This window comes from Nonomuraea sp. AD125B, assembly GCF_041402765.1.
GTDB classification, from domain to species: Bacteria; Actinomycetota; Actinomycetes; order Streptosporangiales; family Streptosporangiaceae; genus Nonomuraea; species Nonomuraea bangladeshensis.
On the sequence record NZ_JBGLOU010000011.1, the window covers coordinates 228,105 to 396,606 of the forward strand.

Sequence of the window (168,502 nt, forward strand, 5' to 3'; positions counted from 1 at the left end):
AAACTTCTGGGGGCGGGCGCAGGGTCCGTAAGGGCTGCCGCCCCGCTTCCGGTGCTCAGGCCTAGCGGCCTTGCGCTCCGGGTCGGGTTGCCACCGGGTGACCCGGGTACTCGCCGCGGATATCAAGCTGCTTCATCTGCGTGAGTGCCGTCGATGTGAGAACGGTGGTATGTGCTATGTACGTCATGAACGCACATCAGCAGGATATGCAGGAGTTGGGGACGCCGAACACCTCGCACCAGCATGCCGGCCGAGAGAGGCGTGATGCTGGGGGGCGTAGCGGGCCCGATCGAACTGTGATCGCCGCCGGACATGCCGTTGGAAGATCGGACAGTTACTCTAACCGTAGAGTGGAAGGGGGACGGCGTGCTGCTCCGATTCCGTGTTGCCAACGTGCGGTCGCTACGTGACGAGCAGGAATTGTCCTTCGTCCCATCCGAAGACGAGCCGAGCGCGACAGCACGGAGGACGGAACTCGGCGGAGGACGTCACACTGACGTCTTCCCGCTGGTCGGTATTTTCGGTGCTAACGCCTCAGGGAAGTCGAACATTCTGGTCGCACTGACCGACATGCGGGCGGCGGTCCTCAATTCCTATGCCCGCTGGGCATCATTCGAAGGAATCCCACGCAAACCCTTCGGGCTTGATCCCAAGAGTGAGAGAGAGCCGAGTTTCTTCGAGGTCGACCTCGTGATGGACGAGGTGCGGTGGACCTACGGATTCGAGCTGAGCACAAGGCGCGTCGAGGCCGAGTGGATCCACAGCTATCCTCGCGGTCACCGCCAGGTATGGCTCGACCGTGATGCGTCACGGGCGGGGGTGTACGAGTGGCCGGGTAATCGGGTCAAGGACCGGACCCAACTGGCCAGGCGCACACGCTCCGATGCGCTTGTGCTGTCCACGGCTGGTACGGACAATCATCCTCAACTCTCGGCACTTTTTCACTGGTTCCGCCGCAATCTGTGGATCATCAACCCGGAGGAGGAGCGAGAGCAGCGGGAGCAGTTCACGGTGCGGGAGCTTTCCGGTAGCCGCGCACAGCGGATCAACGAACTGCTGAGGGTTGCGGACCTGGGCATTACCGGCGCGGAGATCGTCCACGAGGGCAAAGACCGGCCTACAGTGCAGTTGACCCACCGGTCGGCGACGGGGGATGTCGCCTTCGACTGGCGGAGCGAGTCCTTCGGTACCCGATCCTGGTTCGCGCTGCTCGGCCCACTGCTGCTGGCGCTCGACGAGGGAGCTGTGCTGCTTGTCGACGAGTTGGACGCGAGCCTGCATCCGCGGTTCGCAGCTGAGGTCATCAGGCTCTTCCATGATCCGCTCGCCAACCCCGGGGGTGCGCAACTCGTCTTCACCTCGCACGATCCCTCGTTGCTTATCACGCCGAGTGGCGAGCGGTTGCTGGAACCTGGCCAGGTGTGGCTGACGGAGAAGGACAAAGATGGCGCCACGGGCCTGTACCCCCTGACCGCCGCTGAACCAGGCGAGGAGGAGAACCTAATGGAGTCCTACCTTGCCGGGGCCTTCGGCGGAGTTCCCTCCGTCGTGGAGGGACAGTTCGCGCGGCGGTTGTCCGCCGGGCACATGGAGCGGCCCCGATGACGCGCACACGCGGGAAGAATGTGCTGGGGCCGTCCGGGCATCAGCGGGGCAAGCGCAACCGGGTCGTGCACGTCTTCACCGAAGGCAAGCTCACCGAGCCTTCCTACATCGACATCATGAGGAGACTCCTCGACGAACGGGAGCTCCCCGTCGAGGTGCACATCGCGAACGCCGGTGCACCGGGTTCCCAGCGCAAGCCGATCAACCTAGTCGAAGCGGCGGTGCCGCTTATGCGGAAACTGACCCGGGAGGCGGAGCGCAACCGGCTGAGAGAGGAGGTGCGGCCTCAGGTCTGGTGTCTGTTCGACCGGGACGAACACCAGGATCTCGACCGGGCCTTCAAACAGGCCGTCCAAGGGGAGGTCCGCATCGCCTTCTCTCACCCATGCTTCGAAGTGTGGCGGCTCCTGCACCACAAGGACGTGACCGGGACCTTTAACCAGGTGTGCGATCTCGTGACGGATCGGCTCCCTTTCAGGAACGAAGTGGAGAAGATCAAGAAGGTGCATGCGGACCAGATTTTGGGCCGCTATGCCGAAGCGAAGCGGCGCGCCCTCCGGGTGAACGCTCAGCACGGTGACCACATACCTCTGCCGAGTCGCGACCCATACACCGACGTCTTCCATTTCGTGGAGCAGGGCCTCGGGCTCACCTCCTACTGACGGTCGGCCCCTTCCAGGCGATCGTTTCTCCTCCTGCGCCGCGTCACCGTAGGGTTTCCCCGTCACATCAAGGTTGTAGGAGGTCGTACGGTGGCTAAGCTCACGCTCGCCCAGTTGGAGCGGCATCTGTTCGCCGCCGCGGACATCCTCCGCGGCACGATGGACGCCTCTGAGTACAAGGACTACATCTTCGGCCTGCTCTTCCTGAAACGGGCCAACGATGAGTTCGAGGCCGCCCGCGAACGTATCCGGGAGCATGCCGTCAGGGAACTCGGTCTCACCGGTGAGCTCCTCGATGGCTTTCTGGAGCAGTCCGCGCCCTACGGCCAACGCGACGTGCTGTTCGTCCCACAGAACGCCCGCTGGCAGTGGATCTCCGCGGCTACCCACAACATAAACGAGGAACGGCTGCGCCCAGCCCTCCAGGCGATTGAGAGGCAGAACAGCAAGCTCAGGGGCCTCTTCGATCACCTCGACTTCAACCGCATCGGCGGCTCCGGAACGGCCGCGTCCACGGCCAAGCTTGCTGACCAGCGCCTCAAGCTGCTCATCTCGCACTTCGGGCGCGTCCGCCTGCGGACCGACGACTTCGAGTTCCCTGACCTGATCGGCGCCGCGTACGAATATCTGATTAAAGAGTTCGCGGACTCGGCGGGCCGTAAGGGTGGCGAGTTCTACACCCCGCGTGACGTGGTTCGCATGATGGTTGAGCTGGTTCGCCCTCGGCAGGGCATGCGCGTCTACGACCCATGCGTTGGCTCAGGGGGCATGCTGATCCACGCCAAGGAGTACGTGGAGGAGCACGGCGGGGACACCGCAGATATGTTCTTCGCCGGCCAGGACGCCAACAGCGGCTCGTGGATCATGGCGACGATGAACATGGTGCTGCACGGCGTGCGCCGCTTCGATCTGAAGACCGGTGACACCCTCTCCGAACCAGCGCCTGCACACGTGCCCAAGTCCGACGCCGACCGGTACGACGTGGTTCTCAGCAATCCGCCGTTCTCCATGGACTACGTCCTCACAGATCTCGCTTTTGCCGGCCAGCGAGCGGAGTATGGCAGGACGAGTGAGCGTGGCAAGGCCGACCTGATGTTCCTCCAACACATGCTCTGGATGACCAAGCGCGAGGGCTCCGGCGGCATGGTCGTCACCGTCATGCCGCACGGCGTGCTATTCCGTGGGGGCGGGGAGCAGGAGATACGCACGAAACTCCTGGACGAGGACGTGATCGAGGCGGTTATCGGCTTGGCCCCGAACCTGTTTTACGGCACCGGCATCCCAGCCTGCATCCTGGTGCTGCGCCCGCCAGGCAAGAAAGCCCCGGAGCGTGCGGGCAAGGTCCTGTTCATCAACGCCGACCGTGAGTACCACGCGGATCGGGCACAGAACATCCTCCTCCCTGAACACGCAGAGAAGATTGCCTCGACCTACCACGCCTACGCCGAGGTCCCTGGCTTCTCCCGGATCGTCGCGCGCGAGACGCTGGGCGAGAACGGCGACAACCTCAACATTCGCCGTTACGTGGACAACACGCCGCCGCCTGAGCCACAGGATGTGCGGGCTCATCTAGTTGGCGGGGTGCCGCGCGCGGAGATCGAGGGCAGGAAGGAATTGCTCGACGCGTACGGGATCGAGCTGGGAGACCTCTTCGCCGAGCGATACCCGGTGGATCCGGGCTACGTAGATTTCCCGCCGGAGGGAAGGCGCCCGGACGCCGCTCGACTCGTCGATCTGGCACGCCCGCGCGAGGAAAAGCTGAGGGAGGCGTTCTCGAAATGGTGGGAGGCGGAGAGCCGGCGGTTGGAGTCCGTTGCCGCGACCCCGGAGCGTCTCTCCGCCTTGACCTCCGCGCAGCGCAAGGCGGCGCTGATGGCGGTCCGCGGCTCGCTCATCGAGTCGTTCGTGGGACAGCTGGGCCAGGAAGGCCCGCTGGACCGGTACGCGCTCGCGGGTGCGGTGGCTGGCTGGTGGTACGAGGCGAAGTACGACCTGCTCACCCTCTCGGAGAACGGCTTCGCGGGAGTCCTCGATGGCTGGGTGGAGAACGTCGAGACGATGCTCACTCCCGAGCAGGACCCTAGGACGAGGAAACTGCGCAACCGGACGGCCGCCGAGCGGCGCCAGGCGTACGACCACAAGGTGGTCGCCGCCATCGCCCCGGACTTCCTGGAGGAGCTGGCCGAGGCGGAGGCGCTCAAGGCGGAGCTGGACGCACGGTGGAAAGAGCTGAATGCCGAGCCGTCCGAGGATGGCGAGGTGGAGCCCGACGACGAGGTCCTGCCGCGTGAGCAGAAGATCCTTAGCCCGGAGCAGCGGGCGGAGCTCGACCGGGTCAAGAAGGCACGGACGAAGGCCGCCGCTGCAATCAAGCGTCTGGAGGCCGACTTTTGGTTCCCCTGGCCCAGCGATCCGCCCAAGCTCGACGAGGAACCGCCCCGCCTGTTCCGGGCACGGCGGGGGTTGGGCCCGCAGGACGAGCGCAGGGTGGTGATCGATCTGCTCAGGGACGACCTGGCGGCCAAGTTGCATGGGCACGTCGTACAGCGCCGCCGGGAGCTGGTGGAGACGTACCGGAGGTGGGAGGACAAGTACGCGGTGCCGCTCCGGGAAATCGAGGCGGAACGGGAACGGTCGGCGGCGGTGCTGGACGGTTTCCTGAAGGAGCTGGGCTATGCGGAGTAACGCTGAGATCCGATGGGTTCCCGTCCGGGAGCTCGGGGACGTCCGCATGGGGAAGCAGCTTTCTCCTGCCAGTCAGGAATCGGTGAGGCAGTATCCATACCTGCGAGTAGCTAATGTTCTCCGAGGGCGTATCGACTATTCGGATGTGAAGACGATGGGCTTCAGTCGCGGGGAACGCGAAGTATATGGGTTGAAGCCGGGCGATATCTTGCTGAACGAGGGGCAGAGTCTAGATCTCGTCGGCCGAAGTGCAATTTATGACGGCAATAAAGGCGAATACTGCTTCCAGAACACCCTCGTGCGTTTTCGGCCGAATAGTCAGGTACTCCCCGAGTATGCGCAGGTGGTGTTCGAGCGCTGGCTGGACACCGGGGTCTTCGCTGCCATTGCCAAGCAGACGACAAGCATTGCCCATCTTGGTAGCGAGAGATTTGCAGCATTGAAATTCCCGCTCCTGCCACTCGCCGAGCAGCGGTACATCCGGGAGGTAGTCGGTGTGGTGTCCAGTCAGGAGCAGACTATCGCGGCGTCCGTCGCGAAACTGTCTGCAGTGCGAACTGGAGTCACAGACGACCTTTTGAGAGACATGGCTTGGGATTGCGTATTGTCTGAAGTGGCAGACGGGCCGATCCGAAACGGATACTCTCCAGTGGAAAGTGAAGCATGGACCGGATTGCAAATGCTAGGGTTGGGATGTCTCACCCCAGCAGGCTTCAACCCTGCTCAGCTTAAAAACGCGCCGGCGTCCATCACCGCGAGTCATGCGGCCATCTTGCGAGATGGAGATCTGCTCATGAGTCGCGCCAACACGCGAGAACTGGTTGGTTTGGCCGGAGTTTATCGGGACGTGGGAACACCCTGCATCTACCCTGATCTGATGATGAGGATCAGGCCATCAAATCGCTGCTCTGCAGAGTTCCTGGCCGCCGTGCTTATGTCGACTCGCGTTCGTCGGCACGTGCGAGCACTCGCTCAAGGGACTTCTGAGAGCATGGTGAAGATATCGGCGGCGACAGTCCGGGAGATTCCTGTTCCGTTGCCCGCGCCCGAAGAACAGGACCGTCTACTGGGAGTCCTGAACTCCTTCTCGGCACAAATACGTGATAAAAAGGTAGAGCTAGCCAAGCTCGGCAAGCTCAAGCAGGGGATTGTAGACGATCTGCTGAGCGGTCGTAGCGGCGTCTGAGTCGCCCGGATCGGTGGCGCCTCCCCTCAGCCTAAGGTTCGGCCGCATCGGGTGTCCCATTTCACCGGAACCCTCACCATTCTGCCCCTGGGACGCGCAGAATGGATCAGCAAAGCGGCAGGCGAGGGCCGGAGGGTGTGGCGACGTTGGTGGTGCAGGTCGAGCGGGACGAGGTTGAGCGGCCCATCGTCGCCCAGCTCAAGGCAATGGGCTGGATGCACGTCTCGGGCATGGAGGTGGGGACGCTCGACGCCGGCGCTCCGTTCCTCATCGAGAAGCTGAAGGGCGCCCTGCGTCGGATCAACCTCAAGGCCACCGGTCGTGGATCGTGGATGGACGACGCCGACGTGTCCAGGTCCGTTGAGCGACTGTCCTCCGTCTCCCTTGGCCGCGGTGTCGTTCAGGCCAACTTCGACGCCACGGACCTGCTTCTCAGCGGGTTCGTCCTGGTGGGTCCGTCCGCAGCGCACGGTGGTCCCTCCGCGACCGTGCAGTACATCGAGTGGCACGAAGACCGCGTTACGCTGAACGACTTCACCGTGGTCGACCAGCTCCGGGTGCGCAACCGCTCCGGGGAACTGTCGGTCCTTGACATCGTCCTCTTCGTCAACGGCATCCCTCTCGTCGCCGTAGAGTGCAAAAGCCCCGACCTCGCCGATCCCGTCTACCAGGCCGTGCGTGACCTACGGCACTACGCGGGCAATGCGCTCCCCGTTGAGGAGGACGCCGCGAGCGGTCGGGAGCTCGCCGGCGTCCCGGAGCTCTTCCGCACCGTGCAGCTAATGGTCGCGGCCACTGCGGAGACCGCACACCTCGGCACGGTCACCTCCGCGCCCGACCACTTCCACCCGTGGCGGAGCGTGAAGCCGGAACGCCGGGAGACACTCGAAACGGAGACGCCCGACAGGGCTGGCCCGCTGAACGAGAGGCACAAACTGGTCGGGGTCGTGCTGCGCCCCGCCGCGCTGCTCAACATCGTGCGGCACTACGTCATCCCGTTCCCCGTCGAGCACGAATCCGGCGGGACCCGGACCGTCAAGATCGTTGCTCGGCATCAGCAGTACAGGGCCGCGGAAAAGGCCATACGGCGGCTGCGGACCGGACGGGTCCGCAACGGGCCCCGGGACGCCGACGAGCGCGGCGGGATCATCTGGCACACACAGGGCTCCGGCAAGAGCCTCACTATGACCTTCCTGGTGCGTCGCATCCATCTGCACCACGAGCTCAGCGAGTTCATGGTCGTGGTCGTCACCGACCGTACTCAGCTCCAGGACCAGCTCTCCCGGACCCTGAGGCTGAGTGAGTCCGACGTCCAGACCGCGAAGAGCAGGGCCCAACTGGAGGGGCTGCTCCGGGACGGCGGCAGGCGGGTCGTCTTCGCGATGATCCAGAAGTACGGAAGCGGGCTCACCTTTGCCGCGGAGGCGGCCGAGGACGGGGACGACCGCGACCTGACGGAGGAGTACGAGGCCGCGGAGCAGGCCAGGCGGGAGGGGAAGCCCGAGAGAATCCCATCGGAGCCGGACTTCCCGGAGTGCAATACCTCTCCCGCGATTCTGGTCCTGGTCGACGAGGCGCACCGTTCGCACACCAGTGTGCTGCACGCCGCCCTGCGCAAGGCCATCCCCAACGCGGCGAAGATCGGTTTCACCGGCACGCCGATCATGACGGGGCGGATAGAGGACACCCGGCGGATCTTTAGCGGTGGCCCCGGCGGGGACTTCCTCGACGAGTACCGGATGAGCGAGGCCGAGCGCGACGGCGTTGTCGTGCGCATCCGTTACGAGGGCCGTACCGGAGAGGGCAGGGTCTTCGACAAGAATGGCCTCGACCGGAACTTCGACGACCTAGTCCGCAACCGTACGGACGATGAGCGTAGAGCCCTGCTGAAGCGCTGGCCCACTGAACGCGACGTGGCCGAGTCGGAGCCGATGATCCGGGCCAAGGCCGAGGACATGCTGGAGCACTGGGTGAGCTGGGTGCTACCGGAGGGGTTTAAAGCTCAGGTCGCGGCGGTCAGCCGGAAGGCGGCCGTTGCATATCGCGATGCCCTGCGCCAGGCTCGAGATGCTCTCCTGGAGGAGCTCACCGGGTTTGATCCGGGATCGGTGACCGGCCCGGTGGAGGAGATGGACGGCAGGACGCGCTATCTCCACATGGCCTACAAGTACCGCGCGCTGCTTCGCCGTGTCGACTTCGTGCCGGTGATATCCGCAGGCGCGGAGCGCAAGCACCGTCGGTGGCTGCACTGGACCGACGCGGAACGGCAGAAGGCATACATCGACCGTTTCCACCAGCCGTTTCCCCAGTTGCCGCCGGATCCGGAGTGGACGGCCAGTGTTCCTTTCAACCCGCCACGGCGCGAGACGCTTGATGGCGGTGAGGCTAGCAACCCCTGGTCCCATAGTCAGGTGAACGGGCAGCCGGAATGTGCGGCCGGCCCCGACCCTGTCCACCCCGAGAGCCCCATTGCCTTCCTCATCGTGAAGTCGATGCTACTCACCGGCTTTGACGCCCCCCGCGAGCAGGTGCTCTACCTGGATCGACCGATTCGAGACGCGGAGCTGCTCCAGGCCGTTGCGCGGGTCAACAGGCCGATGCCGGGCAAGAAGGTGGGCTATGTCGTGGACTACTACGGCGTCCTGGAGCACCTTGCAGACGCGCTCGGCGCCTACCGGCGGACCGATGTCGACGACACCATGCGGAGCCTGTCCGAGGAGATCGGGAATCTCCGCCCCGCAGCCGAAGCGGTCCGAGGCCTCCTGCGCCTACAGAAAGTCACCGACGAGGACCTCACCGGCTTTGCCGGACTGCGGAGAGCCGCCCTGGCTTTCGAGGACGAGCAGGACCGTTTCGCCTTCGACGAAGTGCTGCACAATTTCCTCAACACGTTGGAACGGGTGCTGCCCCATGAACACGCCCTGGAGTATGTGTCCGACGCTCGGCGCTGGGGAATGCTGCAGAAGCGCATCCGGCGGCTCTACCGGGACGCGGAGGGGGGCACCTTCACTCTGCGCCGCTACGGGCGCAAGGTCCGGTCCATGATCGCTGCTCATCTGGAAGGCCCGCAGCTCGAACAGGTCATCCCCCCGGTCTCGCTCACCTCGGACGCCTTCGACGACATGGTGAGGGACATCCCGGCGCGTGAGGCCGCGGCCGAAATGGGCCACGCGCTCCGTTTCCACCTGGAGGAGCGGGTCAGACGAGAGGACCCGGAGAAGTACATCCGGCTCTCACAGCGACTGGAGGAGATCCTGCAAAGATTCCCCGGGCGCTTCGAAGAGCAGGTCGAGCAGCTGGGCCCGCTCATTGAACAGGCACGCAGGGAGGAGGACGAGGAGAACCCCTCCCTAGCTGGCCTTAGCGTGCCGGAACAGCGGTTGTACCGGCTCATGGAGGAGGAGGTGGAGGGGAACCCGGGGGTCATCCGCGGGAAGACAGACCTACGAGAGTTGCTCGACATGGTGTATGTCACGGCCGTACGCGTCATGGGCAGTGTCGCGTACCAGGGCCAGAGCCAGGACGTCGGCGATCTAGCGAACGCCATTCACGGTCAGCTGCTCCGCGGCGACCTCCGGCCCGCGGGGGCGGACTGGGCCCCCTTGAGAGCTGTCGCGGAGAGTCTGGCAGCGTACGCCAACGACAACCGTCTGCAGTTCCTGCGAATGGCTCGGGAAGAATAGGACGGGTGACTGTACCGGCCGGTGACCGCACCCCACAGACGTTGAGGGACGACAGCCTCCTCGCCGTCGATGGGCTGGTACTTCGACTACACGTCAGTGCCCGACGCAGGCGCTTTGCATTGACGGTGGAGGCGGATGCGGCTCTCACGCTGCACGTCCCGGAGGGACGCTCGGCGTCAGACGCTGAGGATTTCGTGCGCGCACACCGGACCTGGCTGATGAGCAGACGTGCGCTGCGAGAGCGGACTCGACCGTTGAACCCTTCTAAACGCCTCGTAGATGGGGAACTCTTTCGTTACCTTGGGCGAACATATCGACTCACCCTGGTGGGAGACGAGCAGAGGAACGACAGAGTCCGGTTGGCGGCCGGATGCCTGGTTATGAACCGTAAGCTGGCCGAAGACGTGGTACGCGGCCGTATGGCGCTAGTCGATTGGTATAGCCGGACCGGCCATGCCTGGGTGACAGGCCGCCTCCAACCATGGGCGGCCCGGATGTCCGTGCCGGAGCCACTGGTGGATGTACGTGACCTGGGTGGCCGCTGGGGGCTGTATCGCCCGGAGGAAGAGGGACTAGGACCAGGCCGAATGAGCCTGGGTTGGCCCCTCTTCCAGCTCCCGATGCACCTAATCGACTATGTCATCGCTCACGAACTCGCCCACGTTCGGATCCCCGGGCATGATGCTCGCTTCTGGCGACTGGTGAGGCAGGCACTGCCCGAGTACAAGGAGCTTCGGATGGAACTCGATGACCTTGGTCGGCGTATGTGGATGGGGGAGATTATGTAGAGTAAAATAGCGGACTACTCCGCATTGCGGATATGCTCGGCAAGCTCAACCAGTGACCGCCCATTCAGATACCAGTACTTCGTTCCCTGTACCGCGCTCTTCTTACCCAGGGCAGTAAGTCGGACTTTGGCGACGAGCGCAGTCGGAGAGTACGCGATGCCGTCCGCTTCCCAGATCAGCGGCTTCGATCTACTGTTCACCCAAGCGGCCCGCCCACGCCGTTGATCTTCGGCCACCCATGCCTCGATTCCAGCCTGTTCTTCGCCGCTTATCTTGAGCTCAAGCACGCTTCCCTCCATGATGACGCCGGCATCGACGAGTACCCCGACCGCGCGCGCACTACGCGTTTTCACTTGGAGCTCCGGCGTGGCGGTCCGCCCCTTGAGCGACGCGGCCACCGAACTTGCGAGAGACCTGCATTTCTCCGGGTTCTTGAAGGTGTTTCCGGCGTAACCGCCCATTGCCTCGGCATGGTGAGCGAGCCAGGCCAGGACCTCGATGGTCCGTTCCTTGACTCCTGGGAGGACCCTGTCCTCCCAGGAGGATTGCGGTTCGTTTATTCCGGTTTGATCAAAGGTGTGGAAGACGATGTGCGTGATCAGGGCCCTGCCGTGCTCCGCCACTCTGGCGGTGATCCCCTCAAGCCGATCGATCTCCTCGTCCAACGTTGCGCCGACCATCCGGTTGAACAGCACGGCTCGCCAGACTCTGTGAACGCTGATCTTCTTCGGGAATACCTGGTCATAGATGTTCCCGCCCTCTCGCTCCCAGAGCGTGTCGCCGCTGGTCTTCGCCTGAACGGTGAGTTCAGGTCGAGCGTGGGTACAGGCGAGCGCCTCCGCGGCTTCGACGTTGGTACACCCGTGATCTGGGTCGGGTGGCCCGTCTCCTCCTTTGATCACATAGGTGCGGGACAGAGCCCAGGAAAACTCTTCTCGCAGCCGAACCTGCACCTCGTCGAGTGCTGCCAGGTCACGGCGTGCAACCTGGTTCTGGGTATTGGTCGCACGAGTGATCTGGTCGCCAAAGCCCTCTGGACAGTCCTCCAACGAGATCAACCGAATCCAGACCCGTGCTGCTCCAGCCACATCGGGCGCTCGCCGCAGTCCTTCGCTGATCGCCGCGACTGTCTGGGCGCCGTTGACGACACTCGCTCCCTCCAATTTGTACTCACGCGGCCCGTTATCGGAGATCACGTACTGCACAGTCGGCCGGACCTTGTCACACAGAACTGTAATCCCATTGTTGAAGTACCAGAAATCTCGCGGACGGCTCACCAGCGTCTCAACCAGTGACCTGTTGACACCAGTCAGGCCAAGCGACTTGCGAATATTCTGCTCGAATAGGTTGCCTTCGAACTGGTCGTACCAGCGAGCCACCTGGCCTACCGAGACCGTCCCATAGTAAGCGAGATATGGCTCCTGCAGGCGCCCTGAACCGTCTAGGGTCACTGAAAGGTTAATTTTCTCGGGAGCTGACTTGGCTCGAATAGTCTTGTGAATATCCTGCAACCCGAAGCGTTTGATGTCGAGAATCTCGTCCTCAGGCTTCGCCCCAGCATTGACGTACTCTTTCGCGGCCAACAGCGGCCGCTCGACGACAGGGTCCATCTTCGCGTTACCCAGCACCGCGAGTACCAAGGAGATCCTCACTTCAGGGTTTCCTAGCGCTTTATCAACGCGGTCAGCCAGTTTCGCGAAGCGTCCGTTGAAAGCTTCATATTCTACAGTCAGTAGTAGATCGAGGCCGTCCTTCAGCTTGAGCGTCGTCTCCTTATCAATCGCCCCATCCCCGGCCTTGACCCACTTGGCCTGTATCAGCCACACATGGGGTTTATCGTCATCGATTGCGATGGCGTCGATACCGTTGTCATCGCGACCGTCGATCACGAACCCGGCAGCTTCCTCAGGAGAGCACTTGCTCAGATGCTGGGCCACGTAGGCCGCCAACGCACGACTGAGAAACTGCGCATCCCGTTGTTCCTTTGGGGCATTCTCGGCTACATCGCTGAGATCAATCAACCCCTCGAAGGAGCGCCTCAACTCTTCTTCGATATGCCGGACAAGCAGAACGCTCACTGAACCCCCTACATCCGAACCTGCCCCGGTAAGCAGGTTGTTCCCAACCCGTGCTTCGTCGCTACCAGTCGCAAGTGAGCCTTAGGCCTTGGAGAGTGACCAAGCTACACGCATGGAGCACGGCGACCAAGCTGGTGTATTTCACCCAGCGGTGGCAGCGAGACACGCAGGGTGATTTCGGCGGCGACAGGTGCCGACGACAGTCATGACGGAGACGTCGAGCACCATCACGCCATCGGGCGATGGCATTGCTTGCAGCCCTCTGCAAGGTGCCCAGCTGCCCAGGCGTTGGCTCACCCCAAAGCGGACAGTCGCTATTCCCTGTTTAGGTCTCAGTCCGAAACCCATGTCCTGCTAGTCGTCGGAGTGGACACCTGTGAGTTTCCTGTCATACGTATGGTTTTCCTCTGTGATCAGAGCGCATAGCGGGAGTCGTTTCCGCATCGATCCCAATGGGCAGAATGTATTGATCTTCCAAATGGCCTAACCTGCCTTATCCCTACTAGATGTGCAGGTGGATGCCATGAGCGAGCAGGCCGTACAGGCAATCGTCGGCAACGAGCAGGCTGAGGTCTCCTGGGAAGTCGTAAGCCCTCCAACGAAGAAGCCGGCGGGGGCGCGGGCGGTGCCGAAGTGGGAGACGGATGCGCGGGACTGCGTTCGAGCGGCGATACGGCGCCACTCCAAGCCGCTGACCGATCTTATAGCGCGTGATGCCAATTAAGGGGACACGCGACTGCTCATCACCGACTTCCTATGCGCAGGACTCGGCTACGACAAGTATGACGACCTCACTATGGAGTATCAGGTCAGGCGAGATCCGTCGCATCCTGCACAGCGAGGTACTTCAGCCAGAAACCTTGCTGTGAGGCGTGCTCCGACGGTGGGCCACCGAGGCTAGTGATCTTGCTGCCGCCGATGCTAGCAACCGCCCCGGGCAACTCTGGAGCTTCTTGGTGGGAGCGCTGGAGGGGGCTCTGATCGGGTGTCCGTGCTGGCGGTGGATACCGGTGGACAGCCCCGAAGCCGCTGCAACAGGGTGGTGCGTCTGGGCCAGAGCATCCAGACTTCGATAGTTTGCGCCATTACTTAGAACCATGGAGGCACCTGTGAAGGTCTTATTTACGGGGACAATGCTCGTTGTCGCCACAGGCGGAGCTATGGCACCCATCGCTGCATCACCGCACTCCGCCGTTAGCTGTGCCATTGGTGTCTGGGAAGTCACCCGGTATGCGGGAGAGGTCAGTGGAGCACCCCCGACTCCAATCACTGGTCGTAAGCGAACCAAGCTCACGGTTTCCGGGACTGCAATTGTCTGGAACTTCGACAGGTCGACAAGTGAAATGATCGGTGACTGGGACGACGAGGTACCTCCGATCATGACCACCTACCGCAAGAAGCTCAAGATGGAGGTTCGCATCACAGGGACGAAGCGCGGCACTATCAAGGCTGATCCATCGTCCGCCTCTGGCAATGCCGTCTTTACAACTCACGTAACAGGAGCCATCCCGCAGGCACAGCTTGCGAAGGGTGCCAGAGCCGGGATCCGGCGGGATCTGTACGGCGGTTCATACATCTGCAATGCGAAGACCATGAAGATCAGTGGCAGGCACGTCTACAAGGACGGCGAGCACGACTCCTGGACCTGGTGGCTACGGCGCACTCGTTAGGCTGCGCTTGTTCCGTCCCTGTTCCGTAGGAGCGTCCAAACCGGCGAGAAGCGACGAGAGACGTCCAGAAGCTTACTGCCTGCTCAGGCCCATGATCGACGTGCTTTCTCAGCGTGCGGAATCAAGCACCGGAGAACACCCAGATCTACGAGGGCACCAACCAGATCCAGCGCATGGTCATGGCCCGCCAGCTCCTCAAGTAGGCGTTGCCGAAGGGCAAGGTCTTCGCAGGGGGCGCTTCGCGCGAAAGCTCAGGCGTTCTCATCGGGGGGCACAGCCCCCCGAACCCCCAGCCCGAAGGCGCGGTCCTCGCGGGGGCGCTTCGCGCCTGGGCTCGGGCAGTTTCATTGGGGGGCACGGCCCCCCAAACCCCCAGTCAAACCCTGCGGCAGGCTGGCCGGCTGTCGGGCCATCGACGTGTCCATAACGAGCCTGGGAGCGGCCGGCTTACTCAACGAGTAGGCTCCTCGCGCCAGGTACGACCCTGTTGTTCCTTCATCGCGCCTGCCCGAGCAGGATACGCAGCCAGAGCCGTGCGGCCTGGGGGGCACGCATCCGATCGGATTCGTGCTCGGTCACGCCGTCAGAACGGTAGAGCCGCCGTATGAAGTGCAGGCCGCCTGCCTGGCACAGTTCGTACACAATGCGCTGGCACTCGCAGGTGTGATCGCGCACCCGGAACCGATCATTACGAGGATCGGGCTCCTGCCAGGTGAGCCGCTCGTAGCCGGCTTGGGGCGCGGCCGGATGAATCCCGTGGTACGGCTTCCCGAAATCACCCAGGTCCGTCACAGGCTCGCCCTCGCGTTGCGCGAAAGGGTAAAGGCGAGTTCGTGTTGCCATTCCAGCTCCCGGACGAGCGCGGCGGGGTCGTCACCGCTCACTGTCTGGGCCATCCCGGCATCGATCTGTTCATTGCTCAGGGGCATCGCTCGCCGTGTGGCGTACCAGCTTCCGGGGCCGGTGTCGGTCGCGCCGCGCCAGATCACCCAGTTCGGGTACCGGGCTGCCAGTTCCTGAAGTGTCATTGGGCCAGCCGATCAGGTGGGGTCAACGTTCCTCCTAATGTAGCTACATACGTACGTAGGCGCAATCGGAAGTGCGTACAGTACTACGTAGCTTCGATGCCATGGCCATTGACCCCAGCGCCGACCGCCCGGTCTACAAGCAGCTCGCCGACCTGATCCGGGCACGCATCGAAGGGGGAGACCTGCGCCCCGGCCAGAGACTCCCCGCTGAAAGCGACTACGTGGCCGAGTTCGGCATCTCCCGAGACTCGGTCCGTCGGGCCATGGCCGTACTCAGGGGAGAGGGGCTCATCATCACCGAGCTGCGCGGCTCACGCGTCCGAGACGCAGGCGAAGCCGTTACCGTCCAGATATCCCCCGGAACCCAGGTCGCAGCCCGCATGCCTACCGAGCCCGAACGCAAGCAACTCGGCGTAGCCGAAGGCGTGCCCATCCTGGTCATCACTGACCCAGACGGAGAAACCCGCCTACTCCCTGCAGACCGCACCATCGCCAAGGTCGGCGACGAAGCCTAACCCGCCGCTCCATCAACAGACTTCGTCCGGAACCCGAAACGATGTGCAATCACCTCCGAGCCCGCACCGTCCGCGTGCGAAGACATCCTGAAGCGACGGTCGTACCTGATCACATAGCAGGGGCTATCGCCGCATGAAAGGGACGTCATAGGCAGGAGGCTGGCCGTTCATCAGCTCGGTCAGGTCCTCATCGGTCAGGGCAAGCTCGAAGGCGTTGCCTGCTTGCCGTGGTGTCCAGCCGTGCCTGAGCGCGGTCCGTATGATCGCCGCGACCAGCACCGGCCGTAGGGCCATCGTCCGTTCTCCCCACCATGCGTCTGGCCGTGAGCAAGGGAGCGACACCAGAAGGACGCGACCCGACGCGTCGGCCAGTTCCACCGCGAAGGTCATGGGACCCCAGCTGTTGCCCTGGCAATATGTGGGCTTACGACGGACGCGCCAGCGGTATACGGTGCCATCCATAGTGATGAGCCGCGAACCCTTCTTCGGGATCGCCATGAGTAACCACCTGCCCTGTCCCGTGCGGATGTACTGCGGGCGTTCTCCAATCAATCGGCCGAACGCTGGACCCGCCTTGCGCACCACGAGCCCGATTGAGTCGACTTTCTCCACTGTCCGACTGCGGAGCAAGGTCACCCGCGGTGCCGGTCACCGCGCGGCGCTCCTGGCGATGACGTTCAAGCTCATCGAGTCCCGCTTCGAACGAGGCGTACTCGTCAAGTGTGACGAGTACGCCGCAGCATGACCAGCCATGCGGAACGCCCGCTGCTCTTCCTCGATGTCGACGGGCCGCTGCTCCCGTTCGGTGAGGACCCGCATCGTGAGCCGTTGGCCACCACGCCCCGATCGCACGTGGCGCGGCTCACCATCGAGGTGGGGCGTCGACTGGCGGCGCTGCCCTGCGAACTCGTCTGGGCCACCACCTGGGAAGAGGAGGCGAACGTCGAGATAGCACCCCGAATCGGGCTGCCACGTCTGCCAGTCGTGACCTGGCCGGAGTCATCCGACGAGCATGAACGCGAGGACCAGTGGTTCAGGCTCTGCTGGAAGACCCGGACCCTGGTGAGCTGGGCGGCCGGACGCCCGTTCGCCTGGGTGGACGACGAGATCACCGACGCCGATCGCGACTGGGTCTCCACGCACCACAGCGGCCGTGCACTTCTTCACCACGTGGAGGCGTTCCGGGGACTCGCCGACGAAGACTTCGCGGTCCTCGATCAATGGCTTCGAGCTCTGTGATTCCTCTGACGGACAGAAGTGGGGGCTGTGGTTGGCGGGTGACAACCTCGCCGGGGCACTGATGTGGGACGGCGTGCGCTGCGTGATCAGCGTCTTCGTGGTTCACGCTCGGGAGACGGCACCCGCACTGGATTTCCGTACGGACCAGATGGCGCCCCGGCAGGTGAAGGTCTACGAGCTCGAGGACGAGGATGACCTCCTGCCGGGGCGGCGGGTGACTGAGTACGACCTGATCTTCGATGGGGTTCCCGAGCGGCTGCCCGGCTACTTGGAGGTCTGCCTGGGACGGGCCTGCGAGGTGGGTGTGGTGGCTTGGCTGGGGTTCGAGGGGTCGTTCCACTTCAGCGAGCTGTTGACGCCGGACATCGCCAGCTCGATATACGGGGTTTGCGCCTCGGGCTCGCCCGTGGAGCTGGCGTTGGAGGCGGAGGAACGGGCCGGCGAACGATGGCGGGAGGTGCTCCAGCGCCACGCGGACGCGCTCGCCACCTGACGTCACCTGTCGCGGCGGGCCAGTGCAGCGTGCGCGCCCCCACGTGCTTGCGCCGGCATTTACCGCCTCATGGCTTGGTCAGGGTTTGGAGGTCGCCCCGGACCAGCATCTGGTTGGCGAACATTACGTTCGTGGTGTCGTTCAGCGTCAGAACGGCCCGCAGCACGGTGTGATCGTCCGAGCTGACCCGGTCGTGCGCGATCTGCGCGGCATGCTTTCCGTACGTCCCGCCGTCACCCATGGTCCCCGTCGGGACGAGGCGGGTCGTCAGGGCGCGTTCGACGTCGGCGGTGGCGGATGCCGACGGCAGTACGCAGATGACGTTGACGGGCCGGTCTTTCAGGTCGGCCGGGCGGCGCAGCCCCACCCCGTACAGGGTGACGGTTTCACTGGGCGAAGTCATGATCGTGGCGGCGGCGACGTCGCCGAGGCAGGAGGCCATGGCAGCGTACGCCGGCTTGTCGGCCAGCGTGGTGTCCCCGCCCAGGACGGCGGTGAGGGGGTCGGGGGACGAGGCGGTAGCCACTAGGGAGTCGGTGACCACGACCTGGTTGAGCTGGTTGGTCACGCCGGGAACGATCGTGCGGGCCAGGTCGATCTCGTCGCCGGGGGAGAACGAGAGCCCTTCGTGGCCGCCCATCTCACGGGGCTTGGCGCCGTGGGCGGTCAGTTTCTTGCGTACGGCGTCCGCATCGACCTCGCCATCGAACCGGAACGCCTGCTGCGGAGGCACACCGATCGAGATCGCCCGCGTACCGGCCGTGGGGGTCATGCCCGTGGCCTCGGGCAGGGCCGCCGCGGCTGAGGCGAAGCTGCCCAGGCCGGAGACGGATGCGGGTAACCAGCGGCGGGCCTCGGCGGCGCCCGCCTTGACGCCCAGGTCACGCCACCAAGCCGGTTCGCCGTACTCGAAGTACGCGGCGGCGGGTCCCTCTCCGGAGACGGCGGCCATCGCTTCCTTCAGGCCGCCTTCGCCGGAGTTCTGCCCACATCCGGTCAGGGCCAGCAGTGCTGTCAGTGCCACGGTGATTCTTCGCATGGGCGCGAGCGTAGTTGGCTACTCAGTCATTCAGGTGGGCCAGGGCGGTGCTGGTCACGCGTACGGCGTCGTCGATCCAGGCCGGGATGGGCTCGCCGATGATCGGCCGGACGACGCCGTAGGGGGAGTCGCGGCACGCCAGGGCGATCACCTCCAGTCCGTGCGGGGTGATGCGGCCGTAGCGGCGTTCGTGGTAGATCGAGCCCGAAGGGGCTCCGAGCAGCGCGGTGACGTGGCCGATGGTGGCCGCGCGCCAGTGCTCGAAGGCCGCGTCCCGTGCCGCGTCAAGGATCTGGTCGTGGGTGAACGAGGGCCCCATGAGGCTGATTCGCCCGGCCTCATGGGGTCCGTTCTCCGGCGTTCACGGCTTCAGGGTGAGCTTCTTCCTCGACGTGCCCGGAAACACCACGACCAGGTGCTGTTCCTCCCCTCCGGCGTCGGTCCGTACGTAGACGCGGAGCCGGTAGCGGCCCTTGCCCTTGATCGCCAGGTTCGGCATCGGGGCGCCCGCGCCCACCTCGCCCCCGTCCAACTCCGGGACGGTGAGCCGGCCGGTGCGGCTGACGATCGGCACCTCCTCGACCTGCTGCCACCCGGCCGTCCGCCGGGGCGGCGCGGTGCGGAACGCCTTCACGGTGAGGCACAGGTCGGAGACGTCCTCGATGTGCCCGACGAGCGCGGAGTTGCGGCCGACGGTGACGAGGCCGTCGCCGCTGTACAGCTTGTCCGCCTCCTCCTCGGCCGCTTCGTCTCCAGGGTCGTGGACCAGGTAGCCGGGATCGCCGTCCACGAACAGGAAGTATTTGGCCGTGGCCTGGACGACGCCCTTCGCGCGGGGCCACGGGTCGCGGCACTTCGCGTTCTCCTCGGCGATGTAGGCGTCGTTCGCCGCCTGCGTCTCCTCGGCCGAGCGCAGCAGTTCGGGATGGGTCGCGCCGATGATCTCGGGGCAGACGTAGACGAGGTCCCACGGGTCGACCCCCCAGGACGGCCGCGCGCTCCCGGCGCGCGTCAGGATCGCCACCTGCTCGTCGCGGTCCTTCGCCCGGCACAGCGCCCGCCCGTACGCGAGGATCGCCTGGTCCGACATGCTGTCCGGGAACATGGGCGGGCCTCCGCCGTCCATGCCTCGCGCCACGCACAGGAACACGGCGTCGCGTTGCGCGGGCTTCAGGTCGCCGAAGCTGGGCCGGTCATAGCAGTCCGTCGACCAGCCGGTGTAGGTGAGGCGCGCGGCCTGCTCCGGGTGGATCATCGCGATGATCGGCAGGACGGTCACGGTCGCCACCGCGACGCGGATCATCCGCTGCCTGGCGGGCGGAAGATCCGGTACGGGGTTCTCGGTGGGCAACTCGCGGGCGGTCGCCGCCATCCACACGGTGGTGACGAGCCCCATCGCGTCCAGCATGACCGGCAACACCAGACCGCCGCCCGGGAACTGTCCGGCGAGCAGGTTGAGCGGGATCAACAGCGTGTAGACACCCATGGACGCCCACCCCGCGATCAGCGTGCCGCGGCTCCAACGGCCGTCGCGCCACTGCCCGACGACCGTGAGGACGGTCGCCGCCGCACTGCCCAGCATCAGGCCCAGCACGACGACCTCGCCCCAGTGGACCTGAGGGAGGTCGAGGTCGTCGAGCAGTTGGTCGGCCATCCCGGCCAACTCGACCGCGAACAGCGCTGCGGCCGCCGCGCGCAACAGGCGGGACCGCCAACGGATGACGAGCAGGTAGAGGACGTCGATCGCGGTCCACAGCGCGAGCTGGAATGCCGTGTCGACCGCGTCGGGGAGCAGCCCGATCGGGTACCACAGCACGAGGGCGTACGCCACCGCCAGATACAGCAGCCGGCGCAGCGCTCTCGCCCGGCGATCCAGCGGTCCCGGCAGGGGAGCACGCAGGATCAGCCACAGGAACGCGGCCTTCACCAGGGCGGTCACGAGCAGCATCACGGTCGTCGAGGTGTCGAATCCGGCGCGTTCGCCGTACGGCGGCGACCATTGGACGGCCATCCAGAGCCAGTCGTCGCCGAACACCAGGCCCGCGACGGTCGCCGCAAGAACCAGACCTACTGAGCCGATCCTGATAACCCGCCATAAATGATCAGAAGACACGGGACGCGAGCCTAGCGCGGCACTGGCCTACGAGCCGGTACCGAATATGCCCGCATCGCGCCGCAAAAGGCGCGCTCGGGCGATGGGCGGAAAACCGGATGCGCGGTACGAGGCCGCAGAACAGAGCCGGTCAATAAGATCGCTGGATGAGCGACCCCGGCGGCTTCGGCCCCCTGACGATGGACGAGCGCGAGTCGATCGGCCCTTACCGGATCGTGGGACGGATGGGCGCGGGCGGCATGGGGGTCGTCTACGCGGGGGTCGCGGCCGACGGCGCCCGGGTCGCGGTCAAGGTCATCCATCCGGGGCTGGCGGCGGACCCGCAGTTCCTGGCCCGGTTCGTCCGTGAGGTGGAGCTGCTGTCGCGGGTGCGGGGGCGCTGCGTCGTCTCGGTGCTGGACGCCGACACCGGCGCGATGCCGCCCTGGCTGGCCACCGAGTTCGTTCCGGGGCCGACGCTCAGCACGTACGTCCAGCAGAACGCGCCGCTGCCCCCCGACAGGCTGCTCTCGTTCGGCGCCGACATCGCCGAGGCGCTCACCGACATCCACCGGGCCGGCATCGTGCACCGCGACCTCAAGCCCGGGAACGTCATCCTCGCCGACTCCGGCGCGAAGGTCCTGGACTTCGGCATCGCGCGGGCCCTCGACGAGAGCGGGCTCACGGGCACCGGCGCGCTGATCGGCACGCCCGGCTGGATCAGTCCCGAGCAGTACCGGGGCGGCCAGGCGGACGCCGCCGCCGACGTCTTCGCGTGGGGCGCGCTCATGACGTACGCGGCCACCGGGCGCCCGCCCTTCGGCACCGGGGCTCCCGATGTCCTCGCTTATCGGGTCATGGGCGTCGATCCCGATTTATCCGGGGTGCCGAAGGAGGTCCGCGAGCTCGTACGGAGCGCGCTCGCCAAGGACCGCACGGCCCGGCCGCCCGCCGAGGAGGTGCTCGCCCGGCTCACCGCGATCAGGTCGGGCACGGGCCCGACGCCCGTCACCCTGCCCCTGACGCGTACGAAGGTCCTGCCGCCCCCGGCGGTGCCCGCCAGGCGCAGGTTGATTCCGGGATGGGCGGCCGCGGCGGTGGCCGTCGCCGTAGTGGCCGTCGTGGCCGGGGGAGCGGCGCTGGCGTCGAACTCCGGACGAGGACTGCTGGAGGCGCTGCTGAGCCCGAGCGAACGTCCGACCGTGACGACGAAGACGTACGAGGAGACCCCGACCCCGGACACGAGCGACGAGACCAAGGACCAGCCCACGGACGACGCCACCACGGACGACCCCACAGATCAAGCCGAGGACGAGACGGCGCCCCCGGAAGAGACGGCCACCCCGGAGAAGACGCGTCTCCCACGCAAGCAGCCGGCCTCCACAGCCCCCACCCCATGCGCGTCCGAGAGCTCCATCCTCCGTGAGGCCGCCGCGCTGAACGGCGGCAACCTCCCGTCGGACGCCGCCGTCGCGGCCCGGCTGTGCGTGGGGAACTGGGTGGCGGCCAGGATCGAATCCCCGAGCGTCGGCGGCATCGACCTGATCGCCACGCGCGACGCCACCCGCTTCCTGGACGGCGACATCGGCAGCAACCTCTGCTCGCGCGACTACGGCTCGAAGCTGGTGACGGCCGCGCCCGCCCGCATCACGTCGTTCCTCTGCCCCAACGGCGTCGACTGACCAAGGGGGGCGGGGCCGTTAGGGTCGCGGCATGGAGGACACGACCGAGCCCGTCACCGGCTCCCTGCACCACGTCGAGATCTGGGTGCCCGACCTGGACCGCGCGACCCGGAGCTGGGGCTGGCTGCTCACGGAGCTGGGGTACGAGGTGTTCCAGGAGTGGCCGGACGGCCGGAGCTGGCGGCTGGGGACGACGTACGTGGTGCTGGAGCGGTCGCCCGCGCTCACCGCGGGCAGCCACGACCGGCTGCGTCCCGGCCTGAACCACCTCGCCTTCCACGCGGGCGGCCGGGCCGAGGTGGACGCTCTGGCCGGGCGGGCCGCCGCCCACGGCTGGACGTTGCTCTTCCCCGAGCGTCACCCGTACGCCGGCGGCGAGCGCCACTACGCGGCCTATCTGGCGGACGAGGACGGCTACGAGGTGGAGCTGGTCGCGTACGGAAAAGGCTGAAGTGGGCCTCTCTCCCGTATATCCGGTGTGAGATTCTTCGGAACGGCTACCACGGGGGGCGTATTGACCAGGGTCACCTTTCTCGGCACCGGCAATTTCACCGGCATCGGCCGCTATTGGAATGGATTCGTGCTCGACGATCACATTCTGGTCGAGCCGTCGCCCACCGCGCTGCCCCACCTGCATCGCTGCGGCATCGACGTGGCCGGCCTCGACGTGGTGGCGATCTCGCACTTTCACGCCGACCACACCTTCGGCTGGCCTTTCCTGCTGCTCGAACTGCTGCACCGGCACGCCGCCACGCCGCTCCACGTGGTGGGGCCGCCGGGGGTCGAGCGGTTCCTGCGGACGATGATGGACGTCGCCGGCGTTCCCGGCATCCACGAGGAGGCGCACGAGAAGCTCGACCTCCGCTACGTCGAGGTGGACTGCTCGTGGCAGGTGGCGGGACCGGTCAAGTTCCGGGCCGTGGAGGTGGACCACGTGCCGCATCTCGACTGCTACGGCTACGTCTTCGAACGCGACGGCGGGACCGTCGGCTACTCGGGTGACACGCGGCCGTGCGCGGGCCTCGACGCGCTCGCGGCGGCCAGCGACACGCTCATCCTGGAGTGCAACGGCCCGCACCACCCGGCGGCCGGGCACATGGAGGTCGCGCACGTGGAGGCGTTGCGCGAGCGCTTCCCCGCCCTGCCGTTCGTGCTGACCCACCTGGGGGCGGGGGTGGAGGCGGGGCACATCGAGCGCTGCCTGGTGCCGGACGACTTCCAGACGATTGAGATCTGACCGCCTGCGATCGCTGTTAGGGTCGTGCCCATTCTCTTGATCACCTAGAGCATCCCGTCATGCAGGGGGAGGGTCATGCGGACCACGAGCAAGATCGCCGTCGTCACTTCCATGCTCGTCGCCTCGGGCGCCGCTCCGGCGGCGGCGGCGAGCGCGCGGACGGCGCCCGCCTTCGTGGCCTATCACGACGTGAGCGCCGCCGAGAGCGCCAAGCAGGTACGCCGGCTCAAGGACCAGGGCTACCGCCCGCTGACCATGAACGTCTCCGACGGCGAACGGTACGCCGCCGTCTGGGTCAAGGGCGGCTCGTCACAGTGGAGCGTCCGGCAGGGCATGTCGGTCTCCGACTACCGGCAGCGCTTCGACGCCGCGCTGAAGGAGGGCGCCCAGCCGGTGTCGGTGTCGGCGACGGGCCCGGCGGGCTCGGCCGTGTTCGCGGCCGTCTTCGAGAAGAAGGCCGGCAAGGTCTACGCCCGCCACCACCTCACCGGGAGCGAGTTCGCCGCGGCCGACAAGTACGCCACCGGCAAGGGCCTCGCCCTGACCTCCGTGGACGCGTACGGCACCCCGGACGACGTCCGCTACGTGGCGGTCTGGGCCACGAACCCGGGCGGCGCTTCGTCCTTCACCCACGGCCTGAGCCGCGCCCGGCACGAGGCCGAGTTCCACGCGAGGAAGGACAAGGGCTTCCGTCCGGTCAAGGTCGCGGTCGCGCCCGACGGCACGTACGCGGCGGTGTGGCGCAAGGACGGGCTCAAGTCGTGGGCGCACTACATCGACATGAGCGCGTCGGGCTACCAGGCCCGGTTCGACCAGCTCAAGGACCAGGGGTTCCGCCCGGTCCAGGTGAACGCCGAGAACGGCAGGTACGCCGCCGTCTGGGAGTAGCGGTCACCGCACGCGGACGCGGACGTTCCCGGTGCCGCTGCGGGCGACGATGGCGGCCGGCGCCTTCGGGTCGTTCCTGACCTCGGAGTCGACGGAGCCGTCCTTGCTGCGGGCGGTCACCGCGTACGAGCCCTTCGGCACCGTCGCCGTCACCCGGCCGTCAGCGGACTCGAGGTCCAGGTCGGCCGGGGCGGTGACGAAGGTGACGTCGATCGCGCCGTCCACGGTCCGGGCGCGAACGGCCGGAGAGGTCAGGCCGGTGGCGGTGATCGGGCCGTCGCTGCGCAGGCGCAGCCGGCCCGAGGCGGTGTCCACCTGGATGTGCTCGCGCGAGACCGCGTCCACGTCCTGCTTGAGCTCCTTGAGTATGACGCCGTCCGGGGCCTCGACGGTGACGTGGACGGCGGGCGGCACCTTGACGTGGTAGCGGGCGCCGCAGTCGCCGAAGATCATGCTGCAGTCCGCGCCGAGCCGCAGGACGCCGTCGCGCAGGGACCAGGTGGCGTTGCCCTCGCGGGCCGCCTTGCCGCGCACCCAGCGTTCCACCTGGACCGAGCCGGCCGCGCCGGGCAGGACGCGGACGCCGCCCAGCGAGGAGACGATCTTCAGCTCGGTGCCCGTCACGGGGAACGCGCGGGTGGCGCGGACGTCTTCGGCGTCGAGGCCGCCGCATCCGGCCGTGGTGAGGGCCGTCAGGGCCGCGACGGCGGTTGAGGCTGCGATCGCAGCGAGTCGCGTCATGGGATCGATCTTCGCGACAAGGGGCCCCACCCTCATCGGCCATCTGACCGACCACCATCGGTCAGATGGCCACCAACCCGGGTTAAAGGGCCGCCAGGAGCGCCCGGACGTGCCGCAGCGGGTCGGCGAGGTCCAGCGGCCGTACCACGACGGTGTCCGCCCCGGCCGCCGCCAGCCACTTGATCCGCTCGGCGGCCTCCTCGGCCGTCCCGGTCGCCATCACCACGTCCTCGGGCGCCACCCCCAGGAACCCGGCCTGCTCCTCGATCAGCCCGCGATCGACCGTGTAGCCGTCGCCGACCCCGAGGAAGGTGAACATCACCACCTCGTGCCCGTCCCCGGCCCCGATGGTCTTCCGCATGGCGGTGAGCTGCGCGGGCCCGACGCCTTCCGGCAGGATGGTGCCGTCCGCCACCCGCCCGGACAGCGCCAGCGACTTCGGCCCTTTCACCCCGGCCAGCAGCGGCGGGACGGTGGCGGGCGGGTGCACGAGCGAGACCCCGTCGAGCCGGACCTCCCGGCCCTCCAGCGTCACTGTCTCGCCCCGCAGCAGCGCCCGTACGGACGTGATCGTCTCCTCCAGCAGCGCCAGCGGCGACGCGGGGGCCGCCCCGGCCTGCCGCATCCATTCCCGTACGCCGTGCCCGATCCCGGCGGCGAGCCGCCCCGGGTGCAGTCGGGCGAGGTTGCCCAGCTCCATGGCCAGCAGCACCGGGTTGCGCAGGGGAGCGGGGGTGATGCCGATGCCGACGCGCAGGCGGGAGGTGACCGCCAGGGCGGTCGCGGCCGAGGTGAGGCCGCCCGCCCAGCCGAGGTCCTCGACCACCCACAGGTCGTCGGCGGAGCTGTCGTCCAGCTCCCTGGCGAACGGCACGAGCCGCTCGGGCGGCAGGCCCCGGTCGAACATCACGCCAAGTCTCACGGTTTCCTCCAGCAGTTGCGGGAACACCCGGCCGACAACCGAGTATCCAGCACGGGAGGAAGAGGGTCAGGCCGCCGTTCCGAGTGCCGTACGGGCCGCGTTCATCGAGTCCGTGGTCTCGAAGTGCCGGTCGAGGTTCGTGATCGTCAGCAGATGCTTGATCATGCCCGGGGCCAGCACCAGGATGAGCCGCCCGCGCAGGTGCTGGATGTGGTTGAGCGTGGCGACCAGGACACCGAGGCCGACCGAGTCGCAGAACGGCACCTCGCTGAGATCGAGCACGAGGTTAGGGGGGTCGGCCTCGGCTATGGCCTGCTCCAGCTCGGCCTGCAGCCGGGGAGCGGCGGCCACGTCGAGATCGCCGACGACGTGCAGGACGGTGCAGGGGTCCTCTCGCCAGTATCTGACCACCATGACCAGCACCTGCCCGACACGCGAAAAGATATGCCTATTGCTTACATATGTTCTGCATTGCCGTTTTGGTGGTTGGTGTAACAGCGGGTTTCGGAGTGGCGTCGGACGAGGTCTTTTTCGCGATTTTCGGCTGGTCGCTGCCGACGATCACCTCGATGCCCTTCACGTCCGCCTTCTTCAGCTCCGCGCCGGGAACGGCGGCGGCGACCACGCGGGCGGCGGCCTCCTGCCCCTCGGGATAGCGGATCAGGGTCCGCTTGTAGTCCTTCTTGTCGGTGTTGCCGGGCTCGTCGGGCACCTTGAAGCCGTACGCGACCAGCCCCTCCTTCGTCCGCGCCCCGAGCCCGGTGATCAGCGTGCCGTTCTTGACCTTGAGCGTGACGCTGCCCGGCGCGATCGCGGAGGGCTTGGCCGAGGGCGTGGCGGCGGCCGTCGGCGTGGGCTTGGTGACGTCCTGGTCGCTGTCGATCTTGGCGAACAGGTCCTTGGCGGCCGGCTTGTCCCACAGCACCGCCGACTCGCCCGTGGGGGCGCGGTAGTTCACGTCCGCCAGCGGCACGTCCACGAAGCGCACGTTCTGCAGCGAGACGTCGCGCATCTGCACGGCGAGGTCGACCAGGCCGTCGTCCGGGTCCACCTTGACCGTGCCCAGCGTGGAGTTGACGAACGAGGCCAGCTTGGCCGGGTTGCTCAGCGTCTCGGCGCTCAGCGCCCGGTTGAGCAGGGCCGAGATGACCTGCTGCTGGCGGTCGATGCGGTCGAGGTCGGAGCGGGCCGTGGCGCGGGTCCGGGCGTAGAGGAGTGCCTGCACGCCGTCGAGCTGGTGGGTGCCGGCGGCCAGGTTGAGCGCGATCTTCTGGTCGGCGATCGGCACGGGCGTGCAGACGGTGACGCCGCCGAGCGAGTCGACCACGTCGATGAAGCCGAGGATGTTGACCTCGATGTAGCGGTTGATCCGCAGCCCGGTGGTCGCCTCGACGGTCTCCTTGGCCAGCTTCGGCCCGCCGAACTGGTAAGCCGAGTTGATCTTGTGCTCGCCCTTGCCGGGGATCGTCGTCCAGGTGTCGCGCGGCAGGCTCACCACCGTGACCTGGCGGTGGTCCTCCGACAGGTGGATCACCATCATCGTGTCGGTGCGCTGGCCCACCTCGCGGCCCAGCTTGAGGCGGTTCTGCTGCTGCCGGGTGAGGTCGTCGCGCTTGTCCACGCCGACGAGCAGGATGTTCTCGGCGCCGCCGCGCGCCACGGACTCGCCGACGCCCGCGTCCACGGTGCCGATCTGGCGCGGGGTCGCCCACACGACGCCGGTCGTGACCAGCACGCAGGTGGACAGGAACCCGGCGATCAGCACGTTGCGCCGCCGCGCCTTCGCGCTGCGTCTGAACGGCCGGCGCGCACGGTTGGGCGTGAGCCTGACGCCCCCGTAGGCGTCGCCGCCCACGAGCACTCCGGCGTCCTCCTCCTCGCCCGGGTCGCGCATGCCCGTCCCCCCCAAGTCACCCCGGGATCGGGCTTTCGATTGCCCGACTCCCTCGCCGGTACAGTAGCGTGAGCCCCGCCATGAAGCAGTTCCCCGACTCGCCGCACGCGCCCGCGCACACGCGCGCCTGGCCCCCCATCTCCGTCATCATGCCGGTCCTCAACGAGGAGCGGCACCTTCGTGAGGCCGTCGACATGGTCCTCGCGCAGCACTACCCCGGTGACATCGAGGTCGTGCTCGCGGTGGGCCCGTCCCAGGACCGCACCCAGGAGGTCGCCGACGCCATCGCGGCGTCCGACCGCCGGGTCACCGTGGTGCCCAACCCCACCGGCCGCACCCCCAACGCGCTCAACGCCGCGATCGCCGCCTCCCGCAGCGGCATCGTCGCCAGGGTCGACGGGCACGCCATGCTGCCCCCCGACTACCTGCGCATCGCGGTCGAGACCCTGGCCGAGACCGGCGCCGACAACGTCGGCGGCGTCATGGCCGCGGAGGGGATCAGCCCGTTCGAGCAGGCCGTGGCCTGCGCGATGACCTCCAAGATCGGCGTGGGGGCCGCGGCCTTCCACGTCGGAGGCACCGCGGGCCCCGCCGACACCGTCTACCTCGGCGTCTTCCGCCGCTCGGCGCTCGACCGGGTGGGCGGCTACGACGAGCACTTCCAGCGCGCCCAGGACTGGGAGATGAACCACCGCATCCGCCAGAGCGGCGGCCTGGTGTGGTTCCAGCCGCGCATGCGGGTCTCCTACCGGCCGCGGCCCAACGTCAAGGCCCTCGCCAAGCAGTACTTCCACTACGGCCGCTGGCGGCGGGTGGTCGCGCGCACCCACGAGGGCACGATCAACCTGCGCTACCTCGCCCCGCCCGCCGCGGTGCTGGCGATGATCCTCGGGCTGGTCGTCTCGCCGTTCTTCCCGCTGGGGCTGGTCATCCCCGGCGGCTACGCCCTCGCGATCGTCGCCGGCTCGGCCGTGACCGGCAGCCACCTGCCGATGGCCGCCCGGGTGCGGCTCCCGCTGGTGTACGCCGCCATGCACTGCTCCTGGGGCTGGGGCTTCCTCACCAGCCCGCGCAAGCTGGCCAGGCCGCCCCGATCGTCATGACTCCGCGAAGACCCGCTCCACCGCCGCGTTGAAGCGGGTCAGCGCGTCCGGATACTCCGGCCCGAGCAGATAGCTCCTCAGCTTCACCCGCGCCCGGGCCAGGGTGTCCTCCCCGTCCAGGAACTCCGCGAGGCCGGCCAGGTCCTCGCCCAGCAGCACGCCCGCCTCGGTGCTCGGATAGCGCTCGTGGAAGGCGTGCTCGGGCAGCCCCGCGACATTCGTCACCGCGTACGGCTTCTCGCTGGCCAGGAAGTCGGCGACCACGCTGGAGATGTCGCTGATCAGCAGGTCGCACTGGTTGAAGCAGGCGTACAGGTGCGGCTCGGGGCCGGTGACGACGAGGTGCCTGACGTACGTGGCCGGCGCCTCGGCCCGCGAGGGGTGCCGGGCCTTCGACTTGGCCAGCTCCGCCTTCTCGATCATGGCGGCGATCCTCCGGTGCGCCCGCAGGGCCGCCTTGTCGCGGTGCCCGGTCAGCGGGTGCGGCTTGTAGATCACCCGCAGCGGCGGATCGTGCTCCAGCAGCGCCCGCACGATGCGCGGGCCCATCGTCATCAGCGAGGTGTGGAACAGGTCGTCGTTCCAGCCCTCCCAGGTGGGCGCGTACAGCACGGTCCGGTACGGCAGGCCGGGCCCCTCCGTCGAGATGCCCTGCAACTGGGGCCGGCCGACCTCGTGGACGCACTCGTCACGGACGCCGACCTTGGCCTTCCTGTAGCGGTCGCGCCCGGCGGGACCGGCCACCCACACCTCGTCGTAGACCCGGGAGAACGGGTTGAACGAGGCCTCCTTGTCGCTGTCGCCGTGGTTGAGGAACGCGCTGCGCAGGGTCGGGATGCGCAGCATGTGGACGTTGCGGCCGACGTTCGAGACGTACAGGCAGAGCTTGGCGCTGGACAGCGCGCGGAAGCTCATCAGGTCGGCCGACGACGGGATGCACACCATCGGCAGCGACGACGGCTCCAGGTGCCTCGCCATGCCGCGCTCGCGCAGCACCACGATGGCCCGCCGGTCGATGCGTTCCAGCACGGGCAGCCACATGCGGGCCTGGTAGGCGGCGGCCGTCGCGCCGGAGAAGTACAGGATGACCTCGGGGCGGTAGGCGGCCACCTGCGCCCCGACGACCTCCAGCACGCGGACCCGGTCGGTGAGCGGGCGGGTGCGGCGCACGTACGGGAGGAGCGCGAGCACGCCGGCCGCGCCGAGGGCGAGCGCCAGGGCCGCGCCGCAGCAGGCCGCGACCGCGCCCCAGACGGCCCCGAGCACCGGCAGCGCGTCCAGGTAGAGGAAGCGCAGGCCGCGCGGGTCGCCCAGCCAGCCCGGCGGCAGCTTGGGGATGCGCAGCGCCGACACGTCGAGGTTGCGGGTGGTGACCGGCATCCGGGCGAGCGTCTGCCTGAGCCGCAGCGCCAGCCCCGTGTGCAGGGCCCGCATCCCGTGGACGCCGAACATCGAGACCGCCAGCGCCACGAACCACGCCGAATCCGGCCCGGCCGCCCGCGCCACCAGCAGCAGCGCCGCCGTCTCGCGGGCCGCGAAGCGCACCGTGACGCCCAGGTGCGCCTGGCCGAGCAGCTCCAGCGGGCGGCGGGCCAGGCGTGGCGCGGCGTACTCGGCGGCGTAGGACACGAGGGCCGCCGCCCCGAACACCAGCGGAGCCGGCCAGAGCGCCGCCGCCAGCAGGACGGGGTAGGAGGCCAGCAGCGCCGCGATCACGATGAGTCTCCTCATGTGATCGCACGGTAACAAGGTCAGGGTCAAGCGCCGTCCACGTACCCGTCTGTCGCGTGCCCTGATAGCGGCGGATTGGGCCCTTATGCCGCTGCTACGCCTCTGCGGCCAGTTTGAACAGCAGCTCGGCGATCCGCAGGTCGGCGGGATGGGTGACCTTGATGTTGCGCTCGCTGCCCGCCACCAGGTGGATCGGCACCTCCGGCAGGTAGCGCAGCACCACGCCGCAGTCGTCGGTCGCCGGGCGGTCGGCGAACTCCGGATCGGCGAACGCCCGCTCGTACGCCTCCCTGATCACCGACAGCTTGAAGCACTGCGGCGTCTGGCTGCGCCGCAGCACCGCGCGGTCCAGCATCTCGCCGACGACCTCGCCATCCCCCGCCGGCGCGGCCACGAAGACCGTGTCGGAGCTCGGGATCGCCACGTTGACGGCTTTGTGGGTGCGAAGGGCCCGGACGCACTCCGAGATGATCCGGGGCTCCAGGAGCGGCCGTACGGCGTCGTGCAGCAGCACGTCGCACTCCTCGGTGCCGAGCGCCCGCAACGCCCGCCACGTGCTCTCTGGGCGGCTCGCGCCGCCCTCCACGACCTGGGAGACCTTGCGGTAGCCGCCGCGCTCCACGATCTCCGCCACCCGGTCGGTGTAGCCGGGCGTCATCAGCACCACGATCTCGTCGACGTCCGGCGCGGACTCGAAGACCGCCAGCGAGTGCTCGAGAATCGTCCTGCCCGCCACCTCGACGAGCTGCTTGGGCAGGGCCAGGCCCACCCGCTGCCCCACGCCGCCCGCCAGGAGCACGCCAACCGACCGCGAATCCATAACGCGAGCGTAGGGCAGGTCCGGCGGGAACCGGGACGTGCCGGTAACGGTCCTGTTCCGTGATATCGCGTTCACCGGTCGCTACGCTGAGGCTACGCACCCCCCTTAAAGTCCACGCACCTCCGCCCGACCGGTAGGAGACCTGCGCTTTGCCCGACTCGCTGACCGCGCACGACCACCCGAGGCACGACCATCCGGCCACGGCGGCCGTCGTCCTCGCCACCACGCCGGCGAGCAGGCTCTCCTGCTCCGACGGCACGCTGCTCGACCGCCTCGGCATGCAGCTCGACCTCCTGCCCGTCCGCGACGTGCAGGTGCTGTCGCCCGGGGGCGGCCTCGCGGCCGACCTCAGAGGCGTCGCGAAGATCGCCAGGACGGCCGTGAGCGCGGTCGCCCTGGTGCCCGCCGACCTCGTGGCCCACACCGAGGCCCTGGCGCTGCTGCTGGACCAGCCGGCGCCCGGCACCGGCGCGCTGGTCGCGCTCGACGCGGCCGCGGGCCCGCTCCGGCCGCCGGTCCGGGTCGAGGGCGGCACGGTCGTGGCGGCCGGCAGCTCGTTCCACATCGTGCCCGAGGCCAACGCCACCTTCCGCGGCCTGCTCCAGACCGCCGCGCCCGACCTCGGCACGCTCGCCGAGGTCGCCGAGGAGCTGGCCGAGCTGGCCGACACCGGCAAGCTCGGCCCGGTCACCCCCGTCGAGACCGTGGACCTGCTGCTGGTCGGGCTCGTCCGCAGCGGCGTGAAGGTCCGCGCCGCCCCGCTCGGGCCGCTGCACGCCGACCGGGTCACCGGGCAGCACGCGGCCGACGTGGCCGTCGAGCGGCTGGCCGACGTGGACGAGGACCGCGTCCGGCTCGACACCTCGGTCAAGGACGACGACGGCTTCTTCGCCACGTTCCTCGTCTCCACCTGGACCCGCCACCTGATCAAGCCGGCCGCCCGGCTGAAGCTCACCCCCAACACGGTGACCGGCATCTCGATCGGGCTGGCGGTGCTCGCGGCGGTGTGGTTCTCGGCCGGCACGCCGGGCGGGCTCCTGCTGGGGGCGGTGCTGTTCTACCTGTCGTTCGGGCTCGACTGCCTCGACGGGCAGCTCGCCCGCTACACCCGTACGTTCTCGCCGCTCGGGGCGTGGGTGGACGGCATGGCCGACCGGCTGAAGGAATACCTCGTCTACGCCGGGCTGGCCCTCGGCGTCCCCGGCCCCGGCATCTGGCGGCTGGCCGTGGCCGCGATGATCCTCCAGGTCGTCCGGCACGCCCTGACCCACTCCTTCGCCGGCGCGACGGCGGACGCGGCCGGGTCCGGCGCGCCCTGGGCCCGCCCGGCGCGGCCCCTGCGCGAGTCGGCCGACGCCGCCTCGCCCCGTGGGCTGCTCGCGCTCGCCCGGCGGGTCGAGCGGATGCCGGTCGTGCGCTGGCTCAAGCGGATGATCGTGCTGCCGATCGGCGAGCGGACCGCGCTGATCTGCGTCACCGCCGCGGGGTGGGGGGCGCGGACGACGTTCGTGACGCTGCTGGCCTGGGGCGGGGTGGCGATGACGTACCAGCTGCTCGGACGGATGGCGAGGTCGGCGCGATGAGTGACCTGAGAGGGCGCCAGGGAAGCAGGCCCGTGCACATGGCGCCGGTGCCGCGGAGCGCCGTCGTCGCGCAGCGCGACGACGGGCCGCTCTCGCGCGCGATGGGCCTGCTGGTGGCCGGTCAGCTCCCGCCGCTGCCGCCGGTGCTGGCCGGCACGTTCGTCACCGGCGTGCTGCTGCTGCTCGGCGTGGCCGGCACCGACGGGCTCGCGGTCTTCGCGCCCGCCGTCACGCTGCTGCTGGCCGGGCCGGGCAGCACGCACCCGCACGACGGCCGCTTCGACTGGCTGGTGCCGCCGATCCTGCGGCTGATCGAGTACACCTTCGTGGCAGCCGTCGGGTTCGCCCACGGGCTGCACCCGCTGCTGATCATGGTGCTGCTCGGCGCGCTCGCCTTCCATCATTACGATCTGGTCTACCGCCTGCGGCAGCGGGTCCACCCGCCCTCGTGGCTGGCCACGGCCGGGCTCGGCTGGGACGGCCGGATGATGGTCGTCTCCCTGGTCGCGCTCATGGGGCCGCTGACCGCCGGCTACACGCTGCTGGCGCTCTACCTGTGGGGGCTGTTCGGCTGGGAGAGCCTCACCCGCTGGCTCGCCGTGCCCTCCGTACGGGTGGAGGCGACCGATGCGCGAACGCAAGACTGACTCCGGATTACCCGCGGAGGGCCCAAAGGCAACTAACCTTTGGCCCACACGTAGTCATGCTCGACTGAGGAGTGCACGTTGCTGGGAATGGTGCTGGCCGCTGGGGCCGGACGACGCCTGCGGCCTTACACCGACACGCTGCCCAAGGCGCTCGTGCCGGTCGACGGCGAAACCACGATCATGGACATCTCGCTGCGCAACCTCGCCGAGGTGGGCCTGCGGGACATCGTGATCGTCGTCGGCTACGCGGCGCAGGCCGTGCACGAGCGCAAGGCCGCCTTCGAGGAGAAGTACGGCGTCAAGCTCACCCTGGTGCACAACGACAAGGCCGAGGAGTGGAACAACGCCTACTCCCTGTGGTGCGCCCGCGACTACTTCGCGCAGGGCGCGCTGCTGGTCAACGGCGACACCGTGCACCCGGTCTCGGTCGAGAAGACGCTGCTGGCCGCCCCCGAGACCAGCGACATCCTGCTCGCCGTCGACAACGTCAAGAAGCTCGCCGACGAGGAGATGAAGGTGATCCTCGACGAGGGCGGCTCGCTGCGGCGCATCACCAAGCTGATGGACCCGGCCGAGGCGTACGGCGAGTACATCGGCGCCACCCTGATCCGCCCCGCCGCCGCCGAGCGGCTGGCCGACGCCCTCAAGGCCACCTTCGAGCGCGACCCGCAGCTCTACTACGAGGACGGCTACCAGGAGATGGTCGAGCGCGGCGAGACCATCCACGCCGCGCCCATCGGCGAGGTCGACTGGGTCGAGGTGGACAACCACGACGACCTGGCCAAGGCCCGCACCATCGCCGTGCGCTACTGAGGAGGCGGGCATGCCGCTTCTGGCGAGGATGTTGCCGGCGCCGCTGACCATGCAGGTCAGGCGGGGCGCCGTGGCGGAGCTCGGCGCTCTGCTGGCCGACAGCAGGGTGGCGACCTCCGGCCGGGTCGCCGTCGCCGTCGGCCCGGGGCAGGGCGACCACATCGAGAGCCTGATCTCCCCGCAGCTCGACGAGGCCGAGGTGTTCCGGGTGTCCGACGGGACGGTCGACGCGGCCGTCTCGCTCGGGGCCGACCTGCGCAAGAGCGCCTTCGAGGTCGTGGTCGGCGTGGGCGGCGGCAAGACCATCGACGCCACCAAGTACGCCGCCTCGCTGGCCGGCATCCCGATGGTCGCCGTGGCCACCAACCTTTCCCACGACGGCATCTGCTCGCCCACCGCCTCCCTCGTCTACGAGGGCGGCAAGGGCTCGTTCGGCGTGCCGATGCCGCTCGCCATCCTGGTCGACCTCGACTTCGTGCACGCCGCGCCCCCCACGCTGGTCCGGGCAGGGGTGGGCGACGTGGTGAGCAACCTGTCGGCGATCGAGGACTGGCAGCTCGGCAACGTCGAGCGCGGCGAGCCCATCGACGGCCTGGCCTGCTCGATGGCCCGCACCGCCGCCGAGGCGCTGGTGGGCCGTCAGGACGGCATCGAGTCCGACGCGTTCCTGACCGTGCTGGCCGAGTCCCTGATCCTGTCGGGCATGTCCATGGTCATCGCCGGGTCGTCGCGGCCCGCGAGCGGCGGCGATCATGAGATCCTGCATGCCGTGGATCAGCTCTTCCCCGGCACCTCCAACCACGGCGAGCTCGCCGGCATCGGCTCCGCCTTCTGTTTCTTCCTCCGCGAGGACGAGGCGCGGGCCAGGCAGGTCGCCGACTGCCTGCGCCGGCACGAGCTGCCGGTGGTGCCGGGCGACATCGGGCTGAGCGTCGAGCAGTTCGCCGAGGCCGTGGCGCTGGCTCCGTCCACCCGTCCCGGCCGCTACACGATCCTGGAGCACCTCCGCATGCAGGACAACGAGATCCGTGAGCGGGTGGCGGACTATGTCCGGACCTTCGGTAGCTGAGCTGCGGCGGGTCGCCCAGCCCGCCGGTCATCTGGAGCGCAGGAACGGCGAGCACTGGGCCGGCGTGCTCTACATGCGCCGCCTGTCCATCTACGTCACCTGGCTCATGGCGCGCACCCGGGTCACGCCCAACCAGCTCACCTGGGTGATGACGGTGGCCGGGGTGCTGGCCGGGTTCGTGATCGCGCTGCCCGGGCTCTGGGCGGCCGTGGCCGCCGCCCTGCTCATCCAGGTCTACCTGCTGCTCGACTGCTCCGACGGCGAGCTGGCCCGCTGGACCGGCCGCACCTCGCTGACCGGCGTCTACCTCGACCGGGTGGGGGCCTACTTCGCCGAGGCGGCCGTGCTGGCCGGGCTGGGCTGGCGGGCCTCGGCCGTGCTGCCCGACTGGTACACCGTGCTGGGGGTGGCCGCCGCGCTCGGCGCCATCCTCATCAAGGCCGAGACCGACCTGGTCGAGGTGGCGCGGGCCAAGGGCGGCCTGCCCGCGGCGGGGGAGTCGGGCGCGGTGCAGTTCCGCTCCGGGCTGCTCGGGCTGGGGCGGCGCATCCTGTCGGCCACGAAGTTCCACCGCATCGTGCAGCCGATCGAGCTGTCGCTGCTGGCCCTCGCGGCGGCCGTGATCGACGCGGTGCGGGGCGACCTCGCGGCGACCAGGGTGCTGCTGGTGGCCTGCTTCGTCGCGGCCTGCCTACAAGTCGTCCTGCATTTGGTCAGCATCCTGGCGTCGCGGCGGCTGGCGTGATCCGATGTCGGAACCGGAGCGGCCGCTCGTCCGTCGTATTGATCGGACGTCGTCGGTTCGGTGGGGGTTCACCCTCGGTTCCGATACGCTTAGCTCACCCTAGATTCAGGACCATGCGACCAGACTCGGTGATCATGAAAGAATGCTCCGCCCGTGTTCTCAACGCGTCAGGACAGTGATTCGTTGAAGATCTCGTGCGTCATCCTCACCATGGGCAACCGGGTCGCGGAGCTGAACCGGGCGGTCGAGTCCGCGCTCAACCAGATCGACGGCGACGTCGAGGTGGTGATCGTGGGCAATGGCGCCGACGTGCCCGCGGTGTCGGCGACGCCACCCGAAGGGTCGTCCGCGGTCGTCAAATCGATCCGGCTCGACCGTAACACCGGCATCCCCGCCGGCCGCAACCGTGGCGTGGAGGAGTGCTCCGGAGACGTCGTGCTGTTCCTCGACGACGACGGCTGGTACGCCGACCAGAAGGTCGTCGCCCACGTACGCGACCGCTTCGCCACCGAGCCCGACCTCGCGGTGATCTCCTTCCGGGTGATGGACCCCGACGGCGGCATCGGCCAGCGGCGCCACGTCCCGAGGCTGCGGGCCGGCGATCCGCAGCGCTCCTCGCCCGTCACCACGTTCCTCGGCGGCGCCTCGGCCATCAGGCGCTCGGCGTTCCTCCAGGTGGGCGGCCTGCCCGAGCGGTTCTTCTACGCCCACGAGGAGACCGACCTGGCCTGGCGGCTGCTCGGCGAGGGCTACCGCATCGAGTACGACGCCGAGACGGTGATGTACCACCCCCAGGTGCCGCCCACCCGGCACGCCGAGTTCTACCGGCTCAACGCCCGCAACCGGGTCTGGCTGGCGCGGCGCAACCTGCCCTGGCCGCTGGCGGTGCTCTACCTGACCAACTGGGTCGTGCTCACGCTCATCCGCGAGCGCCGCTCGCCGACCGCGATCAAGGCGTGGTTCCGCGGCTTCGGCGAAGGGCTGCGCACGCCCGCCGGCGAGCGGCGGCCGATGGCGTGGCGCACGGCGTGGCGCATGGTCAAGCTGGGCCGCCCGCCGATCGTCTGAGCCACTCTCAGGCGGGTGACGCCTCGCCGAAGGTCATCTGCGCCCGCGCGACCGTCGTGCTGAACAGCGCCCGCTTGGGCAGCCCCAGCTCGCTCAGCTCCTTGGCGATGGGGTGGTTGCCCAGGCGGATCAGCGCCCCGCCCGGCCGCACCCGCGCGCCGCGGGCCCGTACGGACCACGGCACCCGCCGGGTGACCCCGTCGCGGTGGGTGTAGGCGTCCATGGGCGTCACCGCGGTCGCCCCCGGCACCGGGACGCCGGGCTTGATCAGCAGGTCGAGCACGAGCCGGCCGTCCTTGCGCAGCACACACCGCTTGTACGGCGACCCGAGCCGCAGCTCGATGTCCGCCAGCTCCTTCGGGAACCCCCACAGCGTGCGCCCGGCCTCCAGCGTGAACCCCTGGTCCACCGGCAGCCAGTGCACGAACACCCCCGCCCTCAGCACCTCGCCAGGCCCAGGAGAGCCCGCCATGCCCGGCGGCCGGACCAGGAACGCCATGCCGAACTCGTGGTAGGCGTCGAGGTCGCCGTCGCGGTAGTCGACGAACACCAGCACGCAGACGGCCTTGCCGGGCAGCGCCTCGGCCACGTCGAGGCCGGAGTAGGCGATCACCGCCCGCGCGGCGTCGGCACGGACCGGGTAGACGGCACTGCACACCTGCGCGTCCCGCACCCGCACGGGGAACTCGACCGTCCGGCCCTGGATCAGTTGCGATGCCATGGCTTCAGTACATCAACCGCCACGCCGGGCCGCCATGCCCGCCGCGCCCCTGATGCCTACCCCGGACGTGAGGACGCGGGCGGCGCCGAGGCCCGCCCACGACTCGGCGTGACGCACGAAGGCCGCCGCGTGGTCGGGCCAGTGGTGGCGCAGCCGGGCCTCGGCGTGCCCGCGCGCCCCCAGCTCGGCCCGGCGGGCCGGGTCCTCCTTGAGGTCGAGCACGGCGTTCAGCACGGCGTCCACGTCCCGGGGCACGACCAGGCCGCACCCGGCGGACTCCACAGGGGCCGCGCCCTGGGGAGTGGTGACCACCGGGAGGCCGCGGCCCATGTAGTCGAGGATCTTCGTCGGCAGCCACGGCACCGTCTCGTCCGCCAGCGACAGCCCGGCGAGCGCGCCCTCGGCCATGCGCAGGGCGTGGCGGAGCGGCACGTAGCCGTACCAGTCGAGCAGGCCGACCCGCTGGGCGTCGCGCAGCAGCGGGCGCACACCGGGCTCGGCCGGGCCGATGAGGTCGAGCCGGACCCCGTACGGGGCCAGGCGCTCGGCCAGGGCGATCAGCTCCGTCACGCCGCGGTCGGCGGCGAGGCGGCCGAGGTGCACGATCCTGGCGTCGCCGGGCGGCGGCGGCTCGGCGGCGACGAACGTGGCCTCCGGCACCTCCGCCGAGGTGACGATCCGGTGCCGCCGCTCCGCGCGGGCGAGGCGGCGGGGCGTGACCCGCTCGCGTACGTCCCAGACGACCGGTGGGCGCCGGTGCGGCAGCGCCCGCAGCAGCCGGTGCTCGTGGACGACGAGCAGGTCCGCGTCCCTGAGCGCGCGCCTGAGCGCGGCGTGGGCCCTCCGGAGCGAGGCGCGGCGGGGCACGTCCACCGGCGTCAGCCCGGCCGCCGGGGTCACGTTGTGGTAGGTGAACGGCGCGACGTAGGTCACCTCGTGGCCCGCGTCGAGCAGCGCCCGGATCTGCCGGTGCATGATCCGGGCGTCCTCGGGATGATGGACGGTGGTGGCGACACATGCGCGCATGTGTCGATGCTCCGCGCCCACACGGTCACGGGCGTGAACTCGGGTGGAACGCTCGCCTAACTTCCGGCGCTCAGCTTCGCCGACGGCCGCCGGTAGAGCCAGGTCAGGCGTGGCTCCAGCACCCACTTGAAGAGGGTCCTGGTCTCCGGCAGGCACAGGATGATCGCCAGCGCGAAGCAGCTGGACGCGATGGCCAGCACCCCCAGCGGCCCGAACAGCCACGGGAACTCCAGCCAGCCCATCTCCTTGGCGATCAGCACAGGGACGCCGTGCAGCAGGTAGCAGTAGAGCGTGCGGGTGCCGAGGTCGGAGAACCACGTCTCGCCCCGCGGCACCAGCGCCAGCACGGCGAAGCACATCGCCAGCGCGCAGATCAGCAGCGCCGTGCGCAGGCCGATGCCCATGTACCAGGACAGGTTGAGGTCGGCGTAGCTGTTCTTGTAGTAGAACGGGCCGAGCTTGGTGTGGGGGGCCACGAGGATCGCCACGGCGGCCGCGCCGAGGATCGTGAACACCGACACGATCTTGATCCAGCGCCGGTTGAGCATCTCGAAGTGCTCGGGCTGCATGACCAGGCCGATGACGAAGAACGGCATCAGGCCGAAGAAGCGGTCCATGCTGAAGTCACCGGAGATCTGGGAGAACCCGGCGAACAGGTAGATGGCGATCGCCACCGGCACCGGGTACTTCATGCGCTTCCACACCGGTGTGGACAGGCGCCAGAACAGCAGCGCCAGCAGATACCAGTTGAGCCAGGCCGGGTCGATGATGGTCAGGCTCCACTTGCTGCCCAGCGCGGTGCGGAGCGCGGCATAGCCGACCTCGACGATGACGTACGGGACCAGGAACGTGTCGACCAGCTTGTTGGTCTTGGCGTTGGAGTTCCAGAAGTTTCTGGACAGGTAGCCGCTGATCAGCACGAACAGCGGCATGTGGAAGGTGTAGATGAAGATGTAGAGCGCCCGCGAGCTGTCGGCGGCGAGCGTGGGCACCAGGGAGTGGCCCACGACCACGAGCGCGATCAGGACGAACTTGACGTTGTCGAGGAACGGGTCGCGGCGGCGGCGCGGCGGCTCGGCCTCGGGCCGCGCCTCGGCCTCCGCGCCCTCACCGGGCCCGGTCTGGGCGGTGGCGGTGGCGGCCCCGGTGGCGGGCACGGTGGCGGGCCCGTCCGGACGGGCGTTTCCGGCGCCCGGCGGCGGGCCTGGACGCCCGGCAGGAGCGTCCGGTACACCCGGCGCACCCGCGTAGCCGGCCGGCCCGGCAGGGGCGGCGGGCCGCTGGAAGGCGGAGCCAGGCCCCCGAGGAGCGGGATCGCGCGGCGGAGTGCCTTGGGGAGTGGGAGCGCCGGGGGCCCGGTTGGGCGGCCCCGCGTGCGAGCCCGGTCCCTGTGGTCCCGGTCCTTGCGCGGCCGGCCTCTGCGGGGCCGGCCCCTGCGGGCCTGATCCCTGTGCGGCCGGCCTCTGTGGGGCGGGTCCCTGCGGGCCGGATCCCTGTGCGGCCGTTCCCTGCGGACCTGATCCCTGTGTGGCCGGTCCCTGCGGGCGCGGTCCCTGGGGGCCTGCGACGCCGGGGTCGGTGCGGTCGCTCCAGATCGACTCCTCCGGCAGCGGCCACCGCGCGCCCGTCTGGGCGGGGCCGCCTTCCTCGCCCGGAGCCGCCTGGCCCCCGGGAGTCGTGGCCGGTCGGGAGAATCTGGTGTCAGACACGGGGGAAGTCGCTCAGCTTCGCTAGGGGCCGGGGAGCACGGCGCCAACGAGACGTGATGATCCGGTAACGATCCGGTGTCGCGCTGCGTCGCCGACCCGCAACACATTATCCCGCCCGTACGGTTCCTGTCTCCGACAGCCGTCCAGAATGCCGGGTTACACAGCGAATTTGGAGCCTCAGGTGCAGACGTTCTTCTGGTCGGCGGCGGTGATGGTGCTGTTCTTCACACTGTCCGGCAGCTTGGTGACCTTGACCGAGTCGAAGTCCTCGCCCACCACGAGCTGGATGACCGGCGCACCCTTCGGCGCGGCCCCCGCGGCGGCGGTCGTGGACGTGTACGCCGACGGGTTCGTCACCTTGACCCGCCCCGACGCCGCCGTCGGCTTGGGCAGCACCGCGCCCGCCAGCGTGCCGGCGTAGTCGGGGGCCGTCTCGGCCGTCTTGGTGTAGTGGACCTCGGTCTTGGCCAGGCCGACGCCGCCCGGCGCCTCGTAGTTGCCGAGGCCGACGACGGTGAAGCCCTGCTCGGCGAGCTGGTCGGCGACCTCGCGGGCCTTGCCGACGGTCTTGGTGCCGTTGAGCACCTGCACCTTGACCTGCTCCGGCTTGATCGTGGCCTTCGGCTTGCCGGTGCCCGCACTGGCCGACGGGGCCGGGGTGGCGACCTCGGTGTCGGTCTTGATCGAGGTGAACAGCTTGGTGGCGTCGGGTTCCTTCCACACCACGCGGTTCTCGTCCTCCGGGTCGGGGACCCACGGGATGGTGGTGAACTGCACGCCGCCCGCCGTGAGCTGCTTGGCGCTCGTCGCGATCTCGATGAGCTGCTCGGGGTCGTTGGCGAGCTCGGGGTCCATGGTGACCGAGCCGGCCGCGGCGGAGATGAAGTCCCTGAGCTTGCCGACGTCGGTGAGCAGCTCGCTGCTGGTGGCCTTGGCGACGACCTTGCTGAGGAAGATCTGCTGGCGGCGGATGCGCTGGATGTCGCTGCCGTCGCCGTACTTGCGCAGGCGCACGTAGCCGAGCGCCTTCTCGCCGTCGAGCCGGCTCTTGCCGGCGGGCAGGACGAGCTTGCTGGCCTTGTCGTTGACGGCGGTCCTCAGGCAGATCTCGATGCCGCCGAGCGCGTCCACGATGTTCTTGAAGCCGCTGAAGTCGACCTCGACGAAGTGGTTGACGCGGATGCCGGTGAGGGTCTCGATGGTGGAGATGGTGCAGGCGACGCCGCCCGAGTTGTACGCCGAGTTGATCATGTCACGGCGCGGCGCCATCTCCTGCTTGGTGGTCTCGTTCTTGCACTTGGGGATCTGCACCATGGAGTCGCGCGGGAAGCTGATCAGCCGGGCCTTGTCGCGGTTGGGCGAGATGTGCATGAGGATGATCGTGTCGGTGCGCTTGCCGCCCGCGTCGGCCAGCCGGGCGGTCTGCTGACCGTACCTCGCGTTGCCCGCGCCCGCCCGCGTGTCGGAGCCGACGAGCAGCACGTTGAGCGCGCCGGTGTCCGGAGGCCGGGGGTTGATGATGTCGTCCTTGACGCTCTTCTGGGTGATGTTGCCGAAGGCGTCGCGGAACGTCGCGTAGGCGGTCAGCGAGCCCGCCACCATGACCGTGGTGACGCCGATGCTGACCCAGGCCAGCACCCGCATCTTGCCGCCTCCGCCACCGCCACCGCCGCCGCGGCGGCCGCGCGGCGGCTCGTCGCCGGGCGGAGGGGGAGGGGGCGGTGGCACGGGGCTCGCGCCGCCGCCGGCGGCGGCCCTGCGGGCCATCCTGCTGCCTGGCTGGGGGGGCGCCGAGCGGTAGCCCTGCTGCGCGGTGTCGACTACCGGCGCGATCCTGTAGTCACTCATACGCCCCCTGGCCTCGTTCCTCGCGCCCGTGCGCCGGCTTGGTCCTGCCGCGCCATGAGATTAGGTGACGTTCCGAGTGTCCGGTGCGACGACCGCCGGAAACGACCGTGACCCGGGCGTGATGTTTCCGCGGAGAAGCATACTCAGGACCGGACATAAGGGGGAATATTATCGCCGAACTCTTTGCCGCCCTCCGCGTTTGACCGCAGGTCAGGGCGGATGCTGAGGACCGCGGCCAGGCACGCCAGGGGGACGGCCGGCAGTACGTACCGGTAGTCGAACTCCGCCGCCGCGGCCGGTGTGATCAACAGCACGATCGCCGTGGACCACGGCAGCGCCCAGTACGCGCCCCCGGGGAGCCGTCCCCCCGAACGCCTGCGCCTGAGCGCCGCGACCGGGGGCACCAGGAGGGCCGCCAGGAGCACCGGGCCGGGCAGCCGCGCCATGCTCTGGTAGGCCCGCAGCCATCCCGCGTAGGGCTCGACGATCTCCGTGCCGATCGCGCCCTGCTCGTAGCGCTGGGCGAACTCCGCGCCCCGCTGCGCGGGATAGCGGCCGGGCGGTCCCGGCGGCGTGACCGGGAACTCGTAGTAGGCGTAGATCTCCTGGTCGGGGTAGACCGGCCGGTCCCAGCGGAACGTACGGGCCAGCTCGCCCAGGACCGAGGCGGCGTAGTCGAGCGGCTGGGTGAGGATCGCCCGCGCCGCGAAGCGGGCGGCGAGGTCGTCGGTCTCCTTGGTGAAGGTGATGCCCGGCAACTGCACGATCGGGGCGTCCTTGGCCCAGATGTACTCCTGCGAGGGCGGGCGCTGCTCCGGCGGGCGCGGGTCGCACAGAACCTTCAGGTCGGCGGGCGGGTCCATCCTGGCGCAGTCGGCGAACGACATCGTGCGGGCGTACAGGAAGACGCCGTTCGCGCCGACCAGGCCCACCCGCTGGTACGTGACGTAGAACCAGGCCCCGTACGCGACCACCGGCACCAGGGCCGCCGCCAGCAGCGCCCCGGTGGGCCGGAACCGCCGCCGCAGCAGGAACCAGGCCGCGAACACCACGATGAGCGGCTGTCCCACGGTCCTCGTCAGGGTGGCGGCGGCGAGCAGCAGGCCGATGGCGACGGCCGCGCCCGTACGGCGGGTGGCGCCCAGCGCCACGGCGGACACCACCAGGAACATGAACAGCGTGTCCGACACCAGCAGGTGCTCCAGCTCGACCTGGTAGGCGTCGAGCAGCACCGGCACCGTGGCGAGCGTCGCCGCCCAGCGCGGCGCCCGCCGGGCCACCCGGTAGATCAGCACGCCGGCGGCCAGGCCCATCAGGTGCTGGACCGCCGCCACGGCGGCGAAGGAGTGCAGCGGCTCCAGCAGCTTGATGAACATCGAGTAGCCGGCCGGGCGGACCAGGTCGGGACGCGGGTGGAAGACGGTGACGACGTAGGTGTAGGTGTCGGGGAACCACAGGGCCGGGCGATAGCCCAGCATGGCGAGGGCGCGGAGCAGCGTGCCGAGCGTGAGCACCACCAGGAACCACCGGTGCCGCCGGGCCAGGGACCTCAGATCGCGCGGCATGCGCCGCCGCCCCCGTCCCCGCCCCTGTTCCCGCGCCGCCGGCCCGTCCGCGCGAACCTCCTCCGTCACGCGCACGTCCTCCCGATCCAGTTCCGGCACGTGCCGTACGGTACCGGTTCCACGCCGCGCGACCGGATACGCTCGCTGCTCGATGGAACGTCTCCTCCCCGGCCGGGCGCTCGCCGCGCTGTCCGTCGCGCCCGCGCTGGCCGTGGCGGGCTGGCTGCTCGCCGGGCTGCCGCTGCTGCTGCTCGGCCGCTTCGCGCCGCTGCCCGCGCTGCTTCTCGGCCTGCCCGCCGCCGCCCTGCTGACCTGGGCCGGAACGCGGGCGCGCGCCGTGGTGGGGGAGACCGCCTGGTGGCAGGTCGCGGCGGTGACGGTGATCGCCGTGGCGTCGGGCGTGTTCAACGCCCTCCTGCACAGCGAGCAGTTGGCCGTCCGGCGCGACCCGGCGACCTACGCCCAGTACACCGCCTGGATCGCCCGCCACGGCGCGCTGCCGATCGACGTGCGCCCCGAGGCGTTCGGCGGGGCCGATCCCGCGCTGGTCTTCGAGAGCGTCGGGTTCTACCGGGTGGACGGGGGCGTGGCGCCGCAGTTCATACCGGGGGCGCCGATGCTGTTCGCGCCCGGCGACTGGCTGGGCGTGCCGTTCGTGGTGCCCGCCGTGCTGGGGGCGCTCGCCGTGCTCGCCGTGGCCGGGGTGACCGCGCGGCTGGCGGGGGCGCGGTGGGCGCCGGTCGCGGCGGCGGCGTTCGCGGTCAGCCTGCCGGTCCTCTACACCTCGCGGACCACGTTCAGCGAGATCCCGTCGCTGATCCTGCTGTTCGGCGGACTGGCGCTGACCTACGACGCGCTGGAGCGGGCCGGCTGGTGGCGGGGCTTCTTGGCGGGCCTGGTGTTCGGGCTGGCCGTGCTGGTGCGGATCGACGGGCTGCGGGACGTGCTGCCGGTGCTGGCCTTCGCCGGGCTGCTGGTCGCGATGCGTCGTGTCGGCCGGCCCCGGGGGGCGCTCGGGCCGCCGCTGCTGGCCGGGCTGGCGGCAGGGGCGGGGCTCGGGCTGCTGGCGGCGTACCTGCTGGCGCGGTCCTATCTGAACTATTTGTCGGGCTCGGTGCGGCCGCTGCTGCTGATCTGCGCCGCCGTGCTCGTGCTCACCGCGGCCGGCACGGCCGCCGCGCCGCTCCTGGCCCGTCTGCGGGCGCCGCGCTGGGCGCCGGCGGCGGGGGCGGGGCTGGTCGTGCTGCTCATGGCCGCGCTGTACGCCCGCCCGTGGTTCCAGACCGTCACCCGCGACCCGGTGACCGACGACGACCGGCGCACGTTCGACATGATCGAGGCCATCCAGCGGGCCAACGGCCTGCCGGTGGACGGCCGCCGCCTCTACTTCGAGCAGTCGCTGCACTGGGTCGCCTGGTACGTCGGGCTCCCCGCGCTCGTGCTGGCCACGCTCGCGGCGGCGCTGCTCACCCGGCGGCTGCTGCGCGACGGCACGCCGTTCGCCTGGCTGCTGCCGCTCGCGGTGATCGGCTGGACGACGGTCACCACGCTGGTCCGGCCCGAGATCACGCCCGACCATCCGTGGGCCGCCCGCCGCCTGGTTCCGGTCGTGATCCCGGGGCTGGTGGTGCTGGCCGCGTACGGGCTGGACCGGCTGCGGGCGTGGACCGGCGGCCGGCGCTGGGTGAGCGCGCTCGCGGTCGTGGCCGTGCTGGTCCCGCCCGCCGTGACCTCGCTCGGCACCGCGTTCACGCCGGTCGAGCGGGGGGAGGCGGCGGCGGTGGCGGCCATGTGCGCGCGGCTGCCCGAGCGGGCCTCGGTGCTGATCGTCGAGCGGGTCACCGGCGAACGGTTCACCCAGGTCGTACGGGGGATGTGCGACCTGCCGACCGCCCGCGTGCGGCGGCCGGACGGCATGGACGTGGCGCGCGACGACGAGACGCGGCGGCTCGCGGAGCGGGTGCGGGCGGCCGGCCGGGTGCCGGTCGTGCTGGCCGCCGAGGCCGACCAGGTCGCGAGGTACGGCACTCCCGTGCAGGTCTTCGCGCTCACCGCCCGCCAGGACGAACGCTCGCTCGTGAGCCCTCCGGACGGCACGTGGTCGCTGCGGATGAACGTGTGGATGGCCGTCCCCGAAGCAGCCGATGTGCACGCTTCCCCTGGACGGGCACAGTAACCTCGATCCCTGTGAGCACGCTAGAGACCCCCAAGAGTGGACCTGCCGTGGAAGAAGCGCCGTACGTCACCATCGTCCTGCCCTGCTACAACGAGCAGGACCACGTCATCGACGAGGTCGAGCGCATCACCAGGGCCATGGACTCCAGCGGCTACACCTACGAGCTGGTCGCCATCGACGACTGCTCCACCGACGACACGCTGGCCCGCCTGCACGAGGCCGCGCCCGCCTACCCCCACCTGCGGGTGCGCGCCTTCCACCGCAACGGCGGCTCCGGCACCGTGCGCCGCATCGGCAGCCAGGACGCCAGGGGCGAGATCGTCGTCTGGACCGACGCCGACATGACCTACCCCAACGACCGCATCCCCGACCTGGTGCAGATCCTCGACAAGGACCCCACGATCGACCAGGTGGTGGGCGCGCGCACCAGCGAGGAGGGCTCGCACAAGCTGCTGCGGGTGCCGGCCAAGTTCGTGATCCGCAAGGTCGCCGAGATGCTGGCCGGGCAGAAGATCCCCGACCTCAACTCGGGGCTGCGCGCTTTCCGCAAGTCGGTGGCCAAGCCCTATCTGCGGCTGCTGCCCCCCGGGTTCTCCTGCGTCACGACGATCACGCTGTCGTTCCTGTCCAACCAGCACGACATCTACTACCTGCCCATCGAGTACGCCAAGCGGGCCGGCAAGTCGAAGTTCAGCTTCGTCTCCGACGCCTACCGCTACATCCTGCAGGTGCTGCGGATGATCATGTACTTCAACCCGCTCAAGGTGCTCATGCCGCCCGCGCTCTGGCTGGTGGGCATCGGGTTCGTCAAGGGCGTCTGGGACATGATCCAGCACCCCTTCTACTTCCCGGCCAACACCGTCATGATCTTCCTGTCCGGGATGCTCATCGGGTCCGTGGCGCTGCTGGCCGACCTGATCGTGCGCTCGCGGGGAGAGTAGGCGCGTGCGGATCGCGATCGTCGGGCCGACTTACCCGTACAAAGGGGGCGGGGCGCAGCACACCACCGAGCTGGCGCACCGGCTGGCCGCGCTGGGGCACGACGTGGTGATCGAGTCCTGGCGGGCGCAATACCCGTCGTTCCTCTATCCGGGGCAGCAGACCATCTCCGCGCCCGAGGGCACCCCCTATCCGGCGACCGCGCGCCGGCTCGACTGGCGCCGCCCCGACGAGTGGCTGGCCGCCGGGCGGCGGATGCGCGCCGCCGACCTGGTGGTGCTGGCCGTGCTGAGCTCGGTGCAGGTCCCGGCCTACCTGGGCATCCTCGCCGGCCTCGGCCGCCGCGCCCCCGCGCTCGCCCTCTGCCACAACGTGCTGCCGCACGAGCGCAAGCCGTACGACAGGCCGCTCATGAAGGCGCTGCTCAAGCGGGTGGACGCGGTGCTCGCCCACTCCGAGGAGCAGGCCGGGCTGGCCCGCGGGCTGGCCGCCACGCCGGTACGGGTGGCCGGGCTGCCGCCGCACCTGCCCGTGACCGGGGCGTCGGGATCGGCCGAGGTGCGCAGGCGGCTGCTGTTCTTCGGTATGGTGCGCCCGTACAAGGGGCTGGACCTGCTGCTGCGGGCGCTGCCCGAGGGCGTCTCGCTGACCGTCGCCGGGGAGTTCTGGGGCGGGCTGGACGAGACCGAGGCGCTGATCCGCGAGCTCGGCCTCGGCGACCGCGTGGAGCTGCGGCCCGGCTACGTGCCCGCGGACGACGTGCCGAAGCTGTTCGCCGCCGCCGACGCGCTCGTGCTGCCCTACCGCAGCGCCACCGCCAGCCAGAACGTGTGGCTGGCGCACGAGCACGGCGTCCCGGTGATCGCCACGCGGGTGGGCGCGCTCGCCGACCACGTCACCGACGGCGTGGACGGGCTGCTCGTCGAGCCGGGCGACGCCGGCGCGCTGCGCGCGGCCATCGAGCGCTTCTACGCCTCCGGCGAGCCCGAGAGGTTGCGGTCGGGGGTCAAGGCGGTCGATCCCGAGCCGTTCTGGTCGGCGTACACGGCGGCGCTGCTGGGCGCTGGCCGGGCCTGACGGCCCAGCAGGAACGACACCCCGGCCAGCGCGGCGTCGGCCAGCGTGAACGCCAGCCGCGACACGATGGCCACCGCCAGCGCCGGCGCGGTGCCGATGACCGGCCCGAGCACCAGCACCAGCGCGCCCTCCCTGATGCCCACGCCGGCCGGCACCACGACGGTGAGGATGCCGGTCGCCCAGGCGAAGGCGTAGGCCCCGGTGCCCGCCAGGTAGAGGTCGGTCCGGCCGGTGAGCAGCCAGATGTGCACGCCGTAGACGAACCAGCCGAGCACCGTCCAGGCCACCGCGACGACCACGGTGCGGCCGGGCAGCACGCTCTCCAGCGGCTCGCGCCGCGCCAGGCGCAGCGCCAGGTTGAGCCCCCAGCCCAGCACCTTCGGATGCAGGCACACGATGATCACGGGGACCAGCAGCACGAGGTACCACGCCTCGCGCACCGCCTCCAGCGAGCCCAGCGTGGCCGCGGCGATCGAGATCGCCACCCCGATGTTGATCACCAGTCCGAGCGAGATGGTGGCGAACGTCCGGCGCGGCGGGCTCCCGTGGTCGCGGCCGAGGTCCATCATCGCCGCGTACGCCCACACCGCGCCCGGGATGTACTTGCCGAGCTGGCCCACGAACATGATCCGCCCGGCGATCCGCAGCGGCACCCGCGTGCCGAGCCCCGCCATGATCTCCCGCCAGGCGACCAGCATGAGGAACTGGCCGAGCATCACCGCGAGGAACGACCCGAGCACCGCCCACGGCGACAGCGCGGCCAGCGCCGTGGTGGTGTCGTCCCAGTTGCGGGCCAGGCCGTAGCCGAGGAACCCGATGGCGACCAGGGCGAGGACGATGCGCAGCAGCCGGCGGAGCATTCGCTCAGGCTACGCGCGTCACGCCCGTGAGTGCCAGAGACCCGCGTCCGACCTCAAGCCCGTCCGAAGGTGGGTACTGTGGGGCCCCGTGGGGAAGCAACGCGTCGCGCAGCTCGCATACTCGGAGTTCCAGTCAGCCATGCTCGACGAGGGCAAGCGGCGGCGGAAGGCGGCGAAGATCATCGCCGTGCTGGAGCACTTCCGCGGGCCGCTCGGCGGGCTGACCGTGGCCGACATCGGCTGCTCGGCCGGGTTCATCGCCGACGAGCTGGCCCAGGCCGGCGCCAAGCACACGATGGGCGTCGACATCGACGTGCCGGGGCTGCGCAAGGCGGCCGACCGGTTCGGCGGGCGGGTGGCGTTCGTGTGCGGCGACGGCACGGCGCTGCCGTTCCCCGACGGCTCGGTGGACGTGCTGGTGTTCAACCACATTTACGAGCACGTGGTCGACCCCGACGCGGTGGTGGCCGAGATGCACCGGGTGCTGTCCGACGACGGGGTGCTCTACCTGGGGCTGGGCAACCGGCTCGGGGTCATGGAGCCGCACTACAAGCTGCCGTTCCTGTCCTACCTGCCGCCCGCGCTGGCCGACCGCTACGTGCGCGCCTCCGGCCGGGCCGACCACTACTACGAGCGTTTCCGCACCCGGCGCGGGCTGCGCAGGATGCTGCGGGCCTTCCACGTCTGGGACTACACCTTCCCGGTGCTGGCCACGCCCACGAAGTTCGCCGGGGGAGAGCTGTTCCCCGGCGTGCTCGGCAAGGTCGTGCGCACGGTGCTCGCCCGGACGCCGCGCGCGGTGCTGCGGCTGCTGCTGCCGGTGGTGCCGACCTACCTGTGGGTGGCGACCAAGCGGCCGGCGCGGCCGGTGGGGGCGGCGTTGCCGCAGCCGCCCGAGCGGGTCCGGCCGCTGTGAAAGCCGAGGAGAGCCCGGCCGCCGGCGAGGTCGTCGTGCGGAAGCGCCGGCCGCGGGGGGCGCGGGGGCTGATCCGGGTCGCGTTCCTGCTGGTCGCGCTCGGGTTCGGCGGCTGGGCGGTGGCGCGGGAGTGGGACGGCGTGGTGGCCGGGTTCGCCCGGCTGTCGGCGCCCGCGCTGGCCGGGTCGCTGGTGGCCGTGGTGGCCGCGCTGCTCGGGGCCATGCTCACCTGGCGCACGCTGCTGGCCGACCTGGGCTCGCCGCTGCCGCTCCGGCCGGCGGCCAAGGTGTTCTTCGTGGGGCAGCTCGGCAAGTACATCCCGGGCGCGCTCTGGCCGGTTCTCGCGCAGATGGAGATGGGCCGCGACCTCGGCGTGCCCAGGGCGCGCAGCGCGGCGGCGTTCTTCCTGATGATGCCGATCCAGCTCGCCACCGGCCTGCTGGTGACGCTCGGCACGCTGGGCTGGGACCGTTATGGCTGGCTGCTGCTGGCCCTGCCGGCGCTGCTGGTGCTGCTGGAGCCCAAGGTCATCAACGCGGTGATCGCGTTCGGGCTGCGCAGGCTGAAGCGGGAGCCCCTGGAGCGGCCGCTCACCCGCCGGGGCATGCTCGCCGCGCTCGGCTGGGCGCTGGCCGGGTGGATCGCCTACGGCGTGCACCTCTACTTCATCGTGCCGCAGGGCGGGCTGGTGTTCGCGGTGGGGGCGTTCGCGTTGTCGTGGTGCCTCGGCATCCTGACCTTCGTCGTGCCGGCGGGCGCGGGGGTCCGGGAGGTCGCCATGGTGGCCGTGCTGGCGCCGCACGTTTCGGGCGGCGCCGCCATCGCGGTGGCCCTTTCGTCCCGGATTGTCATCATTCTGGGTGACTTGATCTGCGCCGGCCTCGCGGGAATCACGGCAAGGCGCTCCTCGGTGTGATTTGGACCACGATTTAGGGGACGTTGGTCATAAGCTGAACTACAGAGGGGGACGTTCAGTCCCACGTTGATCTTGAGGGGAGAAGATCTGCGTATGCCTCGTGTGCTCGTCGATGCGGCGGCGGTTCCCGCCGACCGCGGCGCGCTTACCCGCTACGTGGACGGGCTCGTCGCTGCCCTGCACCGGGCCGGCGCCGATGTCGCTGTCGCATGCCAGCGTGCCGACGCCGAACGCTACCGGCGCCTCGCGCCCAGCGCGAACGTCATCCCGGGGCCCGTCTCGCTCACCAACCGGGCGGCCAGGCTCGCCTGGGAGCAGAGCAGCCTGCCGCTGCTCGCCCGCCACGCCGGCGCGGACGTGATCCACGCTCCCTACTACTCGATCCCGCTCGGCTCCGGGATCCCGACCGTCGTGACGGTGCACGACGCGACCTGGTTCGCCGAGGCCGACCAGCACGGCCCCCGCGCGTCGTTCTTCCGCTCGGCCACCCGCACCGCCGTGCGCCGGGCCAAGCGGGTGATCGTGCCGTCCAAGGCCACCAGGGACGAGCTCGTCCGCGTGCTGTCCGCCGACCCCACCAGCATCGACGTCGCCTACCACGGCGTCGACCTCGCGCTGTTCCACCCGCCGAGCGAGGACGAGATCCGCCGGGCCGCGCTGCGCCTCGGGCTGCACGGGCAGCCGTACGTCGCCTTCCTCGGCAACCTCGACCCGCGCAAGAACGTGCCCAACCTCATCCGCGGGTTCGCCTCGGCGGTCAAGGCGCTGGACAAGCCGCCCGCGCTCGTGATCGGCGGCGGCGTGCACGAGAACGACGTGGACGCCGCCTGCCGGGAGGTCGAGGCCACCGTCCGCGTCATCAGGCCCGGCTACCTGCACGGCCCCGACCTGCCGGGCTTCCTCGGCGGCGCGCTCGTGGTGGCCTTCCCCTCGCGCGGCGAGGGGTTCGGGCTGCCGGTGCTGGAGGCCATGGCCTGCGGCGCGCCCGTGCTCACCACGCACCGCACCTCGCTGCCGGAGGTGGGCGGCGACGCGGTCGCCTACACCGAGCCCGACTCCGACAGCATCGCAAACGCGCTCGGCGGGCTCCTCGCCTCGGCCGAGCGGAGAAAGCAGCTCCAGGAGGCGGGCCTCGCCCGCGCCCGCGAGTTCACCTGGGACGCCTCGGCCGAGGCGCACCTCAGCGCCTATCAACGCGCGATCGAATAGTTCGGTAACCTCACGGAATGATGGAGAGCTCTTTGCCAGACCTCGAGGCGATCCTCCTGGTTGGGGGGCAGGGCACGCGCCTGCGCCCGCTGACACTGGGCACGCCCAAGCCGCTGCTGCCGACTGCCGGGGTGCCGTTCCTGGCCCACCAGTTGGCCCGTGCGCGATCGTTCGGCGTCCGCCGGATCGTCTTCGCGACCTCCTACAAGGCGTCCATGTTCGAGCCGGCCTTCGGCGACGGCGCGGCGTTCGGGCTCTCCCTCAGCTACATGACGGAAGAGACTCCCCTCGGCACCGGCGGAGCCATCCGCAACGCGGCCGAGGCGCTCACCGCGGGGCCGTCCGACCCGGTGCTCGTGCTCAACGGCGACATCCTCTCCGGCCACGACATCGGCGAACAGGTGCGCCTGCACCGCGCGCGGCAGGCCGCTGTAACGCTCCATCTGACGGAGGTCGACGATCCGTCCCGCTTCGGCTGCGTCCCGACGGACGACGACGGGCGGGTCACGGCCTTCCTGGAGAAGACTCCCGAGCCGGTCACCAACCGCATCAACGCCGGCTGCTACGTCTTCACCCGCTCGGTCATCGACTCGATCCCCAAGGACGAGGTGGTGTCGGTCGAGCGGCAGACGTTCCCCGGCCTGATCGAGGCGGGCGAGCTGGTGCTCGGCTACGCCACCCGCACCTACTGGCTCGACGTCGGCACTCCGGCCGCGTTCGTGCAGGGCTCGCGCGACCTGGTGCTGGGCCGCCTGGACTCCCCGGCCGTGCCGGGGCCGGCGGGCGAGTTCCTCCTGCTGCCCGGGGCCGTCGTCGCGCCGACGGCCAAGGTCGAGGGCGGCACCACGGTCGGCGCGCGGGCGGTCGTCGAGGCCGGGGCCATCGTGACCGGCTCGGTGCTGAGCGACGACTGCGTGATCGAGACGGGCGCGGAGGTCACCGACTCGGTGCTGGGCAAGGGCGCGCGGGTCTGCGCGGGCACGGTGGTGCGCGGCGCGGTGATCGGCGACGGCGCCGTGGTCGGGCCGGGCAACGAGCTCCAGGACGGCGTACGCGTCTGGCCGGGCATCGAGCTGCCCGAACGCGCGCTCCGCTACTCCAGCGACGTCTGAGAGGCCGGGGCCGGGAGACGGCGTGACTTCCTCGACTCCCAGGCCCAGCCTCCCAGCAGGACCAGGACGGTGGTGATCACGACCAACGGGATCACCCAGATCCGGTCGCCGTACCTGATGCCCAGCTTCGCCAGCAGGACGGCCATGCCGTCGAAGGCGTAGAACACGGCGCCGGCGCCGGCGACGAACCCGGCGAGGGCCCCGATGACGGCGACGGTCTCACCGGCGAGCGGCCGGAGGAACCGGGCCGCGCGGGCGCACAGCAGGCCGGCCAGGCCGTGCTCGACGACGAGGAGGACCGCCAGGGCGAGGCCCCATAAGGCGTGGTGGGACACGATGTGGCCGATGTAGTCCCAGGGGCCGCGGAACCCCCGGACGTCGAGGACGTCGAGCGCCTTCGCGAGGCCGAGGACGCCGAGCGCCAGAATGACCGCCGTCATCGCCGCGACGCCCTTGCGCTGCCATGCCCGCTCGGGGGCCCGCTCGGGGGCCTGCTCCGGCGGCGGGAGGATTCTCGTGCGGCCCACGCCCGGCCGCCGCTCGCCGAGCATGGCCAGCGCCTGCTCGACGGTCGGCCGGTTGCCCGGGTCCTTGTCGAGCAGCCGGGTGATGAGCGGCGCGAGCCGGCCCGCCCGTCGCGGCGGCGGCGGCTCCTCCAGCAGGACCGCGGTCAGCGCCGCCGGCTGGGTGTCGCGGCGGAACGGGGAGACGCCCTCGACGCCTGGTAGAGGGTCGCGCCGAGGGAGAACAGATCGCCCGCGGGCCGCCCGTCGGTGCCGCGCAGCCGCTCGGGGGCCATGTACTCGGGCGAGCCGACGAGCATCCCGGTGGCCGTCAGGGTGGTGTCGGTGGTGTGGAGCGCGATCCCGAAGTCGGTGAGCAGGACCCTGCCGTCCGTGGAGAGCATGACGTTGGCGGGCTTGACGTCGCGGTGCACGATGCCGGCCCGGTGCGCCGCGCCGAGCGCCGCCAGCAGTGCGCCGGCGACGTGGGCGGCCCGCTCCACCGGCAGCGGTCCGTGCTCGTCGAGGTGCTCGGCCAGCGAGCAGCCGTCGATCAGCTCCATCACGATCCAGGGCAGGCCGTCGGGGACGACGTCGTAGATGGCCAGGATGTTCTCGTGGGTCCGTAACCGGACGGCGTTGCGGGCCTCGCGGGCGGCGCGTTCCAGCCGCTTGTCCTGCTCCGCCTGGGACATCCCGGGCAGCAGGTGCAGCTCCTTGACCGCCACCTCGACGTCCAGGACCTCGTCGTACGCCCGCCAGACCCGCCCGAACCCGCCGGACCCGAGCAGGGCGACCAGCCGGTAACGTCCGCCGACCCTGTAGCCAGGCTGCGCCGATGTCATCGCCATCCCGCCCATCTCGCCCCGCACGACCGTTGGCCAGACTAGATCACGGGGGCCGGCGCCGTGGCCCGTACCGCGATCCCGGGGGGCCGCTCCACTCCGGCCGGCGCGGCACACTGAAGGGGTGAGGGAGCGCAGGTGGGCGCCGGACGGGCCGCTCGACGTCGGGCTGGCGTTGCAGCCGCACCGGCGCGGCGGCGGCGACCCCGCCTGGCGGCGGACCGCCGACGGGGCCCTGTGGCGCACGTCCAGGGCGCCCTCCGGCCCCTGCACGCTCCGGGTGAGCGTCGCGGGCGGCGAGGTGCTCGGGCAGGCGTGGGGGCCCGGCGCGGAGTGGGCGCTGGAGACCCTGCCGGCGCTGCTCGGGGCCGAGGACGACCGGTCCGGGTTCAGCGTCAGGCACGAGGTGCTGGCCGACGTCGTACGCCGCCACCCCGGCCTGCGCATCGGCCGCACTGGCCGCGTCATGGAGGCCCTGGTGCCGGCCGTGCTGGAGCAGAAGGTGGTGGGCCGGGAAGCCTGGCGGGCCTGGCGCTGGCTGCTCCACCACTACGGCGAGCCCGCCCCCGGCCCGGCCCCCGATGGCATGCGGGTGATCCCCGAGCCGGCCGTGTGGCGGCAGATCCCCTCCTGGCACTGGCACCGGGCGGGCGCGGAGGCGGTGCGGGCCCGTACGATCGCGACCGCCGCGTGGCACGCCACCAAGCTGGAGGCGGCCCGCACCACGCAGGAGCTCGACCGGCTGCTGCGCGCGCTGCCCGGCGTCGGGGTGTGGACCTCCGCCGAGGTGCGCCAGCGCGCGTTCGGCGATCCCGACGCGGTGAGCGTGGGTGACTTCCATCTGGCCAAGCTGGTCGGCTACGCGCTGACGGGGGAGAAGACCGACGATCCCGGCATGTTGCGGCTGCTGGAGCCGTACGAGGGGCATCGGCACCGGGCGACGGTGCTGGTGTGGCTGTCGGGGCTGCGGCCGCCGGCCCGGGGGCCGCGCATGCCGGCGCGCGACTTTCGGGCGTTTTGACCGACCCTGGGTGCGGGTGGTGAACTCAGCGCGCCGTACTGTGCCTGTATGAGTCCCGTGAACGATTCCGCGCTCCGCCGCGCTCTCGCCCGCGCCCGCGACGGCAAGACCCTCGACGTCACCGAGGCGACCGTGCTGCTGCACGCGCGGGACGAGCACCTCGACGCCCTCCTTGAGCACGCCTCCCGCGTCCGCGACGCCGGCCTCGAGGCCGCAGGACGGCCCGGCGTCGTCACCTACAGCAGGAAGGTGTTCATCCCGCTGACCAGGTTGTGCCGGGACCGGTGCGGCTACTGCACGTTCGCCACCGCGCCGCACAAGCTTGACTCGCCCTTCCTGAGCCCGGACGAGGTGCTGGAGATCGCCAGGCAGGGCGCGGCGATGGGGTGCAAGGAGGCGTTGTTCACGCTGGGGGACCGGCCGGAGGACCGCTGGCACCAGGCCCGCGAGTGGCTGGACGCGCACGGCTACGACGACACGCTGTCGTACGTGCGGGCCATGGCGATCAGGGTGCTGGAGGAGACCGGGCTGCTGCCGCACCTCAACCCCGGGGTGATGAGCTGGCGGGACCTGCAGCGGCTCAAGCCCGTCGCGCCGTCCATGGGGATGATGCTGGAGACGACGTCGCGGCGGTTGTTCGAGGAGAAGGGGCAGCCCCACTACGGCTCGCCGGACAAGGACCCGGCGGTGCGGCTGCGGGTGCTGGAGGACGCCGGGCGCAGCAACGTGCCGTTCACCACCGGCATCCTCATCGGGATCGGGGAGACCGTACAGGACCGGGCCGAGTCGATCTTCGCGATCCGGCGGGTGGCCCGCGAGTACGGCGGCGTCCAGGAGGTCATCGTCCAGAACTTCCGCGCCAAGCCGGACACCGCGATGCGCGGCATGCCCGACGCCGACCTCCAGGAGCTGGCCGCCACCATCGCCGTCACGCGCCTGGTGCTCGGCCCGAAGGCCCGCGTCCAGGCCCCGCCGAACCTGGTGGACGCCGAGTACGCGCTCATGCTCCGCGCCGGCATCGACGACTGGGGCGGCGTCTCCCCGCTCACCCCCGACCACGTCAACCCCGAGCGGCCCTGGCCGCAGATCGAGGAGCTGGCGGCTCGCACCGCCGCCGCCGGGTTCGCGCTGCGCGAGCGCCTGACCATCTACCCCGAGTACGTGCTGGCCGGCGAGCCCTGGCTGGACCCGCGCCTGTCCGCCCACGTGGCCGCGCTCGCCGACCCGGCGACCGGCCTGGCCCGCGAGGACGCCGTGCTCGAAGGCCGTCCGTGGCAGGAGCCGGACGGCGGCTTCGTCCCGGCCGGACGGGTGGACCTGCACGTCGAGGTGGACACCGACGGGCGCACGCACGACCGGCGCGCCGACTTCGACCACGTCTACGGCGACTGGGAGGCGCTGAAGGACCGCCTCGGCACGGCGACGCCCACGACGCCGGGCGACGTGCGGCAGGCGCTGCGCAGGGCCGCGGCCGACCCGGCCGGGCTCACCGACGACGAGGCCGTGGCGCTGCTCGGCGCGGACGGGGAGGCGCTGGAGGAGCTGGCCGCCATCGCCGACGACCTGCGGCGGCAGGCGGCCGGCGACGACGTCACCTACGTGGTCAACAGGAACATCAACTTCACCAACGTCTGCTACACCGGCTGCCGGTTCTGCGCGTTCGCGCAGCGGCGTACGGACGCGGACGCGTACACGCTGAGCCTGGACCAGGTGGCCGACCGGGCGCAGGAGGCGTGGGAGGCCGGCGCGACCGAGGTGTGCATGCAGGGCGGCATCCACCCCGACCTGCCGGGGACCGCGTACTTCGACATCGCGAAGGCGGTCAAGGCCCGCACGCCCGACATGCACGTGCACGCCTTCTCCCCGATGGAGGTCATCAACGGGGCGTCCAGGACGAACCTGTCCGTACGGGAGTGGCTGGAGGCCGCCAAGGAGGCCGGGGTGGACTCGCTGCCGGGCACGGCGGCCGAGATCCTGGACGACGACGTGCGCTGGGTGCTCACCAAGGGCAAGCTGCCGGCCAAGGAGTGGATCGACGTCATCACCACGGCACACAAGGTGGGCATCCCGACCACGTCCACGATGATGTACGGCCACGTCGACAACCACCTGCACTGGGTCAGGCACATCAAGCTGATCCGGCGGCTGCAGGAGGAGACCGGCGGGTTCTCGGAGTTCGTGCTGCTGCCGTTCGTGCACACGAGCGCGCCGATCTACCTGGCCGGCATCGCCCGCCCCGGCCCCACGGCGCGCGAGAACCGGGCCGTGCACGCCCTGGCCAGGATCCTGTTGCACGGCGCGATCGGCAACATCCAGTGCTCGTGGGTGAAGCTCCAGGACGACCTGTGCCGGCAGGTGCTCCAGGGCGGCGTCAACGACCTCGGCGGCACGCTCATGGAGGAGACCATCAGCCGCATGGCGGGCTCGGAGAACGGCTCGTACAAGACCATCAGCGAGCTGCGCGCCATGGTGGAGGTCACCGGGAGGCCGGTGCGCCAGCGCACCACCGAGTACGGCGTCCCGTCGGCGGAGCGGCTGGCCGCCTCGGCGGCGAGCGACGGCGTGTGCCAGAGCGTGCGGCGGGTGCTGCCCCTCGCGTAGTTGTAACTTGTTCTAACAACGGGTTGCGCCCCGAGTGCGGGTCCCTGACAGAATCGGCACGTGCGGTTGGGTCGGCATCGCGCCGCGCTCTCCACCGAGCAGCGGCGCAAGAAGGCGTTACGGCGTGGCGTGCTGGCCGGGCTCGCGGCCGTGGCCATCGTCGTCGCCTCGCTGACCGTGGTGTTCGGCGGCGCGGGCGCGCTGTGCTCCACACGGGAGCCCGTGCTGGTCAGCGTCGCGGCGGCGGTGGACGTCGCGCCCGCCGTCATGGAGGCGGCCGGGCGGTTCAACGACACCAAGGCGTCCGTGGGCGGCCGGTGCGTGCTCGTCCAGGTGACCGAGCAGCCGCCGGCCACCGTCCTGCGCACGCTCATCGGCGACCGCGCGGGCGTGCTGCGCGAGCGGCCCGACGGGTGGATCGCCGACTCCTCGGCCTGGATCCGGCTGGCCCGCCAGCAGGGGGCCAGCTCGCTGCCGTCCGGGGAGAGCGTCGTCGCGACCTCGCCGCTGGTGTTCGCCACACGGCAGTCGCTGGCGCGGCGCTTCTCCGTGGGCAACACCGAGATGAACTGGCGGATGGTCTTCCCGTCCACCGCGCGCGGGCGGCTGACGCCCACCGACGAGGAGCCCGACGTCGTACGCGTGCCCGACCCCTCGCTGGCCGGGGCGGGCATCGCGACCGTGGCCGCCGCCCGCGACGTGGTCGGCACCGGGCCCGAGGCCGACAAGGCGCTGACCGCTTTCGTCCGCTGGGCGCAGGCGGGGTCGGCCCCCGACTACCGCAGCATGCTGGCGGCCGTGGACGACCGTACGTTCTGGCAGCGGCCGGTGGTCATCGTGCCCGAGCAGTCCGTGTGGAACCACAACCAGCGGCCCTCCGCCGACCCGGTCGTGGCGCTGCACCCACGCGAGGGGACCATCGACCTCGACTACCCCTACGTCGTCACCGCCACCGACCCGGTGGCGGCCGAGGCGTCCACCGCGTTCGCCGACTGGCTGACGGGGCCGGAGGCGCAGCAGATCGTGCGGCGGGCCGGGTTCCGGTCGGGCGACGGCAAGGAGGGGCCGATCTCGCCGGGGCCGCTGCTCCCCACGGCCGCCCCCAAGGTGCGCACGTCCGTCACGCCGCAGGACATCGACGAGGCGCTGCGCGCCTGGAGCCGGCTCGCCCCGCCCACCAACATCCTGGTGCTGGCCGACACCAGCAAGCACATGGCCGAGCCGCTGAAGGGCAGCACCCGCGTGCAGGTGGCGCTGGAGGCCGCCAGGATCGGGCTCCAGCTCTTCCCGGTGTCCACGCACATGGGGCTGTGGGAGTTCGCCGGCGGGCTGGGGCAGGTCAGGGGCTACCGGGAGCTGGTCGGGCTCGGGCCGATCAACGAGCCCGAACGCGGGCAGGTCGTCCGGCGCAGCCGCCTGGAGGAGGCCACCGCCACCATCACCGCCCATCCCACGCGGCCGAGCTCGCTCTACGACGCCGTGCTCAGCGGCTTCCGCCGGGTGAGCGGCGAGTACCGCGAGGAGATGAACAACACGCTGCTGGTGATCACGGCGGGCAAGGACGACGGCAAGGGCATCAGCCGCGAGCGGCTGGTGGACACGCTGCGCCGAGAGTGGCGGCCCGACCGGCCGGTGCAGATCATCGTCATCGCCTTCGGCTCCGGCGTGGACCGCGCGGCGCTCGGCCAGATCACCGCCGCCACGAACGGCTCCCTGCACGAGGCGCAGCGGCCGGACGAGATCATCGACGTCTTCCTCGCGGCGCTGGCCCGCCGCCTGTGCCACCCCACCTGCAAGCCCGCCGCATGAGAAGGGGGACGCTCCCGGCGGAGCGTCCCCCTTCCCGGTCAGCGGGTCACACGCGCTGCCAGAGCGCCGGGACGTTCGGCGGCTCCCACCCGGCGAGCGAGGTGTGGGCCTGGACGCACCGGTAGGTGACGCCGTTGTAGGTGACCGTGTTGCCGACCGCGTACGCGACGCCCGCGCGCCACGTGCCCGACGGGGCGGTGGTGGTCGGCGTCGCGGTCGGGGTGGGCGTCCTGGTCACGGTGGGGGTGGCGGTCGGGGACGGGTTGCCGCCCCCGCCGACCTGCAGGTCGATGCAGGAGTAGAAGGCGTTGGCGGTGTCGGAGATGTTCCAGATCGCCAGGACCTTCTGGCGGCCGGTGAAGCCGGACAGGTTCACGGTGTGCGAGACCGTCGCGGGCGGCTGCTGGTTGTTGCCGCTGAACTCGGCGACCTTGGTGTTGCCGATGTAGTACTGGTAGTTCGCGGTCGCGTGCCGGGCGGTGAATGTCCAGGTGAAGGTCACCGTGGTGCCCACCGACGCCACCGGCCAGGGCTTGCTGTCGTCGTTGAGCTGGGCGAACTGCCCAAGGTTGGCGTTGCAGGTGCGCAGGCCCTTCGGGCCCTCGACGCTCTGCGGCTCGTAGACGATGTTGCCGCAGTCGGGCACCTTGCCCTGGGCGCAGTTGGCCTGCCGGCTGGGCGGCGAGTTGACGTAGCCGTGAGCCAGGGCGGGGCCGGTGTTGAAGACCGTGGCGGCGATGGCCATCGCCGCCACGGCGACCAACGTGAGCATCCTTCGCATGAAAGCGGCTCCTTTACATGGGGGGATGCTCCAAATGTAAAGGAAACTTTCCTAACGGTAAATGGCCCGGCTGACCGGGCGTGCGGGCTCCGGTCAGTACGGCCAGGTCAGCGCGTCACGATGAAATCGGCCGGATCGCGCGGCGCCCGGTCACGCGGCGGCGCGGCGGCGTGCCCCACCGCCACGCAGCCCATCGGGTCCCACGCGGCGGGCAGGTCGAGCACCTCGCGCACCACCGGCCGGCAGAACATCGTGGACGACACCCACGCCGAGCCCAGCCCCTCGACGGCGAGCTGGATGAGGAAGTTCTCCACCCCCGCGCCGGTCGCCACCACGAACATCTCCCGCTCGGCGGCGTTGCGCCGCTCGTCGCGGTAGGTGTGCGAGCCCTCCATCACCAGGCACGGCACCACCAGGTAGGGCGCGTTGCGCAGCACGTCGCCCCGGCGCACCCGCTTGGCGATCGACTCCTCGCTGAAACCGTCGCCCCGGAGGTCGGCGATCCATGCCTCGCGCATCGCGTCGAGCAGTTTCGTACGCGTCTCGGGCGACTCGACCAGCACGAACCGCCACGGGGTGGTGTGGTGCGGCGCGGGCGCGGCGATGCCGGCCGCCACCGCCCGCCGCACGGCCTGCCGATCGACGGGCTCGGCGGAGAACTCCCTGATCGTACGGCGGGCGAAGACGACGTCCCGCGAGCCGTAGCGGAACAGGTCCTCGTCGGCCGGTCGCACCAGCGGCGCGACCCCCGGGCCTTCGTCGTCGGTCACCAGGTGGGCGAGCCCGCGGACGATCGCCACCGGCACCCCGTCGAGCTTGCCCTTGACCAGCTCGGCCGCGCCGGCGATCTCGTCGGCCAGCGCCGTCACGGTCGCGCTCAGCTCGTTGCCGTAGGCGTCGGACCGGCCGCGGAAGTCGTCGAGCGGGCGCACGCCCGCCACGCCGATCGCCACGTCGGTCAGCCCGTTGCGCCACGGCCGGCCGAACGTGTCGGAGACGATCACCCCGGCCCGCACCCCGGTCCGCTCCGCGAGGCCCGCCCGGATGCGCCGGGCCGAGGCGTCCGGGTCCTCGGGCAGGAGCAGGACGGTGCCCGGCTCGGTGTTGGAGGCGTCGACCCCCGCGGCGGCCATCACGAAGCCGTGCCGGGTCTGGGAGATCACGGTGTCGCCGCGCCGGGCGACCACGCGCTCGGTCTCGTCGGCGATGGCCCGGGAACGGTCGGGGGCGTGGCGGACGCGGCCCTCGGCCTTGCTCACGATCTTCGAGGTGACCACGACGATGTCGCCGTCACGCACCTCGGCGCCGGCCAGCAGGGCGGCCACGTCGTCGCCCTCGCGCACCTCGCCGATGCCCTGGACGGCGATCACCTCGACGGTGGGGGGCTGCTGGGGGGTCAGGGTCATCGGGAGAGCTCCAGGGCCAGGTCGAGTGCGGTGCGGGCGATGCCGGCCGCGGCCTCGGCGTCGTGCATGAGGATGGGACGGGCCACGACCCGTACACCGTCGAGCGCCACCCCGGCGTCCTCCTCGGCCACGAGCCAGCCGTCGATCAGGTCGGAGCCGTAGAGCTCCAGCACGGCCTGAGCGCTCGTCTCCACGCCGATGGCGGTCAGGCAGGCGTCGGCCATGCCGCGCACCGGCGCGCCGCCGATGATCGGCGACACCCCGACGACGGTCTTGGGCAGCAGCGCCTCGCGGATCCCCGGCACCTGGAGGATGGTGCCGATGCTCACGACCGGGTTGGACGGCGGCAGGATCACCACGTCGGCCTGCCGGATCGCGTCGAGCACGCCCGGCGCCGGCTTCGCCTGATCGACCCCCACCAGCGCGAACGACTGGGCGGGCACCGAGGCGCGCAGCCGTACCCACCACTCCTGGAAGTGCACGGCGCGTTTGCCGCGCTCGTCCTCGATCACCACGTGGGTCTCGCAGCGGTCGTCGGTCATCGGCAGCAGGCGCACGCCCGGCTGCCAGCGCGTGCACAGCGCCTCGGTGATCTGCGAGAGCGGGTAGCCGGCCTCCAGCATCTGCGAGCGGACGATGTGAGTGGCGAAGTCGCGGTCGCCGAGGCCGAACCACTGCGGCTCCACGCCGTACGCGGCCAGCTCCTCCTTGACCACGTGGGACTCCTTGGCCCGGCCCCAGCCCTGCTCCTCGTCGATGCCGCCGCCCAGGGTGTACATCACGGTGTCGAGGTCGGGGCAGACCCGCAGCCCGAACAGCGTGATGTCGTCACCGGTGTTGCCGATCACGGTGATCGTGGCGTCCGGCTCGGTCGCGCGCAGACCGCGCAGGAAACGGGCGCCGCCGATGCCGCCGGCGAGTGACACGATGTGCATGTCCCTCAGTCTTCCACTGGCCTTTCACCGGCCTTTCACCGGTCGCCTGAGGGTGTGGATTTTCACCGGCTGCAACCGTGTACTTGCAGGTATAGGCCGAATTGAGATGTAAGGGGTTGCTGGGACGCCCGACGTTTGACGGGGTAATGTGGCAAACTCCCTTCGGGCCAAAGGGTCCGTTGGGGGTTAGCTGTGAGCAAAATTGACGTCACGCGGCTGCGGGAGCCGGCCGCCTGGATCATGCTCGTCGCCGGACTGACGAGCGTGCTGCTGGCGATCGGGCACCTCCTCATCGGCTCGTCGTCCAGCTCGACCTTCACCGGTCGCGCGGCCTCGAACTTCTTCGGACTCACCGACCCGGTCGTGACCGCGTTGCTGCTCGGGGCGGTGCTCCTCGTCACCAAGATCGGCACGCCGTCGGACAAGGCCAAGCCCATCACGTACGGGGCGGCCGTCGGGCTGCTGCTCGCCTCCCTGTTCGGGATGCTGGCGCTGCTGCTCGGGCTGTTCGCCGGTGACGGCGCCCGGCCGACCGTCGAGTTCGTGCTCCTCGGGGTGCCCCGGCTGGCCCTGACGGGGCTGGCGCTCGTGTACCTCATCCCGCAGGCGCTGCCCGCGCGGCCGGTCGCCCCGGTCTACCAGGGCCACTTCGGCCAGCCACAGCCGGGCTTCGGCGGCCCGCAGGACCAGGCTTTCGGTCAGCAGGACCAGGGGTTCGGCCCGCAGGACCAGTCGTTCGGCCGCCCGGATCAGGCGTTCGGCCAGCAGGACCAGCAGTTCGGCCAGCAGGACCAGCAGTTCGGCCAGCAGGACCAGCAGTTCGGCCAGCCCCAGCAGGGCGGCTACGGCCAGCAGCCCCCGGCCCCCCAGCCCCCGGCCCTCCAGCCCTCACCCGGCCAGCACCCCGCCCCCCAGGACCAGCCGGCCCCCGGCTACGGCGGCCCGCAGGACCAACCCGCCCCCGGCTACGGTCCCCAGGATCAGCCCGCGCCCGGTTACGGCCCTCAGCAGGACCAGCCCGCGCCCGGTTACGGCCCGCAGGACCAGCCCGCCCCGGGTTACGAGCCCGTCCCTGGCTACGGGCAGCAGCCTGTTGCGGCGCAGTACGAGCAGCCTGCCGCCGCCGGTTACGGCCAGCAGCCCCCGACGGGGCAGCAGCCCGTCCCCGGCCCGCAGTTCCTCCCCGGCCAGCAGCCGGTCCCCGGGCAACCCGTGCCGGGTCAGCCGGAGCACCTGCCCGCCTACGGCCGCCAGCCGCCGTCCGGGCAGCACCCCGTGCCGGGCCAGCCCCAGCCGCTGTCGCCCCAGCCCCAGCCCCAGCCGTTGTCCGGCCAGCACTCCGTGCCCGGCGGCCAGTACGCCCCGCCCGCCGATCCCCAGCAGCCCGCCTACGCCCCCCAGCCGCCGCAGGCCGCCGACCAGGCGTACCCCCAGGTCCGGGGAGCCCTCCCGGCCGCCGCGGCCGATCAGCAGCTCCATCAGGGCTTCGGCGGCCAGCCCGCGGACTCGCCCTACGCGCCCCCGCAGGGCCTCGGCGCCCAGGACGCCGGCGGATACGGCACCAACCCCGGCTTCGCCCAGGACCCGCAGCCGTTCCCCCAGAGCCAGCCGCAGTTCGGCCAGGACCCGCAGCCCTTCGGCGGCCAGGACCAGCAGCTGTTCGGCCAGCACTCCTATGCGCCCGCGGACACGGCCCCCACCGTCGACCGCCCGGCCGCCCCCGCCCACTCCCTCCCGGACTACGCCACCCCCGCGCCGTCCCCCGACTACAACACCCCGCCCCCCGTCGAGTACCAGCCCGCCCCGTACGTCCCCGCCGACAGCCAGCCCACCCTGTACGGCCACCAGAGCCCCAACCCGTACGCGCCCCCGGACTCCTTCGCCACCCCGGCCGACCAGTCCTACCCCACGGGTGAGACCTCCCCGAACGTCTCGTTCCAGCCGCCGCAGCAGCAGGCGTACTACGGTCAGAGCGCGTTCGACCAGCCGCAGCAGGGCGGCAGCCCCCTCACGGGCTACTCCGGCGCCGAGTTCGCCGCGACCGGCGCTCCCGCCTACCAGGAGCCCGACCCGCCCGTGGACCCGCGCTCCCAGCAGCTCCTCGACGCCTACCAGCAGGCGGAGACGTACCAGTCGCGCGCGTACGAGACCCCCTTCGGCCACCCGCAGCAGCCGCAGCAGCCGGGCGGCTACGAGCCGCGCCCGTACCAGCCGGCCCATCAGGCCCCGGCCGCTCCCGCCGCCCCCGCGTGGAACGAGGGCCAGAGCGAGTCGACGATGCGGCTCGACCAGTCGCAGCTGCGCGGCGACGCCCTCGGTGACCAGGGCCGTCCTGGAGACGACCCGATCAACCCGACTGCCATATACACCCCCAACGAGCCACGCAGGTAACGAACCGGCAATGGACGGCTAGAGAGAAGGTGGGCCACGGGCGGGTGTCTATCCCGCCCTGGTACGGTTCGGACCGCTGACAGGTTGAACGACCCCTGGCGAGCCCATGTTTCAGGCGGGTTCGTCCGGGCGAGAACATCACATGCCAAGCACACCGGGGCGAGATCTGGTCTTTCCCCGGATACCTGCATGCCGCTTGACGCCGGACAGCGCACGCGCGTGTAATTACAGCCATGTTGTTATGCCTTCCCGTGGGTGGGTAATAAGGAAGGCGTTCATGGGGGGCTCCATTGCGGGCGGGCGGCAGGGAGGTGTGCAGTGACCGATCCGGTCATCGCACAGGATCAGCTTGACGCTGAAGAACTTGGCTGGCAGGAGCGCGCGTTGTGCGCGCAGACCGATCCGGAGGCGTTCTTCCCTGAGAAGGGCGGCTCCACCCGAGAGGCCAAGAAGGTCTGCCGATCGTGCGAGGTCCGTGCGGAGTGTTTGGAGTACGCACTCGAGCACGATGAGCGGTTCGGCATCTGGGGTGGACTGTCCGAACGGGAGCGCAGACGGATCAAGCGCCAGGCCGTTTGACATAGAGGAGGAAGGGTCACGTGGGTCCGCCCACGTGACCCTTTTTCGCGTTTTCTGACTGCTTCGGCATGTAAGGTGGGCGCGCCTGATCAACCCCCCAGGAGTCACCTGCACATGTCCCGTCCCTACGTCACCGTGGTCGTCGTCGCGCACGACGGCGGGCGCTGGCTGGGGGAGACGCTGCGGGCGCTGGTGAGCCAGAGCCGCAGGCCCGACCGCGTGATCGGCGTCGACAACGGCAGCAGGGACGGCTCGGCCGACCTGCTGGCCCAGGCGCTCGGCCGTGGCAACGTGATCTCCCTGCCCCGTTCGGCGGCCTTCGCCGAGTCGGTCGCCGAGGCGCTCGGCCGCCTTCCCTCCGCGGGACCCGACGAGTGGATCTGGCTGCTCCACGACGACTGCGCCCCCGACCGGTGGGCGCTGGAGGCCCTGCTCGCCGTGGCCGGGCAGGAGCCGAAGGCCGCCGTGGTCGGCCCCAAGCTGCGTGACTGGCTCGACCGCCGCCGCCTGCTGGAGTTGGGCGTGACGGTGGGCCGTACCGGCCGCAGGGACACCGGGCTGGAGCCGCACGAGTTCGACCAGGGCCAGCACGACGGCGTCCGCGAGGTCATGTCGGTCTCCACGGCCGGGATGCTGGTCCGCCGCGACGTGTGGGAGACGGTGGGCGGGCTCGACCCGTTCCTGCCGTTGTTCCGCGACGACCTCGACCTGTGCTGGCGCATCCGCAACGCCGGGCACAAGGTGCTGGTCACGACGTCGGCCGTGGCCTGGCACGCGGAGGCGGCGGCCCGCCGGCGGCGGCGCGTGACGGTGAGCGGCGACCACCCCCGCCGGCTCGACCGGCGTAACGCGATCTTCGTGGTCATGGCGAACCTGCCGTTCCGCGCGATGCTCTGGGCGCTGCTGCGGAACGTGCTCGGCTCGGCCTTCCGCACGCTGCTGTTCATCGTGGGCAAGCAGCCGGCGAACGCGCTGGACGAGCTGGTCGCGATGGGGTCGGTGCTGGTGCATCCCTTCCGGCTGATGCGGGCGCGCCGGGCCCGCAGCTACGGCCGCAAGAAGGGATATATACGCGTAAAGCGGTTGATGACCCCGCCGGGCGCAGCCTACCGCCGGCTGGTCGACATGGTGCAGAGCTTCCTCGCCGGCGGAGCGCCCGTGGACGCCGCCGGCCGCCACCACCACGCCGCCTCCTCTTCAGGGGAAGACGAGGAGCAGGCGCTCGCGCCGGACGACAGCGGCGCGGTCAAACGGTTCCTGTCCAGGCCCGGCGTCGTCCTCATGCTCGCGCTGGCCGCCGTCTCGCTGGTCGCCGAACGCTCCCTGCTGCTCGGCGACCGGCTCGGCGGGGGAGCGCTGGTGCCGGTCACCGGCGGCGCGGGCGATCTGTGGGCGTTCTACACCGAAGGCTTCCACGACGGCGTCGGGCTCGGCTCCGACGCCTGGGCCCCGCCCTACGTGGCGGTCGTCGCGGCCCTGTCCACGCTGGCGCTCGGCAAGACCTGGCTGGCCGTGTCGGTGCTGCTGCTCGGCTCGGTGCCGCTGGCCGGGGCCGCCGCGTACCTCGCCACCAGGCACGTCGTCCCGGCGGTGCCGGCGCGGGCGTGGGCGGCCGGCACGTACGCGCTGCTGCCCGTCGCGACCGGCGCCATCGCGGCCGGGCGGCTGGGCACGGCCGTGGTGTTCGTGCTGGTGCCGGTCTACGCCTCGCTCGGCACGACCCTGCTGTCCGCCGAGCCGCGCCGCGCCCGCCGCGCCGCCTGGGCGCTCGGGCTGCTGCTGGCGGTCGGTACGGCGTTCGTGCCGCTGACGTATCCGATGGTCGCGCTGCTCGGCGGGGCCGCGCTCGCGGTGCGGCGGCCGCGCGGCGCGGTGACGTCCGTCGCCATCGCGCTGCTCGTGCCGGTGGCGCTGCTGTTCCCCTGGCTGGCCGGGCTCGTGACGGAGCCGGGACGGATCCTGCGTGAGGCCGGGCTGCACGACCCCGCCCTGGTCGATCCCGCGCTCGCGCCCGAGTCGCTGCTCGCGCTCGCCCCCGGAGGGCCGGGACTGCCGCCGTTCTGGGTGACCGCGGGCCTGCTCGTGACGGCGCTGGCCGCGCTGCTCATGCGCCGCCAGCGGACGATCGTCGCCATCGGCTGGGGCGTCGCCCTGTACGGCACGCTGGTCGCGATCCTGGTCAGCCGCGTCGAGATCGAGGGGGCGCGGGCCTGGCCGGGAGTGCCGCTCGCGTTCGCCGGCACCGGGCTCGTCGTGCTCGTCGCCCTGACCGCGCACCGCCTGGCCGAGCTGCGCGCCGGCGGCGGCCTCCAGCGCCTCGGCGCGACCGCGGTCGTGGCGGTGGCCTTCAGCACGCCGCTGCTGGCCGCCGGCTGGTGGGTGGCCACCGGCGTACGCGGCCCGCTCACCGGCGACGCCCCCGACGTGCTGCCGGCGCTCGCCGCCGCGCGCAGCCAGAACGGCGAGCGCACCCTCGTCGTCAAGGGCACGGCCTTCACCGTGCTGCACGGCCGTACGCCGCTGCTCGGCGAGGCCGAGCTACCCGTTCCCGCCGAGGCCGCCGCCCGCGTGGCCACCGCCGCCCAAGGGCTGATCGGCGGGCGCGGCGGCGACGCGGCCACCCTGGCCCAGCAGGGCATCGCCATGGTCGCGGTGGCTCCGCCCGTCCCGCCGGGGCTCGCGAGGACGCTCGACTCGCAGCCCTCGCTGGAACGCCTGAGCCTGTCGGAGTCCGGCGGCCTGTGGCGGCTGGCCGAGCCGGTCACCCGCGTGCCGGTCCAGCCGGACAGCGTCCTGCACCGGCCCTGGTTGTGGGCGCAGGGCGTGATGGTGCTGGTCATGGTGGTCCTCGCCGCGCCCGGCCGGCGCGAGAGCCCGCAGGAGGCGCCCGCCGAGCCCGTCCCGGCCGCGCCCCTCCTGGCGGCGAGGGCGTCGTGAGGACCTTCGTCGAGAACAGGTACGGCCTCCTCGCGGTGGTGACCGTCGTGCTCGCGGCCCTGTACGGACTCGCCTGGATCACCCGCCCCGCCCCGGCGGCCCCGGCCTCCTCCGCCCCGCGCAAGGTGCCGGTCGAGTCGGTCACCGCCGTCTGTCCGGGGACGAAGGGGGAGAAGGTCGGCGTCCATCTGCCCGGTTCGCTGACGTACGAGACCATGAAGAGCGGCGCGCCGTACGTGACCGACGGGCCCGGCGCGCTGGAGGCCGGCTACACCGTGCGGGCGACCGGGGGCGCGGAGCGCGGCCTGTCCGGGGTGCGCTGCACCGAGCCCGCGCAGGTCACCTGGCTCCTCGGCCCCGGCCCCGCCGACGCGGACGTGGTCCTCCGCCTCGCCAACGCCGACAAGGCCCCCGCCCTGGTGGACGTGCAGGTGCACGCCCCCGAGGGCCCGGTCTCCGGCGACAAGGGCGTGGGGCTGGAGATCCCGCCCGGCCGGGAGCGGGCGATCGACCTGCGTACGCTCGCGCCGTCGGCCGAGATCACGGCCGTCGGCGTCACCACGATCCTCGGCCGGGTCGCCGTCTCGGCCCGCGTCGTCCTGGAGAGCGGCGGCGTCGACTGGCTGCCCGCCGCGGCCGCGCCCGCCACCCGCGTGGTCGTGCCCGGAATCCCGGGCGGCGGCGGAGGCCGGCAGCTCCTCGTCGCCGCCCCCGGCGAGACGGACGCGGTGGTGCGGGTGCGCGCGGTCGGCGAGGACGCCGAGTACGCGATGCGCGGTCGCGAGACGCTCGACGTGCCGGCCGGCGGCGTCGTCTCCGCGGACGTCACCACCGGGCTCGGCGCCTCGTCGGCGGCCCTCGTCCTCACCTCGAACGTGCCGATCGTGGCCGGCGTGGTCATGACCGGCACCGGTCAGCACCAGGACGTCGCCTTCACCGCCGGCACGCCGTCACTAGAGCTGGGCAGCGCGGTGGCCCGCAACGGCGCCGGCTCCCGCCTGGTGCTCACGGCGGTCGGCGGCGCGGCGGGCAAGGTGCGGGTCCAGGTGGTGGCGGGCAAGGGCGCGGCCGAGCCGCCGTTCGACGTGGACGTGCCGGCGAACCGCACCCGGAGCGTCCGGCTCAAGGCGCGCGGCGACTTCGCGATCGTGGTGACCCCGGTGTCCGGGGAGGTCTACGGCGGCCGGGTGCTGGAGGAACGACTGAAGGACGGGCTCATGTTCACCGTCCAGCCGCTGGCCCCGGCGCGGGTGTGGACCCTGCTGCCCCCGCTCACGGACACCGCGCGCGTGGTCGCCCCGTGAGGTCAGCGGCGGTCGTCGTAGCCGGGGTCGACGGTCTCGGGGGAGAGGCCGAGCAGCGTGGCGACCTGCTCCACCACGGTGTCGTGGACCAACGCGCCGAGCGTGTCACGGTCACGCGCCCTGGCCTCGAGCGGGCGGCGGTAGACGACCACCGCCGCCGGGTTCTGGCCGCTGGCGGCGTCGGCGCGGCCGAACGGGATCGGGTCGGAGGTCAGGCGCGGACCGTCGTCCAGCTCGCTGAGCGGCGGCACATCCTCGACCGCGAACTCCACCGCCGAGAGCTGCCGCTCCCAGCGGGGCCGCAGCCGGTCGACGGCGTCGAGCACGAGGTCGTCGAAGCGCTCGCTGCGCGACCTGGCCATCGGGACATGCGAGGGGGCGAGCGGGCCGCGAAGCCCGCGACCGTGGCGATCGCGCCGTCTGGGACCGCGCCGTGGTGTCACACGGCAAGTGTACGGGGACGATCCACCCGATCACCGTACGACGGGGCCGCTCGGGTAGCCAAGGGGTGATCCTTTCGTACGCCCCCGCCGGCGGCCGTCCGGCGATCCCGGCAGGTGGTCCGGGGTACTTCATCGGGGCATGTGGGTGGAAAGGCTGAGACAGGTGTCCGAATTGTGGCGACACGCTCGTTAAGAGCGCTCAGATAGTGGCGCCTCGCACTCTTACCAGATACGGTCCCTCCGTGAGCCCCGTCCGCCGCTGTTCCCGCACCGCCTGCAGCCAGCCTGCCGTCTTCACGCTCACGTACGTATACGCCGACTCGACCGCTGTTCTCGGCCCCCTGGCGACGTACGCGGAGCCACACTGCTACGACCTGTGCGCCGAACACGCCGAACGGCTGACCGCTCCCCGTGGCTGGGAGGTGGTGCGGCTGCCCACGGACGGCGCCTCACCCAGCTCTGACGACCTCGAAGCCCTGGCCAACGCCGTCAGGGAGGCCGCCCGCCCGGCCCGTCCCGGCAGCGGCGAGCCGGTCGGCGACGGCGTCGAGGTCGGCCGGCGGGGCCACCTGCGCATCCTCCGCTCGGCGCAGCCCAACCGCGGCGAGAGGTGAGACGCGCTCTTCCCCGCCGGCCGGTAAAGTCGAAGGTCATGTCCGCGGTCGAGTCGTAGGAGTTCCGATTAATCGCACGTTCTCCCTGGTCGCCTTCGACCTGGACGACACACTGGCGGTGTCCAAGTCCCAGATCGACGAGCGGATGGCCGCCCTCCTGGCGCGGCTGCTCGACGCCGTCGAGGTCTGCGTGATCTCCGGCGGGCAGTTCGCCCAGTTCCAGACCCAGGTGCTGCGCCACCTGCCGATCGACGACGCTCAGCGGGCCCGGCTGCACCTCATGCCGACCTGCGGCACGCGCTACTACCGCTGGAAGGACGGCGACTGGTCCCTGGTCTACGCCGAGGACTTCGCCGAGGCCGAGAAGGCGGAGATCATCGAGGTGCTCACCCGGTCCGCCAAGGAGCTCGGCCTCTGGAGCGACGACACCTGGGGCGACATCATCGAGGACCGCGGCAGCCAGATCACCTTCTCGGCCCTCGGGCAGCAGGCCCCGCCGCCCGCGAAATACGCCTGGGACCCCGACGGCGCCAAGCGCCGCCTGCTGTGCGCGCGGGTCTCCGAGCAGCTGCCGGACCTGGAGGTCCGCGGCGGCGGCTCGACGTCGGTCGACATCACCCGGCAGGGCGTCGACAAGGCGTACGGCATCGGCCGCCTGCTCGAAGCCCTCGACCTGTCGATCGACGACGTGTTGTTCGTCGGCGACCGGCTCGACGAGGGCGGCAACGACTACCCGGTCAAACTGATGGGCGTGGAGTGCGTGGCCGTCGAGGGCTGGGAGCAGACCGCCGAGTTCGTGGCAGACTTCCTGGCGCGAGAAGGACGCGATGGCGCGGTGTCCGTCGGTTGATCCGCCGACCGTGGACGCGGGCAGGCTCGGCCCGCCTGCGTGTCGCGCCGTGGTGTTACGGTCAAGCTGGTGACGGATAGCGAGATGGGTGAGCGTGTGAAGATCGACGACTGGCTGCTGGAGATCCTGGCATGTCCGGCGTGCAAGGCGCCCCTGCGCGCCGAGTCCGAGTCCGAGGAGCTGGCCTGCACCGGCTGCGGCCTGGTCTACCCCGTCCGGGATGACATCCCCGTTCTGCTCGTCGACGAGGCCAGGAAGCCGTGACCTGGGAGCCGGACCGGCTCGACGACCAGGCTCATCTGAGCGAGGCCGACCCCTCCGGCATGCTGCCCGCGGTCGCCGCGTCCGCGGCGCAGGTCCGCACCGGCGCCCGCGTGGCCGCCGAGGCCCACCTCGACCGGCTGGTCGCCCACGGGCGGCCGAGGGCGGTCGTGGTGGCGGGCATGGGCGGCTCCGGCATCGCGGGCGACCTGCTCGCGGCCGTGGCCGGCTCGGGTGTGCCGCTGCCGATCGTGACCCTGCGCTCCTACCAGCTCCCCGGCTGGGTGGGCGCGACCGATCTCGTCATCGCCGTGTCCGGCTCGGGCGACACCGAGGAGACCGTGTCGGTGGCCACGCAGGCCGTCCGGCGCGGCTGCACGCTGCTCGGCGTGGGGCCCGCGGGCTCCCCGCTGGAGGCGATCGCCCTGCAGGCGTCGGCGAGCTACGTGGCGGTGCCGGTCACCGGCCAGTCGCGGGCCAACCTCTGGCTGCTGGCGATCCCGACCCTCGTGGCCGCCGCCGCGCTGCGGCTGGTGAGCGTCGAGCCCGACCTGTTCGAGCGGGTGGCGGGGTCGCTGGAGGACATGGCGCACCGGTGCCGGCCGTCCAGCGACACCTTCATCAACCCCGGCAAGTCGCTCGCGATGGACCTCGCCGAGAGCGTCCCGGTGATCTGGGGCACCTCGGCGGTCACGCGGGTGGCGGCCACCCGGCTCACCGGACAGCTGGCCGCCAACGCGAAATATCCGGCGATCTGCGGCGAGCTGCCCGAGGCGGGCCACCACCAGGTGGCCGTGTTCGACGGGCCGATGGCCGAGCGCGACATCTTCGCCGACACCTCCGGGCGCACCCTGCGGCTCGTGGTGCTGCGTGACGTCGAGGAGCATCCCCAGGTGACGCGGCAGCGCGAGGTCGCGCTGCGGCTGGCCCGCGACCGCGACGTGCCCGTGACCGAGCTGGTCGCCGAGGGCGCGCATCCGCTGGAGCGGATGGCCTCGCTGATCGGGCTCGGCGACTACGCCAGCGCCTATCTCGCGCTGGGTTACGGCATCGATCCGACCTCTGTGTCGGCGATCACAGAACTCAGGGCAAGAATCTCCCAATAGGATCCTCTCCAAGCCTCAACCCTATGAGTGGAGAAGACCGGTGAGCGCGAGCGGCGGAACAAAAGCGATCATTGCGGCCCTGACCGCCAATTTGGCCATCGCGGTGGCCAAGTTCGTGGCGGCGGCGTTCACCGGATCATCGTCGATGCTGGCGGAGGGCATCCACTCCGTCGCCGACTCGGGCAACCAGGTGCTGCTGCTGATCGGCGGCAAGCGGGCGGCGCGGGCCAGCACCAAGGAGCATCCCTTCGGCTACGGCCGCGAGCGCTATTTCTACGCCTTCGTGGTCGCGGTGGTGCTGTTCACGATCGGCGCGGCCTTCTCGCTCTACGAGGGCTGGCACAAGATCTCCCACCCGACGGGCGTCGAGTCGCCCATCTGGGCCTTCGGGGTGCTCATCTTCGCGATCATCGCGGAGGGCTTCTCGTTCCGCACCGCGATCAAGGAGTCGAACGCGGTGCGCGGCAAGCAGTCGTGGGTGGCGTTCGTCCGCCGGTCGAAGTCGCCCGAGCTGCCCGTCATCCTGCTGGAGGACCTCGGCGCGCTGCTCGGCCTCATCTTCGCGCTGTTCGGCGTGACGATGGCGGTGATCACCGGCAACGGCATCTGGGACGGCGTCGGCACCATGATGATCGGCCTGCTGCTGGCGATCATCGCGGTCGTGCTGGCCATGGAGACCAAGTCGCTGCTGGTCGGCGAGGGCGCCTCGCCCGAGGTGGAGACCCGCATCCGCGCCGCGCTGGAGAGCGCGCCCGAGGTGGAGCGGATCATCCACATGCGCACGCTGCACCTCGGCCCGGAGGAGCTGCTGGTGGCCGCGAAGATCGCGGTCGAGCACAACGACACGGCGGCCGAGGTGGCGCGCGGCATCGACGAGGCCGAGCGGCGCATCCGCGAGGCGGAGCCGATCGCCCGGGTCATCTACCTGGAGCCCGACCTCGACCGGCTGCGCACCCCGGCGTCCAACTGAGCCCTTCATCCGCCTGACGGGCGGTGGCCGGGGCGCAGCAGGCGCAGGGCCTTCTCCTTCTCGAAGTCGAGGGCCCTGCGCGGCACCGGGATGCGCCCGATCCGCACCCCGAGGTCGCGTACGGCGGCGGCCACCGCGGGCTCGCTCAGCACCCGCAGCGCGAACGCCAGCTCGGCCGGCGAGACGTCGAACCGCTTCTCCAGCTCCACCCCCTGCGCCACCGCGGCCAGCTCCTCGGGCCCGAACCGGCGGTGCGCGCCCTGCTCGCGCACGGGCGGCAGCAGCCCGAGCGCCTCCCGGTAGCGAAGCATTCGAGGGGACATGCCGAGCCGTCTGGCCGCTTCCGTGATGCGCATCCTTACATTCTTACGTCAGTTTCGCCGTCCCGTGGATGCGACCGCTGCCCGGCGCCGCCTAGACTTCTCGCGACAATCATCAGTCAGCGCGAGGGGAAACCCATGGACTTCAAGGTCGCCGACCTTTCACTTGCCGACTTCGGCCGCAAGGAGATCCGGCTCGCCGAGCACGAGATGCCCGGCCTGATGGCGGTCCGCAAGGAATACGCGGCCTCCCAGCCCCTTCGCGGCGCGAAGATCATGGGCTCCCTGCACATGACGATCCAGACCGCCGTCCTCATCGAGACGCTGGTCGCCCTCGGCGCCGAGGTCCGCTGGGTGAGCTGCAACATCTTCTCCACCCAGGACCACGCCGCCGCCGCGGTGGTCGTCGGCCCCGACGGCACCCCCGAGGACCCCAAGGGCGTCCCGGTGTTCGCCTGGAAGGGCGAGACGCTGGAGGAATACTGGTGGTGCACCGAGCAGGCGCTCACCTGGCCCGACGGTGACGCCCCCAACATGATCCTCGACGACGGCGGCGACGCCACGCTCCTCGTCCACAAGGGCGCCGAGTACGAGAAGGCCGGCGCCGTCCCACCCGCCACGGCCGACGACCCGGAGGAGTGGCACGTCATCGTCGACCTGCTCACCCGCACGGTCGGCGCCGACAAGCGGTGGACCCGCATCGCCGAGAGCATCAAGGGCGTGACGGAGGAGACCACCACCGGAGTGCACCGCCTGTACGAGATGCACAAGAACGGCCAGCTCCTCTTCCCGGCCATCAACGTCAACGACTCGGTCACCAAGTCGAAGTTCGACAACAAGTACGGCTGCCGCCACTCCGTCATCGACGGCCTCAACCGCGCCACCGACGTGCTCATTGGCGGCAAGGTCGCGGTGGTCTGCGGCTACGGCGACGTCGGCAAGGGCTGCGCCGACGCGCTGCGCGGCCAGGGCGCCCGCGTCATCGTCACCGAGATCGACCCGATCTGCGCCCTCCAGGCCGCCATGGACGGCTTCCAGGTCACCACCCTGGACGAGGTCGTCGGCATCGCCGACATCTTCGTGACCGCCACCGGCAACTTCAACATCATCACCGCCGAGCACATGGCGAAGATGAAGCACCAGGCGATCGTCTCCAACATCGGCCACTTCGACAACGAGATCGACATGGCCGGCCTCGCCAAGCTGCCCGGCATCGTGAAGAACAACATCAAGCCGCAGGTCGACGAGTGGGTCTTCGAGGACGGCCACTCGATCATCGTGCTCGCCGAGGGCCGGCTGATGAACCTGGGCTGCGCCACCGGCCACCCCAGCTTCGTCATGTCCAACTCGTTCACCAACCAGGTGATCGCGCAGATCGAGCTGTTCACCAAGACCGCCGAATACCCGATCGGGGTCTACACGCTGCCCAAGCACCTCGACGAGAAGGTGGCGCGGCTGCACCTCGACGCGCTCGGCGTCAAGCTCACCGAGCTGACCAAGGAGCAGGCGGCCTACATCGGCGTGCACGTCGAGGGCCCGTACAAGTCCGACCACTACCGCTACTGATCCGCTGCGGCAGGCCATGGACCTGAGGGAAAGCGGCGAGCGGCAGATCTCCTGGGCCGCCCGCTCGATGCCGGTGCTCACCGCCATCGGCGAGCGGTTCGCGCTGGAGCGGCCGCTCGCCGGGCTGAAGATCGCGGCCTGCCTGCACGTCACGGCCGAGACGGCCGTGCTGATGGGGACGCTGCAGGCGGGCGGGGCGGAGATCGCCCTGGCCGCCTCCAACCCGCTGTCCACCCAGGACGACGTGGCCGAGGCGCTGCGCGGCTACGGGATCGGGGTGCACGCCCGCGCGGGCGTCGACCGGGCGGCCTACTACCGGCACATCCACCAGGCTCTCGACGTGGGGCCCGATCTCGTGCTCGACGACGGCTGCGACCTGGTCAACATCCTGCACACCGAGCGCGTCGACCTGCTGGAGCGGGTGGGCGGCGGCTGTGAGGAGACCACGACCGGCATCATCAGGCTGCGCCAGATGGCGGCGGAGGGGGCGCTGCGCTTCCCGGTCGTGGCCGTCAACGACACGCGCACCAAGCGCATGTTCGACAACAGGTACGGCACCGGCCAGTCCACCCTGGACGGCATCATGCGGGCCACGAACACCCTGCTCGCGGGCCGTACGGTGGTCGTGGCCGGCTTCGGCTACTGCGGGCGGGGCGTGGCCGAGCGGGCCAAGGGGTTCGGGGCGCGGGTGATCGTGACCGAGATCGACGCGGTCAAGGCGCTCGACGCGACCCTCCAGGGCTACGAGGTGCGGCCGATGGCGCAGGCCGCGCTGCTCGGCGACCTGTTCGTCACGGTGACCGGCAACCGCGACGTGATCAGGGCCGAGCACCTGTCGGTCATGAAGGACGGGGCGATCCTGGCCAACGCGGGGCACTTCGACGTGGAGATCGACGTCCGGGCGCTGGACGAGCTGGCCGGCGAGGTGCAGCGCGGCGTCCGCCCCAACACCGACCAGTACGTCATGCCCGACGGCCGCCGCCTGCTGCTGCTGGCCGAGGGGCGGCTGGTCAACCTCACGGCGGCCGAGGGGCATCCGGCCGCCGTGATGGACATGTCGTTCTCCGCGCAGGCCCTCGCCGTGGAGTGGCTGGCCGCCGAGCGTGCCGGCCTCGCGCCCGGCGTGTACGACGTCCCGGAGGAGATCGACCACGAGGTGGCCAGGCTCAAGCTGGCCGCGGCCGGGATCGGCATCGACCGGCTGACCGGCGAGCAGGAGGACTATCTGCACTCCTGGCGCGTGGGCTCCTGAAGCTCAAGCAGGTGGCAGCTCGCGCTCGATCTGCTGCATGCGGCGGATCTCGGCGGTCTGCTCGACGCTGACCTCGCTCGCCAGCTCCTCGATGCGCATGTGCGAGCCGCTGCTCAGCACCTGCTCGCACATCTTGATCGCCCCCAGGTGGTGGTTGATCATGAGCTGCAGGAACATCCGGTCGAACGCGGCGCCCTTGGCCGCCTTCAGCGCGTCGAGCTGCTCCGGGGTGGCCATGCCCGGCATGCCGTCGTGCGCGGCGTGGTGATCGGGCTCCTTCTGCCCCTGCTCGCGCAGCCAGCCCGTCATGTACTGGATCTCCGGCCCCTGGGTGGCCTTGATCCGGTCGGCCATGCCCTTCACCTTGGCCGACTCCGCCCGGCTCGGCGCGAGCAGCGCCATGTCGAGCGCCTGACGGTGGTGGATGATCATGTCCTGGACGTAGATGACGTCGGCGGCGTTCGCGGTCGGCGAGGGCACGGCGGTGGCGGCCTCGCCGGGGCCGAGCGTCCTCGCCTGCTCGCCGGGACGCCCGGGGGCGATCACGGGCGCGGTCGAGTCCGCCCGTGGGGCCGGTGGCGGGGAGGACGAGCAGCCGGAGAGCGCGATGCCGGTGAGGGTGACGAGCGTGCCTGCGATGACGTTGAGCGCGGAGCGCACCCAGCCTCCCTGACTGAGGGTGTAGAGAATGCGCACTCTAAGCCAATGACAGGTGGATTGAAAGAGGGCGAATCGGAACAAAATTTGACAGTTTGGACGCTGGCTAGCGGGGCTTCGGCGAGTCAAGATGGCGTAGATTTATGCTCCCTTTATAGGAGGATTGACCGGTGTTAAGCCCCCGCAGGGCCCTCATCCTGTTCGCGGCGGTCGTGGCGCTGGCCGGCACCACCCTGCCCGCCCAGGCCGCGGACATCCCGGCTCCCGGCGAGATCGTCATGAGCCCCAACATCACGCACGTCACCAACGTGCCGAAGCCCGAGGCCCTCGCCGACATCCACACCGACATGGCCTTCCAGGGCGACTACGCCTACGTGGGCAACTACTACGGGTTCTCCATCTACGACATCAAGAATCCGAAGAAGACGCGGCTGGTCAGCTCGCTGGTCTGCCCCGGCGGCCAGATGGACGTGTCGGTCTACGGCAACCTGCTGTTCGGCTCCGTCGACTCCTCCCGCAACAACGACTCGTGCGCCAGCACCTCGCAGCCCGCCAGCGTCAAGGAGTCGTGGGAGGGGATGCGCATCTTCGACATCTCCGACAAGGCGAACCCGCGCTACATCAAGTCCGTCGAGACCAACTGCGGCTCCCACACCCACACGCTGGTGCCCGACCGCAGGGGCGACAACGTCTACGTCTACGTCTCCTCCTACAGCCCGAGCGCGGCGTTCCCCGACTGCCAGCCGCCGCACGACCTGATCTCGATCATCAAGGTCCCGCTGCGGAACCCGACGGCCGCGTCCGTGATCGCCACGCCCAACCTGTTCCCCGACGGCGGCTTCGGCGGCGTGCCGGGCAGCTACCCCAACGGAAAGTCGGCCACGACCGGCTGCCACGACATCACGGCCTACCCGGAGAAGGGCATCGCCGCGGGCGCCTGCATGGGTGACGGCATCCTGCTCGACATCCGCGACCCCGAACAGCCCAAGGTCACCGCCCAGGTCCGCGACGAGACGAACTTCGCCTTCTGGCACTCGGCCACGTTCAACAACTCCGGCACCAAGGTGATCTTCACCGACGAGCTCGGCGGCGGCACCCGGGCCACCTGCAACGAGGCCATCGGCCCGAACCGGGGCGCCAACGCCTACTACGACATCGTCGGCGGGCAACTCGTCTTCAAGGGCTACTTCAAGATCCCGCGCCACCAGGCCGACACCGAGAACTGCGTCGCGCACAACGGCTCGCTGATCCCGGTCAAGGGCCGCGACGTCATGGTGCAGGCGTGGTACCAGGGCGGCATCTCGGTGGTCGACTTCACCGACTCCGCCAACGCCAAGGAGATCGCCTTCTTCGAGCGCGGCCCGGACGACACCGCCCCGGCGCTGAGCGGCGGCTTCTGGTCGGCGTACTACTACAACGGCTACATCTACGGCTCCGACTTCAACCTCGGCCTGGACGTGCTGAAGATCAACGACCCGCGGACGAACCAGGCGAACAGCGTCAAGTCGCGCCTGCTCAACGCGCAGACGCAGGAGAGCTACCCGGACCACGGCCACGGCCACGGGCCCGGCCACGGTCACTGACGTCAAGGAGGCTCCCGAGTTGTCCATCCCGCGCCGCCGCTCCCTAGCGGCGGTCGCGGCGGCTTTCGTCCTGTCGCTGACCGCGACCCCCGCGACCGCCACCGCGACCACTGCCGACATTCCCCCCGCCGACGCCGTCGTCACCAGCGGGAACGTCACCCACGTGCTCAACATCCCGAAGCCCGCCCCGCTCGCCGGCACCATCAACACCGACCTGGCCTTCCAGGACGGCTACGCCTACGTCGGCAACTACGGCGGCTTCTCCATCTACGACATCCGCGACCCGAAGCGGGCCAAGGTGGTCAGCTCCGTCGTCTGCCCGGGCTCGCAGATGGACGTCAGCGTGTACGGCAACCTGCTGTTCAGCGCCGTCGACTCCTCCCGCAGCGACGACTCCTGCAACAGCACGGCCCTGAGCGCCGACCACAAGGAGGCGTGGGAGGGCGTCCGCATCTTCGACATCTCCGACAAGGCCAACCCGCGCTACATCAAGTCGGTCGAGACGAACTGCGGCTCCCACACGCTGACCCTGGTGCCGGGCAAGGGCCGCGACCAGAACAAGAACGTCTACGTGTACGTCTCGTCGTACAGCCCGAGCAGCACCTTCCCGGACTGCCAGCCGCCGCACGACAAGATCTCGATCATCAAGGTGCCGCTGAAGAAGCCCGCCGAGGCGGCCGTCGCGGCCACCCCGGTCGTCTTCCCCGACGGCGGCAACGAGACCCAACCCGGCCTGCTCGTGCCCACGAGCGGCTGCCACGACATCACCGCCTACCCGGAGAAGGACATCGCGGCGGGCGCCTGCATGGGCGACGGCGTGCTGTTCGACATCCGCGACCGGCTCAACCCGCGGGTGACCGCCCGCACCACCGACCCGAACTTCGCGTTCTGGCACTCGGCGACGTTCAGCAACGACGCCAGGAAGGTCGTCTTCACCGACGAGCTCGGCGGCGGCGGCCTGGCCACCTGCAACGAGGCCACCGGCCCCAACCGGGGCGCGGACGCCATCTACGAGATCGTCCACGGCCAGCTCGTCTTCAAGAGCTACTTCAAGATCCCGCGCTACCAGGCCGACAGCGAGAACTGCGTCGCGCACAACGGCTCGCTGATCCCGGTCAAGGGCCGCGACATCATGGTGCAGGCGTGGTACATGGGCGGCCTGTCCGTCTGGGACTTCACCGACGCGGCCAACCCGAGGGAGATCGGCTACTTCGAACGCGGTCCCCGCGCGGACGGCAGCGGCGGCGGGATCTGGTCCGCCTACTACTACAACGGCTACATCTACGGGGCCGACTTCCACGCCGGCCTGGACATCGTCAAGATCGACGATCGGCTGACCGACAGCGCCCGGCACGTCCGGACGGGTCGGCTGAACGTGCAGACCCAGGAGTCGTACCGGCCCGACAGGGGCCACTGACCCGCTGAGCGGCGGCGGTCGTCCCGAGGCCGGGGCGGCCGCCGTCCGTCATTGCGGGGGCGCGAACCCGCCCGGCGTGACACCCGCTCCAGGACCCGGCGGCGCCGGAGGGGGAGCGTAGGAAGGCTGGGGCGGAGGAGCGTAGGAGTTCGCGGGCGGGGGCGCGTACGAGCTCGCGGGCTGGGGCGGCGGCGGGTACGAGGGGCGCGGGGGCTGCGGACCGGCCGCGACGCCGGCACGCAGCGCCAGCCGGGCCTCCTCGCGGCGCCGGCGCTCGGCCAGCACGGCGCTCAGGTACGCGTACGGCGGCACCCCGGCCGGCGCGGCGGGCGAGACGAACGCCGCGGTCTGGGCCGCGATCCGCATCCCCATCTCGTGCCGGACCTGCGGCGACAGGTCGTGCCAGCGCAGCAGGTATTGCCGGGCCGCCTGCGCCACCTCGTCAGGCAGCCGCGACAGCTCCAGCGTGGCCGCCCACGCGGCGAGCGGCGGCGGCATCTGGACGGCCTGCCCGCTCTGCCGCGGCGCCCGGTCGGAGATGACGATCGTGCCGGCGAAGATGTCGCCGAGCCGCTTGCCCCGCTGCGAGACCAGCGAGGAGATCAGCGCGGGCGCCCCGGAGAGCATCCAGAACTCCACCAGGCCCGCGAGCCCGCGGAACAGCGCCTGCCTGAACCGCTCGGGGCTGCCGTCGTCGCTCACCACCCGCAGGCCGAGCGCCAGCTTGCCGAGGCTGCGCCCCCTGCTCACCGACTCGAAGATCACCGGGTAGCCGACCATCACCAGGACCATCAGCGCGACCATGACGGCCGCGAACGCCGCCGGGTCCGACACCGTGGCGAACGCCCCCAGCAGCACGTAGGCCCCCACCAGCACGGTCACCTGCACCGCCAGGTCGATGACGATCGCCAGGGCGCGCGAGGGCATCTGCGCCACGCGTACCTCGACGACGACGGCGTCGCCTGTCACAACCTCCGACATATCTGGAGCCTAACGGCTCGGCGCAGGTGAGTGAGCGGCCAGAATGTTCGGGTGGACATCGACGCGTTCATCGCCGCACACCGCCCTGCCTGGGACCGGCTCGACCATCTGGTGAAGCACCGCTCGTCGCTGACCGGCGCCGAGGTGGACGAGCTGGTCGACCTCTACCAGCGGGTGGCGACGCACCTGTCGATCGTCCGCTCCTCGGCGCACGACCCCATGCTCGTCGGCCGCCTGTCGGCGCTGGTGGCGCGGGCGCGGTCGGCGGTGACGGGGGCGCACGCGCCCGCCTGGCGGGAGTTCGTCCGGTTCTTCACGGTGTCGTTCCCCGTGGTGGCCTACCGGGCGCGGTGGTGGTGGCTGGCCGCCACGCTGGCGAGCACGGCGGTGGCGTGGGTGATCGGCGCGTGGGTGGCGGGCAACCCCGACGTGCAGGCCGCGATCGGCACGCCCGACGAGATCACCCAGCTCGTCGAGCACGACTTCGCCGACTACTACTCGGAGCACCCGGCGGCGTCGTTCGCGGGGCGGGTGTGGACCAACAACGCCTGGTTGTCCGCCCAGGTGGTCATCTACTCGGTGCTGCTGGGGCTGCCGATCCCGTACGTGCTGTTCCAGAACGCGGCCAACGTCGGCGTCTCCGGCGGCCTCATGGCCTCCCGCGACAAGCTGGACATCTTCTTCGGGCTGATCACGCCGCACGGGCTGCTGGAGCTGACCGCCGTCTTCCTGGCGGCGGCCGTCGGCATGCGGCTCGGCTGGACGGTCATCGACCCCGGGCCGCGCCGGCGCACGGAGGCGCTGGCCGAGCAGGGGCGGGCCGTGATGAGCGTGGCGCTGGGGCTGGTCGTGGTGCTGTTCGTGTCGGGGCTGATCGAGGCGTTCGTCACCCCGTCGCCGCTGCCGACCTGGGCCCGCGTGGGGATCGGCGTGCTCGCCGAGGTGGCCTTCCTGGCGTACGTCATCGGCTTCGGCCGCCGGGCCGCGCTGGCCGCCGAGACCGGCGACCTCGAACGCGCCCCAGACGTCGCCCCAGCCGCCTGACGCGTCCCAGAAGCCGCGGACCCGGAAGCCGCTACAGCCGGCCGGCCGCCTTCAGCGCCAGGTAGGCGTCCGCCAGCGCCGGTGCGATGTCCTCCGGCGGGGCGTCCACGACCTCGACCCCGGCCCGCCGCAGCCGGGCGGTGATGCGCCGGCGTTCGAGCTGGGCGTGCTCGGCCGCCGCCGCGTCGTAGACCTCCTCGGCCGAGCCGCGCCGCGCCGCCATCGCGGCCACCCGGGGGTCGGACACCCCGGCCACCAGCAGCAGGTGCCGCGAGGCGAGCTGCGGCAGCACCGGCATGAGCCCTTCGTCCATGGCCGCCCCGTTGAGGTCGGTCAGCAGCACCACCAGGCAGCGCCGCCTGGCCCGCGACAGCACGGCCGCCACCATGCCCTGCGCGTCGGCCTCGACCAGCTCGGCCTCGATCGGCGCCATGACGTTGACCAGCGACGACAGCAGCTCGGTGCGGGAGGCGCCGCCCACCCAGGCGCGTACGGCCCGGTCGTAGGCGAGGAAGTCGACCTGGTCGCCGGCGCGGGCGGCGAGCGCGGCCAGCAGCAGCGCCGCGTCCATCGACCAGTCGAGCCGCGGCCAGCCGGGCACCGGCCGCGGGTCGGGCCGGGCCAGCAGGCCGCCGCCGCCCGGCGTCGCGCCCGCCAAGGGGATCGGCGCGTCGCCCACCCGGCCCGCCGACGTGCGCCCGGTGTCGAGCACGATCAGCACCCGCCGGTCGCGTTCCGGCCGCCAGGTGCGCACCACCACGTCGTGCCGGCGCGCCGTGGCCCGCCAGTCGATGGAGCGCACGTCGTCGCCGACGACGTACTCGCGCAGGGAGTCGAACTCGGTGCCCTGGCCGCGTACGAGCGCGGGGTGTTGCCCGTCGAGCTCGCGCAGCCGGGCCAGCCGCGAGGGCAGGTGCTTGCGCGACAGGAACGGCGGCAGCACCCGCACCGTCCACGGCGCGCGGTGGCCGCCCTGCCGCGCGGCCAGCCCGAGCGGCCCGAGCGAGCGCACCGTGACCGCCACCGACGAGCGGTCGCCGCGCCGGGTTGGGTCGAGCGTGACGACGATCTTGCGCCGTTCGCCCTTCGGCACGTCGAGCCGCGCGACCCGCGGCGTGGCCCCGGCGGACGGCGGCCAGGCGTCGCGCAGCACGCCCCGCACCCGCCTGGACCCGGGGTTCTCCACGACGAGCTCGACCGTGGCCCGCTGCCCGAGCCGGACCAGGGTGTCGCCGGACCGGTGCAGGCGCAGCGGACGCACCGCCCCCGCGAACGTCAGGTCGATCACGATCGCCGCCGCCAGCAGCAGGCAGACGCCGGCCAGCGCCGCCCCGGGCTGCGGCGCGAGCATCACCAGCACGATCCCGAGCGCGGCGACCAGCCCGGCCCGCCCCGTCAGCGCCATCAGCGCGGGACCGGGACCGAGGCCAGGATGCCGTCGAGCAGGCCGTCGGCGGTCGCGCCCTCCAGCTCCGCCTCGGGCCGCAGGCCCACGCGGTGCCGCAGCGCGGGCCTGGCCAGTGCCTTGACGTCGTCGGGGGTGACGTAGTGCCGCCCGGACAGCCACGCCCACGCGCGGGAGGCCGCGAGCAGCGCCGTCGCCCCTCGCGGCGAGACGCCGAGCTGCAACGACGGCGAGTTCCTGGTCGCGCGGGCCACGTCCACGATGTAGCCGAGCACCTCGGGCGCCACGTGCACCTGGGCCGCGGCCTCCCGCCCGGCGGCGAGATCGGCGGCGCTGGCGACCGGCTTGACCTCCGACAGGTCGCGCGGGTCGAAGCCGCGGGCGTGCCGCTCCAGCACCGCGATCTCCTGCTCGCGCGGCGGCAGCGGCACGGTCAGCTTCAGCAGGAAGCGGTCGAGTTGCGCCTCGGGGAGCTGGTAGGTGCCCTCGTACTCGACCGGGTTCTGGGTCGCGCAGACCACGAACGGGTCGGGCAGCGGCCGGGCCGACCCCTCCACGCTGACCTGCCGCTCCTCCATCGCCTCCAGCAGCGCGGCCTGCGTCTTCGGCGGGGTGCGGTTGATCTCGTCGGCCAGCAGCAGGTTCGTGAAGACGGGACCCTCGCGGAACTCGAACTCCGCGGTCTTCGCGTCGTAGATCAGCGAGCCGGTCACGTCGCCCGGCATCAGGTCGGGCGTGAACTGCACCCGCTTGAAGTCCAGCGACAGCGCCGCGCTCAGCGTGCGCACCATCAGCGTCTTCGCCACGCCGGGCACGCCCTCCAGCAGCACGTGCCCCTTGCACAGCAGCGCGATGACCAGCCCCGTCACCACCGCGTCCTGGCCCACGACGGCCTTGGCCACCTCGGCGCGGAGCGCGGCGAGCGCCTCCCTCGCCGCGTCGGCGGACGTCGTCACGCGGTAACTCTCCTCAGAGTTCACTGACCTGCCTTTCCATGAGGTCCAAGTATGCGGCCAGGGCGACGAGGGCCGCGTCGTCCGCGGGCGGCGGGCCGTACAGTGCCGCGCCGACCCGGTGCGCGTCCTGGCCGGTACGGGCGGCGAGCGCGGCGACGACCTCCCGGCCGCCGGCTCCGGTGGCCAGGCCGAGCCGGGGGGTCAGCCGGTCGATCGTGCCCGCGCGCAGCGCCTCGGCGGCCCGCTGCCTGGCCCGCCTGGCACGGTAGAGGCGGCCACGGCCCTCGATGGTCTCGGCCGCGCGCACGACGACGGGCAGGCGCTCGGTCACCACCGGCCCGAGCCGCCGGCCGCGCCAGAGCGCGGTGACCGCCACCGCGATGAGCGCCATGTAGACGGTCCAGCGCACGTTGTCCGGCATGAGGTCGCTCAGCGACTGGCCGCGTTCGCCCGGCAGCTCGGCGACCGGCGGGTTGTCCGGCCGTACCAGCCAGGTCACCGGCCTGCCGGTGCCGATGAGGTTGAGCGCGAGTGCCGCGTTGCCGTCCTCGGGGAGGCGGAGGTTCGTCATGAACGAGCCGTCGCCGACGACCGTCGTCGTGCCGCCCGCGCGGGAGTAGGACACCAGCGTGTGGCCCTCGGTGGTGGACGGGTAGCAGAGCGCGGCGCCGGGAGGGCCCTCGAAGGCCGTGCCGCCCATGTACGCGCTCCCCGCCGCCCGCGCGGCCGGCAGGGCGCACTCCGGCTCCCGCGAGCGGGTCCGGGCCGCCTCCGGGACGGTGCGCACCTCGGGCGCCAGCGCGGCCAGGCCGGGCAGGTCGCCGACGATCAGCCGGTCGCCGGGGATCGCGGCCAGGGCGTACTCGTCGGCGTAGGCCGTGTCGGTGACCAGCAGCAGCCGGGGGCCGCCCGTCGTGGCGAGCCGGGCGGCCGCCTCGGCGGAGTCGACCCGGTCGATCTGGACGCCGCGCGCCCGCAGCAGCTCGGCCAGCGCCCTGGACCCGGCGAGCGAGGTGTCGGCCGGGTCGAGCGCGCGCGAGGGCCCGCGCTGCGGGGCGAGCAGGACGCCGAGCACCGCGATCAGCACGACGAGGGCGCCCAGGAGCACGATCAGGCGGCCCGAGCGCCAGGTGGAGCGGAGGGTCGGCGAGGTGGGGGCGGAACCGCCCGGCGGGTCGCCGGGGACGACCCCGTCCCGGGTGACGACCGGCTCCCCGAGCGCCGCCCCACCGGGGGCGAGCGACCCGTCCGCAGGCGCGCTCACAACGCCCTCCCGTTGCTCGCCGGCGGGTTCATGACGCCTCCGGTGGCCGCCGGCTGGTTGGTGACGCTCCAGAGGCTCGCCGGCGGGTTCAAGGCGCTCCCGTTGCTCGTCGGCGGGCTCATGACGCCTCCCCTGCGACCGCGAGCGGGACCGGGCGGGCCTGGCGCAGGCGGTCGTCGAGGCCGGCCATGGTGGCGTAGGCGTCGGAGGTGCCGGGCACGCCGCCGTAGGTCACGTCGTCGAAGGAGCGGGCCGCCGCCGCCAGCTCGGCGGCGAGGTCCGGCAGCGCCGCGGCGGCCTCGGCGGCCAGCTCGTCGGCGGTGCGGCCGGGCATGCCGTCGACCAGCGCGCGTTCCTCCAGGTCGCGGGCGATGGCACGGAGCCGCTCCTGGATCGCCTCGCTCCAGCGGCCCTCACCGGCCAGCCGCTCGGCGGCCCGGCGGTGCTCGTCGGCGGTGCGGACGCGCTCGCCGTACAGGCCGCCCGTGACCAGGCCCCGCCGCCTCGACATGCGGCGGAGCTGCCACGAGACCAGCGCGGCCGCGGCGACGACGAGCGCCAGGATGACGACGCTCGCGACGATCCCGCCGACCGGGCCGTTGCCGAAGGCGGCGTCGGCGAGGTCGCCGAGGAACTGGTTGAAGTGCCGCAGGAGCATGTCGGGCAGGGACTCGCGCTCGTACGGTGACTTGAGGAGCTCCTCCGCGGCCCGCCGCGCGGCCTCCTCCCTCCCGATGGGGCTCACGACCCGGCGGAGTTGGACGGGTGCCAGAGCTCGTCGGCCGAGCCGTGCACCCAGCCCTGGCGCTGCTGCTCGATGGCCGCCGTCTGCAGCACGAGGTCGAACGCCTCGCTGCGCATGCGCCGGTCGGCGTACAGGAGACCGGAGACGCCCGACTCGAAGGGGTAGGTGAACATGGCGCTGAGCGTGCCGCCGATCGCGATCAGCACGGCCGACACGACGGCGTTGACCATCGAGCCCGTGCCGAGCATGCCGAACAACGTGCCCGCGATCGTGAACGGGACGGAAAGGACGCCCGCCACCAGGCCGACCAGCAGCGACGTGAGCAGCAGGATGCCGAACACGCGCCAGAAGTCGCCGGTGACCAGCTGCCAGGAGCGGCGCATGGCGTCGATCGGCCCCCGGCCCTCCAGCACCACCGCCGGCGAGGCGAACGCGAAGCGGGTGCGGAAGAACAGGTAGTAGGCGATGTAGAGGACGAAGAACACGACGATCAGCCCGAGCAGCCCCCCGGCGCCGGTGCCGTTGGCCACCAGCGCGACGCCGATCACCACGAACGCGATCAGCGGCACCGCCATGATGACCACCATGAGACCCACGACGCCGAACAGCGCCGGCACCCGGCCCTTGACCAGGTGCCACGCCTCGCCCGCCGTGAGGTTGCCGCCGAAGACGGCCCGGCCGAGTATGCGGGTGATCACCCCGGTCAGCAGCGTGACCACGACGAACTGGATGGCGTAGGAGATCAGGGTGCCGCCGTACTGGGCGGCGAGGCCGGCCATGCTGCTGTCGAGCTGCTCGGGGTTCTCCATGGCGGAGGGGTCGGTGAGCACGCTGCCCATGCTGTCGAGCACGAACGCCTGCCCGATGGCCATCGGCACGGAGGCGAGCAGCGCGGCGACGGCCGAGAGGCCGAGCACCGCCTTCGGGTTGGAGCGGATGAGCTTGATGGTGCCGTCGAGCATGTCGCCGAGGCCCAGCGGGCGCAGCGGGATGATGCCGGGGCGCAGCACGGGGGGCGGCGGCATATAGCCGTAGCCCTGCTGCGGGCCGGGCGGGTGCGGGGGCTGCGGGGCGTAGGGCTGCTGCTGTGGAGCCTGCCCGTACGGCTGCCCGTAGGGCACCTGCTCGGGGGAGCCGGGCGCGGTCCACGGCGAGGCCGGCGGGGCGCTGTAGGGCGGCGGCTGTTCGGCCGACCAACCTGGGGGCGTCTCGGGCGAGGGACCGTGACCGTCTGACATATCCCAATCCTGGCATGCTGGGAGGGAGCTTGGCGTCCCGGAGGCGATTCGCTGCCCGATGACCCATTGTTCACGGGGGAATCTGGCATGGATCTGCACCAGGGATGGCCTAAAGACGCTCCGTTACCGCAGACTTGGGACTGCGGTCGCGGGGGCGGAGCTGAAAATCGCCTTTTGCACGGCTCAAGTCACACTCATGGGCCTACCAAGGGTAACCTTCAGCGATCGTGCGGGTATGTCCCAGAATGCGTAGAACGAATGAGGGGCCATGAAAGGTCGCGTGCTGGTCGTCGACGACGACGCCGCTCTCGCCGAGATGCTGGGGATCGTGCTGCGGGGCGAGGGGTTCGAACCATCCTTCGTCTCTGACGGCGACAAGGCGCTCGACGCGTTCCGGGACACGCGCCCGGACCTTGTCCTGCTCGACCTGATGCTGCCGGGGGCCGACGGCATCGACGTGGCGCGCAGGATCAGGGCCGAGTCCGGGGTCCCGATCGTCATGCTGACGGCGAAGAGCGACACCATCGACGTCGTGCTCGGCCTGGAGTCGGGCGCCGACGACTACATCGTCAAGCCGTTCAAGCCGAAGGAGCTGGTCGCGCGGGTGCGCGCGCGGCTCCGCCGTACGGACGAGCCGACGCCGGAGATCCTCCAGATCGGCGACATCACCATCGACGTGGCCGGCCACTCGGTCAAGCGGGGCGAGGAGACCATCAACCTCACGCCGCTCGAGTTCGACCTGCTCGTCGCGCTGGCCCGCAAGCCGCGCCAGGTCTTCACCCGCGAGGTCCTGCTCGAACAGGTGTGGGGCTACCGGCACGCGGCCGACACGCGGCTGGTCAACGTGCACGTCCAGCGGCTCCGGGCCAAGATCGAGAAGGACCCCGAGCACCCCGAGATCGTGGTCACGGTCCGCGGCGTGGGCTACAAAGCCGGACCCGCCTGACCCGCCCGCCCCCATCCGCCATGCCCCCGACGAAGACCAAGCGTTCCCGTCGGCGGACGCCACGCCAGATACTCGGCGGCGTCCGCCGGCGGGTGCGGCGTGCGGCGGGCAGGGCGCGCAGCGTCTGGCGGCGCTCGCTGCAGCTCCAGGTGGTCACCAGCACGCTGGTGATCTCCGTCGTCGTGGTGGTGGTGCTCGGCACGTTCCTGTCCGAGCAGATCAACCGGGCCGTCATCCAGAGCAGCCAGCAGTCCTCGGTCAGCGAGGCCAACGCCGACCGGCTGCAGATCGCCGACGCGCTCGCGCCTCCCGACGACGACCAGGCCAAGGCCCCCGAGGCGGGCAAGGTCGTGGTCAACCCGCTCGACGAGGTGATGGGCGCCGTCACCGGCTCCGTCGACGGCGGCTCCAAGAAGCGCTACGACGTGCTCATACTCAACGTCGCGGCCCCCGGGCAGTCGCGCGCCTCCGGCCGCCTCGTGCCCGGCAACGTGCCGCCCGCCCTGCGCGCCGGGCTGCAGCGCAACATCACGAAGCTGGTCTACGACAAGCCCATCGTCTCCATCGAGCGCGTCGCGCTGACCGGGCAGAGCCAGCCGCGCCTGATGTACATCGTCGGCGGCATCGTCCACGAGCCCTTCAGCGGCCAGAACTACGAGGTCTACCACTTCTTCCCGCTCGACGAGGAAGAGGCGCTGCTGTCCAACGTCCGGCTCGCCATCGTCGTGGTGGGGCTCGGGCTCGTGCTGCTGCTGGCGGCCATCGCGTACCTGGTGGCCAGGCAGGTCGTCACCCCCGTCCGGCTGGCCCGCCAGGCCGCCGAGCGGCTGGCCGCGGGCAAGCTGGACGAGCGGCTGAAGGTACGCGGCGAGGACGACCTCGCCCGCCTGGCCAACTCCTTCAACGAGATGGCCGCCAACCTGGCGCTCAAGATCCACCAGCTTGAGGAGCTGTCGCAGGTCCAGCGGCAGTTCGTCTCCGACGTCTCGCACGAGCTGCGCACCCCGCTGACCACCGTCCGCATGGCCGCCGACCTGCTGTACGACGCCCGCGAGGACTTCGACCCCATGGCCGCCCGCTCGGCCGAGCTCATGCAGGCCCAGCTCGAACGGTTCGAGTCGATGCTGGGCGACCTGCTGGAGATCAGCCGCTACGACGCCGGCGCGGCCACCCTCGACCTGGAGCCGGTCGACGTCACCAAGGTCGTGCTGCGCGCGATCGAGGACTCCGAGGCGCTGGCCGAACGCCACGGCACCCGCTTCGAGCTGCGGCTGCCGCCCGAGCCCTGCATGGCCGAGATCGACAACCGCCGGGTCGAGCGGATCCTGCGCAACCTGCTGTTCAACGCCATCGAGCACGGCGAGGGCAGGGAGATCGTCGTCACCGTCGGCGCGGACCGCGACGCCGTGGCGGTCGCCGTACGCGACCACGGCATCGGCCTCAAGCCGGGCGAGGACACCATGGTCTTCGACCGGTTCTGGCGGGCCGACCCGTCGCGGGCGCGCACCATCGGCGGCACCGGGCTCGGCCTGGCGATCTCCCGCGAGGACGCCACCCTGCACGGCGGCTGGCTCCAGGCGTGGGGACAGCCGGGCGAGGGCTCGCAGTTCAGGCTGACGCTGCCGCGCACGGCGGGGGCCGACCTCAAGGGCTCGCCGCTGCCGCTCGTGCCGCCCGAGATCGAGATGCGGCGCACCTGGCGCGGGTCCATGACGCCCGTGCTGCTGCCCGCCGTGGGGGACGGGGCGCTCGATGACGAGGACTAGGCGGCTCTGCGCCGTCGCGGCGGTGGCCGCGGCCGTGGCGCTCACGGGCTCGGGGTGCTCGGTGATCCCGGTCAGCGGCCCGTACGTGGTGGACGACACGGGCAGCGGCGACCCGCTCAGCAAGCCGTTCCAGCGGATGATCGCCACCCCGCCGCAGCCCGGCTGGGGCCCCCAGGACGTGCTCAAGGGCCTCCAGGCGGCCATGGCGGCCTACGACGACGACCCGACGGTCCTGCCCCAATACCTGACGCCCGAGGCGCTGCGCGGCTGGAGTCCCGAGGGCGCGGTGACCGTGCTCGACGACGCCTGGAACTGGACCTTCGACCTGGGCGACCAGGACGGCACCGAGTCGGTGCAGAAGATCTCCGTCAAGGCCCCCCAGATCGCCAGGATCGAGGAGGACGACACCTACGTGCCGCTGGCGGGGAACTGGGCGCGGCCGTTCGAGCTGGTCAAGGTCGAGGGCGTGGGCTACCGCGTGCGCGGCCTGCCGCAGGGACTCATCCTCACCAAGTCCGACGTCGCGCGGGCCTACCGGCCGACCAAGCTCTACTACCTCGGCAGCGGCACCCAGGACCGGCTGGTGGTGGACAGCGTGCGGCTGCGGCTCAAGCCGACCAAGACGTACGCGCAGGTCGTGCTCGAACGGCTGCTCAAGGCGCCGAGCGCCGCGCTCCAGGGCGCGGTGAGCACCAGCTTCCCCTCCGGCACCAAGGTCGAGTCGGTGCGCTCGGGCGAGGACGAACGGGTCGTCATCAACCTGTCGGGCCCGATCGACCCCCTCGACCTGAGCGGCGAGCACGGCCTCATGGCCCAGATCCGCTACAGCCTCACCAACAACGACGTCGCCAAGGGCCGCGCCATCGAGGTGCAGGTGGACGGGGAACAGTATTCCGTCTCCCAGCCCAACGTCGACCAGGGCTGGCTGGACAACGGCGTCAACACCGACTACTACGTCGACAAGGGCGCCGTCCACTACATGACCAACGAGGGGCCGGGCGGCGCCATCGCCGGGCCGGCCGGGCAGCCGCGCGAGGGCTACTCCAACTTCGCCCTGTCCAAGCAGGGCGACCTCGTCGCCGCCCAGACCTCCACCGGCATCTCCATCACCCCCGCCACCCAGGAGGGGCAGTGGCAGGAGGTCATCCCGGGCTCCCCGGAGGACCTCACCGCGCCGTCCTGGCACCGCGACGGGTCGCTGTGGACGTTCGACCGCAAGAACGGCGTCGTGCTGCGCTACGAACCCGGCGCCAACCGTCCCGCCGAGCGGGTCGCCGCGCCGGGGCTGAAGGGCTGGGACGTCACCCGCATGCGCATCGCCAGGGACGGCGTACGCGTGGTGCTGACCACCCGCGAGAACATCGTGCACGTCGGCGCGCTGACGCAGACGGGCGGGCTGATGCTCAGCAACGTCCGGGTGCCGACGGCCAGGGAGCCGGGCGGCGTCATCGAGGACCTCGCCTGGCGCGACGACGAGCACGTCCTCGTGCTGGTCAAGAGCAACGCCGGTCAGACGCTGAACGAGATCGACATCGGCGACGGCGACATCACCGAGATCCCGCTGAAGAACCGGCTGCGCCGGGTCGCGGCGCTCAACGAGCACGTGCTCGCGCAGGCGGAGACGGGCAAGGGGAAGGGCTCGGAGATCCTGGAGCTCGCGCAGGACCAGAGCTGGAAGACCAGGATCGAGTCGAACGCCGAAGCGCCCCTGTTCCCCCTGGGCTGAGCCGGTCAGTTCACCAGGACGATCTTCCCGCGGGCGTGGCGGCTCTCGCTCAGCTCGTGCGCGGCCGTCGCCTCGGCGAGCGGGAACGCCGCCGCGACCGGCACCCGCAGCCGCCCACGCGCGGCGAGCTCGACCGCGACGCCGAGGCCGTGCACCGCGAGCGGGTCGGCGCCCGTCCCGGGGTCCGCGCCCGGCGACCCGTGCGACAGGTGCACGCCGTGGGCCGCCGCGGTCAGGTCGGGGGCGATGGTCACCACGCGCGCCGGGTCCCCGGCGACGGCGACCAGATCGGGCAGCGCCCCTCCGGCGCAGTCGAACACCGCGTCCACCCCGCCCGGGGCCAGCGCGCGGACCCGTTCGACGAGACCGGTCCCGTACGTCGTCGGCTCCGCGCCGAGCGAGCGCAGGAAGTCGTGGTTGCGCTCACTGGCCGTGCCGATCACGGTGGCGCCGCGGGCGACCGCGAGCTGCACGGCGACCGTCCCCACCCCGCCGGCCGCGCCCTGGACCAGCACCGTGTGCCCGGCGCCGGCCCCGAGCCGGTCGAGCACCCGCGTGGCCGTCTCGACGCTGCCCGCGGCCCCACCGGCCTCCTCCCAGCTCCACGCGGCCGGTTTCGGCGCCCAGGCCACCAGGACCGCGTGGTCGGCGTTGGCGCCGCGCGTCGTCGCCGCGGTCATGCCGAACACCTCGTCGCCGGCCTCGACGTCCGTGACGCCCTCGCCGACCTCGTCCACCACGCCCGCGGCGTCGAACCCGGTACGGAACGGGAACGTCACCGGCACCACGCCGCGCAGCTCGCCCGAGCGGATGCGCGTCTCTCCCGCCGACAACCCGGACGCCCGTACGGCGACGCGGACCGTACCCGGCCCGGCGTGCGGCTCCTCGGCCTCGGCGACGTGCACCACGCCCGGACCGCCGTACTCGGAAAACTGGACTGCTCTCATGCGCCGTACCGTAGGTGGGCAGCCCGTCCGTCCGACCGAAGTGAGAGCGGTGACGGCCGAAATGAGTCAGAAGTCGCGCTCGGACGCCCGCGACAACCGCGCGCGCATCCTCGCGGTCGCCCGCGCGGCCTTCGCCGCCGAGGGACCCGGCGTGCCGATCCGCGAGATCGCCCGGCGCGCCCAGGTCGGGGCGGCCACCGTCTACCGGCACTTCCCGACCAAGGAGGCGCTGCTCGCCGAGGTCGTCGCCGAGCCGACGGCCCTGTGCTCGGCGGTCGTCGAGGCGGGGCTGGCGGAGTCCGATCCGTGGCGCGGGTTCTGCCTGGTGACCGAGAGGCTGATGGAGGCGCGCGCCCGCGGCCGGGGGCTGTCCGGCGCTCTCGTCGCGCGGCTGCCGTATCTCGGGGCGGAGCGCGAGCGTTCGGTCCGGCTGCTGCTCCGGCTCGTCCGGCGGGCGAAGGAGACGGGCGGCCTGCGGGCGGACTTCGTGCTGGAGGACCTCGTCCTGGCGGTGACGGCGAGCGAGGCCATCCGCGCCGGGTCGCCCGAGCTGCGGGCCGCGGCCGCGCGCCGGTTCGCGGCCCTGATGATCCAGTCGTTCCGCGCCGACCCTGTCCCCGCGCCGCTTCCGCCGGCGGTCCGGCTGCTCAGCTGAGCCGCCCGCCCGGGACGGGCCCGGCCGCGCGGGCGTCGGCGGGCACGTCGGCGGGCTGCTCGGGTGAGCCGCCCGCCCGGGGCGGGAACTGTCGGTGGCGGCGGGCATGCTGGCGGGCGTGCTGGATGCCGTGCTCGACCTGATCCTGCCCCCGGCCTGCGCCGGTTGCGGCGCCAAGGGGCCCCGGTGCTGCGCCGCGTGCATGGCCGAGTTGACCGCCCGGCCGGCCAGGCGGTGGCCGGACCCGTGCCCGCCCGGCCTCCCCGACTGCTGGTCGGCGAGCCCGTACGACGACCGCACGCGCCGCACCCTCCTCGCCTACAAGGAGCGGGGCGCGGTGACGCTGGCGGCGGTCCTGGCCGAGGCGCTGGCGTTCACCGCCGTCACGGCGCTCTCCCGCACCCCCGGCGCCCGCCGCGCGCTCGCGGCCGGCTTCGCCGTCGTGCCGGTCCCCAGCACCCGGGCCACGGCCGGCGCGAGAGGCCACGACCCGGTCGCCCGCCTGGCCCTGCTCGCGTCCCGCGCCCTGTGCGCGCTCGGTCTGCCCGCCCGCCCCTGGAACGGCCTGACCCAGGTCCGCTCCGTGACCGATCAGGCGGGCCTGAGCAGCGCTGAGCGGGCGGTCAACCTCGCCGGGTCACTACGGGTCACCCGCCCCGCGACAGGCCCTCCAGCGCCCTGTGCGCTGCTCGTGGACGACATCGTGACGACCGGCGCCACCCTCGCCGAGGCCGCGCGAGCCCTCCGATCAGCCGGAACACCGGTCCCCCTGGCGATCACGGTCGCCGCGACACGCCGAAGATCTAAAAAAGCATTACGGTGACGGTGCGTGAAAGACGTGGCCGACCAGGCCCTCCCCAGGAGGTCACATGTCGCTTCCCCACGGGATGCCGCCACAGTGCTCGACGAGCGATCCACGGCCGGCCATAGCGGACGCCGGCCGATTAAACGGGGCATCAAAACACCCCTGTCCGGCCCGCCGATATCACGCAACGTGATCGTCCGGACAACCCTCCGGCTGACATTCGCCCAGGATGCGGATAGCGTTCGGACATGGCACCCGTTCGGGTCCGTGGTTGCGCAGAGCCGGGGCTCCCGGCTCTGCTAGCCGATGCCAGCCGCAGGCAAAACGGTCCACGTAAGGCGACTCTTTGTCGACCGATCACGGTGCGGCTTAGGGGTAAGTCCTGCCTTCCCGAGAGGTCAGATGCCTCTCGCCAGAAGAGAAGGGCAGTAGTGGCAACAGAGCTGCGAGACCCTCAGCAGGCGGATGTGGGGTCGAAGACCAGGTCGGCCGGACGGGTGCCAACAGAGTTCCCGGTGATCACGAGTCGGAAGAGGGTAACGGTGACAGAAAGGCAGACAGCAGGCCTCGCCCGATCGGCAGCTCGTCGGGCGCTCTTGCTCAGTCGTTAGACGGAAGGGGGGCTTTTGCATGGACATCATCGTCAAGGGCCGACACACGGGTGTGAGTGATCGGTTCCGCGACCAAGTGACGACCAAGCTGGCCAGGATCGAACGTCTGGACAACAAACTCATCCGAGTCGATGTGCAGGTGTCGAAGGAACGCAATCCGCGCCTCGCGGGACAGCGGGAGCGCGTCGAGCTCACCATCCACTCCCGAGGGCCGGCCATCCGCGCCGAGGCCTCGGCCGACGACCGGTTCGCCGCCCTCGACCTGGCGCTGGACAAGCTGGAAGGCCGGCTGAGGCGGGCCGCCGACCGGCGCAAGGTGCACCACGGCAACCACTGCCCGCCCTCCGTCGCGGAGATCACCGCGACACTTCCCGACGTCGCCGGACTGCCTCCCCAGGAGCCCGTGGCGCCGAAGTCCACGGCCGAGGAGAGCGAGCCGCTCCAGCGCGCCGGCGACGACTACACCGGCGTCACCTACGACGACAAGACCGACGAGGACATCGTCCCGATCGAGATGGACGGCGAGGGGCCGCTCATCGTCAGGGAGAAGTTCCACCGGGCCGAGCCGATGACCATCGACCAGGCGCTGCTGGAGATGGAGCTGGTCGGCCACGACTTCTACCTCTTCCGGGACAAGGAGAGCGGTCAGCCGAGCGTCGTCTACAACAGACGCGGGTACAACTACGGCGTGTTGCGGCTCGTAGAGCCCTGATCGCTTACTGAAAAAGATCTTCTCGACCACCCGAGGACCGCGGCACACGTGCCATCATGGCGGTTACGGCTCTGGCCCCCCGACGAGGAGGAGACGTGAGCGAGCTCAGTCAGGTTCAGCCGAGCGAGCGAAGCGAGGGAAGCGCGGTCGCGAGGCGGATCAAGGAGGCCTCGTGAGCGAGTCCGACGAGGCCCGCGCATCAGCGAGCGAGCCCATTCGCGTGCTGATCGTCGACGACCATGAGCTGATCAGGCGCAGCCTGGCTCTGGCGCTGGCGGCTGAGCCCGACATCGAGGTGGTCGGTGAGGCGAGCGACGGGCAGGAGGCGGTCGAGCTGGCCGACCGCCTCATGCCCGACGTCGCGCTCATGGACGTGCGCATGCCGCGGCAGGACGGGATCGAGGCCACGAAGGGCATCAAGGCGTCGGTCCCCAGCACCCGCATCATCATGCTCACGGTGAGCGACGAGGAGGAGGACCTCTTCGAGGCCATCAAGGCGGGAGCCACCGGCTACCTCCTCAAGGACGTGCAGATCAACGACGTCCCCGCCGCCGTGCGCGGCGTGCACGAGGGCCAGTCGTTAATCAACCCGGCGATGGCGGCCAAGCTCATCAGCGAGTTCGCCAACATGAGCCGCAAGGAGGCCGAGCGGCCGCCCCAGCTGCCCGTCCCCCGGCTGACCGACCGCGAGATGGAGGTCCTGCGGCTGGTCGCCAAGGGCATGAACAACCGCGAGATCGCCAAGCAGTTGTTCATCTCCGAGAACACCGTGAAGAACCACGTGCGCAACATCCTCGACAAGCTGCAGCTGCACTCCCGCATGGAGGCAGTGGTCTACGCGGTGCGGGAGCGCATGCTGGAGATCACCTAGCGAAGCCCCCGCCCCCTCCCCGCCTGACTATCCCGGCGCGTTCAGCATGGTGACGAGCTCCGGCGGATCGGCGCGTTCGACGCGTACGCTGTCGCAGCCGACCCACTCGGCGGCCGACCACAGGGCGTCCGCGAACGCGCCGGCCCACTTGGCGGGGGACAGGCCCGGCTCCAGGTGCACCTGCCTGGCCACCAGGGTCGTGCCCTCGCGGGCCGGATCGACCCGGCCGATCAGCCGGCCCCCGGCCAGCACCGGCATCGTGAAGTAGCCGTGCACCCGCTTGTGCTTGGGGACGTACAGCTCCAGGGTGTAGGTGAAGCCGAAGATCCGCTCGGTGCGGCCGCGGTGCCAGATGAGGGAGTCGAACGGCGAGACCAGCGTGGTGCGGTGCCGGCCGCGCGGCTCGCTCGCCAGCGCGGCCGGGTCGGCCCACGCGTTGGCCTGGCCCTTCTTGCCCGGCCAGCCCGCGACCGTCACCGGCGTCAGCCCGGCGGCCCCGCTGAGCAGCGCCTCGTCGAGGATCGCCGCGAAGCGGCCCTTCAGGCGGAGGAAGTCGATCAGGTCGGTGCGGTTGGCCACGCCCAGTGAACGCCCGGCGATGCCGGCCAGTCGCGTGATGCACTCCTCGTCCGTCAGGTCCTGGGCGAGCAGGTCGGCGGGGATCGCGCGCTCGGCCAGGTCGTAGACGCGGCGCCAGCCGACGCGGCGGGTGCAGACCAGCTCGCCGATGTCCAGCAGCCACTCCAGGCCGATCTTGGAGTCGGACCAGTCCCACCACGGGCCGCCGTTCTTGGCGCCGCCGACGTCGGAGGTCATCAACGGGCCCGAGTCGCGCACCTGGTCGAGCAGCTTGTCGACGCCGTCGGGGACCTCGTGCCAGCGGAACTTGCGGTCGCGGAAGGCGCGGCGGCGGAACGAGTAGAGAGGCCAGTGCTCGACGGGCAGGATGCAGGCCGCGTGGCACCAGTACTCGAAGCTCCGCGCCGGGTCGTGCCAGTAGGCCCGCTCCACCGCCGGCCTGCTCACCGCGCCCAGACGGGCGTAGGCGACCAGCTCGTGGGAGCGGGCGAGGACCGAGATGGTGTCGAGCTGCACGGCCCCCAGCCTGCGCAGCATGGCGTGCACCCCGCCCTTGCGCGCGTCGGCGCCGAGCAGGCCCTGGGCGCGCAGGATGAGGCGCCGCGCCTCGTCGAGCGTGAGGTCCACGACGCCGCCGCCCACACTTCCGCCACCGGCCACCCTCGCACCGGCTTCCGCTCCCGAGTGGGCGTCCGGCCTCAGCTCGTTGCCAGGCGGCGTCTCGGTGTTCGGTGTCGCCAGGGTCCTGGGGGGCGGGGGCGCTGCCGTGGCGAGGGGCTGCCTGTCGTCGGCTGCGGCGGCGCTCACCAGGGCGGCGTCCGGGACGTCGGCTCCCGGGGCCGGGTCGCCGAGGGTGACGTCCCCCACGTTGAGCGGCTGCGCGTCTTCAGGGCGGTGCATGCGTGCAATCTAGCGGCGGCCACCGACAATTCCGGCGGCGGTGGGCCGGGCGGACCGGTCGGGGAATGGCCGGGCGTTCCCCCGACACGCCGACGAGCGGCGGAAAGCATCACCTGGGGAAAGTTTGGAGCAGGCAGGAAGAAGGGGAAGGGGCTGGGCAAAAAGAAAGGCGGGCCACCCTGTCAGGGGCCCGCCTCGCAGATCGCGGTGCGACGGTCGTCGTCCGCCGACGTCAGCGGTGATCCTCGGCCCGCATGCCCACACGCGGCGCGTCGATCACCACGTCGGTGAAGATGTCGAAGACGAGGGCGAGAATGCCGCCCACGACGAACACCCCCGCGCCGATCCACACGAGCGTCCAGCTGGCGACGGTCAGCCCGAAGCCGGCCACGATGGTTCCGGCCAGCATGACCGTCACCGCCAGCCACGATGACGCCCGTCCGCCGTGACTGCCGAGATCCTCCGTTTGCTCCGACTTCTGCCCCTCAACCATGCTTAATCCTTCCTTTGCCGGTTATGCCGCAATACGTGCGGGCCGGCGGTCAACCGGCATACCCTCTGCCTTGCCCCCATTCTCCCAGACCAGTCCTGCGCCCTCGTCGGCACGGTGGCTGTGTCTGGTTGCTGAAGCGCCTACGATGGCACTCGGGGAAGTTTGTCTCGGCCTCTCCTCCTGGCGGCGCCGCCGGGGTAGACCTGCGAGGAGCTTTACAAAAGTGCCAGCCATTCTCGACAAGATCCTGCGTGCCGGCGAAGGCAAGACCCTGCGCAAGCTCAAGCGGATCGCAGACCAGGTCAACTCCATCGAGGACGACTTCACGAGCCTGTCCGACGCGGAGTTGCGCGCGCTGACGGACGAATTCAAACAGCGCTACGCGGACGGCGAAACCCTTGACGATCTGCTTCCCGAGGCGTTCGCCACGGTGCGCGAGGCGGCCCGCCGCGTGCTGGGCCAGCGCCCCTACGACGTGCAGATCATGGGTGGAGCCAACCTCCACATGGGCAACATCTCCGAGATGAAGACCGGTGAGGGCAAGACCCTGACCTGTGCCCTGCCCTCCTATCTCAACGCGCTGTCCGGCAAGGGCGTCCACGTCGTCACGGTCAACGACTACCTGGCCAGGCGCGACGCGGAGACGATCGGCCGCATCCACCGTTTCCTCGGCATGGAGGTCGGCTGCATCGTCTCCGGGCAGCAGCCCGACGAGCGCCGCAAGCAGTACGAAGCCGACATCACGTACGGCACGAACAACGAGTTCGGCTTCGACTACCTCCGCGACAACATGGCGTGGTCGCTGGAGGAGTGCGCCCAGCGCGGCCACAACTTCGCGATCGTGGACGAGGTCGACTCCATCCTCATCGACGAGGCCAGGACCCCGCTGATCATCTCCGGTCCCGGCGAGCAGTCCGGCAAGTGGTACCAGGAGTTCGCCAAGATCGTGCCCCGCCTGCGCAGGGGCGTCGAGGCGAAGAACCCCGGCGAGGAGAGCACCGGCGACTACATCGTCGACGAGAAGAAGCGCACGGTCGGCATCCTGGAGGCCGGCGTCGAGAAGGTCGAGGACTGGCTCGGCATCGACAACCTCTACAAGCCCGAGCACACCCACCTCGTCGGCTTCCTCAACAACGCGCTGAAGGCCAAGGAGCTGTTCAAGCGCGACAAGGACTACATCGTCTCCGAGGGCGAGGTCCTGATCGTCGACGAGTTCACCGGCCGCGTCCTGCACGGCCGACGCTACAACGAGGGCATGCACCAGGCCATCGAGGCCAAAGAGGGCGTCAAGATCAAGGACGAGAACCAGACGCTCGCCACGGTCACCCTCCAGAACTACTTCCGCCTCTACGACAAGCTGGCCGGCATGACCGGTACGGCCGCGACCGAGGCCAACGAGTTCCACCAGACGTACAAACTGGGCGTCGTTCCCATCCCGACCAACCGGCCGATGATCCGCAAGGACCAGGCCGACGTGGTCTACAAGAACGAGGACGCCAAGTTCAACGCGGTGGTCGAGGACATCAAGGAGCGCTACGAGCGCGGCCAGCCGGTCCTCGTCGGCACCACGTCGGTGGAGAAGTCCGAGCGGCTGTCCAAGGCGCTCAAGCGCCGCGGCGTGCCGCACGAGGTGCTCAACGCGAAGAACCACGAGCGTGAGGCCGCGATCATCGCCGAGGCGGGCCGCAAGGGCGCCGTCACCGTCGCCACCAACATGGCCGGTCGAGGCACCGACATCATGCTCGGCGGCAACTCCGAGTTCCGCGCCGACCAGGAGCTGCGCCAGCGCGGCCTCGACCCGGTCGAGACGCCGGAGGAATACGACAAGGCCTACCCCGAGGCGCTGGAGAAGGCCCGGGCCGCGGTCAAGGCCGAGCACGACGAGGTCACCGAGCTCGGCGGCCTCTACGTGCTGGGCACCGAGCGCCACGAGTCGCGCCGCATCGACAACCAGCTCCGCGGACGTTCCGGCCGTCAGGGCGACCCCGGCGAGTCGCGCTTCTACCTCTCGCTCGGCGACGACCTGATGCGCCTGTTCAACTCGGCGCGGGTCGAGGTCATCATGACCCGGCTCAACATCCCCGACGACCAGCCGATCGAGTCCGGCATCGTCTCCAAGGCCATCGCCTCCGCCCAGCACCAGGTCGAGCAGCAGAACTTCGAGATCCGCAAGGAAGTTCTGAAGTACGACGAGGTGATGAACCGCCAGCGCAAGGTCATCTACTCCGAGCGCCGGCGGGTGCTGGAGGGCGCCGACCTGCACGACCAGGTGCAGGCCTTCGTCGGCGAGGTCATCGACGGCTACGTCCAGGGCGCCACGGCCGAGGGCTTCGCCGAGGAGTGGGACCTCGACAAGCTGTGGAAGGCGTTCAGCGAGCTGTTCCCGATCACGGTCACCGTCGCCGACCTCATCGAGGAGGCGGGCAGCCGTGAGGAGCTGACCGCCGAGCTGATCAGCGAGAAGGTCAAGGCCAACGCCATGGAGGCGTACGCCAGGCGCGAGGAGGAGATCGGCTCCGAGACCATGCGCGACCTCGAACGGCGGGTCATCCTGTCCGTTCTCGACCGCAAGTGGCGCGAGCACCTCTACGAGATGGACTACCTGCGCGAGGGCATCGGCATGCGGGCCTACGCGCAGAAGGACCCGCAGATCGAATACCAGCGCGAGGGGTTCGAGATGTTCGCCGCGATGCTCGAGGGCATCAAGGAGGACTCCGTGGGCTTCCTGTTCAACCTCGAGGTCGAGGTGCAGGAGAACCCGATCGTGGAGGAAGAGGACGCGGTCATCGCGGAGACCCGCTCGATCATCGCGCGCGGGCTGCGCGGGCCCGAGCGCCCGGCCGAGCTCGAATACTCCGCGCCCGGTGAGCAGGGCGAGGTCGAGCACACCCGGGTGCGCACCACTCCGGCCGAGCGGGCCGCCTACGGCAACGTGGAGCGCAACGCGCCGTGCCCGTGCGGGTCCGGCAAGAAGTACAAGCGGTGCCACGGCGACCCCAAGAACGCCGCCTGAAGCGCGCGCTGACGTGACGGAAGGACCTCCGCCCCGACGGGCGGGGGTCCTTCCGTCGTCCGGGGACGGTCTCAGGCGGTCTCGACGTCGGTGCAGAGCCAGTGGACGCCGTGGCGTTCGAGGCGGACGGCGAGGACGCGGTCGCGTTCGCCGCAGCGTACGATCACGCACATCTCGATGACGCCCTCGCGCGGCTCCGTCACGTGGACCCGGCGGACGAACGGGGCACGGCCGGTGCTGAACAGCAGGCCGGTCCCCGTGAGGTGCCGGTAGGCGCGGCCGGTGAGCTGGTCGGCCAGCGTCTCGGGGGAGCGGCAACCGGCCAGCACCTCGGCGAGGGCCTGGCCGAGGTGGCGCAGGCGGCGTTCGTCGGGGGCCGCGCCCGGCGGCCCCCAGATCATGGGGCTGAGGGCCAGGGCGCCGTCGGTGTACGGGATGTGGGGGGCTGCCGACACGGGTCCTCCTTCTCGCGGGAAACGCCTTCAGGAGTTTTCGGTCCGGCTCGGTTGTACGTGCCGCGCCAGCTTCTCGCGTACGTGCCGGGCAACGTCCGGGTTCGCCCGGGAAGGGCGCCGGAAGCTGGTGCGGTGGGCCCCCGGTTCCGGACGGAGACGGCCGGAGCTAAGGGGTGTCCGTAACCTCGCGGCCCGGGGTGGGCAGGTTCAGGGCACGGATGAGCACGGCGAAAAGCGCGTAATAGAGGACGAAGTACGCGACCCCGAACCCGAGGATGAGCCCGAGGCCGTGCGTGTTCGACTTGCCGGCGTTGAGGAGCAGGTCGATCGCGCCGCCGGAGAACGTGAACCCCAGCCGCGCCCCCAGCTCGGCCATGAGCGCCATCGACACGCCCGTGAGCAGCGCGTGCACGGCGAACAGCACGGGCGCGACGAAGATGAACGCGAACTCCAGCGGCTCGGTGATCCCGGTGACGAAGGACGTGAGCCCGGCCGACAGCAGGATGCCGCCGACCGCCGGGCGGCGCTCCGGCGGGGCCGCGCGCCACATGGCGACGGCCGCCCCGAGCAGCCCGAACATCATGACGGGGAAGAAACCGGTCATGAAGACGCCCGCGCCCTGCTCGCCGGCGAAGTAGCAGTTGAGGTCGCCGTCGGCGTCCCGGGTCGCGCCGCGCACGCCGGCCCGGCAGTCCGGCAGCGTGAACCAGACGATGGTGTTGAGGAAGTGGTGCAGGCCCACGGGGATGAGCAGGCGGTTGGCGACGCCGTAGATGCCCGCTCCGGCCGCGCCGTGGACGGACAGCCAGTCGCCGGCCCCGGCCAGCCAGTCGCCGACCGGCCGCCACAGCAGGCCGAAGACGACGCCGAGCAGCAGCGCGGCGACGGCGGTGACGATGGGGACCGAGCGCCGGCCGCCGAAGAAGGCGAGCCAGGCGGGCAGCTTCACCCGGTGGAAGCGCTGCCAGAGCAGGGCGGCTGTGAGGCCGATGACGATGCCGCCGAGGACCCCGGTCGGGTTCTGGGCGCCGGCGTCGATCGTGCGGGTGCCGTCACGGAGGACGAGCAGGACCTCGTCGTACACGGCGCCCTCGCCCGCGTCGAAGAACAGCGTCCTGGTGACGCGGTCGAAGACCAGGTAGCCGACCAGGGCGGCGAGGGCGGTGGAGCCGTCGGACTTGCGCGCGAAGCCGATGGCCACGCCGACGGCGAACAGCAGGGGCAGGTTCTCGAACAGGGCGCCGCCGGCGGCGGCGAGGACCCGCGCGAGCGGCGCCAGAGCGGGCACGGCGCCGAGCAGGTCGTCCTGGCCGAAGCGGAAGAGCAGGCCGGCGGCGGGCAGGACGGCGATGGGCAGCATGAGCGAGCGACCGATGCGCTGCAGCACGGCGAGGGCCGAGCTGAAGGGGCGCTTGCCGGAGCCGACGGCCGTCATCGCCACCCCCGCTCGCTGGTCGGTCTGCGGGGGATCGGGGTGTTCCTACCACTGCGGCATCGGCAGAAAACGGATCAGGTGACCAGGGAGGGCAGAGGGCGCGGGACGAAGGCGCAGCGGTAGGCGGCGTCCTGGACGAGCTGCGGCGTCAGCGTGATGCCGGTCAGGTGCTCGGCCAGGATGAAGGCGGGCCCGTCGTGCGGATCGAGGTGCCAGTGGCCGGTCTCGATCTCACGCATGACGGCGGCCAGTTCGTCGGGCACCTCCTCGGTGTAGCCCTCCTGCGGGTAGAAGGCGAAGCGGAGCCGCCCGTCCTCGAACCAGAGGAAGTTGTCCAGGCCCTTGACGTCGAGGTAGGCGTGGGAGACCACGCGGGTGCCGGCCGACAGCGGCGCCAGGATCTCCTCCGACCAGGCGAGGTCGCCGAGGGTCTCGACGACGATCGTCCAGTCGCCGATCGCCGTGAGGCCGAAGAAGTGGCCGCGGTCGTGGAACCTGCGGCCGGCCTCGGTCTCCAGCTCCTTGAGCGTCATGGGCACGAGCTCCTCCGGCCGGCCGCCCAGCCGGGCGGTCACCTGCTCCGGCGTCAGGTCGCGGACGTAGGTGAGCCCGTAGGAGCCCGCGAGCAGGGGGTAGCTCTCCTCCGAGAGCCAGTCGAAGATCATTGCGTCATCCTGGCAGTCACGGCCGACATTTCACGTCTCGCCGGAATCGACGTCCGGTTCGGGCTCGCGGCCCGGGGTCATGATGTCGAGCCTGCGGATCAGGAACGTGAACACGGCGTAGTAGACCACGCCGTAGACCAGGCCCAGCAGGAGGATGCCGGGCACGTTCTGGGTGTTGGACTTGCTGGCGTTGAGCAGCATGTCGAGCAGGCCCGCGGAGAAGCCGAAGCCGAGCTGCCCGCCGATCAGCGTGGTCAGCGCCATCGCCAGGCCGGTCAGCAGCGCGTGCACCACGAGCAGGAGCGGCGCCACGAAGATGAAGGCGAACTCGATCGGCTCGGTGATGCCGGTGACGAACGACGCCAGCGCCGCCGACAGCATGATGCCGCCCACCGTGGCCCGCCGGTGCCTGGGGGCGGCCCGCCACATGGCGAGCGCGGCGGCGGGCAGCGCGAACATCATGACCGGGAAGAAGCCCGCCATGAACTGCCCGGACTGCGGGGCGCCGCCGAAGTAGCAGTTCCAGTCGCCGACCAGGACATGGCCGTTGACCTCGCACTGCGGGACGACGTACCAGACCACGGAGTTGACGAAGTGGTGCAGGCCGAGGGGGATGAGCAGGCGGTTGACGAGGCCGTAGATGCCGGTGCCGACCGGGCCGAGCGCGGTCAGGGCCTCGCCGGCGTGCCGGAACCACTCGCCGATGACCGGCCACAGCCAGCCGAAGAGCACGCCGATGAGCAGCGCCACGATGGAGGTGATGATCGGGACGAACCGCCGCCCGCCGAAGAACGCCAGCCAGGTGGGCAGCTTGATCCGGTGGAAGCGCTGCCAGAGCAGCGCCGCGACCAGGCCCATCACGACGCCGCCGAGCACCCGCGTGGGGTTCTGCATGCCGTAGTTGATGATCTCCCGTACGCCGCCCTGTGCCTGGAGCTCCTTGATCGAGACGGTGTCCCTGATGTCGGAGCCGAAGAACATGACCTTGGTGACCCGGTCGAAGACCAGGTAGCCGACCACGGCGGCGAGCGCCGTGGAGCCGTCGGACTTGCGCGCGAAGCCGATCGCGACGCCCACGGCGAACAGCAGCGGCAGGTTCTCGAACAGCGCGCCGCCGGCCGCCGCCAGCACCTCGGCGACCGCGCCCATCCAGGACAGGCCGGCGACGTCGGCCAGGCCGCCGGGCTCGGCGCCGTTCGAGCCGAGCATGTCGGGCTGGCCGAAACGCAGCAGCAGGGCGGCGGCGGGCAGGGCGGCGATGGGCAGCATGAGCGAGCGGCCCATCCGCTGCAGCACGGACATGACGCGCGCGAACGGCGAGGGCCGGGCGGCGGCGGTCTCGTTCACCGGGCGTTCCTCCGGGGGTGGGAGCACCGGGCTTCCGGCAGCCTGGGGAGCTCTGGGGGCGTCAGCCCCGTCGTACGGGCATCTCGAGCATGGTGCGGAGCTGGTAGCGGTCGGCGCGGTAGGTGGACACGCCCAGCTCCGCGCAGACGCCGCCGGAGAACGACCGGCGCTGGAGCAGCAGCACGGCCCCGCCGCGCGGCAGCTTCAGCAGGTCGGCGTCGCTCGGATCGGCGATGCCGCCGTCGATGGTGAGCTCACCGGCGTCCATGACGAGACCGTAGCGGCTCTCCAGCAGCTCGTAGAGCGATTTGTCCGACAGATCGTGCTCGGCCAGGCCGGGGGCGAGCTTGACCGGGATGTGCGCCCGCTCGATGGACAGCGGCTCGCCGTCGGCGGTGCGCAGGCGCTCGATGAAGTGCACCTCCTCGCCCGGCTGGATGCCGAGCTCCTTGGCCAGGTGGGCGCTGGCGCGCACGATGCGCCGGTCGAGGTCGCGCGAGCCGGGCACCATGCCGCGGGCCCGCATGTCGTCGCTGAACGAGGTGAGCTGCAGCGCCAGCTCGATCTTCGGCCGGGCCACGAACGTGCCCTTGCCCGGCACCCGGTGCAGCCGGCCCTCCGAGACGAGGTGGTCGACGGCCTGCCGGACGGTCATCCTGGACAGGCCGAAACGCTGGCACAGCTCACGCTCGGACGGGATGGCCGCGCCGATGCTGAGCTCGTTGCTGTCGATGAGGTCCAGCAGGATCTCGCGGAGCTGGAAGTATTTGGGCACCGGGCTGTCCGGGTCGATGTGGGCCACGGGATCCTCCCCTCGTTCCGTTCCATGTGATGGGCTATGGTTCGTACTGGTCTAGTCCGGACTAGACCACAGGTCGCAAAAGGCGGTCAAGCCCGATCCGGTACGAGTTGAAGGATGAGCCCACCGATGACCACGAAGATGCGCAGCGAGATCGCCGAGCAGCCGGCCGCGCTGCGGGCCACATTGGACTCCCTGCTCCCCAGGATCGGCGAGGTGAGAGCGGTGGGCGAACGCACCCGCCAGCTGCTGTTCATCGCGCGTGGCACCTCCGACAACGCAGCAGTTTACGGCCGCTACCTGGTCGAAGCGCACGCCGGGCGGCTCTCCGCCCTGGCCGCGCCGTCGATCGCCACCACCTACCGGCGCAAGCTCGACCTCGACGGCGTGCTGGCCGTGGCCATCTCCCAGTCGGGACGCACCGAGGAGATCGTGGAGACGCTGGCCTGGGCCAAGGACTGCGGGGCGGCGACCGTCGGCGTCACCAACGGCGGCGCGGACAGCCCGCTCGCGCAGGCCGCCGACGTGGCGCTGTGCACCGAGGCGGGGGAGGAGAAGGCCGTCCCCGCGACCAAGACGTACACCACGCAGCTCGCCGCGCTCGCCGTGCTGGCCCTCGGCCTCGGCGCGGACGTGGACCAGGACGACCTGCGGCGAGTCCCCGACGCGGTGGAGAAGCTGCTCGACGAGCCCGGCGACCTGGACGCCGTGGTCGAGGGGCTGCAGGACAAGCCGGGCGTGGTGGTCTCCGGGCGCGGCCTGGCGTTCTCGACCGCGCTGGAGACCGCGCTCAAGCTCAAGGAGGCCTGCTACCTGCACGCCATGGGCCTGTCCTACGCCGACCTGCTGCACGGCCCCATCGCCGTGGTCGACGCCGACACCCCGGCGCTGCTGGTCGCCGCCGAGAACAGCCCGACGCTGCCCGGCACGGTGGCGCTGGCCGAGCGGGTGGTGGCCGCGGGGGCGGCGGCGTACACGATCGGTGGCGGCGAGGGGCTGGCGCGGGCCGGCACGGCCGCGCTCAACGGTCCCGACCTGCCCGAGTGGGTGGCCCCGATGGGCCTCATCGTGCCGGGGCAGCTGCTCACCGAGGCGCTGGCCAGGCGGCTCGGCGTCGACCCCGACGCGCCGCGCGGTCTGAACAAGGTCACCCAGACGGACTGATCTAGCCTGGTCGGCAAGAGCTAGGGAGGCCGGATGGCGGCGGATGTGAACGCGATCATCGCCGGGCTCGGCGGGGCCGACAACATCATCGAGATCGAGCCCTGCATCACCCGGTTGCGGACAGAGGTGCACGACGCGACCAAGGTCGACCAGGCCGCGTTGCGGGCGGCGGGCGCGCACGGCGTCATGGCCGCGGGCAACGTGGTCCAGGTCGTCGTCGGGCCGGAGGCGGACACCATAGCCAGCGACATCGAGGACATCATCGGCTAAGGGCGAGGACCATGACGACTGTTCTCGCCCCGGTCGAGGGGGCGGCCGTGGGGCTGGCAGCCGTGCCCGACCCGGTGTTCTCCGCGGGCCTGGTCGGTCCGGGAACGGCCATCGACCCGCTGCGGGGGCCAGGCAAGGCCGTGGCCCCCATAGCGGGAAAAATCATGAAACTGCATCCGCACGCGTACGTCATCGTCGGCGACGACGGCAAGGGCGTGCTGGTGCACCTGGGCATCGACACGGTCCAGCTCAAGGGCCGGGGCTTCCGGCTGCTGGCCGCGGAGGGCGACCGGGTCAGCGCCGGGCAGCCGGTCGTCGCGTGGGACCCGGCGGCCGTCGAGGCGGGCGGCCGCTCGCCGGTCTGCCCCGTGGTGGCGCTCGACGCGACGAACGGGGCGGTGACGGGCGTCGCCGAGGGGGCAGTGCATGTGGGGGATGAGCTCTTCCGATGGGACTGACCTTTGGGACCGCGGCTGCCGGGAAAGCGACACAATAGGCACGCCGCCGATTTTGCCCCCCGGTCGGCGGGTTCATCGCACGCGCGTCCGGCCACTGGTCCGGACCGGCAGAAGGAGGAGTCGATGGGTGAGCGCAAGGTCACCGTGGCGGCGGAGGTGGGGTTGCACGCCCGTCCCGCGGCGACGTTCGTCCAGAGGGCCATGAAGGCCCCGATGGACATCACGGTGGCGAAGATGAACAGTGCCAAGGCCCCGGTCAGCGGCAAGAGCATCCTCGCCATCATGGCGCTGGACGTCCGCCAGGGCGAGACCGTGGTGATCAGCGCGGAGGGCGAGGGCTCGGAAGACGTCCTCGACGAGCTGGCCGAGATCGCCGGCACGCCATGAACCTGCGGGGGGTGGGGGTCAGCCCGGGCTTCGGGCACGGCCCCGCTTATGTGCTCTCCGTCTCGGTGCCCGAACCCCCCGAGGGCGCAACGTACACCGGCGAGGCGGAGCAGGAGAAGGAGCGCGCGATCACCGCGCTCACGCAGGTCGCGGGCGAGCTGGAGGCGCGCGGCCACCGTGCGGGCGGCGAGGCCGAGGAGATCCTGGTCGCCCAGGCGCTGATGGCCGAGGACCCCGGCCTGGTCGTGCGGGTGCGCTCGCTGATCGAGCGCGGCCTGGCCGCCCCGAGAGCCGTCTACGAGGCGTTCGCCCGCTACCGGGAGGTGCTCGCCGGGTCCGGCGGCTATCTCGGCGAGCGGGCCGCCGACCTCGACGACGTCAGGGACCGGGTGATCGCGGTGCTCTACGGCATCGCGATGCCGAGCCTCCAGGGCGCGCCGGCGGAGCCGTACGTGCTGGTCGCCCGCGATCTCGCGCCGGCCGACACCGCGCTGCTGGTGCGCGAGCACGTGGCCGCCTTCGTCACCGAGGAGGGCGGCCCCACCAGCCACACGGCGATCCTGGCGAGGGCGCTCGGCGTGCCCGCCGTCGTCGCCTGCCCCGGCGCGACCGCCATCAGGCCGGGGGCGCGCGTGCTGGCCGACGGCACCTCGGGCGAGGTACGCGTCGCGCCGGCCGAGGCCGACGTCGCCGAGGCGGTCAGCGCGAACGCCGTGCGCCGGGCCGCGTACGCGCAGGCCGAAGGGCCGGGCCGGACCTCCGACGGCCATCCGGTGCCGCTGCTCGCCAACATCGGCGGCCCCGCCGAGCTGGACGCGGCCGTCGCCGCGGGCGCCGAGGGCGTCGGGCTCTACCGGACCGAGTTCCTGTTCATGAACCGCACCGAGGCTCCCACGGCCGAGGAGCAGGCGCCGGCCTACCGGGAGGCGGCGCGGGCGTTCCCCGGCGGCAAGGTGATCGTGCGCACGCTCGACGCGGGCGCGGACAAGGCGCTGGCGTTCCTGCCGGTCCCGCCCGAGCCGAACCCGGCGCTGGGCGAGCGCGGGGTGCGCGTGTTCCGCCGGTTCCCGCAGGTGATGGAGGCGCAGCTCGACGCGCTCGCCGCGGCCGGCGACCTCATGGTGATGGCGCCGATGGTGGCCACGGCCGAGGAGGCCGAGTGGTTCACGCGCGCGTGCCGCTCGCGCGGGATCGCGCAGGCCGGCGTGATGATCGAGGTCCCGTCGGCCGCGCTGCGCGCCGGCGACCTGCTGAGCGCGGTGGACTTCGTCTCGATCGGCACCAACGACCTGTCCCAGTACGCCTTCGCCGCCGACCGCCAGCTCGGCGCGGTGAGCGCGCTGCAGGACCCGTGGCAGCCCGCACTGCTCGACCTGGTCGCGCTGACCGCGACGGCCGCGCGGGAGGCGGGCAAGGCGTGCGGCATCTGCGGCGAGTCGGCCGCCGATCCCGCCATGGCCTGCGTGCTCGTCGGGCTCGGCGTCACCACGCTGTCGATGGGGGCCGGGGCGCTGCCCGCCGTACGGGCCGCGCTGGCCGCGCACACCTTCGACGAGTGCCGGCTGGCCGCCGAGGCCGCGCGGGACGCGGTCACGGCGGTGGAGGCGCGGGCCGCGGCCCGGGCGTACCTGCCCGCGCTCGGGCGTCTCGGTGTCTAGATTCTGGATACCTTTGGAGTCATGCTGCGACGACGACTCGGTACGACGGGCCTGCTCGTGATCGCTCTCACCGCGTGTGCCGGAGGCGGCGGCACGGCGGGAGCGACCCCGACGGGAGGGAAGGCCGCCCCGCCCGCCCCGAGCGCGAGCCCGAGCCCGAGCCCGTCCGCGTCGCAGTCCGACCCGGTCGCGCGGGCCCTGGCCGGGCTCAGCGTCGAGGAGAAGGTCGGCCAGCTCTTCATGCCGGTCCTCTACGGCACCACGGCCGCCTCCTCCTCCGGCGAGAACCAGGCCCGCTACGGCGCCCCGACCCCGGCCAAGGTGATCGCCCGCTACCACCTGGGCGGCGTGATCCTGTTCCCGCACAACGTCAAGGGCGTCTCCCAGGTCGTCGGCCTGACCAACGGCCTGCAGCGGGCCTCGAAGGAGGTCCCGCTGCTCATCGGCACCGACCAGGAGAACGGCCTGGTCTCGCGCATGTCGGCGCTCATGACCGACTTCCCCGGGGCGTCCGTGATCGGCGCGACCGGGGACCCGGCGTGGGCGCGCAAGGTCGCCGCGGCGACCGGCGCGGAGCTGCGGGCGCTCGGCGTCAACCTCGACTTCGCGCCGGTGGCCGACGTCAACATCGACCCGCGCAACCCGGTCATCGGGTCGCGGGCGTTCGGCAAGGACCCGCAGCGGGTGGCCAAGATGGTGGCCGCGTCGGTGAAGGGGTTCGCCGACGCGGACGTGGCGGCCACCGCCAAGCACTTCCCGGGCCACGGCGACACCTCGGTGGACAGCCACACCGGCCTGCCGGTGATCAAGCACACCAGGGCCGAGTGGGAGCGCATCGACGCGCCGCCGTTCAAGGCCGCGATCGGGGCCGGGGTGGACGCGGTCATGAGCGCCCACATCGTCTTCCCCAAGCTCGACCCGTCGGGCGACCCGGCGACGCTGTCCAAGCCGATCCTGACCGGGCTGCTGCGGCAGAAGCTCGGCTACGACGGCGTGATCTCCACCGACGCGCTCAACATGGCCGGGGTGCGCCAGAAGTACAACGACGGCGAGATCGCCGTGCGCGCCGTGCTGGCCGGGGCCGACCTGCTGCTCATGCCCAACGACCTGCCGAAGGCCTACGACGCGGTGCTCGCGGCGGTGAAGTCGGGCCGCATCAGCGAGCGGCGCCTCGACCAGTCGGTCACCCGGCTGCTCAAGCTCAAGCAGGCCAAGGGCTACCTGGCCGAGGCACCGACGGCCTCGGTGAGCCGCGCGAACGACGTGCTGCGCTCCGCCGCGCACCGCAAGCTGACCGCCCGGGTGAAGTCGGCGGCCGACTAGGCGTTCTCATCAGGCGTCGCGCCGCCGCAGCGCCAGGGCGCCCAGGGCGAGGGCGGCGGCGGCCCACGCGGCGAGGACGCCGAGACCGGCCCACGGGGTGAGCGGGAGCGCGGCGGCGTCCGTGGTGGCCTGCACGGCGAGGCCCGCGTTCACCGGTGACACCGTCCAGAGCAGCCGCTGGACGTCCTCGTCGGCGACCAGGCGCACCGCCAGCGGGAACAGGTAGAGCAGGCCGAGCACGACCCCCGCGGCGGCGGCCGGCTCGCGTACGACGACCGCGATCCCCACGCTGAGCAGCGCGACCAGGCCGAAGTAGAGCACCGACCCGGCGGCGGCGCGCAGGGTGGGGCCGTCGAGCAGCGACAGCGGCGGGTAGCCGTGCTCCGGGGTGAAGCCGCTGCCCGGCAGGAGCAGCCGCCCGGCCAGCACCGACCCGAGCACCGCGACGGTCCCCGCGGCCAGCGCCGGGCCGGTGACGACGGCGGCCTTGGCGGCCAGCAGCACGCCCCTGCGCGGCACCGCGGCCAGGCTGGTGCGGATCATGCCGCTGCCGTACTCGCCGCAGACCGCCAGCACGGCCAGCAGGGCGACCAGGGCCTGGCCGAGCTGCACCCCGGTCAGGGCCAGCCGGGTGGCGTCGTGACCGCAGCCGGCCGCCTCGCAGCGGACGACCGTGGCCGTGAGCGCGCCCAGGGCGACGGTCAGCACGACCGTCCCGGCCAGCAGCCCGGCGGGGCCCGGCACGGTGCGGAGCTTCGTCCACTCCGCGATCGTCGCCCGCCTCACGCGTCCTCCCTGTTCAGTCGGCGTACGGCGAGGGCGAGCACGAGGGCGGCGTACCCGCAGAGCACGGCGAACCCGGCCCAGGGCGGCAGCGGGTAGAAGCCGCCCGCGGGCGTGTGATGACCGAACACCTGCGGGTACTCGGGGATGCTCTGCTGGACGGCGAAGCCCGCCGCGGGCGTCACCCGCAGCAGCCAGTCCGCGACCGGCTCGGGCAGCACGGACGTGGTCGCGAGCACGTACGGCACCAGGACCGCGGCGACGGCCGCGATGACCCCGGCCGCGCCGCGCCGCAGCAGCGCGCCGAACGCGAGGGCGAGCACGGCGCTCACCGCCAGCACGCCCGCCACGCCCGCGGCCACCCGCAGCTCGGTCAGCGCGGACACCGGCAGGAGGTGGACGCCGTTGCCCGCGAGGACGCGCCCGGCGAGCGGCAGCGTGACGGCGGTGGCCGCGAGCGACCCGGCGAAGGCCGCGGCGAGGACCACCACGGCCTTGGCCACGAGCACCCGTCCGCGCCGCGGGCTCGCCAGCAGCGTCGTGCGGATGAGCCCGCGCCGGTACTCGGAGGTCACGGACAGCACGCCCACGACGATCACGGCGACCAGCGCGAACATCGCGCCTGCAAGGGTGTTCTCGACGGTGCTCCCGACGGTCAGGGGGGCGATGTCGCCCACGCCGGTGATCGTGTACGTGCCGCCGGACTCCCGGAACCCGCCCGGGTGGTGCGGCGAGCCGTCGAGCTCGTAGGAGACGCCGATGTCGTCTCGGGTGAACGCCCCGCCGGTGCCCTCCCCGCGTACGTCGAGCCGGTCCATGACGGCGGTGACCTCGGCGAAGCGGGAGGTGACGGTGGACCCGCCGACGGCGTTGCCGCTGACCCGCACGTCGCCGGGGGAGGCGGCGAACAGGCCGATGCGGGCTCGCTCCGGCAGCCCCGGCAGGCGGACGGCGGCGACCTTCGTCCACCGGACGCCGTCGGCCGACTCCTCGCCGGTCACGGTGTCGCCCGCCCGCGTGAGGCGCAGCCAGCGGGGGGTGGACGGGGTGACCTTGCCGGGCAGCCCGGCGACGTCCTCGGTGAAGTCGTGCTGCATGCGGACGCCGTGCTCGGCGGTGACCATGACGGCGGCGTAGGAGGCCCCCTGCCGGGTGCTCGCCTTGATCATGAGGCCGGCCTTGGCCCACGGGGTCATGGCGGCGGCGACGTTCCTGACCCCGGGGACGGCGTCGGGGAGGCGGATCCGGCCCGACATCGCGCTCACCCGCACGGTGATCGAGCCGTCGCCGCGCAGCGGCTGGTGGGCGAAGAAGAACTTGTCCTCGACGGCCTCGCCGCCGGGGCCGCGCGGCGGGACCGGGCAGGGCACCTCGACCGGCCCCTTCGAGCAGGAGGCGTGGCTGCCGGCCGCCGACAGCAGGCCGAGCCCGACGACGAGCAGCGCCGCGAGCACCAGCCCCGCGGGCCCGCCACGGACGGTGCGGAACTTGGTCCACTCGGCGTGGACGAGCCGTGCGAACCCGTCGCGCCCGGCGGTGCCGAGCGGCGAGCGGTAGGGGGCGGTCGCGGTCATCGGGCCGCCCCTCGGTACTCGACGTCGTCCCTGGTCAGATCCAGGTACGCCGCCTCCAGCGTGGCCCGGTGCGCGGCCACCTCCGCGAACGGCACCTCGCGCGCCGCCAGCAGCCGGACGACCTGCTCGGCGGCCAGCCCGTCCACGGTGAGCGTCTCCCGGTCCTGCACGGTCACCGTGGCTCCGGCCTCGGCCAGGGCGCGCATGGCCGCCTCGCGGGCGGTCGTGCGCAGGCGTACCCGGCCGCCGGAGGCGCGGGCGATGAGGTCGGCCACGCTCGTGTCCGCCACCACCCGCCCCCGTCCCGCCACCACGAGGTGCCCGGCGGTGTCCTCCAACTCGCTCATCAGGTGGCTGGAGACCAGCACCGCCCGCCCCTCGGCGGCCAGGGCGCGGAGCAGGCCGCGCATCCACACGATGCCCTCGGGGTCGAGGCCGTTGAACGGCTCGTCCAGCAGCAGCACCGGCGGGTCGCCGAGCATCGCAGCGGCGATGCCGAGCCGCTGGCGCATGCCGAGCGAGTAGCCGCCGGCCCGGCGGCGGGCCGCCGCGCCGAGCCCGGCCAGCTCCAGCACCTCGTCCACCCGGCGGGCGCCGAGGCCCTGGGAGTGGGCGAGCCAGAGGAGGTGGTGGCGGCCGGTGCGGCCCGGCTGGAGGGCGGCCGCGTCCAGCAGCGCGCCGACGTGCCGGAGCGGGGTGCGCAGGGTCGCGTACGGGCGCCCGCCCACCAGGGCGTGGCCCTCGTCGGGGGCGTCCAGGCCGAGCACCACGCGCATGGTGGTGGACTTGCCCGCGCCGTTCGGGCCGACGAAGCCCGTGACGTGGCCGGGGTGGACGGTGAAGGTCATCCCGTCCAGGGCCTGGTGTGAGCCGTACCGCTTGCGCAGGCCGGAGACTTCGATGGTTGCTTCCACGGTGACGACGCTAGGGAGCGGGCCGGGGCGGGGTCGTCACGCATGTGAGCGATCTTCGGGGGCTACATGGGGTCCCTCGTGTGAGGGATGCGGGGGGCGCGGTGGGGCGGTGACAATGGGGTTCGTGGCGATCGGGCAGGGTTTGGGCGTTCTGTGGGGGGCGCGGCCGGTGGACGGCGGCGCGGGCCGCCGCCGCGCGCTGGTCGTGCTCGGGCTCCTGCTGGCCCTGGTCGCGGTGGTGGAAGTGCTCGCCGGCCAGCCGATCGCCGGCAGCTGGTCGGTCAGCGTCCCGGCCGGGGGGCCGGCGTCGTCCCAGAGCCTCCTGGCCGACGGGTCGGCCCCGCCTCCGGAGGACGTGGCCGATGGAATGGCGTGGTCCCGTGGGCCCGGGGGGCCGCTCCGCCTGCTGGTGCTGCCGTTGCTGGCGCTCGCCACCACCCTGCCGCTCCCGCTCCTCGCGGCGCAGCCGATGATCGCGGCGGCCGTGGGCGGTGCGGCGGCCGTGCTGTCGGTGGGGGCGTTCCACACGTTGACCGTCGCCGGGGCGGTGGCCCAGGTGATCGGCCTCTACCGGGCGGGGCGGCACGGACGGGCCGGCCCGGCGCTCGCGCTCGCGGCCCCGTTCCCGGCGCTGGCCCTGCTTACGGTGGCGGGGCTCCCGATGGCGGGGCTTGCGGTGGCGGGGCTCCCGGCGGTGGGGCTTGCGGTGGCGGGGGGCTCCTCGGCGGGGTTTCCGGCGGCTGGGGTCCCGGTGGGGGAGCTGGTCCTGGTGCTGGCCTGCCTGGCCCCGGTCGCCGCGCTCGGCGGCATCGCGCGGGCGGCCCGCGCCACGGCCGGCGCGCACACCGCCGCCCGGCGGCAGGCGGCCGGCGACCTGCTGGAGCACACCGCCCGCGGCGAGCGGGCGCGCATCGCGCGCGAGCTGCACGACGTCGTCGCCCACCACATCTCCCTGGTCGCCGTCCAGGCCGAGACCGCGCGGCTGGCCGTCCCCGGGATGCCGCAGGCGGGGGCCGAGCGGCTGCTGGCCATCGGCGACACCGCCAGGCAGGCGCTCACCGAGATGCGCCGCCTGCTCGGCGTGCTGCGCGAGGACGACGGCACCGAGGCGTCCTGGCGCCCCCAGCCCGGCCTGCGCCTCCACGAGCTGAACGAGCTGCTCGACGGCTCCCGCGAGGCGTCGGGCGCGGCCACCCGGCTCATCCTCCGTGGCGCGCCGGCCGAGCTGGACCCGGGGGTGGAGCTGGCGGCGTACCGGATCGTGCAGGAGGCGCTGACCAACGCGCGGCGGCACGCGCCCGGCGCGGCCGTGGACGTGGAGCTGCACTACACCGGGGCCGGCCTGCGACTGTCGATCAGGGACAACGGCCCCGGCCCGCTCGACGGGGAGGGCGGCCACGGGCTCGCCGGCATGCGGGAGCGGGCCGCGGCCGTGGGCGGCGAGCTGGTCACCGGCCCCGCGCCCGGCGGCGGCTTCCTCGTCCGTGCCGTCCTGCCGGGCAGGGAGAGCGCCGCGTGAGCGCGCCGATCAGGGTCGTCATCGCCGACGACCACCTGGTGGTCCGTACGGGCTTCGGCGAGTTGCTGGACACCCAGCCCGACTTCGAGGTGGCCGGCCGGGCCGCCGACGGGCTGGAGGCGGTGCGGATCTGCCGCGAGGTGAAGCCGGACGTCGTGCTCATGGACGTACGGATGCCCGGAATGGGCGGCATCGAGGCGACCAGGGAGCTGGCCGGCCCCGGCGGGCCCCGGGTGCTCATCCTGACCACGTTCGACCTCGACGAGTACGTCTACGACGCCCTGCGCGCCGGCGCCAGCGGCTTCCTGCTGAAGGACGTCACCGCCGAGCGCCTGTTCGACGCGGTGCGCGTGGTCGCGGCCGGCGAGGCGCTGCTGGCCCCGGCCGTCACCCGCCGCCTGATCGGCGAGTTCGCCCGCATGGGCCCGCGACCCCCGGTGGCGACGCTCGGCACGCTCACCCCGCGCGAGACGCAGGTCCTGCGGCTGGTCGCCGAGGGCCTGTCCAACCCCGAGATCGCCGCCAGGCTCGTGGTGACCGAGGAGACGGTCAAGACGCACGTGAGCCGGGTGCTGAACAAGCTGGGGCTGCGCGACCGGACGCAGGCGGTCGTCGCCGCGTACGAGACGGGCCTGGTCGTGCCGCGCGGCCGGCAGCCGTGACGCGTGCCGCGCGGCCGTGACGGTCAGAAGTCGAAGTCGTCGATGTTGGACTTGTCGAACACGGTCGGCTTGCCGAGCAGCACCTCGCCCTTGGCCCCGACGGTGTAGTCGCCCAGTTTGCCCGCCTTGAACGTCTCACCCTCCGCGCCGGTGATCTGCCCGGAGGCGAGCGCGGCGGCCGCGTACGAGGCGAGATAGCCGAGGTCGGCCGGGTTCCACAGCTCGAACGCCTCGATCGTGCCGTCCTTGACGAACTTGCGGAGCTGGTTCGGCGTGCCGAGCCCGGTCAGCTTCACCTTCCCCTTGTACGGCGAGTCCGACAGATAGCGGGCCGCCGCCGCGATGCCCACGGTCGTCGGCGAGATGATGCCCGCGAGGTCCGGGTACGAGCGCAGCAGCCCCTGCGTCTCGGTGAAGGACTTCTGGTCGTCGTCGTTGCCGTAGGCGACCTTGACCAGCTCCATGTCCTTGTACTCGGGCTTGCTCAGCTCGTCCTTCATGAACTCGATCCAGGTGTTCTGGTTCGTCGCGTTCGGCGTGGCGGACAGGATCGCGATCTTGCCCTTGTTGCCGAGCTGCTTGGCGAGGAGCTGCACCTCCGTACGGCCCAGGTCCTCGGCGCTCGCCTGGTTGACGAAGATGTCGCGGCCCTCGGGCGCGGTGTCGGAGTCGTAGCTGACGACCTTGATCCCGGCGGCCCTGGCCTGCTTGAGGGCGGGCACGACGGCGTTCGGGTCGTTGGCCGAGATGACGATGGCGTCCTGCTTCTGCTGGATCAGCGTGTTGATGTAGGACACCTGCGAGGACGCGCTCGCGTCGGACGGGCCGACCTCCTTGCCCTCGCCGCCGAACTCCCGGGCCGCGTCCACGCCGCCCTTGTCGGCGATCGTGAAGTACGGGTTGTTGACCTGCTTCGGCAGGAAGGCGATCTTCAGCCCCTGCTTGAGCGGGGCGTTCGGATCGGCGGCCGGGGCGGACGACGCCGTCCCGGCCGGGGCGGACGACTGCTGCTGCTGGACATCGCTCTTGGTGGTGCCGCCGCACGCGCTGGTCAGCAGCACGAGCCCGGCGAGGAGCGCCACGGGACGCCAAGGGGTGCGCGTTGTCATGAAACGGACTTCCCTTCCACTGGTGATGGTGTGCGCCGTCGCCGGGCCGCCCCCAGGTTCGGCGCCAGCACGGAGGCGACGAGCAGCAGGCCCGTCACGAAGTTGAGCACCTCGTTGGCCACGTCGGCGAGGATCAGCGCGTTGCGTACGACGCCGAGCAGCAGCACCGCCATCAGGACGCCGGGCAGCGTGCCCTTCCCGCCGAAGATCGACACCCCGCCGAGCAGCACGGCGGCCACCACCGCGAGCTCCAGGCCCATGCCGTTGTCGGCGCGGGCGCTGGCGTAGCGGAAGGTGTAGATCAGGGACGCCAGCGACGCCATGACCCCGGAGGCCACGAACAGCCAGAGCTTGACGCGCTTGACCCGGATGCCGGAGAAGTAGGCCGCCTCGACGTTCGCGCCGATCGCCACGATCGACCGGCCGAGTCCGGTCGCGTGCAGCACCAGCGCCGCCACCACGGCCAGCACGGCGACCAGCATGGTCGCGAGCGGCACCGGCCCGATCGAGGAGGTGGCGAGGCCCGTGTAGGCGGGCGGCAGGTCGGCCACCGCCTGGTCACCCAGGATCACGTACGCGAGCCCGCGGAACAGCGCGAACGTGCCGATCGTGACCGCCAGCGAGGGCAGCCCGAGCCGGGTGACGAGCAGCCCGTTGACCGCCCCGCACGCCGCGCCCACCAGCAGGCAGATCGGCATGATGGCCTCGATCGGCAGCCCGGCGTTCCACAGCGCGCCGAGCACCGCGCAGGACAGGCCGAGCGTGGAGGCCACGGACAGGTCGATCTCGGCCGCCACGATCACCAGTGTCATGGTCAGCGCCATGAGCGCGATCTCGGTGGTGTCGAGCAGCAGGAACGAGACGTTGGAGTCGTTCGCGAAGCCGTCCACGCTGAGCGAGGCCCACACCGCGACCCCGGCCAGCAGCACGGCGATCAACGTCTCCCAGCGGCGCAGCGCGTCAGTGTTCATGGGACCTCCGGCGGCGCAGGGCCGCGGCCACGCGCAGCGCGAGCAGGCGGTCGAGGACGATGGCGGCCAGCAGCAGGGCGCCGTTGATCGCGGTCTGGGCCAGGGCGTCCACCCGGAGCACGGCGAGCGCGCTGGTGATGGAGGCGAGCAGGACGGCGCCGAGCGCGGCGCCGTAGACGGTGCCGCTGCCGCCGAAGATGGCCACGCCGCCGACCACGACGGCGGCGATGACGTCGAGCTCCTTGCCGGTGGCGACGGTCGCGTCCACGGTGCCGAACCGGGCGGCCCACATCACGCCGGCCAGCCCGGCGAGCGCGCCGTTGGCGACGAACGCGGTGAGGACGCGGCGGCGTACCCGGATGCCGGCCAGGACCGCCGCCTCGGGGCTGGAGCCGATGGCGTACAGCTCGCGACCGGAGCGCAGGTTGCGCAGCATCCAGCCGACGGCGAGCAGCACGGCCAGGGCGATCAGCGCGGGCAGCGGGACGCCGAGGACCGAGCGGGTGCCGAGGGCGAGGAAGCCCTCCGGCATGTCGGCGGCGTTGACCTGACGGCCGCCGGCCCAGGCGTAGTCGATGCCGCGGAAGGCGTACAGGGTGCCGAGGGTGGCCACCAGGGCGGGCACCCTGGCCGCGCCGACGAGCAGCCCGTTGACCGCGCCGCAGGCCGCGCCGAGCGCCACGCAGCCGGCGACGACCAGCGGGACCGGCACGCCGGGGTGGTCGGCCAGGACCAGCGCGCCGCCGAACGCCGACAGGCCCACGACGGAGCTGACGGAGAGGTCCACGTTCCTGGTGATGACGACGAGCGTCTGGCCGACGGCGAGCAGCGCGACGATGGCCGAGTTGAGCAGGATGTCGCGGATGCTGCCGTAGCTGAGGAAGCTCGGGTTCGCCGCGCCGGTGACGGCGAACAGCGCGCCGAGCGCGACCACGATGCCGAGCTCGCGCACCCGCGCCACCCGGTCCACGAGCCGCCGCCCGCCACCCCGGCCCGCGCTCGCAGCACTGCTCACGGGCGGCCCCTTCCTGTCGCGGCGGCCATGACGCTCTCCTCGGACGCCTCCGCCCGGTCCAGCTCGGCGACCAGCCGCCCCTCGTGCATGACGAGCACCCGATCGGCCATCCCGAGCACCTCGGGCAGCTCCGAGGAGATCATCAGCACCGCCACCCCGCTCGCGGCCAGCTCCGACAGCAGCCGGTGCACCTCGGCCTTGGTGCCCACGTCGATGCCGCGGGTGGGCTCGTCCACGATGAGCACCGACGGCCGGCGGGCCAGCCACTTGGCCAGCACCACCTTCTGCTGGTTGCCGCCGGACAGCACGTTCACCGGGTCGCCCAGCCGGGCGAACTTCAGCCGCAGCCGCACCGCCCAGTCCCTGGCCCGCTCCCGTTCGGCGAGGCGTGAGATCAGCGGCCCCCTGCGGAGCGCGGCCAGCCCGGCCAGGCCGATGTTGCGCTCGATGGACAGGTCCATGACCAGGCCCTGCTGGCGGCGGTCCTCCGGCACCAGCGCCAGCCCGGCCGCCATGGCCGCCGCAGGCCGGGCCGGGCGCAGCCGCCTGCCGTCCACCTCGACGGCGCCGGCGTCCCAGCGGTCGATGCCGAACACGGCCCTGGCGACCTCGCTGCGCCCGGCCCCGACCAGGCCGGCCAGCGCGACGATCTCGCCCCGCCGCACCTCGAAGGACACGTCGGTGAAGACGCCCTCGCGGGTGAGCCGGCGCACGCTGAGCGCGACCTCGCCGGCCGCGGTGTCCTGCTTGGGGAACAGGGACGCAAGCTCGCGGCCGACCATGCGGCGTACGAGGTCGTCGGGGGTGAGGTCGCCGATCGGGTCGGTCGCGACGAGCGCGCCGTCCCTGAGCGTGGTGACCCGCTGGCACAGCTCGAAGATCTCCTCCAGCCGGTGCGAGATGAACAGCAGCGCGACGCCCTGCTCGCGCAGCGTCCCCGCCACGCCGAACAGCCGGGCGACCTCCTGGCCGGACAGCGCGGCGGTCGGCTCGTCCATGACCAGCACCCTGGCCTGCCTGGACAGGGCCTTGGCGATCTCGACAAGCTGCTGGTCGGCGATGGACAGGCCGCGGGCCGGCCGGTCGGGGTCGAGGTGCACGCCGAGCCGGCCGAACAGCTCGGCGGTGGCGGCGCGCATGGCCCGCCGGTCGAGCCCGAGGCGGACGCGCGGCTGGCGGCCCATGAAGATGTTCTCCATGACCGACAGGTCGGGGAACAGCGTCGGCTCCTGGTAGATGACCGCGACGCCGGCCCGCTGGGCGTCGGCGGGGCCGGCGAACTCGACCGGCTCCCCGTCGAGCAGGATGCGCCCCGCGTCGGGGCGGTGCACGCCGGACAGGATCTTCACCAGCGTGGACTTGCCCGCGCCGTTCTCGCCGGCGAGGGCGTGCGCCTCGCCGGCGCGCAGCTCCAGCGACACCTCGCGGACGGCGCGGACCGCGCCGAACGCCTTGCTCACCTGTAAGAGGGACAGGACGGGTGTGTCTTCCATGCCGCCATCCCGCGAAAAATCGTTTTAAGCGGTGTGCCAGGACGTTATTTCAGCGGATGGCGGCACGTCAATAGTCGATCAAGGGTCACGGCCGGAAGTGCCGCAGCACCTCCGGGTTCGCCATCGCGTCCGGGTTGGCCGCCTGCTCCACCGGGGCGCCCAGCAGGATCTTGCGGACCGGCACCTCCAGCTTCTTGCCCGACAGCGTGCGCGGGATGCCGGGGACCACCCGGATCTCGTTCGGGACGTGGCGCGGCGACAGCTCCTGCCGTAGCGCGCCGCACAGCGCCCGCTCCAGCTCCGGGGTCAGCTCGGCGCCCTCGGCCAGCGTCACGTACAGCAGCAGCCGGCCCTCCTGGCCGAGCTGGCCCGTGTCGATCACCAGGCTGTCGGCGACCTCCTCGAACCGCTCGACCACCCGGTAGAACTCGCTGGTGCCCATCCGTACGCCGCCGCGGTTGAGCGTGGAGTCGGAGCGGCCGTAGATGACGCAGCTCCCGTCCTCGTTCACCTTGATCCAGTCGCCGTGCCGCCACACGCCGGGATAGACGTCGAAGTAGCTCTCGGCGTAGCGCTCGCCGGCGGGGTCGTTCCAGAACATCACCGGCATCGACGGCATGGGCTGCGTGATCACCAGCTCGCCCACCTCGCCCACGACGGGCTTGCCCGCCGGGTCGTACGCCTCCACCTTCGCCCCCAGCGACCGGCACGGGATGATGCCCGCCCTGATCGGGTGCAGCAGGGTCGCCCCGACGAAGCCGGTGCACACGTCCGTGCCGCCGGAGAACGACCCGACCGGCACCCCCGGCAGCGCGCCGGCCACCCACGCGAACCCCTCGGGCGGCAGCGGCGAGCCCGTGGAGCCCACCCCGCGCAGCCGCTCCAGCCCCTCGGGCTCGATCCCGGCCTTGAGCGAGGCCATGATGTACGGCGCCCCGGTCCCGAAGTACGTCACCCCCTCCGAGGCGGCGATCCGCCACAGCGCGGCGGGGGAGGGGTGGGTCGCCGCGCCGTCGTACAGCACGGCCGTGGCCCCCACCAGCAGCGCGCCGACGAGGTAGTTCCACATCATCCAGCCCGTGGTGGTGTACCAGAAGAACACCTCGCCCTCGCCCAGGTCCTGGTGGAAGGAGAGCGACTTCAGGTGCTCCAGCACGATGCCGCCGTGGCCGTGCACGATCGGCTTGGGCAGCCCGGTGGTGCCGCTGGAGTAGAGGATCCACAGGGGATGGTCGAACGGCACCCGCTCGAACTCGAGCGGCGCGGCCTCCGCCCGCAGCCCCTCCCAGCCGATCACCTCGCCGTGCGGCACCTCAAGGGTGTGCGGGGGCGTGGGCTCGGCCTGCTGCGGCGCCCGGCCGTCGCCGGCGGCGGCCAGGTAGGGGATCCAGACGGTGGCCCGCAGCGAGGGCAGCGCGGCGGCGATCTCGTTGACCGCGGCCGAACGGTCGTAGCTCTTGCCGTTGTAGTGGTAGCCGTCCACCGCGATGAGCACCTTGGGCTCGATCTGCTTGAACCGGTCGACGACGCTCGGCACCCCGAAGTCGGGGGAGCCGGCCGACCAGATCGCCCCGAGCGAGGCGGTGGCGAGGAAGGCGATGAGGGCCTGCGGGATGTTCGGCAGGTAGCCGGCCACCCGGTCGCCCCGCCGCACGCCCAGCCGGACCAGCCCGGCCCGCACCCGGGCGACCTCCTCGCGCAGCTCGGCGAAGGTCAGCTCCTGGCGGGCGCCGTCCTCGGAGACGAAGATCACGGCGGTGCCCTCGTCGCGGCGCAGCGCGTTCTCGGCGTAGTTGAGCGTGGCGCCCTCGAACCAGCGGGCGGCGGGCATCGCGCCGGACAGCACCGGCCCGTCGCCGCGCTCGCCGATCACCTCGAAGTAGTCCCAGATCGAGGTCCAGAACGCGGCCGGGTTTTCGACCGACCAGCGCCACACGCTCTCGTAGTCCTCGCCCGTCCTGCCCAGCCACTCCAGGTAGCGGGTCAGCCTCGCCCGCGCGGCCACCTCTTCGCCCGGCTCCCAGAGAAGCTCGCCCTCAGCAACCATGTGCCCCATCCTGTCGCCCGTTCCATGGAGAGTCCTACCTCTACCCCCCACATAACTAGCTACCGTCTCAGGTGGTCCACCGCCATACGGGCGGCGGTGCCGATCACCGCGTCCGCACGCGGCTGGTTCAGCGCTGTGGAGAAGGAGCGGGTGAAGACGGCGACCGCGTACCGGCCGCCGTCGGGGTACTCGACCACGCCTGACTCGGTGCGCAGCGTCGGCAGCGTGCCGGTCTTGCCGCTGACGGCCACGTCGTCGTACGGGAAGCCGGAGGCCAGCCGGTGCGGCCACACCTGCATGTTGAGCACGCCGCGCATCCACGCGCAGGACGCGGCCGAGGCGATCTCGTCGCGCCAGATCAGCCCGAACAGCCGGGTCAGCTCCCGGGGCGTGCCGGCGTTGCCCCAGGCGGGGTCGAGCGCCCGCATCCGGGCCACCTCGTCAGGATCGAGGTACGGCCACCCGTGCCCGGCGTCGGCCGCCATGCTCTCGTTGATCTCCTGGCTGCTCTGCCGCACGCGCGTCACGTCCAGCCCGTGCGCCGCCAGCATGGCGTTGACCGCCTCCCGCCCGACCCGCCGCAGCAGCACGTCCGCCGAGGCGTTGTCGCTCACCGCGATCATCAGGTAGGCCAGGTCCCGCAGCGACATCGTCACCTCGTCGAGCATCGCCGAGACCCCGGTCGGCCCCGTCGACCGGCCGGCCGCCGGCACCGTCACCCGCTCGGCCGGATCGAGCAGCCCGGCGTCGGCCTGCCGGCAGAGCTCCACCAGCAGCGGCACCTTGAACATCGACGCCACCGGCAGCGGCTCGTCGGCCCCGTGCCCGATCTCCCGCCCGGTGTCGACGTCGGCGGCGTGCAGCCAGCCGGTGACCCCCGCCACCCGGAACAGCGCCTCGAAGTCGGGCCCGCTCATGCCAGCATCCCCGGCCTGCGGCTGACGCGCCGCGGCGGCACCGCGCCCTCGTCGGTCATTCCGGCGCTCTCCTTCAACGTCCGTACGGCGACGGCCGAGAAATCGCCGGCCGCGGCCGTCTCGCCGCGCCAGGCCGTGGAGACCCGGGACGCGATCGGCGAGCCTAGCAGCGGCCGCCACGCCAGCCCCGGCGCCTCCACCTCCGGCCCGAACGCGACCGCCGCGCCCGCCAGCACCAGCCCCAGACCCGCGCCCTGGTGCACCTGCGGCGGCACGTACCCGTGGCGGCGGCAGGCCGCCAGCACCTCGGCGTGCAGGCCGGGCTCGCCCTCCTTCGGCGGCATCAGCAGCTCCCGTCCGGCGAGGTCGGCCAGATGCACCTCGCCGACCCCGGTCAGCGGATCGCCGTCGGGCAGCAGCACACCCTGGACCTGCACCAGGACCTCGCCGAACCGCAGGCCGGGCGCGGAGACCGGATGCCGGACCAGCCCGACGTCGATCGTGCCCTCGGCGAGCGCCGTCACCTGGTCGGCGGTCCAGATCTCGGCGGGCGCGAGCCGCACCTCCGGATGGGTCTCACGGAACCGGGCGACCAGCGCCGCGATCACCGTGGCGGCCAGATCGGGCGGCACCCCCACCCTGAGCACCGTCCCGCGACCCTGCCTGGCCAGCTCGTGCAGCCGGTCGGCGCGGGCGACGATCTCGCGCGCCTCACCGAGCAGCAACCGGCCCGTCTCGGTGAGGCGCACCTGACGGGCCGAACGGTCGAACAGCCGGGCGCCGAGCTCCTCCTCCAGGCGTTTGATGCGCTGACTGAGCGGCGGCTGGGCCATGCCGAGCCGGATCGCGGCGTTACCGAAGTGGAGTTCCTCGGCGACCGCGATGAAGTAGCGAAGGTGCCGGACGAGGTCCACGAACAGGCACTATATCCAGATTCGTCATTGGTGACGTTCCATATCAAAAGGGACCTTTCTGTCGGTCTCCGCCGGGAAAGGGGCCGACGGCGGGTCTGCGTTCATGAACATCTCCCTACTCTGGGAGTTTTCGGTAGGTCGTCGGTTGTCCTCGGCCCCCCAGTTGTTCGACGAGCCCCCTCGATCGCAGTTCGCGGAGTGCCTTGCGAATGTTGGGCGCGGACAGGCTCAGTTCCTGCTTGAGATCGCCGACGCTGCGTGACCCTGCGGCCAAGGCGTCGTAGACGAGCAGCTCCGTCTTGTTGAGATCGTCGCCTGGGCGGATGACGGGGACTGCCCGCCGCCGTAGGACGACAGTGAATCGGATGGCGGCGTCGATGTAGTGCGCGGGTGGTAGCCCGGCCTCTGCCAGGGCATCGGCCACGGTCGGGATGCCGGTTGCCAGCGCCTCGATCACTCGCGCGCCTTCTTCTGGTGTACGAGCGTGTTGGCAGATCGCAACGAGCCGCGCGTTGCGTGCTGAAGTGACGGCATCTCGGCCGAGCCGATCGACTGTGATGCCGTACAAACCGCCTGGATTGGAGACGATCAGCCGATCACGACGGAGCCGAACCTCCACGGCCATGCCGGCCGACCAATGATCGAGGTCGCGGTGGACGAGAGCGTTCGCGATGATCTCGCGAAATGCGATGTACGGATAGTCGGGACGATCACGGACAGTCCCGTCCGGCGCTGACACGACGCTGGTGTCGAAGGTTCGCCGTGCCCAGGCCAGGGCCTCTTCCAGCATCCGTGGAATGGCCCCGGTGATCGTGGTCTGGTTCCGAGCCCGCGACCCCACGGGATCGGTCGGCGATGGCTCTGCCGAAGCCTGGATGACGAAGCGCGGAAACCATTCCTGGGGGTGAACCCCGAGAGCCAGCACTCCGGCGACGGTAGGAGTGCCATCAGGCAGAGTGACTCCAGCACGCCGCAGCAACTCGGCGTCATCAGGGAAACGACCAAGGCCGTGGGGATCCCGTTCGCGGACCGAACGCAGGAACGCCGCGACAAGGTCGATGTCCAGATCCTCACGGGTGGCCCCTGGAACGGGCTGCCGGTCGAAGAGCGGCGGCTTCCGGGCGGCAAGGAATGCCTGCTCCTCCAAATCCGACAGTGGGAAATCCCCGTCGTACCCCCGCATGTATGCCGTGCCGGACGCCATGATCCGACACGGCTTGGCCGACGGATCGCATTCGTGCACCCTGGCGACGACGACCGGCGCCCCATCCACTTCCGCGTCGCTGATCGTAAGCAGGACGGGCGGCGAGAACGAGCGAGCCTTATGAGCGAGGCCCTGCTTGAGGGCCTGCGGATCTGAAAGCTGTACCGGACGAAAGCCGGTGGCCTCGTCGAGGCCAAGGATGATCGTCCCGCCGCCTGGGTGGTTCGCCAGGGCGCTCAAAGTTGAGGTGAGCGACTGCGGCAACCCGCCTGCCGCCGACTTGACCTCGACGTCGTCGCAGTCGCCTCCGGTCATGCGGAGACGTGCGACCAACTCGTTCACGCTCTGGCTCATGGCCAAATGTAACCATGTGCTGGTTACATTTGCTCGGGTTCTGGTTACATTTCGCGGCGTTCCAAGCCTCCAGGTCCGTCGCCGCCGAGAGACCCGGGCATTCCGAACCCGGCCGGATGTTCCAACGGGAGGGGCCGACCTGGTGGACGCCGGGTCAGGGGCCCACTTCGTACGGCGGTTCCAGCGCCTACGGGCCTCGGATTCGATCGCGCCACCTCCGATGGCAACACAAAGTAATCTTTGGATCACAGATGCGATCAGGGACACTGAAGGCGTCAGTACGCCCCCAGGCCTGACAGCGAGGTGCTCACGATGGCCACCGAACTTCCCGCATGGGCCGTACGCCTGCGTGCCGAGCGCCGCAATCGGTTCTGGAGCCAGAAGGAGATGGCCCGCCATCTGGCCGAGGCCGCCGGCGACGACGTACGCGCCCGGCTTCCTTCCCGGGAGAGCATCATGCGCCGGATCAAGGCGTACGAGGCCGGCCACAACCAGCCCGACGACCCCTACCGCCTCCTGTACGCCCGCGCCTTCGGCCTCACGGAGAACGACCTGTTCGAGCCCGAACGGCGACCCGTCCCCACGGTCACCGCCGCTCCCGATCCCGAGCTGTACGAACGCATCACCAAAGCCCTCGCACATCCACAGCGCGTGGACACCGCCACGATCGAGTGGCTCGAACGCTGCCTGGAGGAGCATCGCCGCGCAGAGGACACCATGGGAAGCGGTCCCCTTCTGCCCGTCGTACGCGCTCAGCTCGACGCGGTCACCGTCCTCGCACAGGGGACCCCGGGTCCGCTCGCGGAACGCGTGGTCGGCCTCCTCGGCCAGTACGCCCAGTTCGTGGCGTGGATGTGCCAGGATTCCGGCGACCATGCCGCCGCGCTCGCCTGGTACGACCGCTCCCACGGCTGGGCCCTGGAGGCGGGCGACGGAGCTCTCGCCGCCACCACGCTCAACATGCGCGCCCACCTGGCCTGGAGCATCGGCGAAGCCCTCCGCTGCGTACGACTGGCCGAGGCGGCCCGCTGGTACGACGGGCGGACCACCCTCGGAGTGCAGGGCATGGCCGCCCAGATGGCGGCGCGCGGACACGCGGAACTGGGCGAGGCCCAGGCCGCCCGGCGGCTGCTCGGCGAGGCCGAGGAGCTCATCCGGGCCGCGAGCGAGCACCCCGAGGACGAGCCGCCGTGGATGTACTTCTACGACGACGGCTGGTTCGACATGCAGCGCGGCCGGCGGGCCGTACGGTTCCTCGACCGCGGCCTGGCGACCCTGCCTGGGGCGTACCGGCGGGACCGGGCCTGGTTCGGGACCTGCCTGGCTCGGGCGCGCGCTCTGGCCGGCGACGTGGAGGCCGCCGAGAAGCTCGCGGTCGCGCTGGCTCCCGACGCGGTGGCGGTCAACCGCTACGCCGCCGGCGACCTGCGGCTCCTGGCCACTTCGCTGCACACCGTCCGTCCGCAGAGCGGGGAGCGCATTCACGATGCCCTGAGCACGCCGACCAGGGAGTGAAGAGTCAGGCGACCTGGTAGCACTGCCATACGCCATCTTCGTTACGGGCTTCCACTCCTTCGTAACGCCGATATCGCAATTGGCATGCTAAATTCATGTCGATCTTCTCTCGGCAGGTCCAGACGTTGTTCACATTGGCGGCGTCAACGCTGATGCTGGGCCTGAATGCATACTTGCAGTAGCCGCGCATGTCGGCGATTCCCCCGAGGGGCCGTTTTCCCGGAGCGTAGCAGACGCCACTCTCGGCACTGGCGGAGGTGAATCGAAAAGCGAGATCAGTCCGAGAATATTGCCAATTACAGGCGGCTTTCAAGTCGATGCGGGACGAACAGAACTGCTGGTCGTTCGTCTCATAGTTCAGTGCTATGCAGGACGAGGCCAGATCGACTCCGCCGAGAGCTGTGTCCGGCGGTCCGGCGAGCTTGATCCCCCAGACGACGCCGGCGCCGACAAGAGCGCAGGAAAGGGCGGCAGCGAGCAGTACCTTTACCCAGGCGCGGGCATTCTTGACAGCCTTCGAAAGTTCCCCGACCAGCTCTTTTAGTATCTCTAGGACCTGAGTGAGCATCGCGGCTTCCTTGGGTCGCTCGCTACCAAACACACCGACGAGGTCCAGAACGGCAGGCCGTCCAGGTAACGTGCATGTTAAAGCGCTTAAGCCTTGTGCACAATATCGCAAAGGGTGGGAATCGAGTCACCGTCGTGATCGTATTCACGATTCCGGAGCTCTGTCTCCGGCCAGGGGTAGTTGTGCCGGCTACTCCGATAGTTCAAGTGAGTGGGTTCAAATGCTGGATGCGCGGTGTCTGCAAGTCGTCGCGCAGCAGCCCCTTGGCGGTGGGACTCAGCCCTTGGCCGACGGCTCTGAACCAGCTGTGGCGTACCGGGCGACGATGGTGCGGACGGCCTCGTCGACCACCTGAGCGACGCGTTCGGCGCTCACCTCCCAGCCCGGCACCAGGAGGGTCGGCCAGAAGACGTAGTTGGAGATCATGCCCAGGAACTGCGTGGCTGCGAGGTCCACGTCCTCGACCCGCACCGTTCCCGCCTCGTGCTCGGCCAGGAGGTAGCTGCGTACGGACTCGAAGTAGGGCATCTTCCCTTGCGAGAACTGCGCATGGGCCAGCTCGGGGAACCGCGGCAGCTCGGCGATGACGATCCGGAACAGGTCGGTCATCTGGGGCCGGCTCAACAACTCGGCGTAACGGCGACCGATGGCGCTGAGCCCGTCGACGACGTTGCCCGCCGGCGGAGGATCCTCCTCGTCGGCGGTTGACCAGGACTCGGTGACGATGGCGTCGAACAGGGCGGCCTTGCTCGGAAACTGCTTGAACAAGGTGGCCCGCGAAACGCCCGAGCGCTCGGCGATCCGCGCCAGCGACGTCCGGTCGTAGCCCAACTCGAGAAACAGTGCGGTCGCGGCCCTCACGATCAGTGCGCGCTTTTCCTGGGCGACGCGCTGGTGGTACGTCGATATGACCTTGCTCACGGACCGAGTATACGAGATGAGTGGCTTGACTCACCACTGCCGCCGACCTAGTGTCGAGGCAGTGGCGAGTCGCTCGGCTCGCCATCGGCCGGCCGTTCATCGCCGATGATCCCGGTCGGTCACCCACGTACCGAAGGAACCTCGGATGAACCGCTTCGACAACCAGACCGTGCTCGTGACCGGAGGGACCGGCGGCCAGGGCTCGAGCCACGTACGCGCCTTTCACGCGGAGGGAGCGAACGTGGTGATCGGCGACATCGACGCCGAACGCGGCGCCGCTCTCGCCGGCGAACTCGGGCCCCGCGCTCGCTTCACCCGACTCGACGTCACCGACGCGAGCTCGTGGTCCGCCGCCGTGCTGGCCGCCGAAAGCGCCTTCGGCGCCCTGAACGTGCTCGTCAACAACGCGGGCGTGCAGAACCCGCCTGCGACGATCGAAGACACGGAGCAGGCCACGTGGTCGCGCATCCTCGACATCAACCTCACAGGGACCTTCCTCGGCATCAAGGTCGCAGCCCCCGCTCTGCGCCGCGCAGCAGGGGGAGCCATCGTCAACATCGCCTCGACGATGGGCCTGGGCGGCACGGCGCACTACGCGCCGTACGTCGCCAGCAAGTGGGCCGTGCGAGGCCTTACCCGAACGGCAGCGCTCGAGCTCGGCCGGGACCACATCCGCGTGAACACCATCCACCCCGGCGTGATCGCGACCCCCTTCATCCAGGAACCGGCAGCCGGCGCCACTGCGGCAATCGCCGACTTCTACTCACCCGAGCCGTTCGCCATCCCCCGGCTCGGAGAGCCGACCGACGTCACCCGGCTTCTCCTGTTCCTCACGTCATCGGACGCGTCGTTCATCACGGGGTCGGAGTACGTCATCGATGGTGGACTCCTCCTCGGGCCCGCCCTTCAGAGCGAGGCCGCATGAGCGGTCCAGACACGACCGGATGGAACGACTCCGCACGTGACGCGTCTTTGTCGCATCTCCCCGATCACATCCGGCGAGCCATCGAGATCACACCCGCAGCAGGCACCAGCGAACGGATCATCGACATCACGACGCTGGGGCGACGCACCGGCCGGCCACGCCGCATCGAGATCTTCTTCTACCGGGCTGCGGGCGCCACCTACCTGTGCAGCGGCGCCGGCGGTGCCGCGACCGACTGGCACGCGAACCTTCTCGCCAATCCCGACTTCACCTTCCACCTCAAGAACGGGGTCCGTGCAGATCTGCCCGCACGGGCCACGCCGGTCACCGACCCGGCTGAACGCCAGGCCGTCCTGGCCGAGATCGTCGCGGACCTCAACCAGCCCCACGACCCCGGCACCATCCGGCCGACTCGGCTCGAAGACTGGGCTGACAGTCGGCTGATGCGCATCAGCTTCCGCCATCGGCCGTGATCGCGGCGGCGGCAGCGTGCTTGTACACGGCAAGAGATCTTCCGCACACCGTTGTCTCCATTCGCTGTGAGCCACGGCACTCCTGGCCTCCGCGATGCAGCAGTGAAGATTCCGACCAGGCCCGCGAACAGGGACCATATCCATTTCCGTAAGGATGGAAGTCCCATATCACTATTGGACATCCCGGTGGCCGCTCTGGTCTGCTCGGCCGCATGGCACCACAAACGGGGACAACGTATGCCTATCTTCAGCCGGAGGGGCCACTGAAACGGCGACGACGCCGCTGGCCCTGGCTGCTCGCCGTGCTCCTGATCCCGGTCGTGGCCGCGGGCGGCGTGATCTGGGCGTTGCGCACCGAAGGGTCGGCCGAGGAGGCCGCCGACCGTTACCTCGCCGCCTGGAGCGACCAGGACCATGCCGCCATGCGGGAGCTCGTCGCCGACCCGCCCGCCGACTTCGAGGCCCGGCTCCAGCGGTTCCGTACCGATCTCAAGATCACTGAGGCGACGTTCCGCCGGTTCATCTCCACCGGGCCCTTCGCCTACAACGGGCCGGACGACGAGGGCTACCTGTCCTTCACCGCGAGGCTGTCCGGCGGCCGGGACTGGGACTACGACGGAAGGTTGCGCATGGTCGAGCGCGGCGGCGCGTGGAAGGTCGCCTGGACGCCCGCCGCCTTGCACCCGCTGCTCACCTCCCCGGACCACTCCCTCCGCGTGAAGACGGAGAAGATCGACCCGCCGCAGGTGCTGGCTGCGGACGGCACGTCCATCAGCTCCCCGGACGCGCCAGGCTCGGTGCAGCAGCTCGTCGAAGGCGTCAAGCAGACCTACCCCGACCGCTTCAAGCCCCTCGACCGCGCCCGGATCGACCTTTACCAGGGGAACCAGCTGGTGCGGAACGTCGTACCGGCCGGCGGGGTGCGGCCCGTCAAGACGACCCTCGACCTCGCCGTCCACCGGGCGGGCGCGGCGGCGCTGGAGGACGTCACCCAGCCCGCCTCGCTCGTGGCGCTGCGGGCCTCGACGGGGGACATCCTGGCCGTGGTCAACAAGCCGGGCGGGTTCAACCGGGCGCTGCTCGGGACGTACCCGCCGGGGTCCACGTTCAAGGTCGTGACGGCCTCGGCGCTGGTCGCGGACGGCGTCAGGCCGGGGCAGCGGGTCACCTGCCCGGCCGAGAAGAACATCGGCGGCTTCCCGTTCCACAACGCCGGGTTCGAGGACTTCGGGACGCTGACCTTCCGGGAGGCGTTCGCGCACTCGTGCAACACGACGTTCGGCGAGATGAGCGTGGCCTCGCTCGGCGGGGGGCGGCTGGCGGAGGTCGCGCGGAGCTTCGGCTTCGGCACGCCGATCACGCCCGGCGTGCCCGCCGTACGGGCGGAGTTCCCCGACCCCAAGGACGACACCGACCTCGCCTCCGCCGCCATCGGCCAGGGGCGGGTGCTGGCGAGCCCGCTCAACATGGCCTCCGTCGCCGCCGCCATCGCCTCGGGCGCGTGGATCCCGCCCCGGCTCGTCCTGGAGGAGCACCCCGGCGGCCAGGACCGCGGGCCCCGGCCGCTGGAGCCCGCCGTGGTGGCCGCCCTGCGCACCCTCATGCCCGCCGTCGTCACGGACGGGACCGCGCAGGCCGTACGCTTCCCGGCCGGCACTGCGGGCAAGACCGGCACCGCGGAGTACGGCTCGGGCGAGGAGCCGCCTGCGCACTCGTGGTTCATCGGCTACAAGGGGGACGTGGCCTTCGCCGTCATCGCCGAAGGCGGCGGCGCCGGCTCAGCGGTGGCGGCCCCGGCCGCCGCCCGCTTCCTGCGGGCGCTCGGCTGAGGTCAGCCCGCCTTGCGGGTGGCGGGGGAGGTGAGGGCGGCGACGGCGTTGACGACCTCGGAGGCGTTGGAGAGGTCGGGGAGCACCAGGTCGGCGCCGGCCTCCCGGAGCTCGGCGGCCATCGAGCGCCCTGAGGCGACGCCGATCATCGCGGCCCCGCCGATCCTGGCCGCCTGGACGTCACGGACGGAGTCGCCGATCACCACGGTGTTGGCCGCCGTGAAGGTCGTGCCGAGCCGCGCCTTGGCCCGCCCCTGGGCGACCTGGAGCAGCGTCGCCTTGGGGTAGGGCTCCTCGCCGTAGCCGCCGAGCTCGAAGTCGACGAACTTGTCCAGCCCGAACGCCTTCAGCTTGAGCACCGCGTTGCTCTTGATCGTCCCGGTCAGCACGGTCTGCGCCACGCCGTCCAGCCGGGCCACCGCCCGCAGCGCGTCCTTGGCCCCGGCCATGGCCCGCCCCTCCTTGGCCAGCCGTCCCTTGCGCGCGGCGAAGGCCGTGGCCAGCGCGGCCAGGAACCCCGGCAGATGGTCGTCCTCGGCCTGCACCCCGTTGACGGCGAGCGTCTCGAAGACGACCTCGGAGTCGGGCCGGCCCATGGGCGGGACGAGCTTGACCAGCGGGCGGCCGGTCACGGCCCGGAACGCCTCGGCGTAGGCGTCTCTGGTCACGATGGCGACGTCGACCAGCGTCAGGTCGACGTTCCACAGCACAAGGCGGTTGATGGCAGCCTCCTGGAAGGAACACTGCAAGGGTAAGGGCGGCGCGCCCGCGCGGGCCCGCCGTCCGGAAGATTCCGTATGACCGGAGTCAGGCGAAGTCGAGCGCGGCGGCCAGCGTGTCCACCACCGGGAGCCCGGTGGCCTCCAGCTCGGCCCTGGTGGACATGCCGCCGGTGTAGAGCACGGCCCGCGCGCCCACGTGGCGGGCGGCCATCCCGTCGTCCACGCTGTCGCCGATCACCAGCACCTCGGCGGGGTCCACGTCGAGCGACCGGATGTGCGCGGCCATGTGGGCGGCCTTCTCGCCGCCGGTGGTGCCGTGCAGCCCGTCGATACGGGTGAAGTGCCGGGTGATGCCGAACGCGTCCACCTTCGGCACCAGGTGCGTGTGCGGCGCCATCGAGCAGAGCGACTGGGTGCCGGTCCAGCCGGTGAGCACCGTCTCGGCGTCGGCGGCGAGCCCGCAGACCTCGCTGAGCCGGAAGTAGTGCTCGTGGAAGCCGTCGTCGAGCAGCTCCCACTCGCCCTCGTTGAGCGGGCGGCCGAGCAGGCGCTCGTAGGCGACCCAGATGGGCCGGGTGTAGACGGCGCGGAAGCCGTCGGCGGTGAGGGCGGGCAGCGCGTACGCCTTGAAGACCTCGTTGGTGGCCCCGACCACGGCGTCGATGTCGTGGAACAGCGTGCCGTTCCAGTCCCAAATGATGTGTTTCGTCATTTGGGGCACAGCTTATTAGCCGGGGGAGACATTTCCCCGCGAAGCCCCCGGGACGCGACCAGCCGGCCGCGCCCCGGGGTCACGCTCAGCCGCAGGCCTTGGAGGTGGTGCCGGTGCCGGTCTGGCCGCCCCGGCCGCCGTTCCACTGGACGGAGGCGCTGCCCCACGTGCAGACGTTGTTGCCGTAGAGCATGTTGCCCCAGTGCCGGCCGCCGTTGCCCTTCTTGAACTGGAAGGTGTCGCTGGCGCCGTTGCGGTAGACCCGGATGGTGCCGGACGCGGAGGTCATCGTGGTGATCTCGGTCCAGTTGGTCTTGCACTTGCCCGACCACATGAGCTTGACCGTGCCCACCTGGTCGTTGAACCGGGTCTTGATCGCGGCGGTGCGCACGACGCGCGCCGAGTTGCCGCAGCCGCTGCGGTACGGGTCCTTGTGGTCGTAGGGCTTCAGCGCGGCCTGTGCGTGGGCTGGGGAGCCCGCCAGGAGGGTGACCGCCGCTGCCCCGATCGCGGTCGCCGCTACGCGAAGCTTCACTGGGAATCGACTCCTCGTGTAAGAAACAGTGCTGCGTCGGGACATTAGCGATGATCCGCGCCGGACGGTCAAGGTTTTGTGATCTTTGTCATGATCGCAACAGGTCGGGGATCTCCTGGGTGGCGTACCACATGAGCTCGTGGGCCTCCGCCCCGTCCACGGTGAAGCGGGCGTCGTCGTCGCCCTCGTCGGCGGCGGGCAGCGCGGCGAGCGCGGCCTCGACGTCGGCGGCCGCCTCCAGGTCGTCGATGTGCACGGCGGCCACCTTGGTCAGCGGCACCGCCTGCGCGAGGCGGACGCGGGCGCGCTCCTCCAGGTCGGCGCCGGCCCTGGCGGCGCCCTCCGGCACCTCGGCGGCGACCACCACCCGGCGGGGCGGCGCCTGGACGCCGTCGGCGCGGTCGGCCGCCAGCATGCGCAGCGAGGCGCGGGCGGCCTCGGTCAACGCCACGTATTCGAGCTCCTCGGTGTCGCCCGAGGCGTACCACTCGGTCAGCGCGGGGGTCACCGCGTAGCCGGTCAGCGGGGCCGGGCCCAGCTCTCCCAGCTTGACCGCGGTGGCCAGGGCCGGGAGGGTGCACGGCAGATAGACGCGCATCACGAACCTTTCGTGCTTCAGGCCGCCGGGAACGGCCCGGCGGGCAGGGCACCTATCATGCCCGCCGGAGCGTGAGGCTTAGCAGAGACTCGAGCTCCGCGATGGTCGTGTCCGGGTCGCGGTGGTGGATCCCGGCCATGCCGAGGGCGCGCGCGGCCGTGATGTTGGCCTCGATGTCGTCGATGAACACGCACTCCGCGCCGGGCAGCCCGATGAGGTCGAGGGCGTGGTGGAAGATGCGCGGCTCGGGCTTGCGCATGCCGACCTCGCCCGAGATGACCACGGCGTCGAAGATGTCGTCCCAGCCGTCGCGCTGGTAGGTGTGGGACCAGGAGTTGGAGACCAGGCAGGTCCTGACGCCGTGGGCGCGTACGTCGCGCAGCATGTCGTGCATCGCCTCGACCCGCTCGAACCCGGCGAACATGCGCTCCAGCAGCCCGTCGGCGACCGGCGGCACCCCGTCCAGGGTCAGCAGCCGGGCCGCGAGGTCGCGTTCGAACGCGGGCCCGTCGAGCTCGCCGCGCTCCAGGGCGTGCACGGCGTTCTCGCCCGCGCCCTCGCCGTAGGCGTGGTCGATCATCTCCCGCATCACGGAGCGGTAGTGCTCGCCGTCGATCCGGTCCGCCTCGATCCACTTGGCGATGGAGTCGGCGAGACTGGTCGTGAGCACCCCGCCCCAGTCGATCAGCACACCCGTGACCACGGCCACCTCCAGGCTCGAACTCCGTTCTAGAGTAAGACGTCCCAGGAAATGCCGATAAATCAGGCTAAATTGCCAGGTCAGGAGCCGGCGAGGCCCAGTAGCGGCAGGCACGGGCCGAGGTTGTGGATCTCGACGCCCGGGGTCTCGCTCCAGTCCTCGGCGGCCAGCCGGAAACGCTGCGTGGCGACCGGCTCGCCCTTGCGGGCGTGCATCATGATGCCGTCCTCGCGGTAGCCGAGCTTGCGCGTGACCGCGAGCGAGGCGTGATTGTCCTCGAACGCCTCCGTCACCGCGTGCCGCGCGCCGAGCCCGGCGAAGGCCAGGTGCAGGACGGCCGCCCGCATCTCGGTGCCGATGCCCCGGCCGTGGAAGCGCCGGCCGAGCCAGGAGCCGGAGCCCAGCTCGCGGGTGACGGGGAAGTTCCTGGCCTGGATCCCCTGGGTGCCGACGACCTGGCCCTCGTACAGGACGGCGAACTCCAGTGCCCAGTCGTCGGCGGTCAGCGCGCCCCAGGCGCGGAAGTGGTACTGCGCGGTCCGCCTGGCCCGCTCGGCGGGCTCGCCGTCCGTCCAGGGGAACAGGAACGGCATGAAGCCGTCCTCGTGAACGCCCTCGGCGGCGCGGTCGCCCAGCTCGTCGAGGTCTTCCAGGGACGGGACGCGCAGCACGAGACGCGGCGTCGTGATGGACAGGTTGAAAAACGGCCAGTTACGCATATCGCCACATCTTCCCTGAGCAGATGGGAGGATCGCGACTTGTTTTCCGAAGCGAGAAGGTGCTTATTCGATGATTCGGGTACGCGCGCTATATGAGGACTAAGGTACGAGGAATAGCCGCACTCATCCTGGGATGCGGTTTTTCAGTGGTGATGAGCGTGCCGGCCGCGGCCGACGAGGAAACAACCACCGTGACCGTTATGCGGCCGGGCGACCGCAGCGAGGAGGTCAGGGCGCTGCAGCGCCGCCTCCACGAGCGCGGCTTCTACTTCGGCCGGTCCAACGGCGTCTACGACGAGCAGACCAAGTTCGCCGTCTGGGCCTTCCAGAAGAGCCGCAGGATCATGCCGAAGGCCGTGATCGGCCCCGAGATGCTGAAGGCGTTCGACCGGCGCTCGCGCCTGCGGCCCCTGGTGCCCAAGGGCGCCGCGAACCGGGTCGAGGTGGACCTGACCTACCAGCTCCTCACCGTCTACCGCAACCGCCGCCCGGTGCTCACCTCGCACATCTCCTCGGGCGCCGAGGTGCGTTACTGCGAGGGCGGGCGCTGCGGGAACGCGATCACGCCGGTGGGCGACTTCCGGGTCACCAGCCGCGCGCCGGGCTGGACGACCGGGCGGCTCGGTTCGATGTACAACTCGCTCTACTTCGTCGGCGGGATCGCCATGCACGGCTCGACGCAGGTGCCGCTGCGGCCGGCCTCGCACGGCTGCGTACGGGTGCCGATGGCGGTCTCCAAGCGGCTGTTCGAGCTGGTCAAGGTCGGCGACCCGGTGTACGTGCGCGGCAAGATCCACCGGGCCAAGGGCCAGGACAAGTCCTGAGCGGGGTCACACGCCCTGCGGGAGCCGGAAGAGGCGGCCGGGGTCGTAGGCGGCCTTGACCGCCGCCAGCCGCGCCGCGTTGGGCCCGTAATACGCGCTCCGCCAGTTCGTTAAATCGGGGTCGATGTAATTCACATACGCATGTTCCCCGAAATATTCGGACATGTCGGCGTGTATCGCCCGCAACCATGCCCGATCCATTCCTTCCTGATAATACTGTACGCTGTAAAGGGCTGCCCGGTGCGGAAAGGCCGTGGCCGCCGGCGCCACCCGTCCGATCGCGCCGCCCATGGCGTCCAGCAGCACCGAGTGCCGCCCGCCGCGGGCCACCCCCTTCACCAACGCCCGGATCCCGTCCGCCGGCAGCCGCCGGTAGGCCAGGTGCGACCGGGCGGCGAACGCCGTGCGCGGGATCCGCCGGCACTCGGGCGTGCTCCGCGACCCGCAGCCGCCCATGACCTTCATGGCCTCCAGGTGGGACACCGTGCGCGTGTACCGCCGGGCGGGCCGCCCGAGCCGCGCGACCAGCGGGGCCAGCGCCCGGTCCAGCGCCGCCGCGCCGCCGAGGAAGGTGCCCACGACCTCCACGTCCAGCCCGGCCGCCGAGCGCGTCAGGTGCAGCGACGACCACAGCTCGTCCGGCGCGGACGGGGCCCACGCCTGCCACTCCCGCACCGCCGCCTCCGCCCGCGCCCACGGCCAGTGCAGGAAGAACACCGTCGCCCGGCCGGTCGCGAACGTACGGAACGTGAAGGACACGGCCACGCCGAAGTTGCCGCCGCCCCCGCCCCTGCAGGCCCAGAAGAGGTCGGGATGGCGGGAGGCGTCGCAGTCGAGCACCCGCCCGTCGGCCGTCACCACCCGGACCGCCTCCAGCGCGTCGCAGGTCAGGCCGTGCTTCCTCGACACGACGCCGAGGCCGCCGCCGAGCGCGAGACCGCCGATCCCCACCGTCGGGCAGGAGCCGGCGGGCACGCTCACGCCGTGCCGGGCGAGGCGGTCGTAGACGTCGATGAGTCTCGCCCCGGCGCCGACCGTGGCCCGGCCGGCCGAGTAGCGGACCGACGACATCCTGGACAGGTCGATCACCAGTCCGGTGCCCGTGGACCAGCCCGCGTACGAGTGGCCGCCCGAGCGGGCGGTGACGGGGATGCCGCCCGCCCGGGCGAAGGCCAGGCACGCCGCCACGTCGACCGCGCTCGCGCAGTAGGCGAGCGCGGCCGGCCTGATCCGGTCGTAGGCCGGGTTGAACAGGCGGCGGGCGGCGGCGTACCCGGCGTCCGCGGGCAGCACCAGCGTCCCGTCCAGCCGCCCGCGCAGCGCCCTCCAGCCGGGGGCGGAGGCGAAGGCGGCGAGCGGGGCCACCGCCGCCGCGCGCAGCAGATCCCGGCGATCCATGAACGTCCTCCCCGTCGTGGTGCCCAACGGTGAGACGCCGGCATGGAGCACCGGGTTCGTCACGAGTCCGTCACCCGGCCGCCCCTCCTCCGGCGCCGGCCCGGGCCAGCCGGGGCACGCTCGCCGCCTTCATCACGCCGTCCTTGACCAGGCGGAGCGGGGATCCGGTCGACTTCGACGGGCCGGGCCCGTGCCCGTCCCCGCTCGTGCCGGCCAGCCGCAGGGCGAGCGCCGGGCACATGTCCACCGCTCGCCGCGCCTCCTTGGCCATCCAGGCGGGCACGTTGCGGAACGACGGGAAGCCGTAGTCGTCCAGCTCGACGAACTCCGGCAGCAGGTGCGCGCACAGCCCGTGGCCCTGGCAGCGCGACCAGTCCACCTCCAGGCGGTACTCCAGCTCGGGCGCGCGCTCGGGCATCGGCATGACGCCGCGGACCGGCCGCCCGCACGAGCCGTGCTCCTGGTGGAGCGCGATCTCCGCCTCGAAGGCGTCCAGCGCCGACAGCACGAACTTGGCCGTGCCGTCGGGGTGGAAGCACGCGCCCCGCCGCTCGACCAGCCGGACGGCCCGGCGTACGGCGTCCACCGAGCCGGACCCCTCGACCAGCGCGTTCATGAGCTTGGCCACGTCCGGCAGGCCGAGCCGGCAGGGGCCGCACTGGCCGGCCGACTCGCCCGCCAGGTAGGAGGCGACCCGGGCGGCCTCGCCCAGCGCGCACGTGGACTCGCCCAGCGGCACGATGATGCCGGCCCCGAGGGTGGCGCCGGCGGCCTTCATGCCCTCGCGGGAGATCACGGCGGTCTCGACGGCGTCGGCCGACAGCCACGCGCCGTGGTAGCCGCCGATGAGCACCCCGTCGCCGATGTCGGCCTCGCACATGGCGAGCACGTCGGCCAGCAGGGTGCCGGTCGGGGTCTCGATGACGGCGCCGTCGGCGGCGCCGCCGCTCACGGTGAGCAGGATCGTGCCGGGCTCCTTGGCGGTGCCGACGGCGGCGTACTTCTGGGGGCCGTACTCGGCCAGCAGCGCGAGCTGCGCGTACGTCTCGGTGTTGGACAGCAGTGTCGGCAGCCCGTCCACGCCGCTCGTGGCGGCCCGCTTCTTGCGGCCCGGCGGGATGCCCTCCTCGCCGTTGACGGCCTTGACCAGCGCGCCGCCCTCGCCGGAGATGAAGCGCTCCTTGATGCCGACCACCCGGATCGGCACCCGGCTCTCGGCCCCGCCGGAGACGTTGGCCGCCCGGCGCTCGGCCACCGCGGCGGCGACGGACGCCTCGGCCACCTCGCCCCCGGCCGTCGCGACCACCACCTCCCTGGCTCCCAGGGCCTCGGCGGCCAGCACCGCGCCGTCGAGGACGAGATGCGGGTTGCGGGTCAGCAGCATGGCGTCCTTCGAGCTGGCGGGCTCGCCCTCGGCGCCGTTGACCAGCACGACGCTCTCGCCGTTCGAGCCGGCCGCGTCGGCCACGGCCCGCAGCTTGCGCGCGAACGGGAAGGCCGCGCCGCCGCGCCCGCGCATGTCCACCTCATTGGCGTACGAGATGAGCTCGCTCAGCTCGCGCGGCTCCACGAGGCCGTGGAGCGTGCGGTGGGCGGGCAGGTCCAGCCGACGGCAGTGGTCCAGCCCGGCGGTCAGCCGGGCCGGACCCATGCGCAACACCCTGGGCACTCTGGCCGGGATCACGGTCGCTCCTTCGCGATGGCAATCGAGTTACTCAACCGGCCTCCCGGTATCTGCGGCGAGCCTCCGCGAGGCTCACCGGCGCGTTCCTCGCCCCCGCCGTGGGGGCGGCTGTCGTGCTTGCGGCGACCCGCTGCGGCCGCTCGGCGGGCACGCCCACGGCCGCCGGAGCGGTCACCGCGGGTCCTTCGACCCGCTCGGCCACCACGGGCGGCCTGCGGAGCGAGGCCAGCACGCGCACGATCAGCGCGCCGCCGACCGCCGCCAGGCTGGCCACGTACGACCAGGCCACCCAGCCGGCCGCCGGGCGGCCGGCCGTGAGTCCGTGCATGATCGCGATGGGCCAGGCCAGGTACGCGGCGGAGTGCATGACCCGCCACATCCACGGCCTGTTCCGCGTCGCGAAGCGTCCCCGGATCATCCCCGTGACCACGGCCAGGACCATGAGGTCGAGGGCCACCGTCCCGAGGGCCACGTAGATCCCGGCCACCGGCACGAAGGCCGCCCCCAGCGGGATGTGGCCGAGACTGATCATGAGGGAGACGTGCGTGATCAGGTAGGCCAGCCCGATGAGGGCGGTGGCCCGGTGCGCGAGCTGCGCCCGGACCCGGTTCGCCGGCGACAGGAAGACGCGCTCGGTGGTGATGATGCCGAGCGCGACCGTCGCGGTCAGCAGCACCAGGGCGAACACGCCCGCGTAGAACTCGAGGAAGCCGACCCCGCGGCCGAGCAGTTCGATCCCACGCTCGGTCCTCGTCAGCGCGAACGCCGACAGCAGGACCGCCATGACCATGGCGCTGGCCCCCAGCCGGACGCTTCGGGTGTCCAGCTGGGTCGCGTGGTGCCGGGGGTGTCGTCTGTGGAGCATCTGTTTCCCCTCCAAGGTCGGGTGAGGGTGCGACTCGGAAGGCGGATGACCCTTCGCGGGCGCGGTTCTCTAGGTCAGCAACGGCGGCCCCGGTTGATGCAGGAGACGACGGTCTGCATCAGCCGGTCGGGCATGACGTTGGCGAAGTCTGCGTGGTCCGTGACCGGGTTGTGCTTCTGCTCGGGGAAGGCGTCCAGCGCGTACGAGGGACCCTGCGGCACCGAGTAGGCGAGCGTCATGCGGAGCTGCGGGATGGCTCGCGTACCCTGCGGACAGGCGCCGTTCTGGTCGGGGAAGACCACGTGCGTGCGATGGTTGGCGCTGTCGGTGTTCTGTCCGTCCCAGCAGCTCGGGAAATCCAGAATACGAAGGACGAGGCTGCCGCGCGGGCAAAGCGGATATTTGTCGGTAGTTATGCGATTTTGGAATCCCGTGCAGGACCACGCGGCCTTCGCGTTGGCTGTGCCGTTGGTCGCGGCCTTGGCGTCACCGGTGATGATCCGCAGGAACCTCGGCATGGCGACCACCCGGGAGCTGGCGTTGCCGCGGAACTGGAGCTGCACCGCGCGGGCGGTCAGCTGCTGGCCGACGTTGCCGTCGGGGTCGTTGTCGTTCGCGTCGACCTTGCGGTTGCGCAGCACCGGCCAGAAGTACGTGGACCGGTCGCCGAGCCGGCAGGTGGTGCCCGCCGCGGCCAGGCTCTCGTCGGTGGAGAAGGCGTCCGTCGACAGGTTGCCCACGTAGTCGTGCAGGTGGTGCGCCCCGTTGCTCACGCCGGGGGCCACGATGAAGTTGTCCGGGTTGTTGTGCTTGTTCTCGTTCCTGCCGCACTGGGAGACGAAGGTGCCGCGGGAGCCGTTGCGGTTGAAGCGCGCGTTCACCCGCTGCGGGGCGACCTGGCGGATGTCGACGAAGTCCTCGGGGAACGGGCCCAGGTCGGCGCAGGCGGCCTCGTCGGGGTCGTTCGTGGCCGAGCCGGTGGGGGAGGCGGTCGGCGAGGCGTTGCCGCCGCCGGGGTTGTTCCGGGTGGGGACGGGCGTCGCGGTCCTGGTGGGGTTGTTGCGGCGGCGGGAGAACGTCGAGGCGGTCTGCTCGTCCTCGGGGGCGGCCTCGGGGGCGTCCTCGGGGGACGCGGCCGGGTCGAGCAGCTTGGCGCCGCCCTGAGGCGCCTGCTGGTCCTGCCCCTGCTGCTGGTCGCCGTTGTTCTGCTGGTTGTTCTGCTGGTTGTTCTGGTCGCCGTTCTGCTGCTGGTCGTTCTGGCCCTGGTTCTGGTCCTGGCCTTGGTTCTGGTCCTGACCCTGGTCCTGGTTCTGGCCCTGATCCTGGTTCTGACCTTGATCCTGGCCCTGGTCCTGACCCTGGTTCTGGTTCTGGTCCTGCTGGTCGTCCTGGCCCTGTTGGTCGCCGTTGCGCCGCTGCCGGTTGTTGTTCTGCTGCTGACCCTGCGAGGCCTGCTCGGCCGGGTCGCAGTGGTCGGCCAGTGCGGGGGCGACGCCGATGACGGCCGCGGACACCAGCCCGCTAGCCACCACGGCCAAGGCGGACATGGCCGCGGCCATGCGTCTGGAACTCGTCATTTAGTGTCTCCTCATGTCGACCGCCAGAGCGACGGGTGGTGCAGGTGAGGGCGTCGGGGGCTCCGGGAGTTGCTGGAAGTCGACCAGGCCCGTGGACTCCAGAAGAGTCATGTGGCGCATCACGAAGTTGATGCCTTCCTGGGCGAACTTCCTGATCTCGGCGTTGCGGGTGCCGGCCCGTACGCTCGCCACGACGGTGAAGACCTTGCCGTGCGCGGCACGCAACAGGTTCGCGTAGTCCTTGTCGAAGGCGGGGCCGCTCTCCGCCGCGAGCTGGGCGAGCCAGCGTTGCTGGTCGGCGTTGGGCTCGTCGGGGATGACCACGCCGAGCTTCTTGGCGGCCTGGACGGTCAGGGCGTCCAGCTTCTTGTGATCTTCCATGATCAGCCGGCCCACCTCCTTGACCCGCTGCGACTCGGCGCGGGTCTGGGCCATGTCGCCCGCGGGCATCTCCCAGAGACCGGCCTGCCGGACCTTGACCAGCAGGTCGCGGTCTGCGGCGGTGAGCGGTCCCGCGGACGTCTGCGTGAACTGGGCGGCCGCCGGATCGATCGACGGGGGCATGACCAGCACGATCGTCACGGCGGCGGCCAGGACGAAGCCACCGAGCATGAACAGCTCGCCTCGCAAAAGCCTGTGCATGGTCGGAGGTACGCGGCGGCAGCGGGTCAGGTTCAGCTATGGCCGGGAATAGTTAGAAATGACTGGAGTTATCGGAGTGGCTACCGGACCGATAACAAAGGTGTAAAGATGTGCCCCGTGCTAGGTCACCTCGACGGCAGGTTCGAGAGTGCTGATGCCGAGGCGGAGCACCGCATCGCGGTGCTTTACCAGGAGTTCGGCGGCCCTCTGCTGCGCCACGTGCGCAAAAGTACTGGTAACGACCTCCAATGGGCCGAAGACGTCGTGCAGGAGACGCTCGTCCGAGCCTGGCGTAACTCGGCAAGACTGCAATGGGAACCAAGCCTCTTATGGGCGTGGCTACTGACGGTAGCCCGCAGGATCGTCATCGACGGACGTCGACGCAAGAGCGTGCGGCCTCACGAGGTCGAGCCGCCCGAAGTCGACATGATGGCGGTGCCGGACGGCTCTGAGCGAGCCCTGTCGGCGATGGTCGTCGCCGACGCGCTCCGCAGTCTGTCCGACGAACACCGCGAAGTCATTGAGCAGACCTACCTCCGAGACCGTACGATAAGTGAGGCGGCGGAGATTCTGGGGATTCCGCCGGGCACGGTGAAGTCCCGGCTCTACTACGGCATCCGGGCTCTCCGCGAGCTGCTGCGGGACAAGGGGGTAGCCGGCTGATGCATGACGAGGTGGCCGCCTACGTCCTCGGCGTCCTCGATGAAGAGGAGCACGAGGCGTTCGAGCGCCACCTCGACGAGTGCGAGCAGTGCCGGCGCGAGCTCGTCGAGCTCGTCGAGTTGCCCGAGCAGCTCGACGAGCTGAAGCACACCCCCTCCGCCTCCGACGACGATCCTCCTATGTCCATGTCGCGTTGACGTCCATCCCCTTTTCGGGTGGTATCGGTAACGGCAAGGCGTTCAGGGGGAGGTGTTCGGTGGGCATCGACGGTGATGCGCTCGTTCCCCGGCATCCCCGGCCAGGTCCTGGAGGCGATGACGCCCCAGGGCCTTCTCACGTCGTCCCCGGCCCCTGCCGCGGCGTTCGTGCTGTGGGATGCTGTCCCGGCCGCCCCCTGCCGGCGGGGCCTGCCGCGGGTCCGCACGCGCCCGCACTACTACTTCCCGCTGTCCCGGGAACAAGAGCCTGGCCGTATCCGGCCCGGCCAACCCTCACAAAGGAGTGAGACCTGACATGCCCCTCGACGAGGCCAAGGACGAGCTGCTCCAGCGAGCGGCCGAGCACTGCGTGGCGAGCAGCGAACACGTGATCACCGAGGAGGCGCTCTCCTTCCTGCGGCTCTACTACCGCCACGTGGCCCCCGAGGACCTGCTGCACCGCGACCCCGTCGACGTGTACGGCCCCGCGATGTCGCAGCGCCAGCTCGCCGAGCAGCGTCCCCAGGGCCGGGCCGTGGTCCGCGCCTTCACCCCCACCATCGAGGGGAACGGGTGGGACCCCGGCCACTCGGTGGTCGAGGTGGTCACCGACGACATGCCGTTCCTGGTCGACTCGGTGACGATGGAGCTGGACCGGCACGACCTCGGCATCCACCTGCTGGTCCACCCGCAGATGCGGGTGCGCAGGGACATGACGGGCCGCATGCTGGGCCGTGGCCAGGAGGACGTCACCGGCCAGATGCTGGTCGAGTCCTGGATCCACATCGAGATCGACAGGCAGGCCGACCCGGCGGCGCTGAAGGCGCTGGAGAACGACCTGCAGCGGGTGCTCACCGACGTGCGCCACGCGGTCGAGGACTTCAGGAAGATGCGGGCGGTCGCCGTCCAGGTCGCCGAGGACCTCAGCATGAGCCCGCCGCCGCTGGAGCCGGCCGAGGTCGAGGACAGCATCGACCTGCTGCGCTGGCTCGCCGACGGGCACTTCACCTTCCTCGGCTACCGGGAGTACCGGCTGGAGGACACCGACCGGGGCGAGGCGCTGCGGGCGCTGCCGGGCGCGGCGCTCGGCATCCTGCGCGACGACCGGATCGGCTCCGAGAGCTTCTCGGTGCTGCCGCCCGAGGTGCGGGCCAAGGCGCGCGAGAAGCAGCTCATGATCATCACCAAGGCCAACTCGCGGGCCACCGTCCACCGCGCGGCCTACCTCGACTACATCGGGGTCAAGATGTTCTCGCCGGACGGCGAGGTCATCGGCGAGCGCCGCTTCCTCGGCCTGTTCACCCACGTGGCCTACAACGAGTCGATCTCCCGCATCCCGGTGCTGCGCCGCAAGCTGGCCGACGTGCTCGAACGCGCGGGGCTCGCCCCCGACAGCCACGACGGCAAGGACCTCATCGAGATCCTGGAGTCGTTCCCGCGCGACGAGCTGTTCCAGACCTCGGTCGAGCAGCTGCTGCCGATCGCGCTCGGCGTGCTGCGGCTGCGCGAGCGCAAGCAGGTGAAGCTGTTCCTGCGCCGCGACGACTACGGCCGCTACATCTCCTGCCTCATCTACCTGCCGCGCGACCGCTACACCACCAAGGTCCGGCTGAAGATGCAGGAGGTGCTGCTCAAGGCGCTGGGCGGCCGGTCGCTCGACTACAGCGCGATGATCGGCGAGTCGTCGCTGGCCCGCCTGCACGTCGTGGTGCGGGGCGAGCGGGGCAAGCAGCTCCCGCCGCCGCGCGTGGACGTGGAGGAGCTGGAGGCGCGCCTGGCCGCCATCACCCGCTCCTGGGAGGACGACCTGGCGGTCGCGCTGGCCGAGATGACCTCCGAGGAGGAGGCGCCGGCGCTCACCCGCCGCTACGCCTCCGCCTTCCCCGAGGGCTACAAGGCGGACTTCCCGCCCAAGGTGGCCGTGGTCGACCTGCGCCGCCTGGAGGAGCTGGTCGCGGGCGGCGACGGCGGCGAGGTCGGGATCAACCTCTACGAGCCGTACGACGCGGCCGAGGGGGAGCGGCGGCTCAAGATCTACAAGATCGGCTCGCCCATCTCGCTGTCCCACGCGCTGCCCCTCATCCAGCGGCTGGGCGTCGAGGTCGTGGACGAGCGGCCGTACGAGGTCGACCGGGACAACGACCCGGCCACCAAGAACGCCTGGATCTACGACTTCGGCCTGCGCTACACCCCGTCGGCCGACGTGGACAGGAACGACTTCAAGCGCCTGTTCCAGGACGGCCTGCGCGCCCTGTGGACGGGGCGGGTGCAGGCCGACGACTTCAACGCGCTGATCCTGCGGGCCGGGCTGACCTGGGAGCAGGTCGAGATCCTGCGGGTGTACGCCAAATACCTGCGGCAGGCGGGCAGCACGTTCTCGCAGCCGTACATGGAGAAGGTGCTCACCGGCAACGTGCGGCTGGCGCGGCTGCTGGTCAACCTGTTCGAGGCGCGGCTCGACCCGCGGCGGGACGAGGACGTGCGGTGCGACCTGGTGGACGCGCTGAACGAGGAGATCCTGGGCGCGCTCGACGAGGTGGCCTCGCTGGACGAGGACCGCATCCTGCGGGCGTACCTGGAGATGATTCAGGCGACATTGCGCACCAATTACTTCCAGACAGTGGATGGGCACCGCAAAACGTACATATCTCTCAAATTCGACCCGCAGGCCATCAGCGTGCTGCCGTTGCCGCGGCCGAAGTTCGAGATATTCGTCTACTCGCCGCGGGTGGAAGGCGTGCACCTCCGGTTCGGGAAGGTGGCGCGCGGCGGTCTGCGGTGGTCGGACCGGATGGAGGATTTCCGGACGGAGATCCTGGGCCTGGTCAAGGCGCAAATGGTGAAAAACACCGTTATTGTCCCGACTGGGTCTAAAGGTGGATTTGTCGTTAAGCGTCCTCCGGTGGGCGGCACCCGCGAGGAGCTGATGGCCGAGGGCATCGCCTGCTACCGCACCTTCATCTCCGGCCTGCTGGACGTCACCGACAACCTCGTGGACGGCAAGGTCGTGCCCCCGCGCGACGTGGTCAGGCACGACGGCGACGACACCTACCTCGTCGTCGCGGCCGACAAGGGCACCGCCACCTTCTCCGACATCGCCAACGCGGTGGCCAAGGAGTACGGCTTCTGGCTCGGCGACGCCTTCGCCTCCGGCGGCTCCATCGGCTACGACCACAAGGCCATGGGCATCACCGCGCGCGGCGCCTGGGAGTCGGTGAAATACCACTTCCGCACGACGGGCGTGGACACCCAGACCACCGACTTCACCGTGGTCGGCATCGGCGACATGTCGGGCGACGTGTTCGGCAACGGCATGCTGCTGTCCGAGCACATCCGGCTCGTGGCCGCCTTCGACCACCGGCACATCTTCGTCGACCCCGTCCCCGACGCCGCCCGCTCCTACGCCGAGCGGCGGCGCCTGTTCGAGCTGCCGCGCAGCTCCTGGGAGGACTACGACCCCGGGCTGATCTCGGCGGGCGGCGGCGTCTTCTCCAGATCCGCGAAGTCCGTCCAGATCACGCCGCAGATGCGCGAGGCGCTCGGCATCCCGGCCGGCGTCACCTCGATGGCGCCCACCGACCTGATCAGCGCCATCCTCAAGGCCCCGGTCGACCTGCTGTGGAACGGCGGCATCGGCACCTACGTCAAGGCGTCGTCCGAGTCGCACGCCGACGTCGGCGACAAGGCCAACGACGTGCTCCGCGTCGACGCCGCCGACCTGCGCTGCAAGGTCATCGGCGAGGGCGGCAACCTGGGCATGACCCAGCTCGCCCGGATCGAGTTCGCGCGCGACGGCGGCCTGGTCAACACCGACTTCATCGACAACTCGGCCGGCGTCGACACCTCCGACCACGAGGTGAACATCAAGATCCTGCTCGACCAGGTCGTCCGCGACGGCGAGCTGACCGACAAGCAGCGCAACCAGGTCTTCACCTCGATGACCGACGAGGTCGCCCAGCTCGTGCTGCGCGACAACCACGCCCAGAACGTGGTCCTCGACGCCGCCCGCGCCCAGGCCGTCGAGATGCTGCACATCCACTCCCGCTACCTGCGGCGGCTGGAGCGCGATGGGCTGGTCAACCGGGAGCTGGAGTTCCTGCCCTCGGACAAGACGCTGGCCGAGCGCCGCCAGGCGCGGCTCGGACTGACCTCGCCCGAGTTCTCGGTGCTGCTCGCCTACACCAAGCTGGTGCTGGACGCCGAGGTGCTGGGATCCGACCTGCCCGACGAGCCCTACCTGGAGTCGTGGCTGGTCTCGTACTTCCCGTCGGCCCTGCGGGAGCGGTTCCGTCCGTACATGGACGCGCACCCGCTGCGCCGCGAGATCATCACCACCTGCGTGGTGAACGAGCTGGTCAACTCCATGGGCACCACGTTCATGCACCGCTTCGGCGAGGAGACCGGCGCCTCCGCGCCCGACATCGTGCGGGCCTGGCTGGTCGCGCGCGAGCTGTTCGACCTGCCGAGCTTCTACCGGGCGGTCGAGGCCCTCGACAACCAGGTGGACACCGCCACCCAGATCGCCATGCTGCTGGAGGCGCGCAAGCTGGTCGAGCGGGGCACCCGCTGGCTGCTGGCCAACCGCCGGCCGCCGCTCGACCTCGCCGGGTCGGCCGGCTTCTTCATCAAGGGCGTCAACGGGCTGCTCGCCCACATCCCCAAGCTGCTCACCGGGCCCGACCTGGCCGCGTACGAGGACCGCCGCGACGCCTTCCTCGCCCGCGGCGTGCCGCAGGAGCTGGCCGAGCGGGTGGCCGGGATGGTGCCCGCCTACTCCACGCTCGACCTGGTGGAGATCGCCTCGATCGGCGAGCGGCCGGTCAGCGAGGTGGCCGAGGTCTACTTCGACCTGGCCGACCGGCTCCAGCTGGCCCGCCTGCGGGAGCGCGTGATCGCGCTGCCGAGGGACAACCGCTGGAACTCCATGGCCCGCTCGGCGCTGCGCGACGACCTGTACGCCGCGCACGCCTCGCTCACCCAGGACGTGCTGGCCCACAGCGAGCCGGGCCTGGCGCCCGAGGAGCGGCTGGCCCGCTGGTCGGAGGCCAACTCGGCGGCCGTCTCGCGGGCCAGGCAGACGCTGTCGGAGATCTGGGAGAGCGACAACTTCGACCTGGCCACGCTGTCGGTCGCGCTGCGGGCCGTCCGCACGCTGGTGGCCGCCAGCAACCTCCCCTACACGGAGGCGTAGTCACCGGTCTCCCGGGCGCGGCGGCGCCGCGCCCGGGGGTTCACGTGCCGGTGGCGCGCGTGAGGCCCCCGTCGTGGGCGATCACGGCCGCCGCCCCCGCCTTGGCGATGGGCGGGACGGCGGTGGCGTACTGGTGCGTCTCGACCAGCCGCAGCGTACGCCGCAGCACCGTCGAGTTGATCGCCCAGCGGGCCGCGTCGGGCACCGGGATGTAGTCGTCCTCGGCCGTCTTGGTGGTCGTGGTCGTCGTGCGCGACAGCGAGTATTGGATCAGCGCTCCGCCGTCGGCGGTGCGCAGCGCGTACACGGGGAAGCTGTCGGCGCTGAAGATGGAGTCGTAGCTGAAGCCGTCGGCCTTCGCCTGCTCCCGCAGCGAGGCGATCTGCTCGGCCACCTCGGTGGTGTAGGGGCCGGCCGCCACCAGCCCGGCCGTCACGCCCGACGAGCCGGTCTCGGCCACGCTGGCGTGCACCGGCTGCATGAACTGCGGGCTGATGGTCACGCTCTTGTCGTCAGGAGCCAGCGCCGTGGCGTAGCCCTCGGCGTCCTCGGCGATCTCCGGCAGCTTCTGGCCGGGCAGGAGCTCGGCCGCCGAGCTCAGCCGCCACCGGTCGGACCTGGCGAAGGTCAGCAGCGTCGGCCGGCCGTCGCGGGTCGCGAGGGCGGTGAACCAGGGCGCCTGCTCGTCGGGCCTGAACCTCGGCACGAAGAGGGCGGGCGCGCCCCATCGGTAGCGGGGCGGCGCGTAGTCGGTGGACAGGTAGGCGGCGAGGCTCAGCGGGGTCTGCCCGCCGGTCGTGAGGTCGACCGCCATGCGCAGGCGGCCGTCGAGGTCGCTCTTGACGCGCAGCGTGTCGTCGGTGGCGGTGATCTCGGTGAACACCTCGGCGGCCTCGGCCTTGGTGACCGCGACCAGGCTCGGCGAGGGCGACGACGAGGGCGTGGGCGTGGCCGACACGGCGGCGGCGGAGCTGGTCGGAGGGGGCGGCGCGGCGTCGGCCGAGCAGGCGCCCGCCCCGGCCAGGACGCCGGCGGCGAGCGCCAGGAGCCACCGTCGCCCGTATGCACGCACCTCGCCATGTTATTCGGGCCCGCGACGGTCGCGTACCCTTGGGAGACGTGGCAGGCATCGATCCGGCAGAAGAGATCAACGAGCTCGCGGGCACGCTCCGCAGCATCCAGGACGTGCTCGACCTCGACGCGATGCGCAAGCAGATCGAGGAGCTGGAGCAGCAGGTCGCCGCGCCCGACCTCTGGGACGACCCCGAGCAGGCCCAGAAGGTCACGAGCAAGCTCTCCCATCTCCAGGGCGAGCTCAACCGCGTCGACGGCGTGGCCCGCCGGCTCGACGACCTCGGCGTCCTCTACGAGCTCGCGGCCGAGGAGGGCGACGCCGACACGCGCGCCGAGGCCGACAAGGAGCTGGAGTCGCTGCGGTCCGACATCGGCGCGCTGGAGGTCCGCACCCTGCTGTCGGGCGAATACGACGCCCGCGAGGCCCTGGTCACCATCAACGCGCAGGCCGGCGGCGTCGACGCGGCCGACTGGGCCGAGATGCTGCTGCGCATGTACCTCCGGTGGGCCGAGCGCAAGGGCTACTCCACCGAGGTCTACGACACCTCCTACGCCGAGGAGGCCGGCATCAAGTCGGCCACCTTCACGATCAAGGCCCCCTACGCCTACGGCACGCTGCGCGGCGAGCACGGCACGCACCGCCTGGTCCGCATCAGCCCCTTCGACAACCAGGGGCGGCGGCAGACCTCGTTCGCGGGGGTCGACATCGTCCCGGTCGTCGAGCAGACCGACCACATCGACATCAACGAGGACGAGATCCGCGTCGACGTCTACCGCTCCAGCGGTCCCGGCGGCCAGGGCGTCAACACCACCGACTCCGCCGTGCGCATCACCCACCTGCCGACCAACATCGTGGTCTCCTGCCAGAACGAGCGCTCGCAGCTCCAGAACCGCGCCACCGCCATGGCGGTCCTGCAGGCCAAGCTGCTGGAGCGCAAGCGGCAGGAGGAGGCCGAGAAGATGTCGGAGCTGCGGGGCGCCACGACCACGTCGTGGGGCACGCAGATCCGCAACTACGTGCTGCACCCCTACCAGATCGTCAAGGACCTGCGCACGGGCACCGAGGCGGGCAACCCGACGGCGGTGCTCGACGGCGACCTCGACGAGTTCATCGAGTCGGAGATCCGGTGGATGCGCCGGCAGGAGTCGGGCGCGGCCGAGTGAGGCCCGGCCGCCCGGGATGAGCGGGCGGGCTGAGCGCCCGTCCTGAGCGGCCCGTCCTGGGTGATCCGCCTAGCGGACGACCAGGTGCTCGGCCGCGAGCGTCGCGAAGAGCAGGACGACCAGCAGCACGGCGATCAGGGCGGGCGAGAGCCCGGCGAAGCCGTGCTGGTGCATCCGCTCGCGGTTGGCGCGGCAGAGCGGGCAGCGGCCCTCGATGACGGGGTGGGCGCACTGCGCGCATACGAGGTGTTCGCAACTCATGTCAGCCCCAAGTCTAGCCGCACAATCGTTTTGTTTCCGTTATGGACGTTCCATGCCAGTCTTCCCCCTAGACTGTCGTCTGGCCAATCGGAACGTCGATCATTGGTAAAGCGACGGCCGCCGAGTGGCCGGTGGCGGGAAGTGGGCATGTGCCACCCTCGCTTCCGTCCTGACCCCTAGACTGGCATGCCGTGATGCTCTCGTGATCCATTTCGATAATGTCACCAAGGTCTACGCCAACCAGAACCGGCCCGCTCTCGACCACGTCTCCGTTGACGTGGACAAGGGCGAGTTCGTGTTCCTCGTCGGCCCTTCGGGGTCAGGCAAGTCCACGTTCCTGCGCCTGGTCCTCAAGGAGGAGCGGCCCAACTCCGGGGCGATCCATGTCGCCGGCAAGGATCTGGCCCGCCTCTCCAACTTCAAGGTGCCGCACCTGCGCCGCCGCATCGGCTGCGTCTTCCAGGACTTCCGGCTGCTGCCGAACAAGAACGTCTACGAGAACGTGGCGTTCGCGCTCGAGGTCATCGGCAAGCCCCGGCGGTTCATCCGCAAGGTCGTGCCCGAGGTCATCGAGCTGGTCGGCCTGGAGGGCAAGGCCCACCGCATGCCCGACGAGCTGTCCGGCGGCGAGCAGCAGCGCGTCGCCATGGCCCGCGCGTTCGTCAACAGGCCGATGATCCTGCTGGCCGACGAGCCCACGGGCAACATCGACCCCGCGACGAGCATCGGCATCATGAAGGTGCTCGACCGCATCAACAGGACTGGCACCACGGTCGTCATGGCCACTCACGACGCGGCCATCGTCGACTCCATGCGCAAGCGTGTCGTGGAGCTGGAGGACGGCAAGATCGTCCGTGACCAGTCGCGTGGCGTTTACGGCCAGGCGTACTGACAGGGAGCTGTAGACAGAACATGCGGGCGAACTTCATCTTCTCCGAGGTCTGGATCGGCCTCCGTCGCAACCTGACCATGACGATCGCGGTGGTCATCACCGTGGCGGTCGGAATGGCGATGCTGGGCGTCGGCCTGATGATCAACGCCCAGGTCGGTCTGATCCGCGGTTACTGGGACGACAAAGTCGAGGTCTCGGTCTTCCTGTGCACCAAGGGCTCGGCCGTGCAGACCTGCAACGGCAAGGCGATCACGCAGGCCCAGACCAACAAGCTCCAGGAGCACCTCAAGGGCACCCCCGGCGTCAAGGAGGTCTTCTACGAGGACCAGGCGTCCGCCTACGAGAACTTCAAAGCGGCCTTCGCCTCCAACGAGGCCCTGGTGAAGGCCACCAAGGTCGAGGACATGCCGACCTCGTTCCGGATCAAGGTGGCCGACCCCAACAACTACGCGTCGGTCATCCAGGCGATCCAGGGCCAGCCCGGCGTCTCCCAGGTGACCGACCAGAAGCAGCTCGTCGGGCCGTTCTTCCAGATGCTCGACAAGCTCGCCTACTACGCGCTGGCGGTCGCGATCATCCTGGTGCTGGCGGCGGCGCTGCTCATCGGCAACACCGTCCGGCTGTCGGCGTTCAACCGGCGGCGGGAGACCGGCATCATGCGGCTGGTCGGCGCCTCCAACCTCTACATCCAGCTCCCCTTCATCATGGAGGGCGTGATCGCTGGTCTCATCGGCGGCGTCTTCGCGGCGGTCATCCTGATCGTCACGAAGGTCATGCTGTTCGAGGAGCTCGGCCGCTTCGTCGCTGGCCCGACGGCGCAGCTCGGCTGGGACACGGTGGCGCAGACGATCACCTTCACCATGATCATCGGCGTGGTGATCTGTGTGCTCGCGTCGTTCGTCACCCTCCGCCGATACCTCAGAGTGTGACGGAACGCCGGTAAAGTCGAAGCATGCCACGTGAGACCGGGCGGAAGGTCATCGCCCAGAACAAACGCGCTCGGCACGATTACCACATCGAGGACACCTTCGAGGCGGGGCTCGTGCTGCAGGGCACCGAGGTCAAGTCGCTCCGCGAGGGCCGCGCCTCGCTCGTCGACGGCTACGCCAGCATCGACGGTGACGAAGCGTGGCTGCTCAACGTGCACATCCCCGAATACGCGCAAGGGACGTGGACCAACCACGCCGCCCGCCGCAAGCGCAAGCTGCTGCTGCACCGCAAGGAGATCGACAAGCTCGCCGTCAAGACCAAGGAGGGCGGGCTGACGATCATTCCGTTGTCGCTGTACTTCAAGGACGGCCGGGCCAAGGTCGAGATCGGCCTGGCCCGCGGCAAGAAGGACTGGGACAAGCGGCAGACGCTGGCGGAGCAGCAGGCCAAGCGGGAGATGGCCCGCGCCCTGCGCTACCGCAACCGATGAGAGGCGCGACACCGCCAGCGATGAGACGCGCCCGCCGCACCCTCTCCGCGACCGTCACCCTGGCGATCGCGTGCACCACGCTGACCGGCTGCTTCGAGGAGCCGTCACCGCACGACGCGGTGCGTGACTTCCTCGTGGGCTGGCAGAGCGAGGACTACGACCTGGCCGCCGGCCGCACCGACGGCGACCAGGCGACCGTACGCAAGGCCCTGTCGGACGCCAAGCTGGAGCTCGACGCGGCCTCCTTCCGGTTCAAGATCAAGAGCGTCACCGTGACCGGCGAGGAGTCCAAGGCCGACTTCCGCGCCGAGGTCGACCTGGGCGAGAACAACCCGCTCTGGGAGTACGACGGCGTGCTGCCGCTGCACCTGGTGGACGGCTCGTGGAAGGTGCGCTGGTCGCCGTCCGTGCTGCACCCCCAGCTCAAGGAGGGCGAGCGCTTCGCGGTCGACATCGGGCCCAACCCGCGCCAGCCGGTCGTCGACCGCACCGGCGACCCGCTGCAGACCGACACCGTGCTCTACGTCGCCGGCGTCTACCCCGCCCAGCTCGGCGACCGGGCCGAGGAGGTCGTCGACAAGCTGTCGGAGATCACCGACTACGCCCGGGACCGGCTGCTGAGCCGCATCAGGTCGTCCCCGCCGGACAAGTTCGTGCCCCTGGTGACCTTCGGGCGCGCGCGCTACCAGGCGCTGCAGAGCAAGCTCAACATCCCCGGCATCAAGGTCGAACCCCAGGACCAGCCGGTCAACCCCGACGCGCCCCGGCAGATCGTCGGCACCGTCAGCGCGCTGACCCCGGAGACCGAGCAGAAGCTCGGCGGCCCGCAGCGGGCCGGCGACTCCGTCGGCAAGAGCGGCCTGCAGCAGGCCTACCAGAACTACCTGACCGGCTCCACGGAGACCAAGGTCATCACGCTCGATCTCAAGACCGGCAAGGAGGTCGCCCGGCTCAAGGAGTGGCCGGGCCGGCAGAACGTCTCGGTCAAGACCACCCTCGACCGCAGCGTGCAGGCCGCCGCCGAGCAGGCCGTGGCCGACTCCGCCACCAGCTCGCTCGTCGTGGTGGACAAGAACTCCGGCGAGATCCGCGCGGTCGCCACCAAGGGCATGCACCAGGAGAAGGACGCGCTGGCCGGCAAGTTCCCCGCCGGCCCGGCGTTCTCGATCGTGGCGGCCGACGCGCTGCTCAAGGCCGGGGTGAGCCCCAAGCAGCGGCTGAGCTGCCCGGCCGAGCGAACGGTCGGCGGTGCCAGGTTCGTGCACGCCGGGCAGCTCGGCGCCAACACGTCGGGCACCTTCCAGGAGAACTTCGCCAAGGGCTGCGTCACCGCGCTCGCCTCGCTGGCCCGCCGGGTCAAGGCCGACGACCTGCGCAAGAGCGCGGAGGCGTTCGGGGTGGGGCAGTCGTGGCGGCTGCCGCTGAGGTCGTTCAACGGCTCGTTCCCGTCGCTGGCCGGCGACGCCGACAAGGCCAAGGCGATCGCGGGCCAGAACGTCCAGGTCAGCCCGCTCGGCATGGCGCTGGTCGGGGCGGCGGTGGCGTCCGGCACCTGGCGTCCGCCCGTGCTCGTCACCGACCCCAAGTCGTCCGACGCCGCCACCGACAAGGCGCCGCTCGTCCAGCCCGACCCCGTGCCGATGGACGCGAAGGTGCGCACGGCGCTGACCACGATGATGCGGGCCGGCGCGCTCAGCACGCCGGCGCTGGCGCAGCAGCAGGCCAAGGTCTACGGCGTGACGGCGACGGCGGGCAACCAGCTGACCTGGTTCGTCGGCTGGCAGGGCGATCTGGCCGTGGCGGTGCTGTCGAAGAACTACAACGCCTCGGCCGTCGCGGGGAGCTTCTTCTCGGCTCTTCGCACCTCTCCGTGAAAAGGTCGTGACGGCGAGCAACCATCGGCTGCTCGCCGAGCGTCTTCCTTAGTGACTGGGCCCGCTCGGGGGGTTGCGGTCCCAGTCGCCGTGATGAGATCAGGGCTTCATCTCGGGGGAAGCCCTGCCGTCCGGACCGGCTCGACCCTGCCGGTCGGCCCCCGGGAGCGTGTGCTTGTGCGCCGCGCTCCCGGGGGTTTCGGCATGTTCGGGGCGGTCGCGCCACGGGGAATTAAGTTGGCGTCAGGGGCGTTGTGCCGTGTAGATTCATGTTGCTCACCTCACTTCGCGTGGGGTGTGTTGACAACTGCACAGGGGGTGACTGGCTTCGACTTCGACTTTGCAAGCCAGGTGAAGCGGGCCGAGGACTGCGGACATAACCTCGTTAATCCTGTGACCGCAAACAACAAGTGCCAACTCTAAGCGCACTGTGGTCGGCCAGGACTCCCTGGCCCTCGCTGCCTAAGTAGCGAAACCACTGTCAGCCCGGGAGTGCCTTCGGCCCGGTGTCTGGCATCGTCAGAAGGCTCAACCGATCAACCCGGCCACGGGGGCGATCGGGAAATCTAACAGTGGCTGAGCCCGTCGGCGACTCGCCTGCGTGATCGCCGGGGCTGAGAAAAACACAGCAGGCTGCGCCCGGAGAAGCCCTGACTTGGGGTTGAAGGACGCGGGTTCGATTCCCGCCACCTCCACTCATCTGCATCAGCGACGGCGGTGTCCCTTGGGGACACCGCCGTTTTCGCGTTTCAGGCAGGCCCTCACGGCGGCCACCAGGTTCGCCGCTCGCGGGTCCTGCGGGTCGTCCTCGATGCGGTTCATCACGTAGGCGAAGGCGAGGCCGGTCGCCGGGTCGGCGTAGCCGATCGAGCCGCCGTGGCCGGAGAAGCCGAAGGCCGTGGGGGAGTGCCAGAAGGCGTCCGGGGTGGGCAGGCCGAAGCCGGTGGCGATCCGCACCGGGACGCGCAGGATCCGGTCCACGCCGCTGACCTGCTCCTTCGTGGCGGCGGCGAGCGTGGCGGGGGTCAGGACGCGGTGGCCGTCGACCTCGCCGATGAGGGCCGCGTAGAAGCGGGCGAGGGCGCGGGCGGTGCAGACGCCGTTCGTGGCCGGCATCTCGGCGTGCAGTTCCTCCGGGTCGTCGTGGTTCAGCGGGGGCGCGAAGAGGGTCACGGCGCGCGTGGTCAGCGAGGCGGGGTCGGCGAAGGCGGCCATGATCTCGCGCATCGGCTCCGGGATCGCGTCGAGGTCGACGGCGGACAGGGCGGCGAAGTCGATCGGCGTGGTGACGAGCCGGCTCACCCGGTGCGCCTGCGACCTCGGCAGGCCGATCCACAGGTCCAGGCCGAGCGGCGCGGCGATCTCCTCGGCCAGGAACGTGCCGAGGCTGCGCCCGCTCACCCGGCGGACGACCTCGCCGACCAGCCAGCCGTAGGTCTGCGCGTGGTAGCCGTGGGCGGCGCCCGGCTCCCAGTACGGCCGCTGCGCGGCCAGCGCCTCCACCACGGGTGTGCCGGCGATCGCGTCGGCCCTGGTGAGCGGGCGGTCCACGGCGGGCAGCCCCGCCTGGTGGGTGAGCAGCCACCGCACCGGGATATGACCCTTGCCGTGCGCGGCGAACTCGGGCCAGTAGCGGGCCACGGGCGCGTCGAGATCCAGCTCGCCGCGCTGGGCCAGCAGGAGGGCGCAGGCCGCCGTCACCGCCTTGGTCGTGGAGAAGACGACCTGGAGGGTGTCGCGTTCCCAGGGCCGGCCGGTCGCCGGGTCGGCGAGGCCGCCCCACAGGTCGACGACCGGGCGGCCGTGCAGGTAGACGGCGACCGCCGCCCCGGCCTCGCGGCCGCCGGTCAGGTTGGCCGCGAACGCCTCGCGTACGGGGTCGAACCCCGGCGCGGTGTCTCCGCCGATCTCGGGCATGCGTCATCGCCTTCCGTTGCTTCGCGTGATGGGACGCGGAGGCTAGCGGCGCCACTTCCCGACCACCCAGGCGCACAGCTCCTGCTCGGTCATCTCGGGGAACTCCGCGGCGAACGTGGCGAGCGCGCGGACCGCCTCGTCACGGGTGAGACCGCGGGCCGCCGCCTCCTTGAGGTATTCCTGGCGGGCCAGCGTGGGCCGGCCCCCGCCGGAGCCCCGGCCGGGCAGGCCGTCGCGCCAGCGCACGATGTCGGCGACCCGCTCGGGACGCCAGCCCGGGGCGCCGTCGACCTCCACGTCCGGCTCGGGGAAGGGATGGTCGGACCCGGACGGGTAGCGGGTGCGCCACTTGTGCACCGCGTGCCTGCTCACCCCCAGCGCCTCGGCGATGCCGACGACGCCCAGGTAGGGGATGGGCATGGGTGCACCTGCTTGTCGGTCCGGGCCTCCTTCGCGGATCTCCAGTAGTACCACTCCCGGTGCCCTGCCTCCGACGGCCGGGCGCCGGAAACATGGTCTCTCATCGAGACGAAGTTTTCAAGGTCTGCCGAGGATGATGACCGGGCCCTCCTCCTCGTCGAAGCGATCGCTGTCGATGGCGACGCCCGTCGACGCCTCGACGAAGGCGAGTGCCGCCGCGCGGCGGCCTGTGAAGTCGTCGCGGGGAACGGTGGCGAGGAGTTCGTGCAGGCCGGCCAGCGCGGCCGGGTCGCCTTCCTCGGTGATGTGGTCGGTGAAGTGGAAGCGGTCCACGCGCGTTCTGATGCGGCCGCCCGCCGCGTAGAGGAGGGTGCTCTGGCCGCTGAAGTTCCAGCTCGTCAGCCATACCCGGCAGTCCTCGCTGAGTGCGGCGACGATGTCGTCGGAGGCGGGGAAGCCGGACCAGTCCAGGAAGCCCCAGGCGCCGTCGCCCTCGAAGGCGAAGATCAGCTCGCCGTCGGCGTTCGCGTTGGCGTCCACGGGGTCCGGCACGATGCGCTGCTCGGGGTCGTGGCCGCCGTTGAGGCGCCATAAAACGTCGTCGCAGGTCAGGTCCTCGTCGAGGGGCTGGACGACGAGCCAGCAGAGGCTTTCTTCCAGCCAGCCGCGACGCCGGAGGAGGTCTCGGTAGTAGTCGATCACCCGGTCAGCGTTCCACGGGAACGGCCGCCGCGTCAGCGCGGGAGGGTGACGTACTTGCCGAGGAAGGTGCGGGCCGACTGGCTGTCGAGGCGGTAGTCGTAGTTGGTGCCCTTGCAGGCGTCGTCGGCGCCGCTGATGGAGGTGGCGACCAGCAGGTGCGAGTCGGGGCCGCCGAGGAAGTTGGGGCCGCCCGAGTCGCCGAAGCAGGTGCTGCCGTCGCTCTTGACCGACATCGACAGGTTCAGCCAGCGCTTGGTCATCCCCTTGTAGGAGATGGACGCCTGGTTGCGGGTGTCGGTGTAGTGGTAGACCTCCTCGCGCGCCTTCTTGGCCGGCGCGAGGGAGCCGTACCCGACCGGGGTGAAACGGGTCAGCTTGCCCTCGGCCTTGAGGCGGTCGAGCAGGCCGGGGGCGGGGAGCTGGGCGGGGCGGATGCCGGTGACGGGCTGGTCGAAGACGACCACCGCCATGTCATGCAGGTCCGATTTCTCGTTGAACCGAGGGTCCGGGATGAACCGGCCGCTGTGGAGCGCGCTGCCGGGCTTGTACTGGGCGGAGAAGGTGACCTTGGCGGTCTTCTGTCCCTTCTCGCCGCAGTGGGCGGCGGTCAGGAAGACCGTCGGGGAGACCAGGGTGCCGGTGCAGTACGTCCAGGTGCCGTCGGCGTGCGGCCGGTCGGCGACCATGGCGCCCACCTCGGGGTGGGCGGCACCGTCGGCCGAACCGTTCGTGATGGCGGCCGCGGGCAGGGCGGTGGCGCCTGTCAGCAAAGTGGCAGCAATCATGACAAATGGGACATAACGCATCCACAAAGGGTAGGCGACACCCTGCCCAAAGTGGTAATGGCGGCGTCCCCGGGGTCGTCAGTGGGCGCAGCCCGCGTACTCGTCGAGGCGGTGCAGCATCGCGGCCAGCATGAGCGGGAACATGGCCACGTGCGCGAGCGTCATCATCGTGCCCGCGTCGATCCAGCCGAGCCACAGCATCGGGAAGAGCGGCACGACCGGGACGAACATCGCCGCGCACATCTCCAGCGTCGGGGCCCAGCCGTGGCGGCGGAAGCGCATCCACGCGGCCATGCCGATCGACATGTTGAGCGCCATCACCAGGTAGCCCAGCTCGGGCTGCGCGCTGTGGGAGACGCCGAGGCCGAGCACGTCGAGCAGCGCGCCGAGGGCGAACATCCCGGCGAACATCGCGATGATCATCTCAAGGTAGTGGAGGGCGAATCTGCCCCAGTTGCGGGTGGTCGTCGTGGTCATGGCTCCGACTGTCCACGGGGCGGGCGGGGCGGGCCAAGGCGGGCGGCCGGACAAGTCCGGAAACTTGGGGTCCTGGTCCTTAAACCCTAGAGTCGAGGGCATGGACGTCCGGCGGGTGGTCGTGGTGGCGTACGAGGCGGCCTCGCTGCTCGACCTCGCCTGCGTCACCTCCACGCTGGAGGAGGCCAACTGGCACGGCGCGGCGCCGTACTACGAGGTGCGGGTCGCCGCCCCCGGCGGCAACCCCGTCACCTGCGGCACCGGGCTCACCGTCCAGGCGCAGCTCCCGCTGGAGCGCGTCACCGGGCCGCTCGACACGCTCGTCGTCTGCGGCGGCATCGGGTTCGAGGACGCGGCGGCGAACCCGTCCGTCGTGGGGCACGTACGCCGGCTGTCCAGGGAGAGCCGGCGGGTCGCGTCCGTGTGCACCGGGGCGTTCGTGCTGGCCGCGGCCGGGCTGCTCGACGGGCGGCGGGCCACCACGCACTGGCGGGTCGCCGGCGAGCTGGCCGGCCGCCACCCCGAGGTCGCCGTCGACCCCGGCCCGATCTTCCTCCGGGACGGCGACGTCGCCACCTCCGCGGGCGTCACCGCCGCCCTCGACCTCACCCTCGCCCTCGTCGAGGAGGACAACGGCCCCGACCTGTCCCGCACCGTGGCCCGCCACCTCGTCACCTACCTCCAGCGGCCCGGCAACCAGGCGCAGATGAGCATGTTCGTCGCCTCGCCCTCGCCCGCGGACACCCTGGTCAAACGGACCGTCGAGCACATCGGCGGCCACCTCGCCGACGACCTGTCCACCGCCGCGCTCGCCGCCTCGGCCGGGGTCAGCGAGCGCCACCTCACCCGGCTGTTCCTGCGCCACCTGGGCCGGACACCCGGCCGGTACGTCCGCCAGGCCCGCGCCGAGGCCGCCGCCCACCTGCTGGTCTCCACGTCGCTGCCGATGGCCTCGATCGCGGCGCGCTGCGGGTTCGGGACGGCCGAGACGCTGCGGCAGGCGTTCCTCGACCGGTACGGGACCTCGCCCTCCCGCTACCGCCTCACGCAGCGCTCGGCCCTCGGCTGACCCGGCTGACGCGGCTACGACGCTGCGGTGCCCGCTCGGCTGGGCGGCGCTCGCCGATGGTACGGATGGTGCGGTTGGTGTCCTCGTGCGTGCTGTGGAAGAGTTTGACGGCCTTGGTGAGAGCCACCAGGACGCCCGGACGGGCGGGGCCGAGGAGGCCCGGCGGCGGCGATGACCGGGCCGGCGCGCACCGGCTGTGCGGATGCTGAACGCCGCCTCCCCAGGGTCAGCGCCACATCCCCCGAACGACGAAGGTGATCACGACGATGCGAAAGACGATCGTGCTGGCCGTCGCGGCGGCCGCGCTCGCGGGCTGCGGCGCGCTGCCGGGCGCCCCGCAGGGCGGCGGCGGCGAGGAGCGGCGGTCGCGGCCCGTCTCGGAGAGCACGACCGCGTCCGCCCCCGGGCAGCAGCCGGCCCAGGAGAGCGCCCCTCCGCAGCAGAGCGCGGTGATCGCCTCCAAGGAGACCAAGGTCGGCTCCGGCGACATGTACGGCGAGGCCCGCGTCGACCTCACCGGCCTCAAGCGGCAGGGCAGGACCGCTACCCTGACCTGGGTCGTCACCGCCCTCGACGGCAAGGTCAACGTGCACAACGGACTCGGCACCGGCACGCTGGACTTCACGGTCTCGGGCGTCGCCCTCATCGACCCGGTCAACGCCAAGCGTTACCGCGTCGCCCGCAACGGCACCGGCGCGGACGCCGAGTGCGTGTGCTCCGGCACCCAGGGGCAGTTCCTGGAGAAGGGCGAGGCGTCCACGCTGTACGCGGTCTTCGCCGCCCCGCCGGCCGACGTGAGCACGATCAATGTTGAGATGCCGGGTATCGGGGTGTTCACCGATGTTCCGATCGCTTAGCGCGGCCCTGGTCCTCGCCCTGGCGTCCCCGACCCCGGCGCCCGAGCCGCCGGCCGGCGCCACCGGGGTCGTCGAGGACCTGGTGCTGCCGGTCGAGGACATCATCGGCGAGGTCGAGTCCATGGACGGCACCGAGAGCGAGACCAAGCAGGGACGCCAGGTGACCCTCGCGGTGACCAGCGACGTGCTGTTCGCGCTGGACAAGTGGCGGCTCACGGCCAAGGCCAGGCAGCGGCTTGAGCAGGTGGCCGCCAAGGTCGACGCGGAGAGCGCGGGCGGCGTCGTCAGGATCGAGGGCCACACCGACGACCAGGGCACGGACGCCTACAACCGGACGCTGTCGCGCCGCCGCGCGCAGGCCGTCCAGCAGGCCGTACGCGGCCTGATCACCGTCCCGGGCGTCACCTTCCAGGCCACCGGGTACGGCGAGAGCCGCCCCAAGCTGCCCAACCTGGTGCAGGGCAAGCCGGTCGCGGCCAACCGGGCGAAGAACCGGCGGGTCGAGATCGTCTTCACCGCGAAGCGGTAGCCGGTCAGTCCCCGGGAAGCTGCCCCAGGGTCACCGTCAGGGTCGCACGGGAGCCGTCGGAGCGGATGATCCCCACCTTGACCTGGGTGCCCGGCTGCAGGGTGGCGATGGTCTCGGTCAGGTCGGCGATGGTGGGCGTCTCCTTGTCGTTGACCGAGACGATCACGTCGCCGGTCTCGATGCCGGCCTTGGCCGCGCCGCCGCCCCGCTCCACGCGGGCCACCCCGACGCCGGCCGGCTGCCCGTCACTGCCGAGCACCGTGCTGCCCCGGATGCCGAGCGCGGCCCTGCGGCTGTTGGTGACCTTGCCGTTCTTGATGATCTGGTTGGCGATGTCGACGGCGGTGTTGCCGGGGATGGCGAAGCCGATGCCGGGGGCCGCGCCGCCGCCGAGCTCGGGGAGGGTGGCCGCGAGCGTCGGGACGCCGATCACCTGGCCGGACAGGTTCACCAGCGCGCCGCCGCTGTTGCCGGGGTTGATGGCGGCCGAGGTCTGGATGGAGTTGGCGATCGTCGCGCCGGGGGAGCCGGCCTCCTGCGGCTCGGACACGGTACGCCCGACCGCCGAGACGATGCCCTCGGTGACGCTGCCCGACAGGCCGAGCGGGTTGCCCATGGCGAGCACGATCTGCCCGACCCGTACCTTCGAGGAGTCCGCGAACGTGGCCGGCCGCAGCCCGTCGGGGTTGTCCACCTTGATCACGGCCAGGTCGCCGGTGGCGAAGGAGCGCACCAGCCGCGCCTTGCGGTCCGCGCCGCCGGTGGCGAAGGCGACGCTCATCTCGGTGGCCTCGCCGACCACGTGGGCGTTGGTGATGATGTGGCCCGCGTGGTCGAAGACGATGCCGGAGCCGAGGCCGACCTTGGTGTTGATCTGCACGATGGACGGCAGGACGTTCGCGATGACCTGCTCGTACGCCGCCTCCAGGGCCTGGGCGGGGCCGCTGCCCGCCTCGGTCGCCCCGGGTGAGGTCGCGCCGGGTGACGTCGCGGTGGGCGCGGCGGACGGCGAACGCACTCCGGTGGCGGGGAGCGTTCCGCAGCCCGCGAGCAGCACGGCGGCTGCGGCGAGTGCCGCGGCGGTCCTCCTCATGGGCTGCCTCATGGCAGTTGTGTGCCCCAATCAGTGCGAAAGATACGCCTCCCGGACATTCCGCCTACTGAGCTTGCCGGTGGGCGTACGCGGCAGCGACTCCCGGTACTCGATCACCCGCGGATGCTTCAGCCGCGCCAGCCGGGGCACGCAGTGCCGCAGCAGCTCGGCGGTCAGCTCCTCGGAGCCCGTCACCCCGGGCGCCGGCTGGACCAGCGCCACGACCTTGTGGCCCCACTCCGGGTCGGGAACGCCGATCACGGCCACGTCCGCGACCGCCGGGTGCTCCAGCAGCGCCGCCTCGATCTCGGCGGGATAGATGTTCACGCCGCCCGAGATGATCAGATCGGTACGCCGGTCGAGCAGGAACAGGTAGCCGTCCTCGTCCAGGTAGCCGATGTCGCCGGGCGTGTAGTCGCGCCCGCGCATGGCGGCGGCCGTCTTGTCGGGGTCGCCGTGGTACTCGAAGCGGTTGATGCCGCCGATGTAGACGAGGCCGGGGTGTCCGGGCGGCTGCTCCTCGCCGTCCTCGCCGACGATCGTGAAGCGCATGCCGTCCAGCGCCCTGCCGACCGTGCCGGGCCGCTCCAGCCACTCCTGGGACGACACCATGGTGGCCACGGCCGCCTCGGTGGAGCCGTAGTACTCCCACAGCACCGGGCCGAGCCAGTCGATCATCGCCTGCTTGACGGCGGGCGGGCAGAAGGCGGCCCCGTGGTAGAGATGGGTGAGGGACGACAGGTCGTACGACTCCCGGTCCGGCACGGCCAGCAGCCGGTGGAACATCGTGGGCACCATGAACGCGTTCGTCACCCGGTGCCGCTCGACGAGCCGCAGCGTCTCGGCGGCGTCGAACCGCTCGGGCGCCACGATCGCGTGCCCGAACTGCAGCGCCATCATGGCCTGCCCGTACGGCGCCGAGTGGTAGAGCTGCGAGCACACCAGGTGCACCCCGCCCATCGGCAGCCCGAAGTGCCGCCAGCTCTTGCGCATGAGGATCGGGTACAGCTCCTCGGGCGTCAGCTCCAGCAGCCGCCGTCGTACGCCCTTGGGGCGGCCGGTGGTGCCCGAGGTGTAGAGCATCATGGAGCCGGCCCAGCGCTCGGCGGGGGCGGTGTCCGGCTGTCCCTCGGCCAGCTCGGCGACCGTGAGGGCGTCGGGGGAGACCACCACCTTGGCGCCGCAGTCGGCGATGATGTAGTCGATCTCCTCGGCGGTGAAGTGCCAGTTGACCGGCACCAGATAGGCGCCGATCTGGTACGTCGCCAGCATCATGGTGAGCGCGTCCCGGCCGTTCTTCAGCACGGTCACCACGCAGTCTCCGCGGCGGACGCCGCGCGAGGCCAGGCCGTTCGACGTCTGGTTCACCCGGGACAGCAGGGCTCCGTAGGTGAGGCCGTCGTCGCCCAGGAGGGCGGGACGATCCGGGTCTTCGGCGGCGATCTCGTAGAAACCCCTCATGTAGCCAGACCTTACAGAATTAGATTCTGCTGCGGCTATAGAGGAAATAACCCGCTCTGCGGTGACGTAACCTCAAGGTCATGGCGGACGTCGGAGATCAGATACCCTCCTCGAACTCACCCACCACTCCGTTCCGCAAGGTCGTCCTGCCGCCGGCCGAGGAGACGTTGCAGACCCAGCGACCCCCCGCGGCCCCACCCCGCCCCCAGCCCCACCCCACCCC

At 71.0% G+C, this 168,502-nt stretch carries 152 protein-coding genes, 1 other RNA gene and 1 pseudogene; 80 read left to right on the forward strand and 74 right to left on the reverse strand.

Annotated features, from left to right (window positions below; genetic code table 11):
• Positions 1 to 366 precede the first annotated feature (366 nt).
• From ACBR40_RS28420 to ACBR40_RS28445, 6 genes are all read left to right on the forward strand, one after another.
• A complete protein-coding gene (locus ACBR40_RS28420; RefSeq protein ID WP_371250741.1) occupies positions 367 to 1,605 on the forward strand; it encodes an ATP/GTP-binding protein in 1,239 nt (412 codons plus the stop codon).
• Positions 1,602 to 2,267, forward strand: a complete 666-nt coding sequence (locus ACBR40_RS28425; protein ID WP_371250742.1) for an RloB family protein — start codon at positions 1,602 to 1,604, stop codon at positions 2,265 to 2,267. The genes ACBR40_RS28420 and ACBR40_RS28425 overlap by 4 nt, the downstream gene beginning before the upstream one ends.
• Before the next feature lie 90 nt (positions 2,268 to 2,357).
• The gene (locus ACBR40_RS28430) at positions 2,358 to 4,952 is read left to right on the forward strand and encodes an N-6 DNA methylase (protein ID WP_371250743.1); all 2,595 of its coding nucleotides are present in this window, start codon (positions 2,358 to 2,360) and stop codon (positions 4,950 to 4,952) included.
• Positions 4,942 to 6,138, forward strand: a complete 1,197-nt coding sequence (locus ACBR40_RS28435) for a restriction endonuclease subunit S (protein ID WP_371250744.1) — start codon at positions 4,942 to 4,944, stop codon at positions 6,136 to 6,138. The genes ACBR40_RS28430 and ACBR40_RS28435 overlap by 11 nt, the downstream gene beginning before the upstream one ends.
• Positions 6,139 to 6,287: 149 nt before the next feature.
• Complete coding sequence (locus ACBR40_RS28440) at positions 6,288 to 9,821, forward strand: type I restriction endonuclease subunit R (RefSeq protein ID WP_371250745.1); 3,534 nt, start codon at positions 6,288 to 6,290, stop codon at positions 9,819 to 9,821.
• Positions 9,822 to 9,826: 5 nt separating this feature from the next.
• Positions 9,827 to 10,609 carry a M48 family metallopeptidase gene (locus ACBR40_RS28445; RefSeq protein WP_371250746.1) on the forward strand — a complete coding sequence of 261 codons (783 nt, stop codon included), beginning with the start codon at positions 9,827 to 9,829 and terminating at the stop codon, positions 10,607 to 10,609.
• 14 nt (positions 10,610 to 10,623) lie between these two features.
• Here ACBR40_RS28445 and ACBR40_RS28450 read toward each other — a convergent pair whose 3' ends face one another.
• Positions 10,624 to 12,687: an AIPR family protein gene (locus ACBR40_RS28450; RefSeq protein WP_371250747.1), complete on the reverse strand. Its 2,064-nt coding sequence runs from the start codon at positions 12,685 to 12,687 to the stop codon at positions 10,624 to 10,626.
• Between the two features lie 523 nt (positions 12,688 to 13,210).
• Between ACBR40_RS28450 and ACBR40_RS28455 the strand changes: the two genes are divergently transcribed.
• Both ACBR40_RS28455 and ACBR40_RS28460 read left to right on the forward strand, forming a co-directional pair.
• A complete protein-coding gene (locus tag ACBR40_RS28455) occupies positions 13,211 to 13,411 on the forward strand; it encodes a hypothetical protein (protein WP_371250748.1) in 201 nt (66 codons plus the stop codon).
• A gap of 655 nt (positions 13,412 to 14,066) precedes the next feature.
• Positions 14,067 to 14,357 (forward strand): hypothetical protein, encoded by a 291-nt coding sequence (locus ACBR40_RS28460; protein ID WP_371250749.1) that lies wholly within the window; start codon positions 14,067 to 14,069, stop codon positions 14,355 to 14,357.
• A 495-nt stretch (positions 14,358 to 14,852) separates the two neighbouring features.
• Here ACBR40_RS28460 and ACBR40_RS28465 read toward each other — a convergent pair whose 3' ends face one another.
• On the reverse strand, positions 14,853 to 15,149 hold the full coding sequence (locus ACBR40_RS28465) for a hypothetical protein (protein WP_344210327.1): 297 nt from the start codon (positions 15,147 to 15,149) through the stop codon (positions 14,853 to 14,855).
• Positions 15,146 to 15,385 carry a hypothetical protein gene (locus tag ACBR40_RS28470; protein WP_344210325.1) on the reverse strand — a complete coding sequence of 80 codons (240 nt, stop codon included), beginning with the start codon at positions 15,383 to 15,385 and terminating at the stop codon, positions 15,146 to 15,148. Before ACBR40_RS28470 ends, ACBR40_RS28465 begins: the two co-directional genes overlap by 4 nt.
• A 101-nt stretch (positions 15,386 to 15,486) precedes the next feature.
• Here ACBR40_RS28470 and ACBR40_RS28475 point away from each other — a divergent pair, with 101 nt between their 5' ends.
• Entirely contained in the window at positions 15,487 to 15,900 is a 414-nt protein-coding gene (locus ACBR40_RS28475; RefSeq protein WP_371250750.1) for a GntR family transcriptional regulator, read from the forward strand.
• A 123-nt stretch (positions 15,901 to 16,023) separates the two neighbouring features.
• Here the strand turns inward: ACBR40_RS28475 and ACBR40_RS28480 are convergent, their stop codons facing one another.
• Entirely contained in the window at positions 16,024 to 16,398 is a 375-nt protein-coding gene (locus ACBR40_RS28480; protein WP_371250751.1) for a hypothetical protein, read from the reverse strand.
• A gap of 27 nt (positions 16,399 to 16,425) precedes the next feature.
• Here ACBR40_RS28480 and ACBR40_RS28485 point away from each other — a divergent pair.
• The 3 genes and pseudogenes from ACBR40_RS28485 to ACBR40_RS28495 all read left to right on the forward strand — a co-directional run.
• A pseudogene (locus tag ACBR40_RS28485) lies at positions 16,426 to 16,594 on the forward strand (IS256 family transposase); the annotation flags it as partial.
• Positions 16,595 to 16,641: 47 nt separating this feature from the next.
• The gene (locus tag ACBR40_RS28490; RefSeq protein ID WP_371250752.1) at positions 16,642 to 17,139 is read left to right on the forward strand and encodes an HAD domain-containing protein; all 498 of its coding nucleotides are present in this window, start codon (positions 16,642 to 16,644) and stop codon (positions 17,137 to 17,139) included.
• Positions 17,054 to 17,632: a hypothetical protein gene (locus ACBR40_RS28495; protein ID WP_371250753.1), complete on the forward strand. Its 579-nt coding sequence runs from the start codon at positions 17,054 to 17,056 to the stop codon at positions 17,630 to 17,632. Before ACBR40_RS28490 ends, ACBR40_RS28495 begins: the two co-directional genes overlap by 86 nt.
• A 67-nt stretch (positions 17,633 to 17,699) precedes the next feature.
• Here ACBR40_RS28495 and ACBR40_RS28500 read toward each other — a convergent pair whose 3' ends face one another.
• The 3 genes from ACBR40_RS28500 to ACBR40_RS28510 are packed head-to-tail and all read right to left on the reverse strand — an operon-like array spanning position 17,700 to position 20,706.
• A complete protein-coding gene (locus ACBR40_RS28500; protein ID WP_371250754.1) occupies positions 17,700 to 18,671 on the reverse strand; it encodes a lipoprotein in 972 nt (323 codons plus the stop codon).
• Between the two features lie 22 nt (positions 18,672 to 18,693).
• Complete coding sequence (locus ACBR40_RS28505) at positions 18,694 to 18,990, reverse strand: hypothetical protein (RefSeq protein ID WP_371250755.1); 297 nt, start codon at positions 18,988 to 18,990, stop codon at positions 18,694 to 18,696.
• 42 nt (positions 18,991 to 19,032) lie between these two features.
• Positions 19,033 to 20,706 carry a hypothetical protein gene (locus ACBR40_RS28510; protein ID WP_371250756.1) on the reverse strand — a complete coding sequence of 558 codons (1,674 nt, stop codon included), beginning with the start codon at positions 20,704 to 20,706 and terminating at the stop codon, positions 19,033 to 19,035.
• A 224-nt stretch (positions 20,707 to 20,930) separates the two neighbouring features.
• Between ACBR40_RS28510 and ACBR40_RS28515 the strand changes: the two genes are divergently transcribed.
• The 4 genes from ACBR40_RS28515 to ACBR40_RS28530 all read left to right on the forward strand — a co-directional run bounded on the left by ACBR40_RS28515 (position 20,931) and on the right by ACBR40_RS28530 (position 24,570).
• Positions 20,931 to 22,445 (forward strand): serine/threonine-protein kinase, encoded by a 1,515-nt coding sequence (locus ACBR40_RS28515; RefSeq protein ID WP_371250757.1) that lies wholly within the window; start codon positions 20,931 to 20,933, stop codon positions 22,443 to 22,445.
• A gap of 31 nt (positions 22,446 to 22,476) precedes the next feature.
• Positions 22,477 to 22,896: a VOC family protein gene (locus ACBR40_RS28520; protein WP_344210307.1), complete on the forward strand. Its 420-nt coding sequence runs from the start codon at positions 22,477 to 22,479 to the stop codon at positions 22,894 to 22,896.
• Positions 22,897 to 22,959: 63 nt separating this feature from the next.
• A complete protein-coding gene (locus ACBR40_RS28525) occupies positions 22,960 to 23,682 on the forward strand; it encodes an MBL fold metallo-hydrolase (protein ID WP_371250758.1) in 723 nt (240 codons plus the stop codon).
• A gap of 75 nt (positions 23,683 to 23,757) precedes the next feature.
• Entirely contained in the window at positions 23,758 to 24,570 is an 813-nt protein-coding gene (locus ACBR40_RS28530) for a hypothetical protein (RefSeq protein ID WP_371250759.1), read from the forward strand.
• Positions 24,571 to 24,573: 3 nt separating this feature from the next.
• Here ACBR40_RS28530 and ACBR40_RS28535 read toward each other — a convergent pair whose 3' ends face one another.
• From ACBR40_RS28535 to ACBR40_RS28550, 4 genes are all read right to left on the reverse strand, one after another.
• Positions 24,574 to 25,311: a DUF4097 family beta strand repeat-containing protein gene (locus ACBR40_RS28535; RefSeq protein ID WP_371250760.1), complete on the reverse strand. Its 738-nt coding sequence runs from the start codon at positions 25,309 to 25,311 to the stop codon at positions 24,574 to 24,576.
• An 82-nt stretch (positions 25,312 to 25,393) separates the two neighbouring features.
• On the reverse strand, positions 25,394 to 26,233 hold the full coding sequence (locus ACBR40_RS28540; RefSeq protein WP_371250761.1) for an LLM class flavin-dependent oxidoreductase: 840 nt from the start codon (positions 26,231 to 26,233) through the stop codon (positions 25,394 to 25,396).
• Positions 26,234 to 26,299: 66 nt separating this feature from the next.
• Entirely contained in the window at positions 26,300 to 26,647 is a 348-nt protein-coding gene (locus ACBR40_RS28545) for an STAS domain-containing protein (RefSeq protein ID WP_344210299.1), read from the reverse strand.
• Positions 26,648 to 26,681: 34 nt separating this feature from the next.
• On the reverse strand, positions 26,682 to 28,127 hold the full coding sequence (locus tag ACBR40_RS28550; protein ID WP_371250762.1) for an LCP family protein: 1,446 nt from the start codon (positions 28,125 to 28,127) through the stop codon (positions 26,682 to 26,684).
• A gap of 80 nt (positions 28,128 to 28,207) precedes the next feature.
• Between ACBR40_RS28550 and ACBR40_RS28555 the strand changes: the two genes are divergently transcribed.
• Positions 28,208 to 29,230: a glycosyltransferase family 2 protein gene (locus tag ACBR40_RS28555; RefSeq protein WP_344210295.1), complete on the forward strand. Its 1,023-nt coding sequence runs from the start codon at positions 28,208 to 28,210 to the stop codon at positions 29,228 to 29,230.
• On the opposite strand, the gene ACBR40_RS28560 is transcribed toward ACBR40_RS28555, so the two are convergent.
• Both ACBR40_RS28560 and ACBR40_RS28565 read right to left on the reverse strand, forming a co-directional pair.
• Complete coding sequence (locus ACBR40_RS28560; protein WP_371250763.1) at positions 29,225 to 30,961, reverse strand: CDP-glycerol glycerophosphotransferase family protein; 1,737 nt, start codon at positions 30,959 to 30,961, stop codon at positions 29,225 to 29,227. The genes ACBR40_RS28555 and ACBR40_RS28560 overlap by 6 nt on opposite strands.
• Before the next feature lie 94 nt (positions 30,962 to 31,055).
• Entirely contained in the window at positions 31,056 to 31,781 is a 726-nt protein-coding gene (locus tag ACBR40_RS28565; RefSeq protein ID WP_371250764.1) for a 2-C-methyl-D-erythritol 4-phosphate cytidylyltransferase, read from the reverse strand.
• A gap of 149 nt (positions 31,782 to 31,930) precedes the next feature.
• Here ACBR40_RS28565 and ACBR40_RS28570 point away from each other — a divergent pair, with 149 nt between their 5' ends.
• From ACBR40_RS28570 to ACBR40_RS28595, 6 genes are all read left to right on the forward strand, one after another.
• Positions 31,931 to 33,364 carry a CDP-alcohol phosphatidyltransferase family protein gene (locus tag ACBR40_RS28570; RefSeq protein ID WP_371250765.1) on the forward strand — a complete coding sequence of 478 codons (1,434 nt, stop codon included), beginning with the start codon at positions 31,931 to 31,933 and terminating at the stop codon, positions 33,362 to 33,364.
• The gene (locus ACBR40_RS28575; protein WP_371250766.1) at positions 33,361 to 34,011 is read left to right on the forward strand and encodes a DUF5941 domain-containing protein; all 651 of its coding nucleotides are present in this window, start codon (positions 33,361 to 33,363) and stop codon (positions 34,009 to 34,011) included. Before ACBR40_RS28570 ends, ACBR40_RS28575 begins: the two co-directional genes overlap by 4 nt.
• 78 nt (positions 34,012 to 34,089) lie before the next feature.
• Entirely contained in the window at positions 34,090 to 34,824 is a 735-nt protein-coding gene (locus tag ACBR40_RS28580; RefSeq protein WP_344210287.1) for a phosphocholine cytidylyltransferase family protein, read from the forward strand.
• A 28-nt stretch (positions 34,825 to 34,852) separates the two neighbouring features.
• On the forward strand, positions 34,853 to 35,893 hold the full coding sequence (locus ACBR40_RS28585; RefSeq protein ID WP_344210470.1) for an iron-containing alcohol dehydrogenase family protein: 1,041 nt from the start codon (positions 34,853 to 34,855) through the stop codon (positions 35,891 to 35,893).
• Positions 35,871 to 36,638, forward strand: a complete 768-nt coding sequence (locus ACBR40_RS28590; RefSeq protein WP_371250767.1) for a CDP-alcohol phosphatidyltransferase family protein — start codon at positions 35,871 to 35,873, stop codon at positions 36,636 to 36,638. Before ACBR40_RS28585 ends, ACBR40_RS28590 begins: the two co-directional genes overlap by 23 nt.
• 183 nt (positions 36,639 to 36,821) lie before the next feature.
• Complete coding sequence (locus ACBR40_RS28595) at positions 36,822 to 37,706, forward strand: glycosyltransferase (protein ID WP_329584757.1); 885 nt, start codon at positions 36,822 to 36,824, stop codon at positions 37,704 to 37,706.
• A 7-nt stretch (positions 37,707 to 37,713) separates the two neighbouring features.
• Here ACBR40_RS28595 and ACBR40_RS28600 read toward each other — a convergent pair whose 3' ends face one another.
• The 5 genes from ACBR40_RS28600 to ACBR40_RS28620 form a co-directional block, all read right to left on the reverse strand.
• Positions 37,714 to 38,427, reverse strand: a complete 714-nt coding sequence (locus ACBR40_RS28600) for an acetoacetate decarboxylase family protein (RefSeq protein ID WP_344210284.1) — start codon at positions 38,425 to 38,427, stop codon at positions 37,714 to 37,716.
• Positions 38,428 to 38,439: 12 nt separating this feature from the next.
• A complete protein-coding gene (locus ACBR40_RS28605; RefSeq protein WP_371250768.1) occupies positions 38,440 to 39,453 on the reverse strand; it encodes a glycosyltransferase in 1,014 nt (337 codons plus the stop codon).
• Positions 39,454 to 39,509: 56 nt separating this feature from the next.
• Entirely contained in the window at positions 39,510 to 40,610 is a 1,101-nt protein-coding gene (locus ACBR40_RS28610; RefSeq protein WP_371250769.1) for an acyltransferase family protein, read from the reverse strand.
• A gap of 729 nt (positions 40,611 to 41,339) precedes the next feature.
• On the reverse strand, positions 41,340 to 43,010 hold the full coding sequence (locus tag ACBR40_RS28615; protein WP_371250770.1) for an LCP family protein: 1,671 nt from the start codon (positions 43,008 to 43,010) through the stop codon (positions 41,340 to 41,342).
• Positions 43,011 to 43,153: 143 nt separating this feature from the next.
• Entirely contained in the window at positions 43,154 to 44,674 is a 1,521-nt protein-coding gene (locus ACBR40_RS28620; RefSeq protein ID WP_371250771.1) for a hypothetical protein, read from the reverse strand.
• Between the two features lie 52 nt (positions 44,675 to 44,726).
• Here ACBR40_RS28620 and ACBR40_RS28625 point away from each other — a divergent pair, with 52 nt between their 5' ends.
• From ACBR40_RS28625 to ACBR40_RS28635, 3 genes are read left to right on the forward strand one after another with little or no spacing between them, the layout of a single operon-like run.
• Positions 44,727 to 46,751: a hypothetical protein gene (locus tag ACBR40_RS28625; RefSeq protein WP_371250772.1), complete on the forward strand. Its 2,025-nt coding sequence runs from the start codon at positions 44,727 to 44,729 to the stop codon at positions 46,749 to 46,751.
• 11 nt (positions 46,752 to 46,762) lie between these two features.
• Positions 46,763 to 47,692: a glycosyltransferase family 2 protein gene (locus ACBR40_RS28630; RefSeq protein ID WP_344210272.1), complete on the forward strand. Its 930-nt coding sequence runs from the start codon at positions 46,763 to 46,765 to the stop codon at positions 47,690 to 47,692.
• A gap of 4 nt (positions 47,693 to 47,696) precedes the next feature.
• The gene (locus ACBR40_RS28635) at positions 47,697 to 48,767 is read left to right on the forward strand and encodes a glycosyltransferase family 4 protein (protein WP_371250773.1); all 1,071 of its coding nucleotides are present in this window, start codon (positions 47,697 to 47,699) and stop codon (positions 48,765 to 48,767) included.
• Here ACBR40_RS28635 and ACBR40_RS28640 read toward each other — a convergent pair.
• Positions 48,659 to 49,627, reverse strand: coding sequence for a lysylphosphatidylglycerol synthase domain-containing protein (locus ACBR40_RS28640; RefSeq protein WP_371250774.1), 969 nt, complete (start codon positions 49,625 to 49,627; stop codon positions 48,659 to 48,661). The genes ACBR40_RS28635 and ACBR40_RS28640 overlap by 109 nt on opposite strands.
• Positions 49,628 to 49,715: 88 nt before the next feature.
• On the opposite strand from ACBR40_RS28640, the gene ACBR40_RS28645 reads away from it, so the two are divergent.
• From ACBR40_RS28645 to ACBR40_RS28660, 4 genes are all read left to right on the forward strand, one after another.
• Positions 49,716 to 50,543 carry a methyltransferase domain-containing protein gene (locus tag ACBR40_RS28645; RefSeq protein WP_371250775.1) on the forward strand — a complete coding sequence of 276 codons (828 nt, stop codon included), beginning with the start codon at positions 49,716 to 49,718 and terminating at the stop codon, positions 50,541 to 50,543.
• Positions 50,540 to 51,460: a lysylphosphatidylglycerol synthase domain-containing protein gene (locus ACBR40_RS28650; RefSeq protein WP_371250776.1), complete on the forward strand. Its 921-nt coding sequence runs from the start codon at positions 50,540 to 50,542 to the stop codon at positions 51,458 to 51,460. Before ACBR40_RS28645 ends, ACBR40_RS28650 begins: the two co-directional genes overlap by 4 nt.
• Before the next feature lie 93 nt (positions 51,461 to 51,553).
• On the forward strand, positions 51,554 to 52,669 hold the full coding sequence (locus ACBR40_RS28655; RefSeq protein ID WP_344210262.1) for a glycosyltransferase family 1 protein: 1,116 nt from the start codon (positions 51,554 to 51,556) through the stop codon (positions 52,667 to 52,669).
• Between the two features lie 17 nt (positions 52,670 to 52,686).
• Positions 52,687 to 53,781: an NDP-sugar synthase gene (locus tag ACBR40_RS28660; protein ID WP_364449885.1), complete on the forward strand. Its 1,095-nt coding sequence runs from the start codon at positions 52,687 to 52,689 to the stop codon at positions 53,779 to 53,781.
• Here the strand turns inward: ACBR40_RS28660 and ACBR40_RS28665 are convergent.
• Positions 53,763 to 54,332: a hypothetical protein gene (locus ACBR40_RS28665; RefSeq protein ID WP_371250777.1), complete on the reverse strand. Its 570-nt coding sequence runs from the start codon at positions 54,330 to 54,332 to the stop codon at positions 53,763 to 53,765. The genes ACBR40_RS28660 and ACBR40_RS28665 overlap by 19 nt on opposite strands.
• A 119-nt stretch (positions 54,333 to 54,451) precedes the next feature.
• Positions 54,452 to 55,135, reverse strand: a complete 684-nt coding sequence (locus tag ACBR40_RS28670; protein WP_371250778.1) for a serine/threonine-protein kinase — start codon at positions 55,133 to 55,135, stop codon at positions 54,452 to 54,454.
• A gap of 118 nt (positions 55,136 to 55,253) precedes the next feature.
• Here ACBR40_RS28670 and ACBR40_RS28675 point away from each other — a divergent pair, with 118 nt between their 5' ends.
• The 3 genes from ACBR40_RS28675 to ACBR40_RS28685 are packed head-to-tail and all read left to right on the forward strand — an operon-like array spanning position 55,254 to position 60,560.
• Positions 55,254 to 56,150: a DNA-3-methyladenine glycosylase gene (locus ACBR40_RS28675; protein WP_371250779.1), complete on the forward strand. Its 897-nt coding sequence runs from the start codon at positions 55,254 to 55,256 to the stop codon at positions 56,148 to 56,150.
• Positions 56,151 to 56,198: 48 nt separating this feature from the next.
• On the forward strand, positions 56,199 to 58,751 hold the full coding sequence (locus ACBR40_RS28680; RefSeq protein ID WP_371250780.1) for a bifunctional FO biosynthesis protein CofGH: 2,553 nt from the start codon (positions 56,199 to 56,201) through the stop codon (positions 58,749 to 58,751).
• A 60-nt stretch (positions 58,752 to 58,811) separates the two neighbouring features.
• Entirely contained in the window at positions 58,812 to 60,560 is a 1,749-nt protein-coding gene (locus tag ACBR40_RS28685) for a substrate-binding and VWA domain-containing protein (protein ID WP_371250781.1), read from the forward strand.
• A 46-nt stretch (positions 60,561 to 60,606) separates the two neighbouring features.
• Here ACBR40_RS28685 and ACBR40_RS28690 read toward each other — a convergent pair whose 3' ends face one another.
• From ACBR40_RS28690 to cofD, 3 genes are all read right to left on the reverse strand, one after another.
• Positions 60,607 to 61,341 (reverse strand): lytic polysaccharide monooxygenase, encoded by a 735-nt coding sequence (locus tag ACBR40_RS28690; protein ID WP_364449869.1) that lies wholly within the window; start codon positions 61,339 to 61,341, stop codon positions 60,607 to 60,609.
• A 107-nt stretch (positions 61,342 to 61,448) separates the two neighbouring features.
• Positions 61,449 to 62,747, reverse strand: a complete 1,299-nt coding sequence (locus tag ACBR40_RS28695; RefSeq protein ID WP_371250782.1) for a coenzyme F420-0:L-glutamate ligase — start codon at positions 62,745 to 62,747, stop codon at positions 61,449 to 61,451.
• Positions 62,744 to 63,682 (reverse strand): 2-phospho-L-lactate transferase, encoded by a 939-nt coding sequence (cofD, locus tag ACBR40_RS28700; RefSeq protein WP_344210246.1) that lies wholly within the window; start codon positions 63,680 to 63,682, stop codon positions 62,744 to 62,746. Before cofD ends, ACBR40_RS28695 begins: the two co-directional genes overlap by 4 nt.
• Before the next feature lie 192 nt (positions 63,683 to 63,874).
• Between cofD and ACBR40_RS28705 the strand changes: the two genes are divergently transcribed.
• From ACBR40_RS28705 to ACBR40_RS28720, 4 genes are all read left to right on the forward strand, one after another.
• Positions 63,875 to 66,073: a hypothetical protein gene (locus ACBR40_RS28705; protein ID WP_371250783.1), complete on the forward strand. Its 2,199-nt coding sequence runs from the start codon at positions 63,875 to 63,877 to the stop codon at positions 66,071 to 66,073.
• Positions 66,074 to 66,391: 318 nt separating this feature from the next.
• Positions 66,392 to 66,652, forward strand: coding sequence for a WhiB family transcriptional regulator (locus tag ACBR40_RS28710; RefSeq protein WP_020546325.1), 261 nt, complete (start codon positions 66,392 to 66,394; stop codon positions 66,650 to 66,652).
• 114 nt (positions 66,653 to 66,766) lie between these two features.
• The gene (locus ACBR40_RS28715; RefSeq protein ID WP_371250784.1) at positions 66,767 to 69,589 is read left to right on the forward strand and encodes a glycosyltransferase; all 2,823 of its coding nucleotides are present in this window, start codon (positions 66,767 to 66,769) and stop codon (positions 69,587 to 69,589) included.
• On the forward strand, positions 69,586 to 70,893 hold the full coding sequence (locus ACBR40_RS28720; RefSeq protein ID WP_371250785.1) for a DUF5719 family protein: 1,308 nt from the start codon (positions 69,586 to 69,588) through the stop codon (positions 70,891 to 70,893). The genes ACBR40_RS28715 and ACBR40_RS28720 overlap by 4 nt, the downstream gene beginning before the upstream one ends.
• A 2-nt stretch (positions 70,894 to 70,895) precedes the next feature.
• On the opposite strand, the gene ACBR40_RS28725 is transcribed toward ACBR40_RS28720, so the two are convergent.
• The gene (locus ACBR40_RS28725) at positions 70,896 to 71,255 is read right to left on the reverse strand and encodes a metallopeptidase family protein (protein ID WP_344210238.1); all 360 of its coding nucleotides are present in this window, start codon (positions 71,253 to 71,255) and stop codon (positions 70,896 to 70,898) included.
• Positions 71,256 to 71,578: 323 nt separating this feature from the next.
• On the opposite strand from ACBR40_RS28725, the gene ACBR40_RS28730 reads away from it, so the two are divergent.
• The 5 genes from ACBR40_RS28730 (at position 71,579) to ACBR40_RS28750 (ending at position 75,137) form a co-directional block, all read left to right on the forward strand.
• Positions 71,579 to 71,950 (forward strand): DUF3499 domain-containing protein, encoded by a 372-nt coding sequence (locus ACBR40_RS28730; RefSeq protein ID WP_344210236.1) that lies wholly within the window; start codon positions 71,579 to 71,581, stop codon positions 71,948 to 71,950.
• Between the two features lie 85 nt (positions 71,951 to 72,035).
• Positions 72,036 to 72,800 carry an HAD-IIB family hydrolase gene (locus ACBR40_RS28735; RefSeq protein ID WP_371250831.1) on the forward strand — a complete coding sequence of 255 codons (765 nt, stop codon included), beginning with the start codon at positions 72,036 to 72,038 and terminating at the stop codon, positions 72,798 to 72,800.
• Between the two features lie 84 nt (positions 72,801 to 72,884).
• Positions 72,885 to 73,064, forward strand: coding sequence for a Trm112 family protein (locus ACBR40_RS28740; RefSeq protein WP_344210234.1), 180 nt, complete (start codon positions 72,885 to 72,887; stop codon positions 73,062 to 73,064).
• On the forward strand, positions 73,061 to 74,167 hold the full coding sequence (locus tag ACBR40_RS28745; protein WP_344210232.1) for an SIS domain-containing protein: 1,107 nt from the start codon (positions 73,061 to 73,063) through the stop codon (positions 74,165 to 74,167). Before ACBR40_RS28740 ends, ACBR40_RS28745 begins: the two co-directional genes overlap by 4 nt.
• A gap of 40 nt (positions 74,168 to 74,207) precedes the next feature.
• Positions 74,208 to 75,137, forward strand: coding sequence for a cation diffusion facilitator family transporter (locus tag ACBR40_RS28750; protein ID WP_344210230.1), 930 nt, complete (start codon positions 74,208 to 74,210; stop codon positions 75,135 to 75,137).
• Positions 75,138 to 75,142: 5 nt separating this feature from the next.
• Here the strand turns inward: ACBR40_RS28750 and ACBR40_RS28755 are convergent, their stop codons facing one another.
• Entirely contained in the window at positions 75,143 to 75,493 is a 351-nt protein-coding gene (locus ACBR40_RS28755) for a MerR family DNA-binding transcriptional regulator (RefSeq protein ID WP_344210228.1), read from the reverse strand.
• 102 nt (positions 75,494 to 75,595) lie between these two features.
• Between ACBR40_RS28755 and ahcY the strand changes: the two genes are divergently transcribed.
• Complete coding sequence (gene ahcY / locus ACBR40_RS28760) at positions 75,596 to 77,023, forward strand: adenosylhomocysteinase (RefSeq protein WP_344210226.1); 1,428 nt, start codon at positions 75,596 to 75,598, stop codon at positions 77,021 to 77,023.
• A gap of 16 nt (positions 77,024 to 77,039) precedes the next feature.
• On the forward strand, positions 77,040 to 78,275 hold the full coding sequence (locus ACBR40_RS28765) for an adenosylhomocysteinase (protein WP_371250786.1): 1,236 nt from the start codon (positions 77,040 to 77,042) through the stop codon (positions 78,273 to 78,275).
• 3 nt (positions 78,276 to 78,278) lie between these two features.
• Here ACBR40_RS28765 and ACBR40_RS28770 read toward each other — a convergent pair whose 3' ends face one another.
• Positions 78,279 to 78,935, reverse strand: a complete 657-nt coding sequence (locus ACBR40_RS28770; protein WP_344210222.1) for a DUF305 domain-containing protein — start codon at positions 78,933 to 78,935, stop codon at positions 78,279 to 78,281.
• Positions 78,936 to 79,102: 167 nt separating this feature from the next.
• Between ACBR40_RS28770 and ACBR40_RS28775 the strand changes: the two genes are divergently transcribed.
• On the forward strand, positions 79,103 to 80,515 hold the full coding sequence (locus ACBR40_RS28775; protein WP_371250787.1) for an LVIVD repeat-containing protein: 1,413 nt from the start codon (positions 79,103 to 79,105) through the stop codon (positions 80,513 to 80,515).
• 19 nt (positions 80,516 to 80,534) lie between these two features.
• Positions 80,535 to 81,932: an LVIVD repeat-containing protein gene (locus tag ACBR40_RS28780; RefSeq protein ID WP_371250788.1), complete on the forward strand. Its 1,398-nt coding sequence runs from the start codon at positions 80,535 to 80,537 to the stop codon at positions 81,930 to 81,932.
• A gap of 48 nt (positions 81,933 to 81,980) precedes the next feature.
• Here ACBR40_RS28780 and ACBR40_RS28785 read toward each other — a convergent pair whose 3' ends face one another.
• Positions 81,981 to 82,913, reverse strand: a complete 933-nt coding sequence (locus ACBR40_RS28785; protein WP_371250789.1) for an RDD family protein — start codon at positions 82,911 to 82,913, stop codon at positions 81,981 to 81,983.
• 51 nt (positions 82,914 to 82,964) lie between these two features.
• Here ACBR40_RS28785 and ACBR40_RS28790 point away from each other — a divergent pair, with 51 nt between their 5' ends.
• The gene (locus tag ACBR40_RS28790; RefSeq protein ID WP_344210214.1) at positions 82,965 to 83,957 is read left to right on the forward strand and encodes a stage II sporulation protein M; all 993 of its coding nucleotides are present in this window, start codon (positions 82,965 to 82,967) and stop codon (positions 83,955 to 83,957) included.
• 31 nt (positions 83,958 to 83,988) lie between these two features.
• Here the strand turns inward: ACBR40_RS28790 and ACBR40_RS28795 are convergent, their stop codons facing one another.
• The 5 genes from ACBR40_RS28795 to ACBR40_RS28815 form a co-directional block, all read right to left on the reverse strand.
• Positions 83,989 to 85,362 (reverse strand): DUF58 domain-containing protein, encoded by a 1,374-nt coding sequence (locus ACBR40_RS28795; protein WP_344210212.1) that lies wholly within the window; start codon positions 85,360 to 85,362, stop codon positions 83,989 to 83,991.
• On the reverse strand, positions 85,362 to 86,318 hold the full coding sequence (locus ACBR40_RS28800) for an AAA family ATPase (RefSeq protein WP_371250790.1): 957 nt from the start codon (positions 86,316 to 86,318) through the stop codon (positions 85,362 to 85,364). Before ACBR40_RS28800 ends, ACBR40_RS28795 begins: the two co-directional genes overlap by 1 nt.
• Before the next feature lie 13 nt (positions 86,319 to 86,331).
• Complete coding sequence (locus tag ACBR40_RS28805; protein ID WP_371250791.1) at positions 86,332 to 87,582, reverse strand: DUF4350 domain-containing protein; 1,251 nt, start codon at positions 87,580 to 87,582, stop codon at positions 86,332 to 86,334.
• 118 nt (positions 87,583 to 87,700) lie between these two features.
• Positions 87,701 to 88,327 carry a DUF4129 domain-containing protein gene (locus tag ACBR40_RS28810; protein WP_364449823.1) on the reverse strand — a complete coding sequence of 209 codons (627 nt, stop codon included), beginning with the start codon at positions 88,325 to 88,327 and terminating at the stop codon, positions 87,701 to 87,703.
• Positions 88,324 to 89,565: a glycerophosphoryl diester phosphodiesterase membrane domain-containing protein gene (locus tag ACBR40_RS28815; RefSeq protein ID WP_344210204.1), complete on the reverse strand. Its 1,242-nt coding sequence runs from the start codon at positions 89,563 to 89,565 to the stop codon at positions 88,324 to 88,326. The genes ACBR40_RS28810 and ACBR40_RS28815 overlap by 4 nt, the downstream gene beginning before the upstream one ends.
• 268 nt (positions 89,566 to 89,833) lie before the next feature.
• Here ACBR40_RS28815 and mtrA point away from each other — a divergent pair, with 268 nt between their 5' ends.
• From mtrA to ACBR40_RS28830, 3 genes are read left to right on the forward strand one after another with little or no spacing between them, the layout of a single operon-like run.
• Positions 89,834 to 90,511 carry an MtrAB system response regulator MtrA gene (gene mtrA / locus ACBR40_RS28820; protein ID WP_043620615.1) on the forward strand — a complete coding sequence of 226 codons (678 nt, stop codon included), beginning with the start codon at positions 89,834 to 89,836 and terminating at the stop codon, positions 90,509 to 90,511.
• A gap of 20 nt (positions 90,512 to 90,531) precedes the next feature.
• Positions 90,532 to 92,277: an MtrAB system histidine kinase MtrB gene (gene mtrB / locus ACBR40_RS28825; protein ID WP_344210194.1), complete on the forward strand. Its 1,746-nt coding sequence runs from the start codon at positions 90,532 to 90,534 to the stop codon at positions 92,275 to 92,277.
• Complete coding sequence (locus ACBR40_RS28830) at positions 92,264 to 94,003, forward strand: LpqB family beta-propeller domain-containing protein (RefSeq protein ID WP_344210192.1); 1,740 nt, start codon at positions 92,264 to 92,266, stop codon at positions 94,001 to 94,003. Before mtrB ends, ACBR40_RS28830 begins: the two co-directional genes overlap by 14 nt.
• A gap of 5 nt (positions 94,004 to 94,008) precedes the next feature.
• On the opposite strand, the gene ACBR40_RS28835 is transcribed toward ACBR40_RS28830, so the two are convergent.
• On the reverse strand, positions 94,009 to 94,950 hold the full coding sequence (locus tag ACBR40_RS28835) for an NADP-dependent oxidoreductase (RefSeq protein ID WP_371250792.1): 942 nt from the start codon (positions 94,948 to 94,950) through the stop codon (positions 94,009 to 94,011).
• A 61-nt stretch (positions 94,951 to 95,011) separates the two neighbouring features.
• Between ACBR40_RS28835 and ACBR40_RS28840 the strand changes: the two genes are divergently transcribed.
• The 4 genes from ACBR40_RS28840 to ACBR40_RS28855 all read left to right on the forward strand — a co-directional run bounded on the left by ACBR40_RS28840 (position 95,012) and on the right by ACBR40_RS28855 (position 98,604).
• Complete coding sequence (locus ACBR40_RS28840) at positions 95,012 to 95,605, forward strand: helix-turn-helix domain-containing protein (RefSeq protein WP_344210187.1); 594 nt, start codon at positions 95,012 to 95,014, stop codon at positions 95,603 to 95,605.
• 94 nt (positions 95,606 to 95,699) lie between these two features.
• Entirely contained in the window at positions 95,700 to 96,428 is a 729-nt protein-coding gene (locus ACBR40_RS28845; protein ID WP_371250793.1) for a ComF family protein, read from the forward strand.
• A gap of 612 nt (positions 96,429 to 97,040) precedes the next feature.
• A complete protein-coding gene (gene hpf, locus ACBR40_RS28850; RefSeq protein WP_344210181.1) occupies positions 97,041 to 97,733 on the forward strand; it encodes a ribosome hibernation-promoting factor, HPF/YfiA family in 693 nt (230 codons plus the stop codon).
• Between the two features lie 172 nt (positions 97,734 to 97,905).
• Positions 97,906 to 98,604, forward strand: a complete 699-nt coding sequence (locus ACBR40_RS28855; protein WP_020541374.1) for a response regulator transcription factor — start codon at positions 97,906 to 97,908, stop codon at positions 98,602 to 98,604.
• 27 nt (positions 98,605 to 98,631) lie between these two features.
• Here ACBR40_RS28855 and ACBR40_RS28860 read toward each other — a convergent pair whose 3' ends face one another.
• Together ACBR40_RS28860 and ACBR40_RS28865 are read right to left on the reverse strand one after the other, a co-directional pair.
• On the reverse strand, positions 98,632 to 100,083 hold the full coding sequence (locus ACBR40_RS28860) for a winged helix-turn-helix domain-containing protein (RefSeq protein WP_371250794.1): 1,452 nt from the start codon (positions 100,081 to 100,083) through the stop codon (positions 98,632 to 98,634).
• Between the two features lie 232 nt (positions 100,084 to 100,315).
• Positions 100,316 to 100,576, reverse strand: coding sequence for an HGxxPAAW family protein (locus tag ACBR40_RS28865; protein WP_344210175.1), 261 nt, complete (start codon positions 100,574 to 100,576; stop codon positions 100,316 to 100,318).
• A gap of 223 nt (positions 100,577 to 100,799) precedes the next feature.
• Here ACBR40_RS28865 and secA point away from each other — a divergent pair, with 223 nt between their 5' ends.
• On the forward strand, positions 100,800 to 103,589 hold the full coding sequence (secA, locus tag ACBR40_RS28870; protein WP_371250795.1) for a preprotein translocase subunit SecA: 2,790 nt from the start codon (positions 100,800 to 100,802) through the stop codon (positions 103,587 to 103,589).
• A gap of 71 nt (positions 103,590 to 103,660) precedes the next feature.
• Here the strand turns inward: secA and ACBR40_RS28875 are convergent, their stop codons facing one another.
• The 5 genes from ACBR40_RS28875 to ACBR40_RS28895 form a co-directional block, all read right to left on the reverse strand.
• A complete protein-coding gene (locus tag ACBR40_RS28875; protein ID WP_344210171.1) occupies positions 103,661 to 104,044 on the reverse strand; it encodes an Rv3235 family protein in 384 nt (127 codons plus the stop codon).
• 166 nt (positions 104,045 to 104,210) lie between these two features.
• The gene (locus ACBR40_RS28880) at positions 104,211 to 105,479 is read right to left on the reverse strand and encodes a PTS transporter subunit EIIC (RefSeq protein ID WP_344210466.1); all 1,269 of its coding nucleotides are present in this window, start codon (positions 105,477 to 105,479) and stop codon (positions 104,211 to 104,213) included.
• Between the two features lie 74 nt (positions 105,480 to 105,553).
• Positions 105,554 to 106,144 (reverse strand): DUF6461 domain-containing protein, encoded by a 591-nt coding sequence (locus tag ACBR40_RS28885; protein ID WP_344210169.1) that lies wholly within the window; start codon positions 106,142 to 106,144, stop codon positions 105,554 to 105,556.
• Between the two features lie 30 nt (positions 106,145 to 106,174).
• On the reverse strand, positions 106,175 to 107,491 hold the full coding sequence (locus tag ACBR40_RS28890; RefSeq protein ID WP_344210167.1) for a PTS transporter subunit EIIC: 1,317 nt from the start codon (positions 107,489 to 107,491) through the stop codon (positions 106,175 to 106,177).
• 61 nt (positions 107,492 to 107,552) lie between these two features.
• Complete coding sequence (locus ACBR40_RS28895; RefSeq protein ID WP_344210165.1) at positions 107,553 to 108,293, reverse strand: GntR family transcriptional regulator; 741 nt, start codon at positions 108,291 to 108,293, stop codon at positions 107,553 to 107,555.
• Positions 108,294 to 108,419: 126 nt separating this feature from the next.
• On the opposite strand from ACBR40_RS28895, the gene ACBR40_RS28900 reads away from it, so the two are divergent.
• The 6 genes from ACBR40_RS28900 to nagZ all read left to right on the forward strand — a co-directional run bounded on the left by ACBR40_RS28900 (position 108,420) and on the right by nagZ (position 113,550).
• Positions 108,420 to 109,454, forward strand: coding sequence for an SIS domain-containing protein (locus tag ACBR40_RS28900; protein ID WP_344210163.1), 1,035 nt, complete (start codon positions 108,420 to 108,422; stop codon positions 109,452 to 109,454).
• 33 nt (positions 109,455 to 109,487) lie between these two features.
• Positions 109,488 to 109,724: a glucose PTS transporter subunit EIIB gene (locus ACBR40_RS28905; protein ID WP_020541384.1), complete on the forward strand. Its 237-nt coding sequence runs from the start codon at positions 109,488 to 109,490 to the stop codon at positions 109,722 to 109,724.
• A gap of 11 nt (positions 109,725 to 109,735) precedes the next feature.
• Positions 109,736 to 110,182 (forward strand): PTS glucose transporter subunit IIA, encoded by a 447-nt coding sequence (locus ACBR40_RS28910; protein ID WP_329584643.1) that lies wholly within the window; start codon positions 109,736 to 109,738, stop codon positions 110,180 to 110,182.
• Positions 110,183 to 110,305: 123 nt separating this feature from the next.
• Complete coding sequence (locus ACBR40_RS28915) at positions 110,306 to 110,569, forward strand: HPr family phosphocarrier protein (RefSeq protein WP_329584642.1); 264 nt, start codon at positions 110,306 to 110,308, stop codon at positions 110,567 to 110,569.
• Positions 110,566 to 112,227: a phosphoenolpyruvate--protein phosphotransferase gene (gene ptsP / locus ACBR40_RS28920; RefSeq protein WP_371250796.1), complete on the forward strand. Its 1,662-nt coding sequence runs from the start codon at positions 110,566 to 110,568 to the stop codon at positions 112,225 to 112,227. Before ACBR40_RS28915 ends, ptsP begins: the two co-directional genes overlap by 4 nt.
• A 21-nt stretch (positions 112,228 to 112,248) precedes the next feature.
• Positions 112,249 to 113,550 (forward strand): beta-N-acetylhexosaminidase, encoded by a 1,302-nt coding sequence (gene nagZ / locus ACBR40_RS28925; protein ID WP_371250797.1) that lies wholly within the window; start codon positions 112,249 to 112,251, stop codon positions 113,548 to 113,550.
• 9 nt (positions 113,551 to 113,559) lie between these two features.
• On the opposite strand, the gene ACBR40_RS28930 is transcribed toward nagZ, so the two are convergent.
• Genes ACBR40_RS28930 through ACBR40_RS28940 form a run of 3 tightly spaced genes read right to left on the reverse strand, consistent with a single transcriptional unit; the run spans position 113,560 to position 116,821 of the window.
• Entirely contained in the window at positions 113,560 to 114,336 is a 777-nt protein-coding gene (locus tag ACBR40_RS28930; RefSeq protein WP_371250798.1) for an ABC transporter permease subunit, read from the reverse strand.
• Positions 114,333 to 115,907, reverse strand: coding sequence for an ABC transporter permease subunit (locus ACBR40_RS28935; protein ID WP_371250799.1), 1,575 nt, complete (start codon positions 115,905 to 115,907; stop codon positions 114,333 to 114,335). The genes ACBR40_RS28930 and ACBR40_RS28935 overlap by 4 nt, the downstream gene beginning before the upstream one ends.
• Positions 115,904 to 116,821 carry an ATP-binding cassette domain-containing protein gene (locus ACBR40_RS28940; protein WP_371250800.1) on the reverse strand — a complete coding sequence of 306 codons (918 nt, stop codon included), beginning with the start codon at positions 116,819 to 116,821 and terminating at the stop codon, positions 115,904 to 115,906. Before ACBR40_RS28940 ends, ACBR40_RS28935 begins: the two co-directional genes overlap by 4 nt.
• A gap of 124 nt (positions 116,822 to 116,945) precedes the next feature.
• Between ACBR40_RS28940 and ACBR40_RS28945 the strand changes: the two genes are divergently transcribed.
• Both ACBR40_RS28945 and ACBR40_RS28950 read left to right on the forward strand, forming a co-directional pair.
• Entirely contained in the window at positions 116,946 to 118,340 is a 1,395-nt protein-coding gene (locus tag ACBR40_RS28945; RefSeq protein WP_371250801.1) for a sensor histidine kinase, read from the forward strand.
• Positions 118,337 to 119,002, forward strand: a complete 666-nt coding sequence (locus ACBR40_RS28950; protein WP_344210148.1) for a response regulator transcription factor — start codon at positions 118,337 to 118,339, stop codon at positions 119,000 to 119,002. The genes ACBR40_RS28945 and ACBR40_RS28950 overlap by 4 nt, the downstream gene beginning before the upstream one ends.
• 23 nt (positions 119,003 to 119,025) lie before the next feature.
• On the opposite strand, the gene rhaS is transcribed toward ACBR40_RS28950, so the two are convergent.
• The 8 genes from rhaS to ACBR40_RS28990 all read right to left on the reverse strand — a co-directional run bounded on the left by rhaS (position 119,026) and on the right by ACBR40_RS28990 (position 129,026).
• Positions 119,026 to 120,111, reverse strand: a complete 1,086-nt coding sequence (gene rhaS / locus ACBR40_RS28955) for a rhamnose ABC transporter substrate-binding protein (protein WP_371250802.1) — start codon at positions 120,109 to 120,111, stop codon at positions 119,026 to 119,028.
• A complete protein-coding gene (locus ACBR40_RS28960; protein ID WP_371250803.1) occupies positions 120,108 to 121,082 on the reverse strand; it encodes an ABC transporter permease in 975 nt (324 codons plus the stop codon). Before ACBR40_RS28960 ends, rhaS begins: the two co-directional genes overlap by 4 nt.
• On the reverse strand, positions 121,072 to 122,097 hold the full coding sequence (locus ACBR40_RS28965) for an ABC transporter permease (protein WP_344210142.1): 1,026 nt from the start codon (positions 122,095 to 122,097) through the stop codon (positions 121,072 to 121,074). The genes ACBR40_RS28960 and ACBR40_RS28965 overlap by 11 nt, the downstream gene beginning before the upstream one ends.
• Positions 122,094 to 123,590 (reverse strand): sugar ABC transporter ATP-binding protein, encoded by a 1,497-nt coding sequence (locus tag ACBR40_RS28970; RefSeq protein WP_371250804.1) that lies wholly within the window; start codon positions 123,588 to 123,590, stop codon positions 122,094 to 122,096. Before ACBR40_RS28970 ends, ACBR40_RS28965 begins: the two co-directional genes overlap by 4 nt.
• 85 nt (positions 123,591 to 123,675) lie before the next feature.
• Positions 123,676 to 125,637, reverse strand: coding sequence for an acetoacetate--CoA ligase (locus tag ACBR40_RS28975; protein ID WP_371250805.1), 1,962 nt, complete (start codon positions 125,635 to 125,637; stop codon positions 123,676 to 123,678).
• A gap of 59 nt (positions 125,638 to 125,696) precedes the next feature.
• Positions 125,697 to 126,554 carry a serine hydrolase gene (locus ACBR40_RS28980; protein ID WP_371250806.1) on the reverse strand — a complete coding sequence of 286 codons (858 nt, stop codon included), beginning with the start codon at positions 126,552 to 126,554 and terminating at the stop codon, positions 125,697 to 125,699.
• Entirely contained in the window at positions 126,551 to 127,468 is a 918-nt protein-coding gene (locus tag ACBR40_RS28985; protein WP_371250807.1) for a LysR family transcriptional regulator, read from the reverse strand. The genes ACBR40_RS28980 and ACBR40_RS28985 overlap by 4 nt, the downstream gene beginning before the upstream one ends.
• Positions 127,469 to 127,583: 115 nt before the next feature.
• A complete protein-coding gene (locus tag ACBR40_RS28990) occupies positions 127,584 to 129,026 on the reverse strand; it encodes an ATP-binding protein (RefSeq protein ID WP_371250808.1) in 1,443 nt (480 codons plus the stop codon).
• 312 nt (positions 129,027 to 129,338) lie between these two features.
• Here ACBR40_RS28990 and ACBR40_RS28995 point away from each other — a divergent pair, with 312 nt between their 5' ends.
• A complete protein-coding gene (locus ACBR40_RS28995; protein ID WP_371250809.1) occupies positions 129,339 to 130,541 on the forward strand; it encodes a helix-turn-helix transcriptional regulator in 1,203 nt (400 codons plus the stop codon).
• A gap of 4 nt (positions 130,542 to 130,545) precedes the next feature.
• On the opposite strand, the gene ACBR40_RS29000 is transcribed toward ACBR40_RS28995, so the two are convergent.
• Together ACBR40_RS29000 and ACBR40_RS29005 are read right to left on the reverse strand one after the other, a co-directional pair.
• Positions 130,546 to 131,109: a hypothetical protein gene (locus ACBR40_RS29000; protein ID WP_371250810.1), complete on the reverse strand. Its 564-nt coding sequence runs from the start codon at positions 131,107 to 131,109 to the stop codon at positions 130,546 to 130,548.
• A gap of 276 nt (positions 131,110 to 131,385) precedes the next feature.
• On the reverse strand, positions 131,386 to 132,018 hold the full coding sequence (locus ACBR40_RS29005; RefSeq protein ID WP_371250832.1) for a TetR/AcrR family transcriptional regulator: 633 nt from the start codon (positions 132,016 to 132,018) through the stop codon (positions 131,386 to 131,388).
• Between the two features lie 157 nt (positions 132,019 to 132,175).
• On the opposite strand from ACBR40_RS29005, the gene ACBR40_RS29010 reads away from it, so the two are divergent.
• The 3 genes from ACBR40_RS29010 to ACBR40_RS29020 all read left to right on the forward strand — a co-directional run bounded on the left by ACBR40_RS29010 (position 132,176) and on the right by ACBR40_RS29020 (position 135,257).
• A complete protein-coding gene (locus tag ACBR40_RS29010; RefSeq protein WP_371250811.1) occupies positions 132,176 to 132,955 on the forward strand; it encodes a glucose 1-dehydrogenase in 780 nt (259 codons plus the stop codon).
• On the forward strand, positions 132,952 to 133,428 hold the full coding sequence (locus tag ACBR40_RS29015) for a nitroreductase/quinone reductase family protein (RefSeq protein ID WP_371250812.1): 477 nt from the start codon (positions 132,952 to 132,954) through the stop codon (positions 133,426 to 133,428). The genes ACBR40_RS29010 and ACBR40_RS29015 overlap by 4 nt, the downstream gene beginning before the upstream one ends.
• A gap of 302 nt (positions 133,429 to 133,730) precedes the next feature.
• Entirely contained in the window at positions 133,731 to 135,257 is a 1,527-nt protein-coding gene (locus ACBR40_RS29020; RefSeq protein WP_371250813.1) for a penicillin-binding transpeptidase domain-containing protein, read from the forward strand.
• 2 nt (positions 135,258 to 135,259) lie between these two features.
• Here the strand turns inward: ACBR40_RS29020 and ACBR40_RS29025 are convergent, their stop codons facing one another.
• The 6 genes from ACBR40_RS29025 to ACBR40_RS29050 all read right to left on the reverse strand — a co-directional run bounded on the left by ACBR40_RS29025 (position 135,260) and on the right by ACBR40_RS29050 (position 139,243).
• Entirely contained in the window at positions 135,260 to 135,967 is a 708-nt protein-coding gene (locus ACBR40_RS29025) for a haloacid dehalogenase-like hydrolase (RefSeq protein WP_344210118.1), read from the reverse strand.
• Between the two features lie 97 nt (positions 135,968 to 136,064).
• Positions 136,065 to 136,691: an HAD hydrolase-like protein gene (locus ACBR40_RS29030; RefSeq protein ID WP_344210117.1), complete on the reverse strand. Its 627-nt coding sequence runs from the start codon at positions 136,689 to 136,691 to the stop codon at positions 136,065 to 136,067.
• An 85-nt stretch (positions 136,692 to 136,776) separates the two neighbouring features.
• Positions 136,777 to 137,226 carry a DUF2690 domain-containing protein gene (locus ACBR40_RS29035; protein WP_344210116.1) on the reverse strand — a complete coding sequence of 150 codons (450 nt, stop codon included), beginning with the start codon at positions 137,224 to 137,226 and terminating at the stop codon, positions 136,777 to 136,779.
• Between the two features lie 88 nt (positions 137,227 to 137,314).
• Entirely contained in the window at positions 137,315 to 137,824 is a 510-nt protein-coding gene (locus ACBR40_RS29040; RefSeq protein ID WP_371250814.1) for a hypothetical protein, read from the reverse strand.
• Between the two features lie 55 nt (positions 137,825 to 137,879).
• Positions 137,880 to 138,533, reverse strand: a complete 654-nt coding sequence (locus ACBR40_RS29045; protein WP_344210113.1) for an HAD family phosphatase — start codon at positions 138,531 to 138,533, stop codon at positions 137,880 to 137,882.
• A 71-nt stretch (positions 138,534 to 138,604) separates the two neighbouring features.
• Positions 138,605 to 139,243 (reverse strand): GNAT family N-acetyltransferase, encoded by a 639-nt coding sequence (locus ACBR40_RS29050; RefSeq protein ID WP_371250815.1) that lies wholly within the window; start codon positions 139,241 to 139,243, stop codon positions 138,605 to 138,607.
• Between the two features lie 200 nt (positions 139,244 to 139,443).
• Between ACBR40_RS29050 and ACBR40_RS29055 the strand changes: the two genes are divergently transcribed.
• Positions 139,444 to 140,067 (forward strand): L,D-transpeptidase family protein, encoded by a 624-nt coding sequence (locus ACBR40_RS29055; RefSeq protein WP_364450158.1) that lies wholly within the window; start codon positions 139,444 to 139,446, stop codon positions 140,065 to 140,067.
• Between the two features lie 6 nt (positions 140,068 to 140,073).
• Here the strand turns inward: ACBR40_RS29055 and ACBR40_RS29060 are convergent, their stop codons facing one another.
• The 5 genes from ACBR40_RS29060 to ACBR40_RS29080 form a co-directional block, all read right to left on the reverse strand.
• Positions 140,074 to 141,465, reverse strand: a complete 1,392-nt coding sequence (locus ACBR40_RS29060; protein WP_371250816.1) for an FAD-binding protein — start codon at positions 141,463 to 141,465, stop codon at positions 140,074 to 140,076.
• A gap of 70 nt (positions 141,466 to 141,535) precedes the next feature.
• Positions 141,536 to 143,149: an NADH-ubiquinone oxidoreductase-F iron-sulfur binding region domain-containing protein gene (locus ACBR40_RS29065; RefSeq protein WP_364449713.1), complete on the reverse strand. Its 1,614-nt coding sequence runs from the start codon at positions 143,147 to 143,149 to the stop codon at positions 141,536 to 141,538.
• Positions 143,150 to 143,180: 31 nt separating this feature from the next.
• Entirely contained in the window at positions 143,181 to 144,014 is an 834-nt protein-coding gene (locus tag ACBR40_RS29070; protein ID WP_371250817.1) for a ferric reductase-like transmembrane domain-containing protein, read from the reverse strand.
• 74 nt (positions 144,015 to 144,088) lie between these two features.
• On the reverse strand, positions 144,089 to 145,591 hold the full coding sequence (locus tag ACBR40_RS29075) for a DUF1996 domain-containing protein (RefSeq protein WP_344210103.1): 1,503 nt from the start codon (positions 145,589 to 145,591) through the stop codon (positions 144,089 to 144,091).
• A complete protein-coding gene (locus tag ACBR40_RS29080) occupies positions 145,592 to 146,233 on the reverse strand; it encodes a DUF4142 domain-containing protein (protein ID WP_344210101.1) in 642 nt (213 codons plus the stop codon). It abuts the gene before it with no gap.
• Positions 146,234 to 146,341: 108 nt separating this feature from the next.
• Between ACBR40_RS29080 and ACBR40_RS29085 the strand changes: the two genes are divergently transcribed.
• The 3 genes from ACBR40_RS29085 to ACBR40_RS29095 all read left to right on the forward strand — a co-directional run bounded on the left by ACBR40_RS29085 (position 146,342) and on the right by ACBR40_RS29095 (position 152,284).
• A complete protein-coding gene (locus ACBR40_RS29085) occupies positions 146,342 to 146,896 on the forward strand; it encodes a sigma-70 family RNA polymerase sigma factor (RefSeq protein WP_371250818.1) in 555 nt (184 codons plus the stop codon).
• Positions 146,896 to 147,093: a zf-HC2 domain-containing protein gene (locus ACBR40_RS29090; RefSeq protein ID WP_091079819.1), complete on the forward strand. Its 198-nt coding sequence runs from the start codon at positions 146,896 to 146,898 to the stop codon at positions 147,091 to 147,093. The genes ACBR40_RS29085 and ACBR40_RS29090 overlap by 1 nt, the downstream gene beginning before the upstream one ends.
• A gap of 316 nt (positions 147,094 to 147,409) precedes the next feature.
• Positions 147,410 to 152,284, forward strand: a complete 4,875-nt coding sequence (locus ACBR40_RS29095; protein ID WP_371250819.1) for an NAD-glutamate dehydrogenase — start codon at positions 147,410 to 147,412, stop codon at positions 152,282 to 152,284.
• Positions 152,285 to 152,324: 40 nt separating this feature from the next.
• On the opposite strand, the gene ACBR40_RS29100 is transcribed toward ACBR40_RS29095, so the two are convergent.
• Positions 152,325 to 153,356, reverse strand: a complete 1,032-nt coding sequence (locus ACBR40_RS29100; RefSeq protein WP_344210094.1) for a hypothetical protein — start codon at positions 153,354 to 153,356, stop codon at positions 152,325 to 152,327.
• Positions 153,357 to 153,403: 47 nt separating this feature from the next.
• On the opposite strand from ACBR40_RS29100, the gene prfB reads away from it, so the two are divergent.
• On the forward strand, positions 153,404 to 154,522 hold the full coding sequence (gene prfB, locus ACBR40_RS29105; protein WP_344210092.1) for a peptide chain release factor 2: 1,119 nt from the start codon (positions 153,404 to 153,406) through the stop codon (positions 154,520 to 154,522).
• Between the two features lie 69 nt (positions 154,523 to 154,591).
• On the opposite strand, the gene ACBR40_RS29110 is transcribed toward prfB, so the two are convergent.
• Positions 154,592 to 154,783 carry a hypothetical protein gene (locus ACBR40_RS29110; RefSeq protein ID WP_329584570.1) on the reverse strand — a complete coding sequence of 64 codons (192 nt, stop codon included), beginning with the start codon at positions 154,781 to 154,783 and terminating at the stop codon, positions 154,592 to 154,594.
• Positions 154,784 to 154,985: 202 nt separating this feature from the next.
• Between ACBR40_RS29110 and ftsE the strand changes: the two genes are divergently transcribed.
• From ftsE to ssrA, 5 genes are all read left to right on the forward strand, one after another.
• Positions 154,986 to 155,675, forward strand: coding sequence for a cell division ATP-binding protein FtsE (ftsE, locus tag ACBR40_RS29115; RefSeq protein WP_020541427.1), 690 nt, complete (start codon positions 154,986 to 154,988; stop codon positions 155,673 to 155,675).
• 20 nt (positions 155,676 to 155,695) lie between these two features.
• On the forward strand, positions 155,696 to 156,604 hold the full coding sequence (gene ftsX / locus ACBR40_RS29120; protein WP_371250820.1) for a permease-like cell division protein FtsX: 909 nt from the start codon (positions 155,696 to 155,698) through the stop codon (positions 156,602 to 156,604).
• Positions 156,605 to 156,627: 23 nt separating this feature from the next.
• On the forward strand, positions 156,628 to 157,095 hold the full coding sequence (smpB, locus tag ACBR40_RS29125) for an SsrA-binding protein SmpB (protein ID WP_344210087.1): 468 nt from the start codon (positions 156,628 to 156,630) through the stop codon (positions 157,093 to 157,095).
• 20 nt (positions 157,096 to 157,115) lie between these two features.
• Positions 157,116 to 158,969 carry a penicillin-binding transpeptidase domain-containing protein gene (locus tag ACBR40_RS29130; RefSeq protein WP_371250821.1) on the forward strand — a complete coding sequence of 618 codons (1,854 nt, stop codon included), beginning with the start codon at positions 157,116 to 157,118 and terminating at the stop codon, positions 158,967 to 158,969.
• Positions 158,970 to 159,283: 314 nt separating this feature from the next.
• Positions 159,284 to 159,667: a transfer-messenger RNA gene (gene ssrA / locus ACBR40_RS29135) on the forward strand.
• Positions 159,668 to 159,674: 7 nt separating this feature from the next.
• Here ssrA and ACBR40_RS29140 read toward each other — a convergent pair.
• The 5 genes from ACBR40_RS29140 to ACBR40_RS29160 all read right to left on the reverse strand — a co-directional run bounded on the left by ACBR40_RS29140 (position 159,675) and on the right by ACBR40_RS29160 (position 163,270).
• Complete coding sequence (locus ACBR40_RS29140) at positions 159,675 to 160,886, reverse strand: serine hydrolase domain-containing protein (RefSeq protein WP_371250822.1); 1,212 nt, start codon at positions 160,884 to 160,886, stop codon at positions 159,675 to 159,677.
• Positions 160,887 to 160,928: 42 nt separating this feature from the next.
• The gene (locus tag ACBR40_RS29145) at positions 160,929 to 161,306 is read right to left on the reverse strand and encodes a hypothetical protein (RefSeq protein WP_364449685.1); all 378 of its coding nucleotides are present in this window, start codon (positions 161,304 to 161,306) and stop codon (positions 160,929 to 160,931) included.
• 117 nt (positions 161,307 to 161,423) lie between these two features.
• Positions 161,424 to 162,008, reverse strand: a complete 585-nt coding sequence (locus ACBR40_RS29150; protein ID WP_371250823.1) for a hypothetical protein — start codon at positions 162,006 to 162,008, stop codon at positions 161,424 to 161,426.
• A gap of 32 nt (positions 162,009 to 162,040) precedes the next feature.
• The gene (locus tag ACBR40_RS29155; RefSeq protein ID WP_344210076.1) at positions 162,041 to 162,778 is read right to left on the reverse strand and encodes a trypsin-like serine protease; all 738 of its coding nucleotides are present in this window, start codon (positions 162,776 to 162,778) and stop codon (positions 162,041 to 162,043) included.
• Between the two features lie 93 nt (positions 162,779 to 162,871).
• Positions 162,872 to 163,270 carry a hypothetical protein gene (locus ACBR40_RS29160; protein ID WP_371250824.1) on the reverse strand — a complete coding sequence of 133 codons (399 nt, stop codon included), beginning with the start codon at positions 163,268 to 163,270 and terminating at the stop codon, positions 162,872 to 162,874.
• Between the two features lie 100 nt (positions 163,271 to 163,370).
• Between ACBR40_RS29160 and ACBR40_RS29165 the strand changes: the two genes are divergently transcribed.
• The 3 genes from ACBR40_RS29165 (at position 163,371) to ACBR40_RS29175 (ending at position 165,725) form a co-directional block, all read left to right on the forward strand.
• Positions 163,371 to 164,339 (forward strand): GlxA family transcriptional regulator, encoded by a 969-nt coding sequence (locus tag ACBR40_RS29165; RefSeq protein WP_371250825.1) that lies wholly within the window; start codon positions 163,371 to 163,373, stop codon positions 164,337 to 164,339.
• A gap of 266 nt (positions 164,340 to 164,605) precedes the next feature.
• On the forward strand, positions 164,606 to 165,196 hold the full coding sequence (locus tag ACBR40_RS29170) for a hypothetical protein (protein ID WP_371250826.1): 591 nt from the start codon (positions 164,606 to 164,608) through the stop codon (positions 165,194 to 165,196).
• Complete coding sequence (locus ACBR40_RS29175) at positions 165,180 to 165,725, forward strand: OmpA family protein (RefSeq protein WP_371250827.1); 546 nt, start codon at positions 165,180 to 165,182, stop codon at positions 165,723 to 165,725. Before ACBR40_RS29170 ends, ACBR40_RS29175 begins: the two co-directional genes overlap by 17 nt.
• A gap of 4 nt (positions 165,726 to 165,729) precedes the next feature.
• Here ACBR40_RS29175 and ACBR40_RS29180 read toward each other — a convergent pair whose 3' ends face one another.
• Positions 165,730 to 166,818: a trypsin-like peptidase domain-containing protein gene (locus tag ACBR40_RS29180; protein WP_344210065.1), complete on the reverse strand. Its 1,089-nt coding sequence runs from the start codon at positions 166,816 to 166,818 to the stop codon at positions 165,730 to 165,732.
• 30 nt (positions 166,819 to 166,848) lie between these two features.
• Entirely contained in the window at positions 166,849 to 168,279 is a 1,431-nt protein-coding gene (locus ACBR40_RS29185; RefSeq protein WP_371250828.1) for an AMP-binding protein, read from the reverse strand.
• Between the last annotated feature and the right edge of the window lie 223 nt (positions 168,280 to 168,502).

Bases quoted from the DNA above. Each gene is read 5' to 3' on its own strand.
- ACBR40_RS28425 (WP_371250742.1), top strand. From the start codon at position 1,602: ATGACGCGCACACGCGGGAAGAATGTGCTGGGGCCGTCCGGGCATCAG.
- ACBR40_RS28435 (WP_371250744.1), top strand. From the start codon at position 4,942: ATGCGGAGTAACGCTGAGATCCGATGGGTTCCCGTCCGGGAGCTCGGG.
- ACBR40_RS28455 (WP_371250748.1), top strand. From the start codon at position 13,211: ATGAGCGAGCAGGCCGTACAGGCAATCGTCGGCAACGAGCAGGCTGAG.
- ACBR40_RS28460 (WP_371250749.1), top strand. From the start codon at position 14,067: ATGACCACCTACCGCAAGAAGCTCAAGATGGAGGTTCGCATCACAGGG.
- ACBR40_RS28470 (WP_344210325.1), bottom strand. From the start codon at position 15,385: ATGACACTTCAGGAACTGGCAGCCCGGTACCCGAACTGGGTGATCTGG.
- ACBR40_RS28475 (WP_371250750.1), top strand. From the start codon at position 15,487: ATGGCCATTGACCCCAGCGCCGACCGCCCGGTCTACAAGCAGCTCGCC.
- ACBR40_RS28480 (WP_371250751.1), bottom strand. From the start codon at position 16,398: ATGGCGATCCCGAAGAAGGGTTCGCGGCTCATCACTATGGATGGCACC.
- ACBR40_RS28490 (WP_371250752.1), top strand. From the start codon at position 16,642: ATGACCAGCCATGCGGAACGCCCGCTGCTCTTCCTCGATGTCGACGGG.
- ACBR40_RS28500 (WP_371250754.1), bottom strand. From the start codon at position 18,671: ATGCGAAGAATCACCGTGGCACTGACAGCACTGCTGGCCCTGACCGGA.
- ACBR40_RS28505 (WP_371250755.1), bottom strand. From the start codon at position 18,990: ATGGGGCCCTCGTTCACCCACGACCAGATCCTTGACGCGGCACGGGAC.
- ACBR40_RS28515 (WP_371250757.1), top strand. From the start codon at position 20,931: ATGAGCGACCCCGGCGGCTTCGGCCCCCTGACGATGGACGAGCGCGAG.
- ACBR40_RS28520 (WP_344210307.1), top strand. From the start codon at position 22,477: ATGGAGGACACGACCGAGCCCGTCACCGGCTCCCTGCACCACGTCGAG.
- ACBR40_RS28530 (WP_371250759.1), top strand. From the start codon at position 23,758: ATGCGGACCACGAGCAAGATCGCCGTCGTCACTTCCATGCTCGTCGCC.
- ACBR40_RS28535 (WP_371250760.1), bottom strand. From the start codon at position 25,311: ATGACGCGACTCGCTGCGATCGCAGCCTCAACCGCCGTCGCGGCCCTG.
- ACBR40_RS28545 (WP_344210299.1), bottom strand. From the start codon at position 26,647: ATGGTGGTCAGATACTGGCGAGAGGACCCCTGCACCGTCCTGCACGTC.
- ACBR40_RS28550 (WP_371250762.1), bottom strand. From the start codon at position 28,127: ATGCGCGACCCGGGCGAGGAGGAGGACGCCGGAGTGCTCGTGGGCGGC.
- ACBR40_RS28555 (WP_344210295.1), top strand. From the start codon at position 28,208: ATGAAGCAGTTCCCCGACTCGCCGCACGCGCCCGCGCACACGCGCGCC.
- ACBR40_RS28560 (WP_371250763.1), bottom strand. From the start codon at position 30,961: ATGAGGAGACTCATCGTGATCGCGGCGCTGCTGGCCTCCTACCCCGTC.
- ACBR40_RS28565 (WP_371250764.1), bottom strand. From the start codon at position 31,781: ATGGATTCGCGGTCGGTTGGCGTGCTCCTGGCGGGCGGCGTGGGGCAG.
- ACBR40_RS28575 (WP_371250766.1), top strand. From the start codon at position 33,361: ATGAGTGACCTGAGAGGGCGCCAGGGAAGCAGGCCCGTGCACATGGCG.
- ACBR40_RS28585 (WP_344210470.1), top strand. From the start codon at position 34,853: ATGTTGCCGGCGCCGCTGACCATGCAGGTCAGGCGGGGCGCCGTGGCG.
- ACBR40_RS28590 (WP_371250767.1), top strand. From the start codon at position 35,871: ATGTCCGGACCTTCGGTAGCTGAGCTGCGGCGGGTCGCCCAGCCCGCC.
- ACBR40_RS28600 (WP_344210284.1), bottom strand. From the start codon at position 38,427: ATGGCATCGCAACTGATCCAGGGCCGGACGGTCGAGTTCCCCGTGCGG.
- ACBR40_RS28605 (WP_371250768.1), bottom strand. From the start codon at position 39,453: ATGCGCGCATGTGTCGCCACCACCGTCCATCATCCCGAGGACGCCCGG.
- ACBR40_RS28615 (WP_371250770.1), bottom strand. From the start codon at position 43,010: ATGAGTGACTACAGGATCGCGCCGGTAGTCGACACCGCGCAGCAGGGC.
- ACBR40_RS28625 (WP_371250772.1), top strand. From the start codon at position 44,727: ATGGAACGTCTCCTCCCCGGCCGGGCGCTCGCCGCGCTGTCCGTCGCG.
- ACBR40_RS28640 (WP_371250774.1), bottom strand. From the start codon at position 49,627: ATGCTCCGCCGGCTGCTGCGCATCGTCCTCGCCCTGGTCGCCATCGGG.
- ACBR40_RS28655 (WP_344210262.1), top strand. From the start codon at position 51,554: ATGCCTCGTGTGCTCGTCGATGCGGCGGCGGTTCCCGCCGACCGCGGC.
- ACBR40_RS28660 (WP_364449885.1), top strand. From the start codon at position 52,687: ATGATGGAGAGCTCTTTGCCAGACCTCGAGGCGATCCTCCTGGTTGGG.
- ACBR40_RS28665 (WP_371250777.1), bottom strand. From the start codon at position 54,332: ATGCTCGGCGAGCGGCGGCCGGGCGTGGGCCGCACGAGAATCCTCCCG.
- ACBR40_RS28670 (WP_371250778.1), bottom strand. From the start codon at position 55,135: ATGGCGATGACATCGGCGCAGCCTGGCTACAGGGTCGGCGGACGTTAC.
- ACBR40_RS28680 (WP_371250780.1), top strand. From the start codon at position 56,199: ATGAGTCCCGTGAACGATTCCGCGCTCCGCCGCGCTCTCGCCCGCGCC.
- ACBR40_RS28690 (WP_364449869.1), bottom strand. From the start codon at position 61,341: ATGCGAAGGATGCTCACGTTGGTCGCCGTGGCGGCGATGGCCATCGCC.
- ACBR40_RS28695 (WP_371250782.1), bottom strand. From the start codon at position 62,747: ATGACCCTGACCCCCCAGCAGCCCCCCACCGTCGAGGTGATCGCCGTC.
- cofD (WP_344210246.1), bottom strand. From the start codon at position 63,682: ATGCACATCGTGTCACTCGCCGGCGGCATCGGCGGCGCCCGTTTCCTG.
- ACBR40_RS28715 (WP_371250784.1), top strand. From the start codon at position 66,767: ATGTCCCGTCCCTACGTCACCGTGGTCGTCGTCGCGCACGACGGCGGG.
- ACBR40_RS28725 (WP_344210238.1), bottom strand. From the start codon at position 71,255: ATGGCCAGGTCGCGCAGCGAGCGCTTCGACGACCTCGTGCTCGACGCC.
- ACBR40_RS28740 (WP_344210234.1), top strand. From the start codon at position 72,885: ATGGGTGAGCGTGTGAAGATCGACGACTGGCTGCTGGAGATCCTGGCA.
- ACBR40_RS28755 (WP_344210228.1), bottom strand. From the start codon at position 75,493: ATGCGCATCACGGAAGCGGCCAGACGGCTCGGCATGTCCCCTCGAATG.
- ahcY (WP_344210226.1), top strand. From the start codon at position 75,596: ATGGACTTCAAGGTCGCCGACCTTTCACTTGCCGACTTCGGCCGCAAG.
- ACBR40_RS28765 (WP_371250786.1), top strand. From the start codon at position 77,040: ATGGACCTGAGGGAAAGCGGCGAGCGGCAGATCTCCTGGGCCGCCCGC.
- ACBR40_RS28785 (WP_371250789.1), bottom strand. From the start codon at position 82,913: ATGTCGGAGGTTGTGACAGGCGACGCCGTCGTCGTCGAGGTACGCGTG.
- ACBR40_RS28795 (WP_344210212.1), bottom strand. From the start codon at position 85,362: ATGGCGCTGACGGGGCGGGCCGGGCTGGTCGCCGCGCTCGGGATCGTG.
- ACBR40_RS28815 (WP_344210204.1), bottom strand. From the start codon at position 89,565: ATGTCAGACGGTCACGGTCCCTCGCCCGAGACGCCCCCAGGTTGGTCG.
- mtrA (WP_043620615.1), top strand. From the start codon at position 89,834: ATGAAAGGTCGCGTGCTGGTCGTCGACGACGACGCCGCTCTCGCCGAG.
- mtrB (WP_344210194.1), top strand. From the start codon at position 90,532: ATGCCCCCGACGAAGACCAAGCGTTCCCGTCGGCGGACGCCACGCCAG.
- ACBR40_RS28830 (WP_344210192.1), top strand. From the start codon at position 92,264: ATGACGAGGACTAGGCGGCTCTGCGCCGTCGCGGCGGTGGCCGCGGCC.
- ACBR40_RS28835 (WP_371250792.1), bottom strand. From the start codon at position 94,950: ATGAGAGCAGTCCAGTTTTCCGAGTACGGCGGTCCGGGCGTGGTGCAC.
- ACBR40_RS28840 (WP_344210187.1), top strand. From the start codon at position 95,012: ATGAGTCAGAAGTCGCGCTCGGACGCCCGCGACAACCGCGCGCGCATC.
- hpf (WP_344210181.1), top strand. From the start codon at position 97,041: ATGGACATCATCGTCAAGGGCCGACACACGGGTGTGAGTGATCGGTTC.
- ACBR40_RS28860 (WP_371250794.1), bottom strand. From the start codon at position 100,083: ATGCACCGCCCTGAAGACGCGCAGCCGCTCAACGTGGGGGACGTCACC.
- ACBR40_RS28865 (WP_344210175.1), bottom strand. From the start codon at position 100,576: ATGGTTGAGGGGCAGAAGTCGGAGCAAACGGAGGATCTCGGCAGTCAC.
- ACBR40_RS28880 (WP_344210466.1), bottom strand. From the start codon at position 105,479: ATGACGGCCGTCGGCTCCGGCAAGCGCCCCTTCAGCTCGGCCCTCGCC.
- ACBR40_RS28885 (WP_344210169.1), bottom strand. From the start codon at position 106,144: ATGATCTTCGACTGGCTCTCGGAGGAGAGCTACCCCCTGCTCGCGGGC.
- ACBR40_RS28900 (WP_344210163.1), top strand. From the start codon at position 108,420: ATGACCACGAAGATGCGCAGCGAGATCGCCGAGCAGCCGGCCGCGCTG.
- ACBR40_RS28905 (WP_020541384.1), top strand. From the start codon at position 109,488: ATGGCGGCGGATGTGAACGCGATCATCGCCGGGCTCGGCGGGGCCGAC.
- ACBR40_RS28910 (WP_329584643.1), top strand. From the start codon at position 109,736: ATGACGACTGTTCTCGCCCCGGTCGAGGGGGCGGCCGTGGGGCTGGCA.
- ACBR40_RS28915 (WP_329584642.1), top strand. From the start codon at position 110,306: ATGGGTGAGCGCAAGGTCACCGTGGCGGCGGAGGTGGGGTTGCACGCC.
- ptsP (WP_371250796.1), top strand. From the start codon at position 110,566: ATGAACCTGCGGGGGGTGGGGGTCAGCCCGGGCTTCGGGCACGGCCCC.
- nagZ (WP_371250797.1), top strand. From the start codon at position 112,249: ATGCTGCGACGACGACTCGGTACGACGGGCCTGCTCGTGATCGCTCTC.
- ACBR40_RS28935 (WP_371250799.1), bottom strand. From the start codon at position 115,907: ATGACCGCGACCGCCCCCTACCGCTCGCCGCTCGGCACCGCCGGGCGC.
- rhaS (WP_371250802.1), bottom strand. From the start codon at position 120,111: ATGACAACGCGCACCCCTTGGCGTCCCGTGGCGCTCCTCGCCGGGCTC.
- ACBR40_RS28960 (WP_371250803.1), bottom strand. From the start codon at position 121,082: ATGAACACTGACGCGCTGCGCCGCTGGGAGACGTTGATCGCCGTGCTG.
- ACBR40_RS28970 (WP_371250804.1), bottom strand. From the start codon at position 123,590: ATGGAAGACACACCCGTCCTGTCCCTCTTACAGGTGAGCAAGGCGTTC.
- ACBR40_RS28975 (WP_371250805.1), bottom strand. From the start codon at position 125,637: ATGGTTGCTGAGGGCGAGCTTCTCTGGGAGCCGGGCGAAGAGGTGGCC.
- ACBR40_RS28980 (WP_371250806.1), bottom strand. From the start codon at position 126,554: ATGAGCGGGCCCGACTTCGAGGCGCTGTTCCGGGTGGCGGGGGTCACC.
- ACBR40_RS28990 (WP_371250808.1), bottom strand. From the start codon at position 129,026: ATGAGCCAGAGCGTGAACGAGTTGGTCGCACGTCTCCGCATGACCGGA.
- ACBR40_RS28995 (WP_371250809.1), top strand. From the start codon at position 129,339: ATGGCCACCGAACTTCCCGCATGGGCCGTACGCCTGCGTGCCGAGCGC.
- ACBR40_RS29000 (WP_371250810.1), bottom strand. From the start codon at position 131,109: ATGCTCACTCAGGTCCTAGAGATACTAAAAGAGCTGGTCGGGGAACTT.
- ACBR40_RS29010 (WP_371250811.1), top strand. From the start codon at position 132,176: ATGAACCGCTTCGACAACCAGACCGTGCTCGTGACCGGAGGGACCGGC.
- ACBR40_RS29015 (WP_371250812.1), top strand. From the start codon at position 132,952: ATGAGCGGTCCAGACACGACCGGATGGAACGACTCCGCACGTGACGCG.
- ACBR40_RS29030 (WP_344210117.1), bottom strand. From the start codon at position 136,691: ATGACGAAACACATCATTTGGGACTGGAACGGCACGCTGTTCCACGAC.
- ACBR40_RS29040 (WP_371250814.1), bottom strand. From the start codon at position 137,824: ATGCGCGTCTATCTGCCGTGCACCCTCCCGGCCCTGGCCACCGCGGTC.
- ACBR40_RS29050 (WP_371250815.1), bottom strand. From the start codon at position 139,243: ATGCGTAACTGGCCGTTTTTCAACCTGTCCATCACGACGCCGCGTCTC.
- ACBR40_RS29055 (WP_364450158.1), top strand. From the start codon at position 139,444: ATGCGGCCGGGCGACCGCAGCGAGGAGGTCAGGGCGCTGCAGCGCCGC.
- ACBR40_RS29060 (WP_371250816.1), bottom strand. From the start codon at position 141,465: ATGGATCGCCGGGATCTGCTGCGCGCGGCGGCGGTGGCCCCGCTCGCC.
- ACBR40_RS29070 (WP_371250817.1), bottom strand. From the start codon at position 144,014: ATGCTCCACAGACGACACCCCCGGCACCACGCGACCCAGCTGGACACC.
- ACBR40_RS29075 (WP_344210103.1), bottom strand. From the start codon at position 145,591: ATGACGAGTTCCAGACGCATGGCCGCGGCCATGTCCGCCTTGGCCGTG.
- ACBR40_RS29080 (WP_344210101.1), bottom strand. From the start codon at position 146,233: ATGCACAGGCTTTTGCGAGGCGAGCTGTTCATGCTCGGTGGCTTCGTC.
- ACBR40_RS29085 (WP_371250818.1), top strand. From the start codon at position 146,342: ATGTGCCCCGTGCTAGGTCACCTCGACGGCAGGTTCGAGAGTGCTGAT.
- ACBR40_RS29090 (WP_091079819.1), top strand. From the start codon at position 146,896: ATGCATGACGAGGTGGCCGCCTACGTCCTCGGCGTCCTCGATGAAGAG.
- ACBR40_RS29095 (WP_371250819.1), top strand. From the start codon at position 147,410: ATGCCCCTCGACGAGGCCAAGGACGAGCTGCTCCAGCGAGCGGCCGAG.
- ACBR40_RS29110 (WP_329584570.1), bottom strand. From the start codon at position 154,783: ATGAGTTGCGAACACCTCGTATGCGCGCAGTGCGCCCACCCCGTCATC.
- ftsX (WP_371250820.1), top strand. From the start codon at position 155,696: ATGCGGGCGAACTTCATCTTCTCCGAGGTCTGGATCGGCCTCCGTCGC.
- smpB (WP_344210087.1), top strand. From the start codon at position 156,628: ATGCCACGTGAGACCGGGCGGAAGGTCATCGCCCAGAACAAACGCGCT.
- ACBR40_RS29130 (WP_371250821.1), top strand. From the start codon at position 157,116: ATGAGACGCGCCCGCCGCACCCTCTCCGCGACCGTCACCCTGGCGATC.
- ACBR40_RS29140 (WP_371250822.1), bottom strand. From the start codon at position 160,886: ATGCCCGAGATCGGCGGAGACACCGCGCCGGGGTTCGACCCCGTACGC.
- ACBR40_RS29145 (WP_364449685.1), bottom strand. From the start codon at position 161,306: ATGCCCATCCCCTACCTGGGCGTCGTCGGCATCGCCGAGGCGCTGGGG.
- ACBR40_RS29160 (WP_371250824.1), bottom strand. From the start codon at position 163,270: ATGACCACGACGACCACCCGCAACTGGGGCAGATTCGCCCTCCACTAC.
- ACBR40_RS29165 (WP_371250825.1), top strand. From the start codon at position 163,371: ATGGACGTCCGGCGGGTGGTCGTGGTGGCGTACGAGGCGGCCTCGCTG.
- ACBR40_RS29170 (WP_371250826.1), top strand. From the start codon at position 164,606: ATGCGAAAGACGATCGTGCTGGCCGTCGCGGCGGCCGCGCTCGCGGGC.
- ACBR40_RS29175 (WP_371250827.1), top strand. From the start codon at position 165,180: ATGTTCCGATCGCTTAGCGCGGCCCTGGTCCTCGCCCTGGCGTCCCCG.
- ACBR40_RS29180 (WP_344210065.1), bottom strand. From the start codon at position 166,818: ATGAGGAGGACCGCCGCGGCACTCGCCGCAGCCGCCGTGCTGCTCGCG.
- ACBR40_RS29185 (WP_371250828.1), bottom strand. From the start codon at position 168,279: ATGAGGGGTTTCTACGAGATCGCCGCCGAAGACCCGGATCGTCCCGCC.